The organism is Cellulophaga algicola DSM 14237 (assembly GCF_000186265.1).
GTDB lineage: Bacteria > Bacteroidota > Bacteroidia > Flavobacteriales > Flavobacteriaceae > Cellulophaga > Cellulophaga algicola.
Genome location: NC_014934.1, coordinates 4669693 through 4888353 on the forward strand (window position 1 = coordinate 4669693; position 218661 = coordinate 4888353).

The window sequence follows — 218661 nt, forward strand, 5'->3', positions numbered from 1 at the left end:
GGTCCTATAAATCAAATGTAATAGCTTGTAAAAGCTACATTTTGCTCTATTGATTTTATTTTTAGTCGAGAAGAATTCAATTCCTTAACGAAAAATGTGATGTCCTAAAGTTAAAACTATTTTTTAAACCTAAACACTACAGGGATGCTAACAAATTATTAATTTCCTTATTTAAAATGAAATTTTTGCTAGAACTCCTTTTCTCCAAATTCACTTTTTATAAACTTAGATTTGTTTTTATTGCCGTTAAAAGTATAGGATAGGTTTAAAGAAATCATATCTACTTCATACCTGTAATTGGTAGTCGTATAAAACTCTCCTGGCTTGAATGTTGTAATTCGCTGCTCGTTAGATTTCAATAAGCCCATATCCATATTTTGCCATTGTACTATAGCGTTTAGCTTCCCTTTAAAAAAAGATTTTTTAAAGGCTAGATTAGGGGTGTAAAATTCAGAGTCTTCTCCTTGAGCTGTATTGATTTGCGACAAGTAATTAAAGGAAAATTGCAAAGAAGCGTTTTCCCAAAAAAAATAGGTGGAGTTCAAGTTCATTGAAAATATAGTAGCCTCTGTAGCCACCTCATAATCTCTAGTAATACCATCTCGATGCTCAAATGTGAAGAGACCATCAATGGCATAGCTGTAAACATTTGCTCCTAAATAAGTAGACCATTTTTTTGTAGGTTGCAGCTGTGCTCCTATTTCTAAACCTAAGGCGTTACTCTTACCTACATTAGAATACACCCTATTCAAAACACTATCTAAAACAGCTCCATTAGCTTGGTAAGCTAAAGTATTTACCCTATTAATAACATTATTCACCTGTCTATAATATGCGGTAGCATTGAACGTAGTATTGCCATCAAACTTCTTGACATATCCCAATTCTAACAAGTCTATAAATTCTGGTTTTAATTGATTGTCTCCTTGTTCAAAAACTTCAGAATGTTCACGCTCTGCAAAGCTATTCATTTTTAAAGTCGTGGTCCGTTCTACGCGCTTACTATAGGCTGCTTTTAAATTAGAATCTTTAGACAACCCATATTGTAAGGACGCAGAAGGGAATAATTTTACGAAATTTAGGGTATAGGTTTCTTCTGGTGCTTCCGTTTTCAAATCTTCCGAATATTTCCTGTTCATAGCTTCTATACGAGTGCCTCCCGCATAATCCCATTTACCTTTTGTTCCCGTAAGTTGTGCATAACCAGAGTGAAGCGTTCGTTGCAAACTAATATCACTAGAAAATTCTGGGACTAATACACCGTCGCGTTCGTAAACAAATTCTCCCGTATGGTCTAAATCTCTATATTGATACCCTGTTTCTAAAACCCCAAAAGAAAAGGGTTTCCATTGATAATCAATGGTTGCACGATAGCCCTTTAACGGATTATCATTGGTATTGTATTCTTGCTGATAAAGCACACTACGGTCTATAATTCCTAAATTTTCGTTAACCGTAGGACCACCAAGGAATGTATATTCATATAATAAGGAGGTAGAAATTTTAGATTCATTGGAGAATACATGCGAATAATCAAAACTACCAAGGGCAAAATCGCCTCTACGTGTTCTCAAATTATGATTAAAATATTGAAACGTATATACCCTATTTTCACTACCTATGGGTGTTACTGCATTATTATCATAATACGCAATATCTGCCAAACGATCTACGGTGTGTTTCCCTGCGTAAAACCCTAAACTATAACTATCTGATTTGTTAGGTGTAAATTCTACATTGAAACGCCCGTTATAACTAATATCATCAAAACTACGTTCTCCGTCTGACGGTAAAAATGTTTGCTTGTTTTCTGCTTGATTGATGATAAAAACATCTCCTTCTCTTCTACCTGTTTTATCATTGCGCTGGTAACTAGCACCCGCAGAAATATTCCAATGATCAGTACGTTTATTTAAGGTAGCATCAATTCCGTAGCGTTGTGCTGCTTCTTGAGTGTCATAATCTTGAATAGAAGGAAAACCTCCGCGAAGGTTAATCTGGGTAAACACGCCGTTCGTGGCACCCTTTTTTGTAATAATATTTATAATCCCCCCTTACCTTCTGGATCATACTTTGCGGAAGGCGCAGTAATTAACTCTACCGATTGTAACGCATTTGCAGGGAGCTGAGCCAAGATAGCAGTAGCATCACCTTGGGTAGGCTTTCCATTGATAAGAACCGCAAAACCTTTGCTACCGCGAACACTAATTTCGCCAAGGCCATCTACAGCAACCGATGGAATATTTTTAATCATAGCAATAGCTTTCCCCCTTGACTGTTTTGAAATTTCTTAGGGTCAAATACCTGACGGTCTATCTTATGAATAACTGTGGCTCTTTCTCCTTGAATGACCACTTCGTTTAATTGGTTTCCAAGGATTAAACCTACAACTCCTATATCGTAAACAGGATTACTTTTTGTAATCACAATATTGGAAGTGATTTTGGGAGTGTACCCCAGAAATGATACTTCTAAATAATAAGTTTCTGGCGAGATATTATTGAGAACAAAACCACCCTCTTGAGAAGTAATTACCCCAGTTACTAAAACACTATCTTTTTGAGTATAGAGAGCAGCAGTAGCATATTCCAAAGGCTCATTAGTATTTACGTCTACTATTGTTCCTGTTATTTGGCCTGTTATACACTGCGACATCAGTATAAAATATAAGCATAATACGTTAAGTAGTATTTTCATGAAGTAGTCTTGGTTATTTATAGAAAGCTACAAATCTAGATGCCTGCCCTCCTTTTCTGTGGTGTATTTGAATAAGAAATGGTTTATACTTCTAACACAGCATTTTTGCGGTATTGCAGGGGTGTTAAAGAAACATACCTTTTAAAATATTTTGTAAAATGAGACGTGTCTTTAAACGATAAATCATAGGCAATGGCATTAATAGATTTGTTGGTATATATCAATTGCCTTTTTATTTCCTTAATCATATGAATGGCAATTACATCAGAAGCTGTTTTACCAAAAGCTTTCTGAGATAGCACATTAAGATTTTGAGCACTTGTGTGTAATAAGCCTGCATAATACGAGACACTATTTACTAATTTTTCTGACAAAAAATTTAAAAATAAGACCGATTTATCCGTCGTTTCTGCTTGTGAAGCATCAGCGTAACTCACCATCTTAGCAAGAATTGCTTTTAAACCGCCTTCAATAACCTGTTGCAGCACTACTTTTTGATTCATTTCCCAAGTCAAGGCAGAAAATAATGCGAATAATGAAAAATCATTTTCGTCTGCCTGTATACATTGCGAGCTTGTTAATTGTAGTAATTGCTTAGGAATGGTATCGTCTAAACTATGTGCTAAAAATGATTCCTTTATCAATATAACATAGCCCACAGGTTCTGAAGTTATTTCCCAATGGTGGACTTCTTCTTTTTTAATGAAAAAAATAGAATGCGGAGTAATTTCAAATTTCTCGAAATCTAAATAGTGAGCACCAGTACCTTTTATAAAGTAGACAATTTCTAAATACTTATCATGCTTATGAGGGCTTGTATATCGCTTCTGAACATCAAAAGGAACAATTTTAATACTTTCCGTACTAGAGATCTTATTGTATTTTTTAATTTCTTTTTCGTCCATTTTCATATCAATGTCACACTAAAACCAATTTACATTCTATACCACGTATACTACTTAAACGCAGGCTCCTATCTTATTTTTCGGTACTAAATATACTCTTGACAATCCTAATAAATGTATTTTTTACACTTAATTATTTGTTAAATAATCACAAAAAAGAATGAACGTTCATTTTTTATAATACCTTTGTATAAGAATTTAAGCATCATGGCAAAACTTCAAAAAAGTAAAGATAAAAGAGAAGCTTTAGTAAAAGCTACCATCTGTTTGGTAAATAATGATGGTTTCCATGCTGCTCCAATGTCAAAGATTGCCAAAATGGCAAATATATCTCCTGCTACAATTTATTTGTTTTTTGAAGGCAAACAAGATTTAGTAAACCAAGTATATATAGAAGTAAAAGCTTCTTTTTCGGACTATGCATTTGAAACATTTACGGATGACATGGACGTTGAGGCTGGATTTGAGTTAATCTGGAAACGCATTGCACATTTTAAATTAAAAGAACGCGAGGAGGCTATGTTTTTAGCACAGTGTGACAATACTCCTATGATTGATGAACCTAGCCGTAAAGAGGGTATTAAACACTTACAACCCTTATTAGATTTATGGCATCGTGGGAAAGAAGAAGGGGTGCTAAAACCAGTTTCTGATTACCTATTGTATGCCTACAGCATTAATCCGCTATCTTTTTTAATGTTAGCACAACACCGTGGAGAATGTGTAATTACTGAAAAAACAATTATTGAGGCCTACCAAGCAGCTTGGGATAGCATTAAATTATAAAAGCAAAATAAAACTAAAACCTAATTTTAAAAATACAAAAATGGAATTATTAGATAAATTAAAGTGGAGATACGCGGCAAAAGCGATGAACGGTAAAAAAGTTCCTCAAGAAAAAATAGATAATATTATTGAGGCTGCACGCCTTGCTCCCACTTCTAGTGGCTTACAACCTTTTGAAATTTACGTAATTACAAATCAAGAAGTAAAAGAAAAAATTAGGCCTGTAGCTTGGAACCAATCGGTAATCACAGATTGTTCTCACCTTTTGGTCTTTGCGGCTTGGGATACATATACCGCTGATCGTATAAATTACATGTTCGATTTAACGAATGATATTAGAGGTTTTAAAAATGAAGGATGGGAAAGTTATCGTCAGATGTTATTAGGTTCTTATCCCCAAAAAGATGCAGAAGAAAACTTTAACCATGCCGCGAAACAGGCGTATATCGCTTTCTCAGAAGCAATAACTGCTGCGGCTTTTGAAAATGTAGACACTACTCCCCTTGAAGGTTTTGACCCTGCTGCTGTAGATGAAATTTTAGGATTAAGAGAAAAAGGCTTACGTAGTGCTGTTTTACTACCAATAGGCTATAGAGATGATACAAATGATTGGTTAGTTAATTTACCAAAAGTGCGAAAAAGCACCGAAGATTTAGTAACCGTAATTGATTAAAAGAAAACTATTATGAATAAGACGATACTATTAAAACAAAGACCTGTAGGCAAACCAACAGCATCCGAATTTGAATTTATACAAAGTGATGATCAGCTAACTATTAAGGAAGGTGAATTACTACTTGAAACGACTTATGTATCTGTAGACCCTTATTTAAGGGGACGCATGAGCGATGCAAAATCTTACATCCCTCCTTTTGAAGTAGGTAAACCTATCAGCTCTGGAGTTATAGCAAAAGTAATTGCATCTAAAAACAAGAATTTTAACGATGGAGACTACGTTTCTGGATCTTTAGAATGGAAGACACAACAAGTGTCAAACGGAGATGGTCTAACCAAAGTGAATAAAGACTTAGCTCCTTTAAGTGCCTATTTAGGTATTTTGGGAATGACAGGTTTAACTGCATTTCTTGGGCTACACGAAATAGGAAAACCTAAAGCGGGAGAAACGATTGTTGTTTCTGGAGCTGCAGGTGCGGTAGGTAGCGTAGTTGGCCAAATTGCTAAAATTTTAGGCTTACATGTTATCGGTATTGCAGGTTCTGATGAGAAAATAGAAATGCTTACTTCTGATTTTGGTTTTGATGCCGGAATCAATTACAATGAAACCAAAGACATGAGCGCTGCTATTAAGGCTGCTGCACCAAACGGCGTAGACATCTATTTTGATAATGTTGGAGGTCCTATTTCAGATGCTGTGCTATTTAATATTAACAGATTTGCTCGAATGATTATTTGTGGTGCCATCTCTGTATATAATAGTACTGAGGTACCTACGGGAGTAAGCGTACAACCATTTTTGGTAAAAAACAGTGCATTAATGCAAGGCTTTATTGTTTCTAATTATGCGGACAAATTTCCGGAAGCTATGAAACAATTATCAATATGGTTGTGTGAAGGAAAACTAAAATATACCGAAACTGTTGTAGAAGGTTTTGACAATATTCCTAGTGCCTTCCTTGACTTATTTGATGGAAAAAACAAAGGGAAAATGATTGTGAAGATTTAAGAAAATTAAAGAAAAAACTATGAATAATTTTGAATATAAAAATCCTACTAAAATAATTTTTGGAAAGGATACTATCGGAAAATTGACAAACGAAATTCCTGCTGATGCTAAAGTGCTTATGCTTTACGGTGGCGGAAGTATTAAAAAGAACGGTGTTTACGAGCAAGTAAAAACTGCCCTTGCTAAAACTGACCTTATTGAGTTTGGCGGTATTCCTGCAAATCCGGAGTATGCGGTCTTGATGGATGCCCTAAAAGTAATAAAAGAGGAGAAAATTACGTACTTATTAGCAGTAGGTGGTGGTTCTGTAATTGACGGGACTAAATTTTTAGCCGCAGCTGCTGAATATGAAGGAGCAGAACCATGGGAAATGCTAAAGAATAAAGAGCGCCCAACAAAAGGAATGCCTTTTGGAACTGTTCTTACCTTACCTGCTACAGGTTCTGAAATGAATTCTGGACTTGTGATTACGAGAGAGGAAACTAAAGAGAAATTAGCTATGGGCGGACCAGCACTATTCCCTACCTTCTCTATCTTAGATCCATTAGTTATTACCTCTATTCCTGAACGCCAATTGGTAAACGGAGTAACTGATGCTTTTACGCATGTGCTAGAACAATATATGACCTACCCTGCCGGTGGTTTATTACAAGATAGGTTTGCAGAAAGTATTTTACAGACTTTGATAGAAGTAGGCCCTAAAGTAATTAAGGATCCAACAGATTACGAAGCTGGTGCTAATTTTATGTGGAGTTGTACGATGGCTCTAAACGGACTTATTCAACAAGGAGTTCCTGGAGATTGGGCAATACATATGATGGGTCATGAATTAACGGCTTTATTTGGTATTGATCATGCTAGAACCTTAGCTGTAGTGGCACCAAGTCATTACAAATATAATTTTGAAGCTAAAAAAGAAAAATTAGCGCAGTATGCAGAACGTGTTTGGAATGTTACGGAAGGAAGTATTGATGATAAGGCCTATGCCGGAATTGAGAAAACAGAAGCTTTTTTCCACCAACTAGGAATCAAAACGAAATTATCTGAATACACGGATAAATTTGAAGGTACTGCAGAAGAAATTGCTAAACGTTTCACAGACCGTGGCTGGTTAGGATTAGGAGAACGCCAGGCGTTAACTCCACAAGACGCAGAGAAAATTGTGAAAATGGCGTATTAATCGCATTTAATGAATTACATAAAATCTGCAATACTAGTATTGAGTATTATAACAGGTGCTGCCTGTAAGAATGAAAAGAAACAAGCGTCTGAAGAAAGTTCAGAAGCGACAATAACAACTAAAAAAGAAGAAAAAATGAATGTATTATTTGTATTAACATCTCACGATAAATTAGGAGATACAGGAAAAAAAACAGGATTTTGGGTAGAAGAATTTGCTAACCCATATTATACCTTATTAGATAAAGGTGCAAAAATTACAATTGCTACGCCAAAAGGAGGAGCAGCACCAATAGACCCTAGTAGTGACTCACCAGACGCAGCTACCGCAGCTACAGATCGTTACAATAAAGACGCAGACGCTAAAGAAAGAATAGCGAACACCAAGAAATTATCGGATATGAATGCAGATGATTTTGATGCTGTTTTCTATCCTGGTGGACACGGACCTTTATGGGATTTAGCTAATGACGAAGCTTCTATCGCGCTTATTGAAACATTTAATAAACAAAAGAAACCTATCGCATTCGTATGTCACGCACCTGCAGCTTTAAAAAGTGTTAAAGATGTTGATGGAAGAACGCCGCTTGTAAAAGGTAAAAAAGTAACTGGTTTCACTAATTCTGAAGAATCAGCCGTACAATTAACGGATGTAGTTCCATTTTTAGTTGAAAATATGTTAATCGAAAACGGAGGTATTTATTCTAGCGTTGAAGATTGGGGAGCTTATGCTATTCAGGATGGTAACCTAATTACAGGTCAGAACCCTGCTTCTTCAGAGAAAGTAGCTGAAAAATTATTGGAAGCATTAAAGTAAGAGCTGCTATAATTTTATAAAAAAAACCTGCAGATTTTAAATCTGCAGGTTTTTTTATGTTTTAGTTTCTCTGTCTACTTACACTTTAACTTGTGTAGTTTTTACAGGGTAATCTAAATATCCTTCTTTGCCCGGCGTATAGAACGTATCACTATCCCAATCTGTTAATGGTACGCTATAAATAAAGCGATCTACTAAATCTGGATTAGAAATAAATGGTTTCCCGTAAGCTACTAAATCTGCATTACCTGCTTCAAGAACAGCATTACCCGTTTCATAAGTAAAACCAGAATTTATCATTAAAGTACCATCATATAGCGGTCTAAAATGTCTTGCTATTTCTGTAACTGCGAACGGAATTTCTGAAACATCTGTAAAAGGTTCTGATAAATGGATATACGCTAAATCATAATCATCATTCAACTTCTTAATAATATATTCAAAAGTAGGAATGGTTTCTTCATCCATAATAATACCAAACAACCCATCTAACGAAGGGTTAAATCTTGCTCCTACTTTTTCTTGAGGAATTACCGACTTAATAGCGTCTAATACTTCAAAGAAAAAACGTGCTCTATTCTCAATAGATCCTCCATACTCATCTGTTCTTACATTAGAAGTTCCGTTAAAAAATTGGTGAAACAAGTATCCGTTTGAAGAGTGAATTTCTACACCATCAAAACCAGCATCAATAGCGTTCTTAGCGGCATTTTTAAAATCTGAAATTGTAGTTTGTATATCTTCTTTGGTCATGGCCTTTGGCGTAACCGTATCTTTGAAACCCGTTGGCGTATACGATTGGGCATTAGGGTTAATAGCAGAAGGCGCTAACGGCAGTGCTCCCTCATGAAAATCAGGGTGAGAAATTCTCCCTACGTGCCATAATTGAATGTAAATTTTACCGTCCTTATCGTGTACTTTCTTAACTACCTTCTTCCATCCTTCAACTTGCGCTTCTGTAAAAATACCCGGAGTATTTACATATCCTACAGCATCTTGGGAAACCTGAGAACCTTCTGTAATTATTAATCCGGCAGATGCGCGTTGTGCATAGTACGCTCCTTGTAATTCTTCTGTGGCAACATTGCCCTCATTTGCAGCTCTTGAACGCGTCATTGGAGCCATAACAATTTTGTTTTTTAGAATTATATCTTTTAATTGATAAGCTTCAAATATTTTATCTTTCATCGTATTTTATTTTTTACTAAAATTACGAAATATGAGAAAAATTAGTAACGCATTTAGCATTTTCTTGTGACGCTAAACCTCTTTAATTGTATCTTTCTTGCTTCAAATGAAAAAACACCTTCACTTTAAAATTTACAAGCCTTTTGGCATGCTGAGTCAGTTTATCTCAAATGATGAAAAGGAAGCACGTAAAAAGCATTTCTTAGGAGAATTATATGATTTTCCTGAAGGAATTATGCCCGTTGGGCGCTTAGACGAAAAATCTGAAGGATTGTTATTACTGACCACCGACGGAAAATTAAGCGATACCATAAACCAATCTGGAATTGAAAAGGAGTATTACGCGCAATTGGATGGTGAAATACCCCATGAAGATATTCTGCAGCTAGAACGAGGAGTTCTTATCGGACTTTCAGGAAAAAAATACATCACCAAACCGTGTCGCGTAAAAGCACTTCTTGATCCTCCACTCTTAACCGATCCAGATAAAAAATTGCGGATAGGCACGCATCGTCCCAATTCATGGATAAGCATTACCATTACTGAGGGTAAATTTAGGCAAGTACGCAAAATGACAGCCGCGGTCGGCTTTCCAACCTTACGATTAATTCGTGTTAGGATTGGCACACAAATTTTAGAAGACCTACAACCTGGTACTGTTGCGCAAATAGATTCTCTTTAGTGAGTACTAGTCGGTAAGCTTAGAAATTGAAGTTAAATCTAGCGTCTTAAACACTACTTCGGTTCCTTCTGCTTGAATAGCAATTTGCCCACTTGTTTCATCAGCATTATAGCCATAGTTTACAAAATCACCATTCACCCATACTTTAATTTTATCTTCAAAACATTCTATCGTCATGGAGTTCCATTCTCCTAAAGCATGTTCTGAGCCTTCGGTTAAATTTTTAATCCTACGCGCTTTTCCTTCTACAACTCCCCATTCGTTTTTTGGTCCTCTACGAAGGATCATATCTTCCGTAGTGATATCCATTTGAATACACCAAAAATCTCCCGCATTTTCATGTTCCATCTGCACCTCCATAGATTTTGGAAACATGCCATATAAGGCTCTCGGCGTAGAAGCATGAACAAGAATTCCACAATTACCTGGTTCTTTGGTAAAACGATATTCTATGTTTAATCTATAGTTCTTATAAATTTTATCGGTAATTAAATGCCCTCTTGGTTCTCCTAAACTCACCAAGTTCCCTTCTCTTACAATAAAAGAACTTGGTGCATCCTTTAGGCTATCTTTTGCAGGTACATCTACATGCCAGCCTGATAAATCTTTGCCGTTAAATAAAGGTTGGGTAGGTTCTGTACATGAACTTAATACTAGTACAAGAAGTGAAATACTAAAAAAATTTGAAGCTAAAGACATTGATTTCTAATTTTTAAAACTAATTATTTAATATCCTCTGATGTATTTTTAAGTTTTCCTCTAAAATGTGAAAACATTACTAATTTCTTCTTCGTATTGATAAAAAATACGCCAGTTAATAGGACCCCTGCTGCCAGTATAGATTGACTCGTTATATTTTCATCTAAAACATACCACCCTAAAAGTAATGCAATAACTGGATTTACATAACTAGATGTTGCTACTTTCTCAGGAGAAACCGTCTTTAATAAATAATTAAAAGCCGAAAAAGCTACAATACTCCCTAAAATAATTAAAAGCCCCATGGATAGTTGAACAGGTCCACTCCAAGTGCTTGGCCACGACCAATTTTCACCTAAGACCAAACTTGTTATTCCTAAAGTAATACCTGCAGTAACCATTTGATATGCCGTATTTACCAAGTAACTTTGAGGAAGTGTCGCTTTTGAAACAAATAAGCTCCCTGTAGACCAACCCAATACACAAAAGAAGATAATGATCATTCCTAATAAGGACTCATCTTGTTGAACAATTTGTTTCTGACTTACTAATAAATAAATACCAATGACCCCTAAAATTACGCCTACAATAGACATAGGTTTAATTTTCTTTCCATCTACAACGCGCATTAGAATTAAAACAATAAGCGGCATTGCTGCAACCTCTAATGCTGCAAAACTGCTGTCTACATATTTTAAGCCCCATACGAATACACCATTCCCAAAGGTTAAGAATAGAAATCCTGCAATAAAACTATTTCTAAATTGTTTTAGTGTAATTTTTATAGAGATTCCAGAAACTTTACATATTCCGAAAATTAATAATCCTGCCGTGGTAAAGCGTATTCCTGCAAGCATATACGCAGGAAGTTCTGTAACGGCTATTTTATTTAGTAAATAGGTAGAACCCCATATTACATAAATAGCAAAAAAAGCAAGAATAATTAATAGGGTATTTGAAGACTTTGCCATAAGAATGTCAACATTTTAAAATTCTATGCAAGATTAAGAATAAGTTTCTAAAAATTCATTAATTAGTCTACTTAGTTCTTCTGAAATTTTAAATTATTTAAGATTTATTATTTCAAGATTTACGTAATGGGTACCGCAAAAATTACAGAAAATTGTGCAAAAAAATAACCTTGCAATTAAATTGCAAGGTTATTTTAAACATATAGTAAGCATATAATTTATGCTTCTTGTAAGGTCTTTTTAGACTTACGGTAAATGTAGCTATTAAAGATACTCCTTTTAGCAAAACGGTATTGTTTTGGAGAGTTGATTAACTTAACATAAATAGTTTTTGGAACCCCAAAATACTCATAAGTAGAGCCATCTAAAAAAGTAACTTCTAATAGTAAACCTTTATGTTGAAAATCTAAAATACCAGATTCATTCGTTAACTTAGTATACTCTTCTAAATTAGCCGCTTTTGTTTCAGGAGCAATACTTACTAAAAAATGATAACCATCTATAATTTGTCTACTCTTTAGCTCTGCTTCTTCTTTCTTAGCATCTCCTTCAAGAAACTTATCTGGGTGCCATTGCTTAACTAAACCTCGGTATGTATTTTTTAATTCTTTTAACTCGATATCCTTTTCAACAGAAAACAATTTTTTATACTCGTTGATGCGTTTCATTATCTTAACTTTTTCAAAATCAGGCGCGAAACTACATCAATTAATTGGTTTTACCTCAATTTATTATGCTGATAATTTACTATTTTAATTATCAACTACCGGAACAGCTTAATTCACTAGTAATCTACGCTTTATCGAAAAAATTGACTTTGGAACTAATTAAATTTTAATTGCCTATTTAAATGTTAATATTGAACGTATTAACCATTAATTATAACCCTATGAGAAAATCTATACTCTTATTTATTGTACTAATAGCTGTAATTTCTATAGCAGCTTATTAAAAATTTTAACTTAATACTTAAAAAATACCTTTTTAAAAATTGTAATTCTCAACTCAAAGAATTCCAAGCTAAACCAAAAAAGACCAGTCAAATGACTGGTCTTTTTAATTTATGTAAACATTTCCGCAAGAACTCTTTGTTTCATATAATCATATACGGTCAAAGACCTTTATTGGATTTTTTGTTTAAAAAAAATTATCCAATAGCAACAACTTCTAGTTCAAAAGTAAGCTCTTGTCCTGCTAAAGGGTGATTTGCATCAATAACAATAGCATCTTCTTTTACTTCTACAACACGTAATTGACGCTCTGTACCATCTGCATTTTTAGCCATAAGACCCATACCTACTTCAGGCTTAATATCTTCTGGTAAGTCTGCTCTAGGAACACTTTGAAATAATTCTTTATTAATCTCTCCGTATGCTTCTGCAGAAGGGATAACAACAGTTTTCTTTTCATTAACTGCCATGTCTATCAAACCATTTTCAAAACCAGGAATTAAACTTTGTTGTCCTAATGTTACTTTTATTGGTTCTCTTTCTAAAGAGCTATCAAATATTTCTCCATTTTTTAGTTTTCCAGTATAATGTACTTGAACGGTATCATTCTCCTTAACTTTACTCATAATTTTGTGATATTTGTAAATTTCAACTTTAATTTGATGCAAACTTATGGGTTGTAAAATGGTTCAAAGAAAATATTGCAAGTTTTTATAAAAACTTAACGTTTTAAACCCTTTTTAAACCAAAAAATAGATGAAAAAATTAATTTCTCCATCTATTTATATTCAAAATCGTGAATTTACAGGTTTCAATTATTGTTAATAATGATTTAGCCTTCTTTTTCTAAGCTCTTTATATCTACGACTAACTGAGCCATTGACGCTCTATTTAAGCCGTTATAGATACCTCTAATATGTTTATTTTTATCTATTAATAAAAAATTCTCTGAATGCAAGAAGTCATTTATATCTTTAGGAATCCCTAAATCATTTTCAACATAATATTCATTTCTTCCTAAGTTATAAATTTCAGTTTTATCGCCAGTTACTAAATGCCATTTGTTAGCTATTACGCCAAACCTATCTGCATATATTTTAAGTTCTTTTACCGTATCAATTGTAGGGGTTACTGAATGTGATAAAAATAATACGGAATCATCATCTTTAAACTTTTCCTGAAGCCCCACCATACTATTCGTCATTTGCGGGCAGATCCCTGGACAACTTGTAAAGAAAAAATCGGTGATATATATTTTAGTATCAAAATTTTGTTGCGTCAGGGTATCCCCTAATTGGTTTACAAGCTTAAAATCTGGGATTTTATGAAACGCCTTTTCTTCTGGAGTATTTGGCGTAATCCAATGTGGTGTAAAAGATTTTTCGTTATAATAAGGCAAACTTTCTACCCTACTCGTTTCTTTTACGTTAATAGCTTCTTTTTTAGTTTTTTCTTTACAACTTATACCTAAAGCAAGAAATAGAACAAGAACAATATACTTTTTCATAAACTTATTTTTTTTATTGAATCAGTTTTAATTACTATTTCATCTTCTAATTGATAACATAAATTAGCTCGTTTTAACCCAAATACGCGACCATTTTTAGCCTCATAATTAACATATAAGGTACCATTTTTTAACCAAGCTTGCTGCATTCCTGTTTCTTTACCAAGCTCCAAATTACGTAATTTGGCTAATTGACCATTTTCATGCCATTGCTTTTGAACACCTTGCAAAAATCCATTTTTATAGATTGACTCTTCTGCCAAGACACCATTCTCCCACCATGTTTTGTAAGAGCCTACTAACTTATTATGCTCATAATGAGACTGCCACCGCAATATGGCATTTTCAGACCATCTTTTCGCTACTCCTTCTCTTTTACCGTTAATAAATCCAAGTTTTTCTCGTATAGTTCCATTGGAATAATATTTAACTGCATAGCCATTAAATGGTTTTTGATCATAAGACCAAACCCCTTTTAATGGATCTAGAATCAATTCGGTTTTTAACACCACCAAACTATCAACCACCTTGGGCGGTTCAACTTCATTCATACCGCTATCTACAGTACTTGCTATATTTTTCGAAGGTCTTTCCGAACATTGAACTAGAAATAAAAGAAGGAGTAGTAAAAAAAATGATTTCATAATACTTAAATTATTTAATTTAATACCCTTGATAAGGACCTGCAAAAGCTAGGTAAGAACCTGTTGTAGAATATACTTCATTAATAATATGATAATGATATTCTTCTGCTCCATCTGTATATTGAGTTGTAGCAGTATGCCCGCCAGAACTATCTAAATCTGTAGGGTATGTGCCAATAGCATCACATTGTCTTCCATAAAGAAAAACGCCGTCTAATAAAATACCTACTAATTCAGAATCATCATTTGTAAACGCTTTAGGCTCTAAATGATAATGATAAACTCCTGGTCCAATATGTGCCCCCGTCCAATCTAAACTACGTGCTGCTTGATCCAAATCTCCAGCACCTTCTTGATCGTTAAAAATTGAAGCTCCACTTACCGCAATACCTATTGTATTTAATTGTGTTTCTACAGTACTACCCGTTAAATCAGGAGTAGCGTCTACGGTTATTGTTGTAGCATTGTTATTAGAATAAATCGTAGTACCCTCGCCTCCATTTTCTGTTCCTGTTACAGATACATCTGGCTCATCTCTATAAAGTTCATCACCTTCTCCCCAATACACCGTTTCGTGATTTGGTAATCCTGTAGTTTCTATAACCACATTGGAACCGTCTAAATAAATGGTAGTTGCATCTGCATTAAATGCAGCATAAGCCGCATGTAATTCTGTTACTGTTTCATCCTCTATATCTTCTACATCTTCAGAAACAGTATCATCAGAACTTTCACTATCACTACTGCAAGCTGTAATAGCAAATAATAACGTTAAGATTCCTGCTGCTACAGGCACATATTTAAATACTAAATTCTTTTTTCTCATGGTATTGTTTTAAAATTATTACTATTTGGGTTTAGTTACGTTCTGGACGTTCTGGTTTTGGAGCTTTTTTCATTTCTTCTTCCGTAATGTAACCGTCTTCATCAGTATCTATTTCGGCAAAATTATCTTTCAATGGCCCTTTAACTTCATCTTTAGAAAGCATACCATCATCATTTTTATCCATTTTCTCTAGAAGTTCTGTAAAAGTCGGCGGCTTTTTACCCTTTCCTTTCTCTTGTGCATTTCCGCAAGAAAACATTAATAAAAAAACGCCCATTACACCTAATTGAATTACTTTATTTTTCATGACTTTAATTTTAAGATTATACATTTCTACATCAAATTTCTTAAAAAGAAGAATACCAAATAGCAAGAATCAATGCATACAGAGAAGTAATCAGTAGAACCCATTTTCTGTTCAGTAAACTAACATTTATACAAAGAATTATCCCCTATATAGGGTTATGTCTTAATTATAATTTACTTTTATTTGCGGTATGAAAGCAACAAAGAGATTTATATTTCAATCCCTATTATGGATTATTATCTGGTTAGTACTATGGATTACCCAAAGTTTTGATTTTGGTTTTTTTAGGGAAAATTTACTTTCTTTACTCTTTCAGATACTACTCATAGCGGGCCTCATATTTTTTGCAGCACCTAAATTATTATTTAAAAAAAAATATTTAGTGTTTTTAATTATCGGACTTTCAGCTATAGTTTTAGGGAGCTATATAAGCTCTACTCTTTTTTCAATGCCACGACCGCCAATACCATCCAGAATGCCTGGAGTAGAAAATATTCCTACCGGTATTCCTAGATATACTCCTAGAGGTGCTCCTTCAAAATTCTTGATTCATTTTTTACTCTTGGCCGTTTCCGCTGTTCTAGGTACTTTTTTAGAAACACTTTTATATGCTCAAAAAAAAGAAGAAGAGACTATAAAAAATAATAATGAACGCTTGGCAACAGAACTAAAATTATTAAAATCTCAGATTAATCCACATTTTTTATTCAATACCCTGAATAATATTTATGCGTTATCTGCGATTAGCGCTACTAAAACACAAGAATCTATTAGCTACTTGGCTAACATGTTACGGTATGTACTCTATGATTGCGAACAAGCTTTCGTACCTTTATCTAAAGAAATTTCATATATAGAAAACTACATTAAATTATTTACCACAAAAAGTAGTAAAACATATCCAATATCAACTACCTATGAAATAGAAGTTAAAGGCGTATTAATTGCTCCTATGCTTATTATTCCATTTGTAGAAAATGCTTTTAAACACAGTAATATTGAAAAAGTTGATAATACTTTTCTAACTATTAAAGTAACCAGTAAAGAAAATCAGATTTATTTTGAAGTTGAAAACAGCAAATCGATTACTGTAGAAATTAAAGATGAAGTTGGGGGTATAGGATTAGAAAATGTTAAAAAAAGATTAGCTATTTTGTACCCTGATAAACATGAGTTGATCATTCAAGATCTACCTGAAAGCTTTAAAGTAAGTTTAAAATTAAGTCTAAAATGAATAAAATTAAATGTATAGTTATAGATGATGAAGAATTAGCTAGAACTTTAATTATAAAGTATATATCTGACACCCCTAACTTAGCATTAGTAGGAGATTTTGAAAATGCTTTGGAAGCCTTACCATTAATAAAGAATTCTGCTATAGATCTAATTTTTTTAGACATTCAAATGCCCGCTATAAATGGCACCGATTTTGCCAAAATCATTGGCGCAGATACCAATATTATTTTTACAACGGCTTATACCGAATATGCTCTAGAAGGTTATGAATTAAATGTAGTCGATTATTTATTAAAACCGATAACGTTTAATCGGTTTTTAAGCGCCGTAAATAAAGTTAAAAGTAAAGCGGTACCGTTAGAAAACATTGAAGATTCTATAACTGTAAAATCTGGTTATGATCTTTATAAAATTAAATACGCAGATATATTATATATTAAAAGTGATAGTGAGTATGTAACCTTTTATACAGAAAGCAAAAAAATAATGAGCTTACAATCCTTAAAATCATTATTAAAACAAATACCACCTTCGCAATTTATGCGCGTGCATAGGTCTTACATTGTAAACAAAACTAAAGTTACTTCTTTAAAAGGTAGAGATCTTTTTATTACGGACTCATTAATTCCTATTAGCGATAGTTATTATGATCAAGTAAAGTCCGAATTATTTCAATAAGAACTTATATTTAGCCTTTAAAAGGCAAAAGCTATTAAAATAAAAAAGCAGTAAGTATAAGGTATAATTACTGCTTTTTTTATGTTATTTATTTTTTAATCTTCAGGAGGAAATCCGTTTATTTCTTCAAAAACTTCATCGAAATTCTGACGGAGGTATGAGTTTAATTTTAGCTTATAATCATCTTTAAGCCATTTTAAAAAATTAAAAGTGCTACGACTTATGCATTTAGCATAACTCTGTATTCTGTAGTCAATGTCTTCATCTAGCAATTTTGCTAAACCTAATGCGTCATACACATCTTCACTATTTTCTATACAAATTTTACCGTGTTGCTCTATAGAACGCTCCAAAACTACTTTTGAAGATTCTCCTTTATAAGTTGCATCGATATAAACCTCTTTAATATCAAAATAAACTTCTTCAGATTTTTCAAATTGTACCCGGATTTCTTCGGGCATTTCATGTCTAAAATTACTTTCTATATCTTCATCATTCTGAAGACGTTCCATATAAAAGTTAGGAGACTTAAAAATCATTTGCCAATCTAGATCTGCTCCCCAAGGACCAAATCTATGATAGTTATTCCCTAAATCTATCACTTTAAAAGATGATTTATTATTTAGAATACGCGATCCACGACCAATCATTTGATAGTAAAGCGTCAAAGATTTCGTTGCTCTGTTTAGAATAATCGTGTCTATTGTAGGTTCATCAAAACCTGTAGTTAAAATACTTACAGATGAAAGTATAGCATCTGGTGTTTCTTTAAACCATTTTAATATTTGTTTACGCTGCTTTTTGGTTGCGGTATTATCTAAGTGCATCACTGGTAAACCAGCAGCTTTAAATGTATAATAAATCTGAATAGACGTATTAATACCGTTGTTAAAAATCAGTGCTTTTTTACCCTTAGAATGTTTTAAATACGCTTGTAATGTTTTATCTAACATTGCAGGGCTCGTATACAGGTCCTCTGAAGACTTAACTGTATAATCACCATTAGACCCCACTTCAAGAGAGGTTAACCCCATATCATACTGAAAAACTTCAGCACGTGCTAAGAATTCATTTTCAATTAAAGATTGTATCGATTCACCGGTTATAAGGTCATCGTAGTTATCTTTCATTGGAAGTTCTTTACTAGAACTCAATGGTGTTGCCGTTACCCCAAGGACAAACGCATTTTCAAAAAACTTAAATAATTTAGTAAAAGAATTATAGTGTGCTTCATCAATAATAACTAAACCGATATCAGAAATATCTAATTTGCCATCATTTAAACGGTTATTCAAGGTCTCTACCATTGCAACAAAGCAAATATATTGATCTTGATCGTCTAAATTAGCCTTACTATTTACCACTTTATTTGGCACCCCAAAATTAGTAAGCATGGTTGACGTTTGGTTACACAGTTCTACACGGTGTGTCAACACTAAAACTTTCCTCTTATGGTTTTTCAAATACTGCCGTACCATTTCGGAGAAAATAACGGTTTTCCCTCCTCCTGTTGGTAATTGATACAGTAAGTGATAATTATCTGCTGCAGTATCGAACTTTTCAAAAATTTTGTTAATCGCTCCTTGTTGGTAGCTATAAAGTTCTTTATCTGATTTTTTTTCTTGCAAGCCTGTTGCTGTCTCCGTCATAAATATCCTTTTCTAGGGGGAGTACAAAATTAAACCCTTTAAAAGGGCTTTACAAATTATTGCTAAAAAACAATTGAGTTTTTTGATTAAAAGTGAACTTAATTAGATGAAAGTTTTGCAAAACTATGCGCCTTTACCTAATTTACGCAAAGCCACCCATTGTTTTAACATATCTCTAGAATCACAAGCAGGATATCCCAACACTGTTTTCCCTGCTGCTACATCTCCCATAACACCAGAACCAGCTCCCACAGTTACACCAGAATGTAAGGTAGTATGATCTTTTATTGATGCACTACCACCAATAATAACACCGTCTCCTAAGGTTACAGAACCTGCCAAGCCACTATGTCCTGCCATAATACAAGAACGACCTAATATAGAGTTATGCCCTATTTGCACAAGGTTGTCTATTTTAGTACCATCCCCAATTATTGTAGAACTAAATTTACCACGGTCTACACAAGAATTAGCACCTATTTCTACTCCATTGCCAATAACAACATTTCCTATCTGAGGAATTTTGACTAAACCTCTACCATCAGGACTTGGTCTAAACCCAAAGCCATCAGATCCTATACTTACATTTGTATGAAAAATACATTGGTGTCCAATAATTGTTCGTTCTCTAATAACCGTTCCTGACCAAATGGTACACCCCATCCCGATTGTACTATCATCCATCACCGTAACGTTGGGGTATATGGTAGTACCATCTCCAATGGTAACGTTTTTTCCAATATAACAGTTGGCACCAAGATGTACATTTGCCCCTAATTTAGCAGAAATATGTACTACTGCACTCGGATGAATTTCTTCATCAAGTATAGGCATTCCTGGGTTAAAAAATCCCAGAATTTGAGCCATAGCCAAATCGGCAGATTCTACCTGAATAAGTGCTCTATTTTCTCCTGGCTCAAGAGCTATTTTCTTATCGATAACTGCTACAGATGCTTTGGAAGAAGACCAAAGTTTAGCATATTTACGATTTCCAATAAAACTGATATTATGAATTGTTGCTTTCTCTAATTGCTCTGGAGCATTAATTTCGTTTGAGGTATTTCCTAAAACAACTCCGTTTATAACAGCGTTAATTTCTGCTATCGTGTATGATTTCATTACTTAAAATAAGATTGGTTGGGACTAAATATAGGCAATATTCCCTTACTTCTTCTTATTTCTTTTATTATAATTCTTATCACCCCTAGTTTGAGGCTTCTTATATTTTTGAGCTATAATACGTTGGTATGAACCACCTTGATTTTCTTTTTTATTTTTTTCTTTCTTTTCGTGAAAACTTCCCTGAGAATCTAAGGTATTTTGATTAGGATTATCTGCTTCAATAATTCTTGGGCGTTCTTCCGCAATAAGTTCTTCTGACAGTTCTACATTCTCAGGAATTGCCATTAATGGAATTTCATAATCCATAAGGGCTTCAATAGCTTCCTTTAAAGGCTCTTCCTTCTCTGTGTAAAATAAGACGGAATTTCCTTGGTGTTCTGCCCTACCCGATCTACCAATTCTATGCATGTAGTTTTCTGGGTAATTTGGCGTATCAAAATTAATTACATGGGTTATTTTATCTAAATCTAAACCACGAGCCATTACATCTGTAGTTACAAGAATACGGTTTTTACCTTCATCAAATTGACGAATAGAACGCATTCTGTAATTCTGCGTTTTGTTAGAATGAATTACACAAGATTCGTTACCAAAAGCAACTTCCATCTCTTCAAAAACCTTATCCGCAAAGCGTTTATTACTCACAAATACCAAAACTTTCTGATAGGTATCCTTATCTTTTAATAAGCGAATAAGTAAATTAATTTTAGTATAAAAATTAGGCACAGCATAACAAACTTGCTTAATATTATCTAAAGGAGTACCACTTACTGCTATAGAAACTTTTTCTGGAGCTGTAAAAAAATCATCAATAAGTGCATCTACATCATCAGTCATCGTTGCAGAAAACATAATATTCTGTCTTCTTGCTGGCAATAAATCAAAAAGATTAATCAGCTGAAAGCGAAAGCCCAAATCAAGCATGACATCAACTTCATCAATAACCAATTTTTTAACTTCTTTTAATTTTACCGCTTTTGATAGCGCCAAATCATAAAGTCTACCTGGTGTTGCTACTAAAATATCTGTACCTTGAGCACACTGTTGCTTTTGGGTATTAATATTGGTACCTCCATAAACTCCTAAAACACGAATGTTTATATATTTTGCAAAACTTTCTATATTTTCTACAACTTGCAATACTAACTCTCTAGTAGGAACCAAAACCAAAACTCTTGGATGAATTTGCTTAGAAAATGTTATTTCTTGCAGAATTGGCAACATATATGCCATTGTTTTCCCTGTACCCGTTTGTGCAATACCAACAATGTCTTTTCCTGACATAACTACAGAAAAAGCCGCTTCTTGAATAGGTGTTGGAGCTGAAAATTTTAAATCTTCAATCGCGTAATTTAGTTGTTTTTTTAAGTTGAAATCTTCAAAAGAACTCATGGGAAACCTAGTTTATTTTTGCAAAGGTATGGTATTCTTCTTTGCCATTGTATAGCAACTTAACATACCTATCTTTGTAAGATAAAAATATAGTTTGCATCCAAAAAATTTACACCACGCACCTTACGATTTTCAGGCATTAAAAAATAGCCATGAAGCACTTGCTGAATTTGTTATTTTAAACAAGTACAACACAGAAAGCATAGATTTCTCTAATCCAAATGCAGTACTAGAACTCAACAAAGCTTTATTAAAGCATCATTACAAGGTAGCCTCTTGGACACTCCCAAAAGGCTATTTATGTCCACCTATACCAGGAAGGGCAGATTATATTCACCATATATATGACTTGGTTGCCGCTACAAAAAGTAAAACACAATTAAAAGGATTAGATATAGGGACAGGAGCAAATTGTATCTACCCAATACTTGGAGCACAACTCTATGGTTGGAAAATGGTTGGTAGTGATATTGACGCAGTTGCTCTTGCCTCTGCTGTTGAAAATACGGAACTACTTAAAGATAAGATTGAAATTAGAAGTCAAGAATCTAATGCTGATATTTTTAAGGGAATTATTAAAGACGGAGAGTATTTTGATTTTACCCTTTGCAATCCGCCCTTTCATGCTTCGGAGAAAGAAGCTATCGCTGGTACCCGTAGAAAATTAAAAAACTTAAAATCTAACGCTGCTTTTAAACAAAATTTTGGCGGACAAGCAAATGAACTTTGGTGTAATGGTGGGGAAGCTCTCTTTATAAAGAGAATGATAAAGCAAAGTATCCCTTTTAAAAATCAAGTAGGCTGGTTTACTTGTTTAGTCTCTAAAAGTGAAAATCTAGCAAAAATCTACAAACAATTAGACAAAGCCAAAGCTAGCTACCAAACCGTAGAAATGGAACAAGGAAATAAAAAAAGTAGATTTATTGCTTGGAAATTTTCAGCCTAAATTGCACTTCCTAATTTTATCAATCTTATAAATCACGTAGTTTTACAAAATAGATTTTATTTTATGTCGCTAACCAAATACAAAGAACAATTACACCCTACCTTAAAAAAATATTTTGGATACGATAGTTTCCGACCACAGCAAGAAACCATTATTTCTTCAGTTTTAGAACAAAAAGATGCTTTGGTAATTATGCCTACAGGTGGTGGAAAATCAATCTGTTTTCAATTGCCTTCTTTAATATTCCCTAAAACTACCTTGGTAGTTTCTCCTTTAATCGCGTTGATGAAAGACCAAGTAGATGGTTGTAATGCAAATGGTATTGCCGCTGCGTATTTCAATAGCAGTCAATCAAGCGAGGAGCAACAAGAGATTATAACTAAGATTACAAAATCTGAATTAAATCTAATCTATGTAGCTCCAGAAAGCATGCCTGCCTTAGATAATATATTAAATGAGACTTATATTAGTTGTATAGCTATTGATGAAGCCCATTGCATCTCTTCTTGGGGACATGATTTTAGACCTTCGTATCAGCAATTAGGTTTTTTAAAGAAAAAGATGCCGAATACGCCAATTATAGCATTAACGGCAACGGCTGACAAAGCCACACGACAAGATATTGTAACACAATTAAACATTACAAAAGCAGAACAATTTATTACTTCTTTCGATAGAAAAAATATAAGCCTTACAGTAAGACCTGCCGATGGCAGAGTAGAACAGATTCTGAATTTCATAGATAAAAGACCAAAATCTTCAGGTATTATTTATTGTTTGAGCAGAAAAACTACAGAGCAGTTAGTTAGCAAATTAAAAGCAAAAGGATTAAAAGCCGATGCCTACCATGCCGGACTTAGTTTTGACGAGCGAACAAAGGTTCAAGAAAATTTTATTTTCGATAAGACTAAAATTGTATGCGCTACCGTTGCTTTTGGTATGGGGATAGATAAGTCTAACGTACGCTGGGTGATTCACTATAATATGCCAAAAAATATAGAAGGATATTACCAAGAAATTGGGCGTGGCGGACGAGATGGATTAGCTGCTAGCGCCCTTCTCTTCCATAGTTATGCTGATGTCATACAATTAAGGCGTTTTACGGAAGGTGCCTCTAACCAAGAGGTACAAATTGCTAAGCTAGAACGCATGAAACAATTTGCGGAAGCTACAACCTGCAGGCGTAAAATATTATTAAGTTATTTTGGAGAACTACTAGCCGAAAATTGTGGTAATTGTGATGTTTGTAAAAGTCCGCCTCAAGTTTTTGACGGTACTGTTATTGCTCAAAAAATATTATCTACGATTGCCAGAGTAAAGGAAACTGAGGCAACAGGTGTTATTATAGATGTCTTACGAGGTGCAAAAAATGCTGCTATTATTGAAAAAGGTTTAGAGACTATAAAAACCTATGGAATAGGGCATGATATTTCTTGGAAAGATTGGCAGCATTACATTATCCAATTAATTAATCAAGGGTATGCCGAGATCGCATTTCAAAACCATAATGCCTTACAGTTAACCGCTTTTTCTAAAAATGTACTCTTCAATGCAGCTAAAGTTTCATTAACTAAACCTATAGAAGCGCTAGAAAAAATTGGTAATCCGAAAGAAAAAGCAACTAAAAAGAAGAAAACTGGAGACTTATTTGAACGTTTACGCATATTAAGACACAAGATAGCTTTAGACGAAGACATTCCAGCGTATTTAGTTTTTAGCGACGCTACTCTACAGGCCATAGAGCAATTTAGGCCAATGACTGATGACGAATTTCTAGAAATTAGCGGAGTTGGTCAACGAAAGCTGGAGGTATATGGAGATTTGTTTATTAACGAAATCATAGCGTTTAATAAAGAGAAGAAAGATAAAAAAACAGACACGCATAAGGTCACTTATGAACTGTACCAGCAGGGCTTAACCATAGATGAAATTTCTGAGAAAAGAAACTTAAAATCTACCACAGTATACTCACATATTGCTAAATTATACGGAGATGGAAAGCCTATTAATATTTATGATTTTGTAACCAAGAGTGAAGTTGAAGCTGTAAAAAAGGCTAAAATAGCTTTGGAAGAACCCGCAACTCTAAAACCATATTTTGATCATTTTGAGGAACAATTAGATTATTTCAAAATTCGATTAGCATTAGCGGTACTTGATAAAGAAAAATAAAAAAAGGGTGTTCAAATGAACACCCTTTCTTTAATATAAAATTTTTCTAGAGTTAAACTTTCTTAACTCTAACAGCATTCATTCCTTTCATGCCTCTTTCAAGTTCAAATTGAACCATGTTATTTTCTTTGATCTCTTCAAGGCAACCTTGAACATGTACAAAGAATTTTTCTTGTGTTTCTGTATCTTTTATAAATCCGTATCCTTTAGAATCGTTGAAAAACTCTACACGACCTTTACGTACTGGATCTATTACTTCGTCACTTTCTTCCTTCTTAGGTATACCTAGAACAATACTCTCAGCGTCTACTTTAACTTTTTTGGATGGATCCGGAGGGGTATCTACTAAATGTCCGTTCTCATCTACGTAAACAAACATACTATCTTGGTCACCGCTTGCTTTACGTTGCTCTTTTTTCTTGGCCTTTTCTTCACGTTTTTTTAAACGCTTCTTCTCTCGTTCTTTTTTACCAAAGGTTTCTTGTGCTCTCGCCATTAAAATTATAAATTTAAATTAATATGAGACGTGCTTGTGATAAGCCGCCGTGAAGTTATTGAAATTCAAAATGAACGATTGGTAAATAATGATTTGCCTAATAATCTATAAAGAAGTTGCAACAACGCGCAGATAATGAGCTTTATAATAACTCTCAATGCTTCTGCAAAGATAGTTAGTTTTTTTGATATAAAAAATGCAAAATGAAAAGTACATAAAATAATTTGAAATAGTAGTATTTTAACCCTAGACAATGCTTATATCTTTTTCTGTATTGTTAACTTTACGTGAATAGATTCTTAAATAAATAACAATACACCAAATCAAAGTTATAAATTAACTAATTTTGCTGTATCGAACGCAACAATATAGAAATGTGTCCGTTAGCAAAAAGTAATTAAAACTAATTTTCAGGTTATGACGTATTTATCTCCAGAAATCGAAGCATTAGCTAAAAGAAAAGAAACAGCATCTTTAGTCAAAAAGGAAAACTCTTGTGGTATTTTTCAAGATTATGGGAAAATAACTTTCACTGAGACTGTGGGTGATAATCCCAAACAATAATATATTTAATCTATTTTATTAAGTAACAATTGATAATCTTCCCAAGTATCAATATCAATATTATTTATTGAACTATTAATACTGAGTGCATTTTTATCATTTAAAAGTTTTTGTGCGCCAAAATCTTGATTTAGGTGTGTGAGTGGTACAAAATATTCTTTCGCGAATAACGCCGGCACTCCTTTTTTAGCTCCGTAATTGGTAGCCACCAGATGTTCATTTGAATTCTTAAATGCTGTAATCATCTGATTATAATAAGAAGCATCCACTAAAGGTTGATCTGCTAAACTCACCAAGATTGCATCATATTTTTCTGTTAAGTTGTTTAAATGAGCCACACCTTTTGCTATAGAACTTCCTATACCCAATTGCCAGTTTTCATTTCTTATAAGGGACACTCCGTCAAAATTTGCCTTTGAAACAATCAATTCATAATTAGCCCCCAACACAACAAAAACTTGGTCTGCCTCAGTATCCTTAGCGGTAGCTAGCGCATTCTCAAGAAATGTGCTATTTTTCCAAGGTAAGAGTTGTTTTATATGGGTTTGCATTCTTGACGATGCTCCTGCAGCTAAAACCAATAGTGCTACTTTTTTCATTAATTTGAAGATTGATTTACCTTATCTCTCAGAAACATTGGATTTTCATTCCTAATTACCGCCATAATCTCAGCTAAAATTGACAACGCTATTTCTTGAGGAGTTATAGAACCTATATTAAGTCCGGATGGACCATGAATAGCACTTATAAATTCTTCTGAAACTTCTGGATTTTTCTCAATAAGTTCATTTAACAACTTTTCCCGACGGTGCATTGGTCCTAAAATACCAATATAGATAGGAGAACTATCTTGCAAGGCTTGCAAATACAACAAATCCTTAGCATAACTATGATTCATTAAAACAAGTGCTGTTTGCTGGTCTACCCCAATAGGTTGAAAACTTTCAGGAGCACTCCTTATAAATTCTGTAATACCAGGAAAATCTGAGATTGATTTACCTTCTGAAGGATGCGCAACGACAATAACCTCCCAACCCATTAAACCTGCCATAGCAGACAAAACAACAGCATCATGTTCCGCTCCAATAACCAACAGTTTAAAACATGGCATCATCCGTTCTTCCAAAATTCTAAGCGCTGTATTTAGAGGATGCCTAAGACTAACAGGATAGCTACTATTTTGGAATTGTACTTTTGTTCCCAAACCAATTTCTTCTATAGCTTCTTTTTTATAAAATGAAGTAATCTTAAAAGTAATTCTACCCTTAAGCGCCTTATTAAACGTATCTACAAATAAGTCTGACAAACTAAAAGGTTCTAATAAAATGTATAACACACCTTCGCACCCTAAACGATACCGACCATCATAAGTCATTACTTTAGGAATTTCTGTTTTAAAAACAGATTGAGATTGTACTAAAATTTCTTTTTCTACACAGCCACCGCTTACAGCACCAATCATGCTACCTCCTTCTAATAATAACATTCGTACCCCCGGTTTTCTATAAGAAGAACCCTCTAAAGCAACAACCGTCGCTAAAACTGTCTTTATACCCTGATCCCTAGCGGTTTGATACGCCGCTACTATTTTTTTAAATTCATGCGTCATACGACTACCCTACTATTTGCTTTTATAAAAACTTAATTCAACAGGTTCCAAAACTACATTTATTTTTAATAGCCATGAGGGCATACTATTTGTTTTGGTTGTTGAACATAAGAGTACAAGGTATTGAAAATACTGGGCTTTTTGATGTAATTACTGCCTAACAACACTTTTTAACATAGTTTTAATAGGAGTTAAAATTAAGGGTAAGAATAAATCTTAACAATGTTTAACAGATTATCAAAAACATATACATAATTTTGTAGCACAATAAGCGTTATAACGCTTGAACATTTAAAAAATTGAAAATGAAAATATTATTTAAGTCATCAATTTATCTTATCGTTTTGTTTACGCTATTTTCTTGTGGAAATGCTGATAACGATGTTTTTTTTAACCCAAGCTCAGGTTCAGATTTAGGGGAAGGATCTACTGTAGATCCTTGTTTAGATTTAGGAGACAGTCAACTTACCCTATCTATACAAGATCAATTTACTACACTACCTGGAAAAGTTTCTATATTCTTTAAAGTATCAGATACAGAAGGTAATCCTGTACCAGGACTAACAGCTAATCAATTCACCATTTACGAGCAAGGTAGAAATGATGATTGTTTTAATAAAATTTCTACTTCAGAAGCACAAGCAAGGATTTCTCCTAATGCACAAATATTTAATAACAGCACATTATTAGTTTTAGATTTAAGTAATAGTGTATTAAGCAGTAGTCTACAAGAATTGAAAACTGCCTCAGTTAGTTTTGTCAATAATGTAATGCCAGAAGTAGAATCTGAATCTAACAAAATGGCAATCTATTGGTTTGATGGCGAAGATGAGCTTCATTTACTAAATGATCTCACCTCTTCTAAGGAAGATTTAATTGCTTCTATTGATGCTATTACAGATGATATTAGTAATGACCCATCTACAGATTTATATGGTGCGGTAATAAAATCTACTGAAAAAGCAGAAAAATTAATTAAAGAAACAAAAAATAATGATATTATTGGTGCTGCTTCAATTGTAATATTTACTGATGGAACGGATCAAGCATCTCGTTATACCGAAAAGGCTGCTTTAGACAAAGTAAAGAATGCAAGCTTGAATATTTCATACTTTACAATTGGCTTAGGTAGTGAGATAGATACAGAGGTATTAGCGAGCATAGGAAAAACATCTAGTGTATTTGCAGGTAATAAAGCAGAACTAGAAACAACGTTTAATGACATTTCTTATTTGGTATCGCAAAGAGCAAATAGCTTCTATCTTTTTGAATATTGTAGTCCAAAACGTGATGGTAGTGGCGACAATAATTTAGCGATACAAGTAACATCAGGTAGTTTACAAGGTGCTGTACAAACAAAATTTAGTGCAAATGGTTTTACTGGTGGTTGTGAATAACTATCAGATTAACAATATTTTACAAGGCTACCCTATTTGGGTAGCCTTTGTTTTTTTAAATCAAGACGTCTTTTTCCAAACTTTCATCGTAGATATTAACCAAGAATGACATTGTTTATTAGAAATAACTAAAAATTTTAAAATGAAAAAATTATCTGTAATCACCGTTTTATCGATTGTTGCTTTTAGCTCATGTGTATCGAAGAAAAAATATGTAGCATTAGAATCTGATCTAAATAATACAAAAAGCATTTTAACTAAGACTCAAGTTGAAAAAGAAGACCTTGAAGCTAAAATGACTAAAATTGAAGCTAGAGTAACTGAGTATAATGATAAAATAAATTCATTAAAAGAAGTAAACGATTCTCAGTATAGTTCTGTTGATGATATTACTGTTATGAGTAATAAGACTAAAGAGAAAATGAAAGCTACTTTAAGTAAAGTAGATCCAGCTCTTTTAGCAAACGCTAAAACAATGGAAGATTCTATTAACTTGGCAATTTCTTATAACTTAAAGAAATCTATCGCTGACGATGAAGATGATGTGAATATCAATATTGACAAAACTGTTGTAATGATTAACATTTCTGATAAATTACTTTTTAACAGTGGTAGCTATACGGTTAGTAACAAAGCAAATAATATCCTTAAGAAAATTGCTGATGTTATCAATTCTGAACCAAGTATGGAAGTTATGGTTGAAGGTCATACAGATTCTAGAACTATACAAACTCCAATGTTTCAAGACAACTGGGATTTAAGTGTAAAAAGAGCAACCTCTGTAGTTCGTATTTTACAGAAAAAATATAATGTAGCTCCTGAGAAGCTAATTGCTTCAGGAAGAAGTAGTTTTTTACCTTTAGTTGAAAATGACTCTAAAGAAAATAGATCTAAAAACAGAAGAACAAGAATAGTTATTATTCCTAACTTAGATAAATTCTTTGCTTTATTAGATTCTGAAAATCTATAATAAAGTTCTTTAAAATTATTAAAAAAAGGGGATGCTTCACAGCTTCCCCTTTTTTTTGTTTTTAAGTGTTGAGGTAGGGTATTTTAATTCTCAATTGTTCTATAATAAAGGATTACCCTAAACTCCTTACCTACTTATTATTTTGAGCTATGTAACACTAAAAAAGAATTCGTATGAATGTTATGTATCAAATTATAGAACAAAGTTCTTTACACGGAATGTCTAACTGGATTAAAACACTCGCCATTGCGGTATTTAGTTTTATAGCTGTTTTACTTGCCATAATGTTAGTATCGCTTTTAATAAATTATGCTAATACTAGTATAACATTAGGCTATTTATACGAGTAATTTTACTTTAAAATTAAAGCATTTTTGAAGGCGCCTTTCTTTAATTTTAAATCTATTAAATACCCATTAACAATAGCGTAGTCTAAAGATCCATTTTTTTCTAATAAAAAAGAAGGGTTAACTCCTACTGCTAATCTTAACGTTGCTGCGGTTTTATAAGTACCTCTTGTAATATTCAAAGGCATAGGAGATTCCGTAATTTTTTCAGGAATTCCGTCTACAACAACATACAAATACCCCTGTTTTAATAACTCGTAAGCATCTAATTTTAAAAACTCTGTCATAGTGGCTATACGCTTTGGGTACAGTTTACCTAGGGTTGCGGTATAACCAGAAGCATCAAAGGTTTCATACCCATAATAGGTAGACAAATCACCTTGTTCTACAATATTACTGGAAACCCAGAAATCTTGGTGGTTAAGTTTATCCGTTTCAAATCTTTGAATCCCTAAGTCCAAAGTATACGTCTTTCCTAAAAGCTCATAATTTATGTTTTCTATTTTTAAATCGAAAAGCTTACGATCATTCTCTGGTATTTTATCATAGTCCGCTATAGCAATCTCTGAATAACTTTTGGTAGATATTGTATATATAGCTGATAAGATAGATACATAATTCAGTTTTCTAATTTCTTGTTTTTCTGTATCGTTTTTATAGCCTCCAGATTCTATTAAGATAGCACTTGTCCCCCATTTTTGAATATTATCTCCAAATGCTCTTGGCTCAAAATCATCATTATATCTTCCTACTTGGCCTGGGGCATAATTCTGAATTATTCTATTCATAAAAACAATTATTTTCATGGCATTACCACGTACATCATTAATCTCTTTTTCATAATTATAAGCAGGTGCTAAATATGAAATTGTAGCAGGTTTATCGGTACGTTCTGCATTGTAATAAGTACTTTGATCATGCAAATTGAATCCGAAGTCTGCATTTAAACTGTCTCTTACCTTTTTTAATGTTCTTCCTTCTGGTGACTGTAAAGCAAGTGCATCTCTATTTATATCTATTCCTAGCGTATTTCTACGCGTAAACACCTCTGCTCCATCAGGGTTTAACATGGGTAAAAAGTGTAATGTTAAGTTACTCAAAATTGATTCTTTCTCTGTTTGAAACTCATTACTATCTAAAAAATTAAGAATATCAAAAATAGCTTGCGTAGCTGTAGGCTCATCTCCATGCATTTGAGACCATAGAAAAACATTGGTCTCACCACTACCTACACTTATGAGAGATAATGGCCTACCCTCTATAGAGGTTCCCACTTTTTTAACGGTATACCCCTCTTTAGTTCTAAACTTGTCTATTAAAGGTTGAATTTCATTATGCTTTATTCTTCTTTTAGTTAAGGTTGGTTCTTTATAAGCATCATAGGTATCATAGAGTTCCGTTGTTATATTGGTTTGCATAACCGGATTTGTTTTTGCACTCTCTCCTTTTATTTTTGATTGGCAAGAAGCAGTTAAGCTCACAATAAGTGTGATTAAAAGAAGCTGTAATTTCATTTTTTATTTATTTTTTTTGGAACTGATTTAAATTCTAATTTTCGAGTTGCCCTGCGTACTTTTCTCATAAATCGTTCTCCTGGGTCTGATTTAGCCGTGCGATACGAAGCATCCTTCTCGAGCCATAATTCATGGTCCTCAAAATTAGTATATTCATAATGACCAATTACATAGTCGATATCATATTTTTCTTTCAAATATTTTACCAACCAAATATTAGATTTTAATTGTTTTCTTGTCAGTGGCATATCTTCTGCTCCACCAACATTTTCTACACCAATAGCACAATGATTTAAACCAATAACATGGCGCGCCATTGTTGTTTCTGGTAATAATTGATAAATGGTACCATCCTGATCTACTAAAAATTGTGAAGAGACATTTAACCCGCTTACATTTTCTAAATCTGGTCGCCAATTAGGTAGCTTAGCATCATAAAAAGCTTTGTATGACCCTTCTAAAGTAGGAATAACAGTCCAATGAAGTACAACCATCTTAGGAGCTATAGTTGATGTAGGCGTTTCAATACCATACCTATCTTTCATATATTCCAAAGTTAGCTGCTCCCGCTCAGCATCAAAAAGTATGGGTTTCTCTACTATTGTTCGTTTTATAGCACAAGACACCACCGTAAAGAACAGCACTATATACAAAAGATATTTTTTCATTATTTAAATTACTATAAGTTTAATGCTATTTTGAATTATTTTAATGCAGCAGACAAAAGACTACTATCTTTTTCTTTTAAATAAAAAATAGTTAGTTTTTTTTTACCCCATTCTTTTGCTTTTCTCTTATTAACTCCCATATAAACATCTATTTTATTTCGGTGTCTAAAGTGCATTTTATCCTTTACCAAAAATGTATCTGGAAAGGTATCTATCCGCACCATAGTATTATACTTCAGTCCCTTTCTCATTAAATCTCTAGAAACTGCAATAGTTTTCATTCCTGGTTTTAGTGTGTCTCCCCAAGCTGCAATATTAGCATTTAAAGCGGTGGTTTGCCTTGGCAAAGAATTATAAGCAGTTACGGTTACATTAATAGGTTGCCAATCATGCAAATCTAATTGCTGCTTTTCTTCTCCATTGCACCCAACCAGCAAAACCAGTGCAAATAACATATAATAACATCGTTTTAAAACCATTATCACTATTTTTATTAAGAAGTTAAAACCTTAATTCACTACTTAGAATACCTATCAGATACATGAAAATTTAATAGTATTGTTAGCTTGTGTTTTTTTTTAAGAATACCACCACTTAAATAACACGCAACTAGTAGTGCTTTTTCCTAAAATAAGTAAAGCTGTTGTAGCCCTACTTTATTAGTTATATTTATGCTTTATTTAAAGATACAATAAATCTACAAATCCATTTTAAATGAGAATTTTCAAAATGATGTTGCTTTTTCTTCTTCTTGCATTACTTGTGATTGGATACTTAAACTATCCCAAATTAAATTTAATTGCTGGTTTTGCATCAAAAAATATGGCTTCTAGCATTTTTATCGGTAAAAGAACAGCTGCATCCGTAGCTAAAAATGATAACAATGTACCTCTTATAAAATTAGCAGATGTGAAAGTAGCTAAAAATAGTACAACAGGAACAGTGTTTGGATTAATGCCTCGAAAAACAGTTTATAGAGAAGGTTTGGGCTGTGTATTAGTTAATGATACCTATGACGAAAACAAACCTTATTTACAACCAAACAGAGCAATTACAAAAGCTACAAACTTTCCTTTTGATAGCTCAAAACCTGCAGATATCTTATTTAATCATGTAGATTTTCCTAAATTAAATACCGCAATAGCACACAGTTTTTCAGATGCTGAGGTAAAGAAAACGCGTACGGTATTAGTCTATCATAAAGGAAAAATTATTGCTGAAAAATATGCTGATGGTTTTAATAAAGATTCGCGGATATTAGGATGGTCTATGACTAAAAGTATTTTAGCTACTTTATATGGAATGTTGGAATATGAAGGTAAAATAGATTTAAATACTCCTGCACCTATACTTGCTTGGCAAAATGATGAACGAAAAAATATTACTTTAAACCATTTATTACGCATGCAAAGCGGACTTGCTTGGGATGAAAATTACACAACAATTTCTGATGTAACAAAAATGCTTTTTTTAGATAGTGACATGACGAAAGCTCAAGTAGAAAAAGAAGCTGTAGCCAAACCAACGGAAACGTGGAATTACTCTTCAGGAACTTCAAATTTGTTATCTGGAATTTTAAGAGATCGGTTTGCCAATCGTCAGGATTATTTAGATTTTCCATATAAAACTTTAATCGATAAAATTGGAATGAATTCTATGCTATTGGAAGCAGATATGGATGGTAATTATATAGCATCTTCTTATTCTTGGGCAACCACGCGTGATTGGGCTAAATTTGGCATTTTATACCTTAACAAAGGAAATTGGAACGGTACGCAGTTATTTGATGAGAACTGGGTTAACTATATCACCACGCCAACAAAAAACTCTGAGGGTGTGTATGGTGCACATTTCTGGCTAAATGCCGGGGGTAAGTTTCCCGATGTACCCAGAGATATGTTTTCTGCTAACGGGTTTCAAGGACAATATGTATTTGTCATCCCATCTAAAGATTTAGTTGTCGTAAGAATGGGACTAGCCGAAAACCCTACTTTTGATGTTAATGAATTTTTAAGTGAGATTATAAGTGCTATAAACGAGTAATAGATAAACCAAAATTTCAGTACAAAACAATTTTTAAGAAACTCACCACAACTTTTCCTTAGTTGACAACAATATTTTCGAGAACACGTATTTGAGTATTAAATTTATAGTGTAGTTAAGATATTAGATTAGTTTTTCATTTTCATATAGTGTTCTCGTAAAAAGAGCTTTAACCAATGGTTAAAGCTCTTTTTTAATTTATAAACATTTTGTATTTTATTTTGTTTCTACAATGTGGGCATTCGCCATAAATGCATCTTGCATGCGCGTCATACGTTCATCAAATTCAGTTCCAAAAACTACATATTGACATTTCTCAAGACTTTCTGGTGTTCTAATCAAATCAGAATATGCACTAGCTTTAATTAAAAACTCCGCATCTTCAACCATAAACATCTTAAGAGCTCCTAGATTAATTCCGTTTAAATAGAATATTTTATTCAAACGTTTTGGTGTTGCTATAACCACATCTACACCATCATAAATATCGGCACGTTGGTCCTCTAAATTTTGCTCATCGTATGCACAATACACCCGCAAATCCATTCTTCGTATATACTTATCAAACTCTGCTGCCAACTCAAGGGCAGATTTTTTATCTTTTACAAAAATCAATGCTCGAGGAGCATCTTCAAAAGGCTTACATTCTAATTTTTGGAGAACTGCAATAACAATAGCTGTAGTTTTACCTGCACCTTCTGGTGCAATCCCAAAAACACTTGCACCGCCCTTTATTTTGGAAAGTACTGCTTTTTGAAATTCTGTATACTTCGTAATTCCTTGATTAGCTAAAACTTCTTTTAATTCTGGTTGTAATTTTTTAAACGACATAGTTTCGTGTATTCGTAATAATTTTTTCTATTCTTTTTTATGCCTAATAACACCTTTTAAAACATTCACCACAAAAATTGAGGTGTTCACAACAATAGTTTTCAAAAAGTGTATATCTTCTATACTTTAGCAGTGTAATCAAAACGAAATAAAATTTTTCATTTTCATATAGTGTTCTCGTAAAAGGCCTTTTCTTAACTGAATAGGTCTTTTTTAATTCCCTAAATTGAAACTGATTTTATAGTATCTTATTTGCTATCCTATTTATTAAGGAATCCATTTGTTTTTACCAAAGTCTGGCTTACGCTTTTCTAAAAAGGCATTTCTACCCTCTTTGGCTTCCTCTGTCATGTATGCCAAACGCGTAGCTTCACCAGCAAATACTTGTTGCCCTACCATACCGTCATCTGTTAAATTCATAGCAAATTTAAGCATCTTAATAGATGTTGGCGATTTTTCTAAAATCTCCTGTGCCCATTGAAAAGCAGTATCTTCTAATTCATCATGTGGAATCACAGCGTTTACCATTCCCATTTCAAATGCTTCTTGAGCAGAATAATTTCTCCCTAAAAAGAAAATCTCTCTAGCTTTTTTCTGACCTACCATTTTTGCTAAATATGCAGAACCATAGCCGCCATCAAAACTAGTAACATCTGCATCTGTTTGCTTAAATATAGCGTGTTCTTTACTCGCCAACGTTAAATCACAAACCACATGCAAAGAATGTCCGCCACCTACAGCCCAACCTGGAACCACCGCAATAACTGCCTTAGGCATAAAGCGGATTAAGCGTTGTACTTCTAATATATTTAAACGATGCATGCCATCTTCACCAACATATCCTTGATCTCCCCTAGCCCTTTGATCGCCACCGCTGCAAAAAGAATACACACCATCTTTCGTTGATGGTCCTTCTGCGGCTAACAAAACAACCCCTATTGAGGTATCTTCTTGCGCATCATAAAATGCTTGGTATAATTCACTCGTGGTTTTTGGTCTGAATGCATTACGCACATTTGGTCTATTAAAAGCAATACGCGCAACTCCATCACACTTTTTATAGGTAATATCTTCAAACTCCTTTACCGTTTTCCAGTCGATTTTTTTCATTTTGAATTTCACTTTAATGCCGTAAAGATAAGAGAAAATATATGGATAGTTTAGTGAAACACTAATGGTCTTTTAAGACTTTCAAACCGTTTTTAGAATGCTTCAAATGACAGCTTCGGTTTCTAAGAATTTTTTAGCTCAATCCACTTAGACATGTACTTGGTACCTTGCATGCTCTGATGTTGCAATAAACTCCCCACTACATTTCTTTCCCTGTGAAGCTGAAGGTTATTTTGAAGCACTACGAGAGTTTCCATAAATTGATTTGACAGACTAGCGGCATCATAATTTCTAGTGAGAATAGCAAATCCATTTAGCTGGGCCTCTTGCCATTTACGTTCATCCGTATACAACGCTACAGCTTTAGTTGCAAAGTCAGTCTCATCTATAGAAATCTCTCCATTCCAAGGTAGCTTATTTGCCATGCCCTCTGCACCAATGGGCGTAGTAACACTAGGAGTACCAAAGCGCATGCTGTCTAGCAATTTACCTTTTATTCCCGCTCCAAAACGTAGAGGAGCTAAATTTAACCTTGCATGAGTAAAAGTATCTTCTAAATGTTCCGTGAAGCCTTGAACATAGAAACCTTCAGTTGGTTTGTGCATTTCCAAAACTTGCTGAGAAAGGTATGACCCGTAAATATGTACTTTGCTTTCTGGCAAACACTGTCTTATAAGTGGCCAGATACTTGTTTTTAACCAAAGTACTGCATCAATATTTGGGGCGTGTTTGCCATTACCTATGCAGATAAAATCTTTTCGATTTTCAAAACTTGGATACTGCGCAATTTCTTTATCCGTAGGGGCTACTACCATAAAAGGTACATACCGTAAGAGTACTGGATCTATTCTAGCTTCATCTTGTAAAAGTTGCATTTCAAAACTTGAAATAATCAATGAAATATCACAGCGAAATATACTTGCTAATTCTCGTTTAGCCATATCACTTTGAAGCCATAAAGAGGTAGAAAATGGACGGTCTTTCTTAAACAATTCGTGCCGTATAGTTCGCAGACTATGCAGATCTTCTGTATCTAAAATACGCACCGCATTAGGGACTTGTTCCGCAACTCTCCATCCAAATTGTTCTTCAATTATAAAACGATCAAAAAGAACAACATCGGGCTGTAAATCTGAAATAAAGAGATCAAAAGTTGCACTATTCAATTCAATTTTTGCCTTGGATATATTTAAGCTTTTAAAATTTAACGTGAACTGAGACTCAGACGCCGTACTTGCAAATGTAACCTGGTAATCTTTCTGAAGAAAAACCTGAAGTAACTGCATAATTCTAGTTCCTGCAGCAGTAGTTAGCTCTGGCCAATTAACGCCTATAAATAGCACTTTTTGCATTCGTATAGCTATAGTTTCTCAGAAAATTTTTGTGAGATTTTTAAACGTAATTTACGTTCATAATCTTCCGCCAACCACTCTTTATAATTTTTAGTATTGTTCATAATACAATACGAATATAAACGAACACGGTATTCAATATCATCTTTGAGTTTCTTGGCAAGAATACGAGCATCAAAAACATCTTCACTATTTTCAATGCAAATTCTAGCATGTTGGTTTATACTGCGCTCTAAAACTAGTTTAGATTTTTTACCTTCTGCAAAAACCTTTTTATACTCTTCTTTTACATCAAAACTTATATCTGCAGATTTAGAAAATTCAGCGCGCAAACTATTTGGCATTTCATAAACAAAATCACGCTCAATTTCTTCATCATTTCTAATATTTTCAAGATAAAAGTCTGGAAAAAGAAAAATTTCCTTCCAATCAATTGGAGCATCCCACATGCCAAAACGCGCTACATTATTCCCCATATCAATTACCGTAAATTTATCTTTATTTGGTAAAATACGCGAACCTCTACCAATCATTTGAAAATATAAGGTGAGTGATTTGGTTGCTCTATTTAAGATGATAGTTTCTACAGTAGGTTCATCAAAACCAGTGGTAAGAATACTCACAGAGGATAAGATTGCGCCTGGAGTTTCAGAAAACCATTTTAAAATTTCTTTACGCTCTGTAGCCGTATTTTTATTATCAAGGTGACGTATGGTATAGCCTGCTTTTTTAAAGGATTCATACACATAGCGTGATGTATTGATACCATTATTAAAAATTAATGTTTTTGTACCCTTTGCTATATCTTCATAGGTTGATATTAACTTAGTAACCATACCATAATTACCATAAAGTTCATCAGAAGACTTTACTGTATAATCACCACCAACACCTAATTTAAGCGTTTTTAAGCTTACATCTTTATGGTAAACTTCTGCTTTTGCTAAAAAATTCTTATCGATTAAGGATTGTATAGATTCTCCGACAATTAGCTTCTTGTAATTATCTTTCATCGGAAGTTTAATATTTGAACTTAGCGGAGTGGCTGTAACTCCCAAGATAACTGCATTCTCAAAATACTTAAAAAGTTTACGAAAAGAATTATAGTGAGCCTCATCAATAATTACAAGACCTATATCGTTAAGTTCTACTTTTTCTTCTTGAAGTCTATTATTTAGTGTCTCTACCATGGCAACGAAACACATGTATTCGTTTTGATCTACAAGCTCCTTGACACTACTATTAATTACCTTATTTTTAACACCGAATGTTTTTAGCATTCTAGAAGTCTGAGCGCCCAATTCTATCCGATGGGTTAGCACTATAACTTTTTTCTTACGTTCGTTAATAAAACGACGTGCTATTTCTGAAAAAACTACTGTTTTACCGCCTCCAGTAGGTAATTGATATAAGAGATTAACATTATCATTAGAATCATTTAAAAACTTAAAAATTGTGTTTAAATCTTCTAACTGATAATCGTAAAGCGTCTTTTCTGTTGTATGATTTTGTACTTTCAAATGCTGCCCTATTTTTAAGTTTTTAGAGGTCATTTCTGTCACTTACGTACGAAAATGCCAATTTTACAAAACTAGAAGATTTTTCTGCTTAAATATAATATTAGTTCTTAAATAAATATTTATACATCGATTTTATCGAGAACTCTGGAAAAATCCTCAAGATTTGGCCAACGTTGTGTTTCTACTGACGTATAAATAATTGCAATGCGTTTATTGAAATCTTGCAATAAATTTTCTTGGGAAATATAAATTATGGCCTGATCAAATGAGTTGAGCATGCTTTTATAAAATGTATCTGCTACATTCTTTTCTGAAGAAAAAGATTGAGCTATTTCTAGATTATATAGCATTAAATCTGCTAATAAATGAGACTCTACACCTAATTTTAAATAATGCTTTATAAATTTCTGAGCAATAGATCTTCGGCCACGCGCTCTTTTACGCCGCACAGGAAAATATTCATTTGAAATTTTAATTTTAGCATCTTGAATTAGCTTATCCTCTTTTGGATTAAAGATAAAATCATAATATTCCTTGACCACAGGAAACCGTACATATAAATCTACGAGCTGTGCTTCCAATTCTGCTTTTGGTGCATCTGATACAAATTTCTTTAGGGCCGTCTTACTCATAGGTTACAAAGATAAGCTGCAGAAAATTTGGAGACAACTTTTCTGATTCCTTAAATTTTTCATAAATAAGACCGTTATTTACCCATATATTAGGAAATGTCTTTTTTAAAACGTATAATGTAAGTTCGAACAATAGATAGATATATGAGGCAATTAAAGATAATTAAGCAGGTTACTAATAGAGAGTCAAAATCATTAGATAAATACTTGCAAGATATCAGCAAAATAGATTTAATAACCGCAAATGAGGAGGTTGATTTAGCGCAACGAATTAGAGAAGGTGATCAATTAGCTTTAGAAAAATTAACTACTGCAAATTTACGTTTTGTAGTATCTGTTGCTAAGCAATACCAGAATCAAGGCTTAACATTGCCCGATTTAATTAATGAAGGAAACGTTGGTTTAGTAAAAGCTGCCAAGCGTTTTGATGAAACAAGAGGGTTTAAATTTATTTCATATGCCGTTTGGTGGATTAGACAAGCAATTTTACAAGCACTAGCAGAACAATCGCGTATTGTTAGGTTACCGTTGAATAAAATTGGTTCTATCAACAAAATTAAAAAAGCTTTTTCTTATTTAGAGCAAGCACATGAAAGACCTCCTTCTGCAGAAGAAATTGCAAAAGAATTAGAAATGACCGTGAGTGAAGTACAGCAGTCTTTGAAAAATACGGGAAGACACGTATCAATGGATGCTCCTTTAAAAGAAGGTGAAGATTCTAACTTATACAATGTGATTGGTTCTGGAGAATCTCCTAATCCTGATAAACAATTATTACAGCAGTCTTTAAATATTGAAATCAATAGAGCGTTAGAGACTTTGTCACAACGTGAGGCAGATGTAGTAAAACTTTATTACGGAATTGGTGATCAGCATTCTATGACTTTAGAAGAAATAGGTCAGACTTTTGATTTAACACGTGAGCGTGTACGTCAAATTAGAGAAAAGGCTATTCGTAAATTAAAACACAATTCTCGAAGTAAAATACTTAAAACTTATTTAGGTTAAAATAAAAAAAGGCTCGCAATTTGCGAGCCTTTTTTATTGGTACAATTCTCTTTTTCTAAGAACGACTTAATTCGTTTATATTATAATTTCCTAATATTTCATTCAAGTTATTGATGAAATTTACATAAGCTGAGTTTTCTTGATTCTTGTTTGCCATAGGTTTATTTTTTTTGTACGTTACTTCCTCTTTTTAAAAGAAATCTAATTCTACTAATTCATTTAAGCTTAATATCTCATTGAGATCTTGTAAGAATGATAAATATTCTTCGCCGTAGGTATCGTAAAGCATAATTAAAAGATTTGGGTTAATTACACTATAAATGTATATGAATAGTTGAAGTGTTACAATTTAATGTGGTGAAACTGCTGAAAAATGTTGTCAAATTAAATCGGAGAAAAAAAGACGTACGTTTAAAACTTAACTTGATAGATAAAACCTACAGTACCTGCAATAAAGAAGCTTCCTGGATCAAAGCTTAATTCTTGTCTCGTAACACCTGCCATTGTTTTCAAGGTATTAGGATTGTTTCTAAACGTAAATTGATACTCTAAATTAAGCTGCTGAGTTTCTAAATACAACAAAGTTTCTGCTAGTAATGTGGTTCCACTCTTAAACTGCTTAATATCGGAAGTGTAGCCATAACTAAAATTGGCTCCCCAATAATTATAATTATCTTTTAAATACTTACGTGCTAAAATATTTCCTGAGACACTAAAGCTATTCCCTTCTGACGGGGTTATATAGGGACGAAGCGAAAAAAAGTAATTACCACTATATAAACCAAATGAAGCAGTATAAATATAAACATCACTTGTAATAAAATTAAGATAACGCGCACCTAAAGAAACTTCCATAGCTTTTGGCAAGTTTACATAAAGCTCTGCTCCTGCTCTATGTTTAGGAAAAATACCAGCTTCTGAAAAACCATAATTAGCATACATATATGCTTTTTTAGAAAATTGAGGGTATGCATCAACTTCATATTGAATGCCACTAGTATTAAATCTATTAGCATAGTTTATTCTAGGGATGATGCTCCCATATTTTGTTTTTAGAGTATAACTTATACTCGTCAGATACATTGGGTCATACACTTTATTAAAAACGTCTATACTCCCAGAGATATCAATACTATTCTTGGGCTCTAATACACTAGCCTTAGTACTATCTAATTCTGGAACAGATAACGCTATACGTTGTAACTTTTCAATAGCCTGGATAGCCTCTTCCTTTAACCCTATGATAGTTATGTCTTCCTTTAAATAAAGTAAAGCCTTATTAGACAAGCCTATGGCCGTACTATAGTTCTTACCATAGATTTCATTCTTTATAGCTGCCACCCATACATCTTTATTGTTTTTATCGGAAGAGGTTATTTTATTGAATTGTAATCTAGCCTCATCATATGCACCATCCCAACTATATGTTTTTGCTAATAAGGTACGTACATCTGTATAATTAGGGTATTTAGAAAGTATTAAGCGTAAGGTATCTCTAGCCTCTGCCCTATTTCCCGTAAAAGCAATTTCTCGGGCATTTAAAAAGGAAGCATCTGCATTGCCAGAATATGCCAATTTTTGAGCGCTAATCTTAAACATTGTTAGACACATAACCAATACTATGTAGATTATTTTCATGAACATTTTATATTTCTGAAGCCATATATGCTTCTATATTAGCGTTAACAATTAAGGTGTTGGACTCTTTTCCTTTTTTTTGTACTATTTGATACGACCGTTTTACCTTCTTACCAACTTCTTTACTTTTTATATTATTATCTTCTATCCTTTCATACAAAAACAAGACTTTTTCATTTGTATCGGACCAAAAATAAATATCTAACATTGCCAGATAGATATCATCATAATTAGGATTAGTTTCTAGGCATTCCTCTAAAATCAATGAAGCTTCTTTATAGGCTCCGCTCCAAGCTGTTACACGTCCTTTTAAAATCTTAGCATCGATATGACTTGGCACTTCTGACAGTATAAAATTAATTAACAATAAAGCCTTATCATACCGACCATCAAAAGCAAATTGCCTTGCTGTTTCATAGGCATTATCAAAATCTCTACCATTAAATTGACTATTTATCCAAACAATCTCTTCACTCGTAAATTTATTTTTTTCAACCTTATAAGGCGCATACTCTTCTGGCAGAATCTTATTTTCTTTAGTAACATAAGCGTTTAAACCTTTAAAATTATTTAAAAGCACTTCATAATTACGGGTATCCACATCAAGCTCCTCTAATACCAGGTTCTTTCTAATGCTAAATAAATTACCACTACTATAAAAGCACTCCTTTGCTATAAAATCATTGAGCTCATTTTTATTTCGCATTAAGGGAATGTTTTTAGCGCTTCTAAATTCAGCATGCATATCTAGACCACTACCTAGCCAAGACGTTTTTTTAGGTAACTTAATGTTATATTTTTTAGAGAGCATAGCCAAAATACTAGGCACAACATCTAAATGAGAAGACACCGCACTAATTTTTTTAGGTTCTTTTAACAACGGACTATAAAATAACATGGGCACATGAAAGCGACTCAAAGTATTGTTCTGAGGAATAGGGACCAAACGATGATCACCAGTAATCACAAAAATTGTATTGCTATAAGAGGGTTTCTTTTTGTAAGCAAGCATAAAATCTCGGAGTGCTTCATCTCCATAAAGCAAGCAACTAAAAATAGCCTTATTTTTCGCTATCAATTTACGCGTACGCTTTTCATAGCGGTTAGAAGTTTCTAGAATAGCCGCTACTTTAGCATCATAAAAACCTTGATTTGGCAATAAAAAAGGCTCATGCGTAGTTAAGGTCATAAAAACATCTAACCTTGGAATACTATCTGGCCTATAAACAGCCATTGCTTTTTTGTACAGCTCCTTGTCAGGATAGCCCCAAGAAGCACCTGCAGCGTCTGTTGGTTGTAATTTATAGATTCGCTCGTACTTACTTCTATCAACTAGAACATCTATATTCTCACTTCTTAAAAATTGATCTAAATGATTAAAAGAGCTATTAGCCCCCATATAAAAATTAGTATGGTACCCATTGTTTTTTAAGACACTAAATAGAGTAACCTTATTGGGCATATCTTTCAGGTTCATGAATCCGTTTTTGCCAAACGGCAACGATCCTAATAGGGATGGAATTACCCCGAATGTTCTTCCTGTATTACTCAAAAAATGGTCAAAATAGAGTGATTCTTGCGTTAACTCATCAATAAATGGTGTAAAACCACCAAACTCAGCATCTATACCAACAAAATCTTCACCCAAACCTTCTACAATAATAAAAACAAAATTTGGTGCTTCTTCTTTAAGGTTAAAATATGTTCCTAAGACATCTTTATCTACATTTTCCTTGAGTAATGGAAATTCCGTTTTCGCTATATAATCGGTCTTATCTAAAGAAGTAGAAATTAAATTGTATGCTAGATATTGAGTCTTATTATCGTTTATAGGCTTTCGTTCTGTAAATAGCGTCATCAAAAACAAACTCATTAAAAATATAGTAAACGGAAACATTTTGCTGATATAGTGATAAAATGAACCTGTAAATTTAAAAAAGGTATAAAAAGTAAAGATTAAGACCGCAAAAATACCTGCAACATACATCCCAAAAATGTCTGATTTAAAAATGATATTCAAAATACTTTGAATTGAATACCCCAATATATCTGAACCTAAAGGAACATAAGCAACGGTATAGTATCCTATTAGTAGTGTCTCAACACATAGAAGGAGAACTAAAATTGTAAAAATAAATTTAATTCCTAGCCGAGGTTTTACATGCTCTAATAAACGATATGGAAGTACAAAAATTAATGCAATTAATGAACTAAAACCTATATGATGGATTAAAGCAAGAAAAAAACTCACTCCAAAAATTTGATCTGTAACCCCTTTACCATAAAGTGTAACATACTGATAAACACAAAGTAACACAAGGCAAAACAGATATGCTAGAATTAACCTAGTATACCCCCTTAATGTCGCTTTGCGAAGTATGTTTACCTTAACCTCCATACCTATGCCGTTTTTGCAAATCCTTTACGCGTTATTGTTCCCCAACCCGACTTAATTTTAAATAGTTTTTTATAATTTCCTCGTACTGCTGCAAAGACAACAATAGGATGAAAAACAAAAGGTTCAATAAGTGCACATCCCATCAAGATCAAAATATCTTTCACTTTTTTATATTCATTATAAGAGTATACTTCCCAAAGAATAGCATAGAAACTAAACATGATGGAATACATATAAATCATTGTAGTAATCGCTATAAAAAAAGGAACATTTAATATACCCAAATAGTAAAATAAAATGATGGAGAAAAACCCAAAAAATTCTAACAAAGGTGCTAACCATTCATAAAAAAACCAGTACGGATAACTTATCATTCCTAATCTACCATACTTAGGATTAAAGAACATATCTCTATGTTTGTAGAGGGTTTCAAAATTACCTCTAGACCACCGATCTCGTTGGTTTACTAATATTTTTCTACTTTCAGGAACTTCTGTCCAACATAAAGCATCGGGAATATATTCAATCGTATGTGGTAATTTATTTTCTACCATATACCTTCGCATACGAAAAACAATTTCCATATCTTCTCCTACAGTATGAGTATCATAACCACCACATGCCAATGCTATTTCACGATCAAAAAAACCAAAAGCACCTGAAATAATTAAAAGGCTATCCATACGACCAAAAGCCATTCTCCCTAATAAAAAAGATCTCGTATATTCTAAAAGTTGAAATCTTGCTAACCAATTTTTTGGTAATCGAATTTCTTCTAATGCTCCTCCATTAATAACACAAGAATTAGCAACGCGAATAACACCCCCTACTGCAATAACTCTCTTCTCTGAGCGCTGATAAAAAGATTTAACAACATGTAGCAAAGCATCTGGAAGCAATAAGCAATCTACATCTATACAACCAATATATTGATTTTCAGAAAGCTGCATTCCTGTATTTAATGCATCAGATTTTCCTCCATTTTCTTTATCTATTACAGTAAGTTTAGAGAAGGATTGTTGCGTAGATTTATATATTCCTCGTATAGGTTTAGACTTCCAATTTGGATCTATAGGCCTATTGATTTTTATTAAATCATAGGCATCTATCATTTTTTGTAAGGTATCATCCTTGCTCCCATCATTGACTACCATAACCTCGTAGTTGACATATTTTAAGGACAAAAGTGATCTAATATTTTCTACGATAGTCATACCCTCATTGAATGCGGGCGCTACTATTGTAAGGCTTGGCGCTAACGGAGAAGCCATAACCTTTGATAAATCTCCAAAACTATTCTTATTTTTATAATGTAACGAACCTCTCGTAGATAAATACCCCATCACGGTAAAAAGGGTAAATAGCACGCTTGTAAACACAAAAAAAACAATGTTTATATACTCTAAAATGATATTTAAAAAACCGCTATCCATGCAGTTTATCTATTACAGTGGCAGGAAAATCTAATAATTGCTGAAAAAATCCTTGCTCCTCCTTAGTCAATGCTTGCTCGTGTTTTATAAGCTTAGCCTCCTCAATAACGGCAACGTTATCCCGAAGTTCTTCTGAGGTTAAATCGACTTCAAAATTTAAATCGAAAAGACCTAAGTTCTTTGATTCTTTGAAATCTTTCTCTTCTACTAAAAAACAATATTCTAAAGATTTTAAACCATCTACTACACCTAGATTACTAGATAGTTTTAATTCATTTTTATCTCCCTTGATTTCTACATTGCCATTAAGCGGTAAAGAAGAATTCTTTAAAACCTCATTAGGTACTTTTTTAACTAAATGTTCTATTTCAAGCTCCGCTTGTGCCAACATTAGCCTTTCATTGACTGCAGCTTTTATAAATGTAACTTTAGATTTGACTTCATTGTTAGGATAATTTTGTAAACTATTTAAAAACTCAATATCTTTTTCATCGGCCAATGTAATCATCTCATCTAACAGCAATAGTTTACATTCATCATCTGATTTCTCGAACAAGGATTTAAAAATACTTTGATAGCTTGCCGATAATTCCTTTGTAGCATTACAAACCTCAAAATTATCTTCCTCCGAAATAACAGAAATTGCCTCATCTTCATTACTTGTGAATTCTGTTACTGGATGCTCTATTGTCGTATTTATTTCTTCCTCAAACGGAAGATCTTGAAGATTAATAAGGGTAGCTTCCTCTTGGAGAAGCTGCTCTACCGCCGACTCTGAAAAATCTTCATCTACCAATTGCTCATTTAGCGGAGCTTCTTTAGGCACAAATTCTACCATAGCGGCATACATCCTATCTATAATATCTACTTGTGGCAATGTACCCTCAGAAATCTCTTGCGACTCTTGTAACTGTTCTGCCAGATTTTCATTATCCGCTGTAATTCGTGTAGTTGTATTAAAATTTAATGGTGGTTCTTCCGCGTCCTCATCAAATAATTCTATATCTTCTGTAGGGATTATATATTCTGGTTGAATAGCGTTTATAGCACTTAAGGCTTTACTTTTTACCGTGAAATTAGTTTCTTTATTCGCTACATCTAGCAAAAACAAAATCTCTTCTTTATCACCAAATTCGGCCAAGGTATCTAAAATTGCTAGCTTAATATTTGTCTTATTATGCCAAAAAGCAGCCTTTAAGGTTGGTTTTGCTTCTTCCATATAAAATTGCTTTATACAGTGAATAGCTTCTAACTTTATATTACTATTTCTATGACGAATCAAAGCTATTATAGAGCCTCTTGAATCATCTTGATCATAATGTTTTATAAGTCTTAATGAAAATAAAACAACATGCTTATTTTTAGAGGTAAGCCATTTGTAAAAACGTGGTGGTTTAAAATCTTCATAATTAGAAAGTACTTCTAAAATTTTTAACTGTTGCCATTCTGATATTTGATACACGGTAGTATCAAGGAAATAGGAAATACCTTTGCTATCTAGTGTTACTGAAGAAATTTCTGCCTGCTTACGGATTACCGATCTTTTATCATTTATAAAACCACTAATAAAGCTATAAGATTCTGCTACTTGCATTTGTGTTAACTCAAACATAGCTTGGGAAATTTTTTGCCATTTCCAACTTTTAAGCTTTTCAAAGGCACGAATTTCTAAGTTTAAATCTTTATATAATTTAAATAACTGTTTTCTGGTATCACCTGAAACATCTTTTTTAAGATCTAGCAGTATCTCTGTTAAAACCTTTTCATTTTCAGGATCTTTAATAAGCTCTCTTATTGCTACTTTTTTCTGAATATAACTTTTCTTTTCATCCTTAGATCCCTCTTGTTCTTGATAAAATAAAAACTCGCTCACCAATGGAGCTAGTATATTTTTACGCCTGTTAGTATCCGCTGATTTTTTTAAAAACTTATTTCTAAAAAAAAAGATAGCAATAAAATATACACCTGCAAGAATTACAAACAAAGCAGATAAATCCCACAAAATATCCGTATGGATCTTCGGGGTACTTATTAAATGAACTATTTTAAGTTGGGGGAACTTCAAATGTTTTTTTAATTAAATTCTTGCGAGCTCTTTTTTAAGCCTTAAGAGCAATTCGGCTGGACTTACAGGTTTTGCTAAAAAATCATTAGCACCCAATTTAAATGCACTCAACACATTTTCTTCATTTCCTGCAGAAGATAGAATGATAATTGGCACATCTAATTTCAATTCGTTTCGTACGTAATCTGTAATTTCCAAACCAGAGAAATAGGGCATCATAATATCTGATACTATTATATCTGGCCTTTCTGATTCTAGATACTTTTTTACACTTTTACCATCTGTACACACTTGGACCTCATAACCTGCCTTTTTTAAACGAAAGTTTAAAAGAGAAGCTAGAAGTTGGTCATCATCTGCCAAAAGCAATTTTATAGCACCCATATTAATTACTATTTTTATAGCTGATAATAATGGTATCTATTTCCTTTTCAAGGAGTGGATATTCTTTTACAAAACAATCAAATAGAAAGTTTAAATATTTAAAATCTTGGTCTTCTATACACACTTTATGCATTTGCTCCACAATACGCAAGAGCCCATCTGTTTTCATAATTTTTAATCCCGCTTTTATTTTATGCGTATTAAATTGTACTCCTTTAATATTGGAATGTTTTAGATCTAATTTTGTTTTGCCTATAAATTCAACAATATTTTGTTTAAATAATTGCACTAATTCTTCTAACATTTCTACATCACCTAAACAATCTTCTATAACGCCAAATAGATTGACATTACTAGGTTCTGTAAAATTGATTTTTGAAATTACTTGGGGGGATTTCATCTGTTCAATTCTGTTTAACTTATTCGTATTTGTTATAATTTTTTGTAATAAACCCCTTGCTTCAAAAGGCTTTAATAAATAATCATTAATGCCATTTATGGCACATAAATTTTTGTCTTTAATAGAAAAATCTGCTGTTAGTGCTATTATTGGCAAACTTTTAATTCGCTCATTTTTATGTTCGCGTATAACATTTGCAACCACATAACCACTCGTTACCGGCATACGCAGATCCATTAAAATAATATCTATCTTATAGTGTTCTAAAATTGCAATACCCTCATTTAAATCATCAGTAATAAAATTAGAACAACCCCAATTGTTAAGGCGGTTCTGAATTAGTTTTTGATTCATCGTATTATCTTCAAAAACAAGAATATTGAGTTTTTTTACCTGCTTTTCTTGTTTGAGAATTTCTTCATCTACTAATACATTAGAAACAAGATCTTTAGCTTGTCCTATTTGATATGGAAGCATAAAATTAAAAGTTGTTCCTACGCCTAACTCACTTTTAACCGAAATATGACCGTTTAAAGATTCTACAATATGCCTTACAATGCTCAACCCTAATCCGGTTCCTCCGTAATGCTTTTGCGTATCTTCTGATGCTTGATTGTAATAATCAAAAATAGAGGTCAATTTATCTTCTGCAATACCAATACCTGTATCTATTACTGAAAAGCTAAGTTCCACATTATCTTTATTTTTCTTCACCACGTCAATAACTAAATCAATGCTGCCTGCTTCTACAAATTTTATAGCATTACCTATAAGGTTTAAAAGTACTTGAGATAATTTTGAAGGATCTCCAATTAAGTTTTTTGGTATGCCGTCTGAAAAAGAAACATTAAATGCAACTTTAGGGTTCACAATAAGCGTTTGACATAAATAACAAACATCATTTACGATGTTATTAAAATTGAAGTCCACAGACTCAAAATAGGCTGTTCCTGATGTTAATTTAGAATAGTCTAAAAGTTCATTGATGAGATTTAACAATGTATTAGAAGCTCCTTTAATTGCTTGCACATGTGTGGTCTGCCCTTCTGTTAAAGTACTCTCTGACAATAATTCTGTAAAACCAATAATTCCATTAAGCGGAGTTCTAATTTCATGACTAACTCTAGCTATAAGTTGTTCATCATTTGATGTTGGAGCAGTTTTATTCGTCTTTTTAAAGGTTTTATTTAAAGATCTAACTTTTCTTGGCGTTTCTGAAGTGACTGTTTGCTCCGTTTTAGCTTCAATTTTTTCTTTAAAAGATTCGAAAGAATTTTTTAATCTAACAGCCTCATCTGAAGTGAGTTCTTCAAATGAAAAACTACTTAGTTTTGACTCTAAGTCCGATATATACGAAAGTAATTCGTTAGATTTCAAAATAATTAAGTTTAGGTTACTATTAAAATTTTTAGCGTAGATATATGCTTGGTTGTGAGCTTGCAGGTATCAGCTATACATTCTTTATAGTATAAAATTGCTGAAATAGTGCAGGTTACACAAGTAAATGTTATCTAGCAAACCAATACTGTTGTAAAAACCAATAAAGATGAGGTATGAATAAAAAAAGAGACGTAGTTTATCCTTAAAAGAACACCAATAAACGAGATCAAATTGGTTTTTGAGCATAAAAAAAATCAGACCTACTATAGTAAAAATCTGATTTTTAAACACTTAAGCTGTGGTAATTTAAGTACTATTACAATAAACAAAACCCAAGTACTACGGAAAAAACTATAAAGCTCTAAACTTTATAAGTAAACTATAAATTAAAGAAAACACAATAAACAACTAACAATCAGCTATTTACTCTTGTGCTGCTAATCTATCTTTTACATATTCTATTTTTGTTTTATTATGAGATAACGACTTACCGTCTTCTCCTAAATTAACCATAATTATATTGTCTACTGTTACAATAGTTTCATGCGTCATTTTATTACGTACCTCACAATTTAGAGTCAAGGAAGATTTTCCGAACTTCACTACTTCTATCCCTATCTCGATAATATCACCTTTCTCTGCAGTACTCATAAAATTGATTTCTGACATGTACTTAGTTACTACTTTCTTATTCTCTAACTGAATGATACTATATAATGCACATTCCTCGTCTATCCAAGCTAAAAGCTTTCCTCCAAACAATGTGTTATTCGCATTTAAGTCTTCTGGTTTAACCCATTTTCTTGTATGAAACCTCATAATTATATCTTTTTGATTGCAAAATTAATAAAGTATTCTAGGGTAGAATAATCTTAAATCGCAAAGTTTTGTTATTTTCCGAATCCTGAATTCTGGTTAGATAATTTTATACAAATTAATAATTTTCATACTAGATAATACTTAAATCCTTATTCACATAAACACTAATTGTTCATAAAACCGTTAAAAAGTAAATGTTTGATAAATACATACAAGTATTCTAATTCCTATCTTTAAAAAAAAATACTGATGAACGAAAGATCACACAGTGTCACAAAGATTAGACCCGAGATTGCTACAGCAAGAATTTCCGACGACATGAGTGTTGAGGAATATTTTCAAAATAAAACATTACGGCCTGTACTAAAACTCCAAAACCCTTTATTACTTGATGTTTTTAAAAATTATATAGCTAAACACAAGAACACCTATTACTCTCTTTCTCTTGAAAAGAGAGCTATTTATATTGAAAATGCGGTTCAAAAAGACATAAAATTTCGCAATTCCCTTAAAGGGATGATCATAGGTCAATTTACCGTTGAGGAATATCATGATTATATTCAAAATTCTTCCGCTTTAAACAAAAGAATGATGAACATGGTTGTAGAACGGTTAAAAAGTCAGATACAGTATTTTGAAAAAGAAGCTTTAATCTAAAAGAGACGTTCCGTTTAAGTCTGTCGTAAGAATATCACTCATTAAATCAAAATACGGGCGAATAGCAATAAATGAATTGGTAACATTCTTAATAAAGTCTGGCGATAAAATCTCTTTATCTGAAAATTTACGAACAAAAATAAATTGTTTCTTACGTATTAAGTCTATATTACTATGCGCTTTATCAAAACCTTTTGGCGCTGTTTTTAATTCATCACCTGTTATATCTCCCCAGATTTTTTTAAATGAAGACTCCCCTATTACAGCTCTAAACTCTGCTGCATCAAGTTCTAATTCCTTTCTAATTCTAAATAAATCTTCTTTATTTGGATCCCAAAATCCTGCGGCAATAAAACTATCTCCTGGTTTTATACGAATGTAGTACCCACCGCGTAATTTTGCACCTGTTCTAGAAAATGATCCTGCAAAATGTATTTTATAAGGTGTTTTATCTTTAGAAAAGCGAACATCGCGGTAAATTCTAAACATCTTTAACTTTTCTATTTCATCAGTACTCCTAAGTCCATCTAAAATACTACCATACAATTCTTTAACCTCTTTTTCATATGCTTTAAAAACAGTTTTATTTTCATCAAACCATTCTCTATTGTTGTTTTTTTCTAGTTTTTTTAGAAATTTTAAGACTTCATTTGTTAGTATTTCGTTTGCCATCCGACTTATTTTTATAACGAATTTAACAAGAAAGTTAACCAAATTAAGCAAGCGTCTTTTAAAATATTGGTTAATTTTGATATTCATTTTAGTATTATGGATTCAGAGTCGATTATCAGCAAGATAAATCAGCATAAAACACAACCTAACCTAAGGTTTAAGTTAAAAGAGAAGGTACAACTGTTTACAGACAAACTATTCTATACGCTTTTTGATATAGATACTCCTGTAGCAGAAAACCTAATAGTATTAGAACGTCTTTTTGACGAACTTGTGGAATTGGGCTGCTGGGAGATTGATAAGCCCTGTAAAAAGGTCTGGGAGAGTTATGTGGTAAAACTACCTGAAGTTCTAGAAAAACTTAATCTAGATGCACAGGCATTTGTTAACTGCGACCCGGCTTCTTCATCTATTGAAGAAGTTTATATGGCGTACCCTGGTTTTTATGCTATTGCTATATATAGATTAGCACATGAATTATATGTAGAAGGCTTTCCTTTAGTACCAAGATTAATGACTGAATATGCACACAGACAAACTGGTGTAGATATTAATCCCGGTGCACAAATAGGTAAATCCTTCTTTATAGATCATGGAACTGGAGTGGTTATTGGAGAAGCTGCTATTATTATGAATGATGTTAGAATCTATCAAGGTGTAACATTAGGTGGTTTATATGTTGCTAAAAGTTTACGTAAAACAAAAAGACATCCAACGATAGAAAATAACGTTACTATCTATGCAAATGCTACTATATTAGGAGGGAAAACTGTAATTGGTGCTAATAGTATCATTGGCGGAAATGCTTTTATTACTTCATCTGTACCGCCAAACTCCACCGTGTATCATAGTTCAGAAATTAAAATAAAAACAGCTCCAAATGTCTCATAGTATCATTGATTTAATAGGAAATACACCACTCGTAGAATCACGTGTAGTAAACACTAATCCTAACGTAAAGTTATATTTTAAATTAGAAGGGCAAAACCCTGGCGGAAGTGTTAAAGACAGAGCTGCATTAAATATGATTAAAAGTGCTCTTGATCGTGGAGACATTTCTACAAGCACAAAGCTAATTGAAGCTACTAGTGGTAATACTGGTATTGCCCTTGCTATGATTGCCAATATTTATGGATTAAGTATTGAATTAGTAATGCCTGAAAATGCTACGCTAGAACGTGTGCAAACGATGAGAGCATACGGAGCAACAGTAACGTTAACATCATCGAGTGTTGGTATTGAAGGTGCAAGAGATTATGCTGAAGATAAAGTAAAAAATGATGGCTTTGTGATGCTAAATCAATTTGGAAACGATGATAATTGGAAAGCACATTATAAATCTACTGGTCCAGAAATATGGGAAGATACCCATCATAAAGTAACTCATTTTGTTTCATCAATGGGTACCACTGGAACTATAATGGGTACTTCTACTTATTTAAAGGAACAAAATAAAGAGATTCAAATTGTAGGTGTGCAGCCTACTGACAATTCTAGCATTCCAGGCATTAGAAAATGGCCACAGGAATATTTACCTAAAATTTTCGATGCTTCAAAAGTTGATTCTGTTTTAGAAGTGAGTCAAGAAGAAGCTACGCAAATGACATTAAGGCTAGCTAAAGAAGAAGGTATTTTTGCAGGAATGAGTAGTGGCGGAGCCGCTGCCGCAGCCATACGATTAGCTAATACCTTAGAAAGTGGTGTAATTGTAAGTATTATCTGTGATAGAGGCGATCGTTATTTATCTTCTGGTTTGTTTGATTAATAACAAATTATAACCATTTTTTACGCTTAAAATAGATTAACATACCAAGAAACATAGCAACCATTATACCCCAAACTATTGGGTAACCATGTTTATAATGTAGTTCTGGCATGTTATCGAAATTCATACCATAAACGCCAGCAATAAATGTAAGCGGAATAAATATTGAGGCCATGATTGTTAATACTTTCATGACTTCATTCATTTTATTACTCATGTTACTCATATACATCTCCATTAAACTCATAGACATTTCTCTATAAATCTGAAGGCTTTCATTAATTTCAATACAATGATCTTGTACATCTCTTAAAAACAACTTAGTATCTTTTGTAATCAATGAACTTTCTGAATCCAACAGCCTACCTACTAACTCTTTAACAGGTGCTATCTGCCTCCTTACCTTAAGCACGTCTTTCTTTAGTTCTTGTATTCTATGTACAACATCATTAGTAGGATTGTCATATACTTCGTCCTCTAAAACTTCAATTCTATGATTAACATGTTCTAGGATTACAAAGTAATTATCTACTACAGCATCTAATAAGGCAAAGAATAAGTAATCTGATCCACGAGTCCGTATTCTTCCAGATTTTGTTTTAATCCGTTCTCGTAGCCCGTCAAACACATCATCTTTCAATTCTTGAAAAACAATTACAGAAGATTCCATTAAAATAAGCGCTAAATGCTCACTAACTATTTCTTGATTTTCATTTAGATATAACATTTTAAATACGCCAAAAATATAATTTTCATATTCATCTATTTTTGGTCGCTGTTGGGTATTAGCTATATCTTCTAAAACCAGTGGATTTATTTGGAACAACTTTCCTAATTGATCTATAAATAACTCATCACTAAGCCCTACAACATCAATCCAAGAGGTAAATGGTGACTTTTGATGGAAATCGATTTCATTTAATCCTATTTCTTCTTGAATATTAAATGTATTCTCATCATAATTAATCACAGACAATAGAGACTGCCCTCCTTCTCTTTGTCCAGTATAAGTTACTGTACCCGGAGCTTTCCCCATCGTTTTATGAAGCTTTGAAGGCTTTTTAGTTCTCAATTTAAACTTTGGTTTTTTTATGGCCATAAATGAATTTTAAAATAAAATTAGCTATTTAATCTAATTTATGAAAATCTACTTGATTCAAAATTAAGCCAGAACCCGGAGCTACAAAAGGTAATTGCATGTTATTCTCTTCTTTTAAAGAATTTAATACCTCTTCTTCTGATAGCTCTCCTTTTCCTACTTGTACCAAAACTCCCATCATCATTCTAATCTGATACCGCATAAAACCTTCTCCTTTTACATGAAAAGCATAGCTTTTTTCGGGAAAAAAATTAGCTTCAAGAATTTTATTTTCAATTATCCCACATGAATTAACTGTTCTAATAACCTTTGTATTCTCTTGAATTCTAGCCGTATATGATTTAAAATTGTGTGTTCCCTCAAAATACTTGGCCACAGTTTTCATTTTATCAAGATCTAAATTATCTAAAAAAGTAACCAGATAAGGCGCGCAAAATGGGTGACTTTTTTCACCAAATGAAAACAAGTAAATATATTCTTTTTCTTTACTATTTTGAATAATGTTAAAAGATTCATCAACCTCCGTCATACTTAAAATGCGTATATCTGGAGGTAGATTTTTATTAAACAATGCTAAAAAATCTTCAAGTACCTCTATTGGAGTATCGTCTAAATACAACTCAAAAGCCGCATCTAAAGCAGACACTTTAGCATCCGTTCTCCCAGCCCCTAAAATTTTAAACTTCTGATCAGGCAAAATAAATTTAAGTGTTTTCACCAACATTGCTTCTATCGTTTTTTGCCCTGGCTGTTTCTGCCAACCACTATATCTAAAACCTAAAAATTGAAGCTTAACAAGGTAATAATAACGTATTCTTTGCATGTAAAATTAAATCTAAAGTAAAAGTACTATTTATCTAAAACATAATGTAGACTTCTTTTATCTGTTTAGATTTATAGTGGACTAATTTAGCTCATATCAACCTATAAGGTATTAAAAAAAACCACCGTAATGTTACTTCACCAAAAATCCCATCAGTTTAAACTAATGGGATTTTTTTTATGAAAAACTACATTAAACTAATAACCGTCTGCAGTAATTTCAACCTGTTTTACAACTCCATACTTTTTAGCCATTTCTGCTATTTCGGATGCTTTTCCTATCAAGACAAATTGCAAGTTGTCTTTCGGAAAATAATTTTCAATTAACTTCTCTGCTTTCTCAACAGTTAAAGCATCTACTTGATCACTAAAGGTGTTGATATAAGCTTCATCAAAATTATATGTAAACATATCCGTTAGTAAGCCCGCTAAAGCGCTATTGGTCTCATAATTTGGAGGAAACTGGCCTTTTACATAGTTTTTAGCGGATAACAAAGTTTCTTTATCTAAACCTTTCTCGTGTAGCTTTTTGTATGTTTTTAAAGCTAAGTCTATGGTTTGCTCCGTGGTTTCATTAGCTGTAAACGTGCTAATAATAAAGGAACCTCCCAATTTATAATGAGAAAAAGTACTTCTAGCACCATAGGTAAGTCCAGAATTTACGCGTAGCTCATCATTTAACCAAGAAGTAAATCTACCTCCAAGAATAGTGTTTATAACTTCTAAGCCTACATAATCGGGATTATTTCTTGCAACTCCTGGTCCGCCAATATAAAATGTAGTTTCCGTTGCATTTTCTTTATTTACCACTAAAACGCGTGATTCATTATTTTTAGGAATTTCTGATAAATTCACAGCCGGAGAATTCTCAGAGTTCCATTTACCAAAAAGTGATTCTATGTCTCTTTTCATGGTTTTTGTATCAAAATCTCCGACTACAGCAATTGCCGATGTTTTAGGATCATACATTTCCTTGTAAAAAGCACTAATATCTTCTTTGGTGATTGTCTCTAAAGTAGCTTTAATACCTTCTTCAGGATTCCCATAAGGATGGTCTCCAAAAACAAATTTATTGTAATAATCACCCAAAACAGCTCTCGGACTTTCCTTTTTTTGGTCCATTTCAACCAACCTTCTACTCATCATTTTATCTAACTCGTCTTTTGGAAAAACAGGATTCAATAAAACGTCTTTAACTATTGCTAGTATTTCTTTTTGATCTTTCTTCATAAAAGAAGAAGATATGTAAGCATATTCCAAGGAAGCCCTTGTACTAATACTTGCTCCCAAAAATTCTACTTTTTCTTCAATTTGAGCTTTAGTATAGTTTTTACTCCCAAGAGTTAATGCTGTGGCTGTACTATTCGCAAGTCCGCTTTTAGTTTTCTTATCGAAAATAGCTCCCCCAGGGAAAACACCTGTCAATTGAATTAAAGGCACCTCGTGTTGTTCCATCAAATACACTGTTAGGCCATTTTTTAATTGAACCTTAGTATACTCCGGAAGCGTAAACTTCTCCTGAGCCACAATAGACGTTAGTAAAAAAAAGGCAAAAGCTGTAAAAAGGAATGTTTTAAAAGTATGTTTCATAATACGTAATTTCTTAAGTGAAAAAAGTGTTGCTTTATTTAGAAGCTCCATTAGTAACTGGTTCGTTATTTTGCAATACACCTACTGTTCTATTGCTTTTTACAAAATATTTTTTTGCCACTCTTTTAATATCTTCCACACTTACCTTTTCGTAAGCAGCAGGAGCTTCATACATTTTTTTATAATCCCCAAAATAAACTTCGTAACTCCCTAACGTATTACTTTTGCCATCAATAGTTTCTAGCGTTTCATAAAACTCCATTAATTTCTGATTCTTTACCTTTTGTAGTTCTTGTTCAGAAACACCATTTGCAATAACATCTTCTAAAACATTTAAAATACCTTTTTCTAAAGCATCTGCTGACACCTCTTGATTTGCTATTCCGTAAAAATAAAATAGATTAGGATCAAAACTCTCCGGCATATATGCAAATACGCTTGTTGCCATTTGAGTTTCATTAACCAATTTACTATACAACTTACTGCTCTTACCCTTGCTCAATATAGAACTTAAGACATCTAAAGCATAATGATCCTCATGCTGCGTTTCAGGCACATGATACGCAATAAGAACATTAGGAGTACTTACTTCCTTACGAACCATTACACGTTTTTCTCCACGTTGTACAGGTTCTACAGTATGTACTTTTCTTGGTTCTGGTTGTGCTTTAATTGGCTCTAAATATTGCTTTGCCATCTTTTCAACCTTTTCTAAGGTTACATCACCAGAAATAACTACCACCGCGTTATTAGGCGCATAATAGGTATCAAAATAGGCTTGCAAATCTTCAATGGTCCAGTTTTTTATATCGGATTCATAGCCGATTACAGACCAACGGTATGGATGCGCGGAAAAAGCAGACGCTTTAACTTCTTCACTTATGTTTCTAAAATTGGAATTTTCTAGACCTGTACTTCTTTCACTCAATACTACTCCGCGCTCACTTTCTACCATTTTAGGATCTAAAGCTAAATCTGCAATACGATCTGCTTCCAAATCAAAAATTGTCTCCATAGCGCTAGATGGGAACCAATCTGTATAAACAGTAACATCTTCCGATGTATAAGCGTTATTACTCCCCCCAGAGGCTTCCATTATTCTATCAAACATTTTTGGACCATATTTTTTTGAGCCATTGAACATCATATGCTCAAAGAAATGAGAAAGCCCTGTTATACCAGGGTATTCATTTCTAGAACCTACTTTCCAGAAAATATACATATTAGCATTTGGAATGCTATGATCTTCTAAAACCACAACCTTCATTCCATTTGTTAGCGTAAAGTTTTTTACGTCCTCTACTTTGCTTTGAGAATGCAGTGACATAGCAAGCTGCAAAAAAACTAAGGTTATTATTATATTTTTCATTTTCAAGTTATTTAGTTCCTCAAATATAATAATAGGAAAACCGGCAAAACTAAATTTTTAAAAAAACTATAATTTACTAAAACTGATAAATTGGTAGTTCAAGGATATTTTTACAACAGGTTTATAGGGCTTCTCAACATTAGCTGCAGTTCAACGATTAGTTTCAAATAAATAAAATCAAGAGTCGTTTTAAATTAAAGGGTCCCCCATGACCAAACAAACCTACTTATGCGCTTTATAATACGCCTTTTTCCCCCAAGGGTACTTGTGTTATTTTCCACAATATTGTTGCTAATACTCAATGTATTCAGCTTTTATGGATTGTATACGAACAAGTTCTACTTTTTAAAGTTTGACAACTATATCTTCCCTATATTATCCCTGGTACATTTTACATATCTATACTTAATTCTTGTAAAATTAATTAGCAAAAAAAATGCAGATCCAGAATTAAGAAATGTAGAATACGTCTTATATTTTATATTTTCAGTGTATGTTTTCAGATTTTTTGAATCAATCTACCGGCTAAGTACTATTACTAATTTTGATCATTTGGAAATGCCTGAAACCTTTTTACCTATAGGACTTATAATCACAACTTTAGACCTGTTTTTATTAGCCATTACGCTGCTAACTTTTTCCTATAGAAAAATATTTATTGGCTCTTTTAAGTTTGAAGAATTAGATAGAAATTCTCGTGATTTTGATTAACATTAACTTCTTATTTCACTCTTCAAAGCTTAAAAAATAAACAGAAATTTAATGTTTTTTGTAAGGATTTACAAAACAATTCGGCTATTTGGTACATAATCATTAAAGCGCATCACGATTAACAACTTTTAATGTGTTGTGATAGTTCTGTGATACATTTTAACTTGTTTAGCACCTGAAATAGTTATGAAGCAAATATTAATCATAGAAGACGATCCAGAAATAATTAAATTGTTAGAAATACATCTAACAGATTTAATTTACACTACAGCAAAGGCTATGGATGGAAAAGTTGGCTTAGCTATGGCTTTAGAAAATTCATATGATTTAATTCTGCTAGATCTAACATTACCAACTATGGATGGTATTGAAATTTGCAAAAAAATAAGAAGTCAAAAAAATACACCCATTATAATGCTTACTGCCAAATCTGAAGAAATAGATCGTGTATTAGGCTTAGAAATTGGAGCAGACGATTACATCACAAAACCATTTAGCATTCGAGAACTGTTAGCCAGAGTTAAAGCTGTTTTACGCAGAACAGACATAAAACCTATTCCTCAAAAGGATACTTCCTCTATTTTGGCAGAAGGGCTTAGTATAGATATAGATAAACGAAAAGTTATCTTAAACGATAAAAAAATTGAGCTTTCCCCAAAAGAATTTGAACTCTTAGTTTTAATGGCTTCTAATCCTGGCAGAAATTATACCAGAACAGATTTATTAAACATGATCTGGGGGTACAATTTTGAAGGGTACGAACATACTGTAAACTCTCATATAAATAGATTAAGAGCAAAAATTGAATCTGATATGGCAAACCCCATTTTTATTCTTACAACCTGGGGAGTTGGTTACAAGTTCAATGAAGATATACTTGCATGAAAAAAAAAGAAAAAACGCTTACTCCTAAATTAATAAAAAAACTCTGGTTAGCTTTTGTCCTAATTATTGTTTTAATGGGTGCTTCTTATATTATTATTACCGCATATTTAGCGAATAAATATAATGAAGAAACTACCCAACGCATAAATGCCAATACAGCAAATCATGTCATCAACGAAAAATTCCAGAAGGAATCTCCCTTTTTAGAAGACGGTAGTGTTAACAAAGCCCTCTTTGGTGATTTAATGCATGATATGATGGCTGTTAACCATAGCATCGAGGTTTACTTGTTAGATAAATCTGGAACTGTACTTTATTCGGTGGTACTGGACCATAGCGGCAACGCTCCTATGCAATCTGTTTCCTTAGCTCCTATTAATTATTTTATAACTACAAAAGGAGAAAAATATGTTTTAGGCGATGATCCTAGAAACCACGGAGAACAAAATATTTTTTCTGTAGCACCTTTTAATATTGACGGTAGAGAAGGGTTTATCTATATAATTTTAGCAGGAAAAGATTTTCAAGTCGTAAGTGATAATCTTTTTGGACAATATTTTATGAAACTTGGCCTAGGAGCCATAGCACTAACCATGTTTTTTGCTGCACTGATAGCCTTATTAAGCATATGGTTTTTGACCAAAAATTTGCTTTTAATCACAAAAACCGTTAGAAGTTTCCAAGAAGGAGATTTAGATGCTCGCATAGAAAATCCTGATGCGTCTGATATTGCAATTTTAGCTAATTCCTTTAATGAAATGGCAGATACTATAGTAGACAATATGGATAAAATGAAATCGGTAGATCTACTCAGAAGAGAATTAATTGCCAATGTATCTCATGATTTACGAACCCCTTTAGCTATTCTTAAAGGGTATGTTGAAACATTGCAAATGAAGAATGAAACTTTATCTGAAAATGATAAAAAAGAATACCTACAAATTACCCATGATAATATAGACAAGCTTTCAAAGCTTATCAATCAATTATTTGAATATTCAAAATTAGAAGCTGAGCAGGTTAGCCCGATAAAAGAACCTTTTTCTATAACAGAACTTTCGCATGATTTAATTGCGAAATTTAAAGTATTGGCCGATAAAAAGAACATAAGCCTTAAACTTAACAACCCCGAAGACAATTGTCTAGTTTTTGCTGATGTAAGTTTAGTCGAGAGAGCTTTACAAAACCTTATTGAAAATGCTTTAAAATATACTGAGGATAATGGTACAGTGACCCTTTCCTTACTCAAAAAAGGAAAAAATATTGAAATTAATATTAGTGATACAGGAACAGGAATTGCAGTAAGCGAATTGCCGTATATTTTTGACCGCTATAAACAAGTAGACAAAAGCACTAAGAAACAAGGATACGGCTTAGGCTTAGCTATAGTTAAAAAAATCATGGACTTACACGATACGACCATTACTGTATTGAGTAAACCCAAAGAAGGAAGTTCTTTTATTTTTAACCTACCTGCGTATCAGGTAAACTAAATGGGAGACAGATTGTTATGTTTTTGAAAGTTGAAAAACCTTCCAGCAATGGAAGGTTTTTTTCATTTTAACTACTATAACACTGTTACAAATCAGTAAAAAAACTGCTATACATATCTTTAAATTGATAGCCTTCTTCAAAACGATTCTTATTCAACTTCTTATAAGCTACGAGTCCCCAAAGTAATACTTCTTTTAAGAAATAAACATCTTTTTCAGCATACTCTGGTTGATATTCTTTTAGTAACTGATTTAAGGCTGGAATATCATCTAACGCTCTTTTATATTCCTCATCGGTATATTCATCTAAAAGTTCAAAACCGTCTCCTTCAAAAAACCAATGCAATAACTCATCATAAGGTGTTTCTTCTCCTTTTTTCTCTAATTTATTTATTTCAGGAAAATATGTAGGGAATAATGTTTTAACGGCATCATCAATTAAAATTGCAGCTACACCATCTGCCCCTTCTTGCTCTCCTTCATAAACCAATTCTATTTTACCTGTAATAGAAGGAATAATACCTAAGAAATCACTCAAACGAACCATTGTACTATCTGCTCCCGTTAATAATGCTCTACGTTCTGCTGTACTCAGTAAATTCTCAAAAGCTGTTATGCTCGTACGGGCACTTACTCCACTCTTTGCATCTACATATTCACTTTCACGAGCCTCAAAGCTAATTTGCTCTAATAAATCTTTTGCTATATCTGGAACATACACAGCATCTGTTTGTCGGGTATCTAACTTAGACTCTTGTTCTGTTATTTTGCGAGCAGTTGCTATATCTTCTGGATAATGCGTTAAAATCTGTGAACCTATTCTATCTTTTAAAGGCGTAACAATACTCCCTCTATTAGTATAGTCTTCAGGATTTGCAGTAAATACAAACTGAATATCTAAAGGTAAACGCAATTTAAATCCACGAATTTGAATATCACCTTCTTGTAAAATGTTAAATAAAGATACCTGAATCCGAGCTTGTAGATCTGGCAATTCATTAATTACAAAAATACACCTGTTGGCTCTAGGTATCATTCCAAAATGGATTACACGATCATCTGCATACGATAATTTTAAATTTGCAGCTTTAATAGGATCTACATCTCCAATTAAATCTGCCACCGTAACATCTGGAGTTGCTAATTTCTCTGAAAAACGTTCGCTTCTGTGTAACCACGTAATAGGCGTAGCATCACCTTTATCCTTGATTAATTCAATTGCATAACGTGACATTGGCTTTAACGGATCGTCATTGATTTCTGACCCACCAACTACAGGGATATTTTCATCTAACAAATTTACCATCAAACGTGCTAACCTGGTTTTTGCCTGCCCTCTTAAACCCAATAAATTTATATTATGCCTTGAAAGAATAGCCCTTTCTAATTCTGGAATTACAGAATTTTCATACCCCCAAACCCCAACAAAGGTCTCTTCTCCATTTTTTATTTTATCCCTTAAATTATCTCTAAGTTCATCTTTTATACTCTTACTTTGGTAACCAGCTTTTTTCAGCTCACCCAATGTATTTATTTCGTTATAATTCAGTTTCATATATCGTATTCATTTTTTTTTATAAATAATTTATTTTAACGTAAGCAATGATCTTACTTTAAACGTTTTTTTCTATTTGCTTCATAATCTTCAAAAATCATTTCTCCCAATCCTTTTAAGCCTGTAAAAAATGCTTTTCCCTTATTTGCCTCTGTAAAATGCCTGATAAATTGCATTAAATAAGGATCTTGCGCAATCATAAAAGTAGTAATCGGGATATGGTGTTTTCTTGCTTGACGGGCCATATTATAACATTTCTCTACTATAAAATCGTCTAAACCTACACTGTTTTTATAGTAACTACCATCTGGCATCCGCAAACAACTAGGCTTACCATCTGTAATCATAAAAATTTGCTTGTTTGTATTTCGTTTTCTACGAAGCATATCCATCGCCAATTGAAGACCTGCAACGGTATTGGTATGGTACGGACCAACTTTTAAATACGGAAGATCTTTAATAGGAATAGGCCAAGCATCATTACCAAAAACCAAAATGTCTAAAGTATCTTTAGGATACCTAGTTGTAATTAATTCTGCCAGTGCCATGGCCACTTTTTTTGCGGGGGTAATACGATCCTCACCATACAATATCATACTGTGGCTAATATCTATCATTAACACCGTACTCATCTGCGCTTTATAGTGGGTATCTTCTACGACCAAGTCATCTTCATTTAAAGAAAACTCTCCTATTCCGCTACTTATTTGAGCATTTTTAATACTCTCCGTCATAGAAATGCGGTCTAAACCATCACCATAACGGTATTCCCTTAATTCTCCTGTATGTTCATCTCCTTGTCCAGATTTCCCTGTTTTATGATTACCTGCACCATTTCGCTTAAGCTTTCCAAAAATCTGATCTAATGCACGTTGGCGGATAATGCGTTCCATTTTTGCCGTAATCGATAAATCGCCACCCTTAGTAGATTCATCTCCATCTATACCTTCTCCTCCTCCATCTTTAAATTCTTCTTGTAAATACCCTTTTGATTTCAGGTCTTCGATAAAATCATCAATTGTATAATTCTCATCGGTAAGTTCGTATTCCTTATCCAACTCACGTAACCAATCTAGCGCTTCTTCAACATCACCAGAAGTATGCGTAATCAGTTCTTGAAAAATATCAAAAAGTTTTTCAAATGGAGTTAGATCCGGTGCTTCATAGGTTGCAAACCGGAACCCTTTTCTTGTATTCATAGCCATACTATAAAAATAACACTTTTAACAAAAAAAAGCTACCATTTAAGAAATCTTAACGCTTTGTTGTAACTTTAGCTCTAATAAATGTATCGCAAGTAAAAGGTTTTTTACAGACCCAAGAGTTATGGAATGATACCTTTAACGGAATTCCACAATTTAAGTTTCCAGAACTTAATTTAATTGATTTTAGACTACAGCCTATTCCTGAAAATATTAGGTTAGGCCATCAAATTGAATACATTTTTCAACAATTAATTGCGCACTCTACCTCCTATAAAACATTACTATTTAATCAGCCAATACGCAATGAGAAGATTACTACTGGAGAAATAGATTTTATTTTACAAAATACTAAAAATCAAGAAATTATACATGTTGAATTAACTTATAAATTCTATATCATTGACACGAATATTTCTGATGAAATTCATCAACTAGTTGGCCCCAATCGCAAAGATGCATTTTACGAGAAAGTCCAAAAAATTAAACACAAACAATTCGCTCTTTTAAAAACGAAAGAAGCTATACAATTTCTTGAATCAAAACATATTAACGTACATAATATAATCTCGAAAGCATGTTTTAAGGCGCAATTATTTAAACCTTATTTTGAAGATGCAATTCTTACAACTTTAAATGAAAATTGCATTGTTGGTTCTTGGTTATCTCTTAACGAATTCAAATTGTCCTTATTTAATGAGAACCTGTACTACCTTCTTAAAAAACAAGAGTGGATTATAGTTCCAACATTTGATGTGGAATGGAAAATATACCAATCTATTATAGGAGATATTTATAAAGCACATGAACGAAAACAGGCTCCGATGTTATGGATGAAAGATAAAAATAATAAGCTTCATAAAATATTTATCGTTAGATGACACGTACTAATTGAAAAAAATATACGTTATTTGTAAATAATTTCCTACAAATAAAATTGAAGCTATGACCAAACTATGTATCACCTTCAGTATTTTATGTTCTTTTCTATTTACTTCTAATGAACCAGAATGGGATATAATTTATACGAAAGCAAGCTATGCCTTAAACCATACAAAAAAAGCATTAGGATCTAATAATTTTGATCACCAAAGGTATTATTCAGAAAAAGCACTAGAAGCTTATATCGATATTTCTGAGTATTTAGAAACTTCTAATGATGATGAGTTAAAACTAAAAATTGAAGACACCATAAGCGATTTAGAGCACGCTGTTGATGCCCCTGATTGGGATCGAGGTCGGTTTTACAGTAAAAGAGTCCATAAAAATACACAAGATTTTATTTTAGAATTAGATCTTAGAGCCATAGAAATAGCAGAAAATTAAGAAGCAATATTTCATTTCTTGGCTTAGCTATCTCTGTAAAGTTTAAAGTATCTTTGAAAAGATATTTTTTATGATTTATGGATAATAAACTTAAAATTTTCAAATCAGTTGCACATCATTCTAGCTTTACAAAAGCTGCAGAGCAATTATTTATTTCGCAACCCGCTATTTCTAAAGCAATACGTAACTTAGAAGATGAGTATAATACCACTTTTTTTATTCGAAAACGCAATTCTATTGAATTAACAGACGATGGAAAATCTTTTTTAATTTATGTAAATAGGATTCTTGAGGTATATTCAGAAATTGAAAATCAGTTCATACACAAAGACAATCAACTGCCTGATACCATTAAATTTGGAGCTAGCACTACGCTAGCCAGCTATATCATTCCTAAAATCATTGCCCAATTCAGAACTCAATATCCAAAGACAAATTTTCAAATTGAAAGTGATAATTCTGACCATATTGAAGGCCTCATCCTAAACCAACAATTAGATTTCGGAATTACAGAGGGAAAAAACACCAACCCGAAACTTCACTTTAAAAAATTTATTAAAGATGAAATTGTTCTAGTAACTAGCGAGAAGAACATGCAATTCCCAAAGGGAACTATTTCCTTAAAGAAACTCCAAGAGCTCCCCATTATTGAGCGTGAGTCTGGATCAGGAACACGTGAAATGATCTATGAAGCATTACTAGAGCAAGATATAAAGTCATTGAATGTGGCAGTAACCCTAAATAGTACAGAGGCTATTAAAAATTATTTATATTATTCTGATGCCTATGCATTACTCTCCATACACGCCGTTCGAGAAGATTTGATCACTAATAAACTTAAGATTATAGACCTTAAAGGATTCTCAATAGAGCGCTGGTTTTATTTTGTGTCTAGAACTGGCTATAAATCTAACCTCATGGATTATTTTGAGCGGTTTGTTCAAAACAGCTATAACTTTTAGTTATTACAGATAGGAATTAAGTTTGCTTAATAGTTATACTAAACTACTAGTTTTGTCTCTCAAAATTAGTTGAAATGAAACCTATAGTAGCCCCCTTACTTTTTATAAGCATTTTACTAGCTGCGATGTTTGGCTTTATCAATAGCCCCACTGCTTTATTTTTAGGATTTACCTTTTCTTTATTTTTTGAAGATCCGTTTAAAAAATGCAGTCAAAATGCCATTCAGATACTTCTAAAAGCTTCTATTATTGGATTAGGCTTCGGAATGTACTTAAAAGATACCCTAGAGACAAGTAAAGAAGGTTTAGGCTTAACCTTTTTCTCCATTGTACTTACGGTTAGTTTAGGTTTTTTATTAACTAGGTTATTAAAAATTGATACAAAACTCGGACATTTGATTACTTCAGGAACCTCAATCTGTGGTGGTAGCGCCATAGCTGCGATTTCTCCAGTAATCCGCGCCAACGGAAAAACTATTAGTATTGCATTAGGTGTCGTGTTTACCCTAAATGCTATTGCTTTGTTTATATTTCCTGCGTTAGGGCACCTATTTGATCTTGACCAACATCAATTTGGACTCTGGTGTGCCATAGCCATTCACGATACAAGTTCTGTAGTTGGTGCTGCACTAGGATATGGTGATGAAGCTTTACGCATAGCAACAACCGTAAAATTATCAAGAACACTTTGGATCATTCCACTATCTGTTCTATCTATGTTCATTTTTAAAACTAAAGGGGAGCACATCAAAATACCTTATTTTATTCTTTTATTTATGATAGCGATAGGTATTAACAGTTATCACCTTGTACCCGAGGCTGCTACACATTCTATAGTAGCTTTCTCTAAAAAACTACTAATACTAACGCTCTTTTTAGTAGGGACAACCATATCAATAAAAGACCTAAAAGCAACAGGGTACAAACCTATTCTTTTGGCTTTCTGTTTATGGATTTTTATTGCCGTGTTTTCATTTTTGTACATCACCAATTAAAATAAAGAAAACCCGCATCATAAAAAATGATACGGGCTTTAAATTATATTTTAATCCTTAACTTATTAAGCTGCAATCTCTCTAGTTAACCAACCTCTTCTACTTGCTGTTGCAATTGCATAAGGGGTAATCCAGAATAAACCAAATGTAAATAGAATACTATAAGAGTATGCATAAAATGCTTGTGATAGGCTATATCTCTTTGCATAAAACAAAACAGGAAAAGTAGATACGACTAATATACTTGCCAATGTAGAGCTTACAAACAAAATTGGATGTGATATTATAAAGAATAACATAAACAATAAAAAAGGATAGGTCATAATTATCTTCATTGCCTGACTAATAAACAAAAGTCTTGACCCAAATTTAGAACCCTCTCTAAAGCTTGTAAATACATATTTAGACATTGCAATATTCTCACGAACATTACTTCTACCCCATCTGATAAACATTTTATATAATCCTGTATATTTTTCTGGAACGTTTGTGTATGCAAATGCATTTCTTTGAAATAAAACATGGTACCCTTGTTTTAAGATCATGTTAGTCATGGCTCTATCTTCACCAATATCTGATGGTTGCCCCATAAAAGTTTGATTGATCCATTCTGGCAAACAATTAAATACTGCTTCTGCTCTATAGGCTGCTAATGCACCTGGGGTACAAAGTACAGAATTTAAACTGCTCTCTGCAGAACGCTTGAATTCAAAGCTCATCACAAAACTCACGTTTAACATTTTAGGCAAGATTGCTTTTTTATTATTCAATACTTGAATATTTCCTGCTACTGCACCACATTTTTCATCTACGATAAACGGACTCACTAAATTACGCAGCGTATCTGTGTTTACTACAGAATCACTATCTACAGTAATAAAAATTTCTCCAGTTCCTAAATTAAAACCACGGTATAATGCATGACGCTTACCCATGTTTTTTGGTTGTTGTAAAATAGTTACTCTATCTCCTAAAACTTTTTTAGCCTCTTGCATCCATTTCCAAGTATCATCCTTACTCCCATCATCAATAGCTAATAGTTGCAGTTTGTGTTCTGGATAATCACTTTTTGCTAAACTTTTCAAGGTTGCCCAAACTTGCTTACCTTCATTATATGCAGGTACAATTACCGTACATGTTGGTAACTCTTCATCACTTACAGAAGCGATAGGCTTATATTTAAAGTAAAGAAATAGGTTGTATAAAAAGAAAGTAACTTTAAAAACAAATAAAGAAGCTGCAACTATAAAAAATGCAAAACCCCAACTTGTATTTAAGCGTTCAAAATTAAATTGAGCAAAATCTTCTTGTAACAAATAAACGATGTAAGCTGCTCCTAACATTAAGGCAAATGAACTTACCAATACAACTATAGCCCATAAATTAATAGGGTTAGTTTTCTTATCTCCGCTTATAAATTTATTATTTACGGTAGAATATAATTCTTTAAAAGTAATTGCTCCTGTTTTCATAATATGCGTTCTCTCTTTATTTTGTATCAATCTTCAATACTTATGGCAACTTGTGTACCAATCCTGCAAAAAACCTATTTACTGCTGTTTTCAGGTATTTTAGAACTAAAAAGTGTGTAAATTTTATACACTTACTGTGTAATTACACAGCTTTACACAAATCTAAAATAGCCTTGTTTTTATCAACCTTAACATATACGTTACAACTGAGTAATTGGCTCTCGTGAACTAAACATTTTTACAAAAAAAATCCGAAATAACATATCTCTACGTTATTTCGGATGTATAAAAAGTGATTGTTCTAAAAACTAATTTCTCTTTTTTAATACTTCTTCAACATCTTTAAGCGTAAACCCCTTTGCTTGTAACAAAATTAAATAGTGAAACAACAAATCTGCACTTTCTCCTAAAAACAACTTATCATCATTATCCTTTGCTTCAATAACAACTTCTACAGCTTCTTCTCCCACTTTTTGAGCGACTTTATTTATTCCTTTTCTAAAAAGCGAAGCCACATAACTGTCTTCATTTTCAGGGTTGTCTTTACGGTCTTTTATAATTGCTTCTAAGTTGGATAAGAAACTAAAAGAACTATTGTTTTCTTCTTCCCAACAGGTATCTGTTCCTTTATGACAAGTAGGCCCTACCGGATTTACAGTGATCAGTAATGTATCATTATCACAATCGTTTTTAATAGCTACAAGATTCAAGAAATTACCGCTCTCTTCTCCCTTGGTCCATAAACGTTTTTTAGTGCGACTAAAAAATGTAACCTTCTTTGTTTCTTGCGTCTTATCAAAAGCTTCTTGGTTCATATACCCCAACATTAAAACATTCTTTGTTGTTGCATCTTGTATGATAGCAGGTATTAATCCGTCTGTATTTTTATCAAAATCTATTTTCATCAGTTGCTCTTTATTTATTTTATATACGTCAGCTATAAATCGATATTCCTTATTTTAATCGATAAACTTTTTTCCTGACTCACCTTAGTTTGTGTTATAACCTAACAGGAATACCGTTGGCCTTTAATTCTTTTTTCAAATCTAGTATTTCTATTTCTTTAAAATGAAACACACTAGCTGCTAATGCGGCGTCTGCCTTACCTTCTATAAAAGTATCGGTAAAATGCTGCATAGTACCTGCTCCACCTGAAGCTATGATAGGAATATTTAATTCGGTTGATAGTTTTGCAAGTGCTTCATTAGCAAAGCCATCTTTGGTGCCATCATTTTCCATTGAGGTAAATAAAATTTCGCCTGCACCACGTTGTTCTACTTCTTTTGCCCAGTCAAATAAACGAATTTCAGTAGGTACTTTCCCCCCTACTAAATGAACAATCCACTCTCCATCTATACGTTTCGCATCAATAGCTACCACAATACACTGTGCGCCAAATTTAGCGGATAGCTCATTTATTAACTGCGGATTTTTTACAGCCGAAGAATTTATAGATACCTTATCTGCACCATTTTGCAGTAGTATATCTACATCTTCAATTGATGCTATTCCACCACCAACAGTAAACGGAATATTTACTTTTTCCGCTACGCGATAGACTAAATCAGCTAGTGTTTTACGGCGTTCTTCTGTAGCCGAAATATCTAAGAAAACCAATTCGTCTGCTCCAGAATTCGCATAGATTTCTGCCAATTCCACCGGATCACCTGCATCGCGTAAATCAACAAAATTGATTCCTTTTACCGTGCGTCCGTTTTTAATATCTAAACAAGGTATTATTCGTTTTGTTAGCATATTATTTATTTAGAAAGTATGTAATCTTCCAATTGTTTTAAACTGATTCTGTTCTCATAAATCGCTTTTCCGATGATGGTTCCTTCACAACCCAGCTCTGCTAATTTAGGCAATTCATCAAAAGTAGAAATACCGCCTGAAGCAATCAAATTAATTTTACTTCTGGCAACTCCTTGACCTGTTTCATTCAAAATACGCTCATACAAATCAAACGAAGGTCCTTGCAACATACCGTCTTTACTAATATCTGTACAAATAACATATACAACTCCTTTTTTTTGATAGGCTTGAATAAATGGTATTAATTTTTGCTTAGAATCTTCTTGCCAACCCGATACGGCTACTTTTTCATTCAAAGCATCGGCTCCTAAAATAATTTTTTCCGCTCCGTAGGTTTCCAACCAACCCAAAAAAGTATCCTGATCTTTTACAGCAATGCTTCCTCCTGTAATTTGGTAAGCACCACTATCAAATGCTATTTTCAAATCCGCATTGGTCTTTAGACCACCACCAAAATCGATTTTCAAGTTTGTCTGCGAAGCTATTTGCTCCAAAACCTTATGATTTACTATATGTTTTGACTTGGCGCCGTCTAAGTCTACTAAATGCAAGTATTCAATTCCGTGTGCCTCAAACTCTTTAGCTACTTCAAGCGGATTTTCATTGTAAATTTTTTTAGTGTCGTAATCGCCTTTTGATAAGCGCACACATTTACCGTCTATAATATCTATTGCTGGAATTATTCGCATTATAATTTTATTTTATCAATGGACATCCAAAATTCTGAATCTCCAACTTTTTTAAATCCGTAACGCTCATACAAACTATGAGCATCTTTTGTTTTTAAGGCTATCGTTTTAACCTTTTTAAGCAACTCATTAGTCATTATATACTCCACAAGCTGTTTACCATATCCTTTACCTTGAAATTCTGTAAAAACGATTACATCCATTAGATAAGCAAACAATATATGATCTGTAACTACTCTAGAAAAAGCTATTTGCGCTCCATTTTCAGTATACAAACCAAAACAGAATGAATTATCAATTGTTATTTTGACCTCTTCTAAAGTTCTTCCTTCTCCCCAGTATGATTCGTTACTAATGTATTGTTGAATCTTATCAAGATCTAATTTACTTTTATCTGTTGAGAATTTAACTGACATACTATTTCATTTTTAAAAAATTCAAAAGAATTTTTTCTCCAACGCTACTACTTTTTTCAGGGTGAAATTGAGTTCCGTAAAAATTGTCTTTCTGTAATGCCGCACTATACGTAACATCGTAATTAGATGTCGCTATCGTCTCTTTACAAATTGGAGCATAAAAACTATGTACCAAATAAATATATTCGTCCTCAGAAATACCTTCAAATAATTCCGATTTCAAATCTTGAATTTGATTCCAACCAATTTGAGGAACTTTTACTTGATTTGAAAACTTCACTACAGCAACATCAAAAATACCTAAGCCATCTGTATGGCCTTCTTCGGTGGAATTACACATTAACTGCATTCCCAAACAAATCCCTAAGACAGGTTGCTTTAAGTTTGGAACCAATGTATCTAAACCGCTAGCACGCAATTTGTGCATTGCACTACTTGCTTCGCCTACGCCTGGAAAAATGACTTTATCAGCAGCTAGAATTTCATGTACATCATTTGTCAAAATAGCCTCAAAACCAAGTCGTTGAATTGCAAATTTTATGCTTTGAATATTTCCTGCCCCGTAATTTATAATTACTATTTTCATTCAACTATTTTATAACATTCCTTTCGTAGATGGCAATACCATCTTCTCTACATCTCGTTTTACAGCCATTTTTATTGCTTTTGCAAAAGCTTTAAAAATGGCTTCAATTTTATGATGCTCGTTAGTCCCTTCTGCTTTTATATTAATGTTTGCTTTTGCTCCGTCGCTGAATGATTTAAAAAAGTGTAAGAACATTTCAGTTGGCATATCACCCACTTTTTCTCTTTTAAACTCAGCATCCCAAACCAACCAATTTCTTCCCCCAAAATCTATAGCCACTTGCGCCAAACAATCATCCATTGGCAGGCAGAATCCGTAACGCTCAATACCTAATTTAGTACCCAATGCTTTATGAAAAACTTCCCCTAATGCAATTGCAGTATCTTCAATAGTATGATGTTCGTCTACTTCTAAATCTCCATCAACCTTAATATCTAGATCCATCTGACCATGACGAGCCAACTGGTCTAGCATATGATCAAAAAAAGCAAGTCCGGTAGCAATACTACTTTTCCCTGTCCCGTCTAGGTTTACTTTAATTTCAATAGCAGTCTCATTTGTTTTACGACTTACCGATGAAACACGGTCTTTTAATTTTAAAAACTCGTAAATCTTTTCCCAATCATTGGTTTCCGTAGCAATATATTCGTTTAGCTCATCACGTTTTATGGTAATTTCACCTGTCCCAAGATTCGTTTCGTCATTTATAAAAATACCTTTTGCACCAAGATTTTTCGCTAATTCCATATCCGTTAAACGATCTCCGATAACAAAAGAATTTGCCAAGTCATATGCTTCTGAGAAATACTCGGTAAGCAACCCTGTTCCTGGTTTACGCGTATTTGCATTCTCATGTGGAAATGTTCTATCTAAAAATACTTTGTCAAAAACTACACCTTCATTCTCAAAAGAATTCATAATAAAATTATGTACAGGCCAAAACGTATCCTCTGGAAAAACGTCCGTTCCTAGTCCGTCTTGATTGGTAATCATCACCAATTCATAATCTAGTTCTTTTGCAATTTTACCTAAAAACGTAAACGCTTTCGGGTAAAAGGTCATTTTTTCAAAACCATCAATTTGCTCGTCTATCGTTTCTTTTATGATAGTGCCATCTCGATCTATAAAAAGTACTTTTTTCATATTAATTTATTTCCTTTAGAACCTTAATCAATTTCTTGTTTTCCTCTTTTGTACCCACAGTAAAACGCAAGGTATTCTCACATAACGGTTGTGTAGTACGGTTGCGAACAACAATACCTCTTGCCAGTAACTGATCATATCTCTCTGTTGCATTATCAAGCTTTGCTAATATAAAATTAGCATCGGTATCATATACTTTAATCACAAAATTTAACTGAAGTAATGCTTTAGATAATAATGCTCTTTCTTCCAATATATCAGCAACTTCCTTATTTACTTTTTCTATATCTAAAACGCGTTCTAGTGCTCTTTTTTGAGTCAACTCGTTTACGTTGTATGGTGGTTTAATTTTATTTAGAATAGCAATAATTTCTTCGGATGCATAACACACCCCTAAGCGGATTCCTGCCATTCCGTAGGCTTTAGAAAGCGTCTGTGTAAGTATCAAATTGTTATAGTTTGACAGTTCTGACAGCCATGATTCTTCTTTTGAAAAATCTATATACGCTTCATCAATAACTACTATTCCATTAAACTTTTCTAATAGTTTGATAATCTTATTTTTAGAAAAGCTATTGGCTGTTGGATTATTTGGAGAGCACAGAAACAATACCTTAGAGTTAGCATCTACAATATTAAGAACCTGATCTACATCAGGCTCAAAATCCGTAGTTAACAATACTTCTCTATTTTCAATATTATTAATTCCCGATAACACCTTATACATTCCGTAGGTTGGTGGCAATGTGATTACATTATCTTCTTTAGGCTCACAAAAAGCACGAAAAATAAGGTCAAGAACTTCATCACTACCATTCCCAAAGAGAATATTTGTTGTTTTCACCCCTTTTTGCAATGCTAAAACCTCTTTTAAGCCTCTTTGTTGTGGATCAGGATATCTATTGACTCCATTTTCAAATGGATTCTCGTTAGCATCTAAAAATACCATTTGAGAACCATCTGATACATATTCATCACGCGCTGAAGAATACGGACTCAGTCCTTTTACATTCTCGCGAACTAAACCTTGTATATTTAGTTTATTCATCGTCTAAACTATTTAATCGTAGGGTTACTGCATTTTTATGCGCTTGCAAACCTTCTGCTTCTGCCATTAATTCAATGGCATAACCAATTTCTTGAATCCCTTCTTTTGAAATTTTCTGAAAAGTCATACTTTTCATGAAACTATCTAAGTTCACTCCGCTATATTGCTTAGCATACCCATTGGTAGGCAAAGTATGATTAGTACCCGAAGCATAATCTCCTGCACTTTCTGGGGTATAATTTCCTATAAAAACAGAACCTGCGTTGCTAATTGCACTCAAATAAGAACCCTCATCTTCTACACAAACAATGTAATGCTCAGGACCATACTCATTGATTAATTCCTGCGCTGTTTGGTCATCTTCTAAGTAAATTAATTTACTATTATCGATAGCTTTTTGAGCGATATCTTTACGGGGTAAATCTTCAATTTGTAGTTCAACCTCTTTTTCTACAGATTCAAGCATTGCTTTAGATGTAGTTACCAATATAACCTGACTATCAACACCATGCTCTGCTTGACTTAATAAGTCTGATGCTACAAATTCTGCATTTGCTGTATCGTCTGCAACAACCAAGAGTTCGCTTGGGCCCGCAGGCATATCTATGGCAACCCCATACTTTGTTGCTATCTGCTTTGCAACCGTTACGTATTGATTTCCTGGTCCAAATATCTTATAAACTTGAGGAATAGATTCTGTACCAAAGGTCATTGCTGCAATGGCCTGAATACCTCCTACTTTAAAAATCTTAGTTACCCCACAAAGGTTAGCCGTATATAAGATAGCAGGATGTATTTTACCTTCTTTGTTAGGTGGTGTGCACATAATAATCTCCGAACAACCTGCAATATTAGCAGGAACCGCTAACATTAAGATGGTTGAAAATAATGGCGCTGTTCCTCCAGGAATATACAAACCTACTTTCTCTATTGGTCTTTTTACCTGCCAACAATGCACTCCGGGGCTTGTTTCTACTTCTATACTTTCTGTTTTCTGAGCAGCATGAAATTTATCGATATTCTCTTTCGCAAGAAGAATAGCCTCTTTTAATTCAATAGCAACCAAACTGTTCGCTTCAACAATTTCATCGTCTGTAACTAATAAATCCGCTACAGAAACGCCGTCAAACTTTTCTGTATATTTCTTTATAGTAGCATCACCATCTTTCTGAAGTTCATCAAAAACAGTATTTACAGTACTTTCTATATCTGCTACAGACTTTGTAGGACGCTTAAGAATGGATTTCCAATCTTCTCTTTTAGGATTATATATTTTATTCATAACAAATACTAATCAAATTTCTTTAACATGTGATACCCTAAAGCTTCAAAACCTTGACGCTCCCAGAACTTTTTACCTTTTTCATTATGGATGTAACAATTTACTTCTGCACCAATACAACCAATACTTTTAGCATAATTAAACAACCAAGTCATCATTAACTCACCAACCCCTGCACTGCGATAAGCTGCTGTTACAAATACATTATCTGGCTCTACATGCTTCCCAGCATACAGCTTATTGAGAATCCAAAAACCGCAGCACGCAATTAATTGGGTATCGTCATAGACTCCAATACATTGATACCTTCCCGTTGCAAGCACATCTTTTAACCTACTTATCAATACTTCTTCAGGAAACTTTCCTTTGTTTAACTGAATTACAAGTGGAATAATTGACTCCATTTCTTCATAAGGAATCAATTTTACATTAAAAACAACCTTCATTGGTAATCTTATAAAACCATTTTTTCAATAGGGCATACTAAAATACCTTCGGCACCAGCTTGTTTTAGCTCATCAATAACTTCCCAGAAGGAATCTTTTTTAATAACAGTATGTACAGAGCTCCAGCCTTCCTCTGCTAATGGCAAAACGGTAGGACTACGCATTCCTGGTAACAAATCTAATATCATTGGTAATTTATCATTCGGCGCATTTAACAATACATATTTTGATTGTCTTGCTCTTAAAACCGATTGAATTCTGAATTGTAATTTTTCAAGAATACCTTTTCTTTCTTCTGTTATTTTAGGTGATACTGCCAAAACAGCTTCACTCTTTAGCATTACTTCTACTTCCTTTAGGTTATTCTTAAACAAAGTACTTCCGCTAGAAACAATGTCACAGATAGCATCTGCTAGCCCAATATTTGGAGCAATCTCTACAGAACCATTAATTATGTGAATATCAGCTGAAACGCCTTTATCTGCCAAATAGTTTTTAACCGTATTTGGGTATGATGTTGCAATACGTTTCCCTTGAAAATCTTTAACGGAATCATATTTCACTGCCTTAGGAACAGCTAAAGATACTTTGCATTTTGAAAAGCCTAATTTCTCTGCAATAGAAATATCTTCTCCTTTTTCTATTAGCACATTCTCTCCTATAATTGCAATATCTACAACGCCATCTCTTAAGTACTGAGGAATATCTCCATTTCGCAAATAAAATACCTCCATAGGGAAGTTACGAGAAGAAGCTTTTAATTGATCGCGACCGTTATCAATAGAGATACCACAATCTTTAAGAATCTCGATAGACTCTTCATTTAAACGTCCTGATTTTTGAATAGCAATTCTAATTTTTGTCATTTTCTTTTTAGTTTGTGTCTGGCAATCAAAAAAAGTTTAAAAATAAAACCCGTTTGATTGCTCAAACGGGTTTAAAATATGTTGTACTACTACAATACATTTCTACCTCGCTTGAAAGCAAGTATAAAAATGATGATGATGTGTAGTGTAGTTTTTCATTCTGATGTAAAAGTAAAATTAATTTTAGTGTTAAAAAATAAAAAATCGTTTTTTTAACAACTGTTCTCGTTTTTATTCAAAAACTAACAGATTAGTTATTCCCCAATATTAATGGCAAGCCTGATTCTCCACCACCAACGATAACAACTTTAGTGTTCGGAGATTTAGAGAGTTCCAATGTAGCATCAATACCTTTATCCTGTAGAATCTTATCAGTCAATGATGCACTTAAAATACGGTTTGCATCAGCTTTACCCTGTGCTTCAATCGTTACCTTTTCCGCTTCTTTCTTTGCCGTTACTAAACGAAATTCATATTCTAATGATTCTTGTTCTTGTTTAAGCTTACGCTCAATTGCGTCTTTAATAGTAGAAGGCAAGGTCACGTCACGAACCAAAATTTCATTTAATTGAATATATTCTCCTTCAACGATCTTTTGGGTTTCGTCAAAAATCTCTTGTTGGATTGCATCACGTTTGCTAGAATATAATTGCTCTGGCGTATACCTCCCTACTACAGAACGTGCCGCAGAACGTATTGTAGGTAATAAAACTCTTTGTATGTAATCTTCTCCCTTTTCTTGGTGTAATTTACCTAGCTCACTACGAACAGGCTCAAACCAAGCCGAGGCCTCTAATTTAATATCTAAACCATTACTAGACAAAACATTCATTTTCTCCAGAACTTCTTGTTGTCTCACTTCATAAATAAAAACCTTATTCCATGGCGCTACAAAATGAAAACCCTCTCCTAATGGTGGCTCATCTGTAACCACACCACCTTGAAATTGTTTGTACAAAACACCAGCCTGACCTGAGTCTACCGTAACAGTAGATTTTGAAATTAATATTATTAAAACTACTAAAGCGAAAACCGCTGGTAATGCAATTTTTGGAATTTTATCCATATTTGAATTTAAATTTAAATTAATCCGTTATATTTTCTGATGAACCATTCTAATGAAAGAGCTATAATAATAAGCCCTAGAAGGATTTTAAAGTCTATCAAAGATACGACATTTTCTACGCTCTTTTGGGTTGGAAGGAAGCATTTATCCGCATTAAGTACCTTTAAAAGTTGAGAGAATTGATTAGGATACAAAAGTGATGCGTTTGTTGCTGTAGAGAAATTTTCCATTTTTTTATAATCTGATGAAAAAAACTGTTGCTCTACTTCATAATTTAAAACTGTAAATTTACCTGACTTTGAAATAGACTTCCCTTCTACTCCAACTTTAAAAGAATACGTACCCGATTTAAAATCACTTAGATCGGCTTCAAAATAATTAGCCTTTAATAGCATTGGAATCTTCTCTCCGCCATCCATCTGTATAAAGAGCTTCGCCTTCGCATCAAAAACATAGGTTTCATCAAAATAACTAGCCGTAACTTTTGCAGATCCTAAGTTTTCATAAACCGATTTATAATCTATCGATAAACGTTCTTTTTTTGCATTATTGGACAAATAAAGCAGGAGTTTACCTAAAAAAGTGTCGAAATTTTCGAAATTTTCAAGGTTGATATAATTCTTTAAACGCCATTTCCATATATTCTCTCCAAGTAAAACAGCCGTTTTCTGACCCTTATTTTCGGAAATTGCTAAAAGCGGATTATTTACATCTACACCCCTAATATTCATTTGCAGCAATGCATCATGAGTTCCCGAGAAACTAATTGCTCCCGAATTACTAGCTAATGGAGGATAATCTGTAAAATCACTGGATGATATATCATACTTTGAAAAGGAAGGATTTACTTTTCCTAAGACCTCCTGAACAGGATACCCTGTTTCAATTTTATAAGCTAAATCTAGTGAATTAAGAAAACTCAAGTCCGTTTTAGTTCCTACTATAGTAAAGTAGTTTGAATTAGAATTAGAAATAAAAGAATATACAGCCTTGAAACTAGCATCTGGCTGATAGCAGATAAAAATATCTGTCTCTTCTAATATTTTTTTAGACACAGAAGGCTTTACAATGGTCACCGACCGTTGTTCATTGGTTTCAATTGCTTTTTTCAAAACTCCTAAATCGGGATGCATAACAGCAGAAATTATAGTTACATTCGTCTTTTCATCTATTAGTTCAACTACAACAGATTTTTTGTTATTTACTATATTCCTCTCGTTTTTCAAGGCCCCTACAGTAATAGCAATAGTTTTCACTCCAATGGCATCTGCATTTAAAAAGGTATGTATACGCTTTGATTGTATCACATTAGAGAACTGTACTTGCTCTTTAAATACTGTTTTACCATCTACAACAACAGTAACTGGAAGATCCACAGGAATATCTCCCTCATAAGACAGGTAACATTCAATTGGAAATTTATTTTTTAAGAACGCAAATTTATTGGTATTTACTTGGTTGATTCTAACATCTTCATACTTCGTGGTATCCCCAAAAACTACCCCATAGAAAGGAATATTAATTTTAGCTCCATAAAATTCATAATCTTGACCTATGGTTTGATTCCCATCCGAAAGTAAAACTCCAACTGTATTTTTTTGATTGTAAATTTCCGAAACAGATTTTAATGCCTTTGTTATATTCGTATTCTTTTCAGAAAAATTTAAAGAATCAAGTACTTGAAGCTGATCACCAAATTCATAATAATCAATTTTAAATTTTTCAGCCAGTGTTTTATCTGATTTAAATTGATCTAAAAATGTAATTAATTGCGCTGAATTAGCAGCCATTGAACTTGAATTATCAGCCACGACCACCAAATTAGTTTTCTCAACGATATAGTCCTTTTTTACGAATTTTGGATTAATAAGCAATATAAATAGAGAAAATAACGCTATAAAACGTAAAAAAGAGAGCAAAACGATTCGTCTTCCTCTCTTTTTATTTTTATAATAATATTGAAAAAAGACTATTATTATAGCAACAAGTGCTGCTAAAATTAAAAAAAAGATAGTCTGAATTTGCATAATTATGGCTACTACTAAGTTAGCATTCCTCCATCAACGTTTAACACTTGACCAGTTACATATGCTGACAAATCCGAAGCAAAGAACAAACAAGCATTTGCAATATCTTCTGGACTACCTCCTCTTTTCAAAGGAATACCATCTCTCCAACCTTGTACCACTTTTGCATCAAGTTTATCTGTCATTTCTGTTTCAATAAACCCTGGAGCAATAGCATTACAGCGAATATTTCTAGAACCTAATTCTAGTGCTATAGATTTGGTAAAACCTATCATACCTGCTTTTGATGCTGCATAATTCGTTTGACCCGCATTACCTTTAACTCCAACTACACTACTCATGTTTATAATAGAACCTTTACGCTGCTTTAACATGGTACGCTGAACTGCTTTAGTCATATTAAAAACCGACTTTAGATTAATTTCAATTACTTTATCAAAATCATCCTCAGACATACGCATAAGAAGGTTGTCTTTTGTAATTCCAGCATTGTTAATCAATACATCTATCACCCCACCAAAGTCTTCTAAAACTTTAGCTACTAATGCTTCTGAATCACTAAAACTAGCCGCATTACTTTTATATGCTTTTGCTTTTACGCCTTTAGCCGTCAATTCTTTTTCTAATGCTAACGCTGGCGCCTCACTAGAACTATATGTAAAAGCCACATTAGCTCCATGGTCTGCAAAAACTTGAGCAATACCAGTACCAATACCTCTGCTTGCACCTGTAATTATTACGTTTTTACCTTCTAATAATTTCATTTTTGTTCGATTTGTTCAGTTGTTATTCAAATATACCTTTTGTTTGATATATAGAAAGCTAAAATCCCGCTTAAACTGAAAATTATTCAGAATAAACGGGATTTTTTAACCTTATATACTTTTGATTTAATTGTCAGACAATTATCCCATTACTTCTTTAACTTTCAATCCAATTTCAGCAGGAGATTCAACTACATGAATACCACACTCACGCATGATGCGTTTTTTAGCTTGAGCAGTATCATCACTACCACCAACAATTGCACCAGCATGACCCATAGTTCTACCTGCAGGAGCAGTTTCACCTGCAATAAAACCAACGATTGGTTTTTTACTACCACTTGCTTTGTACCATCTTGCAGCATCTGGCTCTAATTGACCTCCAATTTCACCAATCATAACTACACATTCTGTTTCTGGATCGTTTATTAACATTTCAACAGCTTCTTTTGTTGTTGTTCCAATAATTGGATCACCACCAATACCAATAGCCGTTGTAATCCCTAAACCTTGACGTACTACTTGATCAGCAGCTTCGTATGTTAATGTTCCTGATTTAGAAACAATACCAACATTTCCTTTTTTGAAAACAAAACCTGGCATAATTCCAACCTTAGCTTCACCTGGAGTTATAACGCCTGGGCAGTTAGGCCCTATTAAGCGACAATCCATATCTTTAATATAGTTTGATGCTTTTACCATATCAGCCACAGGAATACCTTCAGTAATAGTTATAATTACTTTAATACCTGCATTTGCAGCTTCCATAATTGCATCTGCAGCGAAAGCTGGCGGAACAAATATAATAGTCGTGTCTGCTCCAACTTTTTCAACAGCTTCGTGAACAGTATTAAAAACTGGCTTTCCTAAATGTTCTTGCCCGCCTTTACCTGGAGTAACACCACCAACGATGTTCGTACCGTAATCAATCATTTGACCTGCGTGAAAGGTACCTTCACTACCTGTAAAACCTTGTACAATTATTTTGGAATCTTTATTGACTAAAACACTCATTTTATATCTATATTAATTTATTGCTATGCAAAAATATGGCATTGAAAACAATTTATAAAGTATTTCCTTAGCTTATTTATGCTTCTATTTTTTTATTATGTTCGGAATTTGTTTAATCCATGCCATTTGCTTCATTTTTTCACGTGCTTCTTCTGCCGGACTTCCAAAATACGTGGCATTTCCTTCAAGAGATTTTGAAATTCCGGATTGTGCTAAAACTACTGCTTTTTTTCCAATCGTGATAGCACTTATGACTCCTACTTGCCCCCAGAGGGTAACTTCGTCTTCAATAATTACACAACCGGCAATACCAGTTTGCGATGCTATTAAGCACTTTTCACCAATTACAGTATCATGACCAACATGAACTTGATTATCTATCTTAGTTCCTTTTTTTACCCTAGTATCTCCAGTAACACCCCTATCAAAAGTACAAAGTGCACCTATATCAACATTATCTTCAATAACAACACGTCCTCCAGATAATAATTGATCAAAACCTTCTGGCCTATTTTTATAATAAAATGCATCTGACCCTAAAACTGTTCCCGCATGTATGGTCACATTATTTCCGATAACACAATTATCATAAATAGAAACATTAGAATGTATCCTACAATTATCACCTATAACAACATGGTTACCCACAAACGTATTTGGCTGAATAACAGTATCTTTCCCTATTCTAGCTGTTGAAGAAATACTTTGTGATGTTTTCTTAAATGGTTTAAAAAAAGCGGTAAGTTTATTAAAGTCCCTAAAAGGATCCTCTGAAATTAACAATGCTTTCCCTTCAGGGCAATCTACTTTTTTATTGATTAAAATTGTAGTCGCCTTAGAGTTTAATGCTTTTTCATAATACTTCGGGTGATCTACAAAAACAATATCACCTGGCTCAACAACATGTATCTCGTTCATCCCTAAAATCTGGAAATCATCAGGACCCACAAATTCAGACTGAATAATGCTAGCAATTTGCTGTAAACTATGAGGAATAGGAAATTTCATTTAAATATGGCTTTACCTCTTAAAATTATTCTTTAACACGTTCCATGTAAGAACCAGAAGCTGTATCTACCTTAATCTTATCACCTTCATTAATAAATAAAGGAACATTTACCTCTGCTCCTGTTTCTACTTTTGCTGGTTTAGTCGCATTTGTTGCCGTATTACCTTTAACGCCTGGCTCTGTATAAGTAACTTCTAAAACCACACTTGCCGGCATATCTACTGATAATGGCATGCTATCTTCTGTATTAAAAAGAATAGTAACTATTTCACCTTCTTTTAATAAACCAGGAGAATCTAAAGCACTTTCCTCTAGTGTAATCTGGTTGTAATCTTGCGTATTCATAAAATGATACGTTTGCCCTTCAGGATATAAATATTGGTATGAACGTGTTTCTACCCGAACATCTTCAATTTTACTACCTCCAGAAAATGTATTATCTAAAACCTTACCTGAAGTTACACTTTTCAACTTTGTACGTACAAAAGCAGGACCTTTTCCTGGTTTCACATGTAAAAATTCAATGATTTTGAATATATCGTTATTGTACCGAATACAAAGTCCTTTTCTAATATCTGATGTTGATGCCATAATTTTAGTACTGAATGTTAATCTATGATTTGTAGTTTATCAACTAAAATATCACCTCTAACTTTTAAATATATTTGATTACTCTAAATTAATTATTTCTAAAATTGAAAGTAGCTTAATTAGTGCTAAAATAGCCTTTCATAATTCCACGTTGAGAATCTCTAATAAATTGAAGTATTTCATCTCGCTCTGGAGTAGCTTCCATTTCTGCTTCAATAATTTGAACTGCTTGCGAATTATTATAATTTTTCTGGTATAAAATTCTATAGATATTCTGTACTTCTCTAATCTTTTCAGAAGTAAAACCTCTTCTTCTTAAACCCACAGAGTTTATACCTACATACGAAAGAGGCTCTCGCGCTGCTTTTACATAGGGCGGAACATCTTTACGAACTAAAGAACCTCCTGTAACAAAAGCATGTTGCCCAATAGACACAAATTGATGCACAGCCACTAAACCAGCCAAAATAACATTATCTCCTATAGTTACATGCCCTGCCAACGTAGAATTATTAGAAAAAATACAATTATCGCCCACTAAACAATCATGGGCAACATGGCAATACGCCATTATTAAACAGTTTTTTCCGATAACCGTTTTCATACGGTCTGAGGTTCCTTTGTGAATGGTAGCACATTCTCTAATTGTTGTATTATCTCCAATTATAACGGTGGTTTCCTCTCCTTGATATTTTAAATCTTGAGGAGGAGCAGAAATTACTGCTCCAGGAAAAATATTACAATTTTTCCCTATTCTTGCGCCTTCCATAATGGTTACGTTAGAACCTATCCAAGTTCCTTCACCAATTATAACATTATTATGGATGGTCGTAAAAGGCTCTACTACTACGTTTTTAGCAATTTTAGCGCCTGGATGAATATAAGCTAATGGTTGATTCATTCTATTTCTTTTTAGCTATTTGCGCCATTAATTCTGCTTCACATACCAACTTGTTATTTGCGTAAGCATAAGCTTGCATATGACAAATACCTCTTCTTATTGGCGTAATAAGGCTACAGTGAAACGTTAAGGTATCACCAGGAAGTACTTTTTGTTTGAACTTAACATTATCCATCTTCATGAAAAAAGTTAAATAATTTTCTGGATCCGGAACTGTACTCAATACTAAAATACCTCCTGTTTGAGCCATAGCTTCTACTTGTAATACACCTGGCATTACTGGAGCTCCTGGAAAGTGCCCCATAAAGAAATTCTCATTCATGGTTACATTCTTCATACCCACCACATGAGTATCTGAAAGCTCAAGAATACGATCTATCAATAAAAATGGAGGTCTATGGGGAAGTACATCCATAATTTGATGAATATCCATCAAAGGTGGCTGATTCAAGTCATATTGAGGGATCTTATTTCGCTTTTCTAATTTTATGATTTTAGATAGCTTTTTTGCAAATTGCGTGTTCACAAAGTGACCCGGCTTATTTGCAATAATTTTACCTCTAATACGTGTTCCTGCTAAAGCTACATCTCCAATTACATCTAGTAACTTATGGCGTGCTGCTTCATTAGGGTAATGCAATGTTAAATTATCTAAAATTCCGTTTGGCTTAATAGACAACTTCTTTTTATTAAAAGCTTTTTCAAGCTTTTTCATTGTTTCTTCAGAGATTTCTTTATCCACATAAACAATGGCATTGTTTAAATCTCCACCTTTTATTAATCCATGCTCCAAAAGCATTTCTAATTCATGCAAAAAACTAAATGTTCTAGCGTCAGCAATTTCTGTTTTAAAATTTGAAAGCTTGTCTAACGTGGCATTCTGAGTTCCTAAAACTTTGGTGCCAAAATCTACCATGGTAGTAATCTGATACTCATCTGAAGGAATTACAGTAATTTCACTTCCCGAAGCTTCATCTTTAAAAGAGATTACTTCTTTGACAATATATACTTCTCTTTCTGCCTCTTGCTCAACGATACCCGCTTCTTCTAAAGCTTTTACAAAAAACTTAGAAGAACCATCCATAATTGGTGGTTCTGGCGCATCTAGTTCTATTAAAACGTTATCAATTTCTAAGCCTACTAATGCTGCAAGAACATGCTCTGACGTTTGAATTTTTACCCCCCTTTTTTCTAAATTAGTACCTCGCTGCGTATTTATAACGTAGTTTGCATCTGCCTCTATAATAGGCTCTCCCTCTAAATCTGTTCGTTTAAAGGCATATCCATGATTTTCAGGTGCAGGCACCAATTTCATTGTTACATTTTCGCCTGTATGTAATCCTACACCAGTTAAAGTAACCTCTTTGCCAATTGTTCGTTGTTTATTGCTCACGGCCAATCTTTTTTTCTATTTCGTTAATTCTATTAATAATCTTCGGTAAATTCTTAAAATGTACATACGATTTATAAAAATCACCATAATTCAAAGCTGGTGAGCCTTGAATTATTTCTCCTGTTTTAATATTTTTTCCAATACCAGACTGTGCTTGTATGCGCACATTATCTCCTATAGTTATATGCCCTACAATTCCAACCTGACCACCAATCAAACAATGCTTCCCTATCTTGGTAGACCCAGCTACACCCGTTTGTGCAGCAATTACAGTATGCTCCCCTATCTCTACATTGTGTGCAATTTGTATTTGATTGTCTAGCTTTACTCCTTTTCTTATAATCGTAGAACCTAAAGTAGCTCTGTCTATTGTAGTTCCTGCACCTATATCTACATTATCTTCAATAATAACATTTCCTGTTTGTGGCACCTTTTTGTATTCTCCATCTGCATTTGGCGCAAAACCAAATCCGTCTGAACCAACAATAACACCACTATGAATTACGCAATTATTACCAATAATAGATTCTGAATAGATTTTAGCACCTGCAAAAACTATTACATTATCACCTAAATGTACATTATCACCTACATAAACATTTGGATAAATTTTCACATTATCACCCAAGATTACATTTTCTCCTATATATGCGAAAGCTCCTACATAGCAATCTTTACCATAGGTAGTTGATGCTGCAATAAATGACGGACTTTCTATACCTGTTTTATTATTTTTTACTTGATTATAATATTCTAATAACTTTGAAAATGATTCATATGCATCATCCACTTTAATAAGTGTTGTGGTTAAATCATGCTCTGCTACAAAATCTCTATTGACAATTGTGATAGAAGATTTAGTAGTATATATGTGCTGCGTGTATTTCGGATTTGCTAAAAATGTAAGGGATCCCTGCTCCCCTTCCTCTATTTTAGCCAATTTATTAACCGTGATATCAGGATTACCTTCCAGTTCTCCTTCTAAAATACCCGCAATTTGACTAGCTGTAAATTTCATAAAGGCAAAAGTAACAAAAATAGTTAAACAGTAAGTTTAGGATAACAGATATAATACTTGGTTGTAATTTTCGAAACTGTTTTCAAATTTAATTGATCAGAAGCTTTTACAACATCAGTCACTTTTCCGTTATCATTTATTATTTTAATATTTTGTTTCTTAGAATCATACGTCTGGTTTTGAACAGTTCCTGAATAAACAAAATAATTTATGTCTTGCTCATTTAAATTGTAAGCTTTCATAAATATAGTACGTTGTTTTTCTAATTTTTCTGGACTAATTGGGTTGCTTTTTATTTTAATCTGTAATAATTCTCTATTTAAAATCATCTCAGAAAGCTTTGAAAGTGTAAAATCTGACGAATTCTGCCATTGCTTTATTGCTGATAAAATATCAACATCATCCAAAGATGCAAAACGATTTAAAACAGATTCTGTAAAATTACCTTTGCCTATTTTATTGGTCATAAAAAACATAAGTGCATCACTACACGCTAGTTTTTCTCCTCTAGCCAGCAATTCTTTAGCTCGTTTTAAAATACTGATAAGCAATTGCTCTGCTACCAAACCAGTTTTATGTAAATATACTTGCCAATACATAAACCTACGTGCCATTAGAAATTTCTCTACAGAATAAATCCCTTTTCGCTCTACAACAAGCTCATTATTGACTACATTTAACATGGTAATTAAACGTTCCGAATTAATATTCCCTTCTGCAACACCCGTATAAAAACTGTCTCTCTTTAAATAATCTAACCGGTCTATATCTAACTGACTAGAAACTAATTGATTTAAAAATTTCTTAGGGTATTCTCCTTTGAAAATAGCTATTGCAGTTGTTAATTTGCCTTCAAACTTATCATTTAAAGACTCCATAAATTTCAACGAAATATATTCATGACTCACCCCTTCTACGATACTATGCTCCATTGCATGCGAAAAAGGTCCGTGACCTATATCATGCAACAAAATAGCACAAAGCAAGCCTTCTTCTTCTTCTTTTGATATTTCAATATCTTTAATACGAAGTATTTGAATTGCTTGCTGCATAAGGTGCATACACCCCAAAGCATGATGAAAACGAGTATGATGTGCCCCTGGATACACCAAATAAGACATGCCCATTTGAGATATTCTACGCAAGCGCTGAAAGCTAGGTTCAGCTATCAAACTAAAAACTAAAGGGGTGGGAATGTTAATAAATCCGTAAATTGGATCATTAAAAATTTCAAGTTTCTTTAACTTTATCAAATTAAAAAGATTTGTTAGCTTCAAAGTTATACAATTGCATTTTAAGTATACTATTAAAAAGCTAGAATATTAAAGGGTTAAAAAGCCTCAAATAGATTTATACAACATACATGAATAAAATAACGATACTTTGGGTAGACGATGAAATAGATTTGCTAAAATCTCATATTCTATTCTTAGAAAGTAAAAATTACAAGGTAGTAACCTGCAAAAGCGGACAAGAAGCCCTTGAGGAAGTGGCTAAAACACGTTTTGACATTGTTTTCTTAGATGAGAACATGCCAGGAATTTCGGGCTTAGAGACATTAACAGAATTAAAAGATATAGACGCAACACTTCCTGTAGTCATGATCACTAAAAGCGAAGAAGAGTTTATCATGGACGAGGCAATTGGATCTAAAATAGCAGATTACTTGATTAAACCTGTTAATCCTAATCAGATTTTGTTATCTCTAAAGAAAAGTTTAGACAACTCAAGATTAGTTTCTGAAAAGACAACAGCTAATTACCAGCAAGAATTTCGAAAAATAGCGATGGATTTATCCATGGTAAATTCATATACTGAATGGGCTGACTTATACAAAAAACTGATTACCTGGGAACTAAGACTGGAAGAAATTGAAGATTCTAGCATGTTTGAAATACTAGAATCTCAAAAATCCGAAGCAAATAATCAATTTGGAAAATTTATTGATAAAAATTACGAAGATTGGTTTACAGATGAAGATGCTCCCGTTTTATCGCACACTGTATTTAGAGAATTAATAAAACCAGAACTAAAAGACCAACCTACCCTATTGGTTGTTGTTGATAATTTGCGTTACGATCAATGGCTTGCTTTTGAAGATACGGTGACTCCTTTTTACAAAAAGAAAAAAGAGACGAGCTATTTTAGCATCTTACCTACAGCTACCCAGTATGCAAGAAATGCTATATTTTCTGGATTAACACCTCTTGATATGGAAAAAAAATATCCAAAATGGTGGAAAAATGACACGGAAGATGGTGGAAAAAACCTTTTTGAAGCTGAGTTCTTAGGAGAGCAATTAAAAAGATTAGGTCTAGAGTTAACATGGGAATACCACAAAATAACTAGTTTAAAGCAAGGCAAACAATTATCTCAGAATTATAAAACTCAAAAAAAGAATGATCTAACAGTCATTGTATATAATTTTGTAGACATGCTTTCCCATTCAAAAACAGAAATGGAAGTAATTAAAGAACTTGCTTCTAATGACAAAGCATATAGGTCACTTACTCAAAGCTGGTTTAAGAACTCACCCCTACTAGAAATCATACAACAAGCACAATCTATGGGACAAAGGCTAATTATAACCACAGACCATGGAACCATCAATGTAAAGCAACCTTCTAAGGTTGTAGGAGACAAAGACACTAGTTCCAATTTGCGTTATAAAACTGGCAGAAGTTTGTCTTATGAGAAAAAAGAAGTTTATGAAGCTACTAAACCAAGTGCTATATTTTTACCGACTATAAATATGAGTAGCTCTTTTATATTTGCTAAGAATGATTTATTTTTTGCATACCCAAATAACTACAACCATTACGTGAGTTATTATAGAAATACCTATCAACATGGAGGTGTTTCTTTAGAAGAAATGATCATTCCGTTTGTAGTACTAGATCCAAGATAAGTGAAGAGGTTAAAAATACACATAATAAACTCCTAAATAGAACCAATTCTATATAATTTCACAGCTTTTATTCTACTGATTAGTGTAAAACACACGAAAAGAGTGCATTTCATCTAATAAATGGGGAATTATGCACTAAAGTTTAACGAATAATAGCTATATTTACTACAGTTTCAACTAAAAACAATAGTTATGTTCAAAACAGTAGATAGATTGATGCAGTTCATCAAGAATGCAGGTATGAGTGCCCGACAATTTGACCTTTCAATAGGTGCGAGTAATGGTTACACACTAAGAATGCTAAAGAACAATGCTTCGATTGGTAGTGATGTTATAGAGAATATAGTCGCTACCTATCCTAAATTAAATTTGGTTTGGTTAATAACCGGCGAAGGAGAGATGTTAAAATCTGAAGTAAATTCTTTAAATTTCAACCAATTACCGAAGGAAAAACAGTCGGAAATTGAACAAATTATTGAGCGCAAAATTAGAGAGCGCCAAGAAAGAGAGTTACGTAGTCTTTTAAAAGATGTAACAGATGAAATTAATGCGATGGAAGACAATAATTAATTGTCTTTTATAGAATTACGCCTTTATTTTCAATGGCTTTCTTAAGCTTATTTAATTGTTCAAAATAATCCTCCTCTTTCATTGTTTCCTTTTGGGATTTTAAATCTTGAAATTGGAGGATTAATTTAGTTCCCCCCAACTGACTTTGTCCTAGTAGCTCTAAAATCACATTGATTTTCTCATTTACCAATTCATTAAGGTATTCTGCTCTAGTTTTGTAACTAATCCATTTTGCTAGGAAATAAATTAGCACTAGCAAAGGTGCTATTATCGGAATAGCTTTAAACACTTCTACTTCATCAAATATTGTCTCACTACCTATTACCACCTGGTAAAGCTGTAGACCTACTACACTTAGATGAATTAACACAGCATACCTCCAAAGTTGTTTTGAAGTTACAAACCATATAAAAAGCAATACAAATATGGTAAGCTTAAAACTTATTAACCAAACATAGGTCTGAAAATCACCTTCCGGAATTATTAATTTTAAATTAATAAGAGAAATTTCATTTAACGTAACGGGAACCCATTTATAAGAAAAAGTAACTAGTGGTAGTGATAAAACTAAAAAAAAGAGAAACACATTTTTCGTATTTGCGTTAGCCATATATATGGTATACCTACTAGTTATATCATGAGACAAGGTCTGTAATTCTTTTAATCGTCGGTCTAGGGAAAATATAGTTTTGAACGATATATCTTGATTGTTAATCTTCCTTTGAATAGTGTCATTTTTGACCTTGTAATGCTGCAAACTAAGTAACTCTTTTAGAATATTAATTTGTTTAACGTTAGTCGCTTCGATTCTGTACCTATTCAATTTTTTATCGATATAGAAAAGTAACATCAAATGTAGAGGAAATACTACAAAAGGTAATATTTCCGACAAAATCACACCGTAACCAACTACGTTAAATGCTCCGTAAACTTGATAATAACCGATAAAAATAAAAACTATCAAAGCATATTTCCACCTATCAATCGTCGTTAAAAAAATAAAAGATGCCAAAAGAGCAAGATGGATTTTAGAAAAATAATGCCACACACTGTATTCTATAGTATCAAAAAAAACTGGGGTGATTTCAAAAAAAAGTGTTTTCCATACGACCATATCTTTAAAAAAAAGATAAGCATACATAAAAATGCAAAGAATTAAAATAAAAAAAGTAACAATAACCTGAAAAGCCACCTTCTTTTTAAAATACAAATTCATAGGTAAGGATTCTACACTTTATTATATGTACGTAGAATTAGGACCATTGGTATGTTTAAAAGTTATTCTGTTGCTATTTTTCGTTCAATAGCACCTTTTATTCTTAGAAGTTCCTGTTGATACGCTGCTTTAGATAGTTTTGATTGATTCTCTCGTAGTGAAATTAATTCTGCAACTATGCTATTTTCATTTTCCTCCATAGCATTGATAGCAGTTAATGCCTTCTGAATCTCCTGTTCTATCTCTTCATTCAAAATATCGTTCTTGCTTTTATATTTAATGATCCTGTGTAGCAGCAGAAAGGTTATTAAAATTGGAATCATGATAGGAAGTGCAGTAATCAATTCACTCTCATCAACTTTAGACTCTGTATTATCTAAAGCTTGAGCCATTTGGAATACAGCAATAATAATATTGAAAAAAATACCGTATTTAAGAATACTCTTCGTTGTGAAAAACCACACAGATAATAACAATAGGTTAAATAATTTTAGATTAAAGTAATAGAAAAAACTTTTAGACTACTAAAGTTTGTTTCTAATTTATACCAATATAAATCCAAAATTGCTCACTCACTCGGCATCAATCTATGAACAAAAAATAGGGATGGAGAAATCAATAAAATGAGCACTATAAGGAATTCAATTTTACCTGAAGAAGGTTTTTGAAGTTTAACAATTGGACTATTTTTATATATTAAAATTGTTTCTAGTTCTTTTATTCTAAAGCTTAAATCACTTTCCTTTTTATTATTTTTTTTGAAGTAAATAGGTCTCTTTTATTTATAAAGAACTTTCTTTCAACATAACTTAAATAAAACAGATTAGTTATATCGAAAACTAAAATTTTAATTTTTTCAACAGTGTTAAATTCAAATTTCTTATCAAACTGATTGAGAAGGAAACAATATAATAATCCAACCATGATGCCAAATATGTATGAGTTAAAATTTAAATTTAATTCAACAATAACAACCTCAGAAATACGAAAACACATATACACAAGAAGAGGTGCTAAACAATATTTCCACCTATCAGATATAGTCAGAAACCAGACACTAACAAAAGCTATCACATAAGTTTTTTTGCAGTAGATAATAAAATTTAAATCAATAGATTCATCCATTGAAAATTTCCAAAAAAATAAATTGAAAACTTTAACATCAGGTATCAATAAATAAGAATAAATAATAAGGGCAAACAAAATACACATATTGCCAATATTAGGTTCAGTTTAAGATGTTTCCTTTGAGGGATTTTCAAAATAAAATTAGAGTTTAAAAACTGATTTAATCCACAAGGCTATTCTGAAGCTTAGATTTTAACGCTTTCAGCCGCCTAAAATAATCTTCTTTGTCTAGAATATTCTTATTATTTCTAAGAAGTATTAATTCTTGAATTAATTTATTCTCATTATTCTCCAAAGTATTTAATTCTGTCAAAACTTGTTGAATCTCCTGCTCTATCTCTTCATTTAAAATTTCATTTTTACTTTTGTATTTTATGGTTTTATGCAGCAACAAAAAGGTTATTAAAATAGGAATCATTATTGGTAGAACCGCAAACAATTCATTTTCGTCAAGTTTAGTTGTCGTATTGTCTAAAACTTGAACCATTTGAAAAATTGCTATAATTAAATTAAACAGTATTCCATATTTTAAAATAGTCTTTGTAGTAAAAAACCATATGCTAAGCAAATAAATATGAAAAAATTTAATACTAAAATAGTATAAAAATAAATTTAAAGTAAGAAATTGTGTGTCATAAACAATAGATCCAAATCTAATGACGCTATCTAAATCATCAGGTATTAATTTGTAGATTTTTAATATAATTGGAGCCATAATTAATAAAGCTGCAATGAGATATTCTATTTTAGAATTAAACCTCTTTATCAGATGCAAATAAATAAAGCTACCATTATATGCTAAATAAGATTCTAAGGTTTTTACTTTAAAGTTGAGATCATTTCTCTCAATACTTACCGTATTATTAAAGTCCTGTTCCTCTATAAGTTTTTGCTTTAAATTAACAATCTTCTTTTCATTAGAATAGTTAAATAATAACTTAATAATATCAAAAGTTATCATATGAATGGTATTCGCGAAATAAATTTTTGACTTCCCATGTACTAAATGCAATAAAATGGAGTAAAAAACACCCATACCAATGCCTACCGCAACATAATTTTCTTGAAGCCCATATTCTATTTCTAATATCGAGTATAATTGAAGGATGACTAAAACAATAGAAGGAAGTAAAAAATAGCGCCACCAATCTGCAATGGTAAGAAACCAAATAGTTATAAATAAAATTATATAAACTTTTTGAAAAAGAAAAAAAAGAAAAAAACGAGCATTCTTAAACGCTTCTACTTTATACTGAAAAATGTAAAGATCTAGGTATTGATTTTCTGGAATTAATAGGTAAGCATACAGGATAAGTGGTAAACAAAATACAATAACAGCTAAAAGCAAATTCAGCTTTAGTAATTTCTTATGGAGAATTTTCAATAGGGAATTTTTTTGCCATAAATATATACCTTAAAATTGTATGTTCTAAAAATATGATATGAAAAAGGAATACAAGCAAGAGGAAATTAAAGAAATAGCCAAGTTCATTATAGAAAACTCGCCTTCTAAAAAAATATGCTTTCATGGTGAAATGGGAGCTGGTAAAACCACCTTAATAAAAGCTATTGTAAAAGAACTTGGAGGACAAGGGGAAGCAAGTAGTCCCACTTTTGGAATAGTGAATGAATATAGTGATGCTCAAAACAATACTTTAGCCTATCATTTTGATTTTTATAGATTAAATGATGAATCTGAAGCTTTAGATTTTGGCGTGGAAGATTACTTGTACTCTAATTATTGGGTATTCATGGAATGGCCCGATAAATTACCCAATTTAATTCCTGAAGATGCCACTCATATTTCTATAACAATTATAAATAAGACTACAAGGATTATTGAAATTCCCTCATAAGGAATCAAAATAAGAGCAATTAAAAAATATTAAAAAATGCCGCGAACGCTTAGCTAGCATTTTTAGTATGTTTTTTCTGTTAAAAAAAATTTTTATCGTTAATATGTAGGTTTTTAAAGTTAAAGTGTTTAATTTAACATTGTAAGAAAGTATAATACGTATATATTTTCCTACATTTGTTTTTTTGACATTAAATTATAACCAAACTAAAATTATTACGATGAACACAAAAAAAATCCCTTCTAGCAATCGCTGCAATCGCTTTATTCGCTTTATCTTCTTGCACTTCTACAAGCTCAAATGATGATGATTCTCTATATGAAACTAATAGTATTGAAAAAAAATTGATTAAGCCTAGACCAGGTTATGGAGGTTAGTCCTTTTTTTTTTACTCAAAGTTTATATCAAAATCAAATAAAAACCAACTAAAATTATTACGATGAACACAAAAAAATCCTTCCTAGCAATCGCAGCAATCGCATTATTCGCATTATCTTCTTGTTCTTCTACAAGCTCAAATGATGATGATTCATTATATGAAACTAATAGTATTGAGAAAAAATTGATTAAGCCTAGACCAGGTTATGGAGGTTAGTCCTTTTTTTTACTCAAAGTTTATATCAAAATAAAAACCAACTAAAATTATTACGATGAACACAAAAAAATCCCTTCTAGCAATCGCTGCAATCACATTATTCGCATTATCTTCTTGTTCTTCTACAAGCTCAAATGATGATGATTCACTATATGAAACAAATAGTATTGAGAAAAAATTGATTAAGCCTAGACCAGGTTATGGAGGTTAGTCCTAGTTTTACTTAAAAATAGTATGAGCAACTTATTTAAAAGTAAGTTGCTTTTTTTATACAATATTTTACTGTTTTTAAAGTTTGTTTTAATGATTCCATTAGATTGTCGATGAAAAAAAATAAAGCCACCATTAAAAAAAAATTATTAATCGAAGGTTTATTAGCCCTACTTGTTTCACTTTCAGTTTTGATTTTTTATTCTTATAAATACATACCACAGGGAGAAGAATATACATCCTACAGGTTTTTTGGAATTATGATAACAGAAAATGGCTATGGTGAAGTTTATGTTGCCATGTACTATTATTTAGCCAAAATTGTTCCTCTATACTTACTGGTAGTATGGTTTATCACTTGTAAAAATTGGTGGTATCATGCTATTCTAATACCAATAGCCATGTATGCTTTCCAACTATTTGTTGCCATATATGGTGAGTCTAGTAAAGTTGACGAAAACGAGCTACTCTATTTATTGGGTGTCTGTATGATAATCATACCCATTGTATATTTTATCCGTGTAAAATTATTTGATAAACATGTACACGGCATAGATTTAGATGCTATTGATGCTGAACTGAAAGAATATAAAGAACGAGAACGCTTGCAAAAAGAAAAAGACCTAACAAGTTAAAAGTTGTAAATTTGCTTTTACTATCATTTTAATGATAGTAGTTTGTCAATATTAATTGACTTATTTTTATATTTACAGCAAATGGATAAACCAACATCACCCTTTAGCAAACAACAGTTACTTCCGCAAGAAGAAACCCTAGAAATATTACGCCAAAAAGGAGAACTTTTCATTGGAATTCCTAAAGAAAATCAATACCAAGAAAAACGTATTTGTTTAACTCCTGATGCCGTAAATGCAATTACCGCAAATGGTCATCGGGTATTATTAGAAGCTGGTGCCGGAGAAGGTGCTAACTTTTCGGATATAGAATACACCAATGCAGGTGCAGAAATTACAAGAGATACCAAAAAAGTTTTTGGTTGTACTATTCTACTTAAAGTAGAACCACCTACGCTAGCGGAATTAGAATTAATGAACCCGCAGACCACAATTATCTCTGCACTTCAAATAAAAACACAGTCTAAAAAATATTTTGAAACACTTGCAAAAAAGCGATTAACAGCTATTGCCTTTGAATACATCATGGATGATGACGGCAAATACCCTGCCGTACGCTCTTTAAGTGAAATTGCCGGAATTTCTTCCGTGCTTATTGCTTCAGAAATAATGTCTAACACTAATAAAGGAAACGGACTCATGTTTGGTAACATAAGTGGTGTTCCTCCAGTAGAAGTAGTTATTATAGGTGCTGGTACTGTTGGAGAGTTTGCAGCACGTTCTGCTATTGGCTTGGGTGCAAACGTTAAAATATTTGACAACTCTATCACCAAACTTAGAAACATACAGGCACACTTAAGGCAAACCGTCTATACTTCTACTATTCAGCCTAAAAATTTACTGAAAGCACTAAAGCGTTGTGACGTCGCCATCGGTGCTACTCGAGGAAAAGACAGAGCTCCTGTGGTTGTTTCACAAACTATGGTAGAGCACATGAAAAAAGGTGCCGTAATTATAGATGTTAGCATTGATATGGGTGGTTGCTTTGAAACTAGTGAAGTTACCAGCCATGATAAACCAACCTTAGAAAAATTTGGTGTTGTTCATTATGCAGTACCCAATATCCCTTCTAGATATCCAAAAACAGCATCTATTTCTATTAGTAATATTTTTACCCCTTATTTATTAAAGATTGGTGAAGATGGCGGAGTAGAAAATGCACTTCGATTTGATAAAGGCCTTAGAAACGGACTTTATTTTTACAGAGGCATACTTACCAATAAAACCGTAGGCGAATGGTTTGACCTTTCGTACAACGATATTAATTTTCTTATTTTTTAATTCTATTTTATGTCATTTATAAAACGATTAGGCTTCTTTTTATTCGGCTTATCTATTGGTATTGTTTTTCTAGCAGTTTTTTTAAAAAACAAAGCCGAAGAAACAGGTACAGAATTCTGTTATTTTCCTAACTGTCGGGTATTAAAAGATCTTCGATCAAAATCATATTCGTATTCAGATGAAGTCACAAAAATGGTTCAAACGGGAGAAATAGATTCTCTTCAAATAAAATCTTTCTTTACAGATGGCGAAGTAGATTTTAAACATAGCGACACTAAATCTACCCCTTGCAAAACCTATGCGATAGAACACGAACTAAAAAGTGGAACATTGAAAACCTTAACGGTTACCAATTGCCCCACCAAAATAATTATTGAGAACATTAAATAATATTCTTCTCTATATTTTTCTTCGCTTACGCTCTATTTTAAGTAAATTAAGCTCACGACTGGTTTGCCCAGCTACCGAAGTATTTTCCTCTGCTCTTCTTATTAAGTAAGGCATAACATCTCTAACAGGACCAAAAGGCAAATATTTAGAGACATTAAAGCCACTAGCTGCTAAATTAAAAGATATATGATCACTCATCCCATATAATTGTCCAAACCAGATACTTGTATGGTTTGGTTTTAGGTTTTTAAGGTTCATTAAATCCATCATCTTATAACAACTTTCTTCATTATGCGTACCCATATAGATAGACATTGTTTCCAGATTTTCTAACATATAAGCCACAACGGTATCATAATTTAAATCTGTTTCTGCCTTAGAGCTACAAATCGGAGAAGGATACCCTTTTTCTAAAGCTCTATCATTCTCTTTTTCCATATAAGCACCACGAACTACTTTCATTCCTATTTTAAAACCATCTTGTTCTGCTCTTTTCTGTAAATTTTTCAAATAATCTAAACGGTCCCAACGATACAACTGTAATGTATTAAAAACTACAACCTTTTCCTTATTGTACTTGCGCATCATTTCTTCTGCAAGCTCATCTGCTGCACCTTGCATCCAACTTTCTTCGCCATCTATTAAAAGTGAAACATCTAAATCATATGCCTTTTTACACGTTTTTTCAAAACGTGCTACTACTCTATTCCATTCTTCTTGTTCTTTATCTGTAAATGGTTTTCCTTCCGTCTTTTTCTGAAACAAGGCAAATCTACCATATCCTGTAGGCTTAAACACAGCAAACGGAATTGCTTCCTTTTCTTTTACAAAATCTAAAACTTTTAAAATCATATGCAACGCTTCATCTAGCGGATCTTCAGTATTTTTTCCTTCTACTGAATAATCTAAGACAGAATTTACCCCTTTGGTGAATAATTTATCGACAACAGGCAAACAATCCTTCTCATTAATTCCTCCACAAAAATGATCAAAAACAGTGGCCCTAATCAAACCTTCCACCGGTAATTTAGCTTTGATTGCGAAATTTGTCATTGCCGTACCAATACGAACCAGAGGCTCATTTGATATCATTTTGAACAAAAAGTAAGCCCGTTCTAACTCAGCATCCGATTTTAATGCAAAAGCCGTTGCAGTATTCTCAAAAATAGATTTCATTTCTAATAATTTATTAACGAATCAAATATAACTACTCCAATTGTATTCTTAAAACTAAAAATAATCTTTATTTTGCAGCATATTTGCAGAAATAATCCTACTTGAATTAAACAAAATAAAGTTTAATAAAAATCAAGAATGGATTATACCCTTAAAAAAAATAAAGTAATGACTTCTATCACATCATCATCTTATGCAGTTCACTTTAACGAAACTGCTTATCTACGTTTAAACGAGCATTTGAGTAACGCTAATTATTCGAAGATTTTTATTTTGGTAGATGAAAATACACATAACTTCTGTTTAGCTCCTTTTATGGCCGAAATACACGGAGATTATGATTTTGAAGTCATCGAAATAGAACCAGGAGAAATTAATAAAAATATAGAAACGTGTACTCAAGTTTGGGAAGTTCTCTCTGAACTAGACGCCGATAGAAAAAGTGTATTGATTAATGTTGGTGGCGGGGTTGTTACAGATCTTGGAGGCTTTGTTGCTTCAACTTTTAAGCGAGGTATTAATTTTATTAACGTGCCTACTACTCTTTTATCTATGGTTGATGCGTCTGTTGGCGGAAAAACAGGTGTAGATTTAGGAGCGTTAAAAAACCAAGTTGGGGTCATTAATCAACCAGAAATGGTCCTAGTTGTTTCTAGTTTTTTACAAACCTTAGAAGAACGACAAATGCAAAGCGGATTCGCAGAAATGCTGAAACATGGTTTAATTAAAGATCACAGCTACTGGAATGAACTAAAAGCTTTAAGTTCACTAGATGCTATTGACCAACTTATTTACCATTCTGTCACAATTAAAAATGAAGTTGTACTTCAAGATCCTACAGAACAAAATATTCGTAAAATATTAAATTATGGCCATACTTTGGGTCATGCTGTAGAGTCTTATTTTTTAGAAAGCCCAAAGCACGAATTACTTTTACATGGTGAAGCCATTGCCGTTGGTATGATTCTAGAAGGTTATATTTCCTATAAATTAACAGGCTTATCAAAAGACGAACTGGAAGATATTAAAGCTACCTTCTTAAGCAACTACCCTAAAGTAAGTTTTAGCCCTGAGGATATTGAAGCTATTTTAAAATTACTAAAGTTCGATAAAAAGAATTCTCACGGTAATATCAATTTTGTACTCTTAAATAAAATAGGAAAACCTGAAATTGACGTGAAAGTTTCCCAAGAATTATTAGTAGAATCTTTCGCTTACTACAAAAATTAATGGTTACACCTACTAAAAATCAGTAGGCTACAACTCTTAATTAAGAGAAGAAATAAAAATGTATAGTTTAGGTATATAATCAAAAACCAACCAAACTATGTTACGTAAAATTGTAGATTACAAAAAATTAAGTCACGAAGTAGCTGTATTATTAATCGAAAGTTACCCTCATGGCTACGGCGACTCTGACATTATTGAGTTCAAAAACATGCATGGCGAATTAATAGAAGCTGTAGAGGTAAAAACAGAAGACATTATTTATCTCGTAAAAATAAGCAAGAGCCTTTCTAATTTTATTGCCAATTTTGATGACAATATAGAGAAGGAGCTAACTATTGAGCCTAAAAACTTAACTAATGAAGATTCTGAAGTAGAAATTCATGAGCATGTTTTTAAAAATGAGTATGAAACAGAAGAAGATTTAGATTAAAGGTACCTTTCTTCTATAATTTTTTTGTGATGGTTTAAATGTCCTGATAAGATAAAACCAACCGCACCAACACTCATAGACGAACCGCTTGCAACCCCCCGCTTCTGCAAGTCTGCTTCTGCAAATGAATTAAACAGTGCTATACTGGACATACGTACCGCCCTAAACTCTTCTAACAAGCTTTGCTTACCTCTATTACCTGCATTAGCATTCAATATATAATCATCTTGCTCAAAACCAGGAAAAGAGGCTTTATCATTTCTAGAAAAACAAAGCGCTCTGTATTGAAATACACGTTCGGTGTCAATAATATGTACCAACGCTTCAGCTAAAGTCCATTTCCCTTCTGCGTAGGCGTAGTTGAGCTTTTCTTCAGGAATATTAGTTGAAAAATCCTCAAATCTAGTTAAACCTTCTGTCAATTCTTCTTTTAGATTAACTTCACCTAAAGCCATAATATAGGTGTGATAATAAGGATTATAATCTTCTTTAAGTAATTCTGATGTTTTCATAATTAGAAATTAAAAAATCCCAATGAAAATAATTCCAATGGGATCCTTATGATTAGTTGTATTTTAAGCTTTTACATTTCGTTAAATATGGTATGCATTAATCGTTTCTTATCATTGATGCTTTCTTCTAAAGAAATCATTGTTTCTGTGCGACTAATACCATCAATATCATCTATTTTAAAAATAATGTTTTTAGCATGATTTGTGTCTTTAGCTCTAATTTTACAGAAAATATTGAATTTACCCGTAGTAATATGTGCTACTGTTACATTCGGAATCTGATTTAGACGCTCCAAAACAAATTTTGTTTGATGTGTCTTTTCCAAAAAGATACCAACATATGCAATAAATGCATATCCAAGTTTTACATAATCTAATGTTAATGATGAACCTTTAATGATACCTGCTTCTTCCATTTTCTTTACACGTACATGAACTGTACCTGCAGAGATTAAAAGTTTTTTTGCAATATCCGTAAAAGGAGTTCTGGTATTGTCAATTAACATATCCAGAATCTGGTGGTCTATTTCGTCTAACTTAACTTTTCCCATTCTATACTATAATTTGAGGCAAAAGTAACGAATAAAGAAATTAAATTCAATAAATCTTATATAATTTTAACAAAAACGTAATGTTTTAGTAGTATTAAAAAAAATTATTCATTTTTTTGAAATTAAGTCTACTATCTCTTTCAAAGACTTTAAATTTTCTAAATCCTTATTATTCAAGCAATTAAATGTCTTATGGCCGTAAAAATTACTCAAATTTCCTGTTTTTTCTATAAAAGGAACAAATGTTAATACTCCTGAAACAAGGGTCTCTTTGAATAATATTCCAATATCAGCTCCATTACGTAAGTTTTTATTTACAAAATCAGCATTTTTTATGAGAATATCATAAAATAATTTTCCATTCTCTGGAATCTCAAAATAGTCTTTTTGCTCATATGTATCTATATTTTGATCTGCAATTACATTTACCCCTTTTATTATGGCACAAAAAATAAACTTTCTTGTTTCCTCACGATCATAGTCATTAACGTAATGACCAGACTCAAACAATATAGTAGGCTTATTTAGCATTTGGAATGTATCTCCTACACAATTAGCATTGAAACCATCGTCATACCTACCCACCTGTCCTGGAATGTATTTCTGCAGCTCTTTATTCATTGCTACAATTAACTGCATGCTAACTCCCCTAGATTTGGAGATACTACGCTCTTCATCATGCGAAGGAGCTAGAAAAGATACTGTAGCAGGTTTAGAAGTTGCTCCAACATTAAAAATGGTACGCTGATCATGTAAATTAAAACAATAATCAGGTATAAAAGCGTCATAAACTGCTCTAAGAATTTTACTCTCTGGCTGTGATTTATCTTGAGCATCTCTATTTAAATCTACCTCATTAGCATTAATACGTGTATATGCTTCTGCTCCATCTGGATTAAGAATCGGTATTATTTTAAAAGTACATAAAGCTAAAAGCTTTTGAGCTAAATCTGAATTAGAGCTGATAAGGTTTAAAAAATCTAGCACTGCTTTAGTCGTTGTAGATTCATTTCCATGCATCTGTGACCACATCAATATTTTATACTTTCCCGAGCCAAAAGTTACCGATTTGATTTCTCTGTTCAAAACAGATTTTCCGATCACCTCAATTTGAAACGGACTCCCTAACTGATCTAAAAAAGGAAATATCATGTCATTGGTGACATATCTTCCTTGTACAGAATTCTCTCTACTTAAGTTATATAATTCTATAAAATCTAACATATAATTTGCTTCAATTAAAATACAAAAGTAAGCCCTTAATGATTTACAATTGTATACATAATAATTTACATTTGTATACAGTATTTTAGTATATTTGTAGCTTAAATAATACAATTGTAACTTCATATGTAGCTGAATATAAGGAAATACAATGTTAAAGCCTTATAAACAAGTATTTCAGCTATTTAAGTCTTACTAACTTTAGTGTTTATTTAATCAATTTAGCTAGAAACCAGTGAAAAAAGCGTTTGTTTACCGTTGTAACATTTGTAACATCACATAAATATTGTTTACAATGGTAAACTCAGAAGATTTTATTAAAAGACTAGAAAAAATACTAGATTATTACGGATTGTCGGCAGCTGTTTTTGCAGATAAAGTATCTGTTCAACGCTCCGGTATATCTCATTTACTTTCTGGAAGAAACAAGCCTAGTTTAGAATTTGTAATGAAAGTTGTAGACGCCTACCCTGAAGTTAACCTTTACTGGTTCTTAAACGGAAAGGGTACGTTTCCTCATAAACCTGAAAAGCAAATTACTGCAACACCTCCTATACCAACCACACCTCCTCCAACTCCAGTGACGCCTGCTCAGAATCCTGTACCAGAAAAAGCTGAAGCAGCGCCTCCCGCACCACAACTCCCTCTAGAATTCAAAGAAAAACTCATTGAAAAGAAAAGCAACGGAAAGAAGGTTATAGAAAAAGTTGTATTATTTTATGATGACGGAAGTTTTGAAGCCTATCAAATTTGATCTGCAACAAACTCAACATTAAGAACGGTCTACTGTAGTACATCTCAACTAAATTTCTTTAATTTGCAGGTATGAGAATTCGATTTTTTTTAGGGCTAATTATCGGCATCACTTTAGTGTCTTGCTACCAACCAGAACGCGATTGCAAACTTTTCAAAACGGGTGAATTTACTTTCGAATACATGGTAGATGGAGAAAAGAAGAATAGTACTTTTACAAGAACTGAGAAATATAGTATTGAGCGGTATGAGAACAAGGTAGACACTGCTACTGTTAGGTGGCTAAGTGATTGCGAATTTATTTTAAACCCAAGCGACAACCAAACACCTATTCATTACAAAATACTATCCACCACAAAAGACGCTTACTTATTTGAGTACGGGGTTGTTGGTAAAAAACAAAAATCTAAAGGAACTGCTACAAAAACTAACTAAGAGCATTCAATTCCACTCAAAACCCCATAACACATTTTGTGTTTAAGTGTTTAATATCAAAGTAAATAGACTTGCATAGTTCTATTTAGCCATGAGTTTTATTACTTTTTTTTACTGAGAATTAAAGATCCGCAACAAAGACTTAATCTTCAACTTTTAAAACAAAAAATCTAAGGTTTTTTACAATTAGGCTTTATTTTCCTAATAACTTCCCTTTAAAAACTACAGACCAGTTAAAAGACAGACTAGAGCTAGTTTTAAGCGCATATCCTGCATATTTATGCTTCGATAATAATAGTAATCACCCAAGCGCAAAAAACCCATTAAACCTTCTATTTTATTAAAAAAAAATGAAAGTATGGTCAAGTTGTATTATTTACAGATTTATTTTCTTTCTCCATAAGCCTAATCTAATAAACTACAGTAAATACGAATAAAGTAACCCTAATAATTTCAATATACTATTTAACAGCAATAGCGCTTCTTGCGTGCGCCTAGATGCAGCATCTACACTTAATATAAATATAGCTCTCCTTTTTCTTATATACAACCAAAACCTACGCTACAATTAAAAACATTGACATTTTTGATGGTTTTAAAATAACAGCCCTTAAATAACAATTTACTTTAGATATAAAAAAAAAGGACTCACATGAAATTTCATGTGAGTCCTTTTTTTATAAGAATATTTATAAATTAGTTAGGCCTGGTATAGGCTACTTTTGAATCTTTACTTTCATGCTCTTTAAACAAGCGTTGTTGCTGTTTAACCGTCAATGTACTCCCATCATGACTCCAACCCGGAGGCCCAAAGATATACATTAACTTATGAGTTAATTTTGGTGTTTTTTTCATATCAGCCCATATATCCTTGAACTCGTGCGTAAGGATAACAATAGGATTGTTTGAGCTTGGCGCATGAATAACACCGTATTTTACATCAATACTATCATCTAAAGGCAACCACGTACCAAACATTCTATCAAAAATATTTAAAAAACCTCCGTGGTTCTTATCCAAATACTCCACATTCTGGGCATGGTGTACTTGATGCATGGTATGTGTATTCATAAATCTCTCAAAAATACCAAGCTTAGGAAGTAAAACTGTATGAAGCTGGAATTGCCATAGCGCCTCTATTCCTAAACAAAAAACTACCATTTCTGGCTTAAACCCTATTGCAGGCATCCACATATAAAACAATGGTTTATACAAAAGTGTAAACCATCCATTACGTACCGCTGTTCCTAAATTGAAGTTATCTGACGAGTGATGCACAATATGTGCTGCCCATAATATTCTTATTTCATGATTAGCTCTATGAAACCAATAATACGTAAAGTCATCCGCTAGCTGACAAAGCAACCATACATACCAAACATAACCAAAAGATTCATAGCCTAGAATATTTACATTTACGCCATTCACTGCAGGATTAAACAACTCAAACACATACGTAAAAATTACGATGGCAGAAACAACTTTTAAAAGTGCCGCAAGTATCGCTGAACCTACGCCCATAAAACCACTTGCAAAAAGATCTTTCCAGTCGTACAAATCATGATGCTCTTCGTGATTTTTACTGTAGGTAAGTTCTAATAAAATAAAGATAATAAAGCACGGCGCACCGTAAACTAAAGGATTCGTTAATTCCATTTAAAAATTTTAATTTTTCAAAAGTACTACTATTCCTAATGAATGTAGACTTTGTTTAACATTTAAATTTTATGACTCACTTTTTTTTAAGTAGTTCATTTTGCTCTTGCAGAAGTTTTTCCATACTCGATAAAAGCGCTATTTCCCTAGGCGTCTCTACATTCTTGTTCTTAGGGTCCTGGGCTTTAGTTTTAAATCTATTAAAGCCTTTTACGACAATAAAAATAGTAAACGCGACGATAACAAAGTCTATTAAGACCTCTACTAATTCCCCATAACCTATTGCTACTTCGTCACTTGTACTTGTTGCAAGCCTTAAAATATACTTTTTCTCATGAAGATTTACACCATCCGTCAATAATGAAAGTGGCGGCATAATAATCTTTTTTACCAACACATTCACTACATTATTAAAAGCTGCTCCAATAATTACCCCAACAGCAATATCAATTAGATTACCTTTTATTGCAAAACTCTTAAACTCTTGGAAAAACTTTTTCAAAGCGAATTCAATTTAAAATAGTGAATCTGGAAAATCATCATCGTTCTCATTCTTTTTTGTTGGCGATGCTTCCGAATCTAAAGTTATATTATCCTCTTCTTTAGCTGCGATAGCTACAGCAACTGTTTCTACTGGCTCCGGAGCTACATACGCTAAAGCCTCTAGGGCATCTACATTTTTAATCTTGTCTGCCGTAACTTGATTACCTAAAGCTTTTATTCCCTTAACTGCTATAAAATCTTCTACATCAATAGTTTGGTTAGGTTTTTGTTCTTTACCTCGTTGTTTAGAAAATTCTATTTCAAAAACAGGTCGCCAATCTGTAGAGACTATTTCTAAAACAGATTTAGGATGCTCCGATATAAATAATTCTTCTTTATTTTCATTCTCTACCAAGAAACGTTTGATATAATAACGATCTTTTTCTCCTTCATAATAAACAGAAGACAAAGGTTTATTTGGAATCCATTTCTCCAAAACAATCATATCATCATCAAAATGTATGGTCATTTCAGGCAAGAAGGTTTTAACAAATCCTTTTTGAGTAATTACTAAAAGCCTATCTTCTCCTCTAAATTCCCCCAACAATTCTCCTCTTGCATCAACATTTAAACGCCTTACAACATCATCAAACCAAATTTTACGAGGTTTTAAAGTAGAAACTCCTTTTTCTTTTAGTTCAATACGTTTTATAGGATATTTTGTTACGATATTTCCTTTTGAGGCCCTGCCTTTTATCAAAATATCAGCAAAATCAATATCCCACTTTAACTTCTTAATACTACCCGCCTGACGCAATAAAACAGCTATTACTTCCGCCTCTCCGTTTGGATTCTCAGAAAAGTACAATACATCTGAATTAGCTGTACCATTCACTAAATCATACATTTTATCACGCGTTACTCCAGTAACATAGAATCTTTTAATATAACTAGGACCACCTTTACCATCTCTATAGACCATATTATAGATGGTACGTTTATCTTTTTTCTTAAATATGGCAACATGAATGATGTTTTTACCTACAAAAATCTTAGAGTCGACTTTTGTTATCATCATTTCTCCAGCTTTAGTCATGACAATAATATCATCTATATCACTGCAATCTCCAACATATTCATCGCGCTTCAATGAAGTACCTAAAAAGCCTTCTTCACGATTTACATATAATTTAGTATTTCTTATAGCTACTTTAGTAGCCTCAATATCATCAAATATTCTAATTTCTGATTTACGTTCGCGGTCTTTACCGTATTTTGACTTTAAGTTTTTGAAATAATCAATTGCAAATTCTATAATATGTGCTAAATGATTTTTTACTTCCGCAATTTTCTCTTCAAGACCATCTATAAGCTGTTGCGCTTTATCAATATCAAATTTTGAGATACGTTTTATACGAATCTCTGTTAATCGTGCTATATCTTCTTCTGTAACAGCCCGCTTAAGATGCTTAATGTACGGCTTTAAACCATCATCAATAGCTTTAATAACACCTTCCCACGTCTCTTGCTCTTCAATATCTCGATAAATACGATTTTCTATAAAAATACGCTCTAAAGACGCAAAATGCCATTGCTCTTCAAGCTCTCTTAATTGCACTTCCAACTCTGCCCTTAACAATTCTACTGTATAATCCGTAGAACGCTGCAACATTTCTGTAACTCCAATAAATAAAGGCTTATTATCTTCAATGATACACCCTAAAGGTGAAATTGAAGATTCACACGCTGTAAAAGCATACAAGGCATCAATAGTTTTATCTGGCGATAAACCAGAAGGTAGATGTATTAAAATTTCAACATCTGCCGCTGTATTATCTTCAATTTTACGAACTCTTATTTTACCTTTTTCATTTGCTTTTAAGATAGAATCTATTAAAGAAGAAGTGTTAGTACCATAAGGTATCTCATTAATAACCAGTGTACTTTTATCTAATTGTGATATCTTTGCTCTAACTCTTATTTTCCCCCCTCTAATTCCGTCATTATAGTTACTAACATCTATAATTCCTGAAGTTGGAAAGTCTGGAAAAATGGTGAATTTCTGACCTTTCAAATGTTTTATCGAAGAATCTATTAATTCAATAAAGTTATGCGGCAGTACTTTTGTAGATAAACCTACTGCAATACCTTCTGCTCCCTGTGCCAAAAGCAATGGAAACTTAACCGGTAGATTTGTAGGTTCTTTTTTTCGACCATCATAAGAAGATTGCCATGCAGTAATTTTTGGACTAAAAACAACTTCCAATGCAAATTTAGACAAGCGCGCTTCAATATAACGCGAAGCCGCAGCACTATCCCCAGTAAGAATGTTACCCCAGTTTCCCTGTGTATCTATCAGTAAATCTTTTTGGCCAATTTGCACCATAGCATCCGCAATACTAGCATCCCCATGTGGGTGATACTGCATCGTGTGCCCTACTACATTCGCTACTTTGTTATAACGCCCATCATCTAATTCCTTTAAGGCATGCATAATACGTCTTTGAACTGGCTTAAAACCATCTTCAATTGCCGGTACTGCACGCTCTAAAATTACATAAGAGGCATAATCTAAGAACCAATCCTTATACATTCCTGTAACTTTCGTTAAAGAATCTTGGGTATTTTCTTGGTTCTCTTGGTTATCCTGAGGCTCTAAATGTTCTTCGTTAAGCTCTTCATTCTCTTCCATGCAGAAAGAATCGTATTATTTTGGTTTATAATTAGTTATCCTCTATAAGGTCTAACTCTACTTTAAGATTTTCTATAATAAATTTTTGGCGGTCTGGAGTGTTTTTACCCATATAAAACTCCAATAAGGACTCTATAGACATATTCTTATCTAACATCACTGGCTCTAAACGAATGTCTTCACCGATGAAATGCTGAAACTCATCTGGAGAAATTTCACCTAAGCCTTTAAATCGGGTAATTTCTGGTTTACCAGACAATGCTTCCATTGCCGCTTTTTTCTCCTCCGGACTATAGCAATAAAATGTTTGCTTCTTATTTCTAACTCTAAATAAGGGTGTCTGTAAAATATACAGGTGATTCTCTTTTATCAACTCAGGAAAAAACTGCAAGAAAAATGTAATTAATAGCAAGCGAATGTGCATCCCATCAACATCGGCATCTGTTGCTATTACAATTTTATTGTAACGCAAATCTTCCATTGAATCTTCAATATTCAGTGCCGCTTGCAATAAGTTAAATTCCTCGTTTTCATAAACGATTTTTTTACTCATCCCGTAGGAGTTCAATGGCTTACCTCTAAGACTAAATACAGCTTGTGTATTTACATCCCGAGACTTCGTTATTGATCCAGAAGCAGAATCTCCCTCTGTAATAAACAAAGTACTTTCTAAATACCTATTATTTTTAATATCTGCCAAATGTACCCGACAATCGCGTAGTTTTTTATTATGTAAATTCGATTTTTTAGCTCTATCTCTTGCTAGCTTACGAATACCAGAAAGATCTTTACGTTCTTTCTCTGCCTGCATAATTTTACGTTGCAGCTTTTCTGCGGTGTCTGGATTTTTATGAAGGTAATTATCAAGCTTAGTACCTATAAAATCATTGATATATGTTCTTACGGTTGGAAACTCTCCTCCCATATCCGTAGAACCTAGTTTTGTTTTTGTTTGACTCTCGAAAACAGGTTCCATTACTTTAATTGCTATTGCAGAAATAATAGATTTCCGGATATCAGATGCATCATAAGATTTACCATAGAAATCACGAATAGTTTTCGCTATCGCTTCTCTAAATGCTGACTGGTGCGTACCACCCTGCGTAGTATGTTGTCCGTTTACAAAGGAATGATACTCTTCACTATATTGAGTTTTACTATGTGTTATTGCAACTTCTATGTCATCACCTTTTAAATGAATAATTGGATACAACATATCTTCCATGTTGTTATTATCCTCCAAAAGATCTTTTAGTCCGTTTTCAGAAAAGAATTTTTCACCATTAAAAACAATAGTCAACCCTGGATTTAGATAAACATAATTTTTGAGCATTCGCTCTATATACTCGTTACGATACTTATATTTTTTAAATATTACTTCATCTGGGATAAAAGAAACTTTTGTTCCTTTTCTTTTTGAAGTTTCTCCCGGACCTTCTTCTTGCACCAAATTTCCTTGATGAAATTCGGCCGTCTTTAATTGATTATCCCTAGAAGACTCCACTTTAAAGAAGGTAGACAAAGCATTTACTGCCTTGGTACCCACCCCGTTTAGTCCTACAGATTTCTTAAAGGCGCGCGAATCATACTTACCTCCAGTATTCATTTTAGACACTACATCTACCACTTTACCTAAGGGAATACCACGACCATAATCACGAACAGAAACTAGATTATCTTTAATAGAGATATCTATAGTTCTACCTGAACCCATTACAAATTCATCAATACAGTTATCTACTACTTCTTTCAATAAAATATAAATACCATCATCTGCAGAAGAACCATCGCCTAACTTCCCGATATACATACCAGGTCGCATACGAATATGCTCTTTCCAATCGAGTGAACGGATATTATCTTCTGTATAATCTGTATTTTCTGACATGATTGGGGTTTCTTCGAAAGTGTTGCTAATATAACAAGTGTAATTGAAAGATGAAACATCCTGAAACGAAAGTAATCAACAATAGCAAATTAGTTTTTGTTGATAGGTCATAATTTCAAAATATATCAAACGAATTTTGCTTTTTACAAAACATACATAAGCTACAATATACAACTTTAAACCTCGCTATTTTTACGTTTATTAAAGGCAACCAAAGTTACACCAAAAAGAACTACGCACATACCTATTGACTGTAAGAAAGTAACCCGTTCATCTAAAAAAACAAAAGCTAACAAAATTGTTGCTACTGGTCCTAAGCTTCCAAATATAGAAAATGTTGAAGCCCCTAGACGCTCAATTGCTGCCGAAACCAAAAAAGAAGGAATTAAGGTACAAAAAATGGCCATTGTTAAACCTAAATAATAGACTTCTTTAGGATAATCAAAAAAGTTATAATCGCCTTTAATTAAAAAATGAATGATTACAACGATAGTAGATACAATCATTGCATACGAAGTAAATTGGAGTGTTCCAAACTTTGGAATTAACCAACCGCTGCCTACCAAATAGGATGCATAGGTAATTGCGCTAAACAAAATTAGACACCCGCCAAAAATTGTTCCCTCTCCCTTTAGACCTATTTCATCCCAGAAAGCGACTATGACCCCTAAATACGTGATTATAAGTGCTATTAATTGGTTTCTACTTAACTTCTTTTTAAAAAACACCCATGAAATAAGCACAACTATCGTAGGGTATATAAAAAGTATAATTCGTTCTAAACCAGCTTTAATATACTGTAAACCTATAAAATCAAACAAACTAGCCAAATAGTAGCCTATAAACCCGAAGAAAACCAACCAAAACCAATCAATTTTCTTTATTATTTCTAGATGTGCTGGTTTTTTCCAAAACGCTATAACTAAATAGAATGGTAATGAAAATACCATTCTAAAAAGTAATAGTGTTAGATAATCTATATGGTATTGATAGGCAAGCTTTACAATTACTGCTTTAGCAGAAAATAGAATAACTCCTAAAATTGCAAATACACCCCCTAACCTACTTGCCGATGAATTCTTGAACATCTAAACAAATTTAAAAAGACGCATCTGTTCTAAACTTACTTAGCTTAACAAAATACGATACCCAAAAAAATAATGGTTTAAACGTTAAATCTAAAGTGCATTACATCACCATCTTTAACAATGTACTCTTTACCTTCTACGCGCATCTTACCCGCTTCTTTTACTTTAGCTTCACTACCATGAGCTACATAATCATCATATGCAATAACTTCTGCACGGATAAATCCTTTCTCAAAATCGGTATGGATAACTCCTGCCGCTTGTGGTGCAGTAGCTCCTACAGGAATAGTCCAAGCCCGAACCTCTTTAACTCCTGCTGTAAAATAAGTTTCTAAATTTAGAAGTTTATAAGCTCCTCTAATTAATTTACCAGAACCAGGTTCTGAAAGTCCTAAATCTTCTAAAAACATCTGGCGTTCTTCATAAGTTTCTAGTTCCGTAATATCTGCTTCTGTTCCTACCGCTAAGAAAATTACTTCTGCATTTTCATGGGCCACCGCTGCTTTTACTTTTTCAACATAAGCATTTCCGTCAACAGCACTTTCTTCATTTACATTACAAACATACATTACCGGCTTATCTGTAATAAACTGTAGTGGATGAACAAATTCTTTACGATCTTCTTTTGCAATTTCAATTGCTCTAACAGAAGTACCTTCCTCAAGCCCTTTTTTAACGGCTAATAAAACCGCTTCTTCTTTCTGCGCTTCTTTATTTCCTGTTTTAGCAGCTCTTTTTACTTTCTCAAGTTTTTTATCTACAGTTTCCAAATCTTTCAACTGCAACTCCATGTCAATCGTTTCTTTATCCCTTATTGGATCTACAGAACCATCAACATGTACAATATTATCATCATCAAAACAACGTAAAACATGCAAAATAGCATCTGTTTCACGGATATTCCCTAAAAACTGATTTCCTAAACCTTCTCCTTTACTTGCTCCCTTAACTAAACCCGCAATATCTACAATATCTACAGTAGCAGGTAATACACGCTCTGGATCTACTAATTCTTCTAATTTTTGTAATCTAGGATCTGGAACATTCACCACACCTATATTTGGTTCTATCGTACAAAATGGAAAATTAGCACTTTGTGCTTTTGCATTCGATAAACAATTAAATAGTGTGGATTTCCCCACGTTTGGTAACCCTACGATTCCTGCTTTCATCAGTTCTTTATTTTAAGAAAGTGCAAATATAATCTTTACCATTAAATATAAACACTACAACTGATATTAAAGAAAATTAAAAATAAAGTTGATTATACCTATAAAACTGTAATTATTTAACCTCTTAAATCATAAATAATCAATTATTTTACTAATTTAACCTTTTTTTAACCTTTTTTTAACCTTAATGTTATACTTTTAAAATCTAACAAAATATTTTTATGTCTATAAATAACGAAGAAATCATATGGTCCTTATTTTTACAAGGGGATACTAATGCATTCTCTTTATTGTTTAAAAAATATTATTCCTCACTTTATAATTACGGATTAAAGCTTTGCAACAACTCTTGCGTTACTGAGGATTGTCTACAGACATTTTTTGTTTACCTCCATGATAATAGGAAAACTATAGGTGATGTAAAAAATGTTAAATCATATTTATTTATCTCTTTTAGAAGAGCTCTTTTTACTTCACTTAAAAAGGAACGAAATTTTACAGATTTTAATTCTGAGAAACAAAATTCTAATAGTTTTGCTTTTTCTCCAGAAGAATTAAAAATCGATCAAGAAATCTCCTTTGCGCAAACGAGTTCTATTACCTTAATATTAAACACCCTTTCGCCAAGAGAAAGAGAAGTTATCTATTTAAAATATTACGGTGAACTCTCCATGTCAGAAATTGCTACCACAATGGACATTTCTTACCAAAGTGTTCTAAACACGCTTCAAAAAGCTTTCTCGAAAATTAGAAAAACCATTGAAAACAATATGCTTTCTGCTATTTTGAAAAAATAATTTTATTTTTTTATAAATTCATAGGGTATAAAAAGCACACTCCCCTCTCTTTACTATTGTAACGGCATAACTAGTTATTAAAATTAAGCATGGAAGAGAGTAAACAACATCTTTTAGAGAATCTTTTAGAGGATACCTCATTTAAAAATTGGGTATATAAAAGAAATAGAAATGATGTAGCATTTTGGAATAAATGGATTGATGCAAATTCTGACTATGCTGAAATTGTATTTACTGCTCGGGATATCATATTGGGTATCAATTTTAAAAACAACACTCTTGAATCAGACTTTATTGAAGATAAGCTAAAAGACGTTTTATCTAAAATAGATACGAGCAAACCTGAATTTACTATTCCAACAAGAAAATCAAAATTACCAAAATACATTCTAGCAGGAGTTACTTTTTTTATAGCAACCTTACTTCTTCTTTTTTACAATTTAAAGGAAAGCAATTCATACGTAGTTCAAAAAACCGGTTTTGGAGAAACTATAAATTTAAAATTATCTGATGGTACTACTGTGGTTTTAAATGGTAATTCAGAATTAAAATATGACGAACAAAACCCTAGAAATGTATTACTTCAAGGAGAAGCTTATTTTAAAGTAAAATCTAAACCCTCTACAAAAGCAAAATTCTGGGTAACCACAACCGATCTTAAGGTTGAAGTTTTTGGTACGCATTTTAATGTAAATACTAGAGATGAAAAAACAAAAGTACTCTTAGACGAAGGGTCAATACAATTAGAGCTAAAAAATGGATCTAAGAAAAAAATGAATCCAGGAGAAATTGCTATTTATTCTAACAAAAGTGACCTCTTTTCTCATAAAAAAATTAATTCGGACATGAATTATTCTTTTTGGAGAGAAGAAACCTTTGTCTTTAATAATATTTCTCTTTTAGAAGTGATGCACTACTTAGAAAATTCTTATGGTGTTACTACAGAATTTAAAACTGAAAAATCTAAAAAAATAATACTTACTGGAGGTATTCCAAACGGAAATTTGAAAATCTGTATTAAGGCTATAGAAAAATCTGCAGGAATAAAGATCAATCATATTGACAATAACTTAGTAATTACGAACAACTAAAATTTACTATTATGAACGGGAGAACTCCAACCAAAATACTGCTTCTATTCATTTATGTGGTAACACAAATAAATTATGTTACTGCAAATGAACCCATTAACATTGAAAAGGAAGACGCAAAAATAGCATTAGCAACTTTCTTAGACGAAATAAGCAAGAAGCATACTGTTTATTTTACCTATAACCCAGAAATTCTTTCAGGTTCATCCTTAAATCCTAAAGAGTACAATTATGATAAATTAGATAAAATCATTACTAAACTTGAAGAAAAAACAAGTTTTGATTTTGAATATCTAGGAAATAAATATTATGCAGTATATGGGAAAAAGAATGAACGAAGTATTCTTGAAAAAGTTAAGGTTAGAAAATCACAAGAAGTAAATACCTCTTTAAGTTTTTTAGCACTTCAAAATTCTGTTTCAGGAAAAATTACAGATCAAGATGGGATACCATTAGCAGGCGCTAATATTATTGAAAAAGGTACTACTAATGGAACAACAACAGATTTTGATGGCAATTATTCCATACCTGTGGGCGACGATGCAACTTTAGTTTTCAGTTATATAGGATATAACACCACAGAACAAAAAATAGCAGGGAGAACTACAATAAATGTAAACTTAAACGAAGGAGAACAGTTAGATGAGATTATTATGGTTGGTAATCGCTCTAAACCTAGAACAGCCATTGAATCTGCAGTACCAATTGATAATATTGGTGTTGCTGAATTAAAAAGTACAGGGCAACCTACAGTAGATAAGATGCTTACTTACAAAGTACCTTCTTTTAATTCTACCAACCAAACCGTTTCGGATGCTACTGCTCATTTTGATCCTGCAGATTTACGTGGATTAGGACCTAGTAGAACTTTAGTTTTAATTAATGGAAAACGAAAAAACCAAAGCGCATTAGTATACATCAATGATACCCCCGGAAAAGGTGAAGTTGGTACTGATTTTAAAAGTATACCAGCCGCGGCAATTGAACGCATAGAAGTATTAAGAGACGGAGCTTCTGCACAATATGGATCTGATGCCATTGCTGGGGTAATTAACATGGTATTGAAAAAAGGAGTAGAATTCACAAGTGTTTCCGCAAATACTGGTATTACAACAGAAGGTGATGGATTTAATTTTGGAGTAGATTTAAATTCAAGTCTTACTATTGGGGATAATGGAGGTTATTTAAATTTAACCCTAGCTTTCTACAATCAAAATAAAACAGATAGATCAGGAACCCCAGGAGGAGATGGTCTTTTTGGTGGTCTATACAATTCAGGGCAAATTCCAATACAAGCTGCAGATGGCTTTTTAGCTTCAGATGGTCAAATTGCTACAGGATCACAAATTTTAAATGGCGAAACAGATTGGCAAAGGCAACATCCAGATCAAGGTGCTATTGTTGGCCAACCCGAATACTCAAAAGCAGATATCTTTTTCAATGCAGGAGTACCTTTTAAAAATGGTAATGGAGAATTTTATGCATTTGGAGGCTTTGACTATAGAGTAGGAACAAGTTTTGCTTTGTACAGAACTCCTTTCTGGCCAGGTGTTCCTGGACAAAATTCACCAGAAAATAATCCTTTATTTGATGGAAATGGTCAATACCAAGGTTTTCAGCCCACTTTTGAAACAGATATAAGAGATAATAATTTTAGTGTAGGAATCAAAACTAAGCTTTTGGGCTTCAATGTAGATTTAAGTGGTACTTATGGAAGAAATGCGGTAGATTATACGGTAAGCAATAGTATTAACCCTGCACTAGGCGCAAATAGCCCTACAACATTTGATGTTGGCGCATATACGTTTAGCAACACTTTAAGCAATCTTGATTTTTCTAGAGGATTCAACACTTTAAATATCGGTTTTGGTGCCGAAATACGAAAAGAACGTTTTACTGCTATAGCAGGTGAACCTGCATCCTATGTCTCTGGAGGAGTACAATCGTTCCCTGGATTACAACCATCCAATGCTGTTATTGCCGATAGAAATAATTTTGGTGTTTACGGGGATTTAGAATGGGATATAACAGAAGCTTTTTTAATAGGTGGAGCCATTAGATTTGAGGACTTTAGTGATTTTGGTAGTAACAGCTCTTGGAAAGTAAGCTCTAGATATTTATTCGGAGAAAGTAAAGGAGCTGTTAGAGCATCCTACAGCACTGGGTTTAGAGCACCATCATTACATCAAATATATTTAAGCAATGTACAAACACTAGTTTCCGGTAATACGATATCTAACCAAGGAACATTTAACAATGTAGACCCAGTAATACGAGACGGTTTAGGGGTACCACAATTAACTGCTGAAACTTCTAAAAATATTTCTGCAGGACTTACCTATAAAATTACAAATGACTTCACCTTAGCATTAGATTACTACAATGTAAAAATGGATGACAGGGTACTTTTTACTGGCGAAATAGGATTTGATGGTGATAATGCTACTACTAATCCTGTGGAACAAATTTTATTAGACAATTCAATAACAAGTCTCAAATTTTTTGTGAACGCAGTAAACACTACTACAAATGGTGTAGACTTAGTAGCTTCCTATAAGAATATCTCTATGGCCGGTGGTTATTTAAACACTACGCTTTCCGCAAATTATAATAAGACAGAAATTAAAGGAGAAATTAATGCTCCTACGATATTTACTGAAAATGGTTATGATATTTTTAATAGAAAAGAAAAATCGAGAATCATATCTGCCAGACCCAAGTCAAAAATACTTCTTGGCTTAGATTACACTATTAAAGACCTTACGTTTGTATTTAACAACACGTATTTTGGAGAAGTAACGTGGCAACATGCTACAGATATTGATAAAGATCAAACTTTTTCTGGTAAAATTATTACGGACCTTATTCTCAACTATAATTTTTCAAGTAAAATAAGCGCCAATGTTGGCGTAAACAATCTATTGAATGTATATCCTGACGAAATAGACAACAAAGGCGATGCTTCAACAGACCTAGGCGGTCGGTTTAAGTACCCATGGGAAGTAAATCAATTTGGGTTTAATGGTACCACACTAAGCGCTGGTATAAACTTCAAATTCTAACAAAGTAAGAATTTTATGATTTAATAATACATAAAATTCCTATAAATACTCACTATTTTATATCTTTCCTCACAACGAGATATAGCTTATTTACTAATTAATCTTTAAAATCACTATTTATGAAATTGACTAATTTATTACTTGTAACACTAGTTTTTAGTGTTACAAGCCTTTTCTCGCAAAGCGAGATAAAAGGAACCGTTAAAGACAGCGATGGTATCCCCTTGGCGGGAGCAAATATTGTTGTAAAAGGCTCAACAAATGGAACGACAACAGATTTTGATGGTAATTATACCATTGAAGCAGTAAGTGATGGAACTTTGGTATTTAGTTACATTGGTTTTGAAACCAAAGAGAAGAAAATCGGAGGCCAATCAACAATCAATATAACCTTATCTGAAGGTAACCAATTAGATGAGTTTATTGCTGTAGGCTCTAGAACTGCTCCAAGATCAAATACAGACTCACCTCTTCCTGTTGATGTTGTTGGCGCAAAAGATTTAACCTCTACAGGTCAAGCTTCTTTTGATAAAGCTTTACAGTATAAAATTCCATCTTTTAATACGGTACAAACTCCTGTTAATGATGCAACATCTTTATTAGATCCTTATGAAATTAGAAACATGGGACCTTCTAGAACATTAATATTAATTAACGGTAAGCGTAAAAACTTAAGTTCTTTATTATATACTCAAACTTCTCCAGGCCGTGGTGAAACAGGTGCTGATATCTCTGCAATTCCTACTGATGCGATTAAAAGAGTAGAAATTTTACGTGATGGTGCTTCTGCTCAATATGGCTCTGATGCAATTGCAGGTGTAATGAACATCATTTTAAAAAATAGTGCTAATGAAGGTTCTGCAACTATTAGAACAGGTATCACTACTGAAGGTGATGGGGAAATGTTCGGTATTGCTGTAAACAATGGATCTAGTATTGGTGATGATAAAGGTTTTATTAACTATACTATTGATTTATCTAAAGTTAACCAATCAAATAGACCTGGTACTGTAAATGCTGCTGGAGATGCTGCCGATTTCACATCTTCAAACCCTAACTCATATGGAAGTTACTTAAATGGTTCATTGCTAGGTGGAGTTGATTTAACTGGTTTTACAGTTCCTCAAGCAGTTGATGAATTTACAAACAATTACGTTGGCACAGCAGATTACAACACACGTAATGCTGCTATTTTGGCCTCAAATGCTCAAGGATTAGCTACTACAGAAGAATTTTTAGGAAGAAGACCAGATGCAGGAAATATTAATGGTTCTCCTGAAACTGCTTCCGCCAAATTTGAAATTAATACTGGTTATGAATTAAGCGAAAACACTAACTTATATGCAAACGCTGCTTATGTATATAAAAAAGTAAATAGTTTTGCTAACTACAGAACTCCTTATTGGAAGCCATTAAGTGAAGGGTCTGAATATTTAGCAGATTTTTTCCCTGGTAACAACCCAAATACCGTAAATGGTTATGATGGTTATGTACCAACTTTTGAAGGTCTTTTAACTGATTACAATGCTACAATTGGTTTTAAAACTGTAAAAAATGATTGGAATGTTGATGTTAGTTTTACAACAGGTGGTAACACTCAAACTTACAATGTAAATAACTCGCATAATGCAAACGAAGTATATTCACCATCTACTTGGGTAGATGCAAATAGTAATGGTACTTTAGATGATGGAGAACTTTCTCAAGGTTCTGAATTATATAGGTCAAACAGCCAAAGGTCTTTTAGTCCTGGTGGAACTAGCTTTTCTCACAATGTAGGAAACATTGATATATCTAGAATTTTATCTGATAAAATTAGTATTGGGTTTGGTTCTGAATTTAGAACTGAAACATTTGAAATAATTGAAGGTGGTTTAGCTTCTTATGATGGTGGTGGAGCTGATTCTTTTGCTGGTAATAGCCCAGAAAACTCTGGTAAATTTAACCGTTATAATTTTGGAGGATATTTCGATATTGCTTACGATGTTTCAGATAATTTTTTACTGAATGGGACTATTAGAACTGAAAATTATTCTGACTTCGGTAATGCTTTTGTTTGGAAATTAAGTTCTAGATATAAATTTTTGGATGATAAGGTAACTTTAAGAGGTTCTGTTTCAACAGGATTTAGAGCTCCTACTTTGCACCAAATTTACACTCAAAAAGCACAATATAGCTTTGTACCTGGTCAAGGTATTCAAGTTGGTGGTTTAGTTAACAACGTTTCCTCTACTGCTAACATACTTGGTTTACCTCAATTAGATGCTGAAGAATCTACTAACTTCACTGTTGGTTTAGGTGCCAAAATAAACAAAAACTTTAATGTTACTGTTGATTACTATAATATTGCTGTTAAAGACCGTATCGTATTAAGTACTGAAATTGGAGCTACTGCAACTGATGCTGTTGGAAACAGTATAGGTAATACTCCATTAGATCAAGTATTAAATAATAATAATTTAAGTGATATTAGCTTTTTTGTTAATGCATTAGATACTAAAACATCTGGAATAGATTTTGTTGCAAACTACAAAAATATTAGTCTAGGAGACGGAACACTTGATTTCACTTTATCTGGAAATTACACAATTCAAAACGAACGAGATGGAGCTGTCAAAAACCCTCAATTAGTTGAAGACGCTGGTCAATCTGTAGTTAACGCTACTCAAGAAGCTTTATTCTTTACGTCTAGGCCAAAAACAAAGTGGATATTAGGAGCTAATTATAATATTAATAAATTCGGATTCTCTTTTAATAATACTTACTTCGGTAAAACCACATTTAAGCAACAAGGTTTAGACGAAAACTTAAGAACAGAGTTTACTCCTAAAATTGTATCAGACTTAGGTGTTAATTTTAATGCTACTGAAAAACTTACAATAGCCTTAAACATCAATAACTTATTTAATGTTTTACCTGAATGGGGCTTTAAAGCAGAAAATGCAGCAGGCCAAGCTTTAATTGATGATACTTCGTTAACATATTATGGAATAACATCTATTCAAGAGCAATCTAATTTAATTACATTCAATCAACGTTACTCACAAATGACTTATGATGGTTACCATTTTAGTCAATTAGGAACTATGCTAAACTTATCCATTAACTATAGGTTTTAATTAGTAATTAGTCAACCTGAAAAGCTACCCTATCTGGGTAGCTTTTTTTATTTACAACGGTATTATAAATTGTAATAACAAAAAGAGCCCGAACTACATAAGTAATTCGGGCTCTTTATTATTAGTTAAAACGTAATCTTATCCTTCTGGATGCATAAATTTTTGTTTACCTAACAAAACATCTTCCGTTTCTACATGATCATCATCTGGTACACAACAATCTACAGGACATACAGCTGCACATTGCGGTTCTTCATGAAAACCAACACATTCTGTACATTTATCAGGAGATATGTAATATACTTCATCACTAATAGGTTCTTGAACAACATCTGCGTCTATTTCCTTACCATTAGGTAAAACAACCTGTCCTTTTAATGAAGTACCATCACTATAACGCCATTCATCTGCTCCTTCATATATTGCAGTATTTGGGCACTCTGGTTCGCATGCTCCGCAATTTATACACTCATCAGTTATTATAATTGCCATATTTTCTTTTTCTTATCTAAATTAATTCCAGTATTTATATTGAATTTATTTCAGTATCTATACTTTTGCACAAAGGTAAAACCTAATACAATCCTATACAAATATAATGACAGACCATACACAACGAATTAAAGCTTTTGTTAAACTTGGTACTTTTTTTAGAGAATTTTGCGATTCTGCTAACAATATGGAAGATAAGTATGAGCATTCTACTGGTTCATTTAACACCTTAGAAGATAAAATTGCGTTAGCTAAACATAAAAATGGATGGTTTACACGAGAAAATATACTTTTTAGTTTTGCGAGTTGGGGTCAAGCACTAACAGAAGTAAACTTAAATTCTTGGCTAGCAACCTATAACTTTCAAGAAAATAATAGTCCTAAAACAGTTGCGCTTATTTTGGCTGGTAATATTCCATTGGTTGGGTTTCATGATGTTATTTGTGTTTTATTAACAGGAAACAAAGCTTTAATAAAACTTTCCTCTAACGACAACATTTTATTACCACAGGTTGCTGCTATTTTGATAAATTTAGCTCCTGAGTTTAAAGGTTACATTCAATTTGAAAACGAAAAACTACCCGCCTTTGATAGTGTAATAGCTACAGGTAGTAATAATACAGCACGTTATTTTGAACACTACTTCAAAGATAAGCCCCATATTATTCGCAAGAATAGAAATTCTGCAGCCGTATTAACAGGCAATGAAACGGCTGAACAATTAAAAGCCTTAGGTGAAGATATTTTTCTTTATTATGGGCTAGGTTGCCGGAGTGTCGCTAAGCTTTTTGTTCCAAAAGAATATAATTTTGATTTATTTTTTGAATCCTTATACGTATATCATCCCATAATTGAGCAAGCAAAATATGCAAACAATTATGATTATAATAAAGCCGTATACCTGATGAGTAATTTTAAACTTTTAGAAAATGGATTCTTAATTTTAAAAAAGGATGAGAGTTACTCCTCGCCTATCGCTTCCCTTTTCTATGAAGAATATGAAACTATAGAAATTCTAAAAGAGAAATTACGCGTAGATGAAGAAAAGATACAGTGCATTGTTTCTCAAGGTCTCTTTGATACTGAAGTTATTTTTGGACAAACACAAAGTCCAAAATTAACAGACTATGCAGATAATGTAGATACCATTGCTTTCTTGTTAAGAAACTCTTAGAATTTTTAGATAATCTACTTTAAATTGCATAAATTTTATAACCTTTGTCAACTTAAATTTATTTTCTAGAATAAATTTTCAATAATTAGTCAAGGTCTAATAGGACCAAAAATTCAAAATAAAATACAAATGAAAAAGCATAATTTTAGCGCAGGACCGTGTATATTACCACAAGAAGTTTTATTAAAAGCCTCTGAAGCAGTACAAGACTTCAACGGTTCAGGTTTGTCTCTTATAGAAATGTCTCATAGAAGTAAAGAATTTGTAGATATTATGGAGAATGCTAGAGCACTTGCCCTAGAACTACTTGGTTTAGAAGGTAAAGGCTATAAAGCACTATTTTTACAAGGTGGAGCTAGCATGGAGTTTGTTCGTGTTGCATATAACTTATTGGAAACAAAAGCTGGTTATTTAAATACAGGTACCTGGGCAAATAACGCTATCAAAGAAGCTAAATTTTTCGGAGAAGTAGTTGAAGTAGCTTCTTCTAAAAACGAAAACTATAACCATATTCCAAAAATATTTGGTGTCCCTAACGATTTAGATTACTTACATGTAACTTCTAATAATACTATTTATGGAACTCAAATGAAAACGTTTCCAAAAGTAAATATTCCTTTGGTTTGTGATATGAGTTCTGATATTTTTTCTAAACAAATGGACTTTTCTCAATTCGATTTAATTTATGCTGGAGCGCAAAAAAATATGGGTCCTGCAGGAACAGAATTAGTGGTAATCAAAGAAGATATCTTAGGGAAAGTATCCCGTAAAATCCCTTCTATTTTAGACTACCAAGTGAGTATTGCTAAGGAAAGTATGTTTAATACCCCAGCAGTATTCCCTATCTATGTTTCTATGTTAACATTAGAATGGTTAAAAGGTATAGGTGGTATAGCTGTTATTGAAGAAATAAATAATAAAAAAGCACAATTATTGTATTCTGAAATAGATTTGAATCCTTTATTTAAAGGCTATGCAAATATAGAGGACAGGTCTACAATGAATGCAACCTTCAGTATTACTGATGAGAAATTAAAGCCTGCTTTTGATGCCGCTTGGAAAGAAGCTGGTGTTAGCGGAATTAACGGTCATAGATCTATCGGGGGTTATAGAGCGTCTATGTACAATGCTTTAACACTAGATAGTGTTGGTGTATTAGTAGATGTTATGAGTGAGATGGAACGAAAAGGATAGGTATAAACATTAAATAAATTTATTTGATGCTTTAAAATTATAAAAATAAAAAATGAGAATATTAGCAAACGATGGAATTTCACAAGCTGGGATTGATGCATTAAAATCAAATGGCTTTGAAGTTTTAACGGTAAATGTTGCACAAAATCAACTTATAGATTACATAAATAAGCATAAAATTGAAGCACTTTTAGTACGGAGTGCTACCGAAGTTAGAAAAGATATAATTGACCAGTGCCCTGAACTAAGATTAATTGGTCGTGGTGGTGTTGGCATGGATAATATTGATGTGGCTTACGCTAAAGAAAAAGGGGTACATGTTATTAATACGCCTGAAGCTTCTTCTGAATCTGTTGCTGAGTTAGTTTTTGCTCATTTATACGGTGCTGTTCGCTTTTTGTATGATTCAAACAGAACTATGCCTTTAGATGGCGATACACGATTTAAAGACCTTAAAAAAGACTATTCAAGTGGGTCTGAATTGAGAGGTAAAACATTAGGGATTATAGGGTTTGGAAAAATTGGGCAAGCTACCGCTAAAATTGCGTTAGGAGTTGGCATGAAAGTACTTTATCATGATTCTGAAATTGAGGAAACTTCTGTGATTTTAAAATTTTACGATGATCAGACAATAACATTCAATTTAAAAAACCATAGCAAAGAAGACGTTTTAAAATCTGCCGACTTCATTACATTACATGTTCCTAAACAAAAGGCGTATGTTATTAGTAAAAATGAATTTAAGCTAATGAAAGATGGTGTCGGTATCATCAATACAGCTCGTGGTGGCGCCTTAGATGAAGTAGCTTTGATAGATGCTATGGAATCTCGTAAAGTTGCTTTTGCAGGCTTAGATGTATATGAATCTGAACCAAAACCTGAAATAAAAATACTAATGCACCCTGATATTTCGTTAACTCCACATATTGGTGCAGCTACTAAAGAAGCTCAAGACAGAATTGGTGTCGAATTAGCAACTAAAATTAGCTCATTACTAAAATAACAACCTTTTTCTTATCAAATAAGAAAGAATTTACTTCTTTTTTGTAAATTAGAGAAAATAAAAAAACCAAAACTATAAAATGTCAGGATTATTAGATTTATTAAGTGGCCCAATGGGCAAACAATTAATTAGCGGTGTTGCAGGGCAAACTGGAGAATCAGAAGGAAAAACTGCAAATGTACTTAGTATGGCTATGCCATTGTTATTAGGCGCTATGAAAAAAAACGTTTCTACTCCAGAAGGTGCTCAAGGATTAATGAGTGCACTACAAGGTGGTAAACATGATGGAAGTATATTAGATAACCTAGGTGGTCTATTTGGTGGTGGAGTTGATGATGCTGTAACCAATGATGGCGCAGGAATTTTAGGGCATCTTTTAGGTTCTAAACAAGAAAGCGTAGAAAGTGCATTAAGCCAAAAATCTGGTGTTGATGCGGGATCTGTTGCTAATATTTTAAAAATTGCAGCTCCTATTTTAATGGGTTTTTTATCAAAACAAACTTCCCAAAACAATGTCAGTGATGCTGGTGGAATGAATGCATTATTAGGCGGTATGCTTGGTGGTCAGCCTCAAGAAAACCAAAGTTTAATCACTTCTTTATTAGATGCGGATGGCGATGGTAGCATTTTAGACGATGTTGCAGGAATGGTAATGGGTTCTAGTGGTAAAAAAGGTGGTATCGGAGGTCTTTTAGGTGGGCTTTTCGGAAAATAAACCTTCTTACATAAAATGATTAAAAAGCTGGATAATTTCATATTCAGCTTTTTTTGTATCTTAAAGCTATGAAAAATAATGTATTTCGTTTAACTATTTTTATAGCCGCTATTATTTTATTAGCATTGAGCTGTACAGGTACTAAAACATTAAATGACGTTTCTGATAAAGAAAATGAAGCTTTTCATCAAACAAAAGGGGATACAATTACTATTGCAGATGACGAAAGTGATTATGAAATTATCATTATTGAGCCTGGATTTAATTTTTGGCTGCAAAGCATTGCCAAATCAGAAGGGTATTATTCTCAAAATTATTTAGAGAACAGAAATGCAATCTGGGTCCTTGAATGGAACCAGAGAGTACAGCAACCCCAACGCTTTGATCCTAATTTATATGAAATGAGTATTAACTATAATTCATTTACAGATTATGGTTATGAAGTAAACTATAAACTTTATAATTACTTTATTTATTTCCAAAGAAAATATAATCAACGCTTAGGTTCTTTTTATCCCCGTATATAATTTTATATTTGCAAGCGATTTAAAAATGCTATGAAAAAATTAAAAGAACGCTGGGGAATAGAGTCTAACTTTGGTATTATCATGATTCTAATTGTTTTCTCAGTTACAGGATCATCAGCACTAAAAATTGCGAGACCTCTTTTAGATTATATTGGATTTACACGAGATAATTTCTCAGATGATTGGTACTTTTCTGTACTCTATTGGACTGTTCGTATTTTAATCATTTTTCCTATCTATCAAATATTATTAGTAGCCTTTGGTTGGTTATTTGGTCAATTTAAATTTTTCTGGAATTTTGAGAAGAAAATGCTAGGCCGTTTAGGACTAGGGTTTCTTTTTAAATAATCTTATATCTTTCTTAACAATTTTATAGCTTTTACTTTTAGTACCTTTGGATAATGGGGAATAATTTTACCAACCTTTTTCTTTCCTGTATTGCAATTTGTCTTCTGGTAGCTTTAGGTATTCCTGATATTGCGAAGACATCTCATGCCATTTTTGAACATAAAGAACAAACCTGCCATGAAAAAACTAAAGTCCATTTTCATGAAACTGAATTTGATTGTGACTTTCAGAAATACCACATTACAACGTATTTTACTCCAGAACTTTATAGCTTTACGCTAATTGAATCCAAATTTCATAGTACGGTAAATGACAAATTCTACTTTCTATTAAGCGAATTTCAACAACTTCATTTCTCACTTAGAGGCCCTCCAATACACTCATAACTCTGCATTTAAAAGAATTAAAAATCATTTAAATTAAATATTTAGTTATGAATAAAATATATTTCTCATTGCTCTTAGCAATGTTAAACAGTTTTGTATATGCACAAAACTCACTTAAAGGCACCATCAAAGAAGCGGGCACAAATTTGCCATTAGAACAAGTTTCAATTTATTTTCCTCAATTAGAAAAGGGATCAGTTACAGCTGCAAATGGCAGCTATGAAATTTTAAATTTACCCTCAGGAAACTTCAAAATCGTTGTTTCTTATATAGGATATCAAACAATATCTAAAGCTATCTTAATAGATGGCAAACAAATAATTAATGACTTTACATTACAAGAAAGTGCTATTGAAATGGAAGAAGTTATTATTTCTACCCCTTTCCACAAATTACAGAGTGAAAATGTAATGAAAGTAGAGTATGCTAATATAAAAGATTTAAAAAACAAAGGGTCAATTACATTAGCTGATGGAATTTCTACTATTCCAGGAGTAGAAAGTGTTTCTACAGGTATTGGTATAGGAAAACCAGTAATTAGAGGCTTAAATGCCAACAGAGTCTTAGTTTACACACAAGGCATTCGTTTAGAGAATCAACAATTTGGGGATGAACATGGCTTAGGTGTAAATGATGCAGGAATTGAAAGTGTTGAAGTCATCAAAGGACCTGCTTCCCTACTCTATGGCTCAGATGCTATGGGTGGTGTATTGTATTTAAATCCTGAAAAATTTGCATTTCCAAATTCTACTGAAAGCGATGTTAATCTCAATTATTTTACCAATACACAAGGAATTAGCGCAAATGCAGGAGTTAAAACTGCTACAGATAACTTCCGTTTTTTATTACGTGGAGCAATTACTTCACATACTGATTACAAAACTGGTAATAATGAACGTGTAACAAATTCTAGGTTTAAAGAGTATGATATAAAATCTGGAATTGGATACCAAATCACGAATTTTAAAACTGAAGTACGCTACAATTATAATAATTCTAATCTAGGAATACCAGAAGAAATAGGCGAACAAAGCACAAATAGAACACCTATAAAACCAAACCAGACAATAGATAATCATATTTTAAGCTCTAAAAGTAGCTTATTATTTAATGCCTCTATCCTTGATGTTACATTGGGGTATACTTCTAATATTAGAAAAGAATTTGAAGAAGATGAAGAGGGCGCTGCGCTACATATGAATCTAAATACTTTTAACTATAATATTCAATACCATGCCCCTAAATATGGCATCTTAGAAACTATTCTAGGCGCACAGGGCTTACACCAAAACAATAGTAATTTTGGAGAGGAGCTTTTAGTACCTGATGCGACCACCAATGATATTGGTTTTTTTGGCACTTCACATCTTCATTTTAATGAATTTAATGATATTCAAGTCGGCTTGCGCTATGATCACCGGACCATTAAAGGCGATGCTAACGGAACACTCGGAGAAGAAGGCTATATTGCTGCTTTAAATAGAGATTTTAGCAGTTTTAATGCTGCATTGGGATACAAAGCAAACTTTGCCACTAACTTTGTCGCTAGACTTAATCTCGCTACGGGGTTTAGAGCTCCTAACTTAGCAGAATTAACATCTAACGGAGTTCATGAAGGTACTAATAGGTATGAAATAGGAAATGCTAATTTAAAAAATGAGCAAAATATACAGACTGATGTTGCTCTAGAATACAAAAATGAACATTTTGAAATTTATGCCAACGGATTCTATAATTCAATAAACGACTATGTTTTTATTGCTCCTACAGGAGATGAAATAGAAGGTAACCAAGTTTTTGCGTACAACCAACAAAATGCCAATTTGTATGGAGGAGAGGCTGGGATTCATATTCACCCGCACCCTTTAGATTGGCTGCATTTTGAAAGCAGTTTTCAAACGGTACGCGGAAAGCTAAAGGATGGTGATAATCTTCCTTTAATTCCTGCAAATAGTATTACAAATACGCTTAGAGGCGAATTTAATAAACGTTCTGGAGGTATAAATAGTGGATATACATTTATCACCTTAAAATCTGTATTTGAACAAGATCAAATAAGTCTTTTTGAAACAACAACAGATGGTTATAGCCTATTAAGTATTGGTTTAGGAGGTACTATCACTATTTTTAATAGTCCTATGGATCTAAGAATAAGCGGAAATAATTTACTGGACAAAAATTATGTATCACATTTATCACGCTTAAAATATGATGGCATTACGAATATTGGTCGTAATATTAGTTTAGGCATTAGCGTGCCACTGTAAGCTTGTGAATAGTAATAAATCAAAGAGCGCTTAAACCAAGGTTTAAGCGCTATTTTTAGTTAAATTCTCAAAAAAATCATCTAGTAGATATACCTGAATTAATACCGTCTGAAAGTTGTTACACTTTTTTAACGGATATCATTAAAGCTAATTTAGTATGCATCTTCTAAAATATCATTAAAATAATAATCTTTAGGATTGTCAAGGTATTGTTTTGCTTTATCAAAATCACTTTCAGTTAAATAATGTAAATTCTGGAAACACAATTTTGCAAATTCAGAATTAATATCTACTAAACGAGGTGCTATTTTACCCTCTTTATCTTGTAAATCTTTTAAATATAAAGGACTTATTTCTCCTTTAGAATTTGCCGTAACAATACAACCACTTATTCCTTCATCATACAGTTTTTTAACTCCTAGTCCCAATAAAGTACATAGCGTTAAATCAAACCCAATAGGCCTGCAACAGCGAAGTTCATACCCTAATTCAACTGGTCTACTTTTAATATTTACTCCTAGCTCCTTTAATTTACGTTGAACCAGCATATTAAAAATATGAGATTTACTTACATTACCAAGTTCAGGATGTCCGTGGTCATCATAGGTGAAATTAATACCGCAATTTTGGAGCTCTGAATCTGGCATAATATGAAAAATACCCTCACTGATTAGTGCTACCCCATAATTTATGTTTTCTATTTTTCGTTTGATTATTGATGAAATAATTAAACGAACCACCTTATCAAAAGTCACTTCGGTTTTATTAAACATTTCTGGAATAACCATCATTGGAAAATGACAACTGGCAGCAATACCAAAAGCTAAATGCCCTGCTGATCTACCCATGGTTGACATTACGAACCAATTCTGACTCGTACGCGCATCTTCATATGTGGTATTACCAATCCTAACACCTTCATCTTTAGCAGAATGAAAACCAAATGTAGGATTTCTATCCGGTAAGGGAAGATCATTATCTATAGTTTTGGGTACATGAATATTGGCTATAGAAATATTTTCCTTAGATAGGTATGTTGTAATTCTATTAGCCGTAGAAGCGGTGTCATCACCGCCAATACTGACTAATAGTTTTACATTATTTTGAGCAAAAAGCTCTGTGTTGATTTTCTCATCACTTGGCTTAAACCTACTCATTATTAGTGTTGATCCACCACGACTGAATATACGATCTGCATGTGCAAAATCAAATTCTTTTATTTCAGGGTTTTCAGAAAAAATTCCTTTAAAACCTTCATGTAATCCAAGAACTCGGTAGCCATCTTTCAAAAAGATTTTGGCAACTGTGCTTATCACAGCATTTATACCAGGTGCTGGGCCTCCGCCGCAAATAATTAATATAGATTTAGAAGCCATTTTTTATATGTTTATTAATTATCTAGCTACTCTACCAGAAGCATCACCACCCATTAGTTTTTCAACTTCCGAAACAGTTGCTAAGTTAGCATCCCCTTTAATTGTATGTTTTAAACAAGAAGCTGCAACAGCAAAATCTAATGCGTTTTGATCGTCTTCAGGATATTTTAATAATCCGTAAATTAATCCTCCCATAAAAGAATCACCACCACCTACTCTATCTACGATATCTGTAATTTGGTACTGACGTGTTTCATACATTTTTTTCCCATCATATAAAACTCCGGCCCATGTATTATGGGATGCAGAAATAGAACCTCTTAACGTTGTAATAACTTTCTTAGCTCTTGGAAATTTCTCCATCATTTGCTTACATACAGATAAAAAAGCTTCTGCTTTTACCTCATGACCATTCTTATGTACATCTAAACCTTCTGGGTGAATTCCAAAATGCTTTTCTGCATCTTCTTCGTTCCCTAAGACAACATCACAATAAGAGGTAAGTTCAGTCATTACTTTTTCTCTATGAGCATCATCACAGTAGGTCCATAATTTTGCTCTATAATTTAGATCTGTAGAAATAGTAACTCCCATTTCGCTAGCAATTTTCACCGCTTCTAAACATGCATCTGCAGCACCTTGAGAAATAGCTGGTGTAATACCTGTCCAATGAAACCAAGCAACATCTTTAAAAGCAGCTTTCCAATCTACCATTCCAGGCTTAATTTCAGAAATTGCAGAATGTGCACGGTCATAAACCACTTTACTACCACGAGATACTGCTCCTGTTTCTAAGAAATAAATTCCTAAACGATCGCCACCCCATACAATTTTATCAACGCCAACACCGCGCTTACGCATTTCCATCATTGCGCATTCTCCAATATCATTCTTTGGTAAACGCGTTACGAAATCTACAGGAACACCATAGTTTGCTAATGATACTGCTACGTTAGATTCTCCTCCACCGTAAACAACATCAAAACTACTTGCTTGTGAAAATCTTAAAAATCCTTCTGGAGCTAAACGAAGCATAATTTCTCCGAACGTTACAACTTTTTTCATTTTTTAGGTATTGTTTTAAGTTAAATATCAAATAGGTTAATCGATTAAGCAACTCATCAAATAAAAATCAAAACCTCTAATTACCAAAGCAGTTTTGATTCCTTAATTTAATTACAATATATTTGTTTAATCGATTAAGCAAATATAGAAAAAGTTGGCAAATAAAAAAACTACAATAAAAGATATTGCAAACGCTTTAAGTATTTCTACTGCAGCTGTCTCTAAAGCATTACACGATGACTCTAGAATTAGTATAAAAACTAAAGAAGCTGTTAGAAAAGTAGCGAAAGATTTAAACTATCAGCCTAATCACCTGGCAAGCGCTTTACGCCGTGGTAAAAGTAATTTGGTAGGGGTTATTGTTCCAAGGACTAATAGCAATTTTTTCTCATCGGTTATCCAGAATATTGAAGAAGTACTCAATAAAAAAGGGTATAATATTATTATTACACAGTCTAATGAATCTTATCAAAAAGAGTGTCGGAATATTGATACCTTACTCTTTACCCAAGTAGATGGCATAATAGCTTCTATGGCTAATGAAACTACTAACTTAGAATACTTCGAAAAAATTAAATCTAAGGGTATTCCGCTTATTTTATTTGACCGTGGAGAAAATGATTTGAACGTTGATTATATAGGAATCAATGATTACGATAGTAGTCACATAATTATAGAACACCTAATAGAACAAGGATGTAAAAGGATTGCTCATATTGGAGGATACCGCCATACGCGTATTTTCAATAACCGAATCAGAGGCTATATCGATGCTATTAAAAAACACAATTTACCTACAGATGATGAATTGTTGATTGAAAGTAGTCTTACCACAGAAGATGGTCGTAAAAAAATGCAACAACTATTAGATTTAAAAGAAAGGCCAGATGCCATATATGTTGCCAGTGACTATGCTGCTTTAGGAGCATTACAAGTGCTACAAGAAAATAACATCAAGGTACCTAATGAGATTGCTCTAGTTGGTTTTGGCGATGAACCATTTACCGCTATGCTAACCCCTACCCTTTCTAGTATTAACCAACATAGTGAGGAAATTGGTAAATTAGCTGCAGAAACTTTTTTAAAACATGTGGATACTGAAGATTTAAAACAAACGCTTGACAAACAAATTTTACAAGCAGAACTAATTATAAGAGATTCCTCAAAAATCTATTAAACAAAAAAAGCTACAAGAAAGAAATTAAATTTCTAAACTTGTAGCTTTATTATTTAAAATGCACTGATTAACTTAATATTAATCTGCTATTTAGATTCCTAATGCTTGACCACCACCAATTTGGATAGTTTCTGCAGTAATAAAAGAGGCATCTTTACTTGCTAAGAAAGAAACAACACCAGCAACATCTTCTGGTTGTCCTAATCTTCCTAACATAATATTATTTGCCCATGAAGCAAAAACTTCTGGTTTCGTTGCTTTAATTTGCGCGTGGAAAGGTGTATCAATAGTCCCCGGAGAAACTGCGTTTACTCTAATTCCGTATTCAGCTAAATCTTTAGCTAAAGCTCTAGTAATAGCATGAACACCTGCTTTAGAAGTACCGTAGATACCTGCTCCAGGTCCACCTGCTGTCCAACCTGCGTTTGATGTGTAGTTGATTATAGAAGGGTGATTTCCTTTTTTAAGAAAAGGGATTGCTGCTCTTGAAGCAAAAAATACAGAATCAAGATTTAATGCCATAACAAATCTGTAAAATTCAGTTGTCATTTCTTCAAATCTAGATCTTCCACCTAAACCACCAGCATTGTTTACCAATACATCGATTCTACCATATTTATTTCCGATAGCAGTAATGTTTTCCGTTACAGCTTCATCTTTTGTAACGTCAAAACCAAAATATTCAGCTTCAATTCCTTCAGCTTTAAGTTCTTCAACTCTTTTCGCTCCTGCTTCATCTTCGATACCGTTTAAAACAACAGTATACCCATCTTTACCTAATCTTTTTGCTACTTCAAAACCAATACCACCAGTTGCACCTGTTACTACAGCTACCATTCCTTTATTCTCACTCATTTTGTTCATTTTTATATTTAAAAACTAATTCACTTAAACTATTCTATTTTATCTTTTTAATTTAGGCTTTAACGGTTCTATTTTAGGGCACAATACCCAAACTGCCATAAGTGCTATCGCCGACAAAGCACCCCCTATTAAAAACGCAGATGTATAGTTCCCTCCTTTTGTTAATATAGGTATTAAGATCGTTAACCCAAAAGCTCCTAATTTGGCTGCTGTACCTGCAAATCCAGATAAAGTCCCAACTATTTTTCCACTGAACATATCACTAGGTAAGGTCTGAACGTTTCCTATAGCTGTTTGAAAACCAAATAATAAAACTGCCATAATAATTACTGCATTCATTGCAGATCCAGGTGCTTTTAATAAGAAGAAACAAGGTATCATAATTAAACAACCTAATGTAATTACCATTTTACGTGTTTTATCCACTGACCAACCATTACTCAATCTATTTTGAGCTAAAAGTCCTCCAAACCATGCTCCTAACATAGCTCCCACGTAAGGTACCCATGCTGAGAAGGCAATTTCTTTAACATTTAAACCAAAAACCTCATTAAGATATATAGGAATCCAAACGATGAATAACCACCAGATAGGATCAATAGCTGCAGAAGCTATGATTACTCCCCAACTCTCTTTATGTTTAAGTAATTTTCCTGTGGTTGGATTATAACCATCATCATAGTCTCCATCTTCATCTATGTCTTGGTTTTTTTGACCAGAGAGAATATACTTTTTTTCATCTTCTGATAACCAAGGATGTTTTTCTGGTGATGACTTTACGATGAAAAGCCAAGGCAACAACCATAATAAACCTAATAAACCAACACAAAGAAATATTGCTTTCCACTCTAAATAAGCAGATAGCAAGCCAATAACGGGATAAGCTACAATACCACCAATTGCAGCACCCGAATTAAATATACCTTGAGCAAAAGCTCTTTCTTTGGTAGGGAACCATTCCGCGTTAGCTTTAGCTGCTCCTGGCCAATTACCAGCTTCTGCAATACCTAAGATTGATCTAAAAATTGAAAAACTTATCATGCCTTTTGCGAAAACATGAATCATTGTTGCTATAGACCAAATACCTATAGACAGTGCAAAACCAATTCTAGTACCTATCCAATCGAATATCTTTCCAAATATTGTCTGACCAGCAGCATAAGACAAGATAAAAACAGCTGATATGGTAGCATATATGACTTTTGTATCATCCGGCCCCATTTCTGGAAATAAGTCTTTAGCAATGTTAGGCCAAAGCGCTCCAAAAGCTTGTCTATCTATGTAATTGATAACCGCAGCCAAAGCCACGAGACATACTACCCACCATCTTAATCCTTTTACTTTCATAATCTCTTCCTTAATTATTACAACTTACTCAAATACTTAAATATCAGATAGTTAATTTAAGTTATTTTTAAAATTTAAAAATAAACACCTAACTAATAAAAATATTATTTTTAAAAGTCACCTGTTATCAAAAAAATTATATAGCTATTAACGCATTCTAATCTTTGATTAAAATTATTTGCGATTGGTCTTTAATCTATTTTTATATCGTCTGTATTATAACAATACTGATATAGCATTTTAAAATGTATTTTCATTTTTTCTTTAGCCAATTGAGGGTTCTGAGATTCAATAGCTTCAAAAATTTCTGTATGTTCTTTTATTCCTAATAAGGATTGATTACTATTACATACATGATACTTCTCAAAATTGGTGATGATTTCAGGGGTAATAATTAACATAAAGGTATTCATAGAACTATTACCACTAGCCCTTGCTATGGCTAAATGAAATAATAAATCTTCTTGTACGGCATCCTTCCCATCTTTTACTTTTGCTTCATAAGCATCAAGAGCTGCTTTTAGCAATTTTAAATCTTCATCTGTTCTACGAAGGGCTGCTAATCTTACTGTTTTTAATTCTAATAAAATTCTAGTTTCTACCAATGACTTAAAACCAGGCTCCTCTAACCTTAGAATATCTTCTAGCATTCCGTCCATCGCGATTGCCCCAATATTTGCTATAAAAGTTCCACTTTGTGGCTTTGAATTTAGTAAACCATAAAACTCTAATTTCTGAATAGCTTCTCGTAAATTGCTACGACTTACTCCGAATTTTTCTGAAAGCATTCTTTCTGAAGGTAGCTTATCACCAGGTTCAAGATTCTTATAACTTATAAGCTCTCTGATATTAGCTATAATTTCTTTTTGAATATCCTGATTTTCATTTTTGGCAATAATTTCTAACTTCATAATAATAAAATGAATTCTAAAATTGGTTAACCAGATTGGTTTGTTAAAAATATAACATTTATTTCGAGTATAAAAACATTATTTAGATTAAAAATCAACATATTTTAAATACTCAAAAAAGAGTTTATTACCCTGAAAATCAAGATCATAAACCACTATAATTAACTAACTCCAATTCTGTCTTATATATTTTTATATGCTAATAGATTTTAATGTGATACTTCTAGTTCGTAAAACTTGACTTTAGCATGAGAATCTTTGTCTCTACTCTGAAAATAATTTCCTGCTTTAAAATAATTTTCAAAAACATTCCACCTATTTATATCTACTCCTTCATAAACGGCATATTCTGAATTATTTAAAATAACTACCATTTTACCTTTTTCTACTTTTATTTCAAGAGTGAATTTTCTAAAACCTACTTCGGTTGGAAAATTGTATCCTTCATCATCATCCCAAGCTTCATCAAGTAAGATTGCTGTATTATTAACAAATTTATTTTTTAATACTTTAGTCTTGACTCTAATTTTTCCTTTGTCCCAATATATTTTTAAAATGGGTGGGGCATTATTGTCTTTTGCTCCTATTAATTCTTTTTGTTCATTGGTTAATCTACCATGAATTTGCATGATGATAACTCTATGGTATTTTCCATCAGCATCTTTGGTAACTTCCTCCATTGCTAATTTTCCTTTCATTCTAGCTCCTTGTTCAAAGGTCCAATTGGTATTGTTATCACCAGGAACCATTTGCTCTCTTAACTCACTTCTTGAATACTTGGTATTGTTTGTTTTAGAATCCGTAGGCAGTGCATGAAAAACGATAGCCCCTTTAGTAGAATCTATATACATATAAGGTTTTGCTATTGCATTACTGGCAAAGTCTTTAATTTCAGGAGGACTTATTTCATAAGGCTTTCCAAAATCATTCAAAACAGGTAAAGTTACTTTCCAATGACTTAAATCTATTTTTGGAAGTCTTACTTTTTTACTTTTTTTCTTCTTCTTTTTCTTTTCCACCAAAATAACCGAATCTGTAACGCTACTTTTCATTACTTGAGAAGTAGCGTTAACAGAAATAAGTAGTATAGTCAAAAAAACTATGAATTCTTTTCGGGTATTATTCATTTTATAATTATGGTAGTTGAATAACTTTAACATTATCAATCCATGCATCTGCTGGAGTCACTGCATAAAACATAATAGCAACTTCTCCACTAGAATTAGCTGTAAATGGAATTTGAACAATTGTACCGATACCATTAGTTGTATCCGAGAATTTCCCCTGAGCTACAAACCCTTCATTAAACCCTAAATTATCACCAAGATTATCAACAGCATCTGCTCCATCATCATATTGACCGTCAAGAATTAAACCGACTACTTTTCTGCCACCTACTGGATCAGTCCCGCTATCACTCTTAATAGCATATTGATACTCTAAAACATAAGAAGCTCCAGGTGTTAAATTAAGTTCTTGATATGCATATCTAGAACTAGAAGTTCTAAATTCTCCTCCAGATTGACTTGAAGACCATTTAGCTCCTTTTGTTTTGCCTCCATTATCGGTGCCATCATAATTTAAATTAGAACCATCAGAACTAGAACCAAAAGGATTGGTGTCTCCATCTGTAAATGTTGACCATTTCCAGAAATCTGAACCATCTTCAAAATCACCATTTAGAATGGTTGATCCTATCATTCTTGACATATACATATTATCTACAGTAATTGTAGCATGATCATTTGCAGTACCTGTACTACCTAATTCAAATAATATCGTTTCAAATTGAACAACTGGTGATGAGAAATCTGTAGATAAGTCAAAATCAAGACTAGTCCACTCACCATCAGTTAAATCAATATTATCAATAACATGACTTGTAGAATTTGTACTATCAACCAACGTTATTTTTAATTTATTTATACCGGTTGCAAATTCGGAATACACATCAAAATGTATATCATTTGATCCTACACCGCTATAAAAAGCATCCGCAGCAACAACTTCATCACTTAATGCAAAAACCCCTGTATCACTATGTAGTCTAGAAAATTCAATTAAATTGTTTCCAGATTCTAAAACTACCGCTTTACCACCAGTCCCAGATGAACCAAAAGAACTAGCATCAGTAAATATATTTAATAAATTATATAATTTAACATCTGGTGAAGAAGGAGCATTATCTATAGATTGCACAGTATGATTCACTGTAATATCTTCTGTTTTGATAATATCACTCTGACCATCTGCTTTTGTAGTTACAGTTATCGTATAGTCTGCCGAAGCATCAATATTAGGATAATCGTAGAAAGCAGATTGGCCTTGTAATGCAGTTACAATACTTCCGCCATCTCCAAAATCAATTTCATAAGAATCAACTCCAACAGATAATGGTGTTACAGTAACAATAGTACCATCACCATTCGATTCTACCTCGAAACTTGAAAACACACTTGTAGTTGTACCACCTGATGATTCTACTGGAGCAATTGTGATAAATTCATCGTCATCACATGACATCATAAGGCCTGTTATTAGCAGAGCACTTATTCCTTTATTTAATAAATTCATAATTTTTTGTTTGTTTATTTGTTTACTCCTAGATGTTGATAATATTAATGATGCTCAATACTATAAACCAATGTTATCAACATGGGAAAAATGAATGTAAAACTCCATTAATTAATATAGAAATACTTTTTATAAAATTAATTAAGCATTTCTATATTAATATTTTAATGGAAACAATAACTATATTCTATCAATACTAATTTTAGAAAATCTAACTTCAGTACCTGCATATTCAATATTAAATCTTATGTTCTCTGTTTCATCACCTACTGTAAATCTGAATGAAATTTCTTCATAACTAGAAGCACTAGCAGATAATGGAATAGCTTGACTAAGGATGTCATCTCCAGTATCAGTATCTTCAATTAAAAGTGCTCCAGCAGAAGTACCAGAAGATTTACTTACATACCAAAATGTAACTTCATAGGTAGCTCCTGAAACTACACGTATACTTTGATCAAGAAAGTTTGAGCTACTACTTAATTTAGCAGCACCATTGTCATCTGGAGGTGTTGGAGAAGAACTTGCTGAATAAGAACTAGTAGTTCCTCTATCTACCCCGGCCCAAGGCGTTCTAGGATCACATAAGAAATCTTGACATTGAAAAGCTGCTACTAACTCATCTACAACTACGACATCTAAAGTAACCGTTGAAGATACGCCATTACCATCACTAGCAATTAATGTAACTGGGTATGTACCTTCACCAGCAAACTCATTAGAAGGATCTCTTTCTGTAGAGGTGGCTCCACTTCCAAAGTCCCATGCATAAGAAGCTGCTTCAGTAGAAAGATCTGTGAAGTTTATAAATTTGAAATTCTCTTGATCTGCTGTATAATCAAAGTTTGCCGCTGGAAATACAGTATCTTCTTTAGATCCCGTATCTGCCAATTCATCTCTGAAAGTATCAGAACCAACACAACTAACAAAAGAACTTGTTACGATTATACTTGCAAGCAACAAGACTGTCTTGCGGAAAATATTTAGTTTATTTTTCATAGTTTAATAGTATTTAGAGATTAATATCCAGGGTTTTGTGTTAAAAGACCTCCGCTTATATTTATTTCTCTGGATGGAATAGGCAATAATAATTTTCTAGCATCAAAGATATACCCCATTTCAGTAGCGTGAGCACTCAATACAGCATCTGCAACACCGAATCTAAGTAGATCAAACCAACGTTGATTTTCAAATGCTAACTCTACTCTTCTTTCTATTAAAAGATCTTCTTTAGTGATAATAGAAACAATAGTTGGTAAACCTGCTCTATCTCTCACCGCTTGGAAAGAACTTAAAGCAGCAGCGTTGTTGGTCGATGCACCTCCAGCCATAATTGCTTCAACATGCATTAACAGCACATCTGCATAACGCAAAGCAATATAATCGTTACCCGCATCACGAGCACTTATACCGTACGTAGGAGGCGTAGTTGTTATGTCTGAACCTTCTGGTAAAAACTTTATTACTTCATTTGAAGTACCGAAAGTAATATAAGACTCTGCAGTTCTATTTCCTCCATATAGTGCAAAATCAGCAACTAAGTTATCATTAACAATGTTTTGACCATCTTCAGAACCTGCACGAGTAGAAGAAGTAAATTCTGCTGAAAAACTTTGACTTTCAGCACTATTACCTGTTTCGTATTGAATAGCAAAAATGATTTCATCATTTAATTCATCATAAAATACATCATGAAAATTACTTTCTAAATCGAAATTTGAGCTATTAATTATAGACTCACACAACTGTTGTGCAGAAGAATAATCAGGACTTGGCTGTGACATATATACTTTTGCCAAAATACCTTGTGCAGCAGCTTTCGATGCTCTTGACTTAGATGAATTATCTAAGACATTAACTGCTTCCTGTAAATCAGTCACAATTTGAGCATAAACTTGTGCTTCAGGGATTCTAGTAAAAAGAGATTCATTCTCTGTAGGCCCTACAACCGAAGTTACTAAAGGCACATCACCAAACATTCTAACTAATTTAAAGTATGCATAAGCTCTTAAGAATTTAGCCTCAGCTGTATACTTTTCTTGATTACTTTCATCTGCAAATTCAATAAAATCTAAAAGATTGTTAGCTCTGAAAATAACTTCATACATAGAAGCATAATAATCTTCCGATTCTACATTATTTGCATTAACTACATACCTATGAAAATCAGCCTTAGAACCCTCTAGCGTTGCATTTCTAGTATTATCTGTACGGTGCTCAGTCAAAAGATGCTCAAATTGAACTCCTCTATTAACATCACCAATATTTGATTCTGTGTTACTGTTCACCCCTTGAAGGGCATCATAAATTCCAATAACTCCAGACAACACATCTGCATCTGATTGAAAGAAACCATCTACTGCAACTGCGGTATCAGGTAATGGGTTTAAGTACTCATCAGTATCACAGGAAACAAAAACGGATACGGATACGGATAGCGCAACAATTAAATATTTTATATGTTTCATAATTTTTTCTTTTTTTTATTAAAAGTCAATGTTCACACCGAAAGTTACCGTCTTATATATAGGTGTACCCGCTCTCTGAGAACCATATGCTCTTGGATTACTACCATCTACATGTTCAGGGTTAAACCCATGATAATCATCTGCAGTTACATAAATTAAGTTTTGAGCCGTAGCATAAATCCTTAAGCCCTCTAAACCTATCTGATCTGTTACATCATTTGGAAAGTTATAGCCAAGGTTTACATTACGTAATGAAAAATAATCCGCACTAGCAATGACTTCACTTGTTAAAACTTTTTCTTGAATAAAAGAAACATCTGACACAAGACCATCAGCAACCGCTTCTAATTCTCCTCCACTTCTTGTTCTGTTTCCAAACCAATTGTAGAAATATTGATCTCCGATATTATTCACTTGAGCACCTAAGCTACCTTGAACCATAAATGAAAAATCAAAATCACCTAACTTAAATTCATTAGTAAAACTATATACTAAATCTGGATAAGGATTACCTAAAATTGTTTTGTCTTCCTCTGTAATTAAACCATCACCATTTAAATCTTTTACGATAGTATCATCAGATTGACCGTTAATTCGATTCCAAGGATTATCAACATATGTTGTTCTAAAAGAAGTTTCATCAAAAGCTTCTTCATCTACCACATAACCCCAAAAAGAGGATATTGGCTCACCTATTCTGTTGATCCATTGAGAATTTCTACCATAATCATCCTCAATTAATGCATTATTAGAATCACCGAAACTTAATAACTCATTTTTATTGGTAGAAGCTATGAATGTAGAATTCCAAGAGAATTTTTCGCCGGTTATATTTCTAGTTCTCACTTCTAGTTCAAATCCTGAGTTTTGTACTTCACCTAAATTTACAATACCACTATTGAAACCAGTAATGTATGAAACAGGATTATTTAATAATAACTCATCACTTGTTCTTTTATAATAATCTAAAGATCCTGATATTCTATTCTGAAGAAATCCGTAATCAAGTCCAATAGTCAATTCTTTCGAAGCTTCCCATTGCAATAACGCATTCGCAATATTGAGTGGAGAAACACCAGCAGCAATACTACCCTCATCAATTGAATTAGAATTTTGCAATAATGCTAAATAAGGCCAAGCATTTACAACATCATCACCTACATTAAAATTCTCAGCTCCAGTAAGTCCGTAACTAGCTCTAAACTTTAAAGTATTTACCGCCTCACTATCCAATAAGAAATTTTCTTTAGCAGCATTCCAACCTATAGATACCGCAGGAAAATTACCCCATTTAGATGCTATTCCAAAAACGGAACTACCGTCACGTCTAATAGATGCATTAAGTAAATATTTACCCGCATATGAATAATTAACTCTAGCAAAATATCCTAACTTTTTTAGCTCCGTGTTTGTTTCCGAAGGTAAATCAACTAAAGTAGCACCTTGAAAGTTTTTAAGTAAATCATTAGAAAAACCACTACCTGTAGTAATACTTTCTTCCGATTTTCTTTTTTGAATGGAAGCACCAACTAATACATTTAAATCATGATCATCATTAAATGTCTTAGAATAGTCTAAGGTATTATCGGAAATGATTCTAGTTCTAAATCTGTTGGCCAAATAATATGCTGAATTACTAGCACCACTCGCATGGTACAATGTGCCGTCATACCTTGTTCTTTTTCGTTGCTCCAAAGTAACACCTAATGATGTTTTAGCCGTAAGGCCATCCGCAAGTTCGTAGCTTAAATAAGTAGAGCCAAATAATTTCGTATTATACTCAAAATGCTCTCTCTCTACATATTGTGCATATGGGTTTGAATCACCAGAAGTACGAGGTCTACTTGCATCTCCATCACCATTTACATCCAGTTCTCTCAAGTGTTCTTCTCTAAAATAATCACCTACTTGAACATCTGGAAAATAGTAATCATCAGTAGGGGAGTTTCTATTAACAAACTGCAGTGACTCTTCTGTATGATAAATAGGTAACCAAGGTGATTGACGTATTGGATTATGTATTGACGTTGGCAAAGTTCTCTGCTTAGTATAAGATGGCGTCGCCCTAATACCAAATCTTACTTTATCACCAATTTTCGAATCTACTTTCATATTCGCCGAAAATAATTTGTAATCATCTGTAATTACAACACCTTCATCATGAAGGTATCTTAAAGAGGTACTAAACTTAGTATCTTCAGAACCACCTCTCGCTGATAAGGAATGACTAGTAACGTTTCCTCCATCGAAGAAAACATCTTGCCAACTTCTATCTACTCCAGTAGTAGCAACTAATAATTGCGCATATTGCGTTTCATTAGTCAGTGTACCAGTTGCTGCTTGTTCTATTGCAGCCCAGCCAGCAACAGTTTGACTATAATCATCACTACCATGTGCTTCCTTAAAACCTGTATACGTTTGATAGCTAAATTTTGTTTTTCCTGATTTACCACTTTTAGTAGTAATCAAAATTACACCATTAGAACCTTCACTACCATAAATGGCAGCAGAAGCTGCATCTTTTAAAACTTCAAAAGATTCTACATCGTTCATATCAAGATTTCCAAGAAAATCTGAACTCACAACAACTCCATCAATAACTAATGCAGGACCAGAATCAGCTGTTACAGATCCAACACCTCTAATAGTAATGGTTGGAGCGCCACCCGCCTCTGCATTTGTTGATTGAATATTTACCCCTGAAACTTGACCGATAAGCGCTTCATCAACTCTTGAAACAGCTATTTGATCTAAAGTTTCATTTGTCACCTTAGAAATAGAACCTGTAATGGTAGATTTCTTTTGAGTACCATACCCTACCACAACAACTTCCTCTAATAAACTTGCATCCTCAGTTAGAGATACATTTACGGTTTGTTGGTTAGATATAGTAACTTTTTTATTCCCATAGCCTATAGAAGAAAAGCTAATTATATCTCCTTTTTTAACAGTTATTTCATAATTACCATCAAAATCTGTAGCAGTACCTCTTGTTGTGGTAGCTACAACAACACTTACTCCTGGGATAGGAACATTATTCGCGTCAGAAACAACACCTTTCAGTTGGTAGCTGTCCTGCGCATAAAGCGAAATATTAAGCAATGTTATTGCAATTAATAATAGTTTAGTTTTTAAATTCATTTGTGATTTTGTTACGTTAGTACTATTGAGCTACTTCAATAGGATAAAATCTCCTATAGTATTTGCTTTACGTAATCACAATAATTTCAATGAAGAAGTTATTTATAAAAATACTATTTTTGTAGTAGCATTTTAGTGTAAAGCAATAAATGTAATCTTAGTTACTTCCCTACGACAAGAAGTGATTCTAATAAGAGGACGAGCCCTAAGCTTGTCCTTTTTTTATTTTCTTTTTTCTAATAGCATCTTTTTTTTTATTTGGTTCATAAATTGAGTTTTGAGTTAAAAAAAATTTGGTTACCCAAATTGGTTGACCAATCTGAATAACCAAATATATGTTATTACTTTGTTAAAAAAAAATATAAGTGGAATTTTTAGTCAGCTAAATTGATAATTCGATATTTTATTAATTAAAAATTGTCGTTAATGATAATTTCAAAGATTATTACTCCATGAAATCTTTGCAACTTGTACTCATAATAGCTATTTAACCCTAGTAATGGCTAGCCGATTTTTTCCTTATGATTTATCTCCAAAATAAGATACCTCACCACCACTTAAAAAATCTTCTCTTACAGGACTAAAAGTATCAATTAGCTCTCCCTCTTCCAAACAAACAGCACTATGTAATAGATTAGGCTCAATATACACGCCATCTCCGCCTTCTACAATTTGTTTTACGCCGTCAATTTCAAATTCAAATTTACCTGAAACACAATAGGTAGCTTGCGTATGAAAATGTTGATGTGGAGCTCCTAATGCTCCTGTTTCAAATTTTACTCTTACCATCATGATTTGATTATCATACCCTAAGAATTTTCTTGAAACTCCTCCGCCTAGAACTTCCCATTCCATGTCTTTTGTAATGACGTATTTTTCACTAGATCTACTCATTTTTCTATTTTTTATGATTAATTTATTTGAAACAATAAGGACCTGACCACTCATAATCCTTATTGTTAATTTTTAAGTTATGCTTTGCCTCTTTACCAGCGTTCGTGTTTGCTGTTATAAACAGTTTAGTAGTACCGTTTACATTGGTTATTGCTATCGCTGTATAATCTTCTGTATCTAAAACTACTTTTAATGCTGTAATAGCACTGTTAGAATTAACTGCAGATTCTGTAACTGGACTATAACTTCCGTGTGCTTCAATGGCAGAAACAAAAAGTGTGTTTTGAGTGTTTTTTCGCCTTAACATTAAAGCAGCTTCGCGTCGCAAATTAAATTCTGGATCGTTTGCACCAATTCTTGTAAAAAGTAACTCATCCGTATTGCCTGTTATTGTTGTTAGTGTATAAAACTTACCTTTATTTAACCAAGAAAATTTAGTGTTCTCCGTTTCAGATTTCGCTGTACCTTCTACATATAAATGTTGATACCCATTTTTGCTTCCCAAAGCTTTTAAGGTTTCCGGCACTTTATATTCGAAATTTGTATTCAATACTTGTCCTAAAAAGTAATACGGAAAATCATACTGATTTGCTTTATTAGAAACTACCTTCATAATATCTAATACATATGGTTTTTCAAAATCTGGATCTTTAATAATTGCCATCGTACGAAGCATTTCAGTTCCTGGATATGCATTTACTTCTTTTGCGCTAGCTGCTTGAACGTTATCATTTTCTGATGAAAAATAATGCAATACAGAATGGTTTTGACTTCCTATTTCATATTTCCCATTAAAATGAGACATTTCATTTTGTGTCACGGTATTGTGTGCAATCGTTTGTTTGGCCCAAGTTTTATTTTCCTTTAGGTAATTCCCTCCCCCTTTTTGTTCGATATTTACAAAACGTGCTAAACCATAATCTTGAATCACTTCTTCCCCATTTTCATATAATGAATAGGATAACTTATCATAATGCCCGTGACTAGAGCCTTGTGCTGCATATTTAAAAACAAGTTCTATGTCTTCATTTCTTAAAATACCAACTCCACCTTGTGTGCCCTCTGGTCCATCTGATAAGTTAATTGATTTTTTATCGAATGGTTTTGCCAATCCATTTTTTATACCAAGTGCAACTGCCAAGCCCGAATCATCTAATAATACTTTATTTTGTTTTTCAGCGATACTTAACAATCCTGGATCTTGTGTTCCAAAATAATACGAAATATCTGTCGCCGTAACTAAAGCATCATTATAGTAAGACATTCCTTTTTGACCATCATTTAACGGAAAAAAATCACCATCTGCATCCGATAAATTTAGAAGAGCATTAATTGACTTCAATAACACTCCTTCTTTATACTCAAATATTTTTAATTCTGGTTTAACGTTATGTAATCCTTCCGCAAAAATTAAAAAAGGATACATCGCATAGCGTTGGTAATATGGTCCTTCATTATAATAACCATCTGGAGAGAAAGGCTCTTCTATATTCGCTAAAAAACCAGCTTTACCGTCTTTATTTAAAAAGCCCCCATCGTCATCTTTTTCTTTCGTATCTAATTTTAGATCTTTAATTCCGTATAAAGCACGATCAATTAATTCTTGGTCGTTCATTACCAAACCAATCATCCCAACAGCTGCATTTCCCCAAGTACTATGGTTGTGAACTCTTTGGTAAAATTGCGGACTATCTACAGATATATGATCTGCAAATGGTTTAAATAAGTTAGTTTCAAGTTTATTACGTTCTTCTTCAGATAAATAATTGTAGACACAATCATACGCTTGACTCACATAAACCAACCAATTAGCATCATTTAAACATTGCCAAAATAATTTTCCTCGTGCATAAGATCTAGTTTTTGGATGCAATGGCAATGTTTTATACATTGCTTCATATTGCATGAGCATGTCTTTTACGTATTTCGCATATTTTTCATCATCCAAAATTTGATATAAAACACCGGCTTTTTGCAATATTATCATATTACTCTTGTGCCTAACATGTGTATAACCCCCTGAATAATCTTCAGGAATTGGCGTATCTATCCCTAAAAAAATTTCAGCATCTACCTCCTCCTGAACAGCTTTTAAAGTAGCATCAAAAATTGGAATATTCCCTAATTGTGCCCTAATATCTTTAACCCCTTGCGCTGTTAAAATTAAATTAGGGTGTGCTCCTTGCTCTGAGGCTGTCTTGTCTTCTTCTTTTGAAACTACCGTTACTTCTTCTTTACAAGAAAATAGGCTTATAAGGAGTACAGCAGGCACGAGTTTTAATGTGATACTTTGTATGAACTTCATAATTAGTTATTGGCAATAATTCCTATTTCTTTTTGGTCTGTTCCTTTTCCTAATAAAGAAGACTCTTCTGTTAATTCAAACGTTCCTTCTTTAAAAGTTGGTTCTATATTATAAAGGTTTTTTATATTATACTTTTCATCACCAGTCACTTCAATTTCACCTGACTTGTAATAATCATTATTTATAACATTTACAATTGGTTCTCCAACTACTAAGTGCATTTTTAAACCCTTAGTATTATTAAAAATATTGTTTTCTATATCATTTACTTGAACACCATATAAAGACATCGCGGCGTTATATTTATTTTTCTTACCAAAACCTACATTATTGAACACATTGTGGTCTACTTCTAAAAATGGACCGAAAGTACTTTCATCTTTTCCACCTCTGTATAGCCTTAGAGCAGCACCTTCCATATCTGTAACGGTATTGTTTTTCATTAGCATATATTCAACATTATACGCTCCAATATCATCTGTTTCGGTATCTAACGCAGCAATGTGTCCAGAAATATTTTTGAATGTAGAATTTTGAATACTAATGGTATCTGCAAATGTTCCTTTAGATACTCTTAAAACATCAAAAGAATGATTGACCACCATATCTTTAAATTCGCAGTTATCAATAAACAGCTTGTAATTGTCTAACATGGAATTTTTACTGGTACTGATTACTGAATTACCAGCATAGTCTGGAGATTTTGTACCGTCAAAAGTTATATTTTCTAACCATAGACTTCCTCCATTTTGAATTTCAAAAGCCATCATGCGTTCAAATAATATGGTTGCTTTTTTTGTTCCTGAGGTTTTAAATGTCAATGGGTGATTAATTTGAACCGCTTTCGTGATTAAATAGGTTCCACCCTCTTCTAATGCTATAATATCTCCAGCTTCAGATTCTTTTACAATCTCGTATAAGGTATTAATCCCAGCGTCTACTTTTATTGTTTTTCCTGAGTTTAGAGCAACACCTGTATCTGCTTTAGAATACCAAGTTGTTCCTGTATTTTCTTTGGTCGCTATATTTGGACTAATCGTAACCTTATTTTTTATTTTAGCTGAAGTAGGAATCAAGAACCCTTGTTCGTTTTTAACTAAAGTGATTGCCGCATTTTCAAATCCGCTAGAAATACTCGTTTCTCCATTTTCACCTAAAAGATTATCTTTAAATGTAATACCACTTATATCAGCATCAATAGTAAATATGTCTTTTATCTTATCATTATAAATGATATTTCCAGAAAACTCAGAAGTTCTTGGTGCTTGACTTCTTTCAGAATCATTTCCAGCTCCAAATAAGATATGATCACAATTAATAAACGTGTTGTTGTTTGCTTTGGAATTAATTACGGGCACATAACGATTTGGAGATGAATTTGGAACACCATTCATCATTACAAAGGCTCCTCTAAAACGGTATCCTGTTAAACCAATATGGTAGTTATTAATTACGGTTTGTTTTTCGTTAATAATACGAACACCTCCAGTGCTTGGTTTTCCGTTACCAATAAAAACGTTACCATCTACTAAGGTTTCATTTCCATGACGCATGGTTAAGGTTCCTGTGCATTCAAAAAATGTATTGTATTTAAAAGTATTTTGACAAGATTTGTTAGATATAATTTCGTGTTCGCCATTGGTTCTATCAAAATAGTTAGATTCCACCAAGGTATTAGAGTTTTCTAAAGCTGTATGACTAGTACCTATGCGTAATGTTTCTCCTCCATTATTTCCAAAGGTTGGACGTGGGCCAAAATAATTGTGATCAATTTTATGATTATTCTGTATGCTTTCTTTTGTATCTAAACCAACAATCATGGTTACCCCTAAATTCTTTTTACCTACAATATGATTGTGATCTATACGGTTATTTTTACCATAAATGGTAACCCAGTAATCTTGCACTTGACGTTCTGGATTATTAAAATTATCAATAACACATTCTGTTAAACGTGAATTGTTAGCCATTTCTTCTCTGTTTTTTCTAAAAGAAACAACAGCATTTGTTGGTGTGTATCCATTTTTAAAAACAAGCCCACTAACAATTAAATGCTCACCCGCTAATTGAAGATTTGAAGCGCCTTCTAAAATTACCTTTCCTTTATCTTCTACTGTTAATGTAATAGGATTTTCGTTAGTTCCTTTACCCTCAAAAACAAGTTCTGCATCTTTCCAAATACCGTTTGCCAAAACAATAGAATCTCCTGGTTGTAAATTCTTAACCATTTCATTAAATTCTTCGACATTATTTGCCATCTCAATTTTTTGAGATTCTGGATTACAAGAAGTGAACACCACCACGAGTAATATTATTGACAATACACTATGTTTCATCCTGTTAGTTTAATTGGTTCACCAAATTGGTTTACCAAATATATGCATATTTAACTTTTAAGCAAAAAATAAGACTAAAATGTATTGATTTAATAAAATATTGAAATTATTTCTGTTAAAATATGAGTATACGCTCAAATTAAGGAGCATAGCATCTATGTTTTTTACCACCTTATAAAGCAAACACTGTTTCAATATTATCCTTAAATTTGAGATTCATTATTTTTTCTGAATTCTACCTTATATGATAAAAGATTTAATTGATAATTACGGAACTATTTTTGAAAAAGAACTAATTGAAGAAATTGTTCAAGTAGGAACTTTTAAAGAAGTACCCGAAGGTTTTAAATTAATTGAAATTGGTGAATACATTAAAAGTATGCCTTTACTAATTTCTGGGGCTATAAAAATATTAAGAGAAGATAAAGATGGTGATGAACTCTTATTGTATTATTTAGAAAAAGGAGATACCTGTTCTATGACGCTCAGCTGCTGCTTATCACAATCTATTAGTGAAATTAGAGCTATAGCGGAAACAGAAACTAAATTAATCATGGTTCCTGTTCAAAAAATGGAAGAATGGACAGCGAAATATAAATCCTGGCGAAATTTTGTTTTTGAAAGTTATCACAATAGGCTAACCGAACTTTTAACTACTATTGATTCTATAGCTTTCCAGAATATGGATGAACGCTTATTGGGATATTTAAAAGAAAAAATCAGAATTACAAACGACAGCACCATACATAACACACACCAACAAATAGCTTACGATTTACACAGTTCTAGAGTAGTAATTTCTAGACTATTAAAAAAACTAGAAGAATTAGGAAAAATAGAATTACACCGTAATTTCATCAAAGTAATTAATTTATAAGTTGTGTAACTTATGTTACTTCCATTTTTATAAACAACCCTTAATTTTACAATAATAAATTAAAACTATTTAGTAGTTTAAAATTTATTGGTTGGTTGTTTTAATGGAAGTAGTAATGTGGTTGTGACTACTTCCTTTTTTTTAAAAATATATAAATTATGTCATTCTTAAATTTTCTATTTGGAACTGCTAAATCCGATAGTATAAAAACTATAAATGCTGCAGAATACAAAGTCGCTATTACCACTAAAAATATTCAATTAGTAGATGTTAGAACTCCTAATGAATACGCTAAAGGTGCTATTAAGAAGGCGGTTAATATCGATTTCTTCAATGCTTCTTTTTTTGAAAGTGCTTTTAATAAATTTAATAAGGAAGCGCCGATCTATATCTACTGTCAATCTGGTATGCGAAGTAAAAGAGCAGCCAAAAAGCTCGACAAAATGGGTTTTACAACTATAATTGATTTAAAAGGTGGCTATATGGCCTATGCATAAAATAACTAAGGTTAAGATTAAAAACCTTAACCTTAGTTATTTTTTAACCCCTCTAAAACCTTCCATATTCTGGTGAATAAAATCTTTAGGAAACTCATCATCACCCTTAAATCCTAACTCAATAGTACCACTTTCTTCAGGGATATAATTTGTTTTAAATATATAATCCCAAATACTTAAGCTTATACCAAAGTTTACACCATAGGTGCCCTTGGGTAAATCATAGGCATGATGGTACAAATGCATTACTGGATTATTTACAAGATATTTAAAAGGGCCCCATGTAATTTTTATGTTCGAATGATTGAAATGGCCTATTGTAATTGCTATAAAATGAACAATATAAGCTTGTTCTGGCTCAAAGCCCCCCAAGATCATAACCCCAAAAGTTTTTAATGGTTTGTATAAGATATTTTCCATCCAATGATACCTTAAATGAGCAGCAAAGCCCATCTCTTTTACGCTATGGTGTACTTTATGAAAATTCCACAAAAACTCATATTTATGAAGCAAGGTGTGCGTAAACCACTGTACAAAGTCTAAAATAATAAAGAATAGTAGTAATTGCGCCCAATTAGGCCAATTAGAAAAATCTATTAATGTAAGGCTAGATGCGCTAATTCCTAAGTCTGAAAAGAACTTTTCTAATATTTTATAAAATCCACTTATCACAATTACAAAAAGGAAGAAATTAAAAAACATATAAAAACCATCTAACCAAAAATCTTTTCTGAAAACAGACTGATTTTTTCGCCATGGGAATGCAATTTCTAAACCCCAAACTAGTGTTGAGATTAAAATTAATCCCCAAAAATAATTCGTATACCAAGGCACTTCAAAAGTTATAGATTTCCAAGTCCAATTAATGGTACCCATAAAGGTTTTTATAAAAATAGTTGCATACTCTTCCATTCTAACAAGCTCTATTCTTTGAGTTCATACCATTCTACATTTTCTAAATTAGCTCTACGTCCTATTTGATTAGGCGCATAATACGTACTCAAATAATTTAATATAGGTTCTTCATTTACTCCTAAATCCCATAAATTCTGAGTTTCTTGCATCCATCTAATTGTTGCTAACCATTTTTCTTTAGACATTCTATTCTGCGTCACTAATTTAGCGGAATGACAACTGGTACAATTTTGCACGACCAACAGCAATCCCTCACCTTCTACAAAACCTGTTCGCACATGAATACCATTTTCTATTTTGTCTAAATCGTCTTCCTGAGTGGGCACCTCAACATAATCAGGAGGTAGCACTGGGGAATTGGTCGTACTAGTTGTAGCATCCTTAATCGTAAAAAAAAGAATTATGAGTACGCCTATAAAACCTATCAGTAGAATTGTTAATAGGGTATGAATACCCTTAACGCTTTGTTTAAATTTTTCCTCTACTCCCATTTAAACAACTTTAACAGCAATTCTATGACATGCATTATTTAAATATCCTTTAGGATTCCAGCCGGGAACAAGCATAGGTTGAGAAAGCCCATCGCTATCTGTCGCTTTTGCCCATACCTCATAATACCCTTTTTGGGGAAATTGTATTTGAGCAGAAAAATGTTGCCATGCAAAACGATTCACTTCTTTCTCTAAAGCACAACTACTCCACGTACTACCAAAATCAATAGAATATTCAACCTTAGAAACATTTAATTCTCCCGCCCATGCATGACCTCTAATGGTTAATTGCTTATTTATACTTAAAGTAGCTCCAGATTTAGGATAGGTTACTAAAGACTTTACAGGCATAGATTCTATTATGCGCATATCTTCTTCTTTAACTGTGGTACCGGGTGCCACAGGATTTTTAGGAACTTTATAAGAGCTGCCTGTCATTTTCTCTCCGTCATGTACTATATTCCGAACACTAATTCTATTCAACCATTTTCCAGAAGCAGAGGCGGGATAACCACCGGCTATAAGCCGCAATGGGTAGCCATGAGTTAACGGAATATCTTCTCCGTTCATTTTAAAAGCTAAAATAGTTTCCTCTTGTAAGGCTTTTTCTAAGGGCACCCCACGTGATATAGGCTCTTTACTAGGATCTCCACTTAAATGTGTGTCTGCAGCATGATACCCAATATAAACTGCGTTTGGTTTTAGTCCTACCTCAGCCAAAACATCTTTTAAACGAATTCCCGTCCATTTTGCTGAAGATACCGCTCCGATAGTCCATTGATTGCCTTTTGCAGGCGGATTAAACTCACTACGCCCATTCCCTCCACATTCTAAGGTTAGCTGATAGGTATAATGTTTAAATTTGGACTTAAGTTCACTTAACGTAAATATCTTTTTAGTAGTTACAGATTCCCCTTCTAAAGTTAAAGTCCAATTCTCAAAATCTATATGTTCAGGGATTTTTCCATTATTACGAATAAACATTGCAGAATTAGGAGTAACCTTATCGTCTAATACATGTGCCTGTGCTTCTATATTCCAAGGCTTATCATTTAACACAAGCATATCCTTATCTAAATTAAATAATTTAAAAGGATCTGTTTCTTGTATTGCTAAGGGGATATAGGCCTCTGGAAGTAAATTTCCAAACACAATATCTATTCCTAGAATTCCTGTCAGCGTAGCTAAAGATGACCTTGTAATAAACTTTCTTCTTTCCATAGGATCACATCGTAGTTTAAGCTTCTAAAAATACTGAATTTTAGGCTACATTTAGGTAACAATAGTTACAGAAGACGATAGAAGCCGCAAATACGTTAAATAACTTAAATATGTAACCAATGTTACCTTCGAAGTTAGGTTTGATGCTTATTTTTATCCTCACAATTACGCCTTTAAAATTTTAGCTTATGGAAGACATGCTTTTCTACGATAGAATACAATTTGCATTCACAATCACCTTTCATTATTTGTTCCCACAACTTACCATGGGATTATCTCTTTTGATAGTTTATTACAAAGGAAAATTTTTGTTTAACAAAGAAGAAATTTACAACGACGCTGCTAAATTTTGGATGAAGATATTTGCTTTAAATTTCGCAATGGGTGTTGTTACTGGTATTCCAATGGAATTCCAATTTGGAACCAATTGGGCTAAATTTTCTGAACTTACTGGAGGTATTATAGGACAAACACTTGCCATGGAAGGCATGTTCTCATTTTTCTTAGAATCTTCATTTCTAGGGCTTTTTATTTTTGGAGAAAAACTATTAGGTCACAAACTACATTTTGTAACAGGCTTCTTGGTATTCTTAGGTTCTTGGGCGAGTGGTTATCTAATTATTGCTACGCATTCCTGGATGCAACACCCTGTTGGCTTTGAAATTTTAGAAAACGGAAAATTTGTCTTGACTAATTTTGGTGCCTTGTTTTCTAACCCCTGGTTGCTCCCTTCTTATTTACACAATCAATTAGCCTCTTTAGTTACCGCCTCATTTGTAATGGCCGCTATTGGTGCCTTTTATATTTTAAATGATAAGCATCATGCTTTTGGCAAATTATTTGTAAAAACTGGAGTGATTTTTGGCTTTGTTGCTAGTGTCTTGGTTGCCGTTCCTACTGGAGATCTAGCTGCGAAGAATGTGGTAAAATATCAACCTGCAACTTTTGCTGCAATGGAAGGAATTTTTGAAACGGAAGAAGGTGGTTCAGAGATTGTTTTAATTGGTCAACCCAACATTGTTGATAAAAAATTAGACAACAAAATTGCAGTACCTAACATTTTAAGTTTTCTAACATATCAAAAGTGGGATGCGCAAATAAAAGGTTTAAATGAATTTGATGAAGCTGTACATCCTACAAATATCCCAGGGCTGTATTATGCCTATCATATTATGGTTGGTTTAGGGACCATTTTTATTGGATTATTATTCTTTGCTATTGTGCAATTATTTAGAAAAAAATTATACGAAACAAAATGGATTCTATATTCCTTGGTCTTTCTCTTACCTTTTCCTTATATCGCCAATACTATGGGCTGGTATACCGCAGAATTAGGCAGACAGCCTTGGTTGGTGTTTAATTTGCTAAGAACAAGCGCAGGTGCTTCTCCAACAGTATCCGCTGGAAATACACTTTTTACACTTTTAGGATTCGTAGGTCTATATCTACTGCTTGGATTACTATTTTTAATATTGGCGGGTAAAATAATTAACAAAGGACCTCAACTTGTAAAACACTAATTATGGAACTATTTTGGTACATCGTTTTAATGACCATGCTTGCGGTTTATGTTATCTTAGATGGCTATGACTTTGGAGCTGGAATTATTCATCTATTCTTTGCTAAAACAGAAAAAGATAAAAAAGCAATTACAAATTCCATTGGCCCTTTCTGGGATGCAAATGAAGTATGGTTAATTGCCACTGGAGGTGTTTTATTCTTTGCCTTCCCTACACTTTATGCCTCTTCTTTTAGCGGGTTTTACTTGCCCCTAATGATGATCTTATGGCTATTAATCTTTAGAGCAATAGGCTTAGAACTCAGAGGACAGGTACATAATGCTATGTGGGAAGCTATTTGGGATAAAGCCTTTGGGATCTCTAGTTTACTTTTAGCTTTATTTTTTGGGGTTGCTCTAGGTAATATTGTTCGTGGCGTAAACTTAGGTATCGTTACAGAAGGCGTATCTACACAAGAGGCTCATTACTTTTTTCTCCCGTTGTGGAACCCTACATTTAGTCCGCAAGCAGAACACTTAGGAATCCTTGATTGGTTTACAGTATTATTAGGTATAATCGGTGTAGTTTCCCTAACCATACACGGCGCCAACTGGATTATTTTTAAAACAAATTCTGATCTTAATGAAAAATTAAAGACCGTTATTTTTAGACTGAATTTTGTATTGCTTGCTTTGGTCATCATCTCCTTATCTGTTTGGCATGTTATAGAACCTAAACCATTTCAAAATTTCTTAAGCACTCCATGGCTTTGGATTTTCCCGCTACTCACTTTTATTGGTTTATTTGGGCTGTTTAATGTCAAAAAATTTAAAAGAGATGGATTGGGATTTTTGTTTTCTTCCGTATTCTTATTTGGAGGATTAACCACAACAGTAGCATCAATTTTTCCAAAGGTATTACCCTCTACAAATGATATAAATCCTAGTTTAACCATTTACAACGTCGCTGCAGACGAATATGGCCTTTCCGTAGGTATTTATTGGTTTGTTATTGCAATTGTACTTGTAGCCATCTATATGATCATTCAATACAGGGTTTTCAAAGGTAAAATGGATGATGTTGGATATGGAGAGCATTGATGGTATTCAAAGCTTCTTTAAATAAAAGTTAACTCTTCCATTTTATCGTTCTTGAAGCAATATCATTCTTGTTCTTGACCTAAATTTTACCTTTAAATGTGATGTATAGCTACTTATAAAAAACAAAAATCTGTATGTTAAAATTAATTTTTACACCAATCTTAACATACAGACAAACTAATAAATCAACGCTACTATTTCCCTAAAAATATGCTATTCCAAAAGGATATTTTATTTATTCTGAAACTCATTATAATATTCATCTAGGATATCATTTATGAGGATGCTAATTTTCTCAAAGTCTTCAGCATAAGAATTGGCAAGTGAGAATCTTATAGTCCAATCAGGCCCATCAAAACCACCTCCTGGCATGGCTACAATAGATTCTTCTTCAGCCAAACGTATTACTGGATCTAAAGCATTGTAATTTTCACCAACCCATGTACTAAATTCTTCACTGTATTTATCTTTTGCTAAATTTAAGAAATCAACTAAAGAGTAATAATATGCAGCGTTTTTATTATCAGCAGAAATTAATGGGGAGCCAGGTAAATCTTTATATAACTTGTCATATCTATTTCTAACCAATTTTTTTACAGCTGTTTTATACTTGCCTTCTGTATCAATCAAAGTCGCTAAAGAAAATAGCGTCATTTGAATTTGTTGAGGCGTAGATAAACCAGCTGTGTGATTTAAAGCAACACTACGACTGTCTGCAATAAAACGATCTATCATTTTTATACCATCAGGATTTAAAGAAATTGTTTCATAACGCGCTCGCAATTCTATTTTATCTTCCTCCGGTAGCTTGGCAAGCATTTTATCAAAAATATTATTTTCATTAAGCGCTATTACTCCAAGTCTCCAACCTGTAGCACCAAAATATTTTGAAAAGGAATACACCAAAATCGTGTTCTCTGGTGCTTTGATTGCTAATGATGTAAAGTTCTCTGTAAAAGAGCCGTAAACATCATCTGTTAGCAAGATTAAGTCTTGTCTATCTTTTGCAATTTTTGCAATTTTATCCAAGGTTTCATCACTCAATTTAACTGAAGGAGGATTACTCGGGTTAACTAAAAAGAATGCCTTTATTTTGGGATCTTTTAGTTTATCGATTTCAGCATCTGGAATCTGCCAATTATTGTTCTCGTCAGCATTAATAAGAACCAGATTTAATTTATAATCATTTAATACGGGCATTTCGAAATACGGCGTAAATATTGGTGTACCAATTGCAATGGTATCTCCAGCTTTTAAGAACTTGTTTTCTTTCAATGAATTGAAAATGTATACCATGGCAGCTGTGCCTCCTTCTGTTGCAAAAATATCGTATTTTGATTCTGGAGTTGTATTTCCAGCACTCATTTCCTTCATTAAATAAGCATGAGTGATCGTTTCAGCATTCTTTAACATTCTTCCTGGTTCAGGATAATTGTTTCCTATAATACCATTAACCCATTCAAACATTAAATCGTCTGAATCCTCACTATAATTTTCTATTGCAAACTGAAATAAATCGTTCAGATAACGCAACCCTATTACATTCTTGTTTAAGGCTAAATAGGCTTGAAACCTTTTGGTAATACCGTCTTTATCTGTAATACCTCCAAAACCATCTAAATTCTGAAATTGTCTTTTACTTTCTTCTAAGCCAAAGAGACCTAGTTGAAAAAAGGCATCTCTAGGTTTTGTAGCGATCCAGTTAGGGTTACCTCTACCGGCATTTATCATTGAATGCTGGTGATTTGATTTTGCTAATTTTATTAATGTATCTTTTACTTCAAAAGGACTCAACGTGTTTAATTCTACTTCTTCTTGTTTTTTCATATTCTTATTTTTGAATGTTCTACGGAATTAACGCTATAATAACTGGACCCCATAATGTTAAAAATATATTTGCAACAGCATAGGTCATGGTAAATGTGGGCACAGGTGTTGCATTTTTGGTTTTGTCCAATAGAGCAGAAAATCCTGGATTAGAACTTCTACTACCCGTAAGTACTCCCAATGCTTCGACAGGGTTTTTGATTTTAAGTACATAATAATTAATTACGAATTGCACGATCATAGGTAGCATAGTTACCAAAATCCCTAAAAGAAACAAGGTTACCCCACTTTTCAAGATGGCTTGAAATGCAGGTGCTCCTGCATTTAAACCTACAATACCCACAAATACGGCCAAACCAATTGTTTGAATAAAATTGGCCGCTCCCACATTTATTCCACCTAGTTTTGGATATTTGGTTTTTAAAAACCCAATTAGCAAACCTGAAACCAAACAGCCCAGACCCGCACCCAATGCAAGTGATGTCCCATTTATTTCGAAACCAATTTGGCCAATTAAATACCCCACTACCATTCCCAATCCAAGGACAACAAAATCTGTGGTTTTAATTGATGGTGGCTTGTATCCAATTTCTTTCTCAATTCTATCCAAGTCCTTTTTCTTACCAACCAATTCAATTTCATCCCCTTTATGGATTTCCGTTTTATCTAAAACTGGCAATTGGTGAGACATTCTAGTAATGGATTTAATATAAACTCCATGTCTTTTATCTATATCCAATTTCTTCAAGACCTGTTCTAGCGTTAAACCTGTTAGTTTTTTATTGGTTGCGATTACGTGTCTTACTTCTTCTGTTAAGTCAATATTTGGCCCAAATTCTGAGATTTCTTCTCCGATGTTGAATCCTACTTTTGAAAATGCGGTAATTAAACCCGTAACGAATAAAATGTCGTCTTCATTAATTATTGTACTGGCACTAGGTTCCGTATTCTTTTTATTATTTATAATAAGTTCAACCGTTAAGTTAGAATTGAATTCTGTTTCAAATTCAAGAACACTTTTGTTTAAAAATTTGGACGTTTTTATAATTTTATATACCCGAGTATCAATTCTTTTAATAGGATCAAATTCTCCTTCTTCCAATTCTTTACTACCACCTAACTTTATAGCTAATTTTTTTGCTTCAGCCCTAATATCCCATTTCATGACGATTGGAATAATGGAAACCATTAATATGGGGCCAATAGAACCAAAAATATAAGTGATGGAGTAACCAACGGCAACATTCATTTTTAAATTTTTGGATACATCTACTGCTAACCCTAGTTTATCTATGGCTTCTCCTGCCGTACCAATTATTGCCGATTGCGTTAAACCTCCAGCAGCTAAACCGGCGGCCATGCCTTTATCTAAGCCAAACCAAATAGCCAGTCCTAGAACGGCAAAAAGTCCCATAGCGGTCATTAAGAATGCTGCTAATAAATATTTAAGGGATGATATTTTTAAGGAAGCGAAGAATTGCGGACCACCTAAATACCCTACCATAAAAATAAATAAAGCGAAAAAAAGACTTTTAACTTCATCGCTAATTTCAATTCCACCGACTTGGCCGAGAATTACTGCGGCAATTAACGTACCTCCAACACCACCAAGTGAGAATTTTCCAATTTTGAATTTTCCTACAAAAAAACCTATTGCAATCGCTAGAAATAACGTGAAATAAGGGAAGTTTCTAAGTTGATTATAAATGATTTCCATACTCTTAATTTTTGATTACTACTAATTAATGTCCTTGATCAAAGATGATTGATAGCTGTGAAATATTGATGATAAGTAACATCATAATCTATTCTCCCTCATTTATATCTTTGAGATAACTTCTAATACCAAAGCATGTTTAAATAGTTAAACTTTAGAACTATTTAAACATGTATTAGTTCATCGTTGAGTTTAGGTCTTTCCACATTGTAGTATTATTATAATACCTGTAAGAATTTTATAAAAATTTCAGTGGTGCTATAAAACCAACCATTACCTGCCCAGTAGAAGAATCGTTTAAATCATACGTCGTCTTAGCTGTGTTGGAGTATTTATAATCCCTTCCTATATATGAGGCGAAAAATTTTAGGTTTAATTGTTTAAAGGGATAAAATTCCAAGGTTGGAATTACCCCCCATGCTGTGCGTATATGATCATTACTAACGGCTGTGTCTAAGTTGCCTTTCCAATAAGAATCACTTACCATACCTATTACTGTGACATTCCATTTTGGAGCAAAGTTGTATTGCACCCGTAGCCAATGTTCAATATAGTCCGTTTTTAACGCTGTATTTGGTAAGTAACTTTCCGGGATTAAACCTGAAACTACGCCAAGTCTATCAAGGTCATCTTTCATATATTTAAAATCATATTGAATCAATACTTTTTTTAGGTTTAATTGATTACCCAAAGCGATGTACTGCACTTGTTTTTCACTAGCTTCAGTGATTAGGGAATAACTCCAAAACGTAGAGAGTAATCCTTTTGCAAAACTCCCCCTCCAGTTACCAACAAAAGCAGCAGGAAATTTTGCAGCTTCAATATCTGGAGCATTGTCATATAATTCATCAAAAGTCTTTGTTCTAGCATTCAGCACTTGGAATGTAAATTGTTGTTCTTTAGGTGCATTCCAGGTGAACTGTGCTCCTGTTAAAAAATTATCTGCATTTTCAACAATATCATTATATTCATAGATATCGATAGGATTCATATCAAATTCATACCCTCCATAATCGGCACACATTTTACCAAAAGCTAAACTAAATTTGTCTGATAAATTAATCCCCACGAAAATCATATCCACTGAATGATCTACATTATCTACAGATTGAACTGTAGGAGTTCTTGTGTATCTATCACGAAACCGAAAAAATACGGTATTATCTAAGACCATGCCTTTTACTTCAAGGCGAAATTGATTCATAGCAAAATTACTACCCGTGTAATCACCATCTTGAAAATTGCTGTTGTTCGCGTATTGCATATTCGCAATAACATTTACATTTTGTAAAATTTTCGCCTTATCAACTGATATTATTGGCTTAGCGCGATTAATTAAACTATCGGATTGTTTATGCAACTGCGCATTCGTATGGATAGCAAAAAACATAAGTACGCCTAATAATATAATTTTTTTCATAATATTATAATTTAAATTGGTTGTTTTAATATTTGAAAAAATAATTCTGTAACGTTTCTTTTTCTTTAGACTGTGTAAGACCAAGCATTAATAATATTCTTGCTTTTTGTGGGTTAAGATCATCACCTACTATGGAGCCAATCTTTTTGTCATCAGTTTCATCATTCAAAATAACTCTTCCCGTTGGTACTCTTGAAGCTCGGCATACAGCGACTCCTTTATTTGTCGCCTTCATTACTGCGGCAGTATTTATTTCATTAAGATTTCCATCTCCTAATCCTGCAGTGACAATACCATCAACTTCTGCTTTTACATAGGCATTTATAGCCACATCTGATACATCTGCAAATAATAGAACGACAGCAACATTTGGAAGTTTATCCAATTTGGTAACATCAAAGGGTGTGTTTTTATTTGCAGCTCTTAATTCTGTAGTATAATATCTTACCGTTTCACCAAGTACTTGTCCCATTGGTCCTGTATTCGGTGCTGTGAAAGCATCTACATGTGTTGTATTTGTTTTTACTACTTCCCTTGCATCTAAAATACTACCATTAAAAACAACCATAACACCCTTTTCTTTAGAAAGAGGATCTGCAGCTACCTGAACTGCATTGTATAAATTTTTTGGACCATCTGAGCTCATGGCAGTACCAGCACGCATTGAACCTGTTAGTATAACAGGATTACTATATCGGTTAGTGAGGCTCAAAAAATAGGCTGTTTCTTCCATAGTATCCGTACCATGAGTGATGACAATACCATCTGCTTCATCATTTTTAAAAATTTCATCAATACGTTTAGCTAACTTTAACCAAATGGCAACAGTCATATCTTGGCTACCTATATTTGATACTTGTTCAGCAGAGAGTGTCGCTAATTTATCAATTCCTGGAACTGCATCTATCATGTCGTTGATAGGTGTTACGCCAGCTTGATAACCCGCAGCGTTAGGAGAAGTGCCTTTTCCTGCAATAGTACCGCCTGTAGCGAGTATTTTAATACGTGGAAGTTGCTGTGCAAATAAATTGCTACTAATAAATGCCATTAAAAGTAATGCGAACATTTTTTTAACTTTTTTCATTTTTACTTTTTTAAAATATTATTCAATTATTTGATAATTAAATCTTGAATACTATTTAAGAATAATAGTATCTAGCCTAATTATCGGATTAATCAGACTAATGCGAATAGCCACTATTATTAATAAATAAATATATCCAAAGATTTCTATGACAAAATTATCCCTATAGAGAAGTAAAGAGCATGATCTACATCAGTCTTAAAAAAATGGCTTAATTAAGTATTTAATTTGTTATTTATTAGTGGCGAAGTCAAATTATATTTTTTCCATTTATTCTTTCGAACCTTCTGTTTCACAAGTCTTTAAATAGCTACAAAGAATTCTTATTTAACCTAAAAGGAAATAATTAATGCCCCAATCTTACTAATTGGATGTAATAAAATTGGGAAAACTTTATAGTTTAACGATTACTTTACCAACCGTTCTTCCTTTTTCAACTTCGGTATGAGCAGCTGCCATTCTTTAGTATTTGAACACCTCTACATCTTACAAGCATAAAAACTATAGTGAAAAGCTGAATATTCTTTGATGTACTCAGGTTACATCTTCATAAAATTCAATATTTTCAACGGATACAGTTTATTTCGATTGAAAATTTACCATCTTGATACTAGTATTGTTTTAGCAATTTGCCAAAAGAGCCAAGAAAAATTTAAAAATTGCTTTTTCTAATACTGGTTGTTAGTTAAATGTAGATTATTATTAAATTTCAGGTATAAAATTCAGATACTGCTTTAAGTCAACAATCGCAGTAAAACCGCCTTATAGACTCAAATTATATTACTAACACTTGGTTCAATTAATGTAATCATTGGCTCTTGAACACCCGTATCAATACTTTTTACAACCGATATAATTTTTTTTGATTGGATAATTCTACCTTAGATTTTTTTACTTTGCTGTAAATGTCTTTTCAGTTTTATGTGAAGTAACTACTACCAATCTCACAATTATTCCTGAGCATAACAATGTACTCATATTTGTTTTTATTTTTTTGAAGCAAAGTTGCTGTATTAATACAGCTATTTAATAACACAAAAAAACCCTTCATAGTAAATTCATCCAAATTAGGGAACCTAAATTTTAAGTTTAGGTTTAACAAAATAATGTTCTCGCTTTTTTGTTTTATACAGGGTTAAAGTTGCCATAACAGACCAAATTAAATTAGAAACAAATGAAGGCAAAGCATCATAGTAATAACAATTAATTGCAATTAAAAGCGCACCAAAAAGATTCAAGTACTTTGCGTAGTTAACATACTTATTATTCTCTACAAGTGTTAGTCCATAAGCTAGCACTAAAAAGCCAGAACCTGACCATCCTAATACATCAATTAATAATTTCATCTCGTCAAATTTGTTTAATTTATTGGGGTTAAATTATACCGCAAATTTGCGCTAAGAGAGTTAAACGTTTATGATAAAAAAGCTACTTAAAATGGTATTTTTACGCCCGATGTAAAATTAATTTCCAAACTTATTTCTAAATTCTATTGGCGTTGTTGTTTGGTGTTTTTTAAAATATTTTACAAAATTAGTCGGCTCTTCAAATCCAAGGGTGTACCCTATTTCTTTTACACTATCTGCTGTATGCACCAATAAGCGTTTAGCCTCTAGAATAACTCGGGCATCAATCATTTGTTTGGGAGTAACATCCATAACCTTTAAAGTGGCATTGTTTAAACGTTTTTGAGTAACATTTAATTGATCGGTATACTTGGTAACCGATTTCTGAAAATGAAATTGCTTATCTAACAGGTTTCTAAACTTAATTACGCAATCTAAATCTGATCCTTTGCTTATAATAGCACTATGCTGATTTTGCCTTTCTCTTTCTGAAAATAACAGCAAATTTTTAAGGTGATTTCTAAGAATATCTGACTGATAAATATCTGTAACCTTACTTAACTCCGTTGCTATAAAACGAAATAAATTATTAAAAAGAGATGTTCGTTCCTGAATTTGAATTGTAGAAATCGCATACAAATCATTGAACAGCATACTGCTTCTTAAAAAACGAGTGTCTTCTTCTGTTTTGCAAAAAAAGTTATCCGTAAATAAAAGAATTTCACCTTCTATTTGTACTGTTTCATCAAAACACTGAATACTATTTTTATCTACAAATAAAAGTGTATTTGGTTGTATTTTAATGAGATTAAAATCTACCATATGTTTTGAAATTCCTTTTTTGAACCATATAATTTGATAGAAATCTGTTCTTTGCGGCTTAATTAAATCCTTGCGGAAATCTTTATATAAAGTCGCTAAGCTTTTAATTTCAAACTCATGAGGAAGACCTTCCTTAAACACGTATTTTTCTATATCCTGATTCACCCTAAAAAAAATTATCGGTTCCAAGCTACGGCATTTATAAGAACTACACCTCTTAGCCCCGAATTTTAAGCGCTAAAATTAATAATCGCACTCTTTTCAATTTTAAATTGAACGCAAAAACTCTCTTATCAAAAACAGCAACTACATTATGCAATTATAAGAAGTAAAAAATTAAAATTGAAAGAAATAAGATGTTTCTTACAGCACTTGAAACCCGTGTGCATAGGGGTCGTCGTCATCTATAAGAATAGTATTATACCCGTATATTTTTGCCCAACCTTGTATACTTGGAATGATAGCTTTCTTACCCTCAAGCGTGGTTTCCTCTTCTATTCTACCTATAAACTGAGAGCCAATATAACTTTCATGAATAAATTTTTCTCCTTTATTTAATTTTCCTTTAGCATGCCATTGTGCCATTCGGGCAGAAGTTCCGGTACCACACGGGGATCTATCAATAGCTTTATCTCCGTAAAATACGGCATTACGTGCAGTAGCTTCTGAAGAAATAGTATTTCCTGTCCATAAAACATGACTTACATCTCTAATCGTTTTATCTTCGGGGTGAATAAATAAATTTGGATATTTTTTATTAATTTTAGATCTAATTTCTTGACTAAACTGCACTAGTTTACCCGCTGAAAAATCTTGAATTCCCTTAAAATTTTCCTGTGGATCTATAATTGCATAGAAATTACCTCCATAAGAAACATCAAAAGTTAGTTCTCCTAAGCCTGTACAGTCTATAGTTAAGTTTGTTTCTGCTAAATAAGATTTTACATTCGTAAGCTTTACCCAATCTACTTTATTTCCTGTCTGTTGGTATTCAATTAATACTAAACCAGCGGGAGTTTCCATTCGCACATGACCTGGTATTTTAGGGCTAATCAATCCTTCTTCTATCCCTATAGTTATTGCTCCTATGGTGCCATGCCCACACATAGGTAAACAACCGCTAGTTTCTATAAACAAAATTCCAAAGTCATTTGCAGGATTAGAAGGTGCATAAAAAATACTTCCACTCATCATATCATGACCTCGAGGTTCAAACATTAACCCCTTCCTAATCCAATCAAATTCGGATAAAAAATGCTGCCGTTTCTGACTCATATTTTCGCCTATCAAATTAGGTCCTCCTCCTGCTACCACACGTACAGGATTCCCGCAGGTATGTGCATCCACACAAAAAAAAGTTTTACTAGCCATAGTATATCAATAAATAGTTTTAATGCTCTTTCAACAAACAATTTACGATTAAACCTTCATTCTGCTTTTCACTACCATAGATTTTTTGTTTGATTACTCAAAAGTTCATTGTTTTCATTATTTTTGAAAAGACTAATTATTTAATTGAGCACCAAAATGAAAAAAATAGCATTTGTTGTGACCTTACTAGCCATGGCTTGTAATTCTTCACAGAAAACCGTTTCTGAGACGACAACAGAAACAATCGCTACAATGAACCCGAAACCTTTTGCGGAAACTATTACGGAAGCAGAGTTAAAAGATCATTTGTACATCTATGCCTCTGATGAGTTTGAAGGCAGAGAAACTGGCAAGCCAGGACAGAAAAAAGCTGTGGCATATCTTGAAGAACAATATAAGAAAATGGGAATCCCTGCAGCACAGGCCGATGGAAACTATTTTCAAAACGTACCATTAACAGTAAGTAAACTTCCTGAAGGCACTATTACAATTAACGGCAAAACGTACAAGAATGGAGAAGGTCTTTTAACATTCACTTCTGCTGAAGGAAATTATAGTGAACTTGCTTATGCTGGTTTTGGTATTGAAGACGAAAAATATTCCGATTATAGCACTATTGATGTTACAGATAAAATAGTTTTGATAAAAGCGGGTGAACCTATGAATGCGGATGGAACCTATGTCATTTCTGGCAGTGCCGAAAAATCTGTTTGGAGCAACCTATCTGAATCCGTAGCTAAAAGGTTTGAAGCTGCCCAGGCTAAAGGAGCTAAAGGCGTTTTATATTTTGATGAAAACAATTTTGCACGTTTTGAGAGTCGTTTTGACTACATGAAAAAGAATGACAGCGGAAGAATGGAAATTAAAGAAGATAACTCAGATACTTTCTTTAACTTTTTTATTAATGAAAATATCGCAAATGCCATCTTACCAAACATCAAATCTGAAAATAAAGCGAAAATCGTTCCTTCTAAAATAGACTTAGCTATTAAAAGTTCTGATGAGGACATAAATTCTGAAAATGTTGTTGCTATTTTAAAAGGTTCTGAGAAGCCCAATGAATACGTCATTATATCTTCACACTTAGACCATATTGGTGTTACAAAAGACGGTGAAATAAATAATGGAGCTGATGATGATGGCTCAGGTACTGTAGCCTTATTAGAAATTGCTCAGGCTTTTAAGAAAGCTGCAGATGAAGGTAAAGGTCCTAAAAGATCTATTGTGTTTTTACACGTTACAGGAGAAGAGAAAGGCTTATTAGGTTCTCAGTACTATACGGACTTTGACCCTATTTTTCCTTTATCAGAAACTGTTGCGGATTTAAACATAGATATGATTGGCCGTATTGACCCTAAAAGAGAAGGAGATCGCAATTATATTTATTTAATTGGATCTGATAAATTGAGTACAGATTTACACAACATATCGGAAGAGGTAAATGAAAAGTATATGAACATTGCTTTAGACTACACCTACAATGATGAAAATGATCCAAATAGATTTTATTATAGAAGTGATCATTACAATTTTGTAAAAAACAATATTCCAATTATTTTTTATTTCAACGGTACGCATGATGATTACCATGCTCCAGGAGATACTCCTGACAAGATTGATTATGATTTGCTTGAAAATAGAGCTCGTTTAGTATTTTACACGGGTTGGGAAGTTGCCAATAGAAAAGATAGACTTGTGGTAGATAAGGCTAATAAATAGCACTTACCACATATTGAAATAAAAAATGCCTTTGTATTCTTACAAAGGCATTTTTCTTTAATTATAGCCATAAAAAAAGCCTTATCAAAATTGATAAGGCTTTATTTCTGGGTGGAAGACCGGGTTCGAACCGGCGACCCTCGGTACCACAAACCGATGCTCTAACCAGCTGAGCTACAACCACCATTTGTAAGCGGCTGCAAAGTTAATTTTTTAGATGCTATTTGCAAAATAAAATAATCACTATTTTAAATAAATTTTCAAAAAAGTGTCCCCCACTACATTATTACACTAAAAATCAAGCATTTTCAATATTAAACAACCCTATTATAGAAGTAATTTTCCTTAAGAAAAAGCTTATTTACATAAAACTTTGCACTTATACCAGTTAAAAACATCGTTTCACAACAAAAATTTTCCAATCAAGTAGTTCTAAATTAAATTTATAAAAAAAAAGACATTCAACATTTTTCCCAAATATGGTTGACTATTTTATCATTTATAATTATATGAAGAGACCTTTCGTTCTATTTATCTTCTTACAATTTTTCAACCCTACTTTCACCTATTCCCAAAGTACTCAATTAGACAGTTTATATTCAGAAGTACATAAATTTCAGAAAAGTGAAAATTTTGACACTGCTGATCACAACTATATTAACCTATTAAATTTAATAGGAAAAGAATATTACTTTAAAAACATTGACAGTCTTTACTATTATTCTCAAAAAGCTCAAAAATTAAGTTCTAAAACTAAATATGTCAAAGGTAGTGTACTAGCACTTGCAGGCATTAGTCATTGCCAATCTTATAAAGGCCAGAACGATAAAGCAATAAAATCTTTAGAAAAAGCATACGCTATCGCTAACGAAACAAAAGACTCCAAACTTCAAATACTAGCTTTAAACAGACTTGGCATCTTAAATTATGATATAGGTAATCATGCAGAAGCACTAAAAGCATATTTAATGGCTATTGAAATTGCCACTGCTACAAATGATATTTTAAACTTATCTTTTGTAAAAGAAAATATCGCTCACTTATATCTTGCGCAAAAAGACTATAAACAAAGTTTGACAATTTATAAAGAAATTCAAAAATTAAATCATCAATTAGGAGAAGACGTATATAAAGCACAAAGCAGCAGTAACATTGCTGATTTATACGTAAAACTAAAAGATTTCAAAAATGCTAAAATACAAATAGACAGCAGCATAACCATACTTGAAGAAAACGAAGAAAATGATTGGTTAGCATATTCTTACATGGTGAAAGGAGACATGTATCTAAAGCAAAACAGAGTAAAATTAGCATTACACTGGTATGAGAAAGCCTTGATTCTTCATGAAGATTTAAACGATGACCGAAGTAAAGCCCAGTTGCTCAACTCACTTTCTGAAGCATATTTAAAGCTCTATAATTATACAAAGGCAGAAGAAAACGCAATAGCTTCTTTAGAAATAGGAAAAAGATTAAGTTTATTAGATGATTCAAAAACATCGAACAGTCTTTTATACGAGATTAACAAAAGCAATAACAAGGTAGATAGTGCCTTAAAATATCATGAAGTTTATAAACTTTTATCAGATTCAATTTCTCGAAAAGAAAACCTAAATAGCCTTGGAATATTAAAAACAAAATTAGAGTTTGAAAAACAACAAAAAGACGCAAAAGTTGTAAATGAAAAAGCTAAAGCTAGACAAGACATTTATATCTATTTAGCACTTATTACTCTTGCTATTTTGGCATTAATAATATTTCTTCTCCGTAAACAGTCAAAAGCAAGAAATAAATTTAATATTGAACTGAGACTAAAAACAACTGCACTTGAAAAAAGAGAAGAAGAATTAAATGCTATAAATGCCACAAAAGATAAATTATTTTCAATTATCGGACATGATCTCAGAGGGCCTATAAATGCATTAGCAAGTGTTTTAAACATGTTAAAAGAAGACGAAATTACACAAGAAGAATTTTTAGAATTTACGCCTAAAGTTAAAAGTGATGTAGACGCTATTTCTTTCACGTTAAATAATCTATTATCCTGGGGTAGAACACAAATGACAGGCTCTAAAACAGAACCATCATTCTTTGATATTCATGATTTAGTAACAGAAAACATTAAACTACTGCAAGAAACAGCTAAAAATAAAAGCATTTTAATTACAAACACAACCCCCAATAATACACGCATATGGGCAGACATAAATCAAATAGATGTTGTTATTAGAAATCTCTTAAGTAATGCTATTAAATTTTCATATCCAGAAGGCATCATTAGCGTAAATGCTATTGTGGAAGATAGTTTTCTTAAAGTGTCTATTAAAGATAAAGGCGTTGGAATTTCTACAGAGAGCCTTGATGAAGTTTTTAACTCAAAAAACGCGACATTAACAACTACCTATGGTACATCAAACGAAAAAGGAACCGGCTTAGGACTTTCTCTTTGCAAAGAAATGGTAAATAATAATGGTGGTGAAATTTATGTAGAAAGTAAAATAAACGAAGGAAGCATATTTTATTTCACGATTCCATTAAGAGAAAATAATACGAAATAAAATTTTCATCTTAACATTTATTTCTTTAATTTCAGCACTGCCAGCCACTTTGCGAACTTATGAAATGTAACCACACTACACTTATTTTCTTACTAATTATCTTTTCTTTTTTTAATATTCCTGAGCTCACTGCTCAAGGGAAAAAACAAGAAATTCTTTCAAAAATTACAGCACACCGACTTGCAGGTAAGGAGAAAGACTCTTCTTATATCAATCTAATTAATGCACTAGGTCTGGAATTAAGATATTCGAACTATGACAGCGTCAAAATATTAAGTAAAGAGGCTCTATACTTAAGTAAAAAAATAAATTACAAACGAGGTGAAGCAAAAGCACTTATAACATCTTCATACAGTGAAGTTATTGCCTGTAAAGATTCTGAAACAACCTTAAACAACATTGACAGGGCAATATTATTAAGTACTGAAATAAAAGCGGACAGTACGCTAATATCTGCTTATAATATTAAGGCCATTTATAAAACCTACGTTGATGATTATGAGGGAGCTTATGAACAGTATCAAAATGCGTTACTTCTGTGTGATAACAATAGAAACCCATTAGAGGAAACAAAACTTTACTCTAATCTAGCCACACTATTTTCTATATTGGGAGACAGTGATGAGTCTATAAAATTTTATATAAGAGCACTTGCTATCACAGACCGTTTGGATGATAAATTTTGGGTGGGGGTTGTAAAAAGCAATTTGGGTTTTTTATATAATGACACCCATCAGTTTGATAAAGCAATTATTTTTTTAGATGAAAGCATTCAGATTTTTATTGAAGTAGACCGAAAAGAGTGGCTTGCTTACGCCTATCTCACCAAAGCAAATATTCTTTTGAATATAAAGGAGACTAAAGAGGCTTTGCGCTATCTTGATTTAAGTAAGGGTTTGCAAAAAAATCTAATAGATAAAAAATTAAAGCAAGACTTACTCTTAAGCTACACCAAATACTATCAACAAATAAATGAATTAGAAAAATCAGAAGAATTAGCTCAAGAAGGGTACTTATCATCAATTGAAAACCAAAATCAAATACTAATTGCTAACTTTTCAGAAATTCTCTATCAATTAAATAAAGAGAAAAAAAACCAAAAGGAAGCGCTTTTCTATTTAGAAAAATTTAAAAATATTACGGATAGTACAGCCCTTCAAAGCAAACAAAATGCATTGGCACTTTTGAATGCAAAAACTAATTTTCAAAAACAACAAAACGATCTTAAATTAGAAAACCAAAGAACAATAAAGCAGCAAAAAACCTATATTACTTTTAGTATATTTATTGTTTTTTTAGTTATTCTCATTGCGTATTATGGCTATAGAAATAATAATATTATTACTAATTTAAATCATCAATTAGAAGACAAAACTCAAATACTTGAAAACAGTGAAAAAACACTAAAATATGCTAATGAGACTCAAGAGAAACTTTTTTCAATCATAAGTCATGATTTAAAATCGCCTATCAACGCCTTAAAAAACTTACTCCTATTAATTAAAAATGGTGATATTAAACCAAGTGAATTTTTAAATTTTGCACCTAAATTATATAACGATGTTGACGCTATGTCCTTCACCTTAAATAATTTATTATCATGGAGTAAATCACAAATGAATGGTTTTGTAAATAAGCCTATTAATTTCAATGTAAGTGAAAAAATAAACAACAGCATTCAACTACTACAAGAAAATGCAAATCAGAAAACAATCTCCATTATTAATAGTGTACCAAAAGCTGCTGAAGTATATTGTGACGTTAATCAGTTTAATTTAATCGTAAGAAATTTAGTTACCAATGGTATTAAATTTACCCCTTCGGGTGGTGAGATCCATATACAGGCTGCTGAAGAAAAACACTTTTGGAAGATATCTATTAAAGACAATGGCGTAGGTATTCCAACAGATGTTCTAAAAAAACTTTTTAAACCGGATTCTGCTTTACAGAGTACTTATGGTACAAATAAAGAAAAAGGAACAGGATTAGGCCTGTTGCTCTGTAAAGAAATGGTAACAAAAAACGGAGGCGAAATTGTTGTAAAAAGCACTGTTAACGGAGGAAGTACCTTTTATTTTACCATGCATAAAGAACCTATTAACACCAACTAAAATTATTTATTTCCGAATTATTTCATTACTTTAAACGAAGCCATTTACTTCGTATACAATGAAATATAAACTCAACACGCTCTTATTCTTAATTTTCATCATATCATTACTAAGCATATCAAGTACGCATGCTCAAGGTAAAAAGCAAGCTATACTTTCTGAAGTAAAGGAATATAAATTGAATCACAGCTCATTTGAGAAAGACACCGTTTACATCAATTTAATAAATGAATTGGCTTGGGAATTAGTATACTCCAATTTTGACAGTGTTAGCTCTCTTAGCCATAAGGCGATAAAACTTAGTAAAGTAATAAATTATAAAAGAGGACAAGCCAAGGCGTTTATAGCGCTAGCATTTTCATCTACCATCACCTCAAACCAAACTGACGCATCTTACCAACAAATAGACCGAGCCATAAAACTCTCCAAAGAAGTTAATGCAGATAGTACTTTACTATCTGCTTATAATGTAAAAGCAATGATGCAAATGCATGCTGGAGATCACGAAAACGCCTATAAAATTTACCAAGAGGCTCTAGAATTCAGTAAAAGTAAAAAAGATTTGCTCAGCGAAATTAAGCTCAATACAAATTTAGCAACATTATTTCTATTATTAGGTGACACCAAAGAAGCGGTACCCTATTATGAAAATTCTTTGAAGCTATCAGAAGCATTAAACAAAAAACTTTGGATAGGAATAATAAAGAGTAATCTAGGATATCTAAATGTAAAAAATAAAAAATTTGACAAAGCTCTTGAATTCTTAGACCAGAGTATAGTCCTATTTAAGGAGCAGGAGAAACAAGAATGGCTATCCTTCGCTTATATTACAAAGGGAGAACTTTATCTAGAAAAAAAGAATCCTAAAGAAGCTTTAAAATATTTTGAACTAAGTGAAGAAAGCCACAAAAAACTCCAGGACCAAATCAGAAAGGCCGATTTGCTCTGCGGAAAAGCAAAAAGCTATGTACAACTTCAAGAATATGATATTGCAGAAGAATTAGCGCTCAAAGGTTTAAAAATTGCAGAGAAACAAAAATACCAAGCGGGTATTGCTGGACTATCTGAAGTATTGTACATTTTAAACAAAAAGAAAAACAATACTGCTCTAGCATTATCCTATCTTGAAAACTTCAAAATGATTACGGATAGCACTGCTCTAAAAGATAAAAAAAATGCTTTGCTCATGCTCAAAGTCAAAACAAATTTTAAGCTAGAGCAAGATGAATTAAAGAAAGAAACCAACAGTGCTTTAGCACAACAAAAATCGTACATCGCATTCAGTTTATTTGGCGTTTTTATAGCTGGGATAATCTCTTTTTGTGTGTATAAAAACAATAAATTGATAAAAAAACTTAATTATCAGTTAAAACAAAAGGCTACAACGCTTGAAGAAAGTAAAAAGAAATTAACCTACGCCAATGAAACTCAAGAAAAATTATTTTCAATTATAAGTCATGATTTAAGATCTCCTATCAATGCCTTAATGAATCTACTTTTATTAATCAAAAATGGAGATATACAAACAGATGACTTTTTAAATTTTGTTCCCAAACTATACAATGATGTAGATGCCATGTCTTTTACCTTAAATAATTTATTGAATTGGAGTAAATCCCAAATGAATGGCTTTGTAAACAAACCGGAGAATTTTAATTTAAAAACAAGGGTTAATGATAGCATCCAGTTATTGCAAGAAAATGCTAATCAAAAAAACATTGAAGTACAAAATAAAATACCTGAAGATGCCGAAATATATTGTGACCGAAATCAATTTAATTTAATTATTAGAAATTTATTAAATAACAGCATAAAATTTACCCCTATTGGAGGAGAAATAGTTCTTAAGGCTACGTTAAAAAATAACTATTGGGAAATAATGATCCAAGATAATGGTATGGGAATGAGTCTTGAAGTTAAAAACAAGCTCTTTAAGCCCGACTCTAGCTTGCAAAGCGCCTATGGTACAAATAAAGAAAAAGGGACTGGATTAGGCTTATTACTCTGTAAAGAGATGGTAGAAAATAATGGTGGAGCTATTGGCGTAGAAACCAAAGAAGGTGAAGGCGCTACATTTTACTTTACTGTACCAATCGCTAAATAAAAAAACATCCTTGGATAACAAAATAAGTACCTATTGAAATAAAAAAAGGCCTAACAAATTGGAGGCTACTGAAAAAGTCCTTTAGCCTAGGTTGGGCTAAAAAAATATATCATGCGAGGAGTAAAAGCTATTGTGTTTTTACTCCTTTTTTCGTATTTTTATTAGCTGATTATCAGTTATTTAAATATGTTATTACAGCAACAAAAAATTCAATTGAGTGCGTATTCCGATCTATATGACTTAATAGTTCCTAAGGACAATCTCCTAAGAAAAATCAATGAATTAATTGATTTTTCTTTTATTTACGATGAACTGGCAAGTAAATATTGTTCGAACAATGGACGTAATGCAGAGAGTCCGGTTCGTATGTTCAAGTATTTATTATTGAAAACAATCTATACTGTTTCGGACGTTGATGTTGTTGATCGTTCCAGATTTGATATGTCTTTTAAATACTTCCTTGAAATGACTCCCGAAGAAGATGTGATCAACCCTAGTTCATTGACAAAATTCAGGAAGTTACGTTTAAAGGATACCGATCTATTGAATCTTTTGATAGGCAAAACAGTTGCTATTGCTATTGAAAAAGGAATTGTTCGTTCAAAATCGATTATCGTTGATGCTACGCACACCTTATCAAAATCAAATCCATTTTCCGCTGTCCAAGTTTTAAAAGAACGCTCAAGAATACTTCGCAGGGCAATTTATGCCGTGGATCAAGATTGGAAAGAACGTATGCCCAAGAAAAATGAGGATGACGATCTACAAAATGAAATCACGTATTGTAAAGAACTTGAAAAAGTAATCGGGTCCGACCCAACATTGGGTCTAATACCTGCGGTCAAGGAGAAACTGAATCTATTAAAGGAAACGGTCGCGGATACTCAAGACAATTATATTGTTTCAACAGATAAAGATGCTAGGACGGGACACAAATCGGCCGATAGTTCCTTCTTTGGTTACAAGACCCATATTGCAATGACCGAGGAACGTATAATTACGGCAGCGGTCGTTACTTCGGGAGAAAAAGGAGATGGCCCAGAATTACCCGAACTCTTAAAAATCAGTCAAGAAAATGGAATTAAGGTAGATACCATTATTGGTGATGGAGCTTACTCAGGAAAAGAAAACCTTAAATTAACTTCACTACAGGGTATAAATGTAGTAGCCAAGTTAAATCCTTCGATTACACAGGGGTTTAGAAAAGACCAGGACAAGTTTGATTATAATAAGGACGCTGATATGTTTGTGTGCCCAGCGGGTCATATGGCGATACGAAAAGCAAAACAAGGAAGAAAAAATGTTGGTGAAAACCAAGTACTCACCTTTTATTTTGATGTTGAAAAATGTAAGACCTGTCCTTTAAAAGACGGATGTTATAAACCCGGGGCAAAAACCAAAAGCTATTCGGTCTCCATAAAGTCAAATCTTCACCAAGAACAAATAATCTTTCAAGAAACCGATTATTACAAAGACAAAGCAAAACATAGATATAAAATAGAAGCTAAGAACGGTGAACTAAAAAATGTACATGGATATGGACGGGCTACTGCATATGGTATTGAGAAGATGCAAATGCAAGGTGCAATCGCAATATTTACCGTAAACTTGAAAAGAATACTCAAATTAGGAATGTAAACAAGAAAATCGAAAAAAAAAGACATAATACAAGACTGTACATGATAAAGTTGTAAAAACAGTCCAAAGCCCCAGTAATGAAAATGTAAATAAAAAAAGCGATCAAACAGAAACAAATTTTGTTTGATCGCTTTTTTTTATCCATTACTAAAAAAAAGAAACTTTTTCAGTAGCCTCAACAAATTGTTAGACCTTTTTTATTCTATACGTACTTCTATTTTATTCTAAGAAAGAAACCACTTGTTGGTACACTTTCTCTCCTGTAAATCCAAATTTCTCATCAAGTACAGATGCTGGAGCTGAGTACCCAAAATGCTCTAAACCAAATACTTTTCCATTAGCACCTGCCAAGCCTTCTAAATTTACGGGCAATCCTGCTGTTAAACCAAACACAGGCTTATCGGTAACGATAACACTATTTTGATATTCCTTAGATTGTAGTCTAAACAAACCTTCTGATATAATTGAAGCAATATTAACCTCAAGACCTTTATGCTCTTTAAGTAATGCCGCTGCTTCAATCAGCGTAGCAACTTCAGATCCGTTTGCAATTAAAGTAATTGCTGGATTTTCTGATTTTTGAACCAAATACCCTCCTTTTTCTGCCTGTAAAGCATCTTCATATCTAGATTTACCTACTGCAGGTACATCTTTTATACCTTGTCTAGAAAGTATTAAACCTGAAGGAACTTTATCATTCTCTAATAACATTTTCCATCCTACTACAGTTTCAGCAGAATCTGCTGGACGTAAAGCAATAAAACTAGGATCACCGCTATGGTTCTTCAATTTTTCTAATAAACGAATTTGAGCTTCTTGTTCAACTGGTTGGTGCGTTGGTCCATCTTCTCCAACTCTAAATGCATCATGCGTCCATACAAACTTCACAGGAAGTTCCTGAATAGCACTTAAACGTATGGCTGGTTTCATATAATCAGAAAACACAAAGAACGTAGCTACTACTGGAATTACACCACCGTGCAATGCCATCCCATTAGCCATAGCCGCCATCGTAAGTTCTGCAACACCAGATTGTAAAAATGAACCTGTAAAATCTCCTTTTTGCAAAGAATGTGTTTTATTTAAGAATCCGTCTGTTTTATCACTATTAGATAAATCTGCAGAAGAAACTATCATATTCTCTACTTTCCCTGCTAAATATCCTAAAACATTTGCCGAAGCTGCTCTTGTAGCCAAACCTGCTTTGTATTCAATGGATTCAAAATCTAGCTCAGGTAATTCTCCCGCTAAGAAAGAATTTAATTTCGCAGATAACTCTTTATTGTCTTCTCTCCAAGCTAATACTTCTTGCTTTTTAAGTTGTGCTTCTTTTATTTTTTTAGTTATAATCTCTTCGTAAGACGCTTCTACATCTGCATAGATTGCAAATTCATCTTCAGGATTTGCTCCTAAATGTACTAATGTTTTTACGAAATCTGCTCCGGTATCGCTAATAGGCTTACCATGTAGCTCCGTATACCCTTCGTAAGTTTCTCCCGTTGCTGTAACACAACCTTTACCCATGATAGTTTTACCTATAATTAAAGTTGGCTTTTCTGTTTCTGTATTAGCATCTTTTAGTGCTTTTCTAATTTCATCATGGTTATGACCGTCAATAGTTACCACATTCCAACCCCAAGCTCTATATTTCATTGCGGTGTCCTCTGATGTAACTTCATCTGTCTTAGTAGATAATTGTACATCATTAGAATCATAGAACATAATAAAATTACTTAAGCCTAAATGGCCAGCAATTCTACCTGCTCCTTGTGAAATTTCTTCTTGAACTCCACCATCAGATATAAATCCGTAAACTTTATGGTTCATCCAATCGCCAAACCTTGCTTGTAAAAATTTAGCTGCAATAGAAGCACCTACTCCCATAGTATGCCCTTGACCTAATGGTCCTGATGTATTTTCAATACCTCTTTTAACATCTACTTCTGGATGGCCTGGCGTTACAGAACCCCATTGTCTGAATCCCTGAACATCTGTTTTAGAGAAATTACCTAATAAATAATATTGAGCATATAATAAAGGTGATAAATGCCCTGCATCCATAAAAAAACGATCACGGAATGGCCATGTCATATCAGAAGGATCATAATTAAAAAACTCAGAATACAAAATATGCATGTAATCTGCGCCTCCCATTGGACCTCCTGGATGTCCAGATTTTGCTTTTTCTACCATAGAAATAGCTAAAGCTCTAATATTATCTGCCGCTAACTGGTCTATTTTTTTGTTCATCTTGCCTGATTTATCCTTTAAAATGTACTGTTAATACTCAATTTTTTATTGACTGCAAGATAAAACCCTTTACGACCATCTGCAACCTATTTTTTGCTTAAATTATTTTCTTACGAATTGATTCATTATTGTTAGAATTTTTAAAATTCTGAATATTAAAAATACTAAAAATAACCCCTCGGAAATACTATATTAAAAGATATTGAGTTATATTTAGTAGCTTATTTTATTCACTAAAATCATTCTATCATCACTATGAAAGCTCTTAAAATACTTTTAGTCTCCATTATATTGATAAACTTTACCAGCTGTAAAGATGATAAACCTATTATAGAAGGGGCACCTAAGGAAAGTGTTGTTTCTACCTTCTACTTTATTAGACATGGTGAAAAAGATAGAAGTAATCCTGATAATAAAGATCCAGAATTAAATCAAGACGGACTAGGAAGAGCCATTAGATGGGAACGCGTTTTTAGTGAAATAGATTTAAATGCTATTTACAGTACAGATTACGACAGAACTATGATGACAGCAGCTCCCACAGCTGTAAGCAGAGAATTAAGCATCAACAATTATGATCCTTCTACGGTAAATGTTGAAGATTTTAAAATTATCCACGAAGGAGAAAATATTTTAATCGTTGGTCATAGCAACACCACACCAGATTTCGTTAACAAAATGTTAGGCGAAGAAAAATATACTTCAATGGATGATTATGACAACAGCAGCTTATTTATTGTTAGAATAATTGATGGTAAAGCAACATCCATTCGTTTAAAAATGGATTAATTTTCAGAAACTACAGTTATATTTTCTAATACAATCTTCGAGAGTAACTCCAATTGATTTTTTGTATATAAATCTGCTATATTTTCTATAGTCGCAGTATTATTTTTTGGCTTATAATTTTCGTAATCTACAAAACGTATTCCATTTACATAACGCTCATTATAAGCTTTTCTAAAACGCACGCCACCACCATTAGTATGAAAATCATAGGCTAAATAATCTGGAGTAAAAGTCTCTTTATTAAACCAATAGTAATAAGTGTCGTCAAAATCTGTTCCTCCTCCATTTTGCTTAAATGTAATTTGAATCAAATAATAAAATACTCCATTCAATTGTTGCTCTCCTAAAAGGATTTTGTTAACCGCTTTATCATTCAAATGATAGGGTAATTGCGCAAAATAATGTACAGAGTTTATTGCATCACCATAAACAGAGGACACTGAATCTGAAACGACTACTGGAGTATCATTAATGTAGCGTTGAAAATCAGAATTTGTTTTAATATCAATATAATTTAAAGAATCACTTACAAACTTTCGTTTTAGAATTGTGCCTTTTGCATCAGATTCATATTCTTTATCTCTAAATTTAAAAGCAATTTTACTGGTTTCATATAAATCACCGCCACTCACTAAAATAGCTTTATTAACAATTTCATTTGCAGTCAATTTTTTATCTGTAACATTTTTACAAGCAGAAAGTATTATAATAAAGGTTATAAGAATATTTTTCATCGGTTTGATTTTAGACCTTAATCGCAGAAGTAGGTTAGTCATTACAAAATTAATAAAGTATTAATCAGTTTGTTCAATTGCATATCATTTAATTGTTACTATTTTTGTAGTTGTGATACAAAAGAAAATAAATATAAAAAACAAACGAGCCCGTTTCGATTTTGAAATTTTGGATACGTATACTGCCGGACTAGTATTGGGAGGTACCGAAATAAAATCGATTCGATTAAGCAAAGCTTCTATTTCAGAAAGTTTTTGTGAATTTAACGAGCGTGGAGAACTTTTTATCATCAATATGCAGATTGATGAATATTCGCACGGTACACACTTTAATCACGCTCCTAAAGCACAGCGAAAACTACTTTTAAATCGCGGTGAACTTAGAAAGTTAGAAAAAGAAGTTAAGAACACAGGTCTTACCATTATTCCTTTAAATTTATTCTTAAATGATCGAGGTTTAGCTAAAATAAATATTGGTTTAGCAAAAGGTAAAAAGCTTTATGATAAGCGAGAAACAATGAAAGATCGTGACAATAAAAAAGATTTAGATCGCATTAAAAAGAGCTTTAATAACTAAAGCTCTTTTTAAGTTTAATTCAAAAAAACTCTCTTTGTTGCTCTTTTACAATATAAAACGCAACAAACGCTTAAGTATTCAACTTCAAAAGAATCTACATAAAATAATAGACACATTCACTTTTTAGAATTCTTAGGGATATTAAAGCTTTTTAAGCTGCTAAAAAATTACCATCGAGAACCATAAATAATTATTTACAAAACATTTAAGAACAGAAACATACTACCCCTTAGTTTTTAAAGCAAAAGAACTCGTATTTTATTTACCTTTATACCTTAAAAATAATTACCTGCTAAACAAAAACAGCTACTAAATGCCTGTAAATAAAGCCAAACCTTTAAATAACAAAACATTTGATTCTATTATTATTGGTTCTGGAGTCGGAGGTTTAGCGGCTGCAATTTGCCTATCGAGAGCAGGACAAAAGGTGTTGATTTTAGAACAACATGATGTTCCAGGTGGTTGGTGTCATAGTTTTTATCTTAATGGCGACCGTTTTACTCCTGGCGTTCATTATGTAGGCTTAGTTGGAGAAGGTTTATCCACAAGTGAACTCTATGAAGGTTTGGGCGTAGCAAATGATATGGCGTTTTATCGTCAAAACCCAGATGCTTTTGAGCATTGCTGGATCGGTGATGAGCGTTTTGATTATCCTGCAGATTTTAAAACTTTTGAAAACAGATTAATCCAGCGTTTTCCTCATGAAAAGAAAAATATAATTAAATATTTAAAATTAGTTAAAAACGTAGGTCATCAGCTAGGTTTGATTGCTAAAATAAAAACTGTTTGGCAGCAAATTACAATCCCTTTTCGAACCAAGCATATGGGAAAATACTCACCCTTTAGCTTAAAACGGGTTATAGGTTGGCACATTAAAGACCCCCTGTTACAACGTGTTTTAAATATTCAGTTTGGTAATCACGGTCTAGCGCCCGCAAAAGCTAGTTTTTTAATGCATGCAGCAATTATGCATCATTACCATCACGGAGGTTTTTACCCTATGGGAGGAGGCGGAGCTATTGTAAAGGCAATGACAAATGCTATTAAAATGAAAGATGGCATTATAAAAACTAGTACTTCTGTAAAACGTATTTTATTAGAGAATACTGCGAAAATAAAAAAAGCGATAGGTGTAGAATTAACAGATGGTCAACAAATATTTGCTAAATGTATTATATCTAATGCAGACCCAGGAATAACTTACCAAAAATTAATAGGAGAAGAACACTTAAGTACCAAATTAAAAAAAAACTTAGTAAAACTAAATACTCTTGCACATCATTAATGCTCTTCATAACAGTTGATATGGATGTTACAAAAGCCGGTGTTGATTCTGGAAATATTTGGCGAATGCCTAATAAAGATATGGATGATTTGTATGCTGATATGCAGAAAAAAGACCTTCTAGAAGACGAAGAATTTCCTGGTATGTTTATTAGCTGCACAACACTAAAAGACCCCTCTAGTTATGATGGTAAACATCATACTATTGAAGCTATTACCTATATAGATTATGATGCTTTTGAGAGTTTTAAAGGCGAGAATATAGAACGATCCAAAGCTTATTTACAATTTAAAGAACAAATAATTGCTAAGTTTTTTGTGACTTTAGAAAAAGTAATACCTGGTATTTCAAACCATGTTACGCAAAAAGAATTAGGCACACCACTAACCAACAAATACTATATTAATTCTACTCGTGGTAGTGTTTACGGTACAGAAAAAAGTTTAAAACATATTGGTCCATTTGCCTACAAATCTAAAAGTGAAATAGAAAATTTATACATGTGTGGCGCAAGTATCGTATCACACGGTGTTGCCGGCGCTAGTTATTCAGGTGTTCAAACAGCAGCAACCATACTAGGCTGCCGTCAAGATGACTTAATAAAACCATCGGACGAACAACATTTAAAGGTTTTTGAAGCAGAAGACGATACCAATTACCCTGATTGGATGACTAAAAAAATAGACATGAAACATTCCAAATTGAAAGCAAAAAAGGTTTGATGCTAACAACTAGAACAAGAAAATTCATGATGAAATACACCTACATGTCCGTAATAGCAATCTGAGTAAGAACACAAAATAATTAGTTTTTATTATAGTATGCATTCCTCTTTTTAAAACCTTTACAACCTAAGAAACAGAAAAACCTTAAAACAAACAAGCTTCTATTTCTAATTTATACGAACTAAAAAACAGCTTCTTATTTATAGTGGTTTAACTAGATTTATAGGTTATAAATAAAAAGTAAGATTAAAAACCTAAAGTTTCTTCATTAATTTTTGTCTTCAAGAAGCGGCACAAAACGGAAAGAACCAAATTCTTTTTTTTCAAATTCCTTTTCAGACTTGCGAATAAAAAGTGTCATCACTTGTTCTTCACCTCCTACAGGAATTACAAGCCTTCCTCCTATTTTTAATTGTGCAAGTAATGGGTTTGGCACATATGGCGCACCAGCAGTTACTATGATCCCATCAAAAGGCGCTTCTTCTGGCAACCCCTTATATCCATCACCAAAAATATTTTTTTTAGGCCGATACCCCATTTTCGAAAAGAATAATTTTGTCTTTTTAAATAATTCTAATTGACGTTCTATGGTATATACTTTTGCTTTTTGGTGCAATAGAACCGCTGTTTGATACCCACTACCCGTTCCTATTTCTAGGATCTTAGCATTAGGCTTTAATTCTAGTAATTCTGTTTGAAAAGCAACCGTGTAAGGCTGAGAAATTGTTTGCTCAGCGCCAATAGGAAAAGCTTTATCCTGATACGCATGATCTTCAAAACTACTGTCTAAAAATAAATGACGCGGAATCGTTTTAATAGCTTCTAAAACATTTTTATTTGCGATACCTTTTTTCACTAGCGTTTCTGCTAGCTTATTTCGCATGCCTTTGTGTTTAAGTGTGTCTTTCAATGGGTTTGGTTTTGTGGGACGAAGTTAAAAAAAACTGTGCTAGAAAACTCAATTAATAAATTTAAAACAATCGTTTAAAAACATCCTTTATCTTAATAATCTGATTGCAAATACATTTAAGTATCCGTATTTTTGAAAAAATATTTTTTTTATGCTCAACGTTGGCGTTTTAGGTGCAGGACATCTAGGCAAAATTCATTTGCGATTACTTAATCAATCTGAAAAATTTAATTTAGTTGGCTTTTTCGATCCCGATGCCATTAATGGAAAAAAGGTGGCGGATGAGTTTGGATATACTTACTTTGATAACATCAACAAATTAATAGATGCCGTTGATGTAGTAGACATTGTAACACCCACGCTGTCTCATTTTGATTGTGCCAAAAAAGCTATTGAAAAAGGAAAACATATTTTTATAGAAAAACCAATTACCAATACCCTAGAAGAAGCGGAAGAATTATTATTTCTAGAGAAAAAACACAAGGTTAAAGGCCAAGTGGGGCATGTAGAACGTTTTAATCCTGCATTTACTGCGGTTAAAGACAATATTCATAATCCAATGTTTATCGAAACACACCGATTGGCTGAATTTAATCCACGTGGGACTGATGTTCCTGTAGTATTAGATTTAATGATCCATGATATTGACGCAATTCTTAGTGTAGTACCATCTAAGGTTAAGCACATTAACGCAAGTGGGGTCTCTGTAATCAGTAATTCTCCCGATATTGCGAATGCGCGAATTGAGTTTGAAAATGGCTGTGTTGCGAATCTTACTGCAAGTAGAATATCACTTAAAAACATGCGTAAGTCTCGTTTTTTTCAGAAAGATGCTTACATCTCCGTAGATTTCTTAGAAAAAAAAGTAGAAGTTGTAAAAATGAAAGATGCTCCAGATAATCCTGGAGATTTTGATATGATTTTACAGAATGCTGAAGGATTAAAAAAACAAATATATTTTGAAAATCCTGAGGTTGAGAACAACAATGCAATTTTAGACGAATTAGAAACTTTTGCAGATGCTATTGTTAATGACACCGTACCTGTGGTTAGTTTAGAACAAGGGACCAATGCGTTACGTGTTGCATTGCAAATTATCGCTTCTTTTTAAGTTAAAAACACCACATTAATTATGAAAAATATTGCAGTTATTGGTGCAGGGACTATGGGTAATGGTATTGCTCACGTTTTTGCTCAAAATGGTTTTAAAGTTAATTTAATTGACATCTCTGAGTCCTCTCTTGAAAAAGGTATCGCTACAATTAACAAAAACTTAGACAGAATGGTAGCTAAAGAAGTTATTTCTGAAGCTGATAAAATAAATACTTTAGCTAATATCACAACCTTTACGCAACTAGAAGAGGGCGTAAAAAATATGGATTTAGTTGTTGAAGCAGCTACTGAAAATATTGACTTAAAATTAAAAATATTTAAGCAATTAGATGCAGTTACTGACGCAAAAACAATTTTAGCTACAAATACATCATCTATCTCCATTACTCAGATTGCAGCTGTAACCAGCAGGCCTGAAAAAGTGATAGGGATGCATTTTATGAATCCTGTACCCATTATGAAGTTGGTAGAAATAATCCGTGGGTACTCTACTTCAAATGACGTTACAAAGCTAATCATGGATCTATCCTTAAAATTAGGTAAAACACCTACTGAAGTTAATGATTATCCTGGATTTGTAGCGAATAGAATACTAATGCCAATGATTAATGAAGCTATTGAAACGCTTTATAATGGCGTTGCTGGTGTTGAGGAGATAGACACCGTTATGAAATTAGGTATGGCACACCCCATGGGACCATTACAATTAGCAGATTTCATTGGTCTAGATGTTTGCCTATCTATCTTAAATGTTATGTATGACGGATTTAAAAATCCGAAGTACGCTCCTTGTCCTTTGCTTGTAAATATGGTTACCGCTAAGAAATTAGGTGTAAAATCTGGAGAAGGTTTTTATGATTACTCAACATCGCGTAAAGCAGAAAAAGTAGCTCAAAGCTTTATAAAATAAATACCACACCTCTTATGTCTATTGCTCATAATTTACAGAAAATTAAAGCCTCATTACCTGAAAATGTAACACTTGTAGCCGTCTCAAAAACGAAACCTATACCTGATTTAGTTGAAGCGTATGAGGTTGGCCAACGTATTTTTGGAGAAAATAAAATTCAAGAAATGACCCAAAAATGGGAGGAGCTACCTAAAGATATTCAATGGCATATGATTGGTCATGTACAAACAAATAAAGTCAAATACATGGCAGAATATGTTCATTTAGTTCACGGTGTAGATAGCTTTAAATTATTGAAAGAAATTAATAAACAAGCAAAAAAATACGATAGAACGATAAATTGTCTATTGCAAATACACATTGCTGAAGAGGATACGAAATTTGGTTTAGACAAAGAAGAATTGTTCGCTATTTTAGATTCTGATGAATTTAAAGCGCTGAATAATATAAACATCAAAGGCCTTATGGGAATGGCCACTTTTACAGAGAATGAAGATCAAGTGAGAAGAGAATTTAAATCTTTAAAAACTTTATTCGACTTATCGACCATTAAGTTAGACCATTTAGATACGCTATCAATGGGGATGAGTGGTGACTATAAAATGGCTATTGAAGAAGGCAGTACCATGGTAAGAATTGGTAGTAGTATTTTTGGAAGCAGATAAAATAACGCTAAGAATACAGCCTAAAAGTTTAAAAAACTTACCTTTAATCTTTAAAAATGGTCTTATGATTGCATATGCCATTTAATTAAAAATGAATTCTGAATACGATACATGTACGCAATATTAGATATTGAAACTACTGGAGGAAAATATAATGAAGAAGGTATCACAGAAATAGCTATTCATAAATTTGATGGGCACCAAGTGGTCGATCAATTTATTAGCCTAGTAAATCCTGAAAAAGAGATTCAACCTTTTGTAGTTAATTTAACAGGAATCACTAATAAAATGTTGGTTACCGCTCCTAAATTTTATGAAGTAGCAAAACGGATTGTCGAAATTACCGAAGGCACTGTTTTAATTGCGCATAATGCACAGTTTGATTACCGAATACTACGCACAGAATTTAGAAGACTAGGCTTTAATTTTGAACGGAAAACGATCTGTACTGTAGAATTAGCTCAGAAATTATTACCCGAAGCAGAATCCTATAGCCTTGGTAAACTGGTGAGATCTCTCGGGATTCCTGTGAGCGACCGCCATAGAGCCAACGGTGATGCGCTAGCCACCTTAAAACTTTTTAAATTATTACTTTCTAAAGATTTAGACAAAACTATTGTTAAATCTGTCTTGAAAGCGGAAACTCTTGGTGAATTATCCCCAAGGCAACTAGATATAGTAGACGATTTACCTTCTGAAGTGGGGTTATTTTATATGCACAATAAAGATGGAGAAATCATCTTACTGAATAAAAGTAATAATATTAAAAAACGTGTAAATCAATATTTTACAAACAGTGGCAATAGAGCCCGAAGAATACAGAAAGAAACACGTAAAGTTACTTTTGAAAAAACAGGGAACGAACTGATTGCACTTTTAAAAGAAAATGAAGAATTAGGTCGCAACAAACCAAAATATAATCCCTTTCACAAACGGAAACTATTTACATTCGGTGTATATGCTTCTTTAAATGATCAAGGATATTTACAATTAAAAGCAGAAAAATTAACCCATACAATCCACCAAAGAATTACAACATTTAACAGCTTAATTGCTGCAGAAAATTTTTTACATGCAGTACGCGATGAATTTCAACTTTGTAACAAAATAAACGGTTTATCGCAAGCAAAAACCAACTGTTCAAAATACGATGAAGGCACCTGTCTAGGAGCCTGTATCACAAAAGAAGATACCGAAACGTATAACCATAGAGTAAAAGAATTAATCCAAAAATATAGCTTAACCGAAAAGAATATTGCTATCATCGATAAAGGTAGAATCCTAGGTGAGAAAAGCGTTATTTTAATTAAGGATGGTGTTCTTAAAGGCCTCGGTTTTTGTGATCTTAACTATCAAATAAATAATTTACCTATCTTAGAATCGATTATTACTCCTATGGAAGGTAATGAAAATACCAATCACATAATTGAATCCTATTTACGCAAAAGAAAAGTTCAAAAAATAATTGACATTAAGGAATAGATTTTGAGGAGACATAAACCAGATAGCGGTTGGAAACATAAAATTCATGAAGTAATATATGAAGCAGATACCCCTTTGGGTAAAGGTTTCGATATTATTTTGATTATTTTAATTATCGTCAGTGTAATTATTGTAATGCTAGAGAGCATAAAAGAACTAGATGCCAAATACCATTCTATTCTTCTTGCTTTTGAATGGATTATTACTATCTTTTTCACTATTGAATATATAGCAAGAGTAGCTAGTATTAAAAAACCGTTTAAATACATCTTTAGTTTTTACGGTATTATAGATTTACTTTCTACAATTCCGCTTTACATTTCTTATATTCTTGCTGGTTCTCAAGTACTTCTCGCCATTAGAGCATTACGATTATTGCGTGTTTTTAGAATATTGAAACTGGTGCAATTCCTGGGCGAAGCCTCACAGTTAAAAAGTGCCTTAAAGGCAAGTAGAGCAAAAATTATTGTTTTCTTATTCGCTGTTTTAATTGTTTCTGTTCTCTTAGGCACCTTAATGTATTTGGTTGAGGGTGAAGATGCCGGCTTTACGAGCATCCCAATAAGTATCTACTGGACCATTGTTACCCTTACCACAGTGGGCTATGGTGACATTGCTCCTATAACACCACAAGGACAGTTTATAGCAACACTTATTATGTTAGTAGGTTATGGTATAATTGCTGTTCCGACAGGAATAGTTACCGTAGAATTTGGGAAACAAAAACAAGGAAATTCCAATGCTAAAGAAGGTACTTATGTGCATGTAAACACGCAATCTTGTCCTTCATGTTCCGCTGAGGGGCACAGAGACGACGCAACTCATTGTTATAATTGTGGAAGTAAATTGTAATGGAAAAAACTTTAATCTCCGTAGTAGGCCCTACCGCAATAGGGAAAACAAAACTCGCTATTGCTCTAGCTAAACATTACAATACAGAAATAATATCTGCAGATTCACGGCAATTTTTTAAAGAAATGAATATAGGTACAGCAGTACCTACCACAGACGAACTGGCTGCAGCTCCTCATCATTTTATACAACACAAAAGTATTTCTGAACCATATTCTGTGGGTGATTTTGAACGAGATGCTACCACCAAACTAGATCAGTTATTTAAAACCAATACTGTTGCCATAATGGTAGGTGGGAGTGGTCTTTACGTAGATGCCGTTACTAAAGGCTTAGATCATTTTCCTGTGGTTGAGGAGAGCATACGACAAAAACTGAATGAAGAACTTGCTGAAAAGGGTATTATTACCTTACAAGAACAATTACAAGACTTAGATCCTGATTATTTTAAAAAAGTCGACCTTCATAATCCACACCGATTAGTGCGGGCTTTAGAAATTTGCATAGGAACAGGAAAGCCCTATTCTTCTTTTTTGAATAAAGATAAAAACAAAAGACCCTTTAAAACAATTACCATAGGGATAGAAGCAGATAGAGCAATGATTTACGAGCGTATTAATTTACGTGTAGATCTTATGATTAAAGCAGGACTTGTTGACGAAGTAAAATCACTAATAGAATACAAAGCGTTAAATGCCTTACAAACTGTAGGTTATAAAGAAATATTTAATTATTTTGATGGGATTTGGGAATTAGATTTCGCTATTTCTGAAATCAAAAAAAACACTAGAAGATTTGCTAAACGACAACTAACTTGGTTTCGTAAAGCAACAGCAATTACTTGGGTAGATTTTGATGAGAAAATCTCTGACGTAGTATATAAAATTGAAAACAATAGTAAATGAACAAGTTTGACGGCGTAATTTTTTATATAATGGGGGTATCCGGAACTGGGAAAAGTACGATCGGAAAACTACTTTCTAAAGAATGGGGTATTCCATTTTATGATGGTGATGACTTTCACCCACAAGCAAATATTGCTAAAATGGCGGCTGGTCATCCATTAAATGATGAAGACAGACACGATTGGTTGATAAAACTAAATAGCATTGGTCAAGAAAACAGTAACAAAGGGGCTTTAATAGCTTGTTCTGCCCTCAAAAAAAAATACAGAACTCTTTTAACTACTAATCTCAAAAGACATTATTTCATTTTTTTAGAAGGATCCTTTGATCTTATTCACAATAGATTAAACAGTAGGGAAGATCATTTTATGCCTGCTGATCTTTTAAAATCTCAGTTTGACTCCTTAGAAATTCCTGATGCTACTGAAAACGTTATAACCGTATCTATTCATTTAAATCCTGAAGAAATTATTTCCGAAATAAAAAAACAACTCAACTAAATAAAAACCAACCCAACTATTGGAAACTCAACTGATACTCGCTGTTATACTCGGTATAGCTATTCTATTGTTTTTAATTCTTAAGCTTAAAATCAATGCTTTTATTGCTTTATTAATTGGTAGTATTACAGTAGGCTTAGTTGCGGGTTTAAATGCTACAGAAATTATTGATACTGTCAAAATTGGGATGGGTGGCACCCTAGGTTTCGTTGCAACTGTCGTGGGCTTAGGAGCTATGTTTGGCGCTATATTGGAGAGCTCTGGTGGTGCAAAAACCATTGCTAATTTTATGATTTCTAAATTCGGACTAAAAAATGCTCCATCTGCAATGGTTATTTCTGGATTCTTAATCGCTATTCCTGTATTTTTTGATGTTGCTTTTATTATTTTAGTACCTATGATTTACGCCTTACAGCGTAAAACAAAAAAATCATTATTACTCTACGCTATTCCATTATTAGCAGGTTTAGCCATTACACATGCCTTTATACCTCCTACCCCCGGCCCCATTGCTGTAGCTGATATCATAGGAGCAGAATTGGGATGGGTAATTCTTATAGGCTTCATAGTAGGCATACCAACCGCCTTGGTTAGCGGACTCCTTTTCGGAAAATACATAGCGACTAAAATACATGTAGAAGCGCCTGAAGAAACAGAGAGTACAGTCCATGATAGTCTACCTAAAATAGGAATCACATTAGGAATAATAGGAACACCAATACTACTAATTTTATTAAATACTTTTAGAGGTCAGTAGTTAATTACTTATTAATTCAGCTTGATTGATTTTATCATTATTGACCATTTTAACAATAAGATTATTGAATATTGTAGCTTTACTTTGAGATCTGTTTATTCTAAAACAAAATTCATTGAAATATCTATTTAAATTATTGTCACTAACCCAAGAATAAGTTGTTCTTATCCAAGATTTAACCTGATGTATCATTGTATGAAGCGCTTTAAAATTTAACCCTCCATTACTTTCTATTTGTGTGATGTCGTAAGCCTTTGCAATAGGACTATAGCCTCTCCATTTATCTGTAGTAATCTTTGCGTTTCGGCTGATATGGTTGACAAAAATATATTGTAAGGATTGTGCTGAAAAATCATCTATTTTCATAGCATACATTCTTTTTACCTTTCCATCTTCTGTAAGCTGAACAGCTGTAACCGCCTTCTTTTTCTTAGCATTGTAGCTTCTGCCAACTTTTGTTTCTTCTCTGCCCCCTAAAACAAATTCATCTACATGAACAACTCCGTCCATAGGATTATTCCCACTCGAAGACATAGCTTCTCTGACCTTAAGCATAAAAAGTCTAGCTGTTTTTTCTGTTACTCCGTAACGTACTCCCATATAACTTGCAGATAAGCTTTTCGTGCTTGTAGCCATCTCAAAACAAATAAAAAATGCTTTGCGAACACCAAACTTTACCTTGTGAAATAATGTATCTGCTGTTGCGGATTCTGTATGTCTACAAATATTACATTGCCTAGAGAAATCAGCACGTGTTTGACAGGCTATATGATTGCATCTAGAACATTTAAAAGGGGTTTTAGACTTAATATTTGCTAAATATTCTTTGCAATCATTGTCCGTTTTGAAGCAATCAGAGAACTCTAGAAGATTTTGACCCTTGAAAATATCCATAATTTAATATATTTACTGAGTATCAAGATACGAAGTTAGCTACTGACCTCTAAATACTTTTATTACAAGCGGTGTCCTTGGTACTATTAATCCACAACTATTAAATTTTATTGAATTAATCGGTCATCCATTCACCGCATTAATTATTGCCAATTTATTAGCATGGTATTTCTTTGGTATTAAACGAGGAATGAGCAAAAATGAATTGTTTAAAATTACGAGTAAATCATTAGAACCTGCAGGAACTATAATTTTACTTACAGGAGCGGGTGGTGTTTTTAAACAAGTACTTACAAATACAGGAGCGGGAGAGTTATTGGCTTCATCATTAAGTGATGTAGGTTTTCCTGTTTTAGCTTTTGCATTTACTACCGCTGCCATTGTCCGTATCATACAAGGATCATCTACTGTAGCCATGATTACTTCTGCCGGACTTGTTGCACCTCTTCTGGTTGAAGCTTCACTTAGCAAGCCAGAATTAGCTTGTTTGGTTATCGCAATTGCCTCTGGTGCTAGTATTTTTTCTCATGTAAATGATAGTGGTTTTTGGCTTGTGGGACAATACCTTCGGATATCTGAAAAAGACACCTTTAAATCTTGGACTATGATGACTACTATTTTAGCGCTAACGGGATTTATATCGGTATGTATCATCAATATTTTTCTATAAAAAAAGCCATTTGATTTATCAAATGGCTTTTTTTTATAGTATTAATTTACAGTACTTATTCCTCTGTAGTTTTTACGACTAATCGGAACCCTTCACCGTGAATATTCAATATTTCTACCATATCATCAACTTTTAAATATTTTCTAAGTTTAGCGATATATACATCCATACTACGTGACGTAAAGTAATTATCATCTCTCCATATTTTAGTTAATGCAAGTTCTCTTGGCATCAAATCATTTTCATGTAAAGCTAGAAGACGCAATAACTCATTCTCTTTTGGAGATAATTTTACAGGCTCTTGATCTTTATATTTAAGGAAACGAAGTTTAGAATTTAGTTGAAAGTTACCAATAGTAAATTCAAACTTACGGCTATCAGCTAAAGTACTTGAAGCCTTTCTTTGTAAAATAGCCTTAAGCTTCATTAAAAGTACTTCCGAGTCAAATGGCTTATTAAGGTAATCATCTGCACCTGCTTTGTAGCCCTTTAACACATCTTCTTTCATGGTTTTAGCCGTCAGGAATACTATAGGAACATTTTCATTTTTTTCACGAATTTCTTTTGCTAATGTAAATCCGTCTTTATAAGGCATCATCACATCTAAAATACAGATGTCATAATTATCTTTTTTAAATTTTTCAAAACCTTCCATTCCATTTTTAGCCAAAACAACATCAAAGTCATTCATAGATAAATAATCTTTAAGAACGATACCGAAATTCGGATCATCTTCTACCAAAAGTATTTTCTTGTTTACTGTTTCCATAATTCTTTTTTATATTAATGGTAATTTCACGTAGAATGTACTTCCTTTTCCTTTCTCACTCTCAACGTAAACTTCACCTTGATGATCTTCAATAATTTTTTTCACGTAGGATAACCCTAACCCGTGACCTTTTACATTATGTATATTACCGGTATGCTCTCTGTAAAACTTTTCGAAAACTTTTTTCAAAACGGCTTTACTCATTCCTGCACCTTGATCTTTTATTTTTATAATAATATTATTATTCGCAACTTCTGTATATACATCTATTTTAGGCGCTTCTGGCGAATACTTAATTGCATTATCTAATATGTTAACAATAACATTAGTAAAGTGGAAGTCGCTTGCTAAGACCTCGCTACCTTCTGCCTCTAGATGTAAATTAATATAGCCACCTCTATCATCTACAATTAACTCAACATGTGCCATTGCATCATGTATTATGTCGTGTACGTCTACCCTATCCTTACTTATATCTAACTGATTCTTTTCTAGCTTAGAAATCCGGAGTACATTTTCGACCTGAGCATGCATTCTTTTATTCTCATCTTTAATCATTGTTAAATACCGTTCTACCTTTTCTTTATCATCTATAATCTTAGGATTCCTGATGGCTTCTACTGCTAAATTTATTGTGGCAATAGGTGTCTTAAACTCATGCGTCATATTATTAATAAAGTCCGACTTTATTTCTGATATCTGCTTTTGTCTAATTAACTGATAAATAGCACTCGTGTAAGCTACTACAATTACCAAAGTGAACAATAAAGACAATATTGCCATTGGCAAAATAGTCCGGATTAAATATTTCTTTTTTGCAGGAAACGTTACCAGTAAGGCAAAATTACTCTCTCCATCAGAATCCTTAAAAATAGGATACTTATAAAGCGTACTGCTCTTTGCAAACTTAAATTTCCTAGACTTTACCTTGGTTGGTAAACTTCTGCTATAAATACCATACTCATATTCCGTATTTATATTTCTATTTTTAAGTTCCATATCCAACAAAAGCTCAATCTCCTGTCGTGTTACACGAATATGAATAGGTCTTGTCTTTGCTTTCTCCTTGAAAACATCTTCCCAAGTAGCTTTTTCAATAGAAGACAACCCACCAATTTTTTCTAATTTTTGAATAGGTGTTAACATATTTGGCTTACCGTCTAAACCAAAGTCCTCTTTGAAAATAGTTTTATTCCGGATGCTTGTATAATTTTTTAGAATGGTAGAATCTAAACCAAAACCAATATTATCATTGTCAAAGAACGTTGATGGCACACTATAGCTTTCTTCTAATATACCGTGTGAATAGTAGGTTATCTCATTAGAGTTCATATCTCTTTCCATGAAAAAGATATTCTTTAGCAAATCTGGCGCTTTTGCCTGCCCACCTGCACTATCTCTATTTTTCAAAAGTTCACTTGTGTAATCCGCAAGTTCTCTTTTTTCAATTTTCTCAGTGACTTTATTCAAAATCTCCGTGACCATACTCGTAAACTGTTCCTCCTTATCCTCTACAGATTGTTTGATCCAATAGCCTTGAACAAAAATTATTCCTATTAGAGAAACACTCATTAAAATGACAAGAAGAATAAATAAGCGTCTATTCATTGCGGTAAAATTAAAAATTTAACAGATAGAAGTTAATGCGTTTAACCTAACCTTAACACAAATGTTAAAATTAGTACGTAAAAGAAGATAATTTAAGAAGTTGTTTATGAATTTCCGCGACTAAAAAAGAAGTTTTCTCTAAATCTAAATTATGGATAACATAATCTGACAACTTAGCTTTCTTTTTATCTGACCATTGATTATCAATACGTTCTTTCACTTTTTCTATAGAAATAGTATCGCGAGAAATTACTCTTTCTATTCTTAGATTCTCTGGTGCAGTGACTAAAATTATTTTATCAAATCTATGTTCAGAAGAGTTTTCAAATATGATTGCCGTTTCTTGAATAACATAGGACGATTTTTGATTTTTGACCCAAGAAGTAAAATGATTTTTTACTTCCGGATGAACAATTGCATTTAATTTAGCTAATAACGCTGGATCGGTAAACACCTTATTTGCAATATATGATCTATTTAACACATTATCGGAGTAGGAGTCTTCACCAAGTAGCGCTATTATTTTAGCCTTAAGATCTTTTGAGGCACTCATCAGTTTTTTAGCCTCTATGTCTGAATTGTAAACAGGCACACCTAATGCATGAAACATTTTTGCTACCGTAGTTTTCCCACTTCCTATACCTCCTGTTAAACCAACAATCATCATTTTCGCTTTAAAATATATCTTACCTCATTAGACATGAGACGTATATTACTTAAAAAATCAGGGGCTAATTCTAGCTTTAATAGAATAGTATGTTGTGACTCATCCTGAATTGCATTATAGTCTGCTACCACATTAAAGTCTGACACTTGAAGCTCTTTTAAGTCATCTATTTTTGCCATACAAACTATTTTCACCGTATCTGGAAATAGTTTAATTTCAAAATCTTCTGGCAAATTGAGTACCTTAATGGGTACTTCTATAATCTTCTCTGAAAATCTAACTACTTTTCCTTTTACAAAGACCTTAGTCGTAAGGTATGTGATGTTGTCTGTATTTTCTGGTGTTTGTAACAACAATTCTTCACTAAAATCTTCAGTAACATTACTTATTGTTTTTACTTCGGTTTGAATACTTTCTATTTCATTCAAAACTTTTTCAGGTCCTTTAACTAAAATACTATCTGGACTTAAGAGTACCGCTCCATCTAACATGAAATTTTGAGAAAAATTAATTTTCAACCTTTCAATTACAGGAACTTTCTTTGTTTTCAACGTATAAATTTCCAATACAATAGCATCACCCTCATCGACCCCTAAGAACTCCATTGATTGTGGCAATTGTTTTTCTATCTGTAATTGATAAACACTTCTTGGAATACGATAAACATCATCCTTTTTTTCTGCCTTGGACACATCTATAGTCACCGTTTTGTTTTTAAAACCAAAACCTAAAAAAGTAAATCCACTTGCTTTAAGTTTAACTTCTATATGATCCTTTGAGGCTCCTACAAACAATAGACTGTCTGGCACATTTGTATATACCACATCAAAAGCCGCTCGCCCTGTATAGTCATCTGCTAGTTTATTAATAAACCATGACATACTTGAAAAGAATAGAAAAATCAAGAAGATTTTAACTTTTCGTTTCTGAAGACTATTCTTAATCTTTATCATTATTCGCATTAGTTTTTAAAGAAGAGCTTAGGAAATAGTTCTTCCGCATTCTTTGAACTAAAGTTAAGTAAGATTGTTGATTTTAAAAAACCATATCCATAACCTACAAATTGGATACAAACAGCTGCTAGTGAAAGTAAAGCAATTGCTGCGTTTTTATTTTTTAATAGGGAATCTAAAAATAACAAAACAAAGTAAAAAATATAAAAATAAATGGGAAAATTAAACCCCAGAAAAGCAAAAATTATTGACAATAAAAAACCCAAACAAAATATGGTTGGAAACCAATACGTAATTTTTTTAGTATCTGGGTGCCATTGATTCAATATCGGCCTTACCATACCAAATTTATTCACTTGAATGTAAAATTTATTCCAGTCTATTCTCCTTTTATGAAAAACATAAGCTTCTGGTATTAATTTAGTTTCGAAACCATTATTCCAAATCCTAATCGTTAAATCGGGGTCTTCACCTGGGTGTATGTTGCCATACCCCCCTGTAGCTTCAAAAGCTTTTTTAGAAATCCCCATGTTAAAGCTTCTTGGCTGAAACTTATCTACTGCTGTCTTACCTCCTCGGATACCACCTGTAGTTAGAAAACTAGTCATTGCATAGTTTATAGCCTTCTGTACCAACGAAAAGCTCTTATGAGCAGCATCAGGACCTCCAAAACAATCTACATAATCTTTTTCAAGTGCTTTTTTTGCCGCCTCTAAATACTGTGGAGGCAAAATACAATCAGAATCTAAAACAATAAAATAATTACCACGTGCCTTACGCATTCCGTAATTCCTAGAATCTCCAGGACCACTATTAGCTTTCTTAAGATAAGTAATAGCTAATTTATCTTCAAACGTGGCAATTACAGCTTCTGAACTAAGTGTGGAGCCGTCCTCTACTATAACAACCTCATAGGGTTCTTTATAGGTTTGCATTACCAAACTCTCTAACAGTTCTTTAATCTCATTAGGCCTATTGTACACAGGAACTATAAAGGAGAAATCTAATTTCATTTTGAAGTAGCTATAAACATAAAAGCCACTCGAATAAACGAATGGCTTTGGATTGAAATTCTAAATTTTATTTGCTGAAATATTCAATAACTTCTTGACTAACCCCTGTATTAGAGAAGCCTCCATCATGAAATAAATTCTGCATGGTAACTTTTTTCGTTAAATCTGAAAATAGAGTTATCGTATAATCTGCACAATCTTGAGCAGTTGCATTCCCTAAAGGAGACATTTTTTCTGCATAACTAATAAAGCCATCAAAACCTTTTACACCTTGACCCGCTGTAGTTGGTGTTGGAGATTGAGAGATTGTATTTACACGAACTTTCTTTTCTTTGCCATAAAAGTACCCAAAACTACGTGCAACAGACTCTAAATATGCTTTATTGTCTGCCATATCATTATAATCAGGAAAAGTACGTTGTGCAGCCATATATGTTAAGGCTACTATACTCCCCCATTCATTCATTGCATCTGCTTTGTAAAGTGTTTGCATTACTTTATGAAAAGATAACGCAGAAACATCCCAACCTTTAGCGGTGAAATCATATTTTTCATCCGTATACTTTCTGCCTTTACGAACATTTACAGACATTCCTATAGAGTGTAAAACAAAATCTAATTTACCTCCTAAAATTTCAGTAGCTTTTGCTACTAAATTAGCCAAGTCTTCTTCACTAGTAGCATCTGCTGGAACAATTTCTGAACCTGTTTTTTTTGCTAGTACGTCTATTTGCCCCATTCTCATCGCAATTGGTGCATTGGTTAATACAAAAGTTCCACCTTCTTCATGAACACGTTCTGCTGTTTTCCATGCAATTGAATTTTCATCAAGAGCTCCGAAGATTATCCCTCTTTTTCCTTTTAATAGGTTGTATGACATTTTATTTGTTTTAGTATTCCTCTAATTAAATTCAAATATATTAAAATTTGAATGGTTCGTTTATTTGAAAATTGTTTTATTTTAATCCCTACAATGCAAACTATCCCAATAATTGTTTGGCATGAGCTAATGCAGATGCTGAAATATCTTTGCCGCCTAACATTTCTGCCAATTCTCTAACACGCTCTTCGGTAGATAATTTTTTCATTCTAGTGTGCGTAACCATACCTTCTTCCTCTTTATACACCTTAAAGTGATGTATTCCTTTAGAAGCTACTTGTGGTAAATGGGTAATAGAAAACACTTGCATATTAGCACTCATGGCTTTCATGATATCTCCCATTTTTCCAGAAATTTCACCTGAAACTCCGGTATCTATTTCATCGAACATCATAGTAGGTAATTGTTCGTATTTCGCTAAAATAGATTTAATCGTTAGCATTATTCTAGATAGTTCTCCTCCAGATGCCACTTTTTTAAGATCGCCATAGTTAGACCCTTTATTTGCTGCAAATAAAAATAGCAGCTCATCTTTCCCCGATGCATTAAATATTGGAGAAGGATTAATTTCAATTTTAAATGTAGCACTAGGCATTCCTAATTGCGCCAGGCTTTCTAAAAGCTGCTTTTGCAATTCTGGAATTACTTTATTTCTTTTTTTCCTAATCTTTAAAGCAAGATCATCTAAAGTACTCTCTTTCGTTTGAAGTTCTTTCTCCTTTGATTTAATATCTGATTCTACACTATCTGCAGCACTTACACTTTCAGCTAATTTTTCTTTAATATCAATCAGTTCTTCTATGGTTCCTACACTATGTTTTTTAAACAAGTTGTATAGCAATTGAAGTTTTGTATTTACTTGTTCTAATACTTCTGGGTTGGCTTCAGAATTTTCTTGAAGTGTTTGTAATTCTGATGAAATATCATCTACTTCTATAAAAACAGAATTTATACGTTCGTTCAAACCTATAAATTGCTGTCCAAAAGCAGCTAATTTACTTGAGGCTAATTTTAATTCTGTCAATAAAGTTACGATTCCTATTTGTTCATCATTCAGTAATGAATGCCCTTTAGACAAATGCTCTTCAATAATTTCAACATTATTTAATTGCTCATATTGCTCTTCTAACTCTTCTAGAATTCCTGCTTTTAAAGGCGCAACTTCTAATTCTTTTAAGAGGTGACTGTTATAATCATATTCTTTGGTTGCATTTTCTTGAAATACAATTAGCTTCTTTAATTCTCGTTGTGTTTTTTGATATGATAATAAACCTTTATTAAATTCAATTAAAAAAGTACCATTCCCTGCAAGTGCATCAATCACCTTTAATTGAAAGTCATTGTCTGCTAATTGTAAAGTTTGATGCTGAGAGTGAATATCTATAAGCCTATCTCCTAGACTTGATAAAACATCTAAAGTAACAGGAGAATCATTAACAAATGCTCTAGATTTACCACTTGGCAAAATTTCTCTTCTGATAATTGTTTTTTCTTCAAAATCAAGATCTTTATCTATAAAAAAATCTTTCAAATGATACTTTTCAACATCAAAAGCGGCTTCTATGATACACTTCTTTGTTTCATCACGAAGCGAGCTTAAATCAGCTCTTTTTCCTAAAACAAGTCCTAAACCTCCTAATAGAATAGACTTACCAGCACCTGTCTCCCCTGTAATAATGGTAAACCCATTATTAAAAGTCACATTTAGCGTATCTATTAAGGCGTAATTCTGTATTGATAGTGAGTTCAGCAATTCTAAAAAAATTTAGTGCTGTAAAGATAATTTATATTCTTTGAGTTTGAAACTATTAAGCAATTACGATACAATTTTATTGTATCTCTACTACTTTTACTATTCGCTCCTTAGTAGGTTATTGAATTCCAAGTACTTGAATATAATGGAGCAATTCTAGCGAGGGTCTCTTTTAGCTGAACAATATCTACTTTAGGACCATCTGAAAAAACATTTTTAATTTCTTCTGATTTAGCATCAAAAAAAGTCTGGATTAGAAATGCATTTGGCCTGCGCTTTACTAATGTTTCTAATAAACGCATAGTTCCCGAAATAACTTGCTTTCCTGTACTATTATTATCTGCTAAAATATCTAAACCTTTTCTATGGTAGTTATACATAGCCACTCTATACTCTTTAAAAGTATTAGACAACAAATTATCTGCTAATTCAAAACGAGTACGTTCACTAGCATCTTGACTCCACCCAGCTGCACTACTTCCTTGTGCTTGTGTTACGATATTCTGTGCTTTTCTGTAAAAATCTGTTCCGCCTTCTAATTCAAAAGTATCTGCATCTATCCCTAACATAATATACACATAGTAAGCTACGACACTAACTAAATTAGAGTTATAAACATTTTCATTAAATACTAAGGGCTGAAATTCTGTGTATTCAAAATTTAATTGATTGTCCTTATAATTAAACGTAGGGCTATCGTAAGAGGTATTAAAAACAGGTCTTGAAGATTGCAACTGAATACTTGCACTGAATTTATTATTCTGGTATTCGGTTACAGTAATAAACATACGCGCATTTAAGCGTTCTATTTCTTTATAAGTCCTATTCGTCCATTTTGTTTTATTCACAAAATCGTTAAGAGAACGCTCTAGAGTTTTAAATACTTGCTGATTTGTTTGCCCTACCTGATCAGAATTCACGGTCACTACAGCATTCAATTCCTGAGCCCCACCATACATTGGAAGAAGTAAAACTATTAATACAAAAAGAAAATTACGCATGCAACCTATTCATTATTTCATTCATAATATCCTTAGCAACGTCTGCCTTGGTTTTTAGTTCAAACGCTTTAATCGTAGAATTCTTATCTATAAAAGATATTTTATTTGTTTTCTTTCCGAAACCAGCACCAGAATCATTTAAAGAGTTAAGTACAATCGCATCTAAATTCTTACGCTCTAATTTTCCTTTGGCATTTTCAATTTCATTTTCCGTTTCCAATGCAAAGCCTACTAAAAACTGATGTTTCTTTTCTTGCCCCATTGAAAACAAAATATCTTTATTTTTTACTAGGGTTATGGTTATATCTTCTGCTTTCTTTTTAATCTTTTGTTCGGCTACTGTTTTAGGCCTGTAATCTGCCACTGCTGCTGCTGCAATAGCAATATCTGCAGTTGCAAAATGCTTAAAGACCTCGGTATACATTTCTTCTGCAGATACAACACGAGTTAACTGAATTAAATCATGACTTACATTTAAATGGGAAGGGCCAGAAACTAGAATAACCTCTGCTCCTAAATTTGCGGCAGCTTTTGCAATTTCAAAACCCATAAGTCCCGAAGAGTGATTTCCTATGAAACGAACAGGATCTATTGCCTCATAAGTTGGCCCTGCCGTAATCAAGACTTTCTTTCCTTGTAGTGGCAAGCCCTTGATGATATAATTCTTTATAAAATCTACAATTGCATCAGGTTCCGCCATCCTACCTTCTCCATGCAAACCACTTGCTAATTCTCCAGAAGTAGCCGGAATCATGATATTACCATAGGAGGTTAATTTCTTAAAAGATGCTTTGGAAGAGGGATGCACATACATATCTAAATCCATCGCAGGAGCGAAAAAAACAGGACATTTTGCAGACAAATAAGCTGCTAAAAGCAAATTATCGCAAGTGCCATTAGCCATCTTAGAAAGTGTATTTGCTGTGGCTGGCGCAATAATCATATAATCTGCCCACAACCCTAATTCTACATGATTATTCCATGACAAGCTACCATCTATTTGATTAACAAAAGAAGATAATACTGGATTTTTAGATAACGTAGAAAGCGTAAGGGGAGAAACAAAAGAGCTGGCACTATCTGTCAAAATAACATTGACATTAGCACCAGCTTTTATAAGTAAACGGACTAAAAAAGTAGTTTTATAAGCGGCTATACCTCCGGTAATCCCTAAAAGGATGTTTTTTCCGCCTAACATTTTACTTTAAGTCTTTCTCTGTATTTCTGTAATAAATTTTATCATCTAACCACTCTGTAACTGCTAAAGCATGTGGCTTAGGTAATTTCTCGTAGAATTTAGAAACTTCTATTTGCTCTTTGTTTTCAAAAACTTCTTCTAAGCTATCGCTGTAAGTTGCAAATTCTTCTAATTTTTCTAATAACTCTTTTTTTATTTCAGAGTTAATCTGAACAGCTCTTTTAGAAGCTATTGAGATTGCTTCGTATATGTTTCCTGTAGGAGCATCAAATTCATTCTTATTGATAGTCACTGTAGAAACAGGAGCTTTTGAATTTTTTAAATCGTTCATGTTCATAATAAAACCTGTTTTTTATTTGGAATAATTTTGTAATTCTTTTTCAACCTTCTCCATCATGTTATTCGCATCTTTTTCAAATTGCGTTTCAGGAAAATTCTTTTTTAATGTGTTGTAAGCCGTTTTAGCTTCTTGTAAACGTTCTTTCTTTTTTTGTTCTGTACTATTCAATGCTAAATTAGATAACGCTTTCATCTTATAAAATAGTGCATCTTCCTTGTAAATTGATCCAGGAAAATCTAAAATAAAGTTATCCATGGCTGCTGCTGCAGAAATTGAGAAATCTAAAGTATAGTATTCTCCTAGCTTTGTAAACTGTTTACCAATCTCAATAGCCTTAAGCTCTTTTTTCTGAGTAAGATCTTTAGCCATTTGGTTTGCCTCTGGCATAAATTCTGATTCAGGAAAAGTATTGATAAATGTTTGAAGCTTTTGTAGTGCCTTATCCGTATCTGTTTGATCTAAAGAATAATCTGGCGATAGCATATAATAACTCTTTGCTACTAAGAAACCTGACTCCTGAGCTTTATCACTCTTAGGATACGATTTTAAAAATCGCTCAAATTGATATCCTGCTGTATTATAATCTTTAATCTGATAATAAGAATCTGCTAAGAAAAACATTACACGTTCTCCTTGAGGCTTACCTATATACTTAGGTGTAATTTGTTCTAACAACCTGTTAGCACGCTTGTAATCTTTGGCTTCATAAAACTTTTCAGCCATGTCATACTTTGCTTTAACATCATCTTTCTTTAGTACTTTTTGGTACTCACTACAAGAACTAAGGATAAGCGTTAAAACTAAGAGACTTAAAAAAGGTCGCATTTTTCTAAACATTCTGCAAAATTAGTTATTCTTAATGGATTTAAAAAACATTTTCTATTGCTAAAATAACGTGGAGTCCTCCTTTTACAAATGTTTTGGCTAACTTTTAACTTAAAATTAGAAGTATCGCGGTATTATTAAGCAGATACTTTGGTCAAAGTACTTAAAAATTTACTAATTTTTTGCTTTAATTCTTTTGTTGCTTCTACTAAAGGCAAACGAACTACTGCACTACAAATCTGCAAAGTTTCAAAAATAGATTTAATCCCTGCTGGGTTACCTTCTTCAAAGATAAGACTCATTCCTAGTTCCATTTGATGATGTAATTCATAAGCATCACCAACCTTACCTTCTAACCCTAGTCTAATCATTTTAGAAAATTCCGTTGGTAAACCTTGCCCTATGACAGAAATTACCCCTGCCCCACCGGCTAACACGGTAGGTAATGCTGTACTATCGTCTCCAGAAATTACTAAAAAACCTTCAGGCTTTCCTAGAATAATTTCATTAATTTGAGACATATCTCCACATGCTTCCTTTATCGCTACAATGGTATCAAAATCATGCGCTAAACGAAGTGTTGTTGCTGCGGTCATATTACTACCTGTTCTTCCTGGAACATTATACACTATGATTGGCTTTGGAGAGGCTTTAGCAATTGCTTTAAAATGCTGATAAATACCCTCTTGCGTTGGCCTATTATAATATGGCGAAACCGAAAGAATAGCCTCAAAATCTGACAAATCTGCAGTTTTTAATTCTTCTACAACAGCATAAGTGTTATTACCCCCAACACCTAAAACTAATGGCAATCTACCCGCATTAGTTTTAACAACCGTCTGGATTACTAATTGTTTTTCCTCCGCAGTTAGTGTAGCCGTTTCTGCAGTTGTTCCTAAAACCACCAAATAATCAACACCTCCGTTTATACAAAATTCTACCACACGTTGTAAGCCTGTTACATCGATAGAAAAATCTTCATTAAAGGGAGTAATTAACGCTACTCCTGTGCCAAACAAATTCTTCATACTATTCTATTTCCTTAAATATTTTAAGGTATTTTTTTAATTCGTTTTTAAACAATCTAAAATCTGAAATAGGTGTTTGTAATATGAGATCATTTAATTTATGATCAACAGTACCAAAACCTACACGTATTCTTGCCTTAGTTTTTAATGACATTAACTGCAATAAAAGCTGTTCCTCTGAATAATAATTAAGCAAAAGATCATATTCTCTACTAAAAAATTCTAATGCATAACCATTTTCAATCGTCCCTTTCCATCCTAAATCTTTATCAGAAAAAATAGGCGTTGAATACGGCGAATTTTTATCGTAAAAACTTTTATACCCAATAATTTTAACCGAATTAGGTCTTAGTTTAAATTCATCTACCAACTGATAAAACAAATTTACATCCTCAAACTTATCTAAATCTACTATACATCCTACAGAAGCTATCCCGTGTCCTTTTTTAGTGCACTCCAAAGGAATTGACAACAGCTGCTTCATGTACTTTCTAGCAGATTTTTGTTTTAATTTTTGTTTTAAAGCTTTTAAAAACATGTATTTTTACATTTGTACAAATGTAAATAATATTCACAGCAATTATAACACGAAGATACATACTAAAATGATTTTAAAAATTAAACAAATTGTTATAATCACAACAATTACTTGTTTTTTTTCCTGTAAACAAGAAAAACCAGTGTTAACTCAAATTTCAGGCAAACAAATACAAATCTCAGATACTATTAAAATTACAGATAGTATTGAACAGTTTGTAGCTCCATATAGAGATCGTATTAATGAAGTTTTAGACAGCACCTTAGCATATGCTCCGAAAACAATTGCTAAAAATGATGGTGCTTTAAATACTACCGCTGGAAATTTAATGGCAGATGCTGTTTTAGAGCTAGCAGGACCAATTTTCAAAACTAGAACAGGAAGCACTTTAGATTTTGTTTTATTAAATCATGGTGGAATTAGAAGTATTATTTCAGCAGGGAATGTTTCTGCTAGAACAGCGTATGAAATTATGCCTTTTGAAAATACGATTGTTGTTGTAGGCTTAAAAGGTGATGCGGTTCTTGAAATGGTTAACTATCTAATCAATTCTAAAAAACCACACCCTATTGCAGGCTTACAAATTATATTAAATAAAGATGACAGCATCAATGTTATCAAAATTCAAGGCCTACCTTTTGATGAAAGTAAAACCTATTACGTTGCAACCTCTGATTATTTGGTAAATGGTGGAGATCGTATGGATTTCTTCAAAAAGAACGTAACGTTCACAGAAACAGATTACAGAATAAGAAATTTAATGATTGATTATTTCTCCAAAAAAGATACTATAGCGCCAATCATCGATGACAGATTTATAAAATTAGACTACTAAATATGGATAGAAGAAAATTTATTACCAACACTTCAGCAACCTCTGCATTTATAGGACTTGGCGGTTTGTCTTTAAATTCCTGTACTTCAGATATAAAAAAGAAGATCACAATCTTACATACGAATGATGTGCATAGTCATATTGATGCTTTCCCTAGTAGTCATTCAGAATTTCCTGGTCTTGGTGGTTTAGCACGAAGAGCAACTTTAGTCCATAACATCCGGAAGGAAAACCCAAATACATTGCTTTTTGATGCAGGCGATATTTTTCAAGGCACACCTTATTTTAATTTTTATGGTGGCGAGCTAGAGTTTAAACTAATGAGCATGCTTAAGTATGATGCTGCTACCATAGGAAATCATGATTTTGATAATGGTTTAGAAGGGTTATTTGCACAATTGCCACATGCAAATTTTAAATTACTTAGTGCTAATTATGATTTTACGAATACCATCATGCAAGGCGCTACAAAACCTTATGACATCTATACTATTGATGGCATCAAAATAGGTGTTTATGGTTTAGGTATAGAATTAGCAGGGTTAGTCACAAAAAAACTTTTTAAAGAAACTAGTTATTTAAATCCGTTTGAAATAGCTCTAGACACAGAAAGAATTCTTAAAGAAGAAGAAGGTTGTGATATTATTATTTGTTTATCACACTTAGGGTATCAATACGATACAGATAAACCAGATGACCTCAAATTAGCTGCAATTACAAAATATACAAATCTTATTATTGGCGGACACACCCATACATTTTTAGAAAAACCAACGGTGGTAAAAAATAGTTTACAAAATGATATACTAGTAAACCAAGTAGGCTGCTTTGGAATTAATTTAGGTAGAATTGATTTCTATTTAGATCGCGAAAAAAATATGGCTGCTGACGGTATCAGTATTGCCGTTTAATAATCTATTCCATGATTTTTTCTAGAACGGACGCAACGAATAAAGATTTCATTGCTTTAACCAAAGAATTAGATGCTTATCTAAAAACTACAGATGGCGATGAACATGATTTTTACCATCAATTTAACGGAATAGAAAGTTTAAACACCGTCATAATTGCTTATCATAATGAAATCCCTATTGGTTGTGGAGCGATAAAACATTATAATGATTCTACACTAGAAATAAAGAGAATGTATGTAACCCCCAACTTTAGAGGAAAAGGAGTGGCTTCTAAAATTTTAAAGGAACTAGAACAATGGTCTAGAGATTTAAAATACACAACTTGCATTTTAGAAACAGGAACCAGACAGCTAGAAGCGATAGCACTATACCATAAAAACTTTTACAAACAAATATCTAATTACGGTCCTTATAATGAAGCTGAAAATAGTCTTTGTTTTAAAAAAACAATATAACTTATTATACTTCGTAAATTAGTTATAGCTATAAAAAATCTTATTTTCCCACAAAAAAATCGCTATAAATGGTAGTTTTTTAAATATTTGGCATCATCTTTGCCTTACTATAAGTATTAATAATTAATTTTTAAACATGAGTAAAGGAACAGTAAAATTCTTCAATGACACTAAAGGTTTTGGTTTTATCACTGAAGATGGTGTAGACAGAGATCACTTTGTACACATCTCTGGATTAATTGACGAAATTCGTGAAGGCGATGTTGTTGAGTTTGATCTAGAAGAAGGTAAAAAAGGTTTAAATGCGGTAAACGTAAAAGTACTATAATATATACTTTCTAGAATTTACAAAGTCCCATTCATTAATTTGAATGGGACTTTTTTTTATAGTGTACTTTCTACTATTTCTTGTAACTCATCTTCTAAACTAATTATCGGATACGTTTTCCCTGCTTGTCTGTACCAGAATCCTGCATTAAATTCATCTCCTTCTTTTCTATGCAAATAGGCATGAATCCAATTTCCTAATGGTGTATGTAAATCTTGAGCAATTGCATGAGATTTCTGCCAATCATCTTTTGCAACATACCACAATGCCTGTAACCCTTCTGGCCAACTGTGATCTGGTTTACTTTCTTCTAAAGCATATTGAAAATCTGTGTAATTATTTGGTATCATTTTGCTAATTTTTTTACTAGTTTACCTACCGTTAATCCCTGAACAACAATGGAGAATACAACAACAACATATGTAATTACTAAAAATAAATCTCTATTCATATCTTCAGAAAGCCCTAGTGCTAAAGCAATAGAGATGCCACCGCGTAAACCTCCCCAAGTCATAATAACATTTGTATTCGGAACAAAATCTAGTTTCTTTTCAAAGATCCGGATAGGTAATACTAAGGAAATATAACGACATAACAATATAATTGGTATTGCAAACAAGCCGGCTATGATATAATTTATATTGAATGTAAGGACCAACATTTCCATTCCTATTAACACAAATAACAACGTATTCAAAAGAATATCAATCAATTCCCAAAATTTATCTACATATGTTTCTGTGGTTTCAGACATTGAACTGTCACGCAACGTATCATTACCCACTACTAAACCAGCTGTAACCATTGCTAACGGTGCCGATAAATGTAATTTTTGCGCTATAACAGTACCTACCATTACTGTAGCTAAAGTAATAATAACTTCAATATCATAATCATCTATAGATTTCATCAATCTATAGGTAACCCAACCCAGTAACAAACCTAAAATAATTCCTCCTATTACTTCTACTCCAAATAATTCTACAACATCTAAAGCTGTTATTGTTTCGGTAGACGGACTCGCAAATTGATATATTGTCAAAAACACAACAACCCCTACCCCATCATTAAATAGCGATTCTCCAACAATTTTTGTTTCTAATTTTTTTGGAACTCCCGCTTTTTTTAAAATTCCGAGTACAGCTATAGGATCTGTAGGAGATATTAAAGCCCCAAATAACAAACAGTGAATATACTTCACCTCTAAACCAAAAATTTGCAACAGATAGAACACCGCCGTTCCTACCAAAAATGTAGAGACGAGGACTCCCAATGTAGAAAATAGCAATATTGGCCCTCGTTGAACTTTTAACTGTTCAAAATTAGTATGTAAAGCCCCTGCAAAGAGCAAAAAACTCAACATAACATCCAATAAAATAGATTTAAAATCAATTTGAGTTATGATGTACTTTTCAGCATTTAGCAATGTATCATCAAAATAACTCAAGGCAAATACTCCCAATGTAAAAACAATGGTAATCAACATTAACCCAATGGTATTGGGTAGCTTAAAAAAACGAACATTTATATAGCCAAATAAGGCCGAAAGAAATACCAGAATGGCAATGATCACAAAATAATCCATAAATCTGTTTGGTTAGGTGTTTTGCAAAAATGCGATAAAACAAGATGGTATAATAATACAATGACTAAAAATTATCCCTCAAGAATACACTTATCTATTAAATCTTCCTGTAGTATTCCCTTCAAGAATACCCATTACTTCTTTAACTGTTGCAAAATTAACATCACCTTCATAGGTATGTTTTAAAGCACAAGCTGCACTAGCAAATTGCATTGCTTTATAATCGTCAAACTCTTGCAGTCCATAAATTAATCCAGCAGCAAAAGCATCTCCAGTACCAATTCTATCTACAATATGAGTAATATCTAAGTCTTCTGTTTCCCTAAACTCCTTACCATTCCACATTCTAGCTCTTATTTTATGCCAAGAAGAATTCAAAGAAGTTCTTATTTTATCAAACACTTTTTCGATAGAAGGAAAACGCTCCATTAATTGTTTACTCGCAGCAATAAAATCATCATTAGAATAACTATATGTTGTTTCTAATACTTCATTAATTTCATTTATACCACCAATAAAAATGGTGGAGTACTCTAACAACTCCGAAAGCACTTCTTTAGCATCCCTACCATATTTCCAGAGTCCACTTCTATAGGTTGGATCTGCCGTAATAGTAATTCCTTTTTTTCTTGCTAAAATTAAACCATCACGCAGGGTTTCATATCCACCTTGACATAATGCTGGCGTAATTCCTGTCCAATGAAACCAAGATGCTTTTTTTAAGGAAGATTCCCAATCTACCATAGAAGGCTGTATCTCGGAAAAAGAAGAATGCGATCTATTGTACGATATTGAACTAGGCCGCATTACCGCCCCTACTTCTAAAAAGTAAACTCCCAATGGCCTATTAGAACGAACAATAGAAGATGTATTTACATCAAACTTATTCAAATAAGAAATGGCTGTATCTCCGATAAAATCATTAGAAATACAACTGATATGTTTTACTTTTCCCCCAAAATTTGAGATGGAAATACCCACATTAATCTCTGTACCTCCAAAATAAAATTCTAAAGTATTTGATTGTATAAACTTCTTATTTCCTTCTGGCGATAAACGCATTAATACTTCTCCGAAAGTTATTGTTTGATTCATTACGAAAACGTTTGATGAATTGCGAAATTAAATAAGAATTATGCCTTTTTAATATAAAAGGTGAATTAATAACAAATGTTCTTACAATTGACGAGTAGCAACACATCAATTAAAAACGAAATGAATAGCGTTACTCATTTAGTTTATCCAGTTACGCTGTTAGAAATAAGAAAGATGCCTTGCACCATAACTTAAAAACAACACCTTATGAGAAGTCTTCTTTGGTTAGTAGTCGTTATTTGTATTGTTTCAAGGCCTTTAGAAATGTTAGGAGTCGTACCCGGAATTGGACCAAATTATTTAGCACCTATTCTGATGGTAATCGCAGTTGTAGTAATCCTTTACAATATAACCACAGGAAGAAAGCCAATATAAAAAATATATTGAAAATGATGTGTATTCCTAAATAGCCCCTACAGCTTATTAAAGGATTAAAATTAATTAGTTAAAGCTGAACAATGATATCATTGTTCAGCTTTTTGGATTTATACTGTTTTCTTTTAAGTTTATCTTAGTTTCATGATGCTAGCAATGCTAAAAACTCATCTTCACTAATAATAGCAACTCCCAAACTTTCTGCTTTTGTTCGTTTACTAGGCCCCATTTTATCTCCAGCTACTAAAAATGTAGTTTTGGAAGATACTGATGAGCCTACTTTCCCGCCATTATCTTCAATTAATTTTTTGAGCTCATCACGACTCACTTTCTCAAACACACCTGATACAACAAAGATTTGCCCTTTTAATTCTTCGGTCTGGTTTTCTAATTTATCTGCGGATAACTCAAACTGAACACCATAACTTTTTAAACGCTCAATAGTTTCTTGATTGGTTTCATTTTGAAAAAATTCAACCACGCTATTGGCTATACGCTCTCCGATCTCATCAACCTTTACCAATTCTTCTACTGAGGCAACTTTCAAAGCATCTATATTCTTATAGGCTTTAGCCAATTTTTTAGCTACGGTCTCTCCAACGAACCGGATTCCTAAAGCAAAAAGCACTCGTTCAAAAGGTATAGAAACTGACGCTTTTACTCCATTCACCAAATTTTCAGCAGATTTTCCAGCCATACGCTCTAAAGGCATTACTTGCTCTTTAGTTAAGGTATATAAATCAGCGTAATTTTTAATCAATTGCTCTTTATACAAAAGCGCTACTGTTTCACCACCTAAACCTTCAATATCCATGGCTTTACGTGAAATATAATGCTGAATTCTTCCTGTAATTTGTGGAGGACACCCATAGAAATTAGGACAAAAATGTTTAGCATCTCCTTCCGCACGCTCTAACTCCGCATTACACTCAGGACAATGATCTATATATTTTGTGGGTACAGAATTACTTGGACGTTGTGCAAAATCTACTCCCACAATTTTTGGAATAATTTCTCCTCCTTTTTCAACAAAAACCGTATCTCCTTCGCGAATATCAAATTTCGCTATTTGATCTGCATTGTGCAGGGAAGCTCTTTTTACCGTAGTTCCTGCTAATAGTACAGGTACTAAATTAGCGACGGGAGTAATAGCTCCTGTTCTCCCTACTTGATACGTAATCTCATTTAAAAGCGTAGCAACCTGCTCTGCTTTAAATTTATATGCCATTGCCCAACGTGGCGATTTAGACGTGTACCCCAATTCTTCTTGGTACTGCAAGCTATTCACTTTAATAACCACACCATCTGTTTCGTATGGCAGTTCATGTCTATGAATATCCCAATATTCTACGAAAGCCATCACTTCATCGGTTGACTTGCAAAGTTGGGCTACCGTTGGCACTTTAAAACCCCAAACCCTCGCTTTTTCTAGCATTTGAAACTGCGATTCAATTCCTGTTTTCTCTCCTACAATACCATACAACAAGCATTCTAATGGTCGTTGTGCCACCAAAGCGCTATCTTGAAGCTTTAAGCTTCCCGATGCAGTATTCCTAGGATTCATATACGGGTCTTCCCCATTTTCTATACGTTCTGCATTCATTTTCGCAAAACCTTCAAAAGGTAAAACAATCTCTCCACGAATATCAAATTTGGGAGGATAATCACCTTTCAATTGTAATGGGATAGATTTAATTGTTTTTATATTATTAGTAACATCATCTCCTTGAAAACCATCGCCACGCGTAAGCGCACGCACCAACTGTCCGTTTTCATAGGTGATGCTTATAGAGGCACCATCATACTTAAGCTCACAAGTAAATGCTACAGGTACATCTCCTAAATTACGCTGAATTCGCTTTTCCCATTCTTCTAGATCTTCTTTAGAATAACTATTGTCTAAGGAATACATGCGACTGTCATGCACTATAGTTTTAAAATTTTTAGTAACCATACCGCCAACACGTAAACTAGGTGAGGTTGCATCATAAAACTCAGGATGTTTTTCTTCTAGATCTTGCAATTCTTTCAATTGCATGTCAAAATCATAATCAGATATCGTTGGAGTATCTAATACGTAATAATTGTAATTATGTTCTCGAAGTCCTATTCTTAGTGCTTCTATTTTTTGTTTACTCTCCATTTAAAACGATGGGTTATTTTATTTTTTTATTCCTTTCAACATTCGGTCATTACCAAACACATCTTGTCGCAGTTCAATATCAGAAAAATTATGTTCTCCTAAAAGAAGTTCGGTTTCTTTTCCTAAATATTGGTTAATTTCAAAATATAACTTACCTTTTTTTACCAAATTATGAGCCGCAAAATCAGTTATTTTTTTGTAAAATAATAAAGGGTTATTGTCTGCCACAAACAAAGCCAACCCTGGTTCATACTTTAATACATTAGCATTCATGGCCGCCTTTTCTAATTCACGCACGTAAGGCGGATTAGACACTATAATATCAAATTCTTCCTGCAAGGTTTCTATATCTAAAATACTTTCTTGGATAAAGTCGATAGCAACCTTATTTAACCTTGCATTCTGCTTTGCTACTGCAATAGCTTTTCCTGAAACATCTAAGGTATATACTTTCGAGTTTGGTAAATGTTTAGCCAGCGAGATAGGGATACATCCACTTCCAGTGCCTATGTCTAATATTTTTAATTTAGAGTGATGATCTTCAATATCGCCTAAAATCCAACGAACCAATTCTTCCGTCTCAGGTCTTGGTATCAACACATGTTCATTAACTATAAATTCCAAATCCATAAATTCCGTTTTACCAATAATATATTGAACAGGAACATGAAGTTTTAATTTACTCAAAGCTTCAAACAAAGGAGATTCATCTTCTTTAGCAACAATTAAATTAGGCTCCATTGCTAATACGAAGCGTTGTAACCCTAAATAATGTTCTATAAGCATATAAAAAAAACTATTTACTTCTTCTTTTTGATATGAAGCATCTAGCTCTTGGTGAAATATATTTTTAATTTCTTTTAAAAGCATACCCTCTTATTTTAAATCCTTCAACATCCAAACGGGACAAGAGAAATGACCTGTATTTCCCATAGGAGCTTCTAAATATTCAAAACCAGATTTCTTATATAATTTCTGAGCCGCTTCCATATAAGGCATCGTTTCTAAATACATTTTATCAAAACCATATTCTTTTGCTTTCTCTATGCAAGCATTTATCATTTGCGCCCCTACTCCTTTTCCTCTCGCTGCTTCTAAAAAATACATTTTCTGAAGCTCACATACATTGCCTTCATAATTTTCTAATTGTGCAATGCCACAACACCCAATAACTTCATGGTTTTCTTCTACCACAAAATAAGTTGCTTTAGGAACATTATAATTCTCAAACATATGATCTAGTGCTTTATCGGCATATGCCGTACCTACTTTTGGCACTCCTAAATCTACCAATACTTTACGAACAACTTTTGCTACGTCTGCATTATCTTTTTGTTGAATTTCCCGAATTGTAATACTTCCCATAATTTCCTAAAACGATATCTATATAATATCCTATTTTTGCGACGTGAAGATACATGAATTTTATATTTTACGTTGCATACAAATTGCTCAAAACGGTTTAGGAACTACAGCTCCCAACCCAATGGTTGGTGCTGTTATCGTGCATGAAAATAAAATTATAGGGGAAGGTTACACAAGTCCATATGGCGGCCCACATGCTGAAGTAAACGCTATTAATGCAGTTGCAGACAAAAACTTGCTTGTAAACGCAACAATATATGTAACCCTTGAACCCTGTTCTCACCATGGTAAAACGCCTCCTTGTGCAGATTTGATTATTAAACACAAAATTAAAAATGTTGTCGTGGGACTTTTAGATCCGCATGAAAAAGTAGCAGGTCAGGGTATTCAAAAACTAAAAGATGCTGGATGTACTGTTACTGTTGGTGTTTTAGAAAACGAATGCAGAGAACACCACAAACGTTTTTTAACTTTTCAAGAAAAAAATAGACCTTATATTATTTTAAAATGGGCAGAAACAGCAGATGGTTTTATTGCTCCAGAATTAGCCCTAAGAACTAAAGAAAAACAACCTTTTTGGATTACCAATACGTACTCTAGACAACTTGTACATCAATGGCGAGCAGAAGAACAAGCCATTTTAGTAGGTACCCATACTGTACTAGCAGATAATCCGAAATTAGATGTACGCAGTTGGACAGGCAAGAACCCAACACGGATTATTTTAGATCGGAATTTAAAAATTAATACTACTTTTCATGTAGTAGATAAAAGTATAAAAACCATTATTTTTACTGAGATTTTAGAGGAGTCACGGTACCAAAGTGAGGTAATTTATATTCCGATAGATTTCAAAAAAAATATAGCTTCTCAAATCTGTACAGCACTTTACCTTCAAAATATACAAAGTGTTATTATAGAAGGTGGCTTGCAAACCCTACAAACTTTCATTGCAGAAAACTTATGGGATGAAGCCCGCATATTTAAAGGGAATTCTTTATTTAAACGCGGTGTAAAAGCGCCTATAATAGCTACTAGAACTTTGAAAGAAACTAGAAACATAGAAAAAGACATTTTAAACCTATATTACAATGATTAAGAATATAATTTTTGATTTTGGAGATATTTTCATCAACCTAGATAAACCCGCAGTTTTTAAAGCCCTAACTAAAGTTGGTTACACTGAAATTACACCGGAATTAGATGAAATTTTTAAAACCTACGAAATGGGTTTACTAACTTCTGATGATTTTATATTAAAACTTAAAAAGATTTTCCCAAGTGCTACTTCGAAAGAAATTAAAGACGCATGGAATAGTATCCTTTTAGATTTCCCTGAAAACCGATTACTATTTCTAGAGCTATTGGCTTCCGAAAAGAAATATCGGTTATTTTTATTGAGTAACACCAATGAAATTCATATTGATCACGCCATAGAATATATGGGGGCAGATCGGTTTAATAGATTTAAAGCCTGTTTTGAAAAATTTTACTTGTCTCACGAAATAAATTTAAGAAAACCTAACAAAGATATTTACGAATTTGTTTTATCAGAAAACAATCTTATTGCTGAAGAAACTTTTTTTGTGGATGACACTAAAGAAAACACAGACACTTCGTCTGCATTAGGAATTAAAAGTTGGAATTTAATAGTAGGTAAAGAAGATATTACGCAATTAAAGAGCAAATTGTAGATGATCGATTTAATATTATGCATCCTCTTTTCTAGTTCACTCTTTGTGATCTTTAAACTTTATAATACGTATAAAGTCCAAACCCTTTTTGCAATAATCACCAACTATTTTGTTGCAGCTATTTTTTCAATTTTCTTTTACGAAGAGTCTATAGATTTTTCAACACTACCCAGTAAAGCCTGGTTTTTGCCCACTATAAGCCTTGGTTTTTTATTTATATTAGTTTTCTATATTACCGCAAAAACATCACAACAAATTGGTGTTTCTGTAGCCTCTGTATCTTCTAAAATGTCATTAGTTATTCCTGTACTTGCAGGTGTAATCTTGTATAAAGAAGAACTAGGAACACTTAAAATAGTCGGAATAATTCTAGCACTCATTGCTGTATATTTTGCCTCTTTAAAAGACCGCACAATTACTGTAAAGACAGGAACGCTAGTACTACCTTTGCTTTTATTTCTGGGATCTGGATTCGTAGATACCAGTATTAAATACATACAAACCACCTACGTATCTAAACAAGAATTTCCTTTTTTTTGCACTGTAGTGTTTACATCTGCTGGAATTTTTGGGGTCCTCTTCATTTTAATAAGGTCATTTAAAGTACCTTTAAAAATAAATTATCGAAATATTTTAGGCGGAATAGTTCTTGGAATTTTCAATTATTTAACCTTACATTTTTTATTACGGGCTTTACAAAACGACTTTTCTGATAGCTCTTCTATTTTTACCATTAATAATGTGGCAACCGTATTGTTTTCTACCCTTTTAGGTATTCTACTCTTTAAGGAAAAATTAATTCCCAAAAATTGGATTGGAATTGGATTAGCCGTAATTAGCATTATAATAGTAGCTTTGTTCTAATGAAATTAGCCTCAGACACCTATAAAACACTTTCGAAACCATCAGAAGAAATTTTGTTTAAAGAGAAAAAAAGCAAATTTTTCGGCTATGCATTCCCCATACAATCAGAAGACGAGGTAAAACCGCTATTAGAAGAGATAAAGAAAAAGCACCACACCGCAGGTCATGTTTGTTATGCATGGCAATTAGGTATTAAGACCCTAAATTACAGAGCAAATGATGACGGCGAACCCAACAACTCTGCTGGCATGCCTATTTATGGCCAAATACAGTCTTTTGAAGTCACGAATGTCCTTGTGGCAGTCGCTCGTATATTTGGAGGAACAAAACTAGGTGTAGGCGGCTTAATAAGCGCCTATAGAACTGGAGCCCAAATGGCTTTGGAATCTTCAACAATTATTAAAAAAATTATTCAAGTAGAATTTGAGTTATTTTTTGAATATGCCGATATAGATAAAGTGATGCGAATTATAAAACAAGAACAATTATCCATAGTCTCTCAGAAAATGGAATTGGATTGTACTATCGTTATTTCTGTTCGTAAAAATGATGAAGAAAAAATAAACGGCATCTTTTCTGAACTGCACACTATTAAAATTAAATTGATTTCTTAACAGAATCTTGATACTCAGAAATTTTCCGTATTAAATCTTCAGGACATCGAATTGGTTTATTTTTTTTGGTGTCTATAAAAGCTAAAACGGTATGCGCATCGACCAACAACTCGTTTTTCTCGTTGAAAATCATATAGTCAAATTCGATCTTAACACCAGGTAACTTTTTTAAGTTCGTCACCACTGTTATTAGATCATCATACAATGCAGATTTCTTAAAATTAACACTTAAAGAAATAACTGGTAAGATTATACCACTTTCCTCTAATGCTTTGTAAGAAATTCCTAACCCACGTAACCACTCTACTCGTCCCATCTCTAGATATTGCGCATAGTTGCCGTGATATACGACTCCCATTTGATCTGTTTCACCATATCTTACTCTAAAAGAAATTTTGTTAATATCCATTATTTTAAAACTAAAAATTATATATTTAAAGGCTGTACTTTTTTGAAGTGGCAACATGGTAAAAAAAAACCGAAAATTCAATACTAATGAATTTTTTTTTT

204 protein-coding genes and 1 tRNA gene are annotated in these 218661 nt (G+C 32.9%); 81 read left to right on the forward strand and 124 right to left on the reverse strand.

Translation table 11 applies throughout. The features are described from left to right. Positions 1–188: 188 nt before the first annotated feature. From CELAL_RS20260 to CELAL_RS20265, 4 genes are all read right to left on the reverse strand, one after another. Positions 189–2009 (reverse strand): outer membrane beta-barrel family protein, encoded by a 1821-nt coding sequence (locus CELAL_RS20260; protein ID WP_245529662.1) that lies wholly within the window; start codon positions 2007–2009, stop codon positions 189–191. A gap of 32 nt (positions 2010–2041) precedes the next feature. Then, positions 2042–2254, reverse strand: coding sequence for a TonB-dependent receptor plug domain-containing protein (locus tag CELAL_RS22690; protein WP_245529663.1), 213 nt, complete (start codon positions 2252–2254; stop codon positions 2042–2044). Continuing rightward, positions 2251–2655, reverse strand: a complete 405-nt coding sequence (locus CELAL_RS22695) for a carboxypeptidase regulatory-like domain-containing protein (protein WP_245529664.1) — start codon at positions 2653–2655, stop codon at positions 2251–2253. The genes CELAL_RS22690 and CELAL_RS22695 overlap by 4 nt, the downstream gene beginning before the upstream one ends. 125 nt (positions 2656–2780) lie before the next feature. Beyond that, complete coding sequence (locus CELAL_RS20265) at positions 2781–3602, reverse strand: helix-turn-helix domain-containing protein (RefSeq protein ID WP_041558402.1); 822 nt, start codon at positions 3600–3602, stop codon at positions 2781–2783. Between the two features lie 207 nt (positions 3603–3809). Here CELAL_RS20265 and CELAL_RS20270 point away from each other — a divergent pair, with 207 nt between their 5' ends. The 5 genes from CELAL_RS20270 to CELAL_RS20290 are packed head-to-tail and all read left to right on the forward strand — an operon-like array spanning position 3810 to position 8068. After that, positions 3810–4388 (forward strand): TetR/AcrR family transcriptional regulator, encoded by a 579-nt coding sequence (locus CELAL_RS20270; protein ID WP_013552774.1) that lies wholly within the window; start codon positions 3810–3812, stop codon positions 4386–4388. A gap of 40 nt (positions 4389–4428) precedes the next feature. Next, positions 4429–5061, forward strand: a complete 633-nt coding sequence (locus CELAL_RS20275) for an NAD(P)H-dependent oxidoreductase (protein WP_013552775.1) — start codon at positions 4429–4431, stop codon at positions 5059–5061. Positions 5062–5073: 12 nt separating this feature from the next. Beyond that, positions 5074–6072, forward strand: coding sequence for an NADP-dependent oxidoreductase (locus tag CELAL_RS20280; RefSeq protein ID WP_013552776.1), 999 nt, complete (start codon positions 5074–5076; stop codon positions 6070–6072). A 19-nt stretch (positions 6073–6091) separates the two neighbouring features. After that, the gene (locus CELAL_RS20285) at positions 6092–7252 is read left to right on the forward strand and encodes an iron-containing alcohol dehydrogenase (RefSeq protein ID WP_013552777.1); all 1161 of its coding nucleotides are present in this window, start codon (positions 6092–6094) and stop codon (positions 7250–7252) included. 9 nt (positions 7253–7261) lie between these two features. Beyond that, complete coding sequence (locus tag CELAL_RS20290) at positions 7262–8068, forward strand: type 1 glutamine amidotransferase domain-containing protein (RefSeq protein ID WP_013552778.1); 807 nt, start codon at positions 7262–7264, stop codon at positions 8066–8068. 78 nt (positions 8069–8146) lie between these two features. On the opposite strand, the gene CELAL_RS20295 is transcribed toward CELAL_RS20290, so the two are convergent. Then, the gene (locus CELAL_RS20295) at positions 8147–9256 is read right to left on the reverse strand and encodes an alkene reductase (RefSeq protein WP_013552779.1); all 1110 of its coding nucleotides are present in this window, start codon (positions 9254–9256) and stop codon (positions 8147–8149) included. 106 nt (positions 9257–9362) lie between these two features. Here CELAL_RS20295 and CELAL_RS20300 point away from each other — a divergent pair, with 106 nt between their 5' ends. Further along, on the forward strand, positions 9363–9938 hold the full coding sequence (locus CELAL_RS20300; protein WP_013552780.1) for a pseudouridine synthase: 576 nt from the start codon (positions 9363–9365) through the stop codon (positions 9936–9938). A 6-nt stretch (positions 9939–9944) separates the two neighbouring features. On the opposite strand, the gene CELAL_RS20305 is transcribed toward CELAL_RS20300, so the two are convergent. The 8 genes from CELAL_RS20305 to CELAL_RS20340 all read right to left on the reverse strand — a co-directional run bounded on the left by CELAL_RS20305 (position 9945) and on the right by CELAL_RS20340 (position 15842). Beyond that, the gene (locus CELAL_RS20305; RefSeq protein ID WP_013552781.1) at positions 9945–10637 is read right to left on the reverse strand and encodes a 3-keto-disaccharide hydrolase; all 693 of its coding nucleotides are present in this window, start codon (positions 10635–10637) and stop codon (positions 9945–9947) included. 23 nt (positions 10638–10660) lie between these two features. Then, positions 10661–11608, reverse strand: a complete 948-nt coding sequence (locus CELAL_RS20310; RefSeq protein ID WP_013552782.1) for an EamA family transporter — start codon at positions 11606–11608, stop codon at positions 10661–10663. 218 nt (positions 11609–11826) lie between these two features. Further along, positions 11827–12276, reverse strand: a complete 450-nt coding sequence (locus tag CELAL_RS20315) for a KTSC domain-containing protein (RefSeq protein ID WP_013552783.1) — start codon at positions 12274–12276, stop codon at positions 11827–11829. Between the two features lie 479 nt (positions 12277–12755). After that, positions 12756–13184: an FKBP-type peptidyl-prolyl cis-trans isomerase gene (locus CELAL_RS20320; RefSeq protein ID WP_013552785.1), complete on the reverse strand. Its 429-nt coding sequence runs from the start codon at positions 13182–13184 to the stop codon at positions 12756–12758. A 206-nt stretch (positions 13185–13390) separates the two neighbouring features. Beyond that, positions 13391–14065 carry an SCO family protein gene (locus tag CELAL_RS20325; protein WP_013552786.1) on the reverse strand — a complete coding sequence of 225 codons (675 nt, stop codon included), beginning with the start codon at positions 14063–14065 and terminating at the stop codon, positions 13391–13393. Beyond that, entirely contained in the window at positions 14062–14709 is a 648-nt protein-coding gene (locus CELAL_RS20330) for a toxin-antitoxin system YwqK family antitoxin (protein WP_013552787.1), read from the reverse strand. Before CELAL_RS20330 ends, CELAL_RS20325 begins: the two co-directional genes overlap by 4 nt. Before the next feature lie 19 nt (positions 14710–14728). Next, positions 14729–15535 carry a YHYH protein gene (locus CELAL_RS20335; protein ID WP_013552788.1) on the reverse strand — a complete coding sequence of 269 codons (807 nt, stop codon included), beginning with the start codon at positions 15533–15535 and terminating at the stop codon, positions 14729–14731. A 31-nt stretch (positions 15536–15566) separates the two neighbouring features. Beyond that, the gene (locus CELAL_RS20340; RefSeq protein ID WP_013552789.1) at positions 15567–15842 is read right to left on the reverse strand and encodes an EF-hand domain-containing protein; all 276 of its coding nucleotides are present in this window, start codon (positions 15840–15842) and stop codon (positions 15567–15569) included. A gap of 190 nt (positions 15843–16032) precedes the next feature. Between CELAL_RS20340 and CELAL_RS20345 the strand changes: the two genes are divergently transcribed. Both CELAL_RS20345 and CELAL_RS20350 read left to right on the forward strand, forming a co-directional pair. Then, positions 16033–17076 carry a sensor histidine kinase gene (locus tag CELAL_RS20345; RefSeq protein ID WP_013552790.1) on the forward strand — a complete coding sequence of 348 codons (1044 nt, stop codon included), beginning with the start codon at positions 16033–16035 and terminating at the stop codon, positions 17074–17076. Beyond that, positions 17073–17756, forward strand: a complete 684-nt coding sequence (locus tag CELAL_RS20350; RefSeq protein WP_013552791.1) for a LytR/AlgR family response regulator transcription factor — start codon at positions 17073–17075, stop codon at positions 17754–17756. The genes CELAL_RS20345 and CELAL_RS20350 overlap by 4 nt, the downstream gene beginning before the upstream one ends. A gap of 95 nt (positions 17757–17851) precedes the next feature. Here the strand turns inward: CELAL_RS20350 and CELAL_RS20355 are convergent, their stop codons facing one another. The 3 genes from CELAL_RS20355 to CELAL_RS20365 all read right to left on the reverse strand — a co-directional run bounded on the left by CELAL_RS20355 (position 17852) and on the right by CELAL_RS20365 (position 21919). Continuing rightward, positions 17852–19405 (reverse strand): DEAD/DEAH box helicase, encoded by a 1554-nt coding sequence (locus tag CELAL_RS20355; protein WP_013552792.1) that lies wholly within the window; start codon positions 19403–19405, stop codon positions 17852–17854. A 123-nt stretch (positions 19406–19528) separates the two neighbouring features. Further along, complete coding sequence (gene lpxD / locus CELAL_RS20360; RefSeq protein WP_013552793.1) at positions 19529–20524, reverse strand: UDP-3-O-(3-hydroxymyristoyl)glucosamine N-acyltransferase; 996 nt, start codon at positions 20522–20524, stop codon at positions 19529–19531. A 45-nt stretch (positions 20525–20569) separates the two neighbouring features. Further along, positions 20570–21919, reverse strand: coding sequence for a DEAD/DEAH box helicase (locus tag CELAL_RS20365; RefSeq protein WP_013552794.1), 1350 nt, complete (start codon positions 21917–21919; stop codon positions 20570–20572). A 94-nt stretch (positions 21920–22013) separates the two neighbouring features. Between CELAL_RS20365 and rlmF the strand changes: the two genes are divergently transcribed. Then, positions 22014–22865 (forward strand): 23S rRNA (adenine(1618)-N(6))-methyltransferase RlmF, encoded by an 852-nt coding sequence (gene rlmF / locus CELAL_RS20370; protein ID WP_013552795.1) that lies wholly within the window; start codon positions 22014–22016, stop codon positions 22863–22865. A gap of 63 nt (positions 22866–22928) precedes the next feature. Further along, complete coding sequence (recQ, locus tag CELAL_RS20375) at positions 22929–25037, forward strand: DNA helicase RecQ (RefSeq protein ID WP_013552796.1); 2109 nt, start codon at positions 22929–22931, stop codon at positions 25035–25037. 52 nt (positions 25038–25089) lie between these two features. Here the strand turns inward: recQ and CELAL_RS20380 are convergent, their stop codons facing one another. Continuing rightward, complete coding sequence (locus CELAL_RS20380) at positions 25090–25533, reverse strand: cold-shock protein (protein WP_013552797.1); 444 nt, start codon at positions 25531–25533, stop codon at positions 25090–25092. A gap of 417 nt (positions 25534–25950) precedes the next feature. On the opposite strand from CELAL_RS20380, the gene CELAL_RS22440 reads away from it, so the two are divergent. Next, on the forward strand, positions 25951–26097 hold the full coding sequence (locus CELAL_RS22440; RefSeq protein WP_013552798.1) for a hypothetical protein: 147 nt from the start codon (positions 25951–25953) through the stop codon (positions 26095–26097). Positions 26098–26102: 5 nt separating this feature from the next. Here CELAL_RS22440 and CELAL_RS20385 read toward each other — a convergent pair whose 3' ends face one another. Together CELAL_RS20385 and CELAL_RS20390 are read right to left on the reverse strand one after the other, a co-directional pair. Further along, positions 26103–26696: a nucleotidyltransferase family protein gene (locus CELAL_RS20385; RefSeq protein ID WP_013552799.1), complete on the reverse strand. Its 594-nt coding sequence runs from the start codon at positions 26694–26696 to the stop codon at positions 26103–26105. Continuing rightward, entirely contained in the window at positions 26696–27706 is a 1011-nt protein-coding gene (locus CELAL_RS20390) for an XdhC family protein (protein WP_013552800.1), read from the reverse strand. Before CELAL_RS20390 ends, CELAL_RS20385 begins: the two co-directional genes overlap by 1 nt. Positions 27707–28011: 305 nt before the next feature. On the opposite strand from CELAL_RS20390, the gene CELAL_RS20395 reads away from it, so the two are divergent. From CELAL_RS20395 to CELAL_RS22445, 3 genes are all read left to right on the forward strand, one after another. Continuing rightward, entirely contained in the window at positions 28012–29103 is a 1092-nt protein-coding gene (locus tag CELAL_RS20395) for a vWA domain-containing protein (protein WP_013552801.1), read from the forward strand. 142 nt (positions 29104–29245) lie between these two features. Further along, positions 29246–30073, forward strand: a complete 828-nt coding sequence (locus CELAL_RS20400) for an OmpA/MotB family protein (RefSeq protein WP_013552802.1) — start codon at positions 29246–29248, stop codon at positions 30071–30073. A gap of 173 nt (positions 30074–30246) precedes the next feature. Further along, positions 30247–30423, forward strand: coding sequence for a hypothetical protein (locus CELAL_RS22445; protein WP_013552803.1), 177 nt, complete (start codon positions 30247–30249; stop codon positions 30421–30423). A gap of 2 nt (positions 30424–30425) precedes the next feature. On the opposite strand, the gene CELAL_RS20405 is transcribed toward CELAL_RS22445, so the two are convergent. Genes CELAL_RS20405 through CELAL_RS20415 form a run of 3 tightly spaced genes read right to left on the reverse strand, consistent with a single transcriptional unit; the run spans position 30426 to position 33057 of the window. After that, entirely contained in the window at positions 30426–31934 is a 1509-nt protein-coding gene (locus CELAL_RS20405; protein ID WP_013552804.1) for a M14 family metallopeptidase, read from the reverse strand. After that, positions 31931–32602 carry a peptidoglycan recognition protein family protein gene (locus CELAL_RS20410; RefSeq protein ID WP_013552805.1) on the reverse strand — a complete coding sequence of 224 codons (672 nt, stop codon included), beginning with the start codon at positions 32600–32602 and terminating at the stop codon, positions 31931–31933. Before CELAL_RS20410 ends, CELAL_RS20405 begins: the two co-directional genes overlap by 4 nt. Before the next feature lie 35 nt (positions 32603–32637). Continuing rightward, positions 32638–33057, reverse strand: a complete 420-nt coding sequence (locus CELAL_RS20415; protein ID WP_052304027.1) for a 3D domain-containing protein — start codon at positions 33055–33057, stop codon at positions 32638–32640. Positions 33058–33316: 259 nt separating this feature from the next. Here CELAL_RS20415 and CELAL_RS20420 point away from each other — a divergent pair, with 259 nt between their 5' ends. Next, positions 33317–34645: a serine hydrolase domain-containing protein gene (locus tag CELAL_RS20420; protein ID WP_041557847.1), complete on the forward strand. Its 1329-nt coding sequence runs from the start codon at positions 33317–33319 to the stop codon at positions 34643–34645. Positions 34646–34861: 216 nt separating this feature from the next. Here the strand turns inward: CELAL_RS20420 and CELAL_RS20425 are convergent, their stop codons facing one another. From CELAL_RS20425 to CELAL_RS20445, 5 genes are all read right to left on the reverse strand, one after another. Next, complete coding sequence (locus CELAL_RS20425) at positions 34862–35476, reverse strand: DEAD/DEAH box helicase (RefSeq protein WP_013552808.1); 615 nt, start codon at positions 35474–35476, stop codon at positions 34862–34864. A gap of 267 nt (positions 35477–35743) precedes the next feature. Next, a complete protein-coding gene (locus CELAL_RS20430; protein WP_013552809.1) occupies positions 35744–36586 on the reverse strand; it encodes a 1,4-dihydroxy-2-naphthoyl-CoA synthase in 843 nt (280 codons plus the stop codon). A 122-nt stretch (positions 36587–36708) separates the two neighbouring features. After that, a complete protein-coding gene (locus CELAL_RS20435) occupies positions 36709–37938 on the reverse strand; it encodes a glycosyltransferase (protein ID WP_013552810.1) in 1230 nt (409 codons plus the stop codon). 8 nt (positions 37939–37946) lie between these two features. Next, positions 37947–39491, reverse strand: a complete 1545-nt coding sequence (locus CELAL_RS20440) for a DEAD/DEAH box helicase (RefSeq protein WP_013552811.1) — start codon at positions 39489–39491, stop codon at positions 37947–37949. Between the two features lie 86 nt (positions 39492–39577). Then, positions 39578–40090, reverse strand: coding sequence for a DUF6155 family protein (locus tag CELAL_RS20445; protein ID WP_013552812.1), 513 nt, complete (start codon positions 40088–40090; stop codon positions 39578–39580). Between the two features lie 144 nt (positions 40091–40234). Here CELAL_RS20445 and CELAL_RS20450 point away from each other — a divergent pair, with 144 nt between their 5' ends. Next, positions 40235–41098 carry a sigma-70 family RNA polymerase sigma factor gene (locus CELAL_RS20450; protein WP_013552813.1) on the forward strand — a complete coding sequence of 288 codons (864 nt, stop codon included), beginning with the start codon at positions 40235–40237 and terminating at the stop codon, positions 41096–41098. Positions 41099–41509: 411 nt separating this feature from the next. Here CELAL_RS20450 and CELAL_RS20455 read toward each other — a convergent pair whose 3' ends face one another. The 7 genes from CELAL_RS20455 to CELAL_RS20485 form a co-directional block, all read right to left on the reverse strand. After that, a complete protein-coding gene (locus CELAL_RS20455) occupies positions 41510–42697 on the reverse strand; it encodes a YaiO family outer membrane beta-barrel protein (RefSeq protein ID WP_245529665.1) in 1188 nt (395 codons plus the stop codon). A 46-nt stretch (positions 42698–42743) separates the two neighbouring features. Beyond that, entirely contained in the window at positions 42744–45134 is a 2391-nt protein-coding gene (locus CELAL_RS20460) for a sulfatase-like hydrolase/transferase (protein ID WP_013552816.1), read from the reverse strand. 2 nt (positions 45135–45136) lie between these two features. Further along, positions 45137–46567, reverse strand: coding sequence for a glycosyltransferase family 2 protein (locus CELAL_RS20465; RefSeq protein ID WP_013552817.1), 1431 nt, complete (start codon positions 46565–46567; stop codon positions 45137–45139). Further along, complete coding sequence (locus CELAL_RS20470; RefSeq protein WP_013552818.1) at positions 46560–48632, reverse strand: HEAT repeat domain-containing protein; 2073 nt, start codon at positions 48630–48632, stop codon at positions 46560–46562. Before CELAL_RS20470 ends, CELAL_RS20465 begins: the two co-directional genes overlap by 8 nt. A gap of 12 nt (positions 48633–48644) precedes the next feature. Next, positions 48645–49016 carry a response regulator gene (locus CELAL_RS20475; protein WP_013552819.1) on the reverse strand — a complete coding sequence of 124 codons (372 nt, stop codon included), beginning with the start codon at positions 49014–49016 and terminating at the stop codon, positions 48645–48647. A gap of 1 nt (position 49017) precedes the next feature. After that, positions 49018–50793 carry an ATP-binding protein gene (locus CELAL_RS20480; RefSeq protein ID WP_013552820.1) on the reverse strand — a complete coding sequence of 592 codons (1776 nt, stop codon included), beginning with the start codon at positions 50791–50793 and terminating at the stop codon, positions 49018–49020. Between the two features lie 426 nt (positions 50794–51219). Next, entirely contained in the window at positions 51220–51615 is a 396-nt protein-coding gene (locus CELAL_RS20485) for an acyl-CoA thioesterase (RefSeq protein ID WP_013552821.1), read from the reverse strand. A 249-nt stretch (positions 51616–51864) separates the two neighbouring features. Here CELAL_RS20485 and CELAL_RS20490 point away from each other — a divergent pair, with 249 nt between their 5' ends. Further along, the gene (locus CELAL_RS20490) at positions 51865–52272 is read left to right on the forward strand and encodes a hypothetical protein (protein WP_013552822.1); all 408 of its coding nucleotides are present in this window, start codon (positions 51865–51867) and stop codon (positions 52270–52272) included. Here CELAL_RS20490 and CELAL_RS20495 read toward each other — a convergent pair. Then, positions 52264–52944, reverse strand: a complete 681-nt coding sequence (locus CELAL_RS20495; RefSeq protein WP_013552823.1) for a DUF2461 domain-containing protein — start codon at positions 52942–52944, stop codon at positions 52264–52266. The genes CELAL_RS20490 and CELAL_RS20495 overlap by 9 nt on opposite strands. A 96-nt stretch (positions 52945–53040) precedes the next feature. Between CELAL_RS20495 and epsC the strand changes: the two genes are divergently transcribed. Next, on the forward strand, positions 53041–53835 hold the full coding sequence (epsC, locus tag CELAL_RS20500; RefSeq protein WP_041557850.1) for a serine O-acetyltransferase EpsC: 795 nt from the start codon (positions 53041–53043) through the stop codon (positions 53833–53835). Next, positions 53825–54709, forward strand: coding sequence for a cysteine synthase CysM (gene cysM, locus CELAL_RS20505; protein ID WP_013552825.1), 885 nt, complete (start codon positions 53825–53827; stop codon positions 54707–54709). Before epsC ends, cysM begins: the two co-directional genes overlap by 11 nt. A gap of 7 nt (positions 54710–54716) precedes the next feature. Here the strand turns inward: cysM and corA are convergent, their stop codons facing one another. The 4 genes from corA to CELAL_RS20525 form a co-directional block, all read right to left on the reverse strand. After that, positions 54717–55808, reverse strand: a complete 1092-nt coding sequence (gene corA / locus CELAL_RS20510) for a magnesium/cobalt transporter CorA (RefSeq protein ID WP_013552826.1) — start codon at positions 55806–55808, stop codon at positions 54717–54719. A 28-nt stretch (positions 55809–55836) separates the two neighbouring features. After that, positions 55837–56631 (reverse strand): tRNA pseudouridine(38-40) synthase TruA, encoded by a 795-nt coding sequence (gene truA / locus CELAL_RS20515; RefSeq protein WP_013552827.1) that lies wholly within the window; start codon positions 56629–56631, stop codon positions 55837–55839. A gap of 197 nt (positions 56632–56828) precedes the next feature. After that, the gene (locus CELAL_RS20520; protein WP_041558409.1) at positions 56829–58220 is read right to left on the reverse strand and encodes a M16 family metallopeptidase; all 1392 of its coding nucleotides are present in this window, start codon (positions 58218–58220) and stop codon (positions 56829–56831) included. Positions 58221–58254: 34 nt separating this feature from the next. Continuing rightward, a complete protein-coding gene (locus CELAL_RS20525; RefSeq protein WP_013552829.1) occupies positions 58255–59589 on the reverse strand; it encodes a M16 family metallopeptidase in 1335 nt (444 codons plus the stop codon). Between the two features lie 558 nt (positions 59590–60147). Between CELAL_RS20525 and CELAL_RS22450 the strand changes: the two genes are divergently transcribed. From CELAL_RS22450 to CELAL_RS20540, 3 genes are all read left to right on the forward strand, one after another. Further along, positions 60148–60300, forward strand: coding sequence for a hypothetical protein (locus CELAL_RS22450; RefSeq protein ID WP_165749204.1), 153 nt, complete (start codon positions 60148–60150; stop codon positions 60298–60300). 186 nt (positions 60301–60486) lie between these two features. Beyond that, entirely contained in the window at positions 60487–61185 is a 699-nt protein-coding gene (locus tag CELAL_RS20535) for a response regulator transcription factor (protein ID WP_013552831.1), read from the forward strand. Then, positions 61182–62678, forward strand: a complete 1497-nt coding sequence (locus CELAL_RS20540) for a sensor histidine kinase (protein ID WP_013552832.1) — start codon at positions 61182–61184, stop codon at positions 62676–62678. Before CELAL_RS20535 ends, CELAL_RS20540 begins: the two co-directional genes overlap by 4 nt. An 85-nt stretch (positions 62679–62763) precedes the next feature. Here the strand turns inward: CELAL_RS20540 and CELAL_RS20545 are convergent, their stop codons facing one another. Together CELAL_RS20545 and CELAL_RS20550 are read right to left on the reverse strand one after the other, a co-directional pair. Further along, a complete protein-coding gene (locus CELAL_RS20545; RefSeq protein ID WP_013552833.1) occupies positions 62764–64233 on the reverse strand; it encodes a MoxR family ATPase in 1470 nt (489 codons plus the stop codon). 53 nt (positions 64234–64286) lie between these two features. After that, a complete protein-coding gene (locus CELAL_RS20550) occupies positions 64287–65438 on the reverse strand; it encodes a vWA domain-containing protein (protein ID WP_013552834.1) in 1152 nt (383 codons plus the stop codon). A 209-nt stretch (positions 65439–65647) separates the two neighbouring features. Between CELAL_RS20550 and CELAL_RS22020 the strand changes: the two genes are divergently transcribed. From CELAL_RS22020 to CELAL_RS20570, 4 genes are all read left to right on the forward strand, one after another. Then, entirely contained in the window at positions 65648–66316 is a 669-nt protein-coding gene (locus CELAL_RS22020) for a DUF1853 family protein (protein WP_262481888.1), read from the forward strand. A gap of 64 nt (positions 66317–66380) precedes the next feature. Continuing rightward, positions 66381–66761, forward strand: a complete 381-nt coding sequence (locus tag CELAL_RS20560; protein ID WP_013552836.1) for a hypothetical protein — start codon at positions 66381–66383, stop codon at positions 66759–66761. Positions 66762–66838: 77 nt separating this feature from the next. Continuing rightward, positions 66839–67723, forward strand: a complete 885-nt coding sequence (locus CELAL_RS20565) for a LysR family transcriptional regulator (RefSeq protein ID WP_013552837.1) — start codon at positions 66839–66841, stop codon at positions 67721–67723. A 74-nt stretch (positions 67724–67797) separates the two neighbouring features. Next, complete coding sequence (locus tag CELAL_RS20570; protein WP_013552838.1) at positions 67798–68718, forward strand: YeiH family protein; 921 nt, start codon at positions 67798–67800, stop codon at positions 68716–68718. 65 nt (positions 68719–68783) lie between these two features. On the opposite strand, the gene CELAL_RS20575 is transcribed toward CELAL_RS20570, so the two are convergent. The 21 genes from CELAL_RS20575 to CELAL_RS20675 form a co-directional block, all read right to left on the reverse strand. After that, positions 68784–70190, reverse strand: a complete 1407-nt coding sequence (locus CELAL_RS20575; RefSeq protein ID WP_013552839.1) for a glycosyltransferase — start codon at positions 70188–70190, stop codon at positions 68784–68786. A 308-nt stretch (positions 70191–70498) separates the two neighbouring features. After that, on the reverse strand, positions 70499–71113 hold the full coding sequence (gene hisIE / locus CELAL_RS20580) for a bifunctional phosphoribosyl-AMP cyclohydrolase/phosphoribosyl-ATP diphosphatase HisIE (protein ID WP_262481889.1): 615 nt from the start codon (positions 71111–71113) through the stop codon (positions 70499–70501). Between the two features lie 76 nt (positions 71114–71189). Continuing rightward, entirely contained in the window at positions 71190–71945 is a 756-nt protein-coding gene (hisF, locus tag CELAL_RS20585; protein ID WP_013552841.1) for an imidazole glycerol phosphate synthase subunit HisF, read from the reverse strand. Between the two features lie 5 nt (positions 71946–71950). Then, positions 71951–72694 carry a 1-(5-phosphoribosyl)-5-[(5-phosphoribosylamino)methylideneamino]imidazole-4-carboxamide isomerase gene (gene hisA / locus CELAL_RS20590; RefSeq protein WP_013552842.1) on the reverse strand — a complete coding sequence of 248 codons (744 nt, stop codon included), beginning with the start codon at positions 72692–72694 and terminating at the stop codon, positions 71951–71953. Then, complete coding sequence (locus CELAL_RS20595) at positions 72694–73110, reverse strand: GNAT family N-acetyltransferase (RefSeq protein ID WP_013552843.1); 417 nt, start codon at positions 73108–73110, stop codon at positions 72694–72696. Before CELAL_RS20595 ends, hisA begins: the two co-directional genes overlap by 1 nt. A gap of 1 nt (position 73111) precedes the next feature. After that, on the reverse strand, positions 73112–73696 hold the full coding sequence (gene hisH, locus CELAL_RS20600; RefSeq protein WP_013552844.1) for an imidazole glycerol phosphate synthase subunit HisH: 585 nt from the start codon (positions 73694–73696) through the stop codon (positions 73112–73114). A 9-nt stretch (positions 73697–73705) separates the two neighbouring features. Then, positions 73706–74839, reverse strand: coding sequence for a bifunctional histidinol-phosphatase/imidazoleglycerol-phosphate dehydratase HisB (hisB, locus tag CELAL_RS20605; RefSeq protein ID WP_013552845.1), 1134 nt, complete (start codon positions 74837–74839; stop codon positions 73706–73708). A gap of 1 nt (position 74840) precedes the next feature. Further along, entirely contained in the window at positions 74841–75887 is a 1047-nt protein-coding gene (gene hisC, locus CELAL_RS20610) for a histidinol-phosphate transaminase (protein WP_013552846.1), read from the reverse strand. Continuing rightward, positions 75880–77169, reverse strand: coding sequence for a histidinol dehydrogenase (gene hisD, locus CELAL_RS20615; RefSeq protein WP_013552847.1), 1290 nt, complete (start codon positions 77167–77169; stop codon positions 75880–75882). Before hisD ends, hisC begins: the two co-directional genes overlap by 8 nt. 8 nt (positions 77170–77177) lie before the next feature. Then, a complete protein-coding gene (locus CELAL_RS20620; protein WP_013552848.1) occupies positions 77178–77615 on the reverse strand; it encodes a GNAT family N-acetyltransferase in 438 nt (145 codons plus the stop codon). Between the two features lie 8 nt (positions 77616–77623). Further along, complete coding sequence (gene hisG / locus CELAL_RS20625) at positions 77624–78481, reverse strand: ATP phosphoribosyltransferase (RefSeq protein WP_013552849.1); 858 nt, start codon at positions 78479–78481, stop codon at positions 77624–77626. Between the two features lie 250 nt (positions 78482–78731). Next, positions 78732–79547 (reverse strand): prohibitin family protein, encoded by an 816-nt coding sequence (locus tag CELAL_RS20630; RefSeq protein WP_013552850.1) that lies wholly within the window; start codon positions 79545–79547, stop codon positions 78732–78734. Between the two features lie 14 nt (positions 79548–79561). Beyond that, positions 79562–81337 carry a VWA domain-containing protein gene (locus CELAL_RS20635; protein WP_218916571.1) on the reverse strand — a complete coding sequence of 592 codons (1776 nt, stop codon included), beginning with the start codon at positions 81335–81337 and terminating at the stop codon, positions 79562–79564. 251 nt (positions 81338–81588) lie between these two features. Continuing rightward, a complete protein-coding gene (gene fabG / locus CELAL_RS20640; RefSeq protein WP_013552852.1) occupies positions 81589–82338 on the reverse strand; it encodes a 3-oxoacyl-[acyl-carrier-protein] reductase in 750 nt (249 codons plus the stop codon). 141 nt (positions 82339–82479) lie between these two features. Then, on the reverse strand, positions 82480–83352 hold the full coding sequence (sucD, locus tag CELAL_RS20645; protein WP_013552853.1) for a succinate--CoA ligase subunit alpha: 873 nt from the start codon (positions 83350–83352) through the stop codon (positions 82480–82482). Positions 83353–83436: 84 nt separating this feature from the next. Next, positions 83437–84360, reverse strand: coding sequence for a UDP-3-O-(3-hydroxymyristoyl)glucosamine N-acyltransferase (locus CELAL_RS20650; protein ID WP_013552854.1), 924 nt, complete (start codon positions 84358–84360; stop codon positions 83437–83439). A 25-nt stretch (positions 84361–84385) separates the two neighbouring features. Beyond that, complete coding sequence (efp, locus tag CELAL_RS20655; protein WP_013552855.1) at positions 84386–84952, reverse strand: elongation factor P; 567 nt, start codon at positions 84950–84952, stop codon at positions 84386–84388. A gap of 115 nt (positions 84953–85067) precedes the next feature. Beyond that, complete coding sequence (lpxA, locus tag CELAL_RS20660) at positions 85068–85853, reverse strand: acyl-ACP--UDP-N-acetylglucosamine O-acyltransferase (protein WP_013552856.1); 786 nt, start codon at positions 85851–85853, stop codon at positions 85068–85070. Position 85854: 1 nt separating this feature from the next. Next, on the reverse strand, positions 85855–87246 hold the full coding sequence (locus CELAL_RS20665) for a bifunctional UDP-3-O-[3-hydroxymyristoyl] N-acetylglucosamine deacetylase/3-hydroxyacyl-ACP dehydratase (protein ID WP_013552857.1): 1392 nt from the start codon (positions 87244–87246) through the stop codon (positions 85855–85857). Further along, on the reverse strand, positions 87236–88264 hold the full coding sequence (gene lpxD / locus CELAL_RS20670; protein ID WP_013552858.1) for a UDP-3-O-(3-hydroxymyristoyl)glucosamine N-acyltransferase: 1029 nt from the start codon (positions 88262–88264) through the stop codon (positions 87236–87238). The genes CELAL_RS20665 and lpxD (CELAL_RS20670) overlap by 11 nt, the downstream gene beginning before the upstream one ends. 23 nt (positions 88265–88287) lie before the next feature. After that, on the reverse strand, positions 88288–89517 hold the full coding sequence (locus tag CELAL_RS20675) for an HD domain-containing protein (protein WP_013552859.1): 1230 nt from the start codon (positions 89515–89517) through the stop codon (positions 88288–88290). A 110-nt stretch (positions 89518–89627) separates the two neighbouring features. Here CELAL_RS20675 and porX point away from each other — a divergent pair, with 110 nt between their 5' ends. Beyond that, positions 89628–91172 carry a T9SS response regulator signal transducer PorX gene (gene porX / locus CELAL_RS20680; RefSeq protein WP_013552860.1) on the forward strand — a complete coding sequence of 515 codons (1545 nt, stop codon included), beginning with the start codon at positions 89628–89630 and terminating at the stop codon, positions 91170–91172. A gap of 216 nt (positions 91173–91388) precedes the next feature. After that, positions 91389–91742: a hypothetical protein gene (locus tag CELAL_RS20685; protein WP_240927867.1), complete on the forward strand. Its 354-nt coding sequence runs from the start codon at positions 91389–91391 to the stop codon at positions 91740–91742. A gap of 7 nt (positions 91743–91749) precedes the next feature. Here CELAL_RS20685 and CELAL_RS20690 read toward each other — a convergent pair whose 3' ends face one another. The 3 genes from CELAL_RS20690 to CELAL_RS20705 all read right to left on the reverse strand — a co-directional run bounded on the left by CELAL_RS20690 (position 91750) and on the right by CELAL_RS20705 (position 95470). After that, positions 91750–92958, reverse strand: a complete 1209-nt coding sequence (locus CELAL_RS20690; RefSeq protein ID WP_041557852.1) for a hypothetical protein — start codon at positions 92956–92958, stop codon at positions 91750–91752. A 62-nt stretch (positions 92959–93020) separates the two neighbouring features. Beyond that, positions 93021–93422, reverse strand: a complete 402-nt coding sequence (locus CELAL_RS20695) for a hypothetical protein (RefSeq protein WP_041557853.1) — start codon at positions 93420–93422, stop codon at positions 93021–93023. Positions 93423–94246: 824 nt separating this feature from the next. Continuing rightward, positions 94247–95470: a hypothetical protein gene (locus CELAL_RS20705; protein ID WP_041557855.1), complete on the reverse strand. Its 1224-nt coding sequence runs from the start codon at positions 95468–95470 to the stop codon at positions 94247–94249. Between the two features lie 58 nt (positions 95471–95528). Here CELAL_RS20705 and tsaE point away from each other — a divergent pair, with 58 nt between their 5' ends. The 5 genes from tsaE (at position 95529) to CELAL_RS20725 (ending at position 99053) form a co-directional block, all read left to right on the forward strand. Next, positions 95529–95942 carry a tRNA (adenosine(37)-N6)-threonylcarbamoyltransferase complex ATPase subunit type 1 TsaE gene (gene tsaE / locus CELAL_RS20710; RefSeq protein WP_013552866.1) on the forward strand — a complete coding sequence of 138 codons (414 nt, stop codon included), beginning with the start codon at positions 95529–95531 and terminating at the stop codon, positions 95940–95942. 439 nt (positions 95943–96381) lie between these two features. Beyond that, a complete protein-coding gene (locus CELAL_RS22030; protein WP_013552867.1) occupies positions 96382–96537 on the forward strand; it encodes a hypothetical protein in 156 nt (51 codons plus the stop codon). Between the two features lie 323 nt (positions 96538–96860). Next, positions 96861–97382 carry a hypothetical protein gene (locus CELAL_RS20715; protein WP_013552869.1) on the forward strand — a complete coding sequence of 174 codons (522 nt, stop codon included), beginning with the start codon at positions 96861–96863 and terminating at the stop codon, positions 97380–97382. An 81-nt stretch (positions 97383–97463) separates the two neighbouring features. Continuing rightward, positions 97464–98663 (forward strand): alanine dehydrogenase, encoded by a 1200-nt coding sequence (locus CELAL_RS20720; protein ID WP_041557856.1) that lies wholly within the window; start codon positions 97464–97466, stop codon positions 98661–98663. Between the two features lie 9 nt (positions 98664–98672). After that, positions 98673–99053, forward strand: a complete 381-nt coding sequence (locus tag CELAL_RS20725; protein ID WP_013552871.1) for a hypothetical protein — start codon at positions 98673–98675, stop codon at positions 99051–99053. A 9-nt stretch (positions 99054–99062) separates the two neighbouring features. Here the strand turns inward: CELAL_RS20725 and CELAL_RS20730 are convergent, their stop codons facing one another. Beyond that, on the reverse strand, positions 99063–100229 hold the full coding sequence (locus CELAL_RS20730; RefSeq protein WP_013552872.1) for a proline dehydrogenase family protein: 1167 nt from the start codon (positions 100227–100229) through the stop codon (positions 99063–99065). Positions 100230–100367: 138 nt separating this feature from the next. Between CELAL_RS20730 and aroB the strand changes: the two genes are divergently transcribed. Further along, positions 100368–101459: a 3-dehydroquinate synthase gene (gene aroB, locus CELAL_RS20735; protein ID WP_013552873.1), complete on the forward strand. Its 1092-nt coding sequence runs from the start codon at positions 100368–100370 to the stop codon at positions 101457–101459. 97 nt (positions 101460–101556) lie between these two features. Then, entirely contained in the window at positions 101557–101889 is a 333-nt protein-coding gene (locus CELAL_RS20740; protein WP_013552874.1) for a hypothetical protein, read from the forward strand. Here CELAL_RS20740 and CELAL_RS20745 read toward each other — a convergent pair. The 3 genes from CELAL_RS20745 to CELAL_RS20755 all read right to left on the reverse strand — a co-directional run bounded on the left by CELAL_RS20745 (position 101886) and on the right by CELAL_RS20755 (position 104302). Next, positions 101886–102401 carry a DinB family protein gene (locus CELAL_RS20745; protein ID WP_013552875.1) on the reverse strand — a complete coding sequence of 172 codons (516 nt, stop codon included), beginning with the start codon at positions 102399–102401 and terminating at the stop codon, positions 101886–101888. The two genes, CELAL_RS20740 and CELAL_RS20745, sit on opposite strands and share 4 nt — an antisense overlap. A gap of 71 nt (positions 102402–102472) precedes the next feature. Beyond that, entirely contained in the window at positions 102473–102952 is a 480-nt protein-coding gene (locus CELAL_RS20750; protein WP_013552876.1) for an Lrp/AsnC family transcriptional regulator, read from the reverse strand. 108 nt (positions 102953–103060) lie between these two features. After that, the gene (locus CELAL_RS20755; RefSeq protein ID WP_013552877.1) at positions 103061–104302 is read right to left on the reverse strand and encodes a M14 family metallopeptidase; all 1242 of its coding nucleotides are present in this window, start codon (positions 104300–104302) and stop codon (positions 103061–103063) included. Positions 104303–104471: 169 nt separating this feature from the next. Between CELAL_RS20755 and CELAL_RS20760 the strand changes: the two genes are divergently transcribed. Both CELAL_RS20760 and CELAL_RS20765 read left to right on the forward strand, forming a co-directional pair. Continuing rightward, the gene (locus CELAL_RS20760) at positions 104472–104930 is read left to right on the forward strand and encodes a helix-turn-helix domain-containing protein (RefSeq protein WP_013552878.1); all 459 of its coding nucleotides are present in this window, start codon (positions 104472–104474) and stop codon (positions 104928–104930) included. Between the two features lie 71 nt (positions 104931–105001). Next, positions 105002–105364 carry a hypothetical protein gene (locus tag CELAL_RS20765; protein ID WP_013552879.1) on the forward strand — a complete coding sequence of 121 codons (363 nt, stop codon included), beginning with the start codon at positions 105002–105004 and terminating at the stop codon, positions 105362–105364. A gap of 696 nt (positions 105365–106060) precedes the next feature. Here the strand turns inward: CELAL_RS20765 and CELAL_RS20770 are convergent. From CELAL_RS20770 to ychF, 6 genes are all read right to left on the reverse strand, one after another. Continuing rightward, entirely contained in the window at positions 106061–107020 is a 960-nt protein-coding gene (locus CELAL_RS20770) for a sterol desaturase family protein (protein WP_013552880.1), read from the reverse strand. A gap of 76 nt (positions 107021–107096) precedes the next feature. After that, positions 107097–107522: a large conductance mechanosensitive channel protein MscL gene (gene mscL, locus CELAL_RS20775; RefSeq protein WP_013552881.1), complete on the reverse strand. Its 426-nt coding sequence runs from the start codon at positions 107520–107522 to the stop codon at positions 107097–107099. 12 nt (positions 107523–107534) lie between these two features. Beyond that, on the reverse strand, positions 107535–110195 hold the full coding sequence (locus CELAL_RS20780) for a DNA gyrase/topoisomerase IV subunit A (RefSeq protein WP_013552882.1): 2661 nt from the start codon (positions 110193–110195) through the stop codon (positions 107535–107537). A gap of 31 nt (positions 110196–110226) precedes the next feature. Next, positions 110227–112083, reverse strand: coding sequence for a DNA topoisomerase IV subunit B (locus CELAL_RS20785; protein WP_013552883.1), 1857 nt, complete (start codon positions 112081–112083; stop codon positions 110227–110229). 176 nt (positions 112084–112259) lie between these two features. Beyond that, positions 112260–113171: a DMT family transporter gene (locus tag CELAL_RS20790; protein WP_013552884.1), complete on the reverse strand. Its 912-nt coding sequence runs from the start codon at positions 113169–113171 to the stop codon at positions 112260–112262. A gap of 77 nt (positions 113172–113248) precedes the next feature. Continuing rightward, complete coding sequence (gene ychF / locus CELAL_RS20795; RefSeq protein WP_013552885.1) at positions 113249–114343, reverse strand: redox-regulated ATPase YchF; 1095 nt, start codon at positions 114341–114343, stop codon at positions 113249–113251. Between the two features lie 221 nt (positions 114344–114564). Here ychF and CELAL_RS20800 point away from each other — a divergent pair, with 221 nt between their 5' ends. From CELAL_RS20800 to CELAL_RS20815, 4 genes are all read left to right on the forward strand, one after another. After that, complete coding sequence (locus CELAL_RS20800) at positions 114565–115140, forward strand: RNA polymerase sigma factor (protein ID WP_013552886.1); 576 nt, start codon at positions 114565–114567, stop codon at positions 115138–115140. 89 nt (positions 115141–115229) lie between these two features. Then, positions 115230–116231, forward strand: a complete 1002-nt coding sequence (locus CELAL_RS20805) for a FecR family protein (RefSeq protein ID WP_013552887.1) — start codon at positions 115230–115232, stop codon at positions 116229–116231. A gap of 11 nt (positions 116232–116242) precedes the next feature. After that, complete coding sequence (locus CELAL_RS20810) at positions 116243–119293, forward strand: TonB-dependent receptor (protein WP_013552888.1); 3051 nt, start codon at positions 116243–116245, stop codon at positions 119291–119293. 119 nt (positions 119294–119412) lie between these two features. Continuing rightward, entirely contained in the window at positions 119413–122412 is a 3000-nt protein-coding gene (locus CELAL_RS20815) for a TonB-dependent receptor (RefSeq protein WP_013552889.1), read from the forward strand. A gap of 138 nt (positions 122413–122550) precedes the next feature. Here the strand turns inward: CELAL_RS20815 and CELAL_RS20820 are convergent, their stop codons facing one another. Continuing rightward, positions 122551–122904 (reverse strand): 4Fe-4S dicluster domain-containing protein, encoded by a 354-nt coding sequence (locus CELAL_RS20820; RefSeq protein ID WP_013552890.1) that lies wholly within the window; start codon positions 122902–122904, stop codon positions 122551–122553. Positions 122905–123010: 106 nt separating this feature from the next. Between CELAL_RS20820 and CELAL_RS20825 the strand changes: the two genes are divergently transcribed. The 8 genes from CELAL_RS20825 (at position 123011) to CELAL_RS20860 (ending at position 130518) form a co-directional block, all read left to right on the forward strand. Further along, positions 123011–124078 (forward strand): acyl-CoA reductase, encoded by a 1068-nt coding sequence (locus tag CELAL_RS20825; RefSeq protein WP_013552891.1) that lies wholly within the window; start codon positions 123011–123013, stop codon positions 124076–124078. 129 nt (positions 124079–124207) lie between these two features. After that, the gene (gene serC, locus CELAL_RS20830) at positions 124208–125272 is read left to right on the forward strand and encodes a 3-phosphoserine/phosphohydroxythreonine transaminase (protein ID WP_013552892.1); all 1065 of its coding nucleotides are present in this window, start codon (positions 124208–124210) and stop codon (positions 125270–125272) included. A gap of 52 nt (positions 125273–125324) precedes the next feature. Next, positions 125325–126275 (forward strand): D-2-hydroxyacid dehydrogenase, encoded by a 951-nt coding sequence (locus CELAL_RS20835; protein WP_013552893.1) that lies wholly within the window; start codon positions 125325–125327, stop codon positions 126273–126275. A 79-nt stretch (positions 126276–126354) separates the two neighbouring features. Then, a complete protein-coding gene (locus CELAL_RS20840) occupies positions 126355–126990 on the forward strand; it encodes a DUF937 domain-containing protein (RefSeq protein ID WP_013552894.1) in 636 nt (211 codons plus the stop codon). A gap of 68 nt (positions 126991–127058) precedes the next feature. Then, positions 127059–127517, forward strand: a complete 459-nt coding sequence (locus CELAL_RS20845) for a DUF6146 family protein (RefSeq protein WP_013552895.1) — start codon at positions 127059–127061, stop codon at positions 127515–127517. 30 nt (positions 127518–127547) lie between these two features. Beyond that, positions 127548–127865, forward strand: a complete 318-nt coding sequence (locus CELAL_RS20850) for a DUF6787 family protein (protein WP_013552896.1) — start codon at positions 127548–127550, stop codon at positions 127863–127865. 53 nt (positions 127866–127918) lie between these two features. Continuing rightward, positions 127919–128251: a hypothetical protein gene (locus CELAL_RS21720; RefSeq protein WP_013552897.1), complete on the forward strand. Its 333-nt coding sequence runs from the start codon at positions 127919–127921 to the stop codon at positions 128249–128251. A gap of 47 nt (positions 128252–128298) precedes the next feature. Further along, positions 128299–130518 (forward strand): TonB-dependent receptor, encoded by a 2220-nt coding sequence (locus CELAL_RS20860; RefSeq protein ID WP_013552898.1) that lies wholly within the window; start codon positions 128299–128301, stop codon positions 130516–130518. 152 nt (positions 130519–130670) lie between these two features. Here the strand turns inward: CELAL_RS20860 and CELAL_RS20865 are convergent, their stop codons facing one another. Next, the gene (locus CELAL_RS20865; protein WP_013552899.1) at positions 130671–131894 is read right to left on the reverse strand and encodes a 6-phosphofructokinase; all 1224 of its coding nucleotides are present in this window, start codon (positions 131892–131894) and stop codon (positions 130671–130673) included. Positions 131895–131912: 18 nt separating this feature from the next. After that, positions 131913–132959 carry a sugar kinase gene (locus tag CELAL_RS20870; protein ID WP_013552900.1) on the reverse strand — a complete coding sequence of 349 codons (1047 nt, stop codon included), beginning with the start codon at positions 132957–132959 and terminating at the stop codon, positions 131913–131915. A 154-nt stretch (positions 132960–133113) separates the two neighbouring features. Between CELAL_RS20870 and CELAL_RS20875 the strand changes: the two genes are divergently transcribed. After that, positions 133114–134136 (forward strand): LacI family DNA-binding transcriptional regulator, encoded by a 1023-nt coding sequence (locus tag CELAL_RS20875; RefSeq protein WP_013552901.1) that lies wholly within the window; start codon positions 133114–133116, stop codon positions 134134–134136. 90 nt (positions 134137–134226) lie between these two features. Here the strand turns inward: CELAL_RS20875 and CELAL_RS20880 are convergent, their stop codons facing one another. From CELAL_RS20880 to CELAL_RS20930, 11 genes are all read right to left on the reverse strand, one after another. Then, positions 134227–134991: an SDR family NAD(P)-dependent oxidoreductase gene (locus CELAL_RS20880; protein WP_013552902.1), complete on the reverse strand. Its 765-nt coding sequence runs from the start codon at positions 134989–134991 to the stop codon at positions 134227–134229. 48 nt (positions 134992–135039) lie between these two features. Further along, complete coding sequence (locus CELAL_RS20885) at positions 135040–136347, reverse strand: MFS transporter (RefSeq protein WP_013552903.1); 1308 nt, start codon at positions 136345–136347, stop codon at positions 135040–135042. Between the two features lie 191 nt (positions 136348–136538). Continuing rightward, complete coding sequence (locus CELAL_RS20890) at positions 136539–137258, reverse strand: FadR/GntR family transcriptional regulator (RefSeq protein ID WP_013552904.1); 720 nt, start codon at positions 137256–137258, stop codon at positions 136539–136541. Between the two features lie 209 nt (positions 137259–137467). Beyond that, complete coding sequence (locus CELAL_RS20895; protein ID WP_013552905.1) at positions 137468–138385, reverse strand: polysaccharide lyase family 7 protein; 918 nt, start codon at positions 138383–138385, stop codon at positions 137468–137470. Between the two features lie 7 nt (positions 138386–138392). After that, a complete protein-coding gene (locus tag CELAL_RS20900) occupies positions 138393–139832 on the reverse strand; it encodes a hypothetical protein (protein WP_013552906.1) in 1440 nt (479 codons plus the stop codon). Positions 139833–140012: 180 nt separating this feature from the next. Beyond that, complete coding sequence (locus tag CELAL_RS21725) at positions 140013–140831, reverse strand: PKD domain-containing protein (RefSeq protein WP_013552907.1); 819 nt, start codon at positions 140829–140831, stop codon at positions 140013–140015. Between the two features lie 20 nt (positions 140832–140851). Beyond that, complete coding sequence (locus tag CELAL_RS20910; RefSeq protein ID WP_013552908.1) at positions 140852–142300, reverse strand: RagB/SusD family nutrient uptake outer membrane protein; 1449 nt, start codon at positions 142298–142300, stop codon at positions 140852–140854. 18 nt (positions 142301–142318) lie between these two features. Continuing rightward, entirely contained in the window at positions 142319–145441 is a 3123-nt protein-coding gene (locus CELAL_RS20915; RefSeq protein WP_013552909.1) for a SusC/RagA family TonB-linked outer membrane protein, read from the reverse strand. Positions 145442–145960: 519 nt separating this feature from the next. Further along, entirely contained in the window at positions 145961–146335 is a 375-nt protein-coding gene (locus tag CELAL_RS20920) for a cupin domain-containing protein (RefSeq protein WP_041558418.1), read from the reverse strand. 22 nt (positions 146336–146357) lie between these two features. Continuing rightward, positions 146358–148640 carry an alginate lyase family protein gene (locus CELAL_RS20925; RefSeq protein WP_013552911.1) on the reverse strand — a complete coding sequence of 761 codons (2283 nt, stop codon included), beginning with the start codon at positions 148638–148640 and terminating at the stop codon, positions 146358–146360. Between the two features lie 2 nt (positions 148641–148642). Next, positions 148643–150976: a polysaccharide lyase 6 family protein gene (locus tag CELAL_RS20930; protein ID WP_013552912.1), complete on the reverse strand. Its 2334-nt coding sequence runs from the start codon at positions 150974–150976 to the stop codon at positions 148643–148645. 244 nt (positions 150977–151220) lie between these two features. Between CELAL_RS20930 and CELAL_RS20935 the strand changes: the two genes are divergently transcribed. Then, the gene (locus CELAL_RS20935; protein WP_013552913.1) at positions 151221–151853 is read left to right on the forward strand and encodes a Crp/Fnr family transcriptional regulator; all 633 of its coding nucleotides are present in this window, start codon (positions 151221–151223) and stop codon (positions 151851–151853) included. 158 nt (positions 151854–152011) lie between these two features. Further along, a complete protein-coding gene (locus CELAL_RS20940) occupies positions 152012–152350 on the forward strand; it encodes a rhodanese-like domain-containing protein (RefSeq protein ID WP_013552914.1) in 339 nt (112 codons plus the stop codon). Between the two features lie 36 nt (positions 152351–152386). On the opposite strand, the gene CELAL_RS20945 is transcribed toward CELAL_RS20940, so the two are convergent. The 3 genes from CELAL_RS20945 to CELAL_RS20955 are packed head-to-tail and all read right to left on the reverse strand — an operon-like array spanning position 152387 to position 154977. Then, positions 152387–153262, reverse strand: a complete 876-nt coding sequence (locus CELAL_RS20945; protein WP_041557858.1) for a sterol desaturase family protein — start codon at positions 153260–153262, stop codon at positions 152387–152389. 11 nt (positions 153263–153273) lie between these two features. Continuing rightward, a complete protein-coding gene (locus CELAL_RS20950; protein WP_013552916.1) occupies positions 153274–153756 on the reverse strand; it encodes a hypothetical protein in 483 nt (160 codons plus the stop codon). Further along, on the reverse strand, positions 153757–154977 hold the full coding sequence (locus CELAL_RS20955) for a sulfite oxidase (RefSeq protein ID WP_013552917.1): 1221 nt from the start codon (positions 154975–154977) through the stop codon (positions 153757–153759). It abuts the gene before it with no gap. Between the two features lie 188 nt (positions 154978–155165). Between CELAL_RS20955 and CELAL_RS20960 the strand changes: the two genes are divergently transcribed. Together CELAL_RS20960 and cydB are read left to right on the forward strand one after the other, a co-directional pair. Beyond that, on the forward strand, positions 155166–156497 hold the full coding sequence (locus CELAL_RS20960) for a cytochrome ubiquinol oxidase subunit I (protein ID WP_013552918.1): 1332 nt from the start codon (positions 155166–155168) through the stop codon (positions 156495–156497). A gap of 2 nt (positions 156498–156499) precedes the next feature. Then, on the forward strand, positions 156500–157576 hold the full coding sequence (gene cydB / locus CELAL_RS20965; RefSeq protein ID WP_013552919.1) for a cytochrome d ubiquinol oxidase subunit II: 1077 nt from the start codon (positions 156500–156502) through the stop codon (positions 157574–157576). 231 nt (positions 157577–157807) lie between these two features. Here the strand turns inward: cydB and CELAL_RS20970 are convergent, their stop codons facing one another. The 7 genes from CELAL_RS20970 to CELAL_RS21000 form a co-directional block, all read right to left on the reverse strand. Continuing rightward, entirely contained in the window at positions 157808–159403 is a 1596-nt protein-coding gene (locus CELAL_RS20970; protein WP_013552920.1) for a bifunctional aspartate transaminase/aspartate 4-decarboxylase, read from the reverse strand. 19 nt (positions 159404–159422) lie between these two features. After that, positions 159423–161120 carry an aspartate-alanine antiporter gene (gene aspT, locus CELAL_RS20975; protein WP_013552921.1) on the reverse strand — a complete coding sequence of 566 codons (1698 nt, stop codon included), beginning with the start codon at positions 161118–161120 and terminating at the stop codon, positions 159423–159425. A 238-nt stretch (positions 161121–161358) separates the two neighbouring features. Next, positions 161359–162540 (reverse strand): porin, encoded by a 1182-nt coding sequence (locus CELAL_RS20980; RefSeq protein ID WP_013552922.1) that lies wholly within the window; start codon positions 162538–162540, stop codon positions 161359–161361. A 25-nt stretch (positions 162541–162565) separates the two neighbouring features. Next, positions 162566–163624, reverse strand: coding sequence for a type II asparaginase (locus CELAL_RS20985; RefSeq protein WP_013552923.1), 1059 nt, complete (start codon positions 163622–163624; stop codon positions 162566–162568). Between the two features lie 1076 nt (positions 163625–164700). Continuing rightward, on the reverse strand, positions 164701–164970 hold the full coding sequence (locus CELAL_RS20990; RefSeq protein WP_013552924.1) for a CBU_0592 family membrane protein: 270 nt from the start codon (positions 164968–164970) through the stop codon (positions 164701–164703). Between the two features lie 117 nt (positions 164971–165087). Further along, positions 165088–165981 carry a helix-turn-helix domain-containing protein gene (locus CELAL_RS20995; RefSeq protein ID WP_013552925.1) on the reverse strand — a complete coding sequence of 298 codons (894 nt, stop codon included), beginning with the start codon at positions 165979–165981 and terminating at the stop codon, positions 165088–165090. Positions 165982–166155: 174 nt separating this feature from the next. After that, positions 166156–167163 carry a 4-hydroxyproline epimerase gene (locus CELAL_RS21000; protein ID WP_013552926.1) on the reverse strand — a complete coding sequence of 336 codons (1008 nt, stop codon included), beginning with the start codon at positions 167161–167163 and terminating at the stop codon, positions 166156–166158. 156 nt (positions 167164–167319) lie between these two features. On the opposite strand from CELAL_RS21000, the gene CELAL_RS21005 reads away from it, so the two are divergent. Continuing rightward, on the forward strand, positions 167320–168882 hold the full coding sequence (locus CELAL_RS21005; protein ID WP_013552927.1) for a M28 family peptidase: 1563 nt from the start codon (positions 167320–167322) through the stop codon (positions 168880–168882). A 109-nt stretch (positions 168883–168991) separates the two neighbouring features. Here the strand turns inward: CELAL_RS21005 and CELAL_RS21010 are convergent. Continuing rightward, positions 168992–169067, reverse strand: a tRNA-His gene (locus CELAL_RS21010). A gap of 324 nt (positions 169068–169391) precedes the next feature. On the opposite strand from CELAL_RS21010, the gene CELAL_RS21015 reads away from it, so the two are divergent. The 4 genes from CELAL_RS21015 to CELAL_RS21030 all read left to right on the forward strand — a co-directional run bounded on the left by CELAL_RS21015 (position 169392) and on the right by CELAL_RS21030 (position 177293). Further along, a complete protein-coding gene (locus CELAL_RS21015; RefSeq protein WP_013552928.1) occupies positions 169392–171440 on the forward strand; it encodes a tetratricopeptide repeat-containing sensor histidine kinase in 2049 nt (682 codons plus the stop codon). Positions 171441–171499: 59 nt separating this feature from the next. Next, a complete protein-coding gene (locus CELAL_RS21020; RefSeq protein ID WP_013552929.1) occupies positions 171500–173551 on the forward strand; it encodes a tetratricopeptide repeat-containing sensor histidine kinase in 2052 nt (683 codons plus the stop codon). Positions 173552–173609: 58 nt separating this feature from the next. Then, positions 173610–175655 carry a tetratricopeptide repeat-containing sensor histidine kinase gene (locus CELAL_RS21025; protein ID WP_013552930.1) on the forward strand — a complete coding sequence of 682 codons (2046 nt, stop codon included), beginning with the start codon at positions 173610–173612 and terminating at the stop codon, positions 175653–175655. A gap of 186 nt (positions 175656–175841) precedes the next feature. Then, complete coding sequence (locus tag CELAL_RS21030) at positions 175842–177293, forward strand: IS1182 family transposase (RefSeq protein ID WP_013551459.1); 1452 nt, start codon at positions 175842–175844, stop codon at positions 177291–177293. A 219-nt stretch (positions 177294–177512) separates the two neighbouring features. Here the strand turns inward: CELAL_RS21030 and CELAL_RS21035 are convergent, their stop codons facing one another. Further along, positions 177513–179543, reverse strand: a complete 2031-nt coding sequence (locus CELAL_RS21035) for a transketolase family protein (RefSeq protein WP_013552931.1) — start codon at positions 179541–179543, stop codon at positions 177513–177515. A 255-nt stretch (positions 179544–179798) separates the two neighbouring features. On the opposite strand from CELAL_RS21035, the gene CELAL_RS21040 reads away from it, so the two are divergent. Further along, complete coding sequence (locus CELAL_RS21040) at positions 179799–180332, forward strand: histidine phosphatase family protein (protein WP_013552932.1); 534 nt, start codon at positions 179799–179801, stop codon at positions 180330–180332. Here CELAL_RS21040 and CELAL_RS21045 read toward each other — a convergent pair. Continuing rightward, positions 180329–181066 carry a DUF6503 family protein gene (locus tag CELAL_RS21045; protein WP_013552933.1) on the reverse strand — a complete coding sequence of 246 codons (738 nt, stop codon included), beginning with the start codon at positions 181064–181066 and terminating at the stop codon, positions 180329–180331. The genes CELAL_RS21040 and CELAL_RS21045 overlap by 4 nt on opposite strands. A 115-nt stretch (positions 181067–181181) precedes the next feature. Here CELAL_RS21045 and smpB point away from each other — a divergent pair, with 115 nt between their 5' ends. The 3 genes from smpB (at position 181182) to CELAL_RS22705 (ending at position 183650) form a co-directional block, all read left to right on the forward strand. Beyond that, positions 181182–181643 (forward strand): SsrA-binding protein SmpB, encoded by a 462-nt coding sequence (gene smpB / locus CELAL_RS21050; protein WP_041558419.1) that lies wholly within the window; start codon positions 181182–181184, stop codon positions 181641–181643. A gap of 313 nt (positions 181644–181956) precedes the next feature. Beyond that, positions 181957–182928 carry a phytoene desaturase family protein gene (locus CELAL_RS22700; protein WP_245529666.1) on the forward strand — a complete coding sequence of 324 codons (972 nt, stop codon included), beginning with the start codon at positions 181957–181959 and terminating at the stop codon, positions 182926–182928. Positions 182929–182948: 20 nt separating this feature from the next. Continuing rightward, complete coding sequence (locus tag CELAL_RS22705) at positions 182949–183650, forward strand: phytoene desaturase family protein (RefSeq protein WP_245529667.1); 702 nt, start codon at positions 182949–182951, stop codon at positions 183648–183650. Positions 183651–183921: 271 nt separating this feature from the next. Here the strand turns inward: CELAL_RS22705 and CELAL_RS21060 are convergent, their stop codons facing one another. Then, positions 183922–184563: a protein-L-isoaspartate(D-aspartate) O-methyltransferase gene (locus CELAL_RS21060; protein ID WP_013552935.1), complete on the reverse strand. Its 642-nt coding sequence runs from the start codon at positions 184561–184563 to the stop codon at positions 183922–183924. A gap of 151 nt (positions 184564–184714) precedes the next feature. Between CELAL_RS21060 and CELAL_RS21065 the strand changes: the two genes are divergently transcribed. From CELAL_RS21065 to CELAL_RS21100, 8 genes are all read left to right on the forward strand, one after another. Next, positions 184715–185674, forward strand: a complete 960-nt coding sequence (locus CELAL_RS21065; RefSeq protein WP_013552936.1) for a Gfo/Idh/MocA family protein — start codon at positions 184715–184717, stop codon at positions 185672–185674. Between the two features lie 21 nt (positions 185675–185695). Continuing rightward, entirely contained in the window at positions 185696–186586 is an 891-nt protein-coding gene (locus tag CELAL_RS21070; protein ID WP_013552937.1) for a 3-hydroxyacyl-CoA dehydrogenase family protein, read from the forward strand. Positions 186587–186600: 14 nt separating this feature from the next. Continuing rightward, positions 186601–187251, forward strand: coding sequence for a YggS family pyridoxal phosphate-dependent enzyme (locus CELAL_RS21075; RefSeq protein ID WP_013552938.1), 651 nt, complete (start codon positions 186601–186603; stop codon positions 187249–187251). 111 nt (positions 187252–187362) lie between these two features. Next, the gene (locus CELAL_RS21080) at positions 187363–188733 is read left to right on the forward strand and encodes an exonuclease domain-containing protein (RefSeq protein WP_013552939.1); all 1371 of its coding nucleotides are present in this window, start codon (positions 187363–187365) and stop codon (positions 188731–188733) included. Between the two features lie 3 nt (positions 188734–188736). Then, positions 188737–189585, forward strand: coding sequence for an ion transporter (locus CELAL_RS21085; protein ID WP_013552940.1), 849 nt, complete (start codon positions 188737–188739; stop codon positions 189583–189585). Further along, on the forward strand, positions 189585–190490 hold the full coding sequence (gene miaA, locus CELAL_RS21090) for a tRNA (adenosine(37)-N6)-dimethylallyltransferase MiaA (protein ID WP_013552941.1): 906 nt from the start codon (positions 189585–189587) through the stop codon (positions 190488–190490). Before CELAL_RS21085 ends, miaA begins: the two co-directional genes overlap by 1 nt. Further along, entirely contained in the window at positions 190487–190990 is a 504-nt protein-coding gene (locus tag CELAL_RS21095) for a gluconokinase (RefSeq protein WP_013552942.1), read from the forward strand. The genes miaA and CELAL_RS21095 overlap by 4 nt, the downstream gene beginning before the upstream one ends. 19 nt (positions 190991–191009) lie before the next feature. Continuing rightward, positions 191010–191747: a GntP family permease gene (locus tag CELAL_RS21100; protein ID WP_083807812.1), complete on the forward strand. Its 738-nt coding sequence runs from the start codon at positions 191010–191012 to the stop codon at positions 191745–191747. On the opposite strand, the gene CELAL_RS21105 is transcribed toward CELAL_RS21100, so the two are convergent. After that, entirely contained in the window at positions 191748–192641 is an 894-nt protein-coding gene (locus CELAL_RS21105; protein ID WP_013548995.1) for an IS1595-like element ISCal1 family transposase, read from the reverse strand. It abuts the gene before it with no gap. An 85-nt stretch (positions 192642–192726) separates the two neighbouring features. Here CELAL_RS21105 and CELAL_RS21110 point away from each other — a divergent pair, with 85 nt between their 5' ends. Continuing rightward, the gene (locus tag CELAL_RS21110) at positions 192727–193311 is read left to right on the forward strand and encodes a GntT/GntP/DsdX family permease (RefSeq protein WP_407636756.1); all 585 of its coding nucleotides are present in this window, start codon (positions 192727–192729) and stop codon (positions 193309–193311) included. A 55-nt stretch (positions 193312–193366) separates the two neighbouring features. Here the strand turns inward: CELAL_RS21110 and CELAL_RS21115 are convergent, their stop codons facing one another. The 13 genes from CELAL_RS21115 to CELAL_RS21175 form a co-directional block, all read right to left on the reverse strand. Further along, positions 193367–194080: a response regulator transcription factor gene (locus CELAL_RS21115; RefSeq protein ID WP_013552943.1), complete on the reverse strand. Its 714-nt coding sequence runs from the start codon at positions 194078–194080 to the stop codon at positions 193367–193369. A 9-nt stretch (positions 194081–194089) separates the two neighbouring features. Further along, on the reverse strand, positions 194090–195688 hold the full coding sequence (locus tag CELAL_RS21120; RefSeq protein ID WP_013552944.1) for a sensor histidine kinase: 1599 nt from the start codon (positions 195686–195688) through the stop codon (positions 194090–194092). Positions 195689–195758: 70 nt separating this feature from the next. After that, positions 195759–196355, reverse strand: coding sequence for a dephospho-CoA kinase (coaE, locus tag CELAL_RS21125; protein WP_013552945.1), 597 nt, complete (start codon positions 196353–196355; stop codon positions 195759–195761). Then, positions 196352–197308: a CdaR family protein gene (locus CELAL_RS21130; RefSeq protein ID WP_169311415.1), complete on the reverse strand. Its 957-nt coding sequence runs from the start codon at positions 197306–197308 to the stop codon at positions 196352–196354. Before CELAL_RS21130 ends, coaE begins: the two co-directional genes overlap by 4 nt. Positions 197309–197316: 8 nt before the next feature. Then, positions 197317–198321, reverse strand: a complete 1005-nt coding sequence (locus tag CELAL_RS21135; protein ID WP_013552947.1) for a glycosyltransferase — start codon at positions 198319–198321, stop codon at positions 197317–197319. A 67-nt stretch (positions 198322–198388) separates the two neighbouring features. Further along, entirely contained in the window at positions 198389–199201 is an 813-nt protein-coding gene (locus CELAL_RS21140) for an enoyl-ACP reductase FabI (protein WP_013552948.1), read from the reverse strand. A gap of 100 nt (positions 199202–199301) precedes the next feature. Then, the gene (gene recN / locus CELAL_RS21145; RefSeq protein ID WP_013552949.1) at positions 199302–200954 is read right to left on the reverse strand and encodes a DNA repair protein RecN; all 1653 of its coding nucleotides are present in this window, start codon (positions 200952–200954) and stop codon (positions 199302–199304) included. 110 nt (positions 200955–201064) lie between these two features. After that, a complete protein-coding gene (porD, locus tag CELAL_RS21150; RefSeq protein WP_013552950.1) occupies positions 201065–201955 on the reverse strand; it encodes a type IX secretion system protein PorD in 891 nt (296 codons plus the stop codon). Beyond that, complete coding sequence (gene coaBC / locus CELAL_RS21155; protein ID WP_013552951.1) at positions 201948–203153, reverse strand: bifunctional phosphopantothenoylcysteine decarboxylase/phosphopantothenate--cysteine ligase CoaBC; 1206 nt, start codon at positions 203151–203153, stop codon at positions 201948–201950. The genes porD and coaBC overlap by 8 nt, the downstream gene beginning before the upstream one ends. Before the next feature lies 1 nt (position 203154). Then, positions 203155–203490 (reverse strand): DNA-directed RNA polymerase subunit omega, encoded by a 336-nt coding sequence (locus CELAL_RS21160; protein ID WP_013552952.1) that lies wholly within the window; start codon positions 203488–203490, stop codon positions 203155–203157. 15 nt (positions 203491–203505) lie between these two features. Continuing rightward, the gene (locus tag CELAL_RS21165) at positions 203506–204330 is read right to left on the reverse strand and encodes an outer membrane protein assembly factor BamD (RefSeq protein WP_013552953.1); all 825 of its coding nucleotides are present in this window, start codon (positions 204328–204330) and stop codon (positions 203506–203508) included. 125 nt (positions 204331–204455) lie between these two features. Beyond that, on the reverse strand, positions 204456–205346 hold the full coding sequence (dapA, locus tag CELAL_RS21170; RefSeq protein WP_013552954.1) for a 4-hydroxy-tetrahydrodipicolinate synthase: 891 nt from the start codon (positions 205344–205346) through the stop codon (positions 204456–204458). A gap of 1 nt (position 205347) precedes the next feature. Then, the gene (locus tag CELAL_RS21175; protein ID WP_041557861.1) at positions 205348–205884 is read right to left on the reverse strand and encodes a DUF6913 domain-containing protein; all 537 of its coding nucleotides are present in this window, start codon (positions 205882–205884) and stop codon (positions 205348–205350) included. Between the two features lie 142 nt (positions 205885–206026). On the opposite strand from CELAL_RS21175, the gene CELAL_RS21180 reads away from it, so the two are divergent. The 4 genes from CELAL_RS21180 (at position 206027) to CELAL_RS21195 (ending at position 208416) form a co-directional block, all read left to right on the forward strand. Continuing rightward, complete coding sequence (locus CELAL_RS21180) at positions 206027–206719, forward strand: 5'-nucleotidase (protein ID WP_316928341.1); 693 nt, start codon at positions 206027–206029, stop codon at positions 206717–206719. A gap of 2 nt (positions 206720–206721) precedes the next feature. Further along, positions 206722–207630: a bifunctional metallophosphatase/5'-nucleotidase gene (locus CELAL_RS21185; RefSeq protein WP_013552957.1), complete on the forward strand. Its 909-nt coding sequence runs from the start codon at positions 206722–206724 to the stop codon at positions 207628–207630. Between the two features lie 11 nt (positions 207631–207641). Beyond that, entirely contained in the window at positions 207642–208088 is a 447-nt protein-coding gene (locus tag CELAL_RS21190) for a GNAT family N-acetyltransferase (protein WP_013552958.1), read from the forward strand. A 136-nt stretch (positions 208089–208224) separates the two neighbouring features. Continuing rightward, complete coding sequence (locus tag CELAL_RS21195; protein ID WP_013552959.1) at positions 208225–208416, forward strand: cold-shock protein; 192 nt, start codon at positions 208225–208227, stop codon at positions 208414–208416. Between the two features lie 56 nt (positions 208417–208472). Here CELAL_RS21195 and CELAL_RS21200 read toward each other — a convergent pair whose 3' ends face one another. From CELAL_RS21200 to CELAL_RS21210, 3 genes are all read right to left on the reverse strand, one after another. After that, positions 208473–208766, reverse strand: a complete 294-nt coding sequence (locus tag CELAL_RS21200; protein ID WP_013552960.1) for a hypothetical protein — start codon at positions 208764–208766, stop codon at positions 208473–208475. Continuing rightward, entirely contained in the window at positions 208763–210001 is a 1239-nt protein-coding gene (locus CELAL_RS21205; RefSeq protein WP_013552961.1) for a cation:proton antiporter, read from the reverse strand. The genes CELAL_RS21200 and CELAL_RS21205 overlap by 4 nt, the downstream gene beginning before the upstream one ends. Positions 210002–210091: 90 nt before the next feature. Next, positions 210092–211096 carry a sugar kinase gene (locus CELAL_RS21210; RefSeq protein ID WP_013552962.1) on the reverse strand — a complete coding sequence of 335 codons (1005 nt, stop codon included), beginning with the start codon at positions 211094–211096 and terminating at the stop codon, positions 210092–210094. A 207-nt stretch (positions 211097–211303) separates the two neighbouring features. On the opposite strand from CELAL_RS21210, the gene CELAL_RS22250 reads away from it, so the two are divergent. Further along, the gene (locus tag CELAL_RS22250) at positions 211304–211471 is read left to right on the forward strand and encodes a lmo0937 family membrane protein (protein ID WP_013552963.1); all 168 of its coding nucleotides are present in this window, start codon (positions 211304–211306) and stop codon (positions 211469–211471) included. 142 nt (positions 211472–211613) lie between these two features. Here CELAL_RS22250 and ligA read toward each other — a convergent pair whose 3' ends face one another. Genes ligA through CELAL_RS21225 form a run of 3 tightly spaced genes read right to left on the reverse strand, consistent with a single transcriptional unit; the run spans position 211614 to position 214979 of the window. Beyond that, a complete protein-coding gene (gene ligA, locus CELAL_RS21215; RefSeq protein WP_013552964.1) occupies positions 211614–213614 on the reverse strand; it encodes an NAD-dependent DNA ligase LigA in 2001 nt (666 codons plus the stop codon). An 18-nt stretch (positions 213615–213632) separates the two neighbouring features. Further along, a complete protein-coding gene (gene prmC, locus CELAL_RS21220) occupies positions 213633–214484 on the reverse strand; it encodes a peptide chain release factor N(5)-glutamine methyltransferase (RefSeq protein ID WP_013552965.1) in 852 nt (283 codons plus the stop codon). 6 nt (positions 214485–214490) lie between these two features. Further along, complete coding sequence (locus CELAL_RS21225; protein ID WP_013552966.1) at positions 214491–214979, reverse strand: GNAT family N-acetyltransferase; 489 nt, start codon at positions 214977–214979, stop codon at positions 214491–214493. A 43-nt stretch (positions 214980–215022) separates the two neighbouring features. On the opposite strand from CELAL_RS21225, the gene ribD reads away from it, so the two are divergent. The 4 genes from ribD to CELAL_RS21245 are packed head-to-tail and all read left to right on the forward strand — an operon-like array spanning position 215023 to position 218151. After that, positions 215023–216078 (forward strand): bifunctional diaminohydroxyphosphoribosylaminopyrimidine deaminase/5-amino-6-(5-phosphoribosylamino)uracil reductase RibD, encoded by a 1056-nt coding sequence (ribD, locus tag CELAL_RS21230; protein WP_013552967.1) that lies wholly within the window; start codon positions 215023–215025, stop codon positions 216076–216078. Continuing rightward, positions 216071–216673: an HAD hydrolase-like protein gene (locus tag CELAL_RS21235; protein ID WP_013552968.1), complete on the forward strand. Its 603-nt coding sequence runs from the start codon at positions 216071–216073 to the stop codon at positions 216671–216673. The genes ribD and CELAL_RS21235 overlap by 8 nt, the downstream gene beginning before the upstream one ends. Then, positions 216674–217537 (forward strand): DMT family transporter, encoded by an 864-nt coding sequence (locus tag CELAL_RS21240; protein WP_013552969.1) that lies wholly within the window; start codon positions 216674–216676, stop codon positions 217535–217537. Then, entirely contained in the window at positions 217537–218151 is a 615-nt protein-coding gene (locus CELAL_RS21245; protein WP_013552970.1) for an IMPACT family protein, read from the forward strand. Before CELAL_RS21240 ends, CELAL_RS21245 begins: the two co-directional genes overlap by 1 nt. On the opposite strand, the gene CELAL_RS21250 is transcribed toward CELAL_RS21245, so the two are convergent. After that, on the reverse strand, positions 218135–218560 hold the full coding sequence (locus CELAL_RS21250; RefSeq protein WP_013552971.1) for an acyl-CoA thioesterase: 426 nt from the start codon (positions 218558–218560) through the stop codon (positions 218135–218137). The two genes, CELAL_RS21245 and CELAL_RS21250, sit on opposite strands and share 17 nt — an antisense overlap. Positions 218561–218661 lie beyond the last annotated feature (101 nt).

Excerpts from the sequence above, each read along its gene's own strand:
- CELAL_RS22690 (WP_245529663.1), bottom strand. The coding sequence starts at position 2,254 with ATGATTAAAAATATTCCATCGGTTGCTGTAGATGGCCTTGGCGAAATT.
- CELAL_RS22695 (WP_245529664.1), bottom strand. The coding sequence starts at position 2,655 with ATGTCGCAGTGTATAACAGGCCAAATAACAGGAACAATAGTAGACGTA.
- CELAL_RS20265 (WP_041558402.1), bottom strand. The coding sequence starts at position 3,602 with ATGGACGAAAAAGAAATTAAAAAATACAATAAGATCTCTAGTACGGAA.
- CELAL_RS20270 (WP_013552774.1), top strand. The coding sequence starts at position 3,810 with ATGGCAAAACTTCAAAAAAGTAAAGATAAAAGAGAAGCTTTAGTAAAA.
- CELAL_RS20275 (WP_013552775.1), top strand. The coding sequence starts at position 4,429 with ATGGAATTATTAGATAAATTAAAGTGGAGATACGCGGCAAAAGCGATG.
- CELAL_RS20280 (WP_013552776.1), top strand. The coding sequence starts at position 5,074 with ATGAATAAGACGATACTATTAAAACAAAGACCTGTAGGCAAACCAACA.
- CELAL_RS20285 (WP_013552777.1), top strand. The coding sequence starts at position 6,092 with ATGAATAATTTTGAATATAAAAATCCTACTAAAATAATTTTTGGAAAG.
- CELAL_RS20290 (WP_013552778.1), top strand. The coding sequence starts at position 7,262 with ATGAATTACATAAAATCTGCAATACTAGTATTGAGTATTATAACAGGT.
- CELAL_RS20295 (WP_013552779.1), bottom strand. The coding sequence starts at position 9,256 with ATGAAAGATAAAATATTTGAAGCTTATCAATTAAAAGATATAATTCTA.
- CELAL_RS20300 (WP_013552780.1), top strand. The coding sequence starts at position 9,363 with ATGAAAAAACACCTTCACTTTAAAATTTACAAGCCTTTTGGCATGCTG.
- CELAL_RS20305 (WP_013552781.1), bottom strand. The coding sequence starts at position 10,637 with ATGTCTTTAGCTTCAAATTTTTTTAGTATTTCACTTCTTGTACTAGTA.
- CELAL_RS20310 (WP_013552782.1), bottom strand. The coding sequence starts at position 11,608 with ATGGCAAAGTCTTCAAATACCCTATTAATTATTCTTGCTTTTTTTGCT.
- CELAL_RS20315 (WP_013552783.1), bottom strand. The coding sequence starts at position 12,276 with ATGAAACGCATCAACGAGTATAAAAAATTGTTTTCTGTTGAAAAGGAT.
- CELAL_RS20320 (WP_013552785.1), bottom strand. The coding sequence starts at position 13,184 with ATGAGTAAAGTTAAGGAGAATGATACCGTTCAAGTACATTATACTGGA.
- CELAL_RS20325 (WP_013552786.1), bottom strand. The coding sequence starts at position 14,065 with ATGAAAAAGTATATTGTTCTTGTTCTATTTCTTGCTTTAGGTATAAGT.
- CELAL_RS20330 (WP_013552787.1), bottom strand. The coding sequence starts at position 14,709 with ATGAAATCATTTTTTTTACTACTCCTTCTTTTATTTCTAGTTCAATGT.
- CELAL_RS20335 (WP_013552788.1), bottom strand. The coding sequence starts at position 15,535 with ATGAGAAAAAAGAATTTAGTATTTAAATATGTGCCTGTAGCAGCAGGA.
- CELAL_RS20340 (WP_013552789.1), bottom strand. The coding sequence starts at position 15,842 with ATGAAAAATAAAGTAATTCAATTAGGTGTAATGGGCGTTTTTTTATTA.
- CELAL_RS20345 (WP_013552790.1), top strand. The coding sequence starts at position 16,033 with ATGAAAGCAACAAAGAGATTTATATTTCAATCCCTATTATGGATTATT.
- CELAL_RS20350 (WP_013552791.1), top strand. The coding sequence starts at position 17,073 with ATGAATAAAATTAAATGTATAGTTATAGATGATGAAGAATTAGCTAGA.
- CELAL_RS20355 (WP_013552792.1), bottom strand. The coding sequence starts at position 19,405 with ATGACGGAGACAGCAACAGGCTTGCAAGAAAAAAAATCAGATAAAGAA.
- lpxD (WP_013552793.1), bottom strand. The coding sequence starts at position 20,524 with ATGAAATCATACACGATAGCAGAAATTAACGCTGTTATAAACGGAGTT.
- CELAL_RS20365 (WP_013552794.1), bottom strand. The coding sequence starts at position 21,919 with ATGAGTTCTTTTGAAGATTTCAACTTAAAAAAACAACTAAATTACGCG.
- recQ (WP_013552796.1), top strand. The coding sequence starts at position 22,929 with ATGTCGCTAACCAAATACAAAGAACAATTACACCCTACCTTAAAAAAA.
- CELAL_RS20380 (WP_013552797.1), bottom strand. The coding sequence starts at position 25,533 with ATGGCGAGAGCACAAGAAACCTTTGGTAAAAAAGAACGAGAGAAGAAG.
- CELAL_RS22440 (WP_013552798.1), top strand. The coding sequence starts at position 25,951 with ATGACGTATTTATCTCCAGAAATCGAAGCATTAGCTAAAAGAAAAGAA.
- CELAL_RS20385 (WP_013552799.1), bottom strand. The coding sequence starts at position 26,696 with ATGAAAAAAGTAGCACTATTGGTTTTAGCTGCAGGAGCATCGTCAAGA.
- CELAL_RS20390 (WP_013552800.1), bottom strand. The coding sequence starts at position 27,706 with ATGACGCATGAATTTAAAAAAATAGTAGCGGCGTATCAAACCGCTAGG.
- CELAL_RS20395 (WP_013552801.1), top strand. The coding sequence starts at position 28,012 with ATGAAAATATTATTTAAGTCATCAATTTATCTTATCGTTTTGTTTACG.
- CELAL_RS20400 (WP_013552802.1), top strand. The coding sequence starts at position 29,246 with ATGAAAAAATTATCTGTAATCACCGTTTTATCGATTGTTGCTTTTAGC.
- CELAL_RS22445 (WP_013552803.1), top strand. The coding sequence starts at position 30,247 with ATGAATGTTATGTATCAAATTATAGAACAAAGTTCTTTACACGGAATG.
- CELAL_RS20405 (WP_013552804.1), bottom strand. The coding sequence starts at position 31,934 with ATGAAATTACAGCTTCTTTTAATCACACTTATTGTGAGCTTAACTGCT.
- CELAL_RS20410 (WP_013552805.1), bottom strand. The coding sequence starts at position 32,602 with ATGAAAAAATATCTTTTGTATATAGTGCTGTTCTTTACGGTGGTGTCT.
- CELAL_RS20415 (WP_052304027.1), bottom strand. The coding sequence starts at position 33,057 with ATGTTATTTGCACTGGTTTTGCTGGTTGGGTGCAATGGAGAAGAAAAG.
- CELAL_RS20420 (WP_041557847.1), top strand. The coding sequence starts at position 33,317 with ATGAGAATTTTCAAAATGATGTTGCTTTTTCTTCTTCTTGCATTACTT.
- CELAL_RS20425 (WP_013552808.1), bottom strand. The coding sequence starts at position 35,476 with ATGTCGTTTAAAAAATTACAACCAGAATTAAAAGAAGTTTTAGCTAAT.
- CELAL_RS20430 (WP_013552809.1), bottom strand. The coding sequence starts at position 36,586 with ATGAAAAAAATCGACTGGAAAACGGTAAAGGAGTTTGAAGATATTACC.
- CELAL_RS20435 (WP_013552810.1), bottom strand. The coding sequence starts at position 37,938 with ATGCAAAAAGTGCTATTTATAGGCGTTAATTGGCCAGAGCTAACTACT.
- CELAL_RS20440 (WP_013552811.1), bottom strand. The coding sequence starts at position 39,491 with ATGACCTCTAAAAACTTAAAAATAGGGCAGCATTTGAAAGTACAAAAT.
- CELAL_RS20445 (WP_013552812.1), bottom strand. The coding sequence starts at position 40,090 with ATGAGTAAGACGGCCCTAAAGAAATTTGTATCAGATGCACCAAAAGCA.
- CELAL_RS20450 (WP_013552813.1), top strand. The coding sequence starts at position 40,235 with ATGAGGCAATTAAAGATAATTAAGCAGGTTACTAATAGAGAGTCAAAA.
- CELAL_RS20455 (WP_245529665.1), bottom strand. The coding sequence starts at position 42,697 with ATGTTTAAGATTAGCGCTCAAAAATTGGCATATTCTGGCAATGCAGAT.
- CELAL_RS20460 (WP_013552816.1), bottom strand. The coding sequence starts at position 45,134 with ATGGAGGTTAAGGTAAACATACTTCGCAAAGCGACATTAAGGGGGTAT.
- CELAL_RS20465 (WP_013552817.1), bottom strand. The coding sequence starts at position 46,567 with ATGGATAGCGGTTTTTTAAATATCATTTTAGAGTATATAAACATTGTT.
- CELAL_RS20475 (WP_013552819.1), bottom strand. The coding sequence starts at position 49,016 with ATGGGTGCTATAAAATTGCTTTTGGCAGATGATGACCAACTTCTAGCT.
- CELAL_RS20485 (WP_013552821.1), bottom strand. The coding sequence starts at position 51,615 with ATGAGGTTTCATACAAGAAAATGGGTTAAACCAGAAGACTTAAATGCG.
- CELAL_RS20490 (WP_013552822.1), top strand. The coding sequence starts at position 51,865 with ATGAACGAAAGATCACACAGTGTCACAAAGATTAGACCCGAGATTGCT.
- CELAL_RS20495 (WP_013552823.1), bottom strand. The coding sequence starts at position 52,944 with ATGGCAAACGAAATACTAACAAATGAAGTCTTAAAATTTCTAAAAAAA.
- epsC (WP_041557850.1), top strand. The coding sequence starts at position 53,041 with ATGGATTCAGAGTCGATTATCAGCAAGATAAATCAGCATAAAACACAA.
- cysM (WP_013552825.1), top strand. The coding sequence starts at position 53,825 with ATGTCTCATAGTATCATTGATTTAATAGGAAATACACCACTCGTAGAA.
- corA (WP_013552826.1), bottom strand. The coding sequence starts at position 55,808 with ATGGCCATAAAAAAACCAAAGTTTAAATTGAGAACTAAAAAGCCTTCA.
- truA (WP_013552827.1), bottom strand. The coding sequence starts at position 56,631 with ATGCAAAGAATACGTTATTATTACCTTGTTAAGCTTCAATTTTTAGGT.
- CELAL_RS20520 (WP_041558409.1), bottom strand. The coding sequence starts at position 58,220 with ATGAAACATACTTTTAAAACATTCCTTTTTACAGCTTTTGCCTTTTTT.
- CELAL_RS20525 (WP_013552829.1), bottom strand. The coding sequence starts at position 59,589 with ATGAAAAATATAATAATAACCTTAGTTTTTTTGCAGCTTGCTATGTCA.
- CELAL_RS22450 (WP_165749204.1), top strand. The coding sequence starts at position 60,148 with ATGCCTGAAACCTTTTTACCTATAGGACTTATAATCACAACTTTAGAC.
- CELAL_RS20535 (WP_013552831.1), top strand. The coding sequence starts at position 60,487 with ATGAAGCAAATATTAATCATAGAAGACGATCCAGAAATAATTAAATTG.
- CELAL_RS20540 (WP_013552832.1), top strand. The coding sequence starts at position 61,182 with ATGAAAAAAAAAGAAAAAACGCTTACTCCTAAATTAATAAAAAAACTC.
- CELAL_RS20545 (WP_013552833.1), bottom strand. The coding sequence starts at position 64,233 with ATGAAACTGAATTATAACGAAATAAATACATTGGGTGAGCTGAAAAAA.
- CELAL_RS20550 (WP_013552834.1), bottom strand. The coding sequence starts at position 65,438 with ATGGCTATGAATACAAGAAAAGGGTTCCGGTTTGCAACCTATGAAGCA.
- CELAL_RS20560 (WP_013552836.1), top strand. The coding sequence starts at position 66,381 with ATGACCAAACTATGTATCACCTTCAGTATTTTATGTTCTTTTCTATTT.
- CELAL_RS20565 (WP_013552837.1), top strand. The coding sequence starts at position 66,839 with ATGGATAATAAACTTAAAATTTTCAAATCAGTTGCACATCATTCTAGC.
- CELAL_RS20570 (WP_013552838.1), top strand. The coding sequence starts at position 67,798 with ATGAAACCTATAGTAGCCCCCTTACTTTTTATAAGCATTTTACTAGCT.
- CELAL_RS20575 (WP_013552839.1), bottom strand. The coding sequence starts at position 70,190 with ATGAAAACAGGAGCAATTACTTTTAAAGAATTATATTCTACCGTAAAT.
- hisF (WP_013552841.1), bottom strand. The coding sequence starts at position 71,945 with ATGCTAACAAAACGAATAATACCTTGTTTAGATATTAAAAACGGACGC.
- hisA (WP_013552842.1), bottom strand. The coding sequence starts at position 72,694 with ATGCGAATAATTCCAGCAATAGATATTATAGACGGTAAATGTGTGCGC.
- CELAL_RS20595 (WP_013552843.1), bottom strand. The coding sequence starts at position 73,110 with ATGTCAGTTAAATTCTCAACAGATAAAAGTAAATTAGATCTTGATAAG.
- hisH (WP_013552844.1), bottom strand. The coding sequence starts at position 73,696 with ATGAAAATAGTAATTATAAATTACGGGGCAGGAAATATTCAAAGCATA.
- hisB (WP_013552845.1), bottom strand. The coding sequence starts at position 74,839 with ATGAAAAAAGTACTTTTTATAGATCGAGATGGCACTATCATAAAAGAA.
- hisC (WP_013552846.1), bottom strand. The coding sequence starts at position 75,887 with ATGAATAAACTAAATATACAAGGTTTAGTTCGCGAGAATGTAAAAGGA.
- hisD (WP_013552847.1), bottom strand. The coding sequence starts at position 77,169 with ATGAATAAAATATATAATCCTAAAAGAGAAGATTGGAAATCCATTCTT.
- CELAL_RS20620 (WP_013552848.1), bottom strand. The coding sequence starts at position 77,615 with ATGAAGGTTGTTTTTAATGTAAAATTGATTCCTTATGAAGAAATGGAG.
- hisG (WP_013552849.1), bottom strand. The coding sequence starts at position 78,481 with ATGACAAAAATTAGAATTGCTATTCAAAAATCAGGACGTTTAAATGAA.
- CELAL_RS20630 (WP_013552850.1), bottom strand. The coding sequence starts at position 79,547 with ATGGATAAAATTCCAAAAATTGCATTACCAGCGGTTTTCGCTTTAGTA.
- CELAL_RS20635 (WP_218916571.1), bottom strand. The coding sequence starts at position 81,337 with ATGGCTGCTAATTCAGCGCAATTAATTACATTTTTAGATCAATTTAAA.
- fabG (WP_013552852.1), bottom strand. The coding sequence starts at position 82,338 with ATGAAATTATTAGAAGGTAAAAACGTAATAATTACAGGTGCAAGCAGA.
- sucD (WP_013552853.1), bottom strand. The coding sequence starts at position 83,352 with ATGAGTGTTTTAGTCAATAAAGATTCCAAAATAATTGTACAAGGTTTT.
- CELAL_RS20650 (WP_013552854.1), bottom strand. The coding sequence starts at position 84,360 with ATGAAATTTCCTATTCCTCATAGTTTACAGCAAATTGCTAGCATTATT.
- efp (WP_013552855.1), bottom strand. The coding sequence starts at position 84,952 with ATGGCATCAACATCAGATATTAGAAAAGGACTTTGTATTCGGTACAAT.
- lpxA (WP_013552856.1), bottom strand. The coding sequence starts at position 85,853 with ATGAATCAACCATTAGCTTATATTCATCCAGGCGCTAAAATTGCTAAA.
- lpxD (WP_013552858.1), bottom strand. The coding sequence starts at position 88,264 with ATGAAATTTACAGCTAGTCAAATTGCGGGTATTTTAGAAGGAGAACTG.
- porX (WP_013552860.1), top strand. The coding sequence starts at position 89,628 with ATGAATAAAATAACGATACTTTGGGTAGACGATGAAATAGATTTGCTA.
- CELAL_RS20685 (WP_240927867.1), top strand. The coding sequence starts at position 91,389 with ATGCAGTTCATCAAGAATGCAGGTATGAGTGCCCGACAATTTGACCTT.
- CELAL_RS20690 (WP_041557852.1), bottom strand. The coding sequence starts at position 92,958 with ATGAATTTGTATTTTAAAAAGAAGGTGGCTTTTCAGGTTATTGTTACT.
- tsaE (WP_013552866.1), top strand. The coding sequence starts at position 95,529 with ATGAAAAAGGAATACAAGCAAGAGGAAATTAAAGAAATAGCCAAGTTC.
- CELAL_RS22030 (WP_013552867.1), top strand. The coding sequence starts at position 96,382 with ATGAACACAAAAAAATCCTTCCTAGCAATCGCAGCAATCGCATTATTC.
- CELAL_RS20715 (WP_013552869.1), top strand. The coding sequence starts at position 96,861 with ATGAAAAAAAATAAAGCCACCATTAAAAAAAAATTATTAATCGAAGGT.
- CELAL_RS20720 (WP_041557856.1), top strand. The coding sequence starts at position 97,464 with ATGGATAAACCAACATCACCCTTTAGCAAACAACAGTTACTTCCGCAA.
- CELAL_RS20725 (WP_013552871.1), top strand. The coding sequence starts at position 98,673 with ATGTCATTTATAAAACGATTAGGCTTCTTTTTATTCGGCTTATCTATT.
- CELAL_RS20730 (WP_013552872.1), bottom strand. The coding sequence starts at position 100,229 with ATGAAATCTATTTTTGAGAATACTGCAACGGCTTTTGCATTAAAATCG.
- aroB (WP_013552873.1), top strand. The coding sequence starts at position 100,368 with ATGGATTATACCCTTAAAAAAAATAAAGTAATGACTTCTATCACATCA.
- CELAL_RS20740 (WP_013552874.1), top strand. The coding sequence starts at position 101,557 with ATGTTACGTAAAATTGTAGATTACAAAAAATTAAGTCACGAAGTAGCT.
- CELAL_RS20745 (WP_013552875.1), bottom strand. The coding sequence starts at position 102,401 with ATGAAAACATCAGAATTACTTAAAGAAGATTATAATCCTTATTATCAC.
- CELAL_RS20750 (WP_013552876.1), bottom strand. The coding sequence starts at position 102,952 with ATGGGAAAAGTTAAGTTAGACGAAATAGACCACCAGATTCTGGATATG.
- CELAL_RS20755 (WP_013552877.1), bottom strand. The coding sequence starts at position 104,302 with ATGAAGTTACAATTGTATTATTTAAGCTACAAATATACTAAAATACTG.
- CELAL_RS20760 (WP_013552878.1), top strand. The coding sequence starts at position 104,472 with ATGGTAAACTCAGAAGATTTTATTAAAAGACTAGAAAAAATACTAGAT.
- CELAL_RS20765 (WP_013552879.1), top strand. The coding sequence starts at position 105,002 with ATGAGAATTCGATTTTTTTTAGGGCTAATTATCGGCATCACTTTAGTG.
- CELAL_RS20770 (WP_013552880.1), bottom strand. The coding sequence starts at position 107,020 with ATGGAATTAACGAATCCTTTAGTTTACGGTGCGCCGTGCTTTATTATC.
- CELAL_RS20780 (WP_013552882.1), bottom strand. The coding sequence starts at position 110,195 with ATGGAAGAGAATGAAGAGCTTAACGAAGAACATTTAGAGCCTCAGGAT.
- CELAL_RS20785 (WP_013552883.1), bottom strand. The coding sequence starts at position 112,083 with ATGTCAGAAAATACAGATTATACAGAAGATAATATCCGTTCACTCGAT.
- CELAL_RS20790 (WP_013552884.1), bottom strand. The coding sequence starts at position 113,171 with ATGTTCAAGAATTCATCGGCAAGTAGGTTAGGGGGTGTATTTGCAATT.
- ychF (WP_013552885.1), bottom strand. The coding sequence starts at position 114,343 with ATGAAAGCAGGAATCGTAGGGTTACCAAACGTGGGGAAATCCACACTA.
- CELAL_RS20800 (WP_013552886.1), top strand. The coding sequence starts at position 114,565 with ATGTCTATAAATAACGAAGAAATCATATGGTCCTTATTTTTACAAGGG.
- CELAL_RS20805 (WP_013552887.1), top strand. The coding sequence starts at position 115,230 with ATGGAAGAGAGTAAACAACATCTTTTAGAGAATCTTTTAGAGGATACC.
- CELAL_RS20810 (WP_013552888.1), top strand. The coding sequence starts at position 116,243 with ATGAACGGGAGAACTCCAACCAAAATACTGCTTCTATTCATTTATGTG.
- CELAL_RS20815 (WP_013552889.1), top strand. The coding sequence starts at position 119,413 with ATGAAATTGACTAATTTATTACTTGTAACACTAGTTTTTAGTGTTACA.
- CELAL_RS20820 (WP_013552890.1), bottom strand. The coding sequence starts at position 122,904 with ATGGCAATTATAATAACTGATGAGTGTATAAATTGCGGAGCATGCGAA.
- CELAL_RS20825 (WP_013552891.1), top strand. The coding sequence starts at position 123,011 with ATGACAGACCATACACAACGAATTAAAGCTTTTGTTAAACTTGGTACT.
- serC (WP_013552892.1), top strand. The coding sequence starts at position 124,208 with ATGAAAAAGCATAATTTTAGCGCAGGACCGTGTATATTACCACAAGAA.
- CELAL_RS20835 (WP_013552893.1), top strand. The coding sequence starts at position 125,325 with ATGAGAATATTAGCAAACGATGGAATTTCACAAGCTGGGATTGATGCA.
- CELAL_RS20840 (WP_013552894.1), top strand. The coding sequence starts at position 126,355 with ATGTCAGGATTATTAGATTTATTAAGTGGCCCAATGGGCAAACAATTA.
- CELAL_RS20845 (WP_013552895.1), top strand. The coding sequence starts at position 127,059 with ATGAAAAATAATGTATTTCGTTTAACTATTTTTATAGCCGCTATTATT.
- CELAL_RS20850 (WP_013552896.1), top strand. The coding sequence starts at position 127,548 with ATGAAAAAATTAAAAGAACGCTGGGGAATAGAGTCTAACTTTGGTATT.
- CELAL_RS21720 (WP_013552897.1), top strand. The coding sequence starts at position 127,919 with ATGGGGAATAATTTTACCAACCTTTTTCTTTCCTGTATTGCAATTTGT.
- CELAL_RS20860 (WP_013552898.1), top strand. The coding sequence starts at position 128,299 with ATGAATAAAATATATTTCTCATTGCTCTTAGCAATGTTAAACAGTTTT.
- CELAL_RS20865 (WP_013552899.1), bottom strand. The coding sequence starts at position 131,894 with ATGGCTTCTAAATCTATATTAATTATTTGCGGCGGAGGCCCAGCACCT.
- CELAL_RS20870 (WP_013552900.1), bottom strand. The coding sequence starts at position 132,959 with ATGAAAAAAGTTGTAACGTTCGGAGAAATTATGCTTCGTTTAGCTCCA.
- CELAL_RS20880 (WP_013552902.1), bottom strand. The coding sequence starts at position 134,991 with ATGAGTGAGAATAAAGGAATGGTAGCTGTAGTAACAGGTGCAACTGGT.
- CELAL_RS20885 (WP_013552903.1), bottom strand. The coding sequence starts at position 136,347 with ATGAAAGTAAAAGGATTAAGATGGTGGGTAGTATGTCTCGTGGCTTTG.
- CELAL_RS20890 (WP_013552904.1), bottom strand. The coding sequence starts at position 137,258 with ATGAAGTTAGAAATTATTGCCAAAAATGAAAATCAGGATATTCAAAAA.
- CELAL_RS20895 (WP_013552905.1), bottom strand. The coding sequence starts at position 138,385 with ATGAATAATACCCGAAAAGAATTCATAGTTTTTTTGACTATACTACTT.
- CELAL_RS20900 (WP_013552906.1), bottom strand. The coding sequence starts at position 139,832 with ATGAATTTATTAAATAAAGGAATAAGTGCTCTGCTAATAACAGGCCTT.
- CELAL_RS21725 (WP_013552907.1), bottom strand. The coding sequence starts at position 140,831 with ATGAAAAATAAACTAAATATTTTCCGCAAGACAGTCTTGTTGCTTGCA.
- CELAL_RS20910 (WP_013552908.1), bottom strand. The coding sequence starts at position 142,300 with ATGAAACATATAAAATATTTAATTGTTGCGCTATCCGTATCCGTATCC.
- CELAL_RS20915 (WP_013552909.1), bottom strand. The coding sequence starts at position 145,441 with ATGAATTTAAAAACTAAACTATTATTAATTGCAATAACATTGCTTAAT.
- CELAL_RS20920 (WP_041558418.1), bottom strand. The coding sequence starts at position 146,335 with ATGAGTAGATCTAGTGAAAAATACGTCATTACAAAAGACATGGAATGG.
- CELAL_RS20925 (WP_013552911.1), bottom strand. The coding sequence starts at position 148,640 with ATGAAGTTCATACAAAGTATCACATTAAAACTCGTGCCTGCTGTACTC.
- CELAL_RS20930 (WP_013552912.1), bottom strand. The coding sequence starts at position 150,976 with ATGAAACATAGTGTATTGTCAATAATATTACTCGTGGTGGTGTTCACT.
- CELAL_RS20935 (WP_013552913.1), top strand. The coding sequence starts at position 151,221 with ATGATAAAAGATTTAATTGATAATTACGGAACTATTTTTGAAAAAGAA.
- CELAL_RS20940 (WP_013552914.1), top strand. The coding sequence starts at position 152,012 with ATGTCATTCTTAAATTTTCTATTTGGAACTGCTAAATCCGATAGTATA.
- CELAL_RS20945 (WP_041557858.1), bottom strand. The coding sequence starts at position 153,262 with ATGGAAGAGTATGCAACTATTTTTATAAAAACCTTTATGGGTACCATT.
- CELAL_RS20950 (WP_013552916.1), bottom strand. The coding sequence starts at position 153,756 with ATGGGAGTAGAGGAAAAATTTAAACAAAGCGTTAAGGGTATTCATACC.
- CELAL_RS20955 (WP_013552917.1), bottom strand. The coding sequence starts at position 154,977 with ATGGAAAGAAGAAAGTTTATTACAAGGTCATCTTTAGCTACGCTGACA.
- CELAL_RS20960 (WP_013552918.1), top strand. The coding sequence starts at position 155,166 with ATGGAAGACATGCTTTTCTACGATAGAATACAATTTGCATTCACAATC.
- cydB (WP_013552919.1), top strand. The coding sequence starts at position 156,500 with ATGGAACTATTTTGGTACATCGTTTTAATGACCATGCTTGCGGTTTAT.
- CELAL_RS20970 (WP_013552920.1), bottom strand. The coding sequence starts at position 159,403 with ATGAAAAAACAAGAAGAAGTAGAATTAAACACGTTGAGTCCTTTTGAA.
- aspT (WP_013552921.1), bottom strand. The coding sequence starts at position 161,120 with ATGGAAATCATTTATAATCAACTTAGAAACTTCCCTTATTTCACGTTA.
- CELAL_RS20980 (WP_013552922.1), bottom strand. The coding sequence starts at position 162,540 with ATGAAAAAAATTATATTATTAGGCGTACTTATGTTTTTTGCTATCCAT.
- CELAL_RS20985 (WP_013552923.1), bottom strand. The coding sequence starts at position 163,624 with ATGAAAAAAGTTAAAAAAATGTTCGCATTACTTTTAATGGCATTTATT.
- CELAL_RS20990 (WP_013552924.1), bottom strand. The coding sequence starts at position 164,970 with ATGAAATTATTAATTGATGTATTAGGATGGTCAGGTTCTGGCTTTTTA.
- CELAL_RS21000 (WP_013552926.1), bottom strand. The coding sequence starts at position 167,163 with ATGGCTAGTAAAACTTTTTTTTGTGTGGATGCACATACCTGCGGGAAT.
- CELAL_RS21005 (WP_013552927.1), top strand. The coding sequence starts at position 167,320 with ATGAAAAAAATAGCATTTGTTGTGACCTTACTAGCCATGGCTTGTAAT.
- CELAL_RS21015 (WP_013552928.1), top strand. The coding sequence starts at position 169,392 with ATGAAGAGACCTTTCGTTCTATTTATCTTCTTACAATTTTTCAACCCT.
- CELAL_RS21020 (WP_013552929.1), top strand. The coding sequence starts at position 171,500 with ATGAAATGTAACCACACTACACTTATTTTCTTACTAATTATCTTTTCT.
- CELAL_RS21025 (WP_013552930.1), top strand. The coding sequence starts at position 173,610 with ATGAAATATAAACTCAACACGCTCTTATTCTTAATTTTCATCATATCA.
- CELAL_RS21030 (WP_013551459.1), top strand. The coding sequence starts at position 175,842 with ATGTTATTACAGCAACAAAAAATTCAATTGAGTGCGTATTCCGATCTA.
- CELAL_RS21035 (WP_013552931.1), bottom strand. The coding sequence starts at position 179,543 with ATGAACAAAAAAATAGACCAGTTAGCGGCAGATAATATTAGAGCTTTA.
- CELAL_RS21040 (WP_013552932.1), top strand. The coding sequence starts at position 179,799 with ATGAAAGCTCTTAAAATACTTTTAGTCTCCATTATATTGATAAACTTT.
- CELAL_RS21045 (WP_013552933.1), bottom strand. The coding sequence starts at position 181,066 with ATGAAAAATATTCTTATAACCTTTATTATAATACTTTCTGCTTGTAAA.
- CELAL_RS22700 (WP_245529666.1), top strand. The coding sequence starts at position 181,957 with ATGCCTGTAAATAAAGCCAAACCTTTAAATAACAAAACATTTGATTCT.
- CELAL_RS22705 (WP_245529667.1), top strand. The coding sequence starts at position 182,949 with ATGGATGTTACAAAAGCCGGTGTTGATTCTGGAAATATTTGGCGAATG.
- CELAL_RS21065 (WP_013552936.1), top strand. The coding sequence starts at position 184,715 with ATGCTCAACGTTGGCGTTTTAGGTGCAGGACATCTAGGCAAAATTCAT.
- CELAL_RS21070 (WP_013552937.1), top strand. The coding sequence starts at position 185,696 with ATGAAAAATATTGCAGTTATTGGTGCAGGGACTATGGGTAATGGTATT.
- CELAL_RS21075 (WP_013552938.1), top strand. The coding sequence starts at position 186,601 with ATGTCTATTGCTCATAATTTACAGAAAATTAAAGCCTCATTACCTGAA.
- CELAL_RS21080 (WP_013552939.1), top strand. The coding sequence starts at position 187,363 with ATGTACGCAATATTAGATATTGAAACTACTGGAGGAAAATATAATGAA.
- miaA (WP_013552941.1), top strand. The coding sequence starts at position 189,585 with ATGGAAAAAACTTTAATCTCCGTAGTAGGCCCTACCGCAATAGGGAAA.
- CELAL_RS21095 (WP_013552942.1), top strand. The coding sequence starts at position 190,487 with ATGAACAAGTTTGACGGCGTAATTTTTTATATAATGGGGGTATCCGGA.
- CELAL_RS21105 (WP_013548995.1), bottom strand. The coding sequence starts at position 192,641 with ATGGATATTTTCAAGGGTCAAAATCTTCTAGAGTTCTCTGATTGCTTC.
- CELAL_RS21115 (WP_013552943.1), bottom strand. The coding sequence starts at position 194,080 with ATGGAAACAGTAAACAAGAAAATACTTTTGGTAGAAGATGATCCGAAT.
- CELAL_RS21120 (WP_013552944.1), bottom strand. The coding sequence starts at position 195,688 with ATGAATAGACGCTTATTTATTCTTCTTGTCATTTTAATGAGTGTTTCT.
- coaE (WP_013552945.1), bottom strand. The coding sequence starts at position 196,355 with ATGATGATTGTTGGTTTAACAGGAGGTATAGGAAGTGGGAAAACTACG.
- CELAL_RS21130 (WP_169311415.1), bottom strand. The coding sequence starts at position 197,308 with ATGATAAAGATTAAGAATAGTCTTCAGAAACGAAAAGTTAAAATCTTC.
- CELAL_RS21135 (WP_013552947.1), bottom strand. The coding sequence starts at position 198,321 with ATGAAATTAGATTTCTCCTTTATAGTTCCTGTGTACAATAGGCCTAAT.
- CELAL_RS21140 (WP_013552948.1), bottom strand. The coding sequence starts at position 199,201 with ATGTCATACAACCTATTAAAAGGAAAAAGAGGGATAATCTTCGGAGCT.
- porD (WP_013552950.1), bottom strand. The coding sequence starts at position 201,955 with ATGCGTAATTTTCTTTTTGTATTAATAGTTTTACTTCTTCCAATGTAT.
- coaBC (WP_013552951.1), bottom strand. The coding sequence starts at position 203,153 with ATGTTAGGCGGAAAAAACATCCTTTTAGGGATTACCGGAGGTATAGCC.
- CELAL_RS21160 (WP_013552952.1), bottom strand. The coding sequence starts at position 203,490 with ATGAACATGAACGATTTAAAAAATTCAAAAGCTCCTGTTTCTACAGTG.
- CELAL_RS21165 (WP_013552953.1), bottom strand. The coding sequence starts at position 204,330 with ATGTTTAGAAAAATGCGACCTTTTTTAAGTCTCTTAGTTTTAACGCTT.
- dapA (WP_013552954.1), bottom strand. The coding sequence starts at position 205,346 with ATGAAGAATTTGTTTGGCACAGGAGTAGCGTTAATTACTCCCTTTAAT.
- CELAL_RS21175 (WP_041557861.1), bottom strand. The coding sequence starts at position 205,884 with ATGTTTTTAAAAGCTTTAAAACAAAAATTAAAACAAAAATCTGCTAGA.
- CELAL_RS21185 (WP_013552957.1), top strand. The coding sequence starts at position 206,722 with ATGGATAGAAGAAAATTTATTACCAACACTTCAGCAACCTCTGCATTT.
- CELAL_RS21190 (WP_013552958.1), top strand. The coding sequence starts at position 207,642 with ATGATTTTTTCTAGAACGGACGCAACGAATAAAGATTTCATTGCTTTA.
- CELAL_RS21195 (WP_013552959.1), top strand. The coding sequence starts at position 208,225 with ATGAGTAAAGGAACAGTAAAATTCTTCAATGACACTAAAGGTTTTGGT.
- CELAL_RS21200 (WP_013552960.1), bottom strand. The coding sequence starts at position 208,766 with ATGATACCAAATAATTACACAGATTTTCAATATGCTTTAGAAGAAAGT.
- CELAL_RS21205 (WP_013552961.1), bottom strand. The coding sequence starts at position 210,001 with ATGGATTATTTTGTGATCATTGCCATTCTGGTATTTCTTTCGGCCTTA.
- CELAL_RS21210 (WP_013552962.1), bottom strand. The coding sequence starts at position 211,096 with ATGAATCAAACAATAACTTTCGGAGAAGTATTAATGCGTTTATCGCCA.
- CELAL_RS22250 (WP_013552963.1), top strand. The coding sequence starts at position 211,304 with ATGAGAAGTCTTCTTTGGTTAGTAGTCGTTATTTGTATTGTTTCAAGG.
- ligA (WP_013552964.1), bottom strand. The coding sequence starts at position 213,614 with ATGGAGAGTAAACAAAAAATAGAAGCACTAAGAATAGGACTTCGAGAA.
- prmC (WP_013552965.1), bottom strand. The coding sequence starts at position 214,484 with ATGCTTTTAAAAGAAATTAAAAATATATTTCACCAAGAGCTAGATGCT.
- CELAL_RS21225 (WP_013552966.1), bottom strand. The coding sequence starts at position 214,979 with ATGGGAAGTATTACAATTCGGGAAATTCAACAAAAAGATAATGCAGAC.
- CELAL_RS21235 (WP_013552968.1), top strand. The coding sequence starts at position 216,071 with ATGATTAAGAATATAATTTTTGATTTTGGAGATATTTTCATCAACCTA.
- CELAL_RS21240 (WP_013552969.1), top strand. The coding sequence starts at position 216,674 with ATGATCGATTTAATATTATGCATCCTCTTTTCTAGTTCACTCTTTGTG.
- CELAL_RS21245 (WP_013552970.1), top strand. The coding sequence starts at position 217,537 with ATGAAATTAGCCTCAGACACCTATAAAACACTTTCGAAACCATCAGAA.
- CELAL_RS21250 (WP_013552971.1), bottom strand. The coding sequence starts at position 218,560 with ATGGATATTAACAAAATTTCTTTTAGAGTAAGATATGGTGAAACAGAT.